At 72.2% G+C, this 226920-nt stretch carries 208 protein-coding genes, 4 tRNA genes, 3 pseudogenes, 1 CRISPR repeat array and 3 riboswitches (2 of these 219 only partly in view); of the genes and pseudogenes, 121 read left to right on the top strand and 94 right to left on the bottom strand.

Annotation, left to right across the window (positions count from 1 at the left end; all coding sequences use genetic code 11):
- The 3 genes from HNR68_RS10095 to HNR68_RS10105 all read left to right on the top strand — a co-directional run.
- Window positions 1–1442 carry the 3' portion of an L-aspartate oxidase gene (locus tag HNR68_RS10095; RefSeq protein ID WP_179719812.1) on the top strand. It extends 163 nt beyond the left edge of the window, so only the last 1442 of its 1605 coding nucleotides appear in the window; the start codon falls outside the window, past its left edge; it ends in the stop codon at window positions 1440–1442.
- The gene (gene nadC, locus HNR68_RS10100; RefSeq protein WP_179719814.1) at window positions 1439–2287 is read left to right on the top strand and encodes a carboxylating nicotinate-nucleotide diphosphorylase; all 849 of its coding nucleotides are present in this window, start codon (window positions 1439–1441) and stop codon (window positions 2285–2287) included. The genes HNR68_RS10095 and nadC overlap by 4 nt, the downstream gene beginning before the upstream one ends.
- Window positions 2288–2520: 233 nt before the next feature.
- Window positions 2521–3468, top strand: a complete 948-nt coding sequence (locus tag HNR68_RS10105; RefSeq protein WP_343050046.1) for a CPBP family intramembrane glutamic endopeptidase — start codon at window positions 2521–2523, stop codon at window positions 3466–3468.
- Window positions 3469–3475: 7 nt separating this feature from the next.
- Here HNR68_RS10105 and HNR68_RS10110 read toward each other — a convergent pair whose 3' ends face one another.
- Window positions 3476–4294, bottom strand: a complete 819-nt coding sequence (locus HNR68_RS10110; protein ID WP_179719816.1) for an SAM-dependent methyltransferase — start codon at window positions 4292–4294, stop codon at window positions 3476–3478.
- Between the two features lie 158 nt (window positions 4295–4452).
- Window positions 4453–5244 carry a carbon-nitrogen hydrolase family protein gene (locus tag HNR68_RS10115; RefSeq protein ID WP_179719818.1) on the bottom strand — a complete coding sequence of 264 codons (792 nt, stop codon included), beginning with the start codon at window positions 5242–5244 and terminating at the stop codon, window positions 4453–4455.
- Window positions 5245–5305: 61 nt separating this feature from the next.
- Between HNR68_RS10115 and HNR68_RS10120 the strand changes: the two genes are divergently transcribed.
- Window positions 5306–5932 carry a GntR family transcriptional regulator gene (locus HNR68_RS10120; RefSeq protein ID WP_179719820.1) on the top strand — a complete coding sequence of 209 codons (627 nt, stop codon included), beginning with the start codon at window positions 5306–5308 and terminating at the stop codon, window positions 5930–5932.
- Between the two features lie 8 nt (window positions 5933–5940).
- Here HNR68_RS10120 and HNR68_RS10125 read toward each other — a convergent pair whose 3' ends face one another.
- Window positions 5941–7230: an MFS transporter gene (locus HNR68_RS10125; RefSeq protein WP_179719822.1), complete on the bottom strand. Its 1290-nt coding sequence runs from the start codon at window positions 7228–7230 to the stop codon at window positions 5941–5943.
- Between the two features lie 91 nt (window positions 7231–7321).
- On the opposite strand from HNR68_RS10125, the gene HNR68_RS10130 reads away from it, so the two are divergent.
- The 7 genes from HNR68_RS10130 to HNR68_RS10160 all read left to right on the top strand — a co-directional run bounded on the left by HNR68_RS10130 (window position 7322) and on the right by HNR68_RS10160 (window position 13450).
- Window positions 7322–7999 carry a DUF2848 family protein gene (locus HNR68_RS10130; protein WP_179719824.1) on the top strand — a complete coding sequence of 226 codons (678 nt, stop codon included), beginning with the start codon at window positions 7322–7324 and terminating at the stop codon, window positions 7997–7999.
- Window positions 8000–8110: 111 nt separating this feature from the next.
- Window positions 8111–9700 carry an ABC transporter substrate-binding protein gene (locus tag HNR68_RS10135; RefSeq protein WP_179719826.1) on the top strand — a complete coding sequence of 530 codons (1590 nt, stop codon included), beginning with the start codon at window positions 8111–8113 and terminating at the stop codon, window positions 9698–9700.
- On the top strand, window positions 9697–10671 hold the full coding sequence (locus tag HNR68_RS10140; RefSeq protein ID WP_179719828.1) for an ABC transporter permease subunit: 975 nt from the start codon (window positions 9697–9699) through the stop codon (window positions 10669–10671). The genes HNR68_RS10135 and HNR68_RS10140 overlap by 4 nt, the downstream gene beginning before the upstream one ends.
- A complete protein-coding gene (locus HNR68_RS10145) occupies window positions 10664–11536 on the top strand; it encodes an ABC transporter permease (RefSeq protein WP_246330420.1) in 873 nt (290 codons plus the stop codon). Before HNR68_RS10140 ends, HNR68_RS10145 begins: the two co-directional genes overlap by 8 nt.
- A gap of 50 nt (window positions 11537–11586) precedes the next feature.
- Window positions 11587–12531 carry an ABC transporter ATP-binding protein gene (locus HNR68_RS10150; RefSeq protein ID WP_179719830.1) on the top strand — a complete coding sequence of 315 codons (945 nt, stop codon included), beginning with the start codon at window positions 11587–11589 and terminating at the stop codon, window positions 12529–12531.
- Window positions 12525–13160 carry an ATP-binding cassette domain-containing protein gene (locus tag HNR68_RS10155; RefSeq protein WP_179719832.1) on the top strand — a complete coding sequence of 212 codons (636 nt, stop codon included), beginning with the start codon at window positions 12525–12527 and terminating at the stop codon, window positions 13158–13160. The genes HNR68_RS10150 and HNR68_RS10155 overlap by 7 nt, the downstream gene beginning before the upstream one ends.
- Before the next feature lie 131 nt (window positions 13161–13291).
- The gene (locus HNR68_RS10160; protein WP_179719834.1) at window positions 13292–13450 is read left to right on the top strand and encodes a hypothetical protein; all 159 of its coding nucleotides are present in this window, start codon (window positions 13292–13294) and stop codon (window positions 13448–13450) included.
- A gap of 57 nt (window positions 13451–13507) precedes the next feature.
- Here HNR68_RS10160 and HNR68_RS10165 read toward each other — a convergent pair whose 3' ends face one another.
- From HNR68_RS10165 to HNR68_RS10175, 3 genes are all read right to left on the bottom strand, one after another.
- Window positions 13508–14767: a hemolysin family protein gene (locus tag HNR68_RS10165; RefSeq protein WP_343050047.1), complete on the bottom strand. Its 1260-nt coding sequence runs from the start codon at window positions 14765–14767 to the stop codon at window positions 13508–13510.
- Between the two features lie 117 nt (window positions 14768–14884).
- Window positions 14885–15562 (bottom strand): YqeB family protein, encoded by a 678-nt coding sequence (locus HNR68_RS10170; protein ID WP_179719838.1) that lies wholly within the window; start codon window positions 15560–15562, stop codon window positions 14885–14887.
- 108 nt (window positions 15563–15670) lie between these two features.
- On the bottom strand, window positions 15671–16930 hold the full coding sequence (locus HNR68_RS10175) for a M14 family metallopeptidase (RefSeq protein ID WP_179719840.1): 1260 nt from the start codon (window positions 16928–16930) through the stop codon (window positions 15671–15673).
- A 206-nt stretch (window positions 16931–17136) separates the two neighbouring features.
- Between HNR68_RS10175 and hisD (HNR68_RS10180) the strand changes: the two genes are divergently transcribed.
- The 5 genes from hisD (HNR68_RS10180) to HNR68_RS10200 all read left to right on the top strand — a co-directional run bounded on the left by hisD (HNR68_RS10180) (window position 17137) and on the right by HNR68_RS10200 (window position 21285).
- The gene (gene hisD, locus HNR68_RS10180; protein WP_179724877.1) at window positions 17137–18447 is read left to right on the top strand and encodes a histidinol dehydrogenase; all 1311 of its coding nucleotides are present in this window, start codon (window positions 17137–17139) and stop codon (window positions 18445–18447) included.
- Between the two features lie 18 nt (window positions 18448–18465).
- The gene (locus tag HNR68_RS10185; RefSeq protein WP_179719842.1) at window positions 18466–19584 is read left to right on the top strand and encodes a histidinol-phosphate transaminase; all 1119 of its coding nucleotides are present in this window, start codon (window positions 18466–18468) and stop codon (window positions 19582–19584) included.
- On the top strand, window positions 19581–20198 hold the full coding sequence (gene hisB, locus HNR68_RS10190) for an imidazoleglycerol-phosphate dehydratase HisB (protein ID WP_179719844.1): 618 nt from the start codon (window positions 19581–19583) through the stop codon (window positions 20196–20198). The genes HNR68_RS10185 and hisB overlap by 4 nt, the downstream gene beginning before the upstream one ends.
- A gap of 280 nt (window positions 20199–20478) precedes the next feature.
- A complete protein-coding gene (locus HNR68_RS10195; RefSeq protein ID WP_343050460.1) occupies window positions 20479–21090 on the top strand; it encodes a phospholipase domain-containing protein in 612 nt (203 codons plus the stop codon).
- A 36-nt stretch (window positions 21091–21126) separates the two neighbouring features.
- Complete coding sequence (locus tag HNR68_RS10200) at window positions 21127–21285, top strand: hypothetical protein (RefSeq protein ID WP_179719848.1); 159 nt, start codon at window positions 21127–21129, stop codon at window positions 21283–21285.
- Between the two features lie 66 nt (window positions 21286–21351).
- Here the strand turns inward: HNR68_RS10200 and HNR68_RS10205 are convergent, their stop codons facing one another.
- The gene (locus tag HNR68_RS10205; protein ID WP_179719850.1) at window positions 21352–22707 is read right to left on the bottom strand and encodes a cation:dicarboxylate symporter family transporter; all 1356 of its coding nucleotides are present in this window, start codon (window positions 22705–22707) and stop codon (window positions 21352–21354) included.
- Window positions 22708–22885: 178 nt separating this feature from the next.
- On the bottom strand, window positions 22886–23497 hold the full coding sequence (locus HNR68_RS10210; protein WP_179719852.1) for a TetR family transcriptional regulator: 612 nt from the start codon (window positions 23495–23497) through the stop codon (window positions 22886–22888).
- A 62-nt stretch (window positions 23498–23559) separates the two neighbouring features.
- On the opposite strand from HNR68_RS10210, the gene HNR68_RS10215 reads away from it, so the two are divergent.
- From HNR68_RS10215 to HNR68_RS10225, 3 genes are all read left to right on the top strand, one after another.
- A complete protein-coding gene (locus tag HNR68_RS10215) occupies window positions 23560–24819 on the top strand; it encodes an FAD-dependent oxidoreductase (RefSeq protein WP_179719854.1) in 1260 nt (419 codons plus the stop codon).
- An 84-nt stretch (window positions 24820–24903) separates the two neighbouring features.
- Window positions 24904–26520, top strand: a complete 1617-nt coding sequence (locus tag HNR68_RS10220; protein ID WP_179719856.1) for a sensor histidine kinase — start codon at window positions 24904–24906, stop codon at window positions 26518–26520.
- Window positions 26517–27197 (top strand): response regulator, encoded by a 681-nt coding sequence (locus HNR68_RS10225; RefSeq protein WP_179719857.1) that lies wholly within the window; start codon window positions 26517–26519, stop codon window positions 27195–27197. Before HNR68_RS10220 ends, HNR68_RS10225 begins: the two co-directional genes overlap by 4 nt.
- Before the next feature lie 67 nt (window positions 27198–27264).
- Here HNR68_RS10225 and soxR read toward each other — a convergent pair whose 3' ends face one another.
- Window positions 27265–27723 (bottom strand): redox-sensitive transcriptional activator SoxR, encoded by a 459-nt coding sequence (gene soxR, locus HNR68_RS10230; protein ID WP_179719859.1) that lies wholly within the window; start codon window positions 27721–27723, stop codon window positions 27265–27267.
- Window positions 27724–27822: 99 nt separating this feature from the next.
- On the opposite strand from soxR, the gene HNR68_RS10235 reads away from it, so the two are divergent.
- The 6 genes from HNR68_RS10235 to priA all read left to right on the top strand — a co-directional run bounded on the left by HNR68_RS10235 (window position 27823) and on the right by priA (window position 31466).
- Window positions 27823–28518, top strand: a complete 696-nt coding sequence (locus HNR68_RS10235) for a thiamine pyrophosphate-dependent enzyme (protein ID WP_179719861.1) — start codon at window positions 27823–27825, stop codon at window positions 28516–28518.
- Window positions 28518–29429, top strand: a complete 912-nt coding sequence (locus tag HNR68_RS10240; protein ID WP_246330421.1) for a transketolase family protein — start codon at window positions 28518–28520, stop codon at window positions 29427–29429. Before HNR68_RS10235 ends, HNR68_RS10240 begins: the two co-directional genes overlap by 1 nt.
- The gene (locus tag HNR68_RS10245) at window positions 29426–29818 is read left to right on the top strand and encodes a PPOX class F420-dependent oxidoreductase (protein WP_179719863.1); all 393 of its coding nucleotides are present in this window, start codon (window positions 29426–29428) and stop codon (window positions 29816–29818) included. Before HNR68_RS10240 ends, HNR68_RS10245 begins: the two co-directional genes overlap by 4 nt.
- A gap of 25 nt (window positions 29819–29843) precedes the next feature.
- Window positions 29844–30473: an imidazole glycerol phosphate synthase subunit HisH gene (hisH, locus tag HNR68_RS10250; RefSeq protein WP_179719865.1), complete on the top strand. Its 630-nt coding sequence runs from the start codon at window positions 29844–29846 to the stop codon at window positions 30471–30473.
- Window positions 30470–30673, top strand: coding sequence for a hypothetical protein (locus HNR68_RS10255; protein ID WP_179719867.1), 204 nt, complete (start codon window positions 30470–30472; stop codon window positions 30671–30673). The genes hisH and HNR68_RS10255 overlap by 4 nt, the downstream gene beginning before the upstream one ends.
- A gap of 61 nt (window positions 30674–30734) precedes the next feature.
- A complete protein-coding gene (priA, locus tag HNR68_RS10260) occupies window positions 30735–31466 on the top strand; it encodes a bifunctional 1-(5-phosphoribosyl)-5-((5-phosphoribosylamino)methylideneamino)imidazole-4-carboxamide isomerase/phosphoribosylanthranilate isomerase PriA (protein ID WP_179719869.1) in 732 nt (243 codons plus the stop codon).
- Here priA and HNR68_RS26465 read toward each other — a convergent pair.
- Window positions 31432–31977, bottom strand: coding sequence for a helix-turn-helix transcriptional regulator (locus tag HNR68_RS26465; protein ID WP_343050048.1), 546 nt, complete (start codon window positions 31975–31977; stop codon window positions 31432–31434). The two genes, priA and HNR68_RS26465, sit on opposite strands and share 35 nt — an antisense overlap.
- On the opposite strand from HNR68_RS26465, the pseudogene HNR68_RS26470 reads away from it, so the two are divergent.
- From HNR68_RS26470 to hisI, 4 genes and pseudogenes are all read left to right on the top strand, one after another.
- A pseudogene (locus HNR68_RS26470) lies at window positions 31978–32339 on the top strand (DUF2000 family protein); the annotation flags it as partial. It lies immediately after the preceding gene.
- A gap of 134 nt (window positions 32340–32473) precedes the next feature.
- Window positions 32474–33931, top strand: coding sequence for an alpha/beta hydrolase (locus tag HNR68_RS10270; RefSeq protein ID WP_179719874.1), 1458 nt, complete (start codon window positions 32474–32476; stop codon window positions 33929–33931).
- A 52-nt stretch (window positions 33932–33983) separates the two neighbouring features.
- Window positions 33984–34757 (top strand): imidazole glycerol phosphate synthase subunit HisF, encoded by a 774-nt coding sequence (hisF, locus tag HNR68_RS10275; protein WP_179719876.1) that lies wholly within the window; start codon window positions 33984–33986, stop codon window positions 34755–34757.
- Window positions 34754–35095 (top strand): phosphoribosyl-AMP cyclohydrolase, encoded by a 342-nt coding sequence (hisI, locus tag HNR68_RS10280; protein WP_179719878.1) that lies wholly within the window; start codon window positions 34754–34756, stop codon window positions 35093–35095. The genes hisF and hisI overlap by 4 nt, the downstream gene beginning before the upstream one ends.
- A gap of 60 nt (window positions 35096–35155) precedes the next feature.
- On the opposite strand, the gene HNR68_RS10285 is transcribed toward hisI, so the two are convergent.
- A complete protein-coding gene (locus HNR68_RS10285; protein ID WP_343050049.1) occupies window positions 35156–35800 on the bottom strand; it encodes a TetR/AcrR family transcriptional regulator in 645 nt (214 codons plus the stop codon).
- A gap of 88 nt (window positions 35801–35888) precedes the next feature.
- On the opposite strand from HNR68_RS10285, the gene HNR68_RS10290 reads away from it, so the two are divergent.
- The 6 genes from HNR68_RS10290 to lgt all read left to right on the top strand — a co-directional run bounded on the left by HNR68_RS10290 (window position 35889) and on the right by lgt (window position 42412).
- On the top strand, window positions 35889–37466 hold the full coding sequence (locus HNR68_RS10290) for an anthranilate synthase component I (RefSeq protein WP_179719882.1): 1578 nt from the start codon (window positions 35889–35891) through the stop codon (window positions 37464–37466).
- The gene (locus HNR68_RS10295; RefSeq protein ID WP_179719884.1) at window positions 37444–38049 is read left to right on the top strand and encodes a Trp biosynthesis-associated membrane protein; all 606 of its coding nucleotides are present in this window, start codon (window positions 37444–37446) and stop codon (window positions 38047–38049) included. Before HNR68_RS10290 ends, HNR68_RS10295 begins: the two co-directional genes overlap by 23 nt.
- A gap of 277 nt (window positions 38050–38326) precedes the next feature.
- Window positions 38327–39139 carry an indole-3-glycerol phosphate synthase TrpC gene (gene trpC, locus HNR68_RS10300; RefSeq protein ID WP_179719886.1) on the top strand — a complete coding sequence of 271 codons (813 nt, stop codon included), beginning with the start codon at window positions 38327–38329 and terminating at the stop codon, window positions 39137–39139.
- 35 nt (window positions 39140–39174) lie between these two features.
- Complete coding sequence (trpB, locus tag HNR68_RS10305) at window positions 39175–40437, top strand: tryptophan synthase subunit beta (RefSeq protein WP_179719888.1); 1263 nt, start codon at window positions 39175–39177, stop codon at window positions 40435–40437.
- A complete protein-coding gene (gene trpA / locus HNR68_RS10310) occupies window positions 40434–41228 on the top strand; it encodes a tryptophan synthase subunit alpha (RefSeq protein ID WP_179719890.1) in 795 nt (264 codons plus the stop codon). The genes trpB and trpA overlap by 4 nt, the downstream gene beginning before the upstream one ends.
- Before the next feature lie 170 nt (window positions 41229–41398).
- Window positions 41399–42412 carry a prolipoprotein diacylglyceryl transferase gene (gene lgt, locus HNR68_RS10315; protein ID WP_179719892.1) on the top strand — a complete coding sequence of 338 codons (1014 nt, stop codon included), beginning with the start codon at window positions 41399–41401 and terminating at the stop codon, window positions 42410–42412.
- Between the two features lie 2 nt (window positions 42413–42414).
- Here the strand turns inward: lgt and HNR68_RS10320 are convergent, their stop codons facing one another.
- A complete protein-coding gene (locus HNR68_RS10320) occupies window positions 42415–43170 on the bottom strand; it encodes an IclR family transcriptional regulator domain-containing protein (RefSeq protein ID WP_179719894.1) in 756 nt (251 codons plus the stop codon).
- Window positions 43171–43249: 79 nt separating this feature from the next.
- On the opposite strand from HNR68_RS10320, the gene asnB reads away from it, so the two are divergent.
- The gene (gene asnB / locus HNR68_RS10325) at window positions 43250–44743 is read left to right on the top strand and encodes an asparagine synthase (glutamine-hydrolyzing) (protein ID WP_179719896.1); all 1494 of its coding nucleotides are present in this window, start codon (window positions 43250–43252) and stop codon (window positions 44741–44743) included.
- Window positions 44744–44806: 63 nt separating this feature from the next.
- Here asnB and HNR68_RS10330 read toward each other — a convergent pair whose 3' ends face one another.
- From HNR68_RS10330 to HNR68_RS10340, 3 genes are read right to left on the bottom strand one after another with little or no spacing between them, the layout of a single operon-like run.
- Window positions 44807–45580 carry an ABC transporter ATP-binding protein gene (locus HNR68_RS10330; RefSeq protein WP_179719898.1) on the bottom strand — a complete coding sequence of 258 codons (774 nt, stop codon included), beginning with the start codon at window positions 45578–45580 and terminating at the stop codon, window positions 44807–44809.
- A 49-nt stretch (window positions 45581–45629) separates the two neighbouring features.
- The gene (locus HNR68_RS10335) at window positions 45630–46655 is read right to left on the bottom strand and encodes an iron chelate uptake ABC transporter family permease subunit (RefSeq protein WP_179719900.1); all 1026 of its coding nucleotides are present in this window, start codon (window positions 46653–46655) and stop codon (window positions 45630–45632) included.
- The gene (locus HNR68_RS10340; RefSeq protein ID WP_179719902.1) at window positions 46652–47593 is read right to left on the bottom strand and encodes an ABC transporter substrate-binding protein; all 942 of its coding nucleotides are present in this window, start codon (window positions 47591–47593) and stop codon (window positions 46652–46654) included. The genes HNR68_RS10335 and HNR68_RS10340 overlap by 4 nt, the downstream gene beginning before the upstream one ends.
- A gap of 700 nt (window positions 47594–48293) precedes the next feature.
- On the opposite strand from HNR68_RS10340, the gene gltB reads away from it, so the two are divergent.
- Entirely contained in the window at window positions 48294–52844 is a 4551-nt protein-coding gene (gene gltB, locus HNR68_RS10345; RefSeq protein WP_179719904.1) for a glutamate synthase large subunit, read from the top strand.
- On the top strand, window positions 52837–54339 hold the full coding sequence (locus tag HNR68_RS10350) for a glutamate synthase small subunit (protein ID WP_179719906.1): 1503 nt from the start codon (window positions 52837–52839) through the stop codon (window positions 54337–54339). Before gltB ends, HNR68_RS10350 begins: the two co-directional genes overlap by 8 nt.
- Before the next feature lie 231 nt (window positions 54340–54570).
- Here HNR68_RS10350 and HNR68_RS26730 read toward each other — a convergent pair whose 3' ends face one another.
- The gene (locus HNR68_RS26730; RefSeq protein WP_343050050.1) at window positions 54571–54936 is read right to left on the bottom strand and encodes a UTRA domain-containing protein; all 366 of its coding nucleotides are present in this window, start codon (window positions 54934–54936) and stop codon (window positions 54571–54573) included.
- Window positions 54897–55313, bottom strand: a complete 417-nt coding sequence (locus HNR68_RS26735) for a GntR family transcriptional regulator (RefSeq protein ID WP_246330424.1) — start codon at window positions 55311–55313, stop codon at window positions 54897–54899. The genes HNR68_RS26730 and HNR68_RS26735 overlap by 40 nt, the downstream gene beginning before the upstream one ends.
- Window positions 55314–55571: 258 nt before the next feature.
- Between HNR68_RS26735 and HNR68_RS10360 the strand changes: the two genes are divergently transcribed.
- Both HNR68_RS10360 and HNR68_RS10365 read left to right on the top strand, forming a co-directional pair.
- Window positions 55572–55829 (top strand): hypothetical protein, encoded by a 258-nt coding sequence (locus HNR68_RS10360; RefSeq protein WP_179719908.1) that lies wholly within the window; start codon window positions 55572–55574, stop codon window positions 55827–55829.
- A gap of 731 nt (window positions 55830–56560) precedes the next feature.
- The gene (locus HNR68_RS10365; protein ID WP_179719910.1) at window positions 56561–57055 is read left to right on the top strand and encodes a hypothetical protein; all 495 of its coding nucleotides are present in this window, start codon (window positions 56561–56563) and stop codon (window positions 57053–57055) included.
- A 30-nt stretch (window positions 57056–57085) separates the two neighbouring features.
- Here the strand turns inward: HNR68_RS10365 and HNR68_RS10370 are convergent, their stop codons facing one another.
- Together HNR68_RS10370 and HNR68_RS10375 are read right to left on the bottom strand one after the other, a co-directional pair.
- A complete protein-coding gene (locus HNR68_RS10370) occupies window positions 57086–59371 on the bottom strand; it encodes a HelD family protein (protein ID WP_179719912.1) in 2286 nt (761 codons plus the stop codon).
- A gap of 149 nt (window positions 59372–59520) precedes the next feature.
- Entirely contained in the window at window positions 59521–60930 is a 1410-nt protein-coding gene (locus HNR68_RS10375) for a GntT/GntP/DsdX family permease (RefSeq protein WP_179719914.1), read from the bottom strand.
- 153 nt (window positions 60931–61083) lie between these two features.
- Between HNR68_RS10375 and HNR68_RS10380 the strand changes: the two genes are divergently transcribed.
- Window positions 61084–61800: a FadR/GntR family transcriptional regulator gene (locus tag HNR68_RS10380; RefSeq protein WP_179719916.1), complete on the top strand. Its 717-nt coding sequence runs from the start codon at window positions 61084–61086 to the stop codon at window positions 61798–61800.
- Between the two features lie 46 nt (window positions 61801–61846).
- Here HNR68_RS10380 and HNR68_RS10385 read toward each other — a convergent pair whose 3' ends face one another.
- The 5 genes from HNR68_RS10385 to HNR68_RS10405 form a co-directional block, all read right to left on the bottom strand.
- On the bottom strand, window positions 61847–62527 hold the full coding sequence (locus HNR68_RS10385) for a transglycosylase SLT domain-containing protein (RefSeq protein WP_343050051.1): 681 nt from the start codon (window positions 62525–62527) through the stop codon (window positions 61847–61849).
- 337 nt (window positions 62528–62864) lie between these two features.
- Window positions 62865–65222 (bottom strand): LuxR C-terminal-related transcriptional regulator, encoded by a 2358-nt coding sequence (locus HNR68_RS10390; protein WP_179719918.1) that lies wholly within the window; start codon window positions 65220–65222, stop codon window positions 62865–62867.
- A gap of 154 nt (window positions 65223–65376) precedes the next feature.
- A complete protein-coding gene (locus HNR68_RS10395; protein WP_179719920.1) occupies window positions 65377–65628 on the bottom strand; it encodes a hypothetical protein in 252 nt (83 codons plus the stop codon).
- Between the two features lie 12 nt (window positions 65629–65640).
- Window positions 65641–65781, bottom strand: a complete 141-nt coding sequence (locus tag HNR68_RS10400; protein ID WP_179719922.1) for a hypothetical protein — start codon at window positions 65779–65781, stop codon at window positions 65641–65643.
- Entirely contained in the window at window positions 65782–66117 is a 336-nt protein-coding gene (locus tag HNR68_RS10405) for a hypothetical protein (RefSeq protein WP_179719924.1), read from the bottom strand.
- A gap of 104 nt (window positions 66118–66221) precedes the next feature.
- Here HNR68_RS10405 and HNR68_RS10410 point away from each other — a divergent pair, with 104 nt between their 5' ends.
- A complete protein-coding gene (locus HNR68_RS10410) occupies window positions 66222–66887 on the top strand; it encodes a TIGR02453 family protein (protein ID WP_179719926.1) in 666 nt (221 codons plus the stop codon).
- On the opposite strand, the gene HNR68_RS10415 is transcribed toward HNR68_RS10410, so the two are convergent.
- Window positions 66865–67185, bottom strand: a complete 321-nt coding sequence (locus HNR68_RS10415; RefSeq protein ID WP_343050052.1) for a VanZ family protein — start codon at window positions 67183–67185, stop codon at window positions 66865–66867. The genes HNR68_RS10410 and HNR68_RS10415 overlap by 23 nt on opposite strands.
- 116 nt (window positions 67186–67301) lie before the next feature.
- Between HNR68_RS10415 and pyk the strand changes: the two genes are divergently transcribed.
- Both pyk and tesB read left to right on the top strand, forming a co-directional pair.
- The gene (gene pyk, locus HNR68_RS10420; protein WP_179719930.1) at window positions 67302–68723 is read left to right on the top strand and encodes a pyruvate kinase; all 1422 of its coding nucleotides are present in this window, start codon (window positions 67302–67304) and stop codon (window positions 68721–68723) included.
- 72 nt (window positions 68724–68795) lie between these two features.
- On the top strand, window positions 68796–69734 hold the full coding sequence (tesB, locus tag HNR68_RS10425; RefSeq protein WP_179719932.1) for an acyl-CoA thioesterase II: 939 nt from the start codon (window positions 68796–68798) through the stop codon (window positions 69732–69734).
- Window positions 69735–69779: 45 nt separating this feature from the next.
- Here the strand turns inward: tesB and HNR68_RS10430 are convergent, their stop codons facing one another.
- Entirely contained in the window at window positions 69780–70853 is a 1074-nt protein-coding gene (locus tag HNR68_RS10430; protein ID WP_179719934.1) for a 5,10-methylene-tetrahydrofolate dehydrogenase, read from the bottom strand.
- A 65-nt stretch (window positions 70854–70918) separates the two neighbouring features.
- Entirely contained in the window at window positions 70919–71422 is a 504-nt protein-coding gene (locus HNR68_RS10435; RefSeq protein ID WP_179719936.1) for an Lrp/AsnC family transcriptional regulator, read from the bottom strand.
- A gap of 90 nt (window positions 71423–71512) precedes the next feature.
- Between HNR68_RS10435 and HNR68_RS10440 the strand changes: the two genes are divergently transcribed.
- The 3 genes from HNR68_RS10440 (at window position 71513) to HNR68_RS10450 (ending at window position 74608) form a co-directional block, all read left to right on the top strand.
- Window positions 71513–72121, top strand: coding sequence for a LysE family transporter (locus tag HNR68_RS10440; protein WP_179719938.1), 609 nt, complete (start codon window positions 71513–71515; stop codon window positions 72119–72121).
- 85 nt (window positions 72122–72206) lie between these two features.
- Complete coding sequence (dacB, locus tag HNR68_RS10445) at window positions 72207–73781, top strand: D-alanyl-D-alanine carboxypeptidase/D-alanyl-D-alanine endopeptidase (protein ID WP_179719940.1); 1575 nt, start codon at window positions 72207–72209, stop codon at window positions 73779–73781.
- Between the two features lie 161 nt (window positions 73782–73942).
- A complete protein-coding gene (locus HNR68_RS10450) occupies window positions 73943–74608 on the top strand; it encodes a VTT domain-containing protein (protein WP_179719942.1) in 666 nt (221 codons plus the stop codon).
- A gap of 57 nt (window positions 74609–74665) precedes the next feature.
- Here HNR68_RS10450 and HNR68_RS10455 read toward each other — a convergent pair whose 3' ends face one another.
- Both HNR68_RS10455 and HNR68_RS10460 read right to left on the bottom strand, forming a co-directional pair.
- The gene (locus tag HNR68_RS10455) at window positions 74666–75514 is read right to left on the bottom strand and encodes a hypothetical protein (protein ID WP_343050053.1); all 849 of its coding nucleotides are present in this window, start codon (window positions 75512–75514) and stop codon (window positions 74666–74668) included.
- 300 nt (window positions 75515–75814) lie between these two features.
- Entirely contained in the window at window positions 75815–76078 is a 264-nt protein-coding gene (locus HNR68_RS10460) for a DedA family protein (RefSeq protein ID WP_218888254.1), read from the bottom strand.
- Between the two features lie 99 nt (window positions 76079–76177).
- Here HNR68_RS10460 and HNR68_RS10465 point away from each other — a divergent pair.
- Together HNR68_RS10465 and HNR68_RS10470 are read left to right on the top strand one after the other, a co-directional pair.
- Window positions 76178–76861: pseudogene (locus HNR68_RS10465) on the top strand (sensor histidine kinase); the annotation flags it as partial.
- Window positions 76852–77514 carry a response regulator gene (locus HNR68_RS10470; RefSeq protein ID WP_179719944.1) on the top strand — a complete coding sequence of 221 codons (663 nt, stop codon included), beginning with the start codon at window positions 76852–76854 and terminating at the stop codon, window positions 77512–77514. The pseudogene HNR68_RS10465 and the gene HNR68_RS10470, both read left to right, overlap by 10 nt.
- An 81-nt stretch (window positions 77515–77595) precedes the next feature.
- Here the strand turns inward: HNR68_RS10470 and HNR68_RS10475 are convergent, their stop codons facing one another.
- The 4 genes from HNR68_RS10475 to HNR68_RS10490 form a co-directional block, all read right to left on the bottom strand.
- On the bottom strand, window positions 77596–78981 hold the full coding sequence (locus tag HNR68_RS10475) for an amino acid permease (protein WP_179719947.1): 1386 nt from the start codon (window positions 78979–78981) through the stop codon (window positions 77596–77598).
- Window positions 78982–79328: 347 nt separating this feature from the next.
- Window positions 79329–80609 carry a serine hydroxymethyltransferase gene (gene glyA, locus HNR68_RS10480; protein ID WP_179719949.1) on the bottom strand — a complete coding sequence of 427 codons (1281 nt, stop codon included), beginning with the start codon at window positions 80607–80609 and terminating at the stop codon, window positions 79329–79331.
- Window positions 80610–80632: 23 nt separating this feature from the next.
- Window positions 80633–81736, bottom strand: a complete 1104-nt coding sequence (gcvT, locus tag HNR68_RS10485) for a glycine cleavage system aminomethyltransferase GcvT (protein WP_179719951.1) — start codon at window positions 81734–81736, stop codon at window positions 80633–80635.
- Between the two features lie 119 nt (window positions 81737–81855).
- Window positions 81856–81957: riboswitch (glycine riboswitch) on the bottom strand.
- Window positions 81958–82056: riboswitch (glycine riboswitch) on the bottom strand.
- Window positions 82057–82186: 130 nt separating this feature from the next.
- Complete coding sequence (locus tag HNR68_RS10490; RefSeq protein WP_179719953.1) at window positions 82187–82840, bottom strand: TetR/AcrR family transcriptional regulator C-terminal domain-containing protein; 654 nt, start codon at window positions 82838–82840, stop codon at window positions 82187–82189.
- Between the two features lie 101 nt (window positions 82841–82941).
- Here HNR68_RS10490 and HNR68_RS10495 point away from each other — a divergent pair, with 101 nt between their 5' ends.
- From HNR68_RS10495 to HNR68_RS10505, 3 genes are all read left to right on the top strand, one after another.
- Window positions 82942–84120, top strand: coding sequence for an acyl-CoA dehydrogenase family protein (locus HNR68_RS10495; RefSeq protein ID WP_179719955.1), 1179 nt, complete (start codon window positions 82942–82944; stop codon window positions 84118–84120).
- 57 nt (window positions 84121–84177) lie between these two features.
- Window positions 84178–84336, top strand: a complete 159-nt coding sequence (locus HNR68_RS10500; protein ID WP_179719958.1) for a hypothetical protein — start codon at window positions 84178–84180, stop codon at window positions 84334–84336.
- A 167-nt stretch (window positions 84337–84503) separates the two neighbouring features.
- On the top strand, window positions 84504–85121 hold the full coding sequence (locus HNR68_RS10505; RefSeq protein ID WP_179719960.1) for a hypothetical protein: 618 nt from the start codon (window positions 84504–84506) through the stop codon (window positions 85119–85121).
- Between the two features lie 9 nt (window positions 85122–85130).
- Here HNR68_RS10505 and HNR68_RS10510 read toward each other — a convergent pair whose 3' ends face one another.
- Complete coding sequence (locus HNR68_RS10510; RefSeq protein ID WP_179719962.1) at window positions 85131–85577, bottom strand: GtrA family protein; 447 nt, start codon at window positions 85575–85577, stop codon at window positions 85131–85133.
- A gap of 380 nt (window positions 85578–85957) precedes the next feature.
- Window positions 85958–86854: a TSUP family transporter gene (locus HNR68_RS10515; RefSeq protein ID WP_179719964.1), complete on the bottom strand. Its 897-nt coding sequence runs from the start codon at window positions 86852–86854 to the stop codon at window positions 85958–85960.
- A 755-nt stretch (window positions 86855–87609) separates the two neighbouring features.
- On the opposite strand from HNR68_RS10515, the gene HNR68_RS10520 reads away from it, so the two are divergent.
- The gene (locus HNR68_RS10520; protein WP_179719965.1) at window positions 87610–88374 is read left to right on the top strand and encodes a M23 family metallopeptidase; all 765 of its coding nucleotides are present in this window, start codon (window positions 87610–87612) and stop codon (window positions 88372–88374) included.
- A gap of 73 nt (window positions 88375–88447) precedes the next feature.
- Here the strand turns inward: HNR68_RS10520 and HNR68_RS10525 are convergent, their stop codons facing one another.
- From HNR68_RS10525 to HNR68_RS10540, 4 genes are all read right to left on the bottom strand, one after another.
- A complete protein-coding gene (locus HNR68_RS10525) occupies window positions 88448–89263 on the bottom strand; it encodes a SigB/SigF/SigG family RNA polymerase sigma factor (protein ID WP_179719967.1) in 816 nt (271 codons plus the stop codon).
- Entirely contained in the window at window positions 89260–89667 is a 408-nt protein-coding gene (locus HNR68_RS10530; protein ID WP_246330426.1) for an ATP-binding protein, read from the bottom strand. The genes HNR68_RS10525 and HNR68_RS10530 overlap by 4 nt, the downstream gene beginning before the upstream one ends.
- A 129-nt stretch (window positions 89668–89796) precedes the next feature.
- A complete protein-coding gene (locus HNR68_RS10535) occupies window positions 89797–90426 on the bottom strand; it encodes a vitamin K epoxide reductase family protein (protein WP_179719971.1) in 630 nt (209 codons plus the stop codon).
- Window positions 90423–91175: a DsbA family protein gene (locus HNR68_RS10540; protein WP_179719973.1), complete on the bottom strand. Its 753-nt coding sequence runs from the start codon at window positions 91173–91175 to the stop codon at window positions 90423–90425. The genes HNR68_RS10535 and HNR68_RS10540 overlap by 4 nt, the downstream gene beginning before the upstream one ends.
- 157 nt (window positions 91176–91332) lie before the next feature.
- On the opposite strand from HNR68_RS10540, the gene ligD reads away from it, so the two are divergent.
- The gene (ligD, locus tag HNR68_RS10545) at window positions 91333–92328 is read left to right on the top strand and encodes a non-homologous end-joining DNA ligase (protein WP_179719975.1); all 996 of its coding nucleotides are present in this window, start codon (window positions 91333–91335) and stop codon (window positions 92326–92328) included.
- 69 nt (window positions 92329–92397) lie between these two features.
- On the opposite strand, the gene HNR68_RS10550 is transcribed toward ligD, so the two are convergent.
- Complete coding sequence (locus HNR68_RS10550; protein ID WP_179719977.1) at window positions 92398–92553, bottom strand: hypothetical protein; 156 nt, start codon at window positions 92551–92553, stop codon at window positions 92398–92400.
- Between the two features lie 616 nt (window positions 92554–93169).
- Window positions 93170–93865, bottom strand: coding sequence for a GntR family transcriptional regulator (locus HNR68_RS10555; protein WP_179719979.1), 696 nt, complete (start codon window positions 93863–93865; stop codon window positions 93170–93172).
- A gap of 119 nt (window positions 93866–93984) precedes the next feature.
- Here HNR68_RS10555 and HNR68_RS10560 point away from each other — a divergent pair, with 119 nt between their 5' ends.
- Entirely contained in the window at window positions 93985–94833 is an 849-nt protein-coding gene (locus HNR68_RS10560) for an acyl-CoA thioesterase domain-containing protein (RefSeq protein WP_179719981.1), read from the top strand.
- A gap of 157 nt (window positions 94834–94990) precedes the next feature.
- A complete protein-coding gene (locus tag HNR68_RS10565) occupies window positions 94991–96199 on the top strand; it encodes an RsbRD N-terminal domain-containing protein (protein ID WP_179719983.1) in 1209 nt (402 codons plus the stop codon).
- 48 nt (window positions 96200–96247) lie between these two features.
- On the opposite strand, the gene HNR68_RS27130 is transcribed toward HNR68_RS10565, so the two are convergent.
- Window positions 96248–97633, bottom strand: coding sequence for a hypothetical protein (locus tag HNR68_RS27130; protein WP_343050055.1), 1386 nt, complete (start codon window positions 97631–97633; stop codon window positions 96248–96250).
- Between the two features lie 484 nt (window positions 97634–98117).
- On the opposite strand from HNR68_RS27130, the gene lpdA reads away from it, so the two are divergent.
- The 4 genes from lpdA to HNR68_RS10590 all read left to right on the top strand — a co-directional run bounded on the left by lpdA (window position 98118) and on the right by HNR68_RS10590 (window position 103204).
- On the top strand, window positions 98118–99578 hold the full coding sequence (lpdA, locus tag HNR68_RS10575; protein WP_179719985.1) for a dihydrolipoyl dehydrogenase: 1461 nt from the start codon (window positions 98118–98120) through the stop codon (window positions 99576–99578).
- A gap of 113 nt (window positions 99579–99691) precedes the next feature.
- Window positions 99692–100792 carry a pyruvate dehydrogenase (acetyl-transferring) E1 component subunit alpha gene (pdhA, locus tag HNR68_RS10580; RefSeq protein WP_179719987.1) on the top strand — a complete coding sequence of 367 codons (1101 nt, stop codon included), beginning with the start codon at window positions 99692–99694 and terminating at the stop codon, window positions 100790–100792.
- A 140-nt stretch (window positions 100793–100932) separates the two neighbouring features.
- On the top strand, window positions 100933–101928 hold the full coding sequence (locus HNR68_RS10585) for an alpha-ketoacid dehydrogenase subunit beta (protein ID WP_179719989.1): 996 nt from the start codon (window positions 100933–100935) through the stop codon (window positions 101926–101928).
- A gap of 25 nt (window positions 101929–101953) precedes the next feature.
- Window positions 101954–103204 carry a pyruvate dehydrogenase complex dihydrolipoamide acetyltransferase gene (locus tag HNR68_RS10590; protein WP_179719991.1) on the top strand — a complete coding sequence of 417 codons (1251 nt, stop codon included), beginning with the start codon at window positions 101954–101956 and terminating at the stop codon, window positions 103202–103204.
- A gap of 54 nt (window positions 103205–103258) precedes the next feature.
- Here the strand turns inward: HNR68_RS10590 and HNR68_RS10595 are convergent, their stop codons facing one another.
- A complete protein-coding gene (locus tag HNR68_RS10595) occupies window positions 103259–104098 on the bottom strand; it encodes a hypothetical protein (protein ID WP_179719993.1) in 840 nt (279 codons plus the stop codon).
- A gap of 183 nt (window positions 104099–104281) precedes the next feature.
- The gene (locus HNR68_RS10600; RefSeq protein ID WP_179719995.1) at window positions 104282–105304 is read right to left on the bottom strand and encodes an iron-siderophore ABC transporter substrate-binding protein; all 1023 of its coding nucleotides are present in this window, start codon (window positions 105302–105304) and stop codon (window positions 104282–104284) included.
- 162 nt (window positions 105305–105466) lie between these two features.
- Between HNR68_RS10600 and HNR68_RS10605 the strand changes: the two genes are divergently transcribed.
- The 3 genes from HNR68_RS10605 (at window position 105467) to HNR68_RS10615 (ending at window position 107883) form a co-directional block, all read left to right on the top strand.
- Window positions 105467–105676 (top strand): hypothetical protein, encoded by a 210-nt coding sequence (locus HNR68_RS10605; protein ID WP_179719997.1) that lies wholly within the window; start codon window positions 105467–105469, stop codon window positions 105674–105676.
- Window positions 105677–105753: 77 nt separating this feature from the next.
- Window positions 105754–106515, top strand: coding sequence for an EI24 domain-containing protein (locus HNR68_RS10610; RefSeq protein WP_179719999.1), 762 nt, complete (start codon window positions 105754–105756; stop codon window positions 106513–106515).
- 54 nt (window positions 106516–106569) lie between these two features.
- A complete protein-coding gene (locus HNR68_RS10615; protein WP_343050056.1) occupies window positions 106570–107883 on the top strand; it encodes a M20 family metallopeptidase in 1314 nt (437 codons plus the stop codon).
- A gap of 46 nt (window positions 107884–107929) precedes the next feature.
- On the opposite strand, the gene HNR68_RS27390 is transcribed toward HNR68_RS10615, so the two are convergent.
- Both HNR68_RS27390 and HNR68_RS10625 read right to left on the bottom strand, forming a co-directional pair.
- On the bottom strand, window positions 107930–109870 hold the full coding sequence (locus tag HNR68_RS27390; protein ID WP_179720001.1) for a substrate-binding domain-containing protein: 1941 nt from the start codon (window positions 109868–109870) through the stop codon (window positions 107930–107932).
- Window positions 109863–111374 carry a sugar ABC transporter ATP-binding protein gene (locus HNR68_RS10625; RefSeq protein ID WP_179720003.1) on the bottom strand — a complete coding sequence of 504 codons (1512 nt, stop codon included), beginning with the start codon at window positions 111372–111374 and terminating at the stop codon, window positions 109863–109865. The genes HNR68_RS27390 and HNR68_RS10625 overlap by 8 nt, the downstream gene beginning before the upstream one ends.
- A 175-nt stretch (window positions 111375–111549) precedes the next feature.
- On the opposite strand from HNR68_RS10625, the gene HNR68_RS10630 reads away from it, so the two are divergent.
- The 5 genes from HNR68_RS10630 (at window position 111550) to HNR68_RS10650 (ending at window position 117558) form a co-directional block, all read left to right on the top strand.
- Window positions 111550–112527 (top strand): substrate-binding domain-containing protein, encoded by a 978-nt coding sequence (locus tag HNR68_RS10630; RefSeq protein WP_179720005.1) that lies wholly within the window; start codon window positions 111550–111552, stop codon window positions 112525–112527.
- A gap of 157 nt (window positions 112528–112684) precedes the next feature.
- On the top strand, window positions 112685–113392 hold the full coding sequence (locus HNR68_RS10635; RefSeq protein ID WP_179724891.1) for a M50 family metallopeptidase: 708 nt from the start codon (window positions 112685–112687) through the stop codon (window positions 113390–113392).
- 44 nt (window positions 113393–113436) lie between these two features.
- Window positions 113437–114339, top strand: coding sequence for an oxidoreductase (locus HNR68_RS10640; protein WP_179720007.1), 903 nt, complete (start codon window positions 113437–113439; stop codon window positions 114337–114339).
- Between the two features lie 165 nt (window positions 114340–114504).
- Complete coding sequence (locus HNR68_RS10645) at window positions 114505–115314, top strand: SAM-dependent methyltransferase (protein ID WP_179720009.1); 810 nt, start codon at window positions 114505–114507, stop codon at window positions 115312–115314.
- Between the two features lie 90 nt (window positions 115315–115404).
- Window positions 115405–117558, top strand: coding sequence for a putative bifunctional diguanylate cyclase/phosphodiesterase (locus HNR68_RS10650; protein WP_179720011.1), 2154 nt, complete (start codon window positions 115405–115407; stop codon window positions 117556–117558).
- 228 nt (window positions 117559–117786) lie between these two features.
- On the opposite strand, the gene HNR68_RS10655 is transcribed toward HNR68_RS10650, so the two are convergent.
- Both HNR68_RS10655 and HNR68_RS10660 read right to left on the bottom strand, forming a co-directional pair.
- Entirely contained in the window at window positions 117787–118143 is a 357-nt protein-coding gene (locus HNR68_RS10655) for a GntR family transcriptional regulator (protein WP_179720013.1), read from the bottom strand.
- A gap of 142 nt (window positions 118144–118285) precedes the next feature.
- Window positions 118286–118618, bottom strand: a complete 333-nt coding sequence (locus HNR68_RS10660) for an STAS domain-containing protein (protein WP_343050057.1) — start codon at window positions 118616–118618, stop codon at window positions 118286–118288.
- 135 nt (window positions 118619–118753) lie between these two features.
- Here HNR68_RS10660 and HNR68_RS10665 point away from each other — a divergent pair, with 135 nt between their 5' ends.
- Complete coding sequence (locus HNR68_RS10665) at window positions 118754–120040, top strand: pentapeptide repeat-containing protein (RefSeq protein ID WP_179720017.1); 1287 nt, start codon at window positions 118754–118756, stop codon at window positions 120038–120040.
- On the opposite strand, the gene meaB is transcribed toward HNR68_RS10665, so the two are convergent.
- The 3 genes from meaB to HNR68_RS10680 are packed head-to-tail and all read right to left on the bottom strand — an operon-like array spanning window position 120037 to window position 125079.
- Entirely contained in the window at window positions 120037–121026 is a 990-nt protein-coding gene (gene meaB / locus HNR68_RS10670; protein WP_179720020.1) for a methylmalonyl Co-A mutase-associated GTPase MeaB, read from the bottom strand. The genes HNR68_RS10665 and meaB overlap by 4 nt on opposite strands.
- Window position 121027: 1 nt before the next feature.
- A complete protein-coding gene (gene scpA / locus HNR68_RS10675; protein ID WP_179720022.1) occupies window positions 121028–123232 on the bottom strand; it encodes a methylmalonyl-CoA mutase in 2205 nt (734 codons plus the stop codon).
- Window positions 123229–125079: a methylmalonyl-CoA mutase family protein gene (locus HNR68_RS10680; RefSeq protein ID WP_179720024.1), complete on the bottom strand. Its 1851-nt coding sequence runs from the start codon at window positions 125077–125079 to the stop codon at window positions 123229–123231. The genes scpA and HNR68_RS10680 overlap by 4 nt, the downstream gene beginning before the upstream one ends.
- A 320-nt stretch (window positions 125080–125399) precedes the next feature.
- On the opposite strand from HNR68_RS10680, the gene HNR68_RS10685 reads away from it, so the two are divergent.
- Entirely contained in the window at window positions 125400–125840 is a 441-nt protein-coding gene (locus tag HNR68_RS10685; RefSeq protein ID WP_179720026.1) for a hypothetical protein, read from the top strand.
- 54 nt (window positions 125841–125894) lie between these two features.
- Here HNR68_RS10685 and HNR68_RS10690 read toward each other — a convergent pair whose 3' ends face one another.
- Both HNR68_RS10690 and HNR68_RS10695 read right to left on the bottom strand, forming a co-directional pair.
- Window positions 125895–126101 carry a hypothetical protein gene (locus HNR68_RS10690; RefSeq protein ID WP_179720028.1) on the bottom strand — a complete coding sequence of 69 codons (207 nt, stop codon included), beginning with the start codon at window positions 126099–126101 and terminating at the stop codon, window positions 125895–125897.
- 99 nt (window positions 126102–126200) lie between these two features.
- On the bottom strand, window positions 126201–127727 hold the full coding sequence (locus HNR68_RS10695; protein ID WP_343050059.1) for a PucR family transcriptional regulator ligand-binding domain-containing protein: 1527 nt from the start codon (window positions 127725–127727) through the stop codon (window positions 126201–126203).
- Between the two features lie 150 nt (window positions 127728–127877).
- Between HNR68_RS10695 and HNR68_RS10700 the strand changes: the two genes are divergently transcribed.
- Both HNR68_RS10700 and HNR68_RS10705 read left to right on the top strand, forming a co-directional pair.
- On the top strand, window positions 127878–129326 hold the full coding sequence (locus HNR68_RS10700) for a sodium:solute symporter family transporter (protein WP_179720032.1): 1449 nt from the start codon (window positions 127878–127880) through the stop codon (window positions 129324–129326).
- Window positions 129323–130972 carry a thiamine pyrophosphate-binding protein gene (locus HNR68_RS10705; RefSeq protein WP_179720034.1) on the top strand — a complete coding sequence of 550 codons (1650 nt, stop codon included), beginning with the start codon at window positions 129323–129325 and terminating at the stop codon, window positions 130970–130972. Before HNR68_RS10700 ends, HNR68_RS10705 begins: the two co-directional genes overlap by 4 nt.
- Window positions 130973–130981: 9 nt before the next feature.
- On the opposite strand, the gene HNR68_RS27395 is transcribed toward HNR68_RS10705, so the two are convergent.
- Together HNR68_RS27395 and HNR68_RS10715 are read right to left on the bottom strand one after the other, a co-directional pair.
- A complete protein-coding gene (locus tag HNR68_RS27395; RefSeq protein ID WP_179720036.1) occupies window positions 130982–132148 on the bottom strand; it encodes a 7-cyano-7-deazaguanine synthase in 1167 nt (388 codons plus the stop codon).
- A 50-nt stretch (window positions 132149–132198) separates the two neighbouring features.
- Window positions 132199–132891: a hypothetical protein gene (locus HNR68_RS10715; RefSeq protein ID WP_179720038.1), complete on the bottom strand. Its 693-nt coding sequence runs from the start codon at window positions 132889–132891 to the stop codon at window positions 132199–132201.
- 283 nt (window positions 132892–133174) lie between these two features.
- Here HNR68_RS10715 and HNR68_RS10720 point away from each other — a divergent pair, with 283 nt between their 5' ends.
- From HNR68_RS10720 to HNR68_RS26750, 4 genes are all read left to right on the top strand, one after another.
- Window positions 133175–135685 (top strand): DEAD/DEAH box helicase, encoded by a 2511-nt coding sequence (locus tag HNR68_RS10720; protein ID WP_179720040.1) that lies wholly within the window; start codon window positions 133175–133177, stop codon window positions 135683–135685.
- A 75-nt stretch (window positions 135686–135760) separates the two neighbouring features.
- Window positions 135761–136174, top strand: a complete 414-nt coding sequence (locus tag HNR68_RS10725; RefSeq protein ID WP_179720042.1) for a universal stress protein — start codon at window positions 135761–135763, stop codon at window positions 136172–136174.
- 1559 nt (window positions 136175–137733) lie between these two features.
- On the top strand, window positions 137734–138192 hold the full coding sequence (locus tag HNR68_RS10730) for a DUF5753 domain-containing protein (RefSeq protein WP_179720044.1): 459 nt from the start codon (window positions 137734–137736) through the stop codon (window positions 138190–138192).
- A 189-nt stretch (window positions 138193–138381) separates the two neighbouring features.
- Entirely contained in the window at window positions 138382–138603 is a 222-nt protein-coding gene (locus HNR68_RS26750; protein WP_343050060.1) for a DUF397 domain-containing protein, read from the top strand.
- A gap of 82 nt (window positions 138604–138685) precedes the next feature.
- Here HNR68_RS26750 and HNR68_RS10740 read toward each other — a convergent pair whose 3' ends face one another.
- The 5 genes from HNR68_RS10740 to HNR68_RS10760 form a co-directional block, all read right to left on the bottom strand.
- On the bottom strand, window positions 138686–140383 hold the full coding sequence (locus tag HNR68_RS10740) for a formate--tetrahydrofolate ligase (protein ID WP_179720048.1): 1698 nt from the start codon (window positions 140381–140383) through the stop codon (window positions 138686–138688).
- A complete protein-coding gene (locus HNR68_RS10745) occupies window positions 140380–141222 on the bottom strand; it encodes a methylenetetrahydrofolate reductase (RefSeq protein WP_179720050.1) in 843 nt (280 codons plus the stop codon). Before HNR68_RS10745 ends, HNR68_RS10740 begins: the two co-directional genes overlap by 4 nt.
- A 75-nt stretch (window positions 141223–141297) precedes the next feature.
- Entirely contained in the window at window positions 141298–142491 is a 1194-nt protein-coding gene (locus HNR68_RS10750) for a glycine cleavage T C-terminal barrel domain-containing protein (RefSeq protein WP_179720052.1), read from the bottom strand.
- A gap of 101 nt (window positions 142492–142592) precedes the next feature.
- Window positions 142593–145067 (bottom strand): GcvT family protein, encoded by a 2475-nt coding sequence (locus HNR68_RS10755; RefSeq protein WP_179720054.1) that lies wholly within the window; start codon window positions 145065–145067, stop codon window positions 142593–142595.
- Window positions 145068–145313: 246 nt separating this feature from the next.
- Complete coding sequence (locus HNR68_RS10760) at window positions 145314–145970, bottom strand: FCD domain-containing protein (RefSeq protein ID WP_179720056.1); 657 nt, start codon at window positions 145968–145970, stop codon at window positions 145314–145316.
- A 95-nt stretch (window positions 145971–146065) separates the two neighbouring features.
- On the opposite strand from HNR68_RS10760, the gene HNR68_RS10765 reads away from it, so the two are divergent.
- From HNR68_RS10765 to HNR68_RS10780, 4 genes are all read left to right on the top strand, one after another.
- A complete protein-coding gene (locus HNR68_RS10765) occupies window positions 146066–147286 on the top strand; it encodes a sarcosine oxidase subunit beta family protein (protein ID WP_179720058.1) in 1221 nt (406 codons plus the stop codon).
- A 67-nt stretch (window positions 147287–147353) separates the two neighbouring features.
- Entirely contained in the window at window positions 147354–147611 is a 258-nt protein-coding gene (locus HNR68_RS10770) for a sarcosine oxidase subunit delta (RefSeq protein WP_179720060.1), read from the top strand.
- The gene (locus HNR68_RS10775) at window positions 147608–150457 is read left to right on the top strand and encodes a 2Fe-2S iron-sulfur cluster-binding protein (protein WP_179720061.1); all 2850 of its coding nucleotides are present in this window, start codon (window positions 147608–147610) and stop codon (window positions 150455–150457) included. The genes HNR68_RS10770 and HNR68_RS10775 overlap by 4 nt, the downstream gene beginning before the upstream one ends.
- Window positions 150435–151055 (top strand): sarcosine oxidase subunit gamma family protein, encoded by a 621-nt coding sequence (locus tag HNR68_RS10780; protein WP_179720063.1) that lies wholly within the window; start codon window positions 150435–150437, stop codon window positions 151053–151055. Before HNR68_RS10775 ends, HNR68_RS10780 begins: the two co-directional genes overlap by 23 nt.
- 98 nt (window positions 151056–151153) lie before the next feature.
- Here HNR68_RS10780 and HNR68_RS10785 read toward each other — a convergent pair whose 3' ends face one another.
- Complete coding sequence (locus HNR68_RS10785; RefSeq protein WP_179720064.1) at window positions 151154–152347, bottom strand: NAD(P)/FAD-dependent oxidoreductase; 1194 nt, start codon at window positions 152345–152347, stop codon at window positions 151154–151156.
- A gap of 216 nt (window positions 152348–152563) precedes the next feature.
- Here HNR68_RS10785 and HNR68_RS10790 point away from each other — a divergent pair, with 216 nt between their 5' ends.
- Window positions 152564–153307: an IclR family transcriptional regulator domain-containing protein gene (locus HNR68_RS10790; protein WP_179720066.1), complete on the top strand. Its 744-nt coding sequence runs from the start codon at window positions 152564–152566 to the stop codon at window positions 153305–153307.
- A gap of 1 nt (window position 153308) precedes the next feature.
- On the opposite strand, the gene HNR68_RS10795 is transcribed toward HNR68_RS10790, so the two are convergent.
- Entirely contained in the window at window positions 153309–154871 is a 1563-nt protein-coding gene (locus HNR68_RS10795; RefSeq protein WP_179720068.1) for a Na+/H+ antiporter, read from the bottom strand.
- 85 nt (window positions 154872–154956) lie between these two features.
- On the opposite strand from HNR68_RS10795, the gene HNR68_RS10800 reads away from it, so the two are divergent.
- Complete coding sequence (locus tag HNR68_RS10800) at window positions 154957–155229, top strand: UBP-type zinc finger domain-containing protein (protein ID WP_179720070.1); 273 nt, start codon at window positions 154957–154959, stop codon at window positions 155227–155229.
- Window positions 155230–155232: 3 nt separating this feature from the next.
- Here the strand turns inward: HNR68_RS10800 and HNR68_RS10805 are convergent, their stop codons facing one another.
- The gene (locus tag HNR68_RS10805) at window positions 155233–156732 is read right to left on the bottom strand and encodes an amino acid permease (protein WP_179720072.1); all 1500 of its coding nucleotides are present in this window, start codon (window positions 156730–156732) and stop codon (window positions 155233–155235) included.
- A gap of 230 nt (window positions 156733–156962) precedes the next feature.
- Here HNR68_RS10805 and HNR68_RS10810 point away from each other — a divergent pair, with 230 nt between their 5' ends.
- Window positions 156963–157418: a nuclear transport factor 2 family protein gene (locus HNR68_RS10810; RefSeq protein WP_179720074.1), complete on the top strand. Its 456-nt coding sequence runs from the start codon at window positions 156963–156965 to the stop codon at window positions 157416–157418.
- Window positions 157419–157430: 12 nt separating this feature from the next.
- On the opposite strand, the gene HNR68_RS10815 is transcribed toward HNR68_RS10810, so the two are convergent.
- Entirely contained in the window at window positions 157431–157832 is a 402-nt protein-coding gene (locus HNR68_RS10815) for a hypothetical protein (protein WP_179720076.1), read from the bottom strand.
- A 390-nt stretch (window positions 157833–158222) separates the two neighbouring features.
- Between HNR68_RS10815 and HNR68_RS10820 the strand changes: the two genes are divergently transcribed.
- Complete coding sequence (locus tag HNR68_RS10820) at window positions 158223–158519, top strand: hypothetical protein (RefSeq protein ID WP_179720078.1); 297 nt, start codon at window positions 158223–158225, stop codon at window positions 158517–158519.
- Here HNR68_RS10820 and HNR68_RS10825 read toward each other — a convergent pair.
- Window positions 158482–159228: a cupin domain-containing protein gene (locus tag HNR68_RS10825; RefSeq protein WP_179720080.1), complete on the bottom strand. Its 747-nt coding sequence runs from the start codon at window positions 159226–159228 to the stop codon at window positions 158482–158484. The two genes, HNR68_RS10820 and HNR68_RS10825, sit on opposite strands and share 38 nt — an antisense overlap.
- A gap of 61 nt (window positions 159229–159289) precedes the next feature.
- On the opposite strand from HNR68_RS10825, the gene HNR68_RS10830 reads away from it, so the two are divergent.
- Window positions 159290–160252: a D-2-hydroxyacid dehydrogenase family protein gene (locus tag HNR68_RS10830; protein ID WP_343050461.1), complete on the top strand. Its 963-nt coding sequence runs from the start codon at window positions 159290–159292 to the stop codon at window positions 160250–160252.
- A 164-nt stretch (window positions 160253–160416) separates the two neighbouring features.
- Complete coding sequence (locus tag HNR68_RS10835; RefSeq protein WP_179720084.1) at window positions 160417–161760, top strand: MFS transporter; 1344 nt, start codon at window positions 160417–160419, stop codon at window positions 161758–161760.
- 3 nt (window positions 161761–161763) lie between these two features.
- Here HNR68_RS10835 and HNR68_RS10840 read toward each other — a convergent pair whose 3' ends face one another.
- Window positions 161764–162852: a Zn-dependent alcohol dehydrogenase gene (locus tag HNR68_RS10840; RefSeq protein WP_179720086.1), complete on the bottom strand. Its 1089-nt coding sequence runs from the start codon at window positions 162850–162852 to the stop codon at window positions 161764–161766.
- Between the two features lie 110 nt (window positions 162853–162962).
- Complete coding sequence (locus HNR68_RS10845) at window positions 162963–164009, bottom strand: LLM class F420-dependent oxidoreductase (RefSeq protein WP_179720088.1); 1047 nt, start codon at window positions 164007–164009, stop codon at window positions 162963–162965.
- 235 nt (window positions 164010–164244) lie between these two features.
- On the opposite strand from HNR68_RS10845, the gene HNR68_RS10850 reads away from it, so the two are divergent.
- A complete protein-coding gene (locus HNR68_RS10850; RefSeq protein ID WP_179720090.1) occupies window positions 164245–165210 on the top strand; it encodes a Ppx/GppA phosphatase family protein in 966 nt (321 codons plus the stop codon).
- 78 nt (window positions 165211–165288) lie between these two features.
- Entirely contained in the window at window positions 165289–165681 is a 393-nt protein-coding gene (locus HNR68_RS10855) for a phage holin family protein (protein ID WP_179720092.1), read from the top strand.
- A gap of 55 nt (window positions 165682–165736) precedes the next feature.
- Here the strand turns inward: HNR68_RS10855 and lhgO are convergent, their stop codons facing one another.
- Window positions 165737–166939 (bottom strand): L-2-hydroxyglutarate oxidase, encoded by a 1203-nt coding sequence (lhgO, locus tag HNR68_RS10860; protein WP_179720094.1) that lies wholly within the window; start codon window positions 166937–166939, stop codon window positions 165737–165739.
- Window positions 166940–167067: 128 nt separating this feature from the next.
- On the opposite strand from lhgO, the gene pepE reads away from it, so the two are divergent.
- Together pepE and HNR68_RS10870 are read left to right on the top strand one after the other, a co-directional pair.
- The gene (pepE, locus tag HNR68_RS10865; RefSeq protein ID WP_179720096.1) at window positions 167068–167787 is read left to right on the top strand and encodes a dipeptidase PepE; all 720 of its coding nucleotides are present in this window, start codon (window positions 167068–167070) and stop codon (window positions 167785–167787) included.
- A 207-nt stretch (window positions 167788–167994) separates the two neighbouring features.
- A complete protein-coding gene (locus HNR68_RS10870) occupies window positions 167995–170061 on the top strand; it encodes a nitrate- and nitrite sensing domain-containing protein (RefSeq protein WP_179720098.1) in 2067 nt (688 codons plus the stop codon).
- Between the two features lie 14 nt (window positions 170062–170075).
- Here the strand turns inward: HNR68_RS10870 and HNR68_RS10875 are convergent, their stop codons facing one another.
- Window positions 170076–170708 carry a hypothetical protein gene (locus HNR68_RS10875; RefSeq protein WP_179720100.1) on the bottom strand — a complete coding sequence of 211 codons (633 nt, stop codon included), beginning with the start codon at window positions 170706–170708 and terminating at the stop codon, window positions 170076–170078.
- 22 nt (window positions 170709–170730) lie between these two features.
- On the bottom strand, window positions 170731–171780 hold the full coding sequence (locus tag HNR68_RS10880) for a DNA polymerase III subunit beta family protein (RefSeq protein WP_179720102.1): 1050 nt from the start codon (window positions 171778–171780) through the stop codon (window positions 170731–170733).
- 75 nt (window positions 171781–171855) lie between these two features.
- On the opposite strand from HNR68_RS10880, the gene HNR68_RS10885 reads away from it, so the two are divergent.
- The 5 genes from HNR68_RS10885 to HNR68_RS10905 all read left to right on the top strand — a co-directional run bounded on the left by HNR68_RS10885 (window position 171856) and on the right by HNR68_RS10905 (window position 176755).
- Window positions 171856–172656, top strand: coding sequence for a GNAT family N-acetyltransferase (locus tag HNR68_RS10885; RefSeq protein WP_179720104.1), 801 nt, complete (start codon window positions 171856–171858; stop codon window positions 172654–172656).
- 80 nt (window positions 172657–172736) lie between these two features.
- Window positions 172737–172908: riboswitch (cobalamin riboswitch) on the top strand.
- Between the two features lie 189 nt (window positions 172909–173097).
- Complete coding sequence (locus HNR68_RS10890; protein ID WP_218888257.1) at window positions 173098–173940, top strand: Rossmann-like domain-containing protein; 843 nt, start codon at window positions 173098–173100, stop codon at window positions 173938–173940.
- Window positions 173937–175028, top strand: coding sequence for a pyridoxal-phosphate dependent enzyme (locus HNR68_RS10895; protein ID WP_179720106.1), 1092 nt, complete (start codon window positions 173937–173939; stop codon window positions 175026–175028). Before HNR68_RS10890 ends, HNR68_RS10895 begins: the two co-directional genes overlap by 4 nt.
- Window positions 175025–176284: an MFS transporter gene (locus tag HNR68_RS10900; protein ID WP_179720108.1), complete on the top strand. Its 1260-nt coding sequence runs from the start codon at window positions 175025–175027 to the stop codon at window positions 176282–176284. Before HNR68_RS10895 ends, HNR68_RS10900 begins: the two co-directional genes overlap by 4 nt.
- 315 nt (window positions 176285–176599) lie before the next feature.
- Complete coding sequence (locus HNR68_RS10905; RefSeq protein ID WP_179720110.1) at window positions 176600–176755, top strand: hypothetical protein; 156 nt, start codon at window positions 176600–176602, stop codon at window positions 176753–176755.
- A gap of 135 nt (window positions 176756–176890) precedes the next feature.
- Here the strand turns inward: HNR68_RS10905 and HNR68_RS10910 are convergent, their stop codons facing one another.
- A complete protein-coding gene (locus HNR68_RS10910) occupies window positions 176891–177778 on the bottom strand; it encodes an LLM class F420-dependent oxidoreductase (RefSeq protein ID WP_179720112.1) in 888 nt (295 codons plus the stop codon).
- Between the two features lie 106 nt (window positions 177779–177884).
- Here HNR68_RS10910 and HNR68_RS10915 point away from each other — a divergent pair, with 106 nt between their 5' ends.
- Complete coding sequence (locus HNR68_RS10915; protein WP_179720114.1) at window positions 177885–178190, top strand: hypothetical protein; 306 nt, start codon at window positions 177885–177887, stop codon at window positions 178188–178190.
- Between the two features lie 49 nt (window positions 178191–178239).
- Here HNR68_RS10915 and HNR68_RS10920 read toward each other — a convergent pair whose 3' ends face one another.
- Window positions 178240–178776: a DJ-1/PfpI family protein gene (locus HNR68_RS10920; RefSeq protein WP_179720116.1), complete on the bottom strand. Its 537-nt coding sequence runs from the start codon at window positions 178774–178776 to the stop codon at window positions 178240–178242.
- A gap of 76 nt (window positions 178777–178852) precedes the next feature.
- Here HNR68_RS10920 and HNR68_RS27400 point away from each other — a divergent pair, with 76 nt between their 5' ends.
- A complete protein-coding gene (locus HNR68_RS27400) occupies window positions 178853–179026 on the top strand; it encodes an MmyB family transcriptional regulator (protein ID WP_343050063.1) in 174 nt (57 codons plus the stop codon).
- A 56-nt stretch (window positions 179027–179082) separates the two neighbouring features.
- Here HNR68_RS27400 and HNR68_RS10930 read toward each other — a convergent pair.
- From HNR68_RS10930 to HNR68_RS10945, 4 genes are all read right to left on the bottom strand, one after another.
- Window positions 179083–179157: transfer RNA gene (locus tag HNR68_RS10930), tRNA-Val, on the bottom strand.
- Between the two features lies 1 nt (window position 179158).
- Window positions 179159–179230, bottom strand: a tRNA-Cys gene (locus HNR68_RS10935).
- A gap of 47 nt (window positions 179231–179277) precedes the next feature.
- A tRNA-Gly gene (locus tag HNR68_RS10940) sits at window positions 179278–179350 on the bottom strand.
- A gap of 140 nt (window positions 179351–179490) precedes the next feature.
- Window positions 179491–179916 (bottom strand): SsgA family sporulation/cell division regulator, encoded by a 426-nt coding sequence (locus tag HNR68_RS10945; RefSeq protein ID WP_179720118.1) that lies wholly within the window; start codon window positions 179914–179916, stop codon window positions 179491–179493.
- Window positions 179917–180871: 955 nt separating this feature from the next.
- Here HNR68_RS10945 and HNR68_RS10950 point away from each other — a divergent pair.
- The 4 genes from HNR68_RS10950 to HNR68_RS10965 all read left to right on the top strand — a co-directional run bounded on the left by HNR68_RS10950 (window position 180872) and on the right by HNR68_RS10965 (window position 184041).
- Window positions 180872–181282, top strand: a complete 411-nt coding sequence (locus HNR68_RS10950; protein WP_179720120.1) for a TIGR02611 family protein — start codon at window positions 180872–180874, stop codon at window positions 181280–181282.
- Between the two features lie 58 nt (window positions 181283–181340).
- Window positions 181341–181412: transfer RNA gene (locus HNR68_RS10955), tRNA-Val, on the top strand.
- Window positions 181413–181941: 529 nt separating this feature from the next.
- A CRISPR array of direct repeats spans window positions 181942–182458; the repeat unit is 29 nt; unit sequence CTGCTCTCCACGCACGTGGAGGTGATCCG.
- Between the two features lie 183 nt (window positions 182459–182641).
- Window positions 182642–182935: an HD domain-containing protein gene (locus tag HNR68_RS10960; protein ID WP_179724895.1), complete on the top strand. Its 294-nt coding sequence runs from the start codon at window positions 182642–182644 to the stop codon at window positions 182933–182935.
- 374 nt (window positions 182936–183309) lie between these two features.
- Entirely contained in the window at window positions 183310–184041 is a 732-nt protein-coding gene (locus HNR68_RS10965; protein ID WP_179720122.1) for a hypothetical protein, read from the top strand.
- A 42-nt stretch (window positions 184042–184083) separates the two neighbouring features.
- Here the strand turns inward: HNR68_RS10965 and cas6e are convergent, their stop codons facing one another.
- The 7 genes from cas6e to cas3 are packed head-to-tail and all read right to left on the bottom strand — an operon-like array spanning window position 184084 to window position 191642.
- A complete protein-coding gene (cas6e, locus tag HNR68_RS10970; RefSeq protein WP_179720124.1) occupies window positions 184084–184773 on the bottom strand; it encodes a type I-E CRISPR-associated protein Cas6/Cse3/CasE in 690 nt (229 codons plus the stop codon).
- A complete protein-coding gene (gene cas5e, locus HNR68_RS10975; protein ID WP_179720126.1) occupies window positions 184764–185510 on the bottom strand; it encodes a type I-E CRISPR-associated protein Cas5/CasD in 747 nt (248 codons plus the stop codon). Before cas5e ends, cas6e begins: the two co-directional genes overlap by 10 nt.
- Window positions 185507–186673 (bottom strand): type I-E CRISPR-associated protein Cas7/Cse4/CasC, encoded by a 1167-nt coding sequence (gene cas7e, locus HNR68_RS10980; protein WP_179720128.1) that lies wholly within the window; start codon window positions 186671–186673, stop codon window positions 185507–185509. Before cas7e ends, cas5e begins: the two co-directional genes overlap by 4 nt.
- Window positions 186670–187269, bottom strand: coding sequence for a type I-E CRISPR-associated protein Cse2/CasB (gene casB / locus HNR68_RS10985; RefSeq protein WP_179720130.1), 600 nt, complete (start codon window positions 187267–187269; stop codon window positions 186670–186672). Before casB ends, cas7e begins: the two co-directional genes overlap by 4 nt.
- Complete coding sequence (gene casA / locus HNR68_RS10990) at window positions 187253–188884, bottom strand: type I-E CRISPR-associated protein Cse1/CasA (protein ID WP_179720132.1); 1632 nt, start codon at window positions 188882–188884, stop codon at window positions 187253–187255. The genes casB and casA overlap by 17 nt, the downstream gene beginning before the upstream one ends.
- The gene (locus tag HNR68_RS10995; protein WP_179720134.1) at window positions 188881–189228 is read right to left on the bottom strand and encodes a hypothetical protein; all 348 of its coding nucleotides are present in this window, start codon (window positions 189226–189228) and stop codon (window positions 188881–188883) included. The genes casA and HNR68_RS10995 overlap by 4 nt, the downstream gene beginning before the upstream one ends.
- Window positions 189225–191642 (bottom strand): CRISPR-associated helicase Cas3', encoded by a 2418-nt coding sequence (cas3, locus tag HNR68_RS11000; RefSeq protein WP_179720136.1) that lies wholly within the window; start codon window positions 191640–191642, stop codon window positions 189225–189227. The genes HNR68_RS10995 and cas3 overlap by 4 nt, the downstream gene beginning before the upstream one ends.
- Before the next feature lie 145 nt (window positions 191643–191787).
- Between cas3 and HNR68_RS11005 the strand changes: the two genes are divergently transcribed.
- The 3 genes and pseudogenes from HNR68_RS11005 to cas2e all read left to right on the top strand — a co-directional run.
- Window positions 191788–191919, top strand: coding sequence for a type I-E CRISPR-associated protein Cas6/Cse3/CasE (locus HNR68_RS11005; protein WP_179724897.1), 132 nt, complete (start codon window positions 191788–191790; stop codon window positions 191917–191919).
- Complete coding sequence (cas1e, locus tag HNR68_RS11010; RefSeq protein WP_179720138.1) at window positions 191916–192896, top strand: type I-E CRISPR-associated endonuclease Cas1e; 981 nt, start codon at window positions 191916–191918, stop codon at window positions 192894–192896. Before HNR68_RS11005 ends, cas1e begins: the two co-directional genes overlap by 4 nt.
- Window positions 192897–192901: 5 nt before the next feature.
- Window positions 192902–193099, top strand: a pseudogene (gene cas2e / locus HNR68_RS11015) (type I-E CRISPR-associated endoribonuclease Cas2e); the annotation flags it as partial.
- Here cas2e and HNR68_RS11020 read toward each other — a convergent pair.
- Together HNR68_RS11020 and HNR68_RS11025 are read right to left on the bottom strand one after the other, a co-directional pair.
- Window positions 193088–194320, bottom strand: a complete 1233-nt coding sequence (locus tag HNR68_RS11020) for an oxygenase MpaB family protein (RefSeq protein ID WP_179720140.1) — start codon at window positions 194318–194320, stop codon at window positions 193088–193090. The pseudogene cas2e and the gene HNR68_RS11020 sit on opposite strands and share 12 nt — an antisense overlap.
- A 75-nt stretch (window positions 194321–194395) precedes the next feature.
- On the bottom strand, window positions 194396–195619 hold the full coding sequence (locus HNR68_RS11025) for an oxygenase MpaB family protein (protein ID WP_179720143.1): 1224 nt from the start codon (window positions 195617–195619) through the stop codon (window positions 194396–194398).
- Window positions 195620–195744: 125 nt separating this feature from the next.
- On the opposite strand from HNR68_RS11025, the gene HNR68_RS11030 reads away from it, so the two are divergent.
- Genes HNR68_RS11030 through HNR68_RS11040 form a run of 3 tightly spaced genes read left to right on the top strand, consistent with a single transcriptional unit; the run spans window position 195745 to window position 199446 of the window.
- Entirely contained in the window at window positions 195745–196431 is a 687-nt protein-coding gene (locus HNR68_RS11030) for a TetR/AcrR family transcriptional regulator (RefSeq protein ID WP_218888258.1), read from the top strand.
- A 34-nt stretch (window positions 196432–196465) separates the two neighbouring features.
- Window positions 196466–198289 (top strand): AMP-dependent synthetase/ligase, encoded by a 1824-nt coding sequence (locus HNR68_RS11035; protein WP_179720145.1) that lies wholly within the window; start codon window positions 196466–196468, stop codon window positions 198287–198289.
- Window positions 198290–198303: 14 nt separating this feature from the next.
- Window positions 198304–199446 carry an acyl-CoA dehydrogenase family protein gene (locus HNR68_RS11040; protein ID WP_179720147.1) on the top strand — a complete coding sequence of 381 codons (1143 nt, stop codon included), beginning with the start codon at window positions 198304–198306 and terminating at the stop codon, window positions 199444–199446.
- A 418-nt stretch (window positions 199447–199864) separates the two neighbouring features.
- Here the strand turns inward: HNR68_RS11040 and HNR68_RS11045 are convergent, their stop codons facing one another.
- Window positions 199865–200956, bottom strand: a complete 1092-nt coding sequence (locus HNR68_RS11045) for a substrate-binding domain-containing protein (RefSeq protein ID WP_179720149.1) — start codon at window positions 200954–200956, stop codon at window positions 199865–199867.
- A gap of 109 nt (window positions 200957–201065) precedes the next feature.
- Here HNR68_RS11045 and hisD (HNR68_RS11050) point away from each other — a divergent pair, with 109 nt between their 5' ends.
- The 7 genes from hisD (HNR68_RS11050) (at window position 201066) to HNR68_RS11080 (ending at window position 209657) form a co-directional block, all read left to right on the top strand.
- The gene (hisD, locus tag HNR68_RS11050; protein ID WP_179720151.1) at window positions 201066–202385 is read left to right on the top strand and encodes a histidinol dehydrogenase; all 1320 of its coding nucleotides are present in this window, start codon (window positions 201066–201068) and stop codon (window positions 202383–202385) included.
- A 26-nt stretch (window positions 202386–202411) separates the two neighbouring features.
- Window positions 202412–203746, top strand: a complete 1335-nt coding sequence (locus tag HNR68_RS11055; protein ID WP_179720153.1) for an MFS transporter — start codon at window positions 202412–202414, stop codon at window positions 203744–203746.
- Window positions 203747–203858: 112 nt separating this feature from the next.
- Window positions 203859–204512: a 16S rRNA (adenine(1408)-N(1))-methyltransferase KamC gene (gene kamC, locus HNR68_RS11060; protein WP_179720155.1), complete on the top strand. Its 654-nt coding sequence runs from the start codon at window positions 203859–203861 to the stop codon at window positions 204510–204512.
- 2 nt (window positions 204513–204514) lie between these two features.
- The gene (locus HNR68_RS11065; protein WP_179720157.1) at window positions 204515–205654 is read left to right on the top strand and encodes a DUF371 domain-containing protein; all 1140 of its coding nucleotides are present in this window, start codon (window positions 204515–204517) and stop codon (window positions 205652–205654) included.
- A gap of 270 nt (window positions 205655–205924) precedes the next feature.
- Complete coding sequence (locus HNR68_RS11070; protein ID WP_179720159.1) at window positions 205925–207256, top strand: MFS transporter; 1332 nt, start codon at window positions 205925–205927, stop codon at window positions 207254–207256.
- A 568-nt stretch (window positions 207257–207824) separates the two neighbouring features.
- Complete coding sequence (locus HNR68_RS11075; protein ID WP_179720161.1) at window positions 207825–207989, top strand: hypothetical protein; 165 nt, start codon at window positions 207825–207827, stop codon at window positions 207987–207989.
- 90 nt (window positions 207990–208079) lie between these two features.
- Window positions 208080–209657 carry a PTS sugar transporter gene (locus HNR68_RS11080; RefSeq protein ID WP_179720163.1) on the top strand — a complete coding sequence of 526 codons (1578 nt, stop codon included), beginning with the start codon at window positions 208080–208082 and terminating at the stop codon, window positions 209655–209657.
- Window positions 209658–209660: 3 nt separating this feature from the next.
- On the opposite strand, the gene HNR68_RS11085 is transcribed toward HNR68_RS11080, so the two are convergent.
- The 4 genes from HNR68_RS11085 to pruA form a co-directional block, all read right to left on the bottom strand.
- Entirely contained in the window at window positions 209661–210314 is a 654-nt protein-coding gene (locus HNR68_RS11085; protein WP_179720165.1) for a Pr6Pr family membrane protein, read from the bottom strand.
- Window positions 210315–210384: 70 nt separating this feature from the next.
- Complete coding sequence (locus tag HNR68_RS11090; protein WP_179720167.1) at window positions 210385–211161, bottom strand: thioesterase family protein; 777 nt, start codon at window positions 211159–211161, stop codon at window positions 210385–210387.
- Window positions 211162–211259: 98 nt separating this feature from the next.
- Window positions 211260–212189 carry a proline dehydrogenase family protein gene (locus HNR68_RS11095; RefSeq protein ID WP_179720169.1) on the bottom strand — a complete coding sequence of 310 codons (930 nt, stop codon included), beginning with the start codon at window positions 212187–212189 and terminating at the stop codon, window positions 211260–211262.
- A gap of 244 nt (window positions 212190–212433) precedes the next feature.
- Complete coding sequence (pruA, locus tag HNR68_RS11100; protein ID WP_179720172.1) at window positions 212434–214062, bottom strand: L-glutamate gamma-semialdehyde dehydrogenase; 1629 nt, start codon at window positions 214060–214062, stop codon at window positions 212434–212436.
- Window positions 214063–214212: 150 nt separating this feature from the next.
- Between pruA and HNR68_RS11105 the strand changes: the two genes are divergently transcribed.
- Window positions 214213–215868 carry a helix-turn-helix domain-containing protein gene (locus HNR68_RS11105; protein ID WP_179720174.1) on the top strand — a complete coding sequence of 552 codons (1656 nt, stop codon included), beginning with the start codon at window positions 214213–214215 and terminating at the stop codon, window positions 215866–215868.
- 36 nt (window positions 215869–215904) lie between these two features.
- Here HNR68_RS11105 and HNR68_RS11110 read toward each other — a convergent pair whose 3' ends face one another.
- From HNR68_RS11110 to HNR68_RS11120, 3 genes are all read right to left on the bottom strand, one after another.
- The gene (locus HNR68_RS11110) at window positions 215905–216726 is read right to left on the bottom strand and encodes an SDR family oxidoreductase (RefSeq protein WP_179720176.1); all 822 of its coding nucleotides are present in this window, start codon (window positions 216724–216726) and stop codon (window positions 215905–215907) included.
- A 451-nt stretch (window positions 216727–217177) separates the two neighbouring features.
- Window positions 217178–218110 (bottom strand): type I pantothenate kinase, encoded by a 933-nt coding sequence (gene coaA, locus HNR68_RS11115; protein ID WP_179720178.1) that lies wholly within the window; start codon window positions 218108–218110, stop codon window positions 217178–217180.
- 179 nt (window positions 218111–218289) lie between these two features.
- A complete protein-coding gene (locus HNR68_RS11120; RefSeq protein ID WP_179720180.1) occupies window positions 218290–219735 on the bottom strand; it encodes an amino acid permease in 1446 nt (481 codons plus the stop codon).
- 335 nt (window positions 219736–220070) lie between these two features.
- Here HNR68_RS11120 and HNR68_RS11125 point away from each other — a divergent pair, with 335 nt between their 5' ends.
- The 5 genes from HNR68_RS11125 (at window position 220071) to HNR68_RS11145 (ending at window position 224863) form a co-directional block, all read left to right on the top strand.
- On the top strand, window positions 220071–220523 hold the full coding sequence (locus HNR68_RS11125) for a universal stress protein (RefSeq protein WP_179720182.1): 453 nt from the start codon (window positions 220071–220073) through the stop codon (window positions 220521–220523).
- The gene (locus HNR68_RS11130) at window positions 220495–221487 is read left to right on the top strand and encodes an adenylate/guanylate cyclase domain-containing protein (RefSeq protein ID WP_179720184.1); all 993 of its coding nucleotides are present in this window, start codon (window positions 220495–220497) and stop codon (window positions 221485–221487) included. Before HNR68_RS11125 ends, HNR68_RS11130 begins: the two co-directional genes overlap by 29 nt.
- Before the next feature lie 214 nt (window positions 221488–221701).
- Window positions 221702–223081 (top strand): FAD-binding oxidoreductase, encoded by a 1380-nt coding sequence (locus tag HNR68_RS11135; RefSeq protein ID WP_179720186.1) that lies wholly within the window; start codon window positions 221702–221704, stop codon window positions 223079–223081.
- Between the two features lie 16 nt (window positions 223082–223097).
- Window positions 223098–224330 (top strand): SAM-dependent methyltransferase, encoded by a 1233-nt coding sequence (locus HNR68_RS11140; RefSeq protein WP_179720188.1) that lies wholly within the window; start codon window positions 223098–223100, stop codon window positions 224328–224330.
- Between the two features lie 47 nt (window positions 224331–224377).
- Window positions 224378–224863 carry a VOC family protein gene (locus tag HNR68_RS11145; protein WP_343050064.1) on the top strand — a complete coding sequence of 162 codons (486 nt, stop codon included), beginning with the start codon at window positions 224378–224380 and terminating at the stop codon, window positions 224861–224863.
- 4 nt (window positions 224864–224867) lie between these two features.
- Here HNR68_RS11145 and HNR68_RS11150 read toward each other — a convergent pair whose 3' ends face one another.
- The gene (locus tag HNR68_RS11150; protein ID WP_179724903.1) at window positions 224868–226262 is read right to left on the bottom strand and encodes a lipase maturation factor family protein; all 1395 of its coding nucleotides are present in this window, start codon (window positions 226260–226262) and stop codon (window positions 224868–224870) included.
- A gap of 120 nt (window positions 226263–226382) precedes the next feature.
- Between HNR68_RS11150 and HNR68_RS11155 the strand changes: the two genes are divergently transcribed.
- A protein-coding gene (locus HNR68_RS11155) for a putative RNA methyltransferase (RefSeq protein ID WP_179720190.1) crosses the window boundary here: on the top strand, window positions 226383–226920 show its 5' portion. It continues 287 nt past the right edge of the window; the window shows 538 of its 825 coding nt (coding positions 1–538); the start codon lies at window positions 226383–226385; its stop codon lies off the right edge, out of view.

The following is a 226920-nucleotide window of genomic DNA, read 5'->3' on the forward strand; positions in this document are numbered from 1 at the left end:
TCCGGCCCGACGAGCGCGACCCGGAGGACAGCCTGGAGCAGCACGTCCAGGACACCCTCGCCGCGGGGGCCGGGCTGTGCTCGCGCACGGCGGTGCGCGAGGTCCTGGCCGGCGGTGCGGCGGCGATCGAGCGGCTGCGCGCGGCCGGTGCCCGGTTCGACGTGGGGGCCGACGGGGCGCTGGCGCGGACCCGCGAGGGCGGGCACAGCGCGTTCCGCGTGATCCACGCGGGCGGGGACGCCACCGGTGCGGAGGTCCAGCGCGCGCTGGCCGAGGCGGTGCGGGACGGCGGGATCCCGGTGCTGGAGCGGCACTGCGTGGTCGAGCTGCTGCGCGGCGAGGACGGCGCGGTCGCCGGGGCGCTCGCGCTGGACCCGGCGGACCGGCCGGGCGTGCTGCACGCGCCCGCGGTGCTGCTGGCCGCGGGCGGGCTCGGGCAGCTCTACGCCGCCACCACGAACCCCGAGGTGTCCACTGCGGACGGTGTGGCGCTGGCGCTGCGGGCCGGGGCGACGGTGGCGGACCTGGAGTTCGTGCAGTTCCACCCGACGGTGCTCTACACGCCGGGCGGCCCGCGCGGCCGCCGCCCGCTCATCACCGAGGCGGTGCGCGGCGAGGGCGCGGTGCTGGTCGACGTGCACGGCCGGCGCGTCATGGCCGGCGAGCACCCGCTGGAGGACCTCGCGCCGCGGGACGTGGTGTCGGCGGCGATCACCCGCCGTGCCGCGGAAACCGGTGCGGAGCACGTCTTCCTGGACGCGACGGGCATCGGCGCGACGTTCGCCGACCGGTTCCCGACGGTGCACGCGGCCTGCCGGGCGGCCGGGATCGACCCGGTGCGCGACCCGATCCCGGTGGCCAGCGCCGCGCACTACTCCTGCGGCGGCGTGATGTCCGATGTGGACGGACGCACGGCGGTGACCGGTCTCTACGCGGCGGGCGAGGTGGCCTGCACCGGGCTGCACGGCGCGAACCGGTTGGCCTCCAACAGCTTGCTGGAGGGCCTCGTGGTCGGGGCGCGCGCGGCCGAGGCCGCGGCCAAGGACCTGGGCTGCGGACGGCTGACCCGCCGAGGGGTCGGCGAGGTGGTCCCGCCCGCGCTGGCCGTCGTCGACCGCGAGCTGCTGCAGACCACCATGAGCCGCCACGCGGGCATCGGACGCTGCGAGGAAGGGCTCGCCGAGGCCACCAGGGTCCTGGACGGTGCGGCGGTCGTCCGCCCGCTGCGGACCCGGCGGGCGGTGGAGGACGCCTCGCTGCTGCTGGTCGCGCGGGCACTGCTCGCCGCGGCCCGGCAGCGCGCCGAGTCGCGCGGCTGCCACCGGCGCACCGACTTCCCGGACACCGACGACCTGCGCTGGCGGCGCAGCACGGTGTTCCGGCTGGACGCGTCGGGCTGGCTCATCCACACCACCGCCGGGATCACGAGGAGCGCGGCATGACGATCGACATCGACCAGGCCCGCGAGGTGGTGCGCACCGCGCTGGCCGAGGACCTGCGGTACGGGCCGGACGCGACCACCGAGGCGACGGTCCCGGCCGACGCGGTCGCCGAAGCGGCGTTCGCCACCCGGCGGGCCGGGGTGCTCGCGGGCCTGCCGGTGGTGCGCCTGGTGCTCGACGAGGTCGTCGGCGCGGACGGCTACGCCGTGCTGGCCGAGCGCGCCGACGGTGACGCGCTGGCGGCCGGTGACACCGTGCTGCGGGTCAAGGCGCCGGTCCGCGGCCTGCTCACGGCCGAGCGCACCGCGCTGAACCTGCTGTGCCACCTGTCCGGCATCGCCACCACCACCGCGGCGTGGGTCGAGGCGGTGGCGGGCACCGGCTGCCGGGTGCGGGACAGCCGCAAGACCCTGCCGGGCCTGCGCAGCCTGCAGAAGTACGCGGTGCGCTGCGGTGGCGGCGTCAACCACCGGATGGGCCTGGGCGACGCGGTGCTGATCAAGGACAACCACGTGGTCGCGGCGGGCTCGGTGGTGGCCGCGGTGCGCGCCTGCCGGGCGCACGCCCCGGACCTGCCGATGGAGGTCGAGGTGTCCACGTTGGACGAACTCGACGCGGTGCTGGCCGAGGACGTGTCCCTGGTGCTGCTGGACAACTTCACCCCGGAGCAGTGCGCGGAGGCGGTCCGCCGCGTCCGCGCGGTCTCCCCGGGCACGGAGCTGGAGGCCTCGGGCGGCCTGACCCTCGACGTGGCCCGGGCCTACGCGGAGACCGGTGTCCAGTACCTGGCGGTCGGCGGTCTCACCCACTCCTCCCCGGCCCTGGACCTCGGCCTGGACATGTGACCACGCGCTGCGCGCCAGCAGGCAGGTCGACCTCGTGCGCGAGCGGGTCCGGCCCCGCCGGCAACCGCTCCTGCCGAGGAGCAGACCCGTGTCGTCGGCTCCGACGGGTGGCGGAACGCGGTCAGGCGTCCGTCATCGTCAGCGTCAGCTCGCACGACGGGGTGGGCACCTCGCGTGACCGAACGCTACCCGTGGTGACCGGAGACAACGGCATCGGGGATGATCCGGGTGTGGTGAGCGATCGGGAAGAGCGCCGTCCAGGACCTGACCGACCCGACCGGGGGCTGCCGTCACCGCTGCTGGGTGGGATCGACCGGGCTCGGCGGCCCACCGGGCCGGTGCTCGGGGTGGCCGTGGTCGTGGTGTGCCTGCTGGTCGGGCAGACCGCCGCCGCCCTGGTGCTGTTCCCGCTGTTCGGGGCTTCCCCGACGGCCGCGCGCGGCGGGTCGATGACACTGGTCGACCAGCTCGCGACGATGCTCAGCTTCCTCGGCATCGCCGGGATGCTCGCGCTGTGGGTGCGGCTGAAGGAGCGACGGCCGTTCGGCAGCCTCGGGTTCCTCCCCGCCTCGCGCGTCGGGGTGCACCTGGCGACCGGGGCGGTGGTCGCGGTGGTGCTGCTGGGCGTGCCGGTCGGCGTGAACCTGCTCAGCGGGCAGTTCGACGTCGCGGCCGTGCACACCGCGCAGGTGGGCTGGGCGTTCGTCGCGCTCGTCGGGTTCGCCGTGCAGGCCGGCACGGAGGAGGTCCTCACCCGCGGCTACCTCGTGCAGGTCACCTACCGGAAGTGGGGCCTGACCACCGCGGTCGTCCTGCAAGCCGTGGTCTTCTCGCTGCTGCACGGCACCAACCCGGACGTCGGCGCGGTGGCGCTGGTCAACATCCTGCTCATCGCGCTGCTGCTGGCGTTCTGGGCGCTCGCCGAGGGCGGGCTGTGGGGCGTGTGCGCCTTCCACGCGGTGTGGAACTGGTGCCAGGGCAACGTCTACGGCATCGAGGTGTCCGGCATGGACGTCCGGACGACGGTGCTGACCACCGTCGGTGCCCCGGGCAGCGCGGAGGTGCTCACCGGCGGCGGGTTCGGCATCGAAGCCAGCCTGCTCACCACCGCCGTCCTCGCCGTCGGCACGGTGCTGGCGTTCCTCGCCTTCCGCCGCCGCGTCCGGGCCGCGGCGCGGTGACGTCGCCTCAGGGCTTGCGGCCCAGCCCGGCCAGCGTGGTGGTGTCCTGCCGCGAGACCTCCGAGGGTTCCGCGCGCCACAGGCCGGACCGGACCACCCCCGGCTCCACCAGCTCCAGCCCGGTGAAGTAGCCCGCGATCTCCTCCGGCGAGCGGTGGTTGTACGGGACCGCGCCGGACTCCGCGTACTGCCGGGCCGCCTCCACCGCCACCGGGTCGGTGTCGTCGACGTCGAACAGCGCCAGGTAGGAGCCCGACGGCAGCGCCGCCAGCAGCGTGTCCACGATGGACCGCGCCTGGGCGTGCTCGGGGATCAGGCCGAGGATGCCGAACAGGATCAGCCCCACCGGCTGGTCGAGGTCCAGGGCCTCCCGGGCGGCCTCGACGATCGTCTCGGGCTCGCGGACGTCGGCGTGGACGTACCGGGTGCTCCCCTCCGGCGTGCTGGTCAGCAGCGCACGGGCGTGGGCGAGCACCAGCGGGTCGTTGTCGACGTAGACGATCCGGCTCTCCGGGGCGGCCCGCTGCGCGATCTCGTGGGTGTTCTCCGCGGTCGGCAGGCCGGTGCCGACGTCCAGGAACTGCCGCACCCCGCACTCGGTGACCAGGTGCCGGACCATCCGCCCCAGGCAACCCCGGCTGGCCTGTGCCGCCGCCTTCATGCCCGGGAAGACCTCGAGGAACTCCTCGCCGGCGGCCCGGTCCACCGCGTAGTGGTCCTTGCCGTCGAGCCAGAAGTTCCACACGCGGGCCGCGTGCGGCACGGTGGTGTCCATCTCGTCGGAGACGGTGGACCCCCGTACCTGGATGTCTTCGGATTCGGGCATTCCGGGTTCTCCCTGGAGCATCGGGTCGATCACTGGCAGCTACTGTCTACCTCATCACGGCCCCGTGCTGGGAGGCTTCGCGCGGATCGGGCCGCGACCACCCGGAACGCCCACCGCGGACCGCGGGCACCCCCGGCGGGAGGCGCCCGTGGTCGGCGTCAGAAGCGGCGGTTGGCCAGGACCGGGATGGCCTGGCGGGCCTGCTCCACCGCGGCCGGGTCCACGTCGACGACCAGCACGTCCGGGGCGTCGCCGAGCTGCGCGTGGACCTGGCCGAACGGGGTGGCGACCAGGCTGTGGCCGATGCCGGTGGGGGCCTTGCCGCTCGGTTCCCGGCCGACGCTGCGCGGGTCGGCCTGGCCGACGGCCACCACCCACGACGTCGAGTCCAGGGCGCGAGCGCGCACCAGCAGCTCCCACTGCTCCCGCTTGCCCTCGCCGGCTCCCCAGGACGCCGAGGTGACGATCACCGAGGCGCCCCGGTCGGCCAGCCTGGTGCACAGCCCGGGGAAGCGGACGTCGTAGCAGGTCGTGAAGCCGATCGTGGTGCCGTCGAGGTCCACCGTCACCGGCTCCGCGCCGGGAGCGACGGTGTCGGACTCGGCGAAGCCGAACGCGTCGAAGAGGTGGATCTTGTCGTAGCGGGTGTCCAGCCCGCGGCCGGTGATGAGCAGCGTGTTGGTGACCCGGCCGTCGTCAGCGGGGGTGAACATGCCCGCCACCACGGCGACGCCGGCCTCACCGGCCAGCCGCCGCACCTCGGTGGCCCACGGCCCGTCCAGCGGCTCGGCCAGCGGGGCGAGCGTCACCCCGAAGCACGCCATGGTCGCCTCCGGGAACACCGCGAGGTCGGCCCCGGCCTCGGCGGCCCGGCGGACGCCGTCGGCCACCAGCTCCAGGTTCGCCGCCGGATCCGGACTGCTCACGATCTGGCACAACGCGATCCGCATGCACACCCTCCACAACGTTACGATGTCTGTATACCAGCGATATGCAACAAAGGGGTACTCGTTGCCGTCCGGACGCGAACTCGCCTACGCCCACCTCAAGGACGCCGTCCTCAGCGACCCGGCGATGCAGGGGCAGTTCGTCAACGAGCAGGCCCTCGCCGACGAGATCGGGGTGTCCCGCACGCCGATCCGCGAAGCACTGCTGCTGCTCGCCGCCGAGGAGCTGGTGCAGCTGGTGCCCAAGCGCGGGGCCTACGTCGCGCCGGTCGGCGGTCGGGAGATCCGCGAGCTGTTCGAGGTCCGCGCCGTGGTCGAGCGCTACGCGGCCCGGCGCGCGATCGAGCTCGACGCGGTGCCGGTGGCCGAGATGCGGACCGAGCTCGACGGCCAGCGCGCCCTCACCGCCGACGACGAGGCCCGCGCGTTCATCGACCACGACCACCGGTTCCACGCCGCCCTGGTCCGCGCGGTCGGCAACGACCTGCTGACCAAGACCTACGACGGGCTGCGCGCCCGGCAGGTCCGCGCGGGCATCGTCGCGCTGTACTCCAGCGGCGACCGCCGCAAGGCGGTGCTGGCCGAGCACGAGGCCATCCTCGGGGCCCTGGTGGCCGGGGACGCGGCGGCCGCCGAGGAGGCGATCACCGCGCACCTGGCGGCCACCCAGCAGGTCCTCATCGAGGGCTGACGGCGGTCTCACCGCGCGTCGCGGCGGCCCAGCGCGAGGCCGACCAGCGTCACCGCGCACGTCGCCACCAGGTAGGCCGCCGGGGCCACCCAGGTGCCGAAGTGCGCGAACAGCGAGGTGAACAGCAGCGGGGCCAGCGCGCCGCCGACCACGCCCGCCAGCGTGTAGGCCAGCGACGCCCCGGTGGAGCGCAGCGCCGGGCTGAACTGCTCGGACACGAACGCCGCCTGCGGGCCGTACATCAGGGCGTGCCACACCAGGCCGACGACCACCCCGAGGACGAGCATCGTCGCCGAGCCGCCCTCGATCATCGGGAAGAAGACGAACGGCCACACGCCCGCGCCGACCGCGCCCACCGCGTAGACCCGGCGCCGCCCGAGCCGGTCGGACAGCGCACCGGCCAGCGGCATGAGCACCAGCTGCAGCGAGGAGCCGAGCATGACCCCGGTGACCGCCCAGCTCTTGGGCAGCTGCAGCTGCTGCGTGGCGTAGGTGAGCACGAAGACGGTGAACAGCGCGTAGAGCACGTCGGGGCCGACGCGGGAGAGGATCGCCGACACCAGCGCCCGCGGCTCGCGGGTGAGGACCTCGCGCACCGGCGCCCCGGCCTGCTCGCCCCTCTCCTGCAGCTGCTTGAAGACCGGGGTCTCCTCCAGCCGCACCCGGATCCACATGCCGAACAGCACCAGCACCGCGGAGACGAGGAACGCGACCCGCCAGCCCCAGGCCAGGAACTGCTCCTGGGTGAGCGTCGCGGCCAGCACCGCGAGCACGCCGTTGGCCATGAGGTTGCCCGCGGGCGGGCCGATCTGGGCGGCGGACGCCCAGAACCCGCGGTGCTTCTCGCTGCCGAACTCGCTGGACAGCAGCACCGCGCCGCCCCACTCGCCGCCGATGCCGACGCCCTGCGCGAACCGCAGGACCACCAGCAGCACCGCGCCGAGCGCGCCGACCTGGCCGTGCGTGGGCAGCAGTCCGATGAGGAAGGTGGAGATGCCGGTGACCAGCAGGGTGATGACGAGGACCTGCTTGCGGCCGAGGACGTCGCCGAGCCGGCCGAACACGAAACCGCCCAGCGGGCGGGAGACGTAGCCGACGGCGTAGGTGGAGAACGCCAGCAGCGTGCCGGACAGCGGGTCGTGGCTGGGGAAGAACAGCTGGCCGAACACCAGCGCCGAGGCCACCGAGTAGGCGGCGAAGTCGTACCACTCCAGGGAGGTGCCGGACAGCGAGGCGACGAACGCCTTGGCCAGGTCCTTGCGAGGTGGCCGCGCGGTGGCGGGGAGGGCTTGAGTCATCGAGGTCCTTGTCGTGCGACTTGCCGTGTCGAGGCCCGGGTCAGTTGTGATACTGAATGTATACAACCCGTATGCCGGTTTGGAGGGGATTGTGTTTCCACTGCGTTTCGATGTCAACGGCGAGACCGTCGAGGTCCCGGTGACGACCGTGCTCAACGGCGGCTACGCGGGCCGCAGCCAGGAGGACGTGGCCGCGCACGTCGCCGAGCTCGCCGAGCTCGGGGTGCCCGCGCCGACCCGGACGCCGTGCCTGTACCCGGTCGCGCCCTACCTGGCGATGCAGACCGAGCAGGTGCCGGTCCAGCACGACCGCACCTCCGGCGAAGCGGAGTGGGCGCTCGTCGTCGCCGGCCCGGAGGAGCGCGACGTGCTGCTCACGGTGGCCTGCGACCACACCGACCGGGCCCTGGAGGTGCACGGCGTGGCGTGGAGCAAGCAGGCCGGTCCCGACGTGCTGGGCGGCCGGGCGTGGCGGCTGGTCGACGTCGCCGACCGCGTCGACGAGCTCACCCTCACCGCGTGGGCCGGGGGCCGGCAGATCCAGCGGGGCACCCTCGCCGAACTGCTGCCGCCCCAGTACTGGCTCGACGAGCTGCGGCAGCGCGGTCTGCTGCGGCCCGGCACCGTGCTGCTGTCCGGCACCATCCCGATGGACGCCGAGGTCGACCAGTTCGCCGACTCCTGGCGGGTGGAGCTCGGCGACCCGCAGACCGGTGACACCCTCTCCTGCGAGTACCGCCTCGACCGGATGCCCGAGCCGGTGGCGTGAGCCCGGCCGGGACGCCGCGGCAGCCCGGGGCGTCCCGGCCCCGGTTGATCCTGATCACTCGGGGCGGACCGCTTGTTGAGAACATTTTGCAGTAGTGCTTAGAGTTCACGGGTGTTCGAACGTCGTGGCTCGCTGCCAGCCCTCCTCGTCGCCCTGGCCCTGCTCGGTGCCGGGTGCGCGGCGCCGTCCTCGCCCGGGTCGTCCGACCCCGGGTCCCTGCTGCTCGCCGACGGCTACGAGCCGGAGAGCCTGAACCCGCTGCTGGGCTACGGGGCGGAAGGGGCCGCCAAGTTCTACGACGGGCTGCTGGCGTTCGACGGGCGTGCCGAGCTGCGGCCCGCACTGGCCGCCGAACCGCCGCAGTCCTCCCCGGACGCCAAGACCTGGACGGTGAAGCTGCGCGACGGCGTGCGCTTCCACGACGGCACCCCGTTCGACGCCGAGGACGTGGTCGCCACCTACCACGCGGCCATCGACCCCGCCTACGCCTCCACCGTCAGCTCCGACTACGCCATGCTCGCCGACGTGCGGGCGCTCGACCCGCACACCGTGCAGTTCGACCTGAAGATCCCGTACTCGGCGTGGCCGTCCAAGTTGGTGCTGGGCATCGTGCCGAGCGAGAAGCTGGCCACCCCGGAGCCGCTGGAGAACTCCGAGCTCAACACCAAGCCCGTCGGCACCGGCCCGTACGAGCTGGTCGAGTGGCGGCAGGGCGACCAGATGACCTGGAAGGGCAACCCCGACTACTGGGGCGGCGCACCGGCCATCGGCGAGGTCACCGTGGTGTTCGCCAAGGACGACAACACCCGTGCCCAGCGCCTGCTCTCCGGCGAGTTCGACGGCACGGTGCTGCCGCCGGTGCTCGCCGAGAGCGTCGGCCGCGACGGCTACCGCACCGTGCACCACCGCACCGCCGACTTCCGCAGCATCGCCCTGCCCAACGACCACCCGGTCGCCGGTGACCGGGCGGTGCGCACCGCGCTGAACCTCGCGGTCGACCGGCAGGGCATGATCGACGCGTTGCTGGGCGGCCACGGCACCCCCGCCCACGCGCCGATCCCCGAGTCCATGGGCGCCGCCTTCGAACCGGCCGCCCGGTTCGACTTCGACCCCGAGCGGGCCAAGGCGCTGCTCGACCAGGCCGGCTGGCGGCCCGGCCCCGACGGGGTCCGCGAGCGCGACGGGGTGCGCGCCCAGTTCACGGTGATGTACTTCGCCGACGACAGCCTCCGCAAGGACCTGGCCACCGCCTTCGCCTCGGACGCCCGGGCGATCGGCATCCAGGTCGACCTCGCCGGGGTGGACCGCTCCGCGGTCCCGGCGCGCATCGGCCACGAGGGCATCGTGCTCGGCGGCGGCAACCCGATCGACCCCGACCCGCAGGTCTACACCAGCCTGCACTCGTCGGTGATCGGCACCGGCACCTACAACAACCCGGGCCGGTACCGCAACGCCGAGGTGGACGCCGCGCTCGACCGCGCCCGCCAGGAGCTCGACCCGGCCGAGCGCGCGGAGCTCTACCGGCAGGCCCAGCGCGCCTACGTCGCCGACCCCGGCCTGGTGTACCTGGCGTTCATCGACCACAGCTACGTGATGCGCGAGGGCCGCTGGACCGGGTACCAGCCGCCGGTCGAGCCGCACACCCACGGGACGACCTGGGGGCCGTGGTGGAACGTCGAGGACTGGGAACCGCAGGCGTGAGCCGTGCCATCGGCCGCCTGGTGCTGCGGCGGATCGGGTTCGCCGTGCCGGTGCTGGTGGTCGTGGCGCTCGGGGTGTTCCTGCTCGCCGCGGCCTCGCCGTTCGACCCGATCCACCAGTACTACGGCGTGGAGCTCTACACCGCCTCGGCCGCCGACATCGCGCGGGTGCGCGCCCAGCTGGGCGTCGACGACCCGGTGCTGGTGCAGTTCTGGCACTGGCTGACCGGGCTGGTCGGCGGCGACCTCGGGGTGTCCCGCTCGTTCCGGCAACCGGTGGCGCAGGTCGTCGCCGAGCGCCTGCCGTGGACGGTCCTGCTGGCCGCCACCGGGCTGCTGCTGGCGGTGCTGCTCGCGCTGGTGCTGGGCACGGTCGCGGCGTGGCGGCAGGGCGGCTGGGTGGACCGCGTCGTCACCGCCATCGGCCACGCGCTGGAGGGCGTGCCGCCGTTCGTGCTGGCGCTGCTGTCCATCGCGGTGTTCTCGCTGGGCCTGGGCTGGTTGCCGGTGGCGGGGCTGACCGACGCCGGCCAGACCGTCTCGGTCGGCCAGGTCGTGGAGCACCTGGCGCTGCCCGCGCTGGTGCTGGGCGTGTCGCAGTCGCCGTGGCTGGTGCTGCACGTCCGGCAGTCGATGCTGACCTCGCTGGCCGAGGACCACGTGACCGGGGCGCGGGCGCGCGGCCTCGCCGAGCGGGTGGTGGTGCTGCGGCACGCGCTGCCGACCGCGCTGCTGCCGTTCGTCACGCTCATCGGCGCGCGCATCCCGGAGCTGGTCACGGGGGCGGTGCTGGTGGAGGAGGTCTTCTCCTGGCCGGGGCTGGCCGCCGCCGTGGTCACCGCCGCGACCGCGGTGGACTACCCGCTGCTGGCGGTGCTGACCCTGGTGGCGACCGCGGCGGTGCTGCTCGGGTCGCTGCTCGCCGACGTCGCCGCCGTCCTGCTCGACCCGAGGGTGGCCGCCGATGGCTGAGATGACCGCGCAGTGGCGGCCCGCGGGCCGCACCCGGACCGCCCGCGCGCACCCGCGGACCCGGTACTGGGGCGCCCTGGTGACGCTGGTGGTGCTGGTGGTGGCCGCGTTCGCCGTGCCGGTGCTGTTCGGCAGCGAGTCCGTGCGCTACGACTCGGTCCGCCTCGCGCCGAGCCCGGCGCACCCGTTCGGCACCGACTCCGGTGGCCGCGACCTGTTCGTGCAGTCGCTGACCGGGCTGCGGGTCTCCTTGCTGGTGGCCGGGACCAGCGCTGCGGTGTCCACTGTGCTCGGTTCGCTGGTGGGCGCGGTCGCCGGGGCGCTCGGCGGGTGGCCGGACCGGTTGCTGATGCGTCTGGTGGACACCGTCAACTCCGTCCCGCACCTGCTGCTGGGCATCGTGATCGTCGCGCTGTACCGGGGGAGCCTCGGTGCGGTGGTGCTGTCGATCGCGCTGACGCACTGGACGACGGTGGCCCGCATCGTGCGCTCGGAGGTGCTGTCGCTGCGCAGCCGCCCGTACGTCGAGGCGGCCATCGCGGGCGGCTCGTCGCGGTGGCGGATCCTGGTGCGGCACCTGCTGCCGGCGATCGTGCCGCAGGCGGCCCTGTCCGCGGTGCTGCTGGTGCCGCACGCGGTGTGGCACGAGACCGCGCTGAGCTTCCTGGGGCTCGGCCTGCCGCCGCACCTGGCCAGCATCGGCACCATCCTCGGTGCCGGGCGCGAGGCCGTGCTGCTCGGCGCCTGGTGGATCGTGCTGTTCCCGTCGCTGCTGCTGGTGGCGACCACCCTGGCGGTGTCCGGGCTGGCCGCGACCTGGCGCGACCGCGTGGTCCCCCGACGCCGATCGGAGCTGGCCCTGTGACCGCGAGGAGGTACGGGAACGGACTCGGCGACGAGGTGGGAGGTCGGCGGATGAGTGAGGCCTTGCTCGAGCTGCAGCGGTTGTCCGTCCGGTTCCTGCTTGGGCGGGACGTGCGGGTGCGCGCCGTGACCGACGCGACGCTGCAGCTGCGGCCCGGCCGGGTGCTGGCCCTGGTCGGCGAGTCCGGGTGCGGCAAGTCCGTGCTCGCCTCGGCGCTGCTCGGGCTGCTGCCCGGCAACGCCGAGGTGCGCGGCCGGGCGCTGCTGCGCGACGGCCTCGACCTGCTGTCCGCGCCGGAACCGGTGCTGGCCGGGCAGGTGCGGGGACGGCGGATCGGGCTGGTGCCGCAGTCGGCGAGCACCCACCTGACCCCGGTGCGCACCGCGCGCAGCCAGCTCGTCGAGACCATCGAGGCCCTGGACGGCGCGCTCGACGCGGACACCCTCGCCGAGCGCGTCGGCCTGGACCCCGCCGACCTCGACCGGTACCCGCACGAGCTCTCCGGCGGCATGGCCCAGCGGGTCGCGCTCGCCCTGGCGCTGGCCGGCGACCCGCAGGTCATCCTCGCCGACGAGCCCACGACCGGGCTCGACCGGCCGCTGGTGCACCGCACCGTGGACCTGCTCGCCGAGACCGCCACCGAGGACCGCGCGGTGCTGCTCATCACCCACGACCTCGCCGCGGCCCGGCGGGTCGCCACCGACGTCGCGGTGATGTACGCCAGCCGCATCGTGGAGGCCGGGCCGGCCGCGGAGGTGCTCGCCGAGCCCTGGCACCCCTACACCGCGGGGTTGCTGGGCGCCCTGCCCGACGGCGGGTTCCGGCCGATCCCCGGCCACCCGCCGGTGTTGACCGAACTGGACCGCATCGAACGGGAGTGGGGTTGCGTGTTCTGCCAACGGTGCCCGGACGTGCCCGGCTTCGCGCCGTGCACGGGTGACCCGGAGCTCGTCGACCACGGTGGCCGCTGGGTCGCCGCGCACCCGCCGTGCTGAGCGCGACCGGTGTGGTCGCCGGGTACCGGCGCGGCGAACCGGTGCTCGACGGCGTCTCGCTCGACCTGCCCGCCGGCACGGTGGTCGGCCTGGCCGGGCCCAGCGGCTGCGGCAAGTCCACCCTGGCCCGGGTGCTGGGGCTGCTGCACGAGCCGTGGTCCGGTCAGGTGTCGCTCGACGGCGAGCCCGTCGGCGGCTTCCGGCACGCCACCCCGAAGGCGCAGCGCGCCGCCATCGGCATCGTCTTCCAGCACCCGCGGCCGGCCGTCGACCCGCGGTTCACCCTGCGCGAGGTCATCGCCGAGCCGTTGCGCGCCACCGGCGCGCCCGGGGACGTGGACGAGCTGGCCGAGGAGGTCGGGCTGACCCCCGAGCTGCTCTCCCGGCGCCCGCACGAGGTCAGCGACGGCCAGCTGCAGCGGGCGTGCCTGGCGCGGGCGCTCGCGCTGGAGCCCCGGTACGTGGTCTGTGACGAGATGACCGCCATGCTCGACGCCTCCACCACGGCGGCGCTGGTGCAGGTCGTGGACCGCCGGGTGCGCGAGCACGGGACCGGGGTGCTGGCGATCAGCCACGACGAGGACCTGCTCGGCCACTGGGCGGCCCACGTGGTGCGCCTGGACGGGTGAACGGTGCCGCCTCCGCGCCGCCCAGGACCGCCGGGTGCGGGAGCGGCGCGCGGGGCGGGTGTGACAAGGTGGGGCACTGCGCGGTCGCGGGGGACCGCTCGGCAAGTGACGACGGACCCGAGGAGTCGACGGTGAACGAGGGCGAAGGCACCACATTCATGCAGTGGCGGGAGCGGGCCCAGACCGAGGTGCGCGACGACCGCCCCAAGATGCGCGCGGTGATGATCACCGCGGCAGCCGTGGTCATCATCGGGATCGTGGTGGGAGCCCTGTTCCTGCTGCTGTCCTGACGCTCCGGCGAGCGCGCGGCCGCCCGGGCGCGGCCGCGCGCTCCCACCGCCGTTCTCTCAGCTCTGGTCGTCGAGCCGGGTGACCCGCAGCTGGGACACCCGGTGTCCTTCCATCGCCCGGACGGTGAAGCGGTACCCGAGCGCGTCCGCGGAGTCGCCCTCCTCCGGGACCCGGCCGAGGAGGCTGACCACGAACCCCGCCACGGTGTCGAACGGCCCGTCCGGCAGGCGGATGCCGGTCTGCTGCTCGAAGTCGCTGCGGTGCAGCAGCCCGTCGACCTCGTAGCTGCCGTCGGCCTTCGCGCCCGCGGGGGCCGCGCTCGGGTCGTACTCGTCCCAGATCTCGCCGACGACCTCCTCCACGAGGTCCTCGACGGTGACGATGCCCGCCGTCCCGCCGTACTCGTCGACCACCACCGCCAGGTGCCCGCCGCGCCGCCGCCGCATCTGCGACAGCGTGGCCAGCACGGGCTTGCTCGCCGGCAGCGCGATCACCGGGCGGGTCAGGTCGCCGACCGTGCGCGCGTCGCCGCGGTGCGCGCGGGTGAGCAGGTCGCGCACGTGGATGAAGCCCACGACGTCGTCGGCGGTCTCGCGGATGACCGGGTACCGGGAGTGCGGCTTGTCCGCCACCGCCTCGATCGCCTCGGAGACCGGCGTGGTGACGTCCAGGAAGTCCACCTCGGTGCGCGGCACCATCACCTCGCCGAGCACCCGGTCGGTGGCCCGGAACGCGTCGCTGAGCAACCGGCGCTCCTCCACGGTCAGCTGCTCGTTGGTGCGCACCATGTCGCGCAGCTCCTCCTCGCTGACCGGCTCCTCGTGCGCGCGGGGGTCCATGCCGAGCAGCCGCACCACCCCGTTGGTGGACTTCGACAGCAGCCAGATCACCGGGCGCGACAGGCTCGCCAGCCGGTCCAGCACCCCGGCCGTGGCCAGCGAGACGCCCTCGGGCTTCTGCAGCGCCAGCCGCTTGGGCACCAGCTCGCCGAGCACCAGCGACAGGTAGGACACGAACAGCGTCACCAGGATCAGCGCGATCGACGCGGCCAGCCCGATCGGCAGCCCCCACCCGGCCAGCACCGGCTCCAGCCGCACCGCGATGGTCGCGCCGCCGTAGCTGGAGGCGAAGAACCCGGCGAAGGTGACGCCGATCTGGACCGCGGAGAGGAAGCGGTTGGAGTCGGCCCGCAGCTTCGCCACGCGGGCACCGCGCCGGTCGCGCTCGGCGAACTTGCGCACCTGGCTCTCGCGCAGCGACACCAGCGCGATCTCCGCGGCCGCGAAGTACCCGCCGACCAGGACGAACAACAACACCAAAGCGAGGTTCCAGACAACACCGCCCACCACTCGATCCTCTCACCCGCAGCGCCCTCGCGAGAGCTGCTGCGGACGGCGCGGCGGTCGTGGCCGGCCCCCGGCGCGGCGCCTCGCTCAGCCGACCGAGCGCCAGTACTGGCGCCGCTGCGCGTCGCGCACCACGATGCCGTGCTCGGCCAGTTCGGCGCGCAGCAGGGCGGCTTCCTTGCGGTCGCGCTTGCGCAGCGCGCGTTCCCGGTCGGCCATCAGCACGTTGACCCGCAGCGGCAGCTCGGAGTCCTCCTCGTCCCACAGCCGGTACTCGTGCGGGTCACCGTCGTGCCACGGGTAGCCGTGCTCGGTGAAGGCCGTGCGCAGTGCCGCGCGGTCCAGATCGGACCGCCGGCGGGCGAGCTCGGCACCGGAGGCGTCCAGCACCACGAAGTCCCTGCCGTCGACGAAGACCGCGTCGACGTCACCGCGGTCGAGGTGCTGCTCGGACCGGCCCACCCGCAACGTGATCCGCTGCGGCGACACGGTGACGTTCAACCGCTCCTGCGCGAACAGCCCGGCGAACCCGAAGCCGATGAGCGCGCCGATCGCGACGGCGCCGACCGTGCCCTGCGGGTCCGGCACCGACGCGGCCAGCTCGAACACGCCCTGGAACGGGGCCCACGACAACCCGGCGACCCAGCCCGACGCCCACCGGAGCAGGAGCCCCACCAACGCGCCGGCGACCGGGCAGATGATCCACATGGCACGGCGCAGCAGCGCGTGCTCGGCCACTGTGGTCGGAGCGGGTTCGCTAGCCATGCCCCCATTGTCGCCGTGCCGCTGCTCGGGACCTGACGCGCCCGCGAACAGCAGCGGGCCCGGGACACCGCGGTGGCGTCCCGGGCCCGGTACCCCTCTCTCGTCAGGTCATGCGCCCGCCTCGCGGAGCAGGATGTCCACCGCCGCGTCGTTGCGCGCGGTCTCCTCCTCGATCACGTCCGCCGGCGGGTAGAAGCCGTCGAGGCCGCCGCCGTTGGCCGGGTACATCTCGAAGGTGTAGGCCAGGATCTTGTGCTGGCCCCACATCCAGTCGAGGCTGTCGCCGTCGGTGATGTAGAGGTCGCTGGACTGCTGCGGGGTGTAGCCGTTGGTCTGGGCCATCTCCTCGCCGACCCGCGCGAACCGGTCGTACTCCTCCTGCGTCATGCCCTCGGTGACGTCGTCCTGGGTGTGCCCGAACGGCCACAGCACCAGCTCGGAGTAGGTGTGGAAGTCGATCGCGGCCTTGATCTGCTGGGTGCCGCTCACCACGCGGGAGTCGATGAAGTCGCGCATCGCCGCGGTCTCCGGCGCCGACCACGCCGCGCTGCCCCGGTAGTCCTCGGCGTCGGGGTCGTCGCTGGAGCCGCCGCAGCAGCCCCACTTGAAACCCCAGTTGCGGTTGACGTCGGTGCCGGTGTCCTGCCGGTTCTTCCGCCAGCCCTGGAACTCACCGGACTCGACGTCGTAGGCCGAGCCGTCCGGGTTGACGATCGGGATCACCCAGATCTCCCGGTTGTCCACCGCCTCCGTCACCGCCTGGTCCGAGCCGTAGCCGTCGGTGAAGCGGTTGGCGATGCGCAGGCACATCTCGGTGGTGAGGTGCTCGCGGGCGTGCTGGTTGCAGTCGAAGAGCACCTCGGGCTCGTCCTCGTCCTGCCCGACGTTGTCGCTGATCTTCAGCACCGGGATGTCGCGGCCCTCGAAGGACTTCCCGATGCTGGACTTCTCGGCGATGTCGGGGTGGTCGCTGACGATCTGGTCGAGCTCGGCGACGGTCTCGTCGTAGGTGTGGTAGCCCTCGTAGCCGGGCGGGAAGTCACCGGGTCGGGCCTGGCCGCGGTTGATCCGCTGCAGCGCCTCGCTGACCGGGACGCCCTCGCCGAGGGCGAACCCGGCGGCCCGCAGCCGCTCGGCCTGCTCCGGGGTCGCCTCCACGGTGGCCACGCCGTCGCGGACACCGATGACCTGGGCGCCGGTGCGGTTGATCTCGGTGCGGCTGGTGCTGTCGGTGCCCGGGACGGTGTAGATCGCCGGGTCCTGCGCGGTGGGTGCCGGCTCCGCGGACACGCTGGCCGAGACGGGGGCCAGCAGGGCCAGGCACGCGGCGGCCGCCACAGCCGCTGCCTTGCGCCGTGAGCTGAACATCGGGTCTCCGATCGATCACTGGTGGTGACGTGGAGAGGTTGGAGGACGGCCCAGGTGTTGGCAAGCCACTGGCGAACAATGGTCGCCCGTTGACGTCTTCCCGTTCGGTGGACGTCGGGTGTGACCGCCGACCGGGTTCGGGGACAGCCCGTGACGTCGGCGATTACCCTGGTCGGTGCAACCTCGATGCCATGGGAAGGACGCTCATGCTCACCCGTACCGACCTGCGCGGTCGCGTTCCGTCCACCGTCGAGCTGCGCGCCACGCTGCCGCGCGCCGAGATGGACGTGGAGCACGTGCTGCATCGGGTCCGTCCGGTGGTCGAGGAGGTCCGCGACCGGGGTGTGCCGGCCGTCCTGGACTTCACCGAGAAGTTCGACGGAGTCCGACCGGGTCGGGTGAGGGTCGGCGCGGCCGAGTTGCGCCGCGCGCTCGGCGAGCTCGACCCGGCGGTGCGCAGCGCGCTGGAGGAGTCGATCCGCCGCGCCCGCGCGGTGCACGCCGACCAGCGGCGCACCGACGTCACCACGCAGGTCGTCCCGGGCGGCACCGTGACCGAGCGCTGGGTGCCGGTCGCCCGCGTCGGCCTGTACGCGCCCGGCGGCCTGGCGGTGTACCCGTCCAGCGTGGTGATGAACGTGGTCCCGGCGCAGGAGGCCGGGGTGGAGTCGCTGGTGGTGTGCAGCCCGCCGCAGGCGGAGTTCGGCGGCCTGCCGCACCCGACGATCCTGGCCGCCGCGCAGCTGCTCGGCGTCGAGGAGGTCTGGGCGGTCGGCGGCGCGCAGGCGGTGGCGCTGATGGCGCACGGCGGCGAGGACACCGACGGCACCGAGCTGGCGCCGGTGGACATGGTGACCGGGCCGGGCAACGTCTACGTGACCGCGGCCAAGCGGCACCTGCGGAGCCTGATCGGCATCGACTCGGAGGCCGGGCCGACCGAGATCGCGGTGCTGGCCGACGAGACCGCCGACCCGGTGCACGTGGCCGCGGACCTGATCAGCCAGGCCGAGCACGACCCGCTGGCGGCGAGCGTGCTGGTGACCTCCTCGCCGGAGCTGGCCGACGCGGTGGACGCGGAGCTGGAGCGCCGGGTGGCGAACACCAAGCACTCCGAGCGGATCCGGACCTCGTTGAGCGGCAAGCAGTCCGGCTGCATCCTGGTGTCCACTGTGGAGGACGGTGTCCGAGTGGTGGACGCCTACGCCGCCGAGCACCTGGAGATCCAGACCGCGGACGCCGAGCAGGTGGCGGCGCGGGTGCGCAACGCGGGCGCGATCTTCGTCGGTCCGTACGCGCCGGTGTCGCTGGGCGACTACTGCGCCGGGTCGAACCACGTGCTGCCCACCGGCGGCTGCGCGCGGCACTCGTCCGGGCTGAGCGTGCAGAGCTTCCTGCGCGGCATCCACGTGATCTCCTACAGCGAGCAGGCGCTGCGTGACGTCGCCGACCACGTGGTGGCGCTGGCCGACGCCGAGGACCTGCCCGCGCACGGCCAGGCCATCACCGCCCGCTTCTGACGAACGAAGGTTGTGCACATGAGTGACGTGCTCGGCGCCGACACGGTGCTGGCCGACCTGCCGTTGCGGGACGACCTGCGCGGTCGCAGCCCCTACGGCGCCCCGCAGCTGGACGTCCCGGTCCGGCTCAACACCAACGAGAACCCCTACCCGCCGCCGCAGGAGCTCGTCGACGACGTGACCGCGGCCGTGCGGGAGGCCGCCGCGGAGCTGCACCGCTACCCGGACCGCGACGCCAAGGCGCTGCGCGCCGACCTGGCCGCCTACCTGACCCGCGCGACCGGTGTGCCGCTGGCGGTGGAGAACGTGTGGGCCGCCAACGGCTCCAACGAGGTGCTCCAGCAGATCCTGCAGGCCTTCGGCGGGCCGGGCCGCAGCGCGCTCGGCTTCGAACCGTCGTACTCGATGCACCCGATCCTGTCCGCGGGCACCCGCACCGACTGGGTGCCCGCGCCGCGCCGCGCCGACTTCAGCCTGGACGGCGCGCAGGCGGCCGAGATCGTGGCCGAGAAGCAGCCCGACGTGGTGTTCGTGACCAGCCCGAACAACCCCACCGGGCAGTCGGTGTCGCAGGACGGCCTGCGCGCGGTCCTCGACGCCGCGCCCGGTGTCGTGGTGGTCGACGAGGCCTACGCGGAGTTCTCCGACCAGCCCAGCGCGATCGAGCTGATCGAGCGGTACCCGGCGAAGGTGATCGTCAGCCGCACCATGAGCAAGGCGTTCGCCTTCGCGGGTGGCCGGCTCGGCTACCTGGCCGCCGCCCCGGCGGTGATCGAGGCGCTGCTGCTGGTGCGGTTGCCCTACCACCTGTCGGCGGTCACCCAGGCCGCGGCCCGCGCCGCGCTGCGGCACGCCGAGGCGACGCTCGGGTCGGTGCACGCGCTGGCCGAGGAGCGCGAGCGCGTGGTCCGCGAGCTGACCGCGCAGGGCTTCACCCCGGTGCCCAGCGACGCCAACTTCGTGCTGTTCGGGCGGTTCGCCGACGCGCACCGCGCGTGGCAGCGCTACTTGGACGCCGACGTGCTGATCCGCGACGTCGGCATCCCCGGCCACCTGCGGGTCACCATCGGCACGCCGGAGGAGAACGACGCGTTCCTGGCGGCGAGCAAGGCAGTGAGCGAGGAGATCGAGCAGTGACTTCCCAACCGGGTACCCGCGTGGGACGGGTCGAGCGCACCACCAAGGAGTCGTCGGTGCTGGTCGAGCTCGACCTCGACGGCACCGGGCAGGTGGACGTCGACACCACCGTCCCGTTCTACGACCACATGCTCACCGCCCTGGGCACGCACGCCGCCTTCGACCTCGAGGTGAAGTCGACCGGCGACGTGCACATCGACGCGCACCACACGGTGGAGGACACCGCGATCGTCCTCGGCCAGGCGCTGCGCCAGGCCCTGGGCGACAAGAAGGGCATCCGCCGCTTCGGCGACGCGTGGATCCCGATGGACGAGACCCTCGCGCACGCGGCGGTCGACGTCTCGGGCCGCTCGTACTGCGTGATGACCGGCGAGCCGGAGCAGTACAACGCCTTCACCATCGGCGGGAACTACCCGTTCGTGCTCAACCGCCACGTGTTCGAGTCGCTGGCGTTCCACGCGCAGATCAACCTGCACGTCCGCGTCGTCCACGGCCGGGACCCGCACCACATCGCGGAGGCCCAGTACAAGGCGATCGCCCGCGCGCTGCGCGCCGCGGTGGAGCCGGACCCGCGCTTCGCCGGCGTGGTCCCGTCGACGAAGGGCGCGCTGTAGCCTGCCGCGACCGCTCGACCGCGGTCGCTCGACGTGGAGGGGAGGGCACGCCGCTCAGCGGGCGGCTGCCCTCCCCTCCGTCGTGTCGAGAGCGTTCCAGCCCCTGCGCGGGCCTGGTGTGACACGCACGGTAGTCCGGTTGGGGCAAGCGTTGGCAACCGTTCGGATGACTCGTGTGGTTCATGGATGCGTCATCCCGGCGTCTCCTCCTCGTGAGCTCTGTCGACGACGATGACGTGCCGTGACTGGACTCGCTCGACCGCGGGGGCTCACCGGCGACGTGCCCCCGGCGCACGACCACGCAGCCGCGCCGACCCCACCGGGCCGGACCGACCGCCGGCACCCGGGGTGCTCCGGCGCGGCGTGGCCGCGGGGCTGCGCGTCGCCCTACCGTCCGCAGGTCTCGGGAGCGTTGCACGGTGAGGCGGTCGCGCTGCGGCTCGGCAACGCCAGTGCGTCCTCCGCGCACTTCGCTGTCCACTCTGGAGCGGGAGCGCCACCGTCCTCAGTGGACGTCCTCGGCGAGGCCGTGGTGAGCGTGCCGGTCCGCGACTCCTACCGCCTCGCGGTGCAGGGCCCGGACCGGTTCCGCTTCGAGCTCAGCGGGTCGCGCACCGGTGAGGCCGCGGGCGTCGACGTCCAGGCCCGCCACACCGAGCACGGCCTGGCGCTGGAGCTGCGCAACGACGGCCCGCAGGACATCACGCTCCGGCTGCGCTCGGTGGGCCACCCCGGCCACGAGGAGCAGGTCCGCGTCGCCGCGGGCGGAGCCCAGCCGCTGGCGTGGCCCACCCACCGGGGCTGGTACGACGTCGAGATCACCACACCCCAGGACACCACCTACCGCTGCCGCGTCACCGGCCGCTCCGACGACGCCCGCGCCACGGGCTGACGCCGTCAGCCGGACCGGCTCGATAGGCTGCGCGGCATGGGTGACTTCCTGCCGGTCCTGCTCATCGCGCTCGCGGGGTTCCTCGTCGGCGGTGTGTACGCGACGTGGAAGACGGCGCGCGGTCTCGCGATCCTGCTCGCCGTCGCCGCGGTCATGGCCCTCGTCGGCGGCATCGGCTGGATGGTCTACGGCTGAACCGGGCGGACACAGCGAAAGGGGCGTCTCCCACCGTGCGGCGGGAGGCGCCCCTCGCTGTGCCGGTCAGCTCGTGGCGGCCGGCGCCGCCTCGTCCTCCTTCGCCGGGGCCTCGTGCTCGTCGACGAAGGTCTGCTCGTTGAACGGGGCATCGCCGCTGAAGACCTGCTTCATCTGGTCGCGGTCCAGCTCCTTGGTCCAGGCCCCGATGAGGACGGTGGCCACCGCGTTGCCCGCGAAGTTGGTCAGGGCGCGCGCCTCGGACATGAAGCGGTCGATGCCGACGATGAGGCCGACGCCGTCGAGCAGCTCCGGGCGGTGCGACTGCAGACCGCCGGCGAGGGTCGCCAGGCCCGCGCCGCTGACGCCGGCCGCGCCCTTGGAGGCGATCATCATGAACAGCAGCAGACCCACCTGCTCCGGGATCGACAGCGGGTCGCCCAGGGCGCTGGCGATGAACAGCGAGGCCATGGTCAGGTAGATCATGGTGCCGTCCAGGTTGAACGAGTAGCCGGTCGGCACGGTGATGCCCACCACCGGCTTGCTCACCCCGAGGTGCTCCATCTTCGCGATCAGCCGCGGCAGCGCCGCCTCCGACGACGAGGTGGACACGATCAGCAGGAACTCGCGCCCCAGGTACCGCAGCAGCGAGAAGATGTTGACCCGCGCGAACAACCACAGCACCGGGCCCAGGACGAGGAAGATGAACAGCACGCAGGTCGTGTAGAAGCCGACCATGATGATCGCCAGGCCCTTGAGCGCTTCCACACCGGTCGCGCCGACCACCGCCGCGATGGCGCCGAACGCGCCGACCGGGGCCGCCCACATCACCATCGCCAGCATCTTGAACACCAGGCGCTGGATGTGCTCGATGCCGCGCAGGATCGGGGCGCCCTTGTCACCCAGCGACTGCAGCGCGAAACCGGCGAGCAGCGCGACGAGCAGCGTCTGCAGCACCTGCTCCTGCGCCAGCGCGGACACCAGCGTGTCGGGGATGATCCCGAGCAGGAACTCGGTGGCGCTCTCCGCCTCCTCGCTGGCCTGCTCCGCGCCCTGGCCGCGGATCGCGTCGGTGATCTGCAGGCCCTCGCCGGGGTGCAGCACGTTGCCCACCAGCAGGCCGATGATCAGGGCGACCACCGACATGACCACGAAGTACCCGAGGGCGAGACCGCCCACCTTGCCGACCTTCGCGGCCTGCCGGACGCCGCCGACGCCGAGCACGATGGTGCAGAAGATGACCGGGGCGATCATCATCTTGATCAGGTCGACGAAACCGCTGCCCAGCGGCTTGAGGGCCGTGCCGACGTCGGGGGCGAGGAAGCCGACGGCGATACCGGCCAGCACGGCGACGATCACCGCGATGTAGAGGTAGTGCGTCTTGTCCCGGCGACGTGGTGTCGCAGCGTCGTTGCTTGCCACAGTTGCGCTCCAACCTGGGCGGGCCGGTCACACTCGGCTCCGCTCCGTGGCCCAGGTCACGGAGCGGTCGGGAAGAGACTATCGGTGTCCGGCAACGGCGCAGTCACGCTTTCGTTCATTCTGTTCACAATCGTGGCGCTTCGTCCGGATCTCGTCACAGCGGTGTTGACCTGGGGTTTCAGTGCCCCCGGGTGATCGGGCGACCACGCAGCGCGATCTCGGCGGCCCGCCGCACGGCGCCGGAGGTCGCGCCCGCGTCGCCGGGATCGACGTGCATGGCCGCGTCGACCGCGCCGAGCAGGGCACCGGTGAGCGCCGCCGCCTGCAGCTCGTCGAGCTCGTCGGGGAAGGCGTCGCGGAGAGCGCGCGCCAGCTCCTGCTGGAGGGCCGACGTGCGCAGCAGCGCTCCCGCGCGCAGGACCGGGACCTCGGCGAGCAGGCGGGCGCGGACGCGGGTGAGCTCGTGGTCCAGCGGGAAGCTCCACGCCGTCGCCGTGCTGAGCAGCTCGGTGGTACGCAGCAGCAGGTCTTCGGGCGACTCGTCCGCCGTGCGGTCGGCGAAGGCCTGCGCCAGCAGCTCGCCGTAGACCGCGTCGTCGGCGAAGACGACCTCGTCCTTGGTCGCGAAGTAGTTGAAGAACGTCGCGGGCGAGACCTCGGCGGCCGCCGCGATCTCCGCGACCGTGGTGCTGTCGTAGCCCTGGGCGTCGAACAGCCGGAGCGCGGCCTCGACCAACGCCCGCTTCGTGCGCCGCTTCTTGCGCTCCCGCAGTCCGAGCTGTTCCGCCACGCCGGTGATCCTACATCCGCTCCAAACTTGGAGTCGCTCCAAGTTCTGCTAGCGTCGGTCCCATGACCGAGCGAACCGGGTGTTGCGTGGTCGGGGGCGGACCGGCCGGGATGGTGCTGGGCCTGCTGCTGGCCCGCGCCGGCGTGGAGGTCACGGTGCTGGAGGAGCACCACGACTTCCTGCGGGACTTCCGCGGCGACACCGTCCACCCCTCGACGCTGCGGCTGCTCGACGAGCTCGGGCTGGGGGAGCGGTTCGCCGAGCTGCCCGCCGCGCACATGGCGCAGATGCGGATCCAGGTCGGCGGCACCACCGTGGTCATGGCCGACTTCCGGCGGCTGCGCCCACCGCACCGGCACGTCGCGATGGTGCCGCAGTGGGACTTCCTGGACCTGCTGGCCACGGCCGCCGCCGAGGAACCCACCTTCACGCTCCGGATGGGCAGCGAGGTGACCGGCCTGCGCACCGACGCCACCGGGCGCGTCACCGGGGTCCGCTACCGCGACGACGGCGGGGTGGAGCACGAGCTTGCGGCGCCGCTGACCGTCGGGTGCGACGGCCGCTGGTCGGTGGTGCGCCGCGCGGCCGGGTTGCGCCCGGTCGGCTTCGAGGTCCCGATGGACGTCTGGCAGGTGCGCGTGGCCAAGGGCGGCACCGCGGCGGACGGCGAGGTGTTCGGCCGGTTCGGCGGCGGGCAGGCGGCGGTCACCATGGACCGCGGCGACTACTACCAGGCCGCCTACCTGATCCCGAAGGGTTCCGACGGAGCGCGCCGCGCGGAGGGCCTCCCGGCGTTCCGGCGCCGCGTGGCCGAGCTGTTCGGCTGGTCGGACGACCAGCTGGAGCAGGTGCGGTCGTGGGACGACGTGAAGCTGCTGCGGGTCGAGATGAACCGGCTGCGGCGCTGGTACCGCGACGGGGTGCTGTGCATCGGCGACGCCGCGCACGCGATGTCCCCGGTCGGCGGGATGGGGGTCAACCTCGCCGTGCAGGACGCGGTCGCGGCGGCGCGGTACCTGGCCGAGCCGCTGCGGCGGGGACGGGTCCCCACCAGCGCGCTCGCGAAGGTCCAGCGGCGGCGGGCGCTGCCGGTGGCTGTGGCGCAGCGGTCGCAGCGCGGCGAGCACGAGCTGCTGCTGCGCCCCGCCCTGGACGGCACGCTCGACGAGGAGGCGCTGCCGCTCCTGCTGCGGCTCCTGCTGCGGCTCCTGCGGCGCTTCCCCGTCCTGAGCGGGCTGACCGGCTACCTCGGCGGCGTGGGCGTCCGGCCCGAGCACGCCCCCGCGTTCGCCCGGCGACCACGGGCGACGTCCCGCCGCTGACCCGCGCAGGTGGTCGGGTTTCCGCAGGTCGGGCGTGGTGTAGCCTCCGAGGGTCCCCCGCTCGACACCTCTACCGGATCTGCCATGCCTCCTGCCGACGCACGCAACGGGTTCGGTCGCGTCCGACCGCAGTGGAGCCTGGCCCGCCTGCTGTTCGTGCTCCAGGTCGTGGTGGTGGCCGTCGTGGTCCTCGCCGGCACCGCGCTGGTCTGGTACGGCGCGAAGCAGCGCAACGAGGACGCCGCGCGCGACGAGGTGGTGGCGGTGGCCCGCACCCTGGCGGCGCAGCCGGACGTGGCGGAGGCCCTGGCCGCGCCGGACCCGGCCGCTGTGCTGCAACCGCTGGCCGAACGGGTCCGCGCGGACACCGGGGTCGACTTCATCACGATCATGTCCCCGCAGGGCATCCGCTACACCCACCCCGACCCGGCGCGCATCGGGCAGCCGTTCCTCGGCCACATCGAGCAGGCGGTCGCCGGGCAGGTGTTCACCGAGACCTACCCCGGCACGCTCGGGTTCTCGGTGCGCGCCGTGGTGCCGGTCCACGACGGCGCGCACCGGCTGGTCGGGCTGGTCTCCGACGGCATCACCGTGGAGTCGATCTCGCAGGAGCTCGAGCAGCAGGTGGGCGTGCTGGTGCTCGTCGCCGCCGGTGCGCTGCTCGTCGGCGGGGCGTTGACCTACCTGGTCAGCGCCCGGCTGCGCCGGCACACGCACGGCCTGCGGCCCGACGAGCTCAGCCGCATGTACGAGTACCACGACGCGATCCTGCACGCGGTGCGCGAAGGGCTGCTCCTGGTCGCCCCGGACGGCCGGGTGACGCTGTGCAACGACGGCGCCGGCGTGCTGCTCGGCCGGGACCCGCAGGACGTCGAGGGGCGCCGGGTGACCGAGCTGGGCCTGCCGGAGTCCCTGGCGGACAGCCTCGGCGCGGGGACGGTCCGCGACGAGGTGCACCTGACCGACGAGCGGGTGCTGCTGGTCAACGTCTCGCCGATCCGCAGCGGGGGCCGCGACCTGGGTTCCGTGGTCACCTTCCGGGACCACACCGAGCTGCAGGCGCTCAGCGGTGAGCTGGACTCGATGCGCGGCTTCGCCGAGTCGCTGCGCTCCCAGGCCCACGAGTCGGCCAACCGGCTGCACACCGTGGTGTCGCTCGTCGAGCTCGGCCGCGCCGACGAGGCCGTCGCCTTCGCCACCGCCGAGCTGGAGCTCGCCCAGCAGCTCGCCGACCGCGTCGTCGGGGCGGTCGGCGAACCGGTGCTGGCCGCGGTGCTGCTGGGCAAGAGCGCCGAGGCGGGGGAGCGCGGGGTGGAGGTCGTGCTCACCGAGGACAGCGAGATCGACGAGGTCGACCTGGCGCGGGTCGACTCCCGGGACCTGGTGACCGTCCTGGGCAACCTGGTCGACAACGCGGTGGAGGCCGTGGTGGAGCGCCCGCACCCGCGGGTGGAGGTCACCGTCCGCTCCCCCCCGGAGGGCGTGCTGATCCGGGTCGCCGACAACGGGCCGGGCGTGGACCCCGAGTCCGCGCGGCGGCTGTTCGCGCGCGGCTGGTCGACCAAGGACTCCCAGCGCGGTCTCGGGCTCGCGCTGGTGGGTCAGAGCGTGCGCCGCTACGGCGGGGACGTCGAGGTCTCCCACGACGGCGGGGCGGTGTTCACCGTGCGGCTGCCGACCGGATCGGACGTGGTGCGGTGATCGCGGTCCTGGTGGTGGAGGACGACCCGCTCGTCGGCGAGGCGCACGAGGCCTACGTGAACCGCATCGACGGGTTCGCGGTGGCCGGGCGGGTCCGCACCGGGCAGGAGGCGCTGCGCTTCGTCGAGCGCACCCCGGTGGACCTGGTGCTGCTGGACCTGCGGCTGCCGGACATGGACGGCCTGCAGGTGGCGCGGGCGCTGCGCAACGCGGGCAGCAACACCGACGTCATCGCGGTGACCTCGGCCCGCGACCTCAAGGTGGTGCGCGCCGCGGTGTCCAGCGGGGTGGTGCAGTACCTGCTCAAGCCGTTCACCTTCGCGGCGATGCGGGAGAAGCTGGAGCACTACGCGCGGTTCCGCGCGAGCCTCGGTCACGACCGGGAGGTCAGTGGTCAAGCGGAGATCGACCGGGCCTTCTCGGCCCTGCGCGGCGTGGACCGCGCGGCGCTGCCGAAGGGCATGAGCGACGAGACGCTGGCCGCGGTGGTCTCGGAACTGCGCGCGGCCCCGGAGGGCGCCTCGGCGGGCGCCGTCGGCGAAGCCGCGGGGGTGTCCCGGGTGACCGCCCGCCGCTACCTCGAGTACCTGGTGGACAACGGCATGGCGGAACGCCGGCCGGTCTACGGCGGGGTGGGGCGCCCCGAGATGACCTACCGCTGGGTGGGCGAAGCCTGACCACACCATCCACAGTGGATCACCCGCGGTGGTTCACAGTGGACCGCCTGTGGTCGTCCACAGTGGATCAACGGCGGTCCGCTCTGGGCCGCAGCAGCGGCGCGCCGGGCCCGGACTCCGCGAACTTGTCATCGGCGTTGTGCAGCGCGCAGGTGCGCAGCGAGAGGCAGCCGCAGCCGATGCAGCCGGTCAGGCGGTCGCGGAGGCGCTGCAGGCCGTCGATCCGCGCGTCCAGCTCGTCGCGCCAGCGGCGGGACAGCCGGGCCCAGTCCGCCTTGGTCGGCGCGTGGTCCTCGGGGAGGGTGGAGAGCGCGGCGGAGATCTGCTCCAGGCTGAGCCCGACGCGCTGCGCGGAGCGGATGAACGCCAGGCGGCGCAGCACCGCCCGGTCGTAGCGGCGCTGGTTGCCGCTGGTCCGGGTGCTGGAGATCAGCCCGCGTTCCTCGTAGAAGCGCAGCGCGGTCTGCGCGACCCCGCTGCGGTGGGCGACCTCGCCGATGGTCAGCGTCTTCGGAAGCTTCGACACGTCCGCCAGGCTAGCGGAGACAACCTCGACATAGGTAGAAGTTCGTTCCTGCCGTCCAGAGCTTGACCTCGAGTGAACTCGAAGTTCGATCCTGGGAGCATGACGATCACGACAACGGGCGGCTACGCCGACCTCCGGCCGCTCATGAGCGCCATGACGGGCGACGAGAAGCACTCCGCCGCCGCGACCTCCACGCTCGACGTGCTGTGGGTGCTCTACGACCAGGTCCTCTCGGTCGACCCGCAGCGTCCCGACGACCCCGACCGCGACCGGTTCCTGCTGTCCAAGGGGCACGGGCCGATGGCCTTCTACGCGGTGCTGGCCGCCAAGGGCTTCCTGGACCCCGCCGAGCTCTCCGGCTTCGGCGAGTTCCGGTCCCGGCTCGGCTTCCACCCCGACCGGGTGCTGGCGCCCGGTGTGGAGATCAGCAGCGGCTCCCTCGGGCACGGCCTGCCGCTCGGGCTCGGCATGGTGCTGGGCCTGCGCGCCCAGGGCCGGCACCGGCCCCGGGTCGTGGTGCTGGTCGGCGACGCCGAGCTCGACGAGGGCAGCAACCACGAGGCCATCCAGGTCGCCGGGCGGTGGGGGCTGGGGCAGCTCACCACCGTGGTGGTGGACAACCAGTCCTCCAGCACCGGCTGGCCCGGTGGCATCGCCGAGCGCTTCACCCGCGAGGGCTGGGCCGCGCACACCGTGGACGGCCGCGACCACGACCAGCTCCGCCGCGCCCTCACCGACACCCGCCCGGACCGCCCGCTCGCGGTGGTCGCCGAAGTCGAGCCCAAGGAGCAGTGATGACCACCCCGACCATGCGCGAGCAGTTCGTGCAGACCACCACCGACGCCCTCGACACCGACCCGCGGGTGGCCCTCGTGCTGGCCGAGATCTCCGCCGACCGCTTCGTGGCGGCCGCCCAGCGGCACCCGCACCGGGTGCTCAACGTCGGCATCCGCGAGCAGGCCATGGTCGGCGTCGGCGGCGGGCTGGCGCTGACCGGGCTGCGACCGATCGTCCACTCGATCACGCCGTTCGTCGTGGAACGCCCCTTCGAGCAGCTCAAGCTCGACTTCGGCCACCAGGGCGTCGGCGCGATCGTGGTCAGCACCGGCGCCTCCTACGACTACTCGGAGTCGGGCCGCACCCACATGGCGCCCGGTGATGTCGCGCTCATCGACAGCCTGCCCGGCTGGACCGTGCACGTCCCCGGCCACCCGGCCGAGGTCGACGCGCTGCTGCGCGCGGCCCTGCCCGGCGACGACCCCGTCTACCTGCGGCTGTCCGACCGGACCAACGCCGAACCGCTGGTGACCGGACCGGGCTGGCACACCGTGCGCACCGGTCGGCGGGGCGTGGTGCTGGCCGTCGGCCCGATGCTCGACCCGGTGCTGACCGCCACCGCCGCGCTGGACGTCACCGTGCTCTACACCGCCACCGTCCGCCCGTTCGACGCGGAAGGCCTGCGCGCCGCGGTGCGCGACGCGACCGCCGACGTGGTGCTGGTGGAGCCGTACCTGCGCGGCACCTCGACGCACGAGGTCAACGACGCGCTGGCCGACGTCCCGCACCGGACCCTGGCGCTGGGCGTGCGCCGCGACCAGGAGCTGCGCGCGTACGGGACGGCCGAGGAGCACGAGGCCGCGCACGGTCTGCGACCGACCGCGATCGCCGCGGCGGTCCAGGACTTCCTGGAGAGGGCGGCGCGATGACCTTCTCCGAGCGTGAGGTCGAGTACCTGGGGAGCCAGCGCCTGGGGCGGCTGTGCACCCTCGGGCCGCGCGGGGAACCGCAGGCCCGGCCGGTGGGCGTGCACCTCGGTCCGGGCGGCACGATCGACGTCCACGGCTACGACAACGCGCGGTCGCAGAAGTGGCGCAACGTGCTCCGCGATCCGCGCGTGACGATCGTGGTGGACGACATCGCCTCGCGGGCCCCGTGGCGGGTCCGCGGCGTCGAGGTCCGCGGCGAGGCGGAGGCGCTGCTCGGGGCCGGGCCCACCGACGGCGGGCTGAGTGGCGACGTGATCCGCATCCGTCCGGAGCGGATCCTCTCCTGGGGCCTCGACACCGACCGGCTCACAGCCCGCGACGTGGCCTGACCCCGCGCGCCGGTAGCCTGGGACCGTGGCACGAGTCGTCATCTTGGACTACGGATCAGGCAACCTCCGCTCCGCCGAACGCGCGCTGCAGCGCGCCGGCGCCGACGTCGAGGTGACCGCCGACCATCGTGCCGCGATGGAGGCCGACGGCCTGGTGGTTCCCGGCGTCGGCGCCTTCGCCGCCTGCATGGAGGGCCTGCTGGAGGTCGGCGGCGACAAGATCATCGACCACCGGCTGGCCGGCGACCGCCCGGTGCTGGGCATCTGCGTGGGCATGCAGGTGCTGTTCGACGAGGGCGTCGAGCACGGCATGCAGGCCAACGGCTGCGGCCAGTGGCCGGGCACCGTCGAGCGGCTGCAGGCCGACGTCCTGCCGCACATGGGCTGGAACGAGGTGGAGGCGCCGGAGGGCAGCGTGCTCTTCGCCGGGATGGAACCGGGTACCCGCTTCTACTTCGTGCACTCCTTCGCCGTGCGCCGGTGGGAGCTGGAGCCCTCGGACTCGATCGAGCCGCCGCTGGTGACCTGGGCCGAGCACGGTGAGCGGTTCGTCGCCGCGGTGGAGAACGGCCCGCTCATGGCGACGCAGTTCCACCCGGAGAAGTCCGGGGAGGCGGGCGCCCGGCTGCTGCGCAACTGGTTGGACAGCCTGTGACCCGTCGCCACGGCATGCTGAGCCAGCGCACGATCCGGCTGGTCGCCGTGCTGCTGGCCGTCGGTCTGGTGTCCGGCATGGGCGCGCCGTACCTGCTGCAGGCCGGCTTCCCGCTGTGGACGGTGCTGCTCCTGGTGGTCGTGGTGCTCGCGGTGCCGGTCGCGGCGGTGCTGCACTCGGAGCGCTCGTCGCGGCGCTGAGGCGGTGTGCCCGCCGGTGGCGGTCGTGGCCGGTCGGGGCGCTGCCAGTAGGGTTGGGGCCGTGAGTTTCACGTTGCTTCCCGCAGTTGACGTTGCCGATGGGCAGGCGGTCCGCCTCGTGCAGGGCGCCGCCGGCTCCGAGACCTCCTACGGTGACCCCTTGGAGGCCGCGCTGACGTGGCAGCGCGCGGGAGCGGAGTGGATCCACCTGGTCGACCTGGACGCGGCGTTCGGCCGCGGCTCGAACCGCGAACTGCTGGCCGAGGTGACCCGCGAGCTCGACGTGCAGGTGGAGCTGTCCGGCGGCATCCGCGACGACGCCTCCCTGGAGGCGGCGCTGGCCACCGGCTGCGCGCGGGTCAACCTGGGCACCGCGGCGCTGGAGAACCCGGAGTGGGCGGACCGCGTGGTCGCCGAGCACGGCGAGCGGGTCGCGGTCGGCCTGGACGTGCGCATCACCGAGCAGGGCCACCGGCTGGCCGCCCGCGGCTGGACCAAGGACGGCGGCGACCTGTGGGAGGTGCTGGCGCGGCTGGATGCGGCCGGCTGCCGCCGCTACGTGGTCACCGACGTGAGCAAGGACGGCACCCTGCAGGGGCCGAACACCGAGCTGCTGCGCGAGGTCTGCGCCCGCACCGAGGCACCGGTGATCGCCTCCGGCGGTGTGTCCAGTGTGGACGACCTGGTGAAGCTGTCCGAACTGGCCCCGCTCGGCCTGGAGGGCTCGATCGTCGGCAAGGCCCTGTACGCGCGGAACTTCACCCTCGAAGAGGCTCTCGCCGCGGTCCGCTGACCCGCCGGCCGGTCCGCGCGTACCGGCCCGGAGCCACCCCGAGGACCCGCGTGAAGTGCCGGGTGAGGTGGGACTGGTCGGAGAAGCCCACGGCGACCGCCACCTCGCTCGGCGGCTGCCCGTCGAGGAGCAGCCGGCGCGCCAGGTCGACGCGGCGTGACGTGACGTACTGGTGCGGCGGGACGCCGAACGCGGTGCTGAAGGTCCGCACCAGGTGCGCGGGGTGCGCGTGCAGCACCCGCGCGGTCTCGGCCAGCGTGGTGCCGTCCCGGAGCCGGGCGTCGAGCAGGTCGCGCAGGTCGTGCGCCAGCCCGCACCCGTCCACCGCTTCGGTGGTGAGCCGGGGCCGCAGGTGCGTGCGCAGGCGCTCGCAGACCAGCGCCAGCCGGCTCTCCGCCTCGAGCTCCTCGCCGGGGCGGGCGAGCGCGGCGTGCACCTGCCCGATGCGCGTGCGCAGCAGCGGGTCGACGATCTCCGCGTCCACGGCCGGTCCGGTGGAGCTCTCGTCCACCTGGCGGCCTGGCAGCGGTTGAACGTGACCGCCTTCGCCGTCAGCGGCCTCGGCACGTCGGTGCCCGAGCTGATCGGCGAACCGTACGAGGACGCCGACGGCGTCGAGCACCTCCCGATGTTCCGCCAGCCCGTGCTGGTCTTCGAGGCGACGAAGGAGGTGCTCGCCGCCGCGCACCGCACGGCGCTGTCCCGGTCGCTGCCCATCGTGGTGTTCACCTCCGACCTGTTCCGCACAGGCCACGACCAGGACGACCGGGCGGCGGTGCGGGCGGTGGGCATCGAGCGGCTCGACCTGGTGGGGAGGCCGTGCACGGGCCGCGCAACCAGGTGGACGAGGTCGTCCGGGGCGCGCGCACGCACCCCGGACCGCCGGTCGGTCCACCGGGGGAATCGGGGGACGACTCCGGGAAGATCCGGATCCACTGCACCGGGGCGGCCGACACGATCGTGATCGAGGTCCGAGGGACGGGCCTCGATCACGATCGGAGGTCTTCATGCGACGACGGGCGTTACCCGCCCTGGGGGCGTTGCTGGCCGCCGGTGCGACGCTGGGTGCCGCCGTGCCGGCGGTGGCCGAGCCCGCCCTGGAGTGGCAGCCCTGCCCGGAGAACGCGGAGGTGCAGTGCGCCACCGTCCCGGTGCCGCTGGACTGGGAGCAGCCGGACGGCGAGCAGATCGAGGTGGCGGTGGCCCGCCGACCGGCGACCGGCGAGCGGCTCGGCACGCTGGTGTTCATGCCCGGCGGTCCGGGCGGCACCGGCGTGGACCAGCTGATCGCCGCGTCCCCGTTCTCGCCGGAGCTGAGCGAGCGGTTCGACGTGGTCAGCTACGACCCCCGCGGGTTCGGCCGCAGCGCCCCGCTGCAGTGCGACACCGAGCTGGTCAGCGTGATGCCGGACATCCGGCCCGGGCCCGAGCGCTTCGCGGAGCTGCAGCGCTACAACCAGGAAGTCGCCGCTGACTGCCGCGCCCGCAGCGGTCCGCTCATCGACCACGTGGACGCGGTCAGCGTCGCCCGCGACATCGACGCGCTCCGGCAGGCGCTCGGCGAGGAGCAGCTCAGCCTCTACGGCATCTCCTACGGCACGCTGGTCGGGCAGATGTACGCCGAGCAGTTCCCGGAGCGGGTGCGCGCGCTCGTGCTCGACAGCGTCATGGACCACAGCCTCAGCGCCGGCGACTTCTACACCACGCAAGCGGAGGCGGCCGAGGACTCCTTCGCCGAGTTCGCGAAGTGGTGCGCTGAGGACGCGCAGTGCGCGCTGCACGGCGAGGACGTCGGCGCGGTCTTCGACGAGCTCTACGAGCGGGCCGAGCGCGGCGAACTGCACGCGCCGGGCGACCCCAGCACGCCGATCGGGCCGGTCGAGCTGAGCCGCACCGCGATGAGCCACTTCTACCAGCCGGACTGGGAGCACTTGGCCGTCCAGCTCAAGGCGCTGCGCGACGACCAGTCGGCGCCCACCGCGCTGGCCGTGCCCGAGACGGTCCCGTACTCGGTGGCCGCGTTCTGCGGCGACTGGACCATCGACATCGACACCGCCGAGCAGTACGCGCAGGTGTGGCAGCGGCAGGCCGAGGCCGCGCCGCACATGCGGTTCGGCGTGGGCGGTGGGGTCGCGTGGGGCTGCGTCGACTGGCCCTCGCCGGTCCAGAACCCCCAGCACGTCCCGCAGATCCGCACCGAAGCGCCGGTCCTGGTCGCCAACGCGCTCCACGACCCGGCCACCGGGTACAACTGGGCGACCACAGTGGACCAGCAGATCGAGCAGGCCACGCTGCTGACCTACGACGGCTGGGGCCACGGCGTCTACTCCCGCAGCGAGTGCACCACCTCGGCGGTCGACCGGTACCTTGTGGACGGCGTGGTCCCGCCGCAAGGCACGCACTGCGCGGCGGTGCCGCCGACGGACAACCCGCCGACCAAGCCGTACGTCGGCTGGGACGGCTGAGCGCGCTCGCCCCGTGCACCGCACCGCACGGCCGTGTCTCTACCCTGGGGGCATGGCCGTTGCGGTGCGAGTGATCCCCTGCTTGGACGTCGATCAGGGGCGGGTCGTCAAAGGTGTGAACTTCACCAACCTCCGGGACGCGGGCGACCCCGTCGAGCTCGCCCGCGCCTACGACGCGGAGGGCGCCGACGAGCTGACCTTCCTGGACGTCACGGCCTCCTCCGGCAACCGGGAGACCACCTACGACGTGGTCCGCCGCACCGCCGAGCAGGTGTTCATCCCGTTGACCGTCGGTGGCGGGGTGCGCAGCACCGACGACATCGACCGGCTGCTGCGCGCCGGGGCGGACAAGGTGAGCCTGAACACCGCGGCGATCGCCCGGCCCGAACTGCTCAGCGAGGCCTCGCAGCGCTTCGGCGCCCAGTGCGTGGTGCTGTCGGTCGACGCCCGCCGGGTGCCCGAGGGCGGGCAGCCGACCGCGTCCGGCTACGAGGTCACCACCCACGGCGGCCGGCGCGGCACCGGGATCTGCGCGGTCGAGTGGGCGGCGCGCGGCCAGCAGCTCGGCGTCGGCGAGATCCTGCTCAACTCGATGGACGCCGACGGCACCAAGGCCGGGTTCGACCTGGAGATGATCCGCGCGGTGCGGGCGGCCGTCGACGTGCCGCTGATCGCCAGCGGTGGCGCCGGGGCGGTCGAGCACTTCGCGCCCGCGGTGCGCGCGGGGGCGGACGCGGTGCTCGCGGCCAGCGTCTTCCACTTCGGACAGCTGAAGATCAGCGAGGTCAAGGACGCCCTGCGCGCGGAAGGGATCACGGTGCGATGAGCGAGCTCGACCCGGCGATCGCGGCTCGCCTCAAGCGCGGCCCCGACGGGCTGGTCCCGGCGATCGCGCAGCAGCGCGGCACCGGCGAGGTGCTGATGATGGCGTGGATGGACGACGAGGCGTTGCACCGCACCCTCACCACCCGCCGCGCCACCTACTACTCCCGCAGCCGGCAGCAGTACTGGGTCAAGGGCGAGACCTCCGGGCACACCCAGCACGTGCACGAGGTCCGGCTGGACTGCGACGGCGACACGATCCTGCTCGTCGTCGACCAGGAGGGCGCGGCCTGCCACACCGGCGACCACACCTGCTTCGACGCCGACGTCCTCCTCTCCTGACCCACACGCCCGCACCACGAGCACCAGACGCCGGCCGGGCGCGCTGGGGTCCCGGCGCGGTCACGCCGGGTGGGGCGGGGACTCGGCGGGGTCCAGGTCGCCGGTGAGGTAGCGCTGCAGGTTCGGGGCGATCGCCGCCACGACCGTGTCGTGGTCGGCCGAGGCCAGGGGCTCCAGCCCGACCACGTAGCGGGCCATGCCCAGGCCGATGACCTGCGACCCGCACAGCGCGCCGCGCAGCTCGGGCCGGTCCACGTCGAGCGCCCGGACCAGCTTGTCGAACATCACGTTCTGGATGAACTCCCGCAGCATCGACACCGCGGCGTCGTTGGACGAGACGCTGCGCACCAGCGCCGCGAACTGGCCGCCCCCCGCGTCGTCCCACGCGGTGAGGAACCGCCGCAGCAACCGCTCGGCCAGCTGCTCCCGGTCGCCGGCCAGCAGTTCCGGCAGCACCACCTCCAGGTTCACCGGGATGTGCACCGCCGCGGAGAACAGCCCCGCCTTGCCGCCGAACCAGTGGTTGACCATCGCCGGGTCGACCCCGGCCCGGCTCGCGATCTCGCGGACCGTGGCGCCTTCGTAACCCTGCTCGGTGAAGACCTCGCGCGCGGCCGCGAGCAGCGCGGCCTTGGTGTCGGCACCGCTGCGCCGCCTCCCGCGCCGCTTCGGCTCGCCGGCGCTGCTGTCGATCCCACTGCTCACCCGCTCATCCTCGCCGTTGCGGCGCGCCGCGGGCAAAGCGGCTGGAGGGCGCGCGCGGGCCGGAACGGGTGGGCGGCACAATGACGACATGGTCGGCGACGGTGACATCGGCTCCATCAGTCCTGGGCGCGAGGAGTTCCGCGCCCTCGCCGCGGACCGCCGGGTGATCCCGGTGGTGCGGCGGTTGCTCGCGGACGACGAGACCCCGCTCGGGGTGTACCGCAAGCTCGCCGGGGACCGCCCCGGGACGTTCCTGTTCGAGTCCGCGGAGAACGGGCGTTCCTGGTCGCGGTGGTCCTTCGTGGGGGCGCGCAGCGCCGCCGCGCTGACCGTCCGCGACGGGGCCGCGCACTGGATGGGCACCCCGCCCGTCGGCCTGCCGTCCAGCGGCGACCCGCTGGAGGCGCTGCGCGAGACCGTCCGGCTGCTGCACACCGACCCGCTGCCCGGGCTGCCGCCGCTGACCGGCGGCATGGTCGGCTACCTCGGCTACGACGCCGTGCGGCGGCTGGAGCGGCTGCCCGAGCTCACCGAGGACGACCTGCAGATCCCCGAGCTGGTCATGCTGCTGGCCACCGACCTCGCCGCGCTGGACCACCACGAGGGCACCATCACCCTCATCGCCAACGCGGTGAACTGGGACGACAGCCCGGAGCGGGTGGACGCGGCCTACGACGACGCGGTGCGGCGGCTGGACGAGATGACCGAGCGGCTGTGCACCCCGTCGGAGCCGACGGTGGCCGCCTTCTCCCGGCCGAGCCCGCAGTTCGTGCGCCGTCGCCAGCCCGAGGAGCACCACGCGGCCGTGGAGAAGGCGAAGGAGGCCATCCGCGCCGGGGAGGCGTTCCAGGTCGTGGTCTCCCAGCGCTTCGAGATGGCCACCACGGCCGACGCGCTGGACGTCTACCGCGTCCTGCGCACCACCAACCCCAGCCCGTACATGTACCTGCTGCGGCTGGAGGCGCCGGACGGCGGCAGCCCGTTCGACATCGTCGGCTCGAGCCCGGAGTCACTGGTGACGGTGCGCGACGGGCAGGCCACCACCCACCCGATCGCCGGAACCCGGTGGCGCGGCGCGGACGAGGACGAGGACGCGCTGCTGGAGAAGGAGCTGCTCAACGACGACAAGGAGCGCGCCGAGCACCTCATGCTGGTCGACCTCGGCCGCAACGACCTGGGCCGGGTCTGCAAGCCGGGCTCGGTGCACGTCGTCGACTTCTTCCGCATCGAGCGCTACAGCCACGTCATGCACATCGTGTCGACGGTGACCGGGCAGCTCGCCGACGACAAGACGGCGTTCGACGCGGTCGCCGCCTGCTTCCCGGCGGGAACCCTGTCCGGGGCGCCGAAGCCGCGGGCGCTGGAGCTCATCGAGGAGCTGGAGCCGACGCGCCGCGCCCAGTACGGCGGCGTGGTGGGCTACCTGGACTTCGCCGGGGACGCCGACACCGCGATCGCGATCCGCACCGCGCTGGTCCGCGACGGCACGGCCTACGTGCAGGCCGGCGGCGGCATCGTGGCCGACTCGGACCCCGTCGCGGAGGACCAGGAGTGCCTGAACAAGGCGCGCGCGGTGCTCAACGCCGTCGCCACGGCGGAGACGCTGGCCCGCCCGACCGGCGCGCACGTCACGGAGGAGCGGGTTGACCACCGGGCCGGGATCTGAGCCCCGTCGCTCCCGCGGGCTGCTGTGGCTGGTGGTGCTGCTGGCCCTGGCCGCGGCGGGGACGCTGTGGGGCGCCAGCGCGCTGGTGTGGGCCGAGCAGGTGTTCCGCGGCCCGTTCGGCAACGAGGTCCCGGTCGAGCTGAGGGGTGCGGACCTGCGCGCCGAGCTGGTGCCGATGGCCTTGGCGTCGCTGGCCGCCGTCGCGGCGGTGCTGGCCACCGGGAGCTGGTTGCGGCGCGCGGTGGGGGCGCTCGTGGTCGTCGCGGGCGCGGTGCTGGCCTGGCGGTCGGTGCAGCTGCTCACCGGCGCGGCACCGGTCTCGTCCGCACCGGGCGCCCCGCCCGGCAGCACGCCGGTCGGGGAGGTCACCGCGCAGCTGCCCGGGCCGCTGCTGGTGCTGCTCGCCGCGCTGCTGCTGGTGGTGGCGGGTGTGTTGGTGCTGGTGCGGGGCGGGCGGATGCCCGCGATGGGGGCGAAGTACTCAGCCCCCGGTACGGCGAAGCGGGCGTCCCACGATCCGGACCGGCAGATGTGGCAGGACCTCGATGCCGGACGGGATCCGACCGACGACCGACCGCGGTGATTCGTCCGGGTTTCCCGGCCGCGTCCGAAACCGCTGTTCGGGCCGGTGCTGGACGGGGGCACGGGCTGCCCGCAAGGGCCGAAGGTCCTTGCTGCGCTGGGACGTTCCGGACACCCCTTGGTAGGCCGGGTCCCGGGTGAGGTTTAGCATCGGCCATGCGACGGCACGGCGGGAAGGGGAGTGTCGTGATCGAGCGCAATGAGTTCCTCTGCGCATCACAACCGTTGATCAGGGACTTGCGGGTGGCTGTTCGGGGCAGGGCCGGCGAGGTGTTCGCGTGACCGTTTTGGAATCCATCATCGAGGGCGTTCGCGAAGATCTGGCGGTCCGCGAGTCCGCGATCCCGTTCGACGAGATCAAGCAGCTGTCCGCGGCGGCGGCTCCGCCGCACGACGTGCTCGCCGCGCTGCGTGCGCCGGGCGTGGGCGTCATCGCGGAGGTCAAGCGGCGCAGCCCGTCCAAGGGCGAGCTGGCCGAGATCGGCGAACCGGCCGACCTGGCCGCCGACTACGCCGCCGCTGGGGCGCGCGTGATCAGCGTCCTCACCGAGGGCCGTCGCTTCGGCGGCTCGCTGGCCGACTTCGACGCGGTGCGCGCTCGGGTCACCGACACCCCGTTGCTGCGCAAGGACTTCATCATCAGCCCGTACCAGGTGCACGAGGCCCGTGCGCACGGTGCCGACATGGTGCTGCTCATCGTCGCCGCGCTCGAGCAGAACGCGCTGGAGGCGCTGCTCGACCGGGTGGAATCGCTGGGCATGACCGCGCTGGTGGAGGTGCACACCGCCGAGGAAGCGGACCGCGCGCTGGAAGCAGGGGCGAAGGTGATTGGCATCAACGCCCGCAACCTGCATACGCTCGAGGTGGACCGCGACGTGTTCGGGCGGATCGCACCGGGGTTGCCCCAGGACATCCTCAAGATCGCCGAGTCCGGCGTGCGCGGCCCGAGCGACCTGATGGCCTACGCGGGGTCGGGTGCTGACGCGGTGCTGGTCGGCGAAGGCCTCGTGACCAGCGACAATCCCAAGACGGCCGTCACCCAGCTGGTGACCGCCGGATCGCACCCCGCGTGTCCGCGGCCGAGCCGGTGATCGCACGGGGCGGCGAGGCACAGGAGGTGGAGGCGATGACCGTGGGGGCAGACACCGCGCGCGCACACCGCGCGGGCAAGGCGGTGCCGGACGGGCACGACCCGGACGAGCGCGGCCACTTCGGCGAGTACGGCGGCCGGTTCATGCCGGAGGCGCTGATCGCCGCCCAGGACGAGCTCGCCGCCGAGTACGCCAAGGCGCAGCGCGATCCCCAGTACCTCGCTGAGCTCGACGACCTGCTGCGCAACTACGCGGGGCGCCCGTCGCTGCTGACCGAGGCCAAGCGGTTCTCCGAGCACGCGGGCGGCGCGCGGATCCTGCTCAAGCGGGAGGACCTGAACCACACCGGTTCACACAAGATCAACAACGTGCTGGGCCAGGCGCTGCTGGTCAAGCGCATGGGCAAGCGCCGGGTCATCGCCGAGACCGGCGCCGGGCAGCACGGCGTGGCCACGGCCACCGCCTGCGCGCTGCTCGGCCTGGAGTGCGTCATCTACATGGGCAAGGTCGACACCGAGCGGCAGGCCCTCAACGTGGCGCGGATGCGGCTGCTGGGCGCCGAGGTGATCCCGGTCAGCACCGGCTCGGCGACCCTGAAGGACGCCATCAACGAGGCCCTGCGCGACTGGGTCGCCAACGTCGACCACACCCACTACCTGCTGGGCACCGCCGCGGGCGCGCACCCCTTCCCGATGATGGTCCGCAACTTCCACCGGGTCATCGGCGACGAGGCCCGCGAGCAGGTGCTGGAGCTGACCGGCCGGCTGCCCGACGCGGTCGCGGCCTGCGTCGGCGGCGGCTCCAACGCGATCGGCATCTTCCACGGCTTCATCGACGACCCCGGCGTGCGGCTGGTCGGCTTCGAACCGGCCGGGCACGGCCTCGACTCCGGCGAGCACGGCGCCACCCTCAGCCAGGGCACCCCGGGCACGCTGCACGGCGCCCGCTCGTACCTGCTGCAGGACGACGACGGGCAGGTCACCGAGGCGTACTCGATCTCGGCCGGGCTGGACTACCCCGGTGTCGGGCCGGAGCACGCGTACCTCAAGGACACCGGCCGCGCCGAGTACCGGTCGGTGACCGACGACGAGGCGATGCAGGCGTTCCAGCTGCTGTCGCGCACCGAGGGCATCATCCCCGCCATCGAGTCCGCGCACGCGCTGGCCGGGGCGCTGGACCTGGGCAAGGAGCTCGGCCCGGACGCGGTCATCGTGGTCAGCCTCTCCGGACGCGGGGACAAGGACATGGACACCGCGGCCACGTACTTCGGGCTCGTCGACGAGGAGGGTGCGCGGTGAAGCTCCGCGAGGTGTTCCAGGAGTGCCGGGAGGAGCAGCGCGCCGCGCTGATCGGGTACCTGCCCGCGGGCTTCCCCACGGTGGACGGGTCCAAGGAGCTGTTCCAGGCGATGCTGACCGGCACCGACGGTGCCACCGGCTGCGACGTCGTCGAGGTCGGCATCCCGTTCTCCGACCCGGTGATGGACGGGCCGACCATCCAGGCGGCCAGTGACAAGGCGCTGCGCGCGGGCTTCCGGTTGCGCGACGTCTTCGACGTGGTGTCCTCGATCGCCGAGGCCGGTGGGAACGCCGTGGTGATGACCTACTGGAACCCGGTGCACCGCTACGGTCCGAACGCCTTCGCCCGCGACCTCAAGGCGGCCGGCGGGCTCGGCGTCATCACCCCGGACCTGATCCCGGACGAGGGCGAGGACTGGATCGCCGCGACCGACGAGCACGGCGTGGACCGGATCTTCCTGGTCGCCCCGTCCTCCACGGAGGAGCGGCTGGCGCTGACCGCGAAGGCCACCACCGGGTTCGTCTACGCGACGTCGGTGATGGGCGTGACCGGTGCTCGCGAGAGCGTCGGCTCGGCGGCGGCGGGCCTGGTCCAGCGCACCCGGGCGCACACCGACCTGCCGATCGGGGTGGGTCTCGGCGTGCGCAACGGTGCGCACGCGGCCGAGGTGGCGTCCTTCGCGGACGGCGTCATCGTCGGCTCGGCCTTCGTGACCCGCGCGGAGCAGGAGGGCGCCGACGGCGTCCGCGAGCTCACCGCAGAACTCGCCCGAGGCGTCCGCAGCCGCTGAGGCCCGACGTCCGCTCCGGCTCGCGCCGCTCCCGGACACCAGCCGGGTGAGTCTGAACGGGTGACCGGGGTGGGCTGTTCGCGTGAGCGGGGTGTGCGGGACAGCGCTTCGGTCGGGAACCCAGCGGGGGTCGCGTACCGCGGGCTGTGGCGCCCGATACCGTTAGCGGTGTGAGTGCCCCGGTTGCCGCCACGGTGAGTCCGTTCCTGGCCAACATCCCGAGCCCACCGCAAGGGGTGTGGCACATCGGGCCGGTCCCGCTGCGCGCCTACGCGCTGTGCATCATCGCGGGCATCGTCGCCGCGGTCTGGATCGGCAGCCGCCGCTGGGTGGCGCGCGGGGGCACCGAGGGCACGGTCCTCGACGTCGCGGTGTTCGCGGTGCCGTTCGGCCTGGTCGGCGGTCGGCTCTACCACGTGGCCACGGACTGGTACAAGTACTTCGGCCCGGACCGCAACCCGCTGGACGCGCTCAAGGTCTGGGAGGGCGGCCTCGGCATCTGGGGCGCCGTCGCGCTCGGCGCGGTCGGCGCCTGGATCGGTTGCCGCCGCTACGGCGTCCCGCTGGCCGCGTTCGCCGACGCCGTCGCGCCCGGCATCGTGCTGGCCCAGGCCATCGGCCGCCTGGGCAACTGGTTCAACCAGGAGCTCTACGGGGCGCCGACGGACGTGCCGTGGGGCCTGGAGATCTACCGGCGCGTCGACCCGGAGACCGGCCTCAACGACCCGATCGGCGGGGTGGCGCTGGACCAGGCCCCGATCACCGTCGTGCACCCGACGTTCCTCTACGAACTGCTGTGGAACCTGCTGGTGTTCGCGGTGGTCCTCTGGGCGGACCGCAGGTTCCGGATGGGCCGCGGCCGGGTGTTCGCGCTCTACGTCGCCGGCTACACCCTCGGCCGGTTGTGGGTCGAGCTGATGCGCACCGACGAGGCCACCCTGGTCTTCGGCGTCCGCATCAACGTCTTCACCTCGCTCATCGTCTTCGCCGGCGCGGTGCTGTACCTGGTGCTGGTGCGCGGCACCCGCGAGGACCCCGAGCTGCTCAGGGGCACGTCGGGAACCAGCGAGGGCTCCGCGGACCCGGCGTCCCTCGAGGGGGAGGGGAGCGCGCAGCCGCGCAGCGACTCCGAGGAGCGCGGCTCCGAGGAGTCCGACGAGCGCAGCCCCGAGAAGCAGGAATGACGCTACGGCGCGCCGAGGGCGTGGGAGAGCCGCGCCGCGGCGTCGACGACCGCGGCCGTGGCGTGCTCGAGGTGGTCCGGCGGTAGCCGGACCACCGGGGCCGAGACGTTGAGCGCGGCGACCGTCGTGCCGCGGAAGTCGCGGACCGGCGCCGCGACGGCGACCAGGCCCGGTTCCAACTCCTCGACGGCGACGCTGCACCCCGCCCGCTCCTCGGCGCGCAGCCGCTCGCGCACCGCCTCCGGGCTCCGCGGAGCCCGCTCGGTGCCGGGCAGCCTCCCCGGCTGAGCCGCCAGCAGGGCCTCGACCTCGTCCTCCGGGCGGCCGATCAGCAGCGCGCGGCCGCTGGACGTGCAGGTGAGCGGGGAGAGCCGGCCGATCCACTCGTGCGGCTGGAGGGTGTGGCCCGGGCGTTCGGCCAGCACCGTCACGGCCGCGCCCCCGTTGAGCACGGTCAGGTACGCCGCTTCGCCGGTCGCGCGCATCAGGCCGCGCACCACGGGCGCCGCCTGCCGCAGCAGGCGGCTGTCGCTGGCCGCCCCGGCGAGGGCGAACAGCTGCCAGCCCAGCCGGTACTCCAGCGTGTCCGGGTCACGTTCCACGAAGCCGTTCTCAGCGAGCACCTTCAGCGTGCGCGAGACCTGCGTCTTCTCCTTGCCGAGCGCCTCGGCGACGGACTGCACGCGCAGCGGTCCGGACCCGAGCGCGCGCAGCACGTCCAGGGCTCGCTGGACGCTGCTCAACCCATCAGTGGCCACCACCTCATTCTCGCGGATCGCGTGCGCATGGAGCAACGGGCGTTGCTGCATGGCGCACCGGTTCGTACGGTCGAGCTCCATGTGTGGAATCGCCGCTGTGCACGACCCGACGTCCGTCCCGACCGGAGAACCGATGCTCGCCGCCCTCGCGCACCGCGGGCCCGACGGCAGCGACCACCGGCGAGTCGGGCGGCACGCGTGGCTCGGGCACACCCGGCTGTCGATCGTGGACCTCGACGGCGGGAGCCAGCCGATGGCGGGCCCGGACGGCTGGACCCTGGTCTGCAACGGGGAGGTCTACAACCACGCGGAGCTGCGCGAGGACCTCGGCGAGCAGCACTTCCGCACCGGCTCGGACAGCGAGGCGGCCCTGGTGCTGCTGGCCCGGTGCGGCCCGGCCGCGCTGCACCGGGTGCAGGGCATGTGGGCGCTGTGCGCCGCCGCGCCGGACGGCCGGTTCGTCGCCGCCCGGGACCGGCTCGGCATCAAGCCGCTGTACTGGGCCGAGGTCGGTGGGACCCGGTGGTTCGCCTCCGAGCTGCGCGCGTTCCCGGCCGCGGTGCAGGACGCCGTCGAGACCTTCCCGCCCGGCTGCTCGTGGACCCCGGAGACCGGCCTGGTCCGGTTCGCCGACCCGGTGCCGGACCCCGACGGGGCGCCGGACTGGGCCGCGCTGCCCACCGAGGTCGCCGAGAAGGCGACCCGCGAGGTGCTGGTCGACTCGGTCCGGCGGCACCTGATGGCCGACGTCGAGGTCGGGGTCTTCCTCTCCGGCGGGCTGGATTCCAGCATCGTGGCCGCGATCGCCGCGGCCGAGTGCGCCGAGGCCGGGCAGCGGCTGAAGACCTTCGCGGTCGGCACCGCCGGCTCACCGGACCTGCGGGCCGCCCGCGCCGCGGCGGAGCACCTCGGGACCGAGCACCACGAGGCGGTCTTCGACGCCGAGCGCGCGGTGGCCGTGCTGGACGACGTGGTGCGGTCCGTGGAGTCGTTCGACGCGAGCCTGGTCCGCAGCGCGGTGCCCAACTGGTTCCTGGCCGAGCTGGCCTCCCGGCACGTCAAGGCGGTGCTCACCGGGGAGGGCGCGGACGAGCTGTTCGCCGGGTACGGCTACTACCACCGCGCGCACGCCGACGACCTGCCGGCGGAGCTGGTGCGCACCATCGGCGCGCTGCACGGGCTCAACCTGCAGCGCTGCGACCGGGTCACCATGGCGCACGGCCTGGAGGCCCGCGTGCCGTTCCTGGACACCGACGTCATCGCGCACGCGATGTCGTTGCCGGCGGAGCTGAAGGCGCTCGAGGACGGTGTGGAGAAGGCGCACCTGCGCCGCGCGTTCAGCGGCTGGCTGCCCGACGAGCTGCTGTGGCGGCGCAAGGCCCAGTTCGGCACCGGCAGCGGCGCGCAGGACCTGCTGACGCCGTACTGGGAGTCCCGCGTGACCGACGCGGAGCTGGCCGCCAGTGCCGCCCCGGTGCGCACCAAGGAGGAGCTGGCCTACTACCGCACCTTCCGCCGCGCCCTCCCCGACGTCCGGGTGGACGCCGTCCTCACCCGCTTCGCCACGGCGTAGTGCCCCCACCTCGGGACCTCCGCCGCCGGGCACGCTGGGCGAGCTCCGTCGTGCGGCGTGGGGTCACTCCCGGACGGGGGCGATGACGGGGGCGCCGTCGGGGGTGTGCAGGACGGTGACGCGGGCGGTGTAGCGCTCCTCGAGGACCGCCGGGGTGAGGACTTCGGCGGGGCTGCCTTCGGCGGCGGCGCGGCCGGAGTCCAGCAGGAGCAGGCGTTCCGCGTACTGGGCCGCCAGCGTCAGGTCGTGCAGCGTCATGACCACCGTCGTGCCCAGCTCCCGACGCAGCTCGTCGACCAGGTCCAGCAGCGCCTGCGCGTGCCCGACGTCCAGGCCGGTGGTCGGCTCGTCGAGCAGCAGCACCCCGGCCCGCTGGGCCAGGGCGCGGGCCAGCACGGCGCGCTGCCGCTCGCCGCCGGAGAGCGTGGCCAGCGCGCGGTCGGCCAGCCGCGCCAGGTCGAGGCGGTCCAGCACGGTGCGCACCACCTCCCGGTCGGCCGGGCCCTCGCGGCCCAGCAGCCCGAGGTGCGGGGTGCGCCCGAGGAGCACGTAGTCGGTCACGCTCAGCCCGATGGGCAGCTGCGGGATCTGCGGCGCGTAGCCGATCGCGCGGGCCCGCTCGCGGCGGCGCAGCTCGGCCAGCGGGCGGCCGTCGACCAGCACCCCGCCCTCGTGGCGCACCAGCCCCGCGATGGCCTTGAGCAACGTCGACTTGCCCGAGCCGTTGGGGCCGATCACGCCCAGCCAGCCACCGGTGTCCACAGTGGTCGAGATGCCGGAGAGCACCGTGGCGCTCCGGTACCCGGCGGACAGCTCGCGCACCTCCAACCGGCTCATGCCGCTCCCGCCTCTCCACGGTCCACAGTGCACTGCGGCGCGGGTGTGCTCATGCGCGCCTCCGGTGCAGCAGCGCGGCGAAGAACGGCGCCCCGGTGAAGGCCGTGATCACGCCGATCGGGATCTCCGCCGGGGCGAGCAGCGTGCGGGCCAGCATGTCCGCGAACACCAGGAACGCGCCGCCGAACAGCAGCGACATCGGCACGATGATCCGGAAGCTGCCGCCCATCCCCAGCCGCACCAGGTGCGGCACCACCAGGCCGACGAACCCGATCAGCCCGGCCGTCGACACCGCCGCCGCGGTGGCCAGCGACGCGGCCACGAGCACCAGGAACCGCACCCGCCCCGGGTGCACGCCGAGCGCGGCGGCCTCCTCGTCCCCGGTGCCCAGCAGGTCCAGCAACCGCGCGCACGCGCACAGCACCACCGCGGAGACCACCAAGTACGGCAGCACGATCAGCACTTCCCGCCAGCCGGTGGTGGTCAGCCGCCCCAGGATCCACATGTACACCTGCTGCAACGACTCCACCCGCAGCTGCTGCACGAACGTCTGCGCGGCGGTGAGGAACGCCCCGACGGCGACCCCGGCCAGCACCAGCGTCGCGGTCTCCCGGCCCGCCGAACGCCCGACCACCCAGGTCAGGCCGACGCCGCCCAGCGCGCCGGCGAAGGCCGCCGCCTGCACCGGCACCGACGTCCCCGGCTGCGGGACGCTGGTGAGCACGACGGTGACCGCCAAGCCCGCGCCGGAGGCCGCGCCCAGCAGGTACGGGTCGGCCAGCGGGTTGCGGAACACGCCCTGGAACGCCGCCCCGGACACCGCCAGCGCCGCACCGACCAGCACCGCGAGCACCACCCGCGGCACCCGCAGGAACCAGAGGATGGCCGCTTCCCGCTCCGACAGCGGCGAGACACCGCCGGTGAGCTGCGCGACGATCTCGGCGAGCACCCGTCGCCAGCCCAGCTCGGCCGCGCCGAGCAGCACCGACAGCAGCACCCCGGCCACCAGCACGGCCACCCCGGCCACCACGTGCCGGGGGCGCAGCGTGGTCTGCGGCAGAGCCGTGCCCGTCACCCCTGCTGCGCCTTGGTGACCCCGTCGGCGATGGCCCGCACCAGGTCCACCACGCGCGGCCCCCACCGGCCGGCGACGTCGTCGTCGAGCTCGAACACGCGCCCCTCGCGCACCGCGTCGAGGGTGTCCCAGCCGGGCCGCTGGCCCACCGACGCGGCGGTGACCTGGCAGCACTCGACGTCCGAGACGAAGATCAGGTCCGGGTTGGCCTGCACGATGTGCTCCTCGGACAGCTGCGGGAAGTCACCGCCCGCCGGGTCGGCGATGTTCTGCAGCCCGAACAGGCTGTAGACGTTGCCGACGAAGCTCTGCGAGGTCGCGGTGTAGTGGTCCGGGCTCACCTCGTGGTAGTAGGTCAGCGGTTCGGGCGGCTTGGGGGTGTCGCGGACGATCTCGTCGATCTCGGCGCGCATCCGGGCCACCAGTTCGGCGGCCTCCCGGGTGTGCCCGGTGGCCTGGCCCAGCACCTCGATCTGCCGGTAGGCCTCGTCCAGGTCCTTCGCCGCCGGGGTGAGCAGCGTCGGCACCTGCGCCGCCGCGAGCCCCTCGGCCAGCGGGGCGGCGCTGTCCGGGGCGATCACCAGGTCCGGGTTGTGCCCGCCGATGGTCGCGGCGTCCGCGGTGAACGAGGTGAGGTCGGTGCGCGGCGCCTCCGGCGGGAAGTCGGAGTACTGGTCGACCGCGACGACCTGGTCCCCGGCGCCGATGGCGAACAGGGTCTCGGTGGCGGTCGGCGACAGCGAGACGATCCGCTTCGGCTGCTGCGGCAGGGTCACCGGGGGCTGGCCGGGCAGCTCCACCTTGACCGGGAACGCCGCGGCCGGGTCGTCGGCCGGCGCGGGCGTCTCGGAGCGGGGGCGGGTGGCGCAGCTCGTGACCCCGACGAGCAGGGCCAGCACGGCGAGCATCAGGGTGGCGAGTCGGCGGAACCCGGTCATGTCTTCCCTACGGTCTTCGGTCGGTGCAGCAGGGCGAGGCCGGGGGCGAACCGACACCGCACCCCTGCACCGGGGGTGGCGGACATCGACACCACGCGCAAGGCGACCTGGCTCGTGCCCGGCGTCCGTCGGGCCATCGCAGTTGCGGCACAGCACCGGGTTCACACCGGTTTCGCTTGGCGCTGGCGTCCCGCGAGCACCCCGTGGAACGGGGGCTCTGAGCTGGAAAGATATCAGGACCGATCACGCCGCTGATCCGCTGCGCCGGGTGGCGTGGAGCACGGGACTACCCCGCTGCGCACCCAGCGGTTAGATTGGGCAGCGGATCGTGTTCGCCGCAGGGCGACCCGAAGCGTTCTCACGGTGAGTGGCGTGGTCGCCGCTCACGGGGCGGAGTGTCCCACCACACGCGCGGTGCCCGGGCCCTAGTCGCCGCAGGAAGCCCCTGGGCAGCCGCTGTTCGTAGTTGACACGGGTGCGTTACGGCAAGATGGTCAGCATCACGTCAAGAGTGCTGCTTCCGGGTGTCGTGGCTGTTAAAGTTCCCTGAACGCTCCGGTCGCGGACGGGCGCCCCCTGCCCGTCTTCTGCCGCGACACCGAAGCCATCCGCGGGCCAGCGTCGTCCCGTGCCCAGAAGTCATGAAGTCGCCACCGGCCGTCGGCTTCCAGCACGAGTTTCGACGAGGGAGGTCTGCGCAGTGGCCTTTTCCGCCGTCCCCGCGGCCCAGGGCTTGTACGACCCGGCCGCGGAACAGGATTCCTGCGGCGTCGCCATGGTCGCTGACATCCGCGGACGCCGTTCGCACGGCATCGTCGCCGACGCGTTGACCGCGTTGGCGAACCTCGAGCACCGGGGCGCCGCCGGTGCCGAGCCCACCAGCGGTGACGGCGCGGGCATCCTGGTCCAGCTGCCGGACGAGCTGCTGCGCGCCGAGGTGGGGTTCGAGCTGCCGGAGCCCGACGCGGCCGGGCAGCACCGCTACGCCGCGGGCATGGCGTTCCTGCCCGCCGATGCCGAGCAGCGTCGCCGCGCGGTGGAGCTGGTCGAGCGGATCGCCGCTGAGGAGCAGCTGCGCGTGCTGGGCTGGCGCGACGTGCCGGTCACCCCGGACGAGGCGGGCGTGGGCACCACCGCGCGGGAGTGCATGCCGCACTTCGCGACCCTGGTCGTCGCCGGGCAGCACGACGAGGCCGGGCTGGAGCTGGACCGCCTGGCGTTCTGCCTGCGCAAGCGCGCCGAGCGGACCGCGGCGAAGGAGGGCCTGGAGCTCTACTTCCCGTCGCTGTCCTGTCGCACCATGGTCTACAAGGGCATGCTCACCACCGAGCAGCTGCCCGACTTCTTCCCGGACCTCACCGACGAGCGCCTGGTGAGCGCGATCGCCCTGGTGCACAGCCGGTTCTCCACCAACACCTTCCCGTCGTGGCCGCTGGCGCACCCGTTCCGCTACGTGGCGCACAACGGTGAGATCAACACCATCCGCGGCAACCGCAACCGGATGCGGGCCCGCGAGGCGCTGCTGGAGTCGGACCTGATCCCGGGCGACCTGTCCCGGCTGTACCCGATCTGCGCCGAGGACGGCTCGGACTCCGCCTCCTTCGACGAGGTGCTGGAGCTGCTGCACCTGGGCGGCCGGTCGCTGCCGCACGCGGTGCTGATGATGGTCCCGGAGGCGTGGGAGAACCACGCTGAGATGGACCCGAAGCGGCGGGCCTTCTACCAGTTCCACGCCAGCCTGATGGAGCCGTGGGACGGCCCGGCCTGCGTCACCTTCACCGACGGTTCGCTGGTCGGTGCGGTGCTGGACCGCAACGGCCTGCGCCCCGCCCGCTGGTGGCGCACCGCCGACGACCGCGTGGTGCTGGCCAGCGAGACCGGTGTGCTCACCGTCGAGCCGTCCGAGGTGGTCGCCAAGGGCCGGCTGCAGCCGGGCCGGATGTTCCTGGTCGACACCGCGCAGGGGCGCATCGTCGACGACGAGGAGATCAAGTCCGAGCTCGCCTCGGAGAACGCCTACGAGGAGTGGCTGCACGCCGGGCTGCTCAACCTCGACCAGCTGCCCGACCGCGAGCACGTGGTGCACACCCACGAGTCGGTGGTGCGCCGCCAGCTGGCCTTCGGCTACACCGAGGAGGAGCTGAGCCTGCTGCTGGCGCCGATGGCCACCACCGGCGGTGAGCCGCTGGGCTCGATGGGTGCCGACACCCCGCCCGCGGTGCTGTCGAAGCGCTCGCGGATGCTCTACGACTACTTCGTGCAGCAGTTCGCGCAGGTGACCAACCCGCCGCTGGACGCCATCCGCGAGGAGCTCGTCACCTCGGTGGCGCGCGTGATGGGGCCGGAGCAGAACCTGCTGGAGCCGTCGCCGGCGTCCTGCCGGCACGTCGTGCTGCCCACCCCGGTCATCGACAACGACGAGCTGGCCAAGCTCATCCACATCAACGACGACGGCGACCTGCCCGGGTTCTCCTGCGCGGTGCTGTCCGGCCTGTACGAGGTCGACGGTGGCGGCCAGGCGCTGGCCGAGGCCATCGAGCGGATCCGCGAGGAGGCCTCCGAGGCGATCGCGAACGGGGCGCGCGTGCTGGTGCTCTCCGACCGCGACTCCGACCACCTGAGGGCGCCGATCCCGTCGCTGCTGCTGGTCTCGGCGGTGCACCAGCACCTGGTGCGCACCAAGGAGCGGCTGCGCGTGGCGCTGGTGGTGGAGAGCGGTGACGCCCGCGAGGTGCACCACATCGCCACCCTGCTCGGCTACGGCGCCGCGGCGGTCAACCCGTACCTGGCGTTCGAGACCATCGAGGACATGATCGCCACCGGGCAGATCACCGGTGTCCGGCCCAAGGTGGCGATCCGCAACTACGTGCAGGCGCTGGTCAAGGGCGTGCTGAAGGTGATGTCCAAGATGGGCATCTCCACCGTCGGCGCCTACACCGCCGCGCAGGTCTTCGAGGCCGTGGGCCTGTCCGCCGACCTGGTCCGCGAGTACTTCGAGGGCACCACCTCCAAGCTCGGCGGCGTCGACCTGGACGTGCTGGCCGAGGAGGTCGCGCAGCGGCACCGCCGCGCCTACCCGGACAACCCGACCGAGCGGGTGCACCGGCGGCTGGAGACCGGCGGCGACTACTCCTACCGCCGCGAGGGCGAGCTGCACCTGTTCACGCCGGAGACGGTGTTCCTGCTCCAGCACTCCACCAAGACCGGCAAGTACGACGTGTTCCGCCGCTACACCGCGGAGTGCGACCGGCTGGCGGCCGAGGGCGGCACGCTGCGCGGGCTGTTCAAGCTCGAGAGCGGCCGGGAACCGATCGACATCGACGAGGTCGAGCCGGCCTCCGAGATCATGAAGCGGTTCTCCACCGGTGCGATGAGCTACGGCGCGATCTCCGCCGAGGCGCACGAGACGCTGGCGATCGCGATGAACCGCATCGGCGGCAAGTCCAACTCCGGTGAGGGCGGCGAGGACGTCGACCGGCTCTACGACCCGGAGCGGCGCTCCGCGGTCAAGCAGGTCGCCTCCGGCCGGTTCGGCGTCACCAGCGAGTACCTGGTCAACGCCACGGACATCCAGATCAAGATGGCGCAGGGCGCCAAGCCCGGTGAGGGCGGTCAGCTGCCCGGCCACAAGGTGTACCCGTGGGTGGCCAAGACCCGGCACTCCACGCCGGGCGTGGGGCTGATCTCGCCGCCGCCGCACCACGACATCTACTCGATCGAGGACCTGGCGCAGCTGATCCACGACCTCAAGAACGCCAACGAGCACGCCCGCGTGCACGTCAAGCTGGTGTCCGAAGTGGGCGTCGGCACGGTCGCGGCGGGTGTGTCCAAGGCGCACGCGGACGTGGTGCTGATCTCCGGCCACGACGGCGGGACCGGTGCGGCGCCGCTGACCTCGCTCAAGCACGCTGGCACGCCGTGGGAGGTCGGCCTGGCCGAGACGCAGCAGACGCTGCTGCTCAACGGCCTGCGGGACCGCATCACGGTGCAGGTCGACGGCGGGTTCAAGACCGGCCGCGACGTCGTGGTGGCGGCGCTGCTGGGCGCCGAGGAGTACGGCTTCGCCACCGCGCCGCTGGTGGTCGAGGGCTGCGTGATGATGCGCGTCTGCCACCTCGACACCTGTCCGGTGGGCGTGGCGACCCAGAACCCGGAGCTGCGCAAGCGCTACACCGGCAAGGCCGAGCACGTGGTGAACTTCTTCGAGTTCATCGCGCAGGAGGTCCGGGAGTACCTGGCGCAGCTGGGCTTCCGCACCCTCGACGAGGCGATCGGCCAGGTCTCCGCGCTCCGCGTGGACGAGGCGGTGGAGAACTGGAAGGCCCGCGGGCTGGACCTCTCCCCGGTGTTCGCCGAGCCGAAGACCCCGTACTCGCCGGTGCGGCGCCGGGTCCGCGAGCAGGACCACGGCCTGGACCGGGCGCTGGACCGCACGCTGATCCAGCTCGCCGAGGCGGCGCTGGAGGACGCCCGCCCGGTGAAGCTGCAGCTGCCGGTGCGCAACGTCAACCGCACCGTCGGCACGCTGCTGGGTGCGGAGGTCACCCGCCGCTACGGCGGTGACGGGCTGCCGGACGACACCATCCACGTCCAGCTGGAGGGCTCGGCCGGTCAGTCGCTGGGCGCCTTCCTGCCGCGGGGCATCACGCTGGACATGGTCGGCGACGCCAACGACTACGTCGGCAAGGGCCTGTCCGGCGGGCGGGTCATCGTGCGCCCGCACCCGGACGCGCCGTTCGCCGCCGAGGACCAGGTGATCGCGGGCAACGTGATCGGCTACGGCGCGACGAGCGGTGAGGTCTTCCTGCGCGGCAAGGTCGGCGAGCGCTTCGCGGTGCGCAACTCCGGCGCGCTGCTGGTCGCCGAGGGCGCGGGGGACCACGCCTTCGAGTACATGACCGGTGGCCGCGCGGTGGTGCTCGGCGGCACCGGCCGCAACGTGGGCGCCGGCATGTCGGGCGGCATCGCCTACGTGCTGGACCTGGACCCGGTGCGGGTGAACACCGCGATGGTGGACCTGCAGCGGCCCAGCGCCAAGGAGCTCAAGTGGCTGCAGGAGGTCGTGCAGCGCCACCACGAGTACACCGGGTCGACGGTGGCGGCCTCGCTGCTGGGTGACTGGCCGCGGCGCTCCGCAGCGTTCCGCAAGGTGATGCCGCGCGACTACCAGCGGGTCTTGGAGGCCATGCGGATGGCCAAGATCGAGGGCCGGGACATCGACGAGGCGATCATGGAGGCTTCCCGTGGCTGACCCGAAGGGATTCCTGAAGCACACCCGGGCCGAAGCCCCGAAGCGCCCCGTCGACGAGCGGCTGGGCGACTGGCACGAGGTCTACGCGGCACTGTCCGCTGAGGAACGCAACGAGCAGGTGTCGACGCAGGCGTCGCGCTGCATGGACTGCGGCATCCCGTTCTGCCACTCGGGTTCCGCCGGGTGCCCGCTGGGCAACCTGATCCCGGAGTGGAACGACATGGTGCGCCGCGGCCGGTGGCAGGCGGCCAGCGACCGGCTGCACGCCACCAACAACTTCCCGGAGTTCACCGGGAAGCTGTGCCCGGCGCCGTGCGAGGCCGCCTGCGTGCTGGCCATCTCGCCGGACGCCGGCGGTGCGGTGACCATCAAGCGGGTCGAGGAGACCATCGCCGAGGTCAGCTGGGAGAACGACTACGTCACCCCGCAGGTGGCCGAGGAGCAGACCGGCAAGCGGGTGGCCGTGGTCGGCTCCGGCCCGGCCGGCCTGGCGGCGGCCCAGCAGCTGACCCGCGCCGGGCACGAGGTGACGGTCTACGAGCGCGACGACCGCATCGGCGGCCTGCTGCGCTACGGCATCCCCGAGTTCAAGATGGAGAAGTCCGCCCTGGACCGGCGGTTGGCGCAGATGCGCGACGAGGGCACGAAGTTCGTCACCGGTTGCGAGGTCGGCGTCGACCTGGCGGTGGAGGAGCTGCGGGCCCGCTACGACGCGGTGGTGCTCGCGGTGGGCGCGCTGCGCGGTCGCGACGACACCTCGATCCCGGGGCGGGAGCTCGAGGGCGTGCACCTGGCCATGGAGCACCTGGTCCCGGCGAACAAGGAGTGCGAGGGCGACGGCCCGTCGCCGATCTCGGCGAAGGGCAAGCACGTCGTCATCCTCGGCGGCGGGGACACCGGCGCGGACTGCTACGGCACCGCCACCCGGCAGGGCGCGCTGTCGGTGACCCAGCTGGACAACTACCCGCAGCCGCCGACCAGCCGCGACGACGAGCGCTCGCCGTGGCCGACCTGGCCGTACGTCCTGCGCACCTACCCGGCGCACGAGGAGTTCGGGGAGCGCAAGTTCGCGGTGGCGATCGAGTCGTTCGTCGGCGACGACGAGGGCCACGTGCGCGCGGTCCGGCTGCGCCACGTCAAGGTGCAGCGCGACGAGAACGGCCGCCGCCAGGTGGTGCCGATCTCCGACGAGGTCGAGGAACTGCCCTGCGACCTGGCGCTGCTGGCGATCGGGTTCGAGGGCGTCGAGCACATGCCGCTGCTGGACGGGCTGGGCATCGAGCTGACCAAGCGCGGCACGATCGGCTGCGGCTCGAACTGGGAGACCACGGCCCCGGGCGTCTTCGTGTGCGGTGACGCCCACCGCGGGGCGTCCCTGGTGGTCTGGGCGATCGCGGAGGGCCGCTCGGTGGCCAACGCGGTCGACGCCCACCTCACCGGGGCCTCCGAGCTGCCGTCGCCGGTCCACCCGACGGCCCTGCCGCTCGCGGTCTGACCCGCTTCCCGCAGGGCGCTCCCCATCGCCGGCTGGCGGGGAGCGCCCTCCGCGTGTCCGCACGCGATTCCGGTGGGAACCAGACGTCTGGTTTCCCGTGAGATCACGGTGCCGCACGGGGCACGTCGCCGATCCCCCTGCGCCGAACTGACCCAGGGGCGTTCAGTCCCTGGAGAGCAGAAGGCGCCTTCCACCGCCGACCACCGGCGGAAGGCGCCCTTCGTGCGTGCGTCAGTCCGCGTCCCAGGCGTAGCGGAGTTCGTAGCCGATACCGGACATCACCATGTCGGTGGCCTCGACGACCCGGTCGCCGCTCCACGTGCGGCGCCGAACGGTGAGCACCGGGCCGCTGCCGAGGTCGAGCAGCTGGCGCTCGTTCGCGTCCGGCATGCGGGCGCTCACGATCTCCTCGTGCCGGGTGATCTCGAAACCCGCCTCCTCCAGGCGCGCGAGCGCGCCACCAGGGCCGGTGTCCGTTCCTTCCAGCGCGGTGCCCCTCGTGATGTCGCGGGGCAGCCGGGACACGGCGAGCATGACCGGTTCACCGTCGGCACGCATCACCCGGTCGCGGACGCACAGCTCGGAATCCTCGGCCACGCCGGGGAGTTCCGCGTAGTCCTGCGCGGGTTCGAACCACACCCGGACCGACGTCGTCGGGTGAAGCCCTGGTCGTCGGCCTCGGCCAGGAAAGCGGCCCGGTTCTGCTCCCTGCGCGCCTTGGCCAGTCGTTCGCGGGAGTCCAGTCGGCGAACCACTCTCGGTGGTGCGACGAACACGCCGACGCCGTGCCGCATCTGCACCAGACCGGCGTCCCGGAGTTCCTTGAGCGCCTGCCGGACGGTGGTTCGCGAAGCCTCGAACTGCTCTTGCAGTGCTTGCTCCGTCGGCAGCTGGTCACCTGCGCTCAGCGCGCCGCTGTCGATCTGACTTCGCAGCGTCGCCGCGATCTCCTGGTACTTCGCTGCGGCGGACATCCGAACACCTCGCACTAGACGTCTGGGACCTCACGAACGAGTGTCCCACCTTGCCTCACTCATGAGTTTCCCGCGACCTTCTGAGTCGTATGAGACGTATGAGACGACTGATGCGTATGAGGTGAGTTCGTGTGGCGCTCTTCGCTCAGGGGCAGTCGGGAAGTCGCTGGGAAGCGGCAGGAAGCCAGCCGGAGGCGCGTCGACTTGCGCGATCGGCCGACGCCGTGGAGGCCGCGGAAGCGGATGCCACTGCGATGAGTGCCGTCGAGCTCGTCCAGCTCGCGCGTCCGGGGCGTCATGAACGCCCGTCATGCGCGGATCGCCCGGTTGGTGCGAGCGGCGGTCCTGGTGCTCGACAACGCGGCCGATGACATCGCCCGTGGCACGTGGGCGGATTCCGAGCTGAAGAGCATGGCCGACGCGCTCGACGTGCTGACAGCGGCGTTGCGCGGTGAAGGCAGAACCGCGACCGGGCACGACGTGCTGGTCGTCGATGCGGAAAGGATCGACCGTTGATCCTCGTGAGCGCGTGCGCCGGCGTTGCGGCAGTGCTGACCTTGTGGTGGATCGTCCGTTTGTTCTTGCCAGCCGCAGCGCGCTGGAGGTCGCGAAGGCGCACCAACGGTGCGGTCCCTGGTGGAGCGAATCGAGGCTGAGGCTGGCAGAGGCGGCCGTCATCGCCTGCGTGAGCCGATCGCCGACCGCGGAGGTGCCGCCGGTGACGGCGCCTCCGACGAGGTGCTGACGCGTTCGCCGCAACCCGAGGAGCCCGATCCTCGCGGGTACGTGCGAAGTCCGCTGGTCCTGCGACGAGTTCTCGCTGGGCTGCGGCGCTCGTAGACCCGGCTCGGTGCTGGCCGCACTCCCTCCCCGAGACCCGGCACCGAGCTTCCCCGGCCGGACGGCGTCCCGCGCCCGCGTCGTCCGGCCCCTCTCAACTCGTCTCCACGATCGAGACGATCCGCGAGGATGACGAAGCCCGGTACGGGGAGTTCCTCGCGGTGTGCTCGCGCCGGGGGCTCGTCGCTTGAGGGGCCGGTGCGTGTCCGCACGCAACTCCAATGGAAACCAGACGTCTGATCCCCATCGGAATTGCGGTGCACGGGGCACGCGCCGGTCCCCCTGCGCAGTGCGGGTGTTCCGTTCCTGAGCGGGTCGCCCGGGCGGGGGACGGTCGAGTATCCTGCCGCGGGTGTCCGGAAACGCCCGGACTTGACTGTCCTCAGTAGACCGACCTCGGGGGAGCGGTGGAGTTCCACAAGAGCCAGCACCGGCTGGTCATGGCCGTCGTCTTCCTGGCGCTCGGCGTGGCGGGGTCCGCGCTGATGACCGTCTGGGCCGACCAGGTCGGGCGGATCCCGGTGCTGTCCGTGGTGTCTCCCGTGCTCCTGGTCATGGGCATCGCGACGCTCATCGGCAGCCTGCGGCCGTTCACGTTGCGGGTCGACGGGCGCGGCATCCTGCTGGAGCACCCGGCTCGGCGGGTGCGGGTCGAGCTGGCCTGGCAGCAGATCGAGCAGGTCTCGGTGGAGAAGCTGCCCAGGCCCCGGGGCGAGCGGGGCGCCGCCACCTACCTGACGGTCTGGCTGCGGGGCGGGGAGAACCCCGGGGTGCCGCAGAAGAGGGCGATCCGGCGCGACGGCCGGGTCGGCTACCGGCTGCTCGACGTCAACGACGTCCGCGAGAGCGCGGACGAGCTCCGCACCACGCTCTCCCACTACGGCGCCTCGGTCTTCCGCTGACCACCCGCGGGAACGCGAGCGCCCCGCGGATCACCCGATCTTGCGCAGGACCTCCGGCAAGTCCTCGGTGTGGAGGACGCCGAGGCGCTGGGTCGCCCGGGTCAGGGCCACGTAGAGGTCGTTGAGGCCGCGTTCGGACCCCGCCGCGATCGCGGCCGGCTCCACGAGCAGCACCGAGTCGAACTCCAGGCCCTTGGCCTGCTCCACGGTCAGCAGCACGGCGGGGGAGTCCAGGTCGTCGGGGCTGGTGCCCATCGCCGCCTCGGGCAGCGACTCCACCACCCGCGGCCCGACCTCGGCCAGCAGCTCCGGCGGCATGAGCACCGCCAGCCGCCCGTCCTCGACCTCCCGCAGCTCCTCGGCGACCGCGCCCGGCAGCGCCGCGGCCAGGTCGCCGACCCGGCGCGCCCACGGCCGGTGCCCGCTGGTGCGCACCGACTTCGGCGCCTCCAGGTCGGTGTCCATCGCGGCCAGCACGTCGGCCGCGACGTCCATGATCTCGGCCGGGGTGCGGTAGTTGACCGTGAGCTCGGCCAGCTTCCAGCGGTCCTGCACGTACGGGTGCAGCACCTCGTGCCAGGTGTCCGCCCCGGCCAGCGCACCGGTCTGCGCGACGTCGCCGACCAGCGTCATCGACCGGCTCGGGCAGCGGCGCATGAGCACCCGCCACGCCATCGGCGACAGCTCCTGCGCCTCGTCCACGATCACGTGCCCGAACGTCCAGGTGCGGTCCTCGGCGGCGCGCTCGGCCGCGGTCAGGTCGCTGCGGGCGCGGAACCGCTCGGCGAGCAGCTCGGCGTCCAGCACGTCCTTCACCCGCAGCCGCTCCTCGTCGGCGATCTCCTCGTCCTGCTCCATGATGTGCAGGACGCCCTGCGCGTAGGCGAGCTCTTCGCGCTCCTGGCGTTCGCGCTCGGCGCGGGCCTGCTCGTCGTCCTCGCCGAGCAGCTCGGCCAGCTCGTCCAGCAGCGGCACGTCGGCCGGGGTCCACGGCGAGCCCGCCGGGCGCAGCAGTTCCGCGCGCTCGGCGTCGTCGAGGTGCTTGCGGCTCGCCGAGGCCAACAGCTCCGGCGAGCTGAGCAGCTCGTCCAGCAGCTGCTGGGGGCTGGTCTCCGGCCACAGCTCGTCGAGCGCCCGGTCCACCGCCGGGTCGGCGCGCAGCTCGACGTTGATCTCGTCCAAGTCGCGGCGGTCGAGCAGGTCGCGGCCGAGCCGGTCGGCCACCTGCAGGGTCAGCGCGCGGAACATCTCGTCGCGGAACACCCGCCGCGCCAGGTTGTGCGGCCGGCGGGTGCGGCGAGCGCGGGTGCGGGCCTGCGTCGCGGTGGCCCGGTCGATGCGCAGCGGCTCGCGGTCGAAGGTGACCTCGACGTGGTCGGACGGCACCTGCTGGCGGTCGCGGACCGCGGCGGTCAGCACGTCGACCATGCTCGCGCGGCCCTTGATCTCCGCCGCCCGCGCGGACTCCACGCCGGTCGCGGTGATCCCGGGGTACAGACCGCCCACAGTGGACAGCAGCACGCCGGTCTCGCCGAGGGACGGCAGCACCTGGCCGATGTAGCGCAGGAACGTCTCGTTCGGACCGACGACCAGCACACCGCGCTTGGACAGCTGCTCGCGGAACGTGTAGAGCAGGTAGGCCGCGCGGTGCAGCGCCACGGCGGTCTTGCCGGTCCCCGGCCCGCCCTGCACGACGAGCACGCCGTTCATGCCGGCGCGGATGATCCGGTCCTGCTCGGCCTGGATGGTGGCGACGATGTCCTGCATCTGCCCGGTGCGGCGGGCGTCGAGCCGGGCCAGCAGCGTCGCCTCCCCGGCCAGCCCGAGGTCGCTGCCCTGCTCGGCGGCGTCGAGGTCGAGCACCTCGTCCTCGTAGTCCAGGACCTTGCGCCAGCTGGTGCGCAGGTGCCGCCGGCGGCGCACGCCGTCGCGGGCGGCGGCGGTGGCCAGGTAGAACGGCCGGGCGGCCGGGGCGCGCCAGTCCAGCAGCAGCGGTTCGTACTCGTTGTCCTCGTCGAACAGTCCGATCCGGCCGATGTGGAAGGTCTCACCGCTGTCCAGGTCCAGCCGGCCGAAGCACATCCCGTGCTCCACGGCGCTGAGCTGGCTGAGCTTGTCGGTGTACATCCGGGCGGAGATGTCGCGCTCGGTGCGGGCCTGCGGCGGTCCACCGCTGTCCCGGAGCGTGTCCTTCAACCGCTGCGCGGTCTCCTCCCGCAGGGCGTCGAGCTTCTCGTACAGCGTGTCGAGGTACTGCTGCTCGGCTGCCAGTTCCTGCGCGCGGACCGCATCCCGATCGGCTCGGGCGTTGGACAATTGCGCCACCTTGTACCTGGGGATCGGCTAGGGGAACGGGCGGACCCGACTCCGCCGGGGCCCGACCCACCAGTGTACCGCCCGCAGCGCAGGGGGTCGTGAGTGCGAAGACCGGCTCCAACCGGCTCCCGCACTCACGACCCCCGTGGTCACAGGACCGCGGACAGCCCCAGGATCACCGCGAAGGAGACGACCGAGAGCAGCGTCTCCATCGCCGACCAGGTCTTCAAGGTCTGCCCGACGGTCATCCCGAAGTACTCCTTGACCAGCCAGAACCCGGCGTCGTTGACGTGCGAGAGGAACAGCGAGCCGGAGCCGATGGCCAGCGCGACCAGGGCGCCCTGCGCGGGCGGCATGTCGACCACCATCGGCGCCACCATCCCGGCCGCCGAGATCGTGGCCACCGTGGCCGACCCGGTGGCGACCCGGATGCCGACCGCGATCAGCCAGCCCAGCACCAGCGGAGAGAGGTGCGCCCCGCTGGCCAGGTCGGTGATCATGGTGTTCACCCCGGAGTCGACCAGGGTCTGCTTGAAACCACCGCCGGCGCCGACGATGAGGATGATCCCGGCGATCGCGGGCAGCGAGCCGCCGACCACGTCGGCGAGCCGGTTGCGGCTGAACCGGGCGCCGGTGCCGAGCACCACGATGGCGATCAGCACGGTGAGCATCATGGCGACCACCGGGGTGCCGATGGTGTCGAGCACCCGGTAGCCGACGGTCCCCTCGGCCAGCGTCAGGTCGGCCACGGACTTGCCGAGCATGAGCACCACGGGCAGCAGCAGCATGGTGACGGCGGCGAGGAAGCTGGGCCGCTTCTCCGGTGCGGTCTCCGTCGCGGACCCGCCGAGCAGGTGGGCGGCCGGGGACAGCGGCACGCGCTGGGCGATGAAGGCGCCGAACACCGGACCGGCGACGATGGCGGTCGGGATCGACACGAGCACGCCGAGCGCGAGGGTGGTGCCCAGGTCGACGTGCAGCGCGTCGACCGCGGCGAGCGGGCCGGGGTGCGGCGGGACGAGCCCGTGCAGGATCGACAGCCCGGCCAGCGCGGGGATGCCGATGCGCAGCATCGGCTGCTCGGACCGGCTGGCCACCATGACCACGACCGGGACCAGCAGCACGACGCCGACCTCGAAGAACATCGGCAGACCCAGCAGCGCGGCGATGAACACCATCGCCCACGGCAGGGTGCGCTGCGTGGTGCGGCGCAGCACCGTCTCCACGACCTGCTCGGCGCCGCCGGTGTCGGTGAGCAGCTTGCCGAGCATCGCGCCGAGCGCCACGAGCAGGCCGACGTCGCCGACCGTCCCGCCGAGGCCTTCGGTGAAGGTGTCGACCAGGTCGCTGAACGGCATCCCGGCGACCACGCCGAGCGTGGTGGCGCCCAGGGCCAGGGACAGGAAGGGGTGCAGCTTCGCCCAGCTGATCAGCACCACGATGACGGCGATGCCGGCGATGGCCGCGGTGAGCAGGCGGGCGTCGTGCGCGCTCCACGCGCCGGGCTCCGGGGCCTGGGCGAGGGCGGCGGTGAGGCTGCCGCGAAGGCTGGTTGGCATGGAGGGGCTCCTCGTTGAGCAGCTGGTGCGCGGCACAGCCTAAGCAATAAGTATGACTTTATTGCCATGTTGACCGATCAAGTATGCCTGTTGTTCCCGTCACCCGTCCGTTCCGGCCTATGTTCGAGGCGGTCGACGACGGGAAGGGGCGACATGGCCGGCGGGCTGCACGACAGGGTCCTGGACGTGCTCGGGCACGAGATCGCCGCCGGCACGCACCCGCCCGGCAGCGTCCTGCGCACCGAGGACGTCGAGCAGCGGTTCGGCATCTCCCGCAGCGTCGCCCGCGAGGTCGTGCGCAGCCTCGCCTCGATCCGGCTGGTGGTCGGCCGCCAGCGGGTCGGGACCGTGGTGCGCCCGCGCGAGGACTGGAACGCCTTCGACCCGCAGCTCATCCGCTGGCAGCTGGCGGCCGACCGCACCGCGCAGCTGAAGACCCTCGCGGAGCTGCGCACCGCGGTGGAACCGGTGGCCGCGGCGGCGGCCGCCCAGCGCGCCTCGCACGAGGACGCGGCCCGGCTGGTGTCGCTGTCCGAGCGGATGGTCGCCACCGCGCGCGCCGGCGACCTGGACACCTTCATGGCCGCCGACGTCGAGTTCCACCGGCTGGTGCTGACGGCGTCGGGCAACGAGATGTTCGCCCAGCTGCACGAGGTCGTCGAGGAGCTGCTGCGCTGGCGGGCCGGGCACGGCCTGATGCCCGAACACCCGCGCCCGGTAGCAGTACGGTTGCACTGCGAGATCGCGGAGTGCATCCGCAGCGGTGATCGGGCGCGGGCGGAGGGGGCCATGCGCGAACTGGTCGCCGAAGCGCTGGAGGGAACCCTCGCCGGTCTGGCGGACCAGCAGGCTCCCGCCGTCCCCAGCTAGGTGTCCCGAGGCCGGGACGGCGGCTCGCCAGTCGCGTGCGGCCTGGTCAGTAACCCATGTAGCTACCGCCGCTGCGAACGCCGGAGACGCCGGGGACGTCGCTCACCGATCCGTACCGGGCGATCGCGTAGCGGGTGGCCGCGATGATGTTGTCCACCGGGTCGTAGATGTTCTCGTGCCCGGGGAGCGCGAAGGACTCGAAGGTCGGCTCGATGGTCTGCATCAGACCGATCGACGGGGTGCCGGCCGCGGCGTTGGAGTCCCAGTCGTTCGTGGCGGTCGGGTCGCCGTTGGACTCGTGCATGATGATCGTGCGGATGGCCTCGGGGTCGACCTGGTCGCGCGAGACGCCGTTCTGCTCCATGACGCGGACGGCCTCGTCGATCCACGCGCCGATGTGGTCCACCGGCTTCTGCTCGACCGGCTGCTCCGGCGCGGGGGCCGCCTCCGGCGCGGGTGCAGCCTCGGGGGCGGGCTGCGGCGCCGGGGCGGGGGCCGGTGCGGCGGGAAGCGGCGCGGAGTCGTTGACGGGGGAAACGACTGCGGCCGTCTTCACTCGGGGTTGCTCGGCACCGGTGCCGGCCATGCCGGTGAACGCGCCCAGGACGCCGAACGCGGCCACCGCGGTGCCGACCTGCAGCGCTCGCGTCTTCGGGGGGACGCGGTGCTGGCGCTTCGGGGCGTCGCCGAGGAACGTCGCGCGCAGCCGGCTCGCCGTGTTCGACACCGTCCTCTCCCCACGGTGCGAACGCGTCGGCCGGCTCCCTCGGCCGTCGGGGGTGTGCTCGTCGGGTACGTGGTCGTTGAGGTGATGGTCTTCGGGGTTCACGCATCCCAGGTTCCAGCACGGAGAGTGCACACGCACCGAGGTTTGCACCTAGGCAAGTACCTAGATTCGACTGGTCGGGGGACTACGGCGCGATCGACAACTACGGAAAGTGAGAACCTGGGGGCTCATCGCACCGTGCCGGCGCGCACCGCGGTCAGGACGTGCGGGCGCACCGGGCTCGGTGCCGCGGGGAGCGTGGGGACCGCCGTCGGGCGGTGGAGGTGCCGGGGGTGGGTCAGCGCGGGGCGGGGTCGGCGGGTGCGCCGGTCCCGCGCTGGGCGGCCACCCACCCGGCGATCTGCGCGCGCGAGGAGAAGTCGAGCTTGGTCAGGATGTTCTGCACGTGGCCCTCCACGGTGCGCTGCGCGATGACCAGGCTCTCCGCGATCTCCTTGTTCGTGTTGCCCTGCGCGACCAGCTCCGCGATCTGCCGCTCGCGGCGCGTGAGCGGCATCGGATGGACGTTCTCCTCGCTGCGCGCCCGGGCGTGCCGCTTGGTCTCCAGCGCGAAGTCGATGAGGTGCGGCACGGACAGCCGGCGGCCCCGGTCGAAGGCCTCCTGGAACGCCTCCTCGCCCAGCGCCGAGCGGGTCTGCGACAGGTGGGCCTCGTGGTCGGTGGCGAACGGCGCCCAGAACCCGGGCGCGGCGGACACCGCGTCCCAGACCGACGAGGCCGCGCCGAACAGCCGCGCGGCGCGGTCGTGCTTGCCCTGCCGCTGGGCGATCCAGGCGAGGCTGTCGATGCCGAGGGCGATGCCCAGCCGGTTGTCCAGCTTCCGCTGCAGCCGGACGGCCTTCTTCGCCGCCGTCTCGGCCCGCTCCAGCTCGCCGCGCACCGCCTCGGTCTGCGCCGACGCCCACAGCGCGTAGGACCGCCAGTACAGCTCACCGTGCTCGGTGGCCAGCCGGACGCAGTCCTCCAGCGCCTCGAGACCGCTCTCGGGGTCCTCGTGGAGCCCCTTGACCAGGCCCAGGCCGAACAGCGCGAACAGCTCCCCGGGCAGCGAGCCGTGCTTGCGGAACTGCGCGAGCGCGTCTTCCACCAGCGAGATCGCGCGCGCCGCGTTGTTGTCCGCGAACGCCGCCAGGCCCCGCACCAGCGCCAGGTACGGCTTCTCGGCCTCCTCGCCGCGCTGCGTGGCCAGCACCGTCGCCTGCTCCAGGGTCGAGCGCACGCTGTCCAGGTCACCGTGCAGCAGCGCGAACCACGCGCTGATCCGCAGCGCGCGCACCCGCTCGGGCACGTCGCGCGGGGTGCTGGCCAGCACCTGCTCCAGCCAGTGGCGCGCCTCGCCGTTGAGCCCGCGGATGACCCAGTACGGCCACAGGTCGGTGGCCAGCGCCAGCGCCGTGCCCGCGGTGTCGGGGTGCGCCGCGGCCGTCTGCAGCGCGGTGCGCAGGTTGCCCTGCTCGCTGCGCATCCGCTGCACCCACTCGACCTGGTCCGGGCCGATCCAGCTGTCGGCGAAGCGCTCGGCGAGGGCGCTGAAGAACGACAGGTGCCGCCGCTGCATGGCGTCCAGCTCGCCGAACTCCTCGAGCTTGTCCTGCCCGTACTCGCGCAGCGCGTGCGGCAGCCGGAAGCGGGCCTCGCCGCTCTCCTCCACGCGCAGCAGCACGGACTTGTCCACCAGCGAGTGGACCGAGCTCAGCACGTCGGAGCCGGACAGGACGTCGCGGACCACGTGCTCGGCGGCGGCCAGGTCGAAGGTGCCGGAGAACACCGACATCCGCGCCCACGCCAGCCGGTCCTGGTCGGAGGCCAGCTCGTAGCTCCAGTCGATCAGCGCGCGCAGCGACCGCTGCCGGGCCGGGGCGCTGCGGCGGCCCTCGGTGAGCAGGTCGTACCGCTCGGCGAGGCGCTCCTCCAGCTGCTGCACGGACAGTGAGCGCAGCCGCACCGCGGCCAGCTCGATGGCCAGCGGGTTGCCGTCGAGGTGGTGGCACAGCCGCATCAGCGCGGTGGCGTTCTCCGGCGTCACCTCGAACTCGGGCACCGCCGCCCGGGCCCGGTCGACGAACAGGCGCACCGAGGCGAACTGCTCGTGGGCCTCCGGCGGCGGCAGGTGCTCGATGTCGGGCACCTGCAGCGGCGGCACGACCATGGTGGCCTCGCCGGCGACGCCGAGGGACTGCCGGCTGGTGGCCAGCACCCGCACGCCGGGGCACCACCGCACCACCGCGTCCACCAGCAGCGCGACCTCGTCGACCACGTGCTCGCAGTTGTCCAGCACGAGCAGCATCTCGCGGTTCTTGAGCTGCTCGACGACGGTGTCGAGGTCCTCGCCGGCGCTGGGGCCGCCGATGCCGAGCTGCTCGACGACCGTGTCGATCACGCGGGACCGGTCCTGGAGGTCCTCGAGTCCGACGTACCAGGCCTTGTCCCGGAACGAGCGGCGCATGCCGGCGGCCACCCGGATGGCGAGCCGCGTCTTGCCGACCCCGCCGGGCCCGGTGAGGGTGACGACACGGGACTCCGCGAGCAGCCGCTTGGTCAGGGTGATCTCACGGCGCCGGCCGACGAAGCTCGTGACGTCGGCCGGGAGGTTGCCCGCTGCATCCCGCACGCGGGCGCGCGCAGTAGAGACCACGCCACGAGCTTAACCGTCGGGAAGGCCGCTGACCTGCGATCTTGTCCGCGCTCACTTGCCGTCACCCAGTCGGGTGGCGACCGGCGCGGTGGTCCTCTCGTACTACCCACGCCGGGTGAACGACTCACGAGTTCGCGAGCGAACCGCAGCCGCCTCAGACCTGACCGACGAAGTACACGGTGTCCTGGGTGAACGGGCTCGGCTGCACCGAGACCTGGAGCTCACCCGGCTCGCTGCCGATCTCGAACACCGACGTGTAGATCACGTCGTCGCCGGACGGGACCTCCACGTCCGGCACGACGTCCCCTGCGGCGAGGTCCTGCTGCGGGACGCGGCCGTTGTGCTGGGCGGTGATCTGCGACAGCACGACGTTGTACGCCCGCGCGCCCTCGTTGCGGACCCGCACATCGAACTGGACTTACCGCTTGCCCGCCGGAGGCCGCTCGAAGACGTTCGACTTCGTGCAGGGCTCGGGCTCGGAGATCGTGATGACCTCACCGGTCGACCACTTGTGGCTCCGGCCGAAGCCCAGCCGCACCGGTTCCCCGGACGTCGCCACCTAGCCGTCCGCCAGGACGCTAGTGCCGAGGGCCTCGTCGAGCGCCTGCGAGAAGACCACCTGTGCCACGACGGTCACCACGACCGCCAGGACGCGCAGGCCGGAGGCGATGCCCGCCATCGCCTTCTTGGTGCCGAACAGGGCGATCACGCCGAGGAGCAGACCGACGAATGCGGCCACCGCCGTCACGTTGTTCAGGATCGGGACGACCGACCCCACCACGCCCACGATCCCGAGCACCAGCGCGGCGATCGCGAGTCCCTTGAACTTCGTCCGCTGCGGAGGCGCGTACGGGCGCGGAGCCTGCTGGGGCATGGAGATCCCCTCGTTCGTCACTGCGGTCCTTGCCTGATCCCTCCCGAGATCGCCGGACATCTTGGGGACGGTTCGTGATCGGCTGTTCACTGAGGGTGATATCGCTGTGCGGCTAGGCTCGGCGCGTGCGGTTCGAGGGTTTCGGGGACGGTGCCGTCGAGTTCTTCGACGGGTTGGAGGCGGACAACTCGAAGGCCTTCTGGAGTGACAACCTGGCGCTGTACCGGGAGCACGTGCGCGGGCCGATGGAGGCGTTGATCGCCGAGCTGGAACCCGAGTTCGGGCCCGGCTTCGGCGTCGGCAAGGTGTTCCGGCCGCACCGCGACGTGCGGTTCAGCCGGGACAAGTCGCCGTACAAGACGCACTGCGGGGCGGTGGTCGAGCGGGGGCGCGGCGGCGGCGCCTTCTACGTCGACATCAGCGCCGCCGGCATGACCGTCGCCGGCGGCTGCTTCCACACCGAGTCCGACCAGCTCGCCCGGTTCCGCACCGCCGTGGACACCGACGTCCACGGCGACCACCTGCGGCGGCTGCTGGACGCGCTGGCGGCGTCCGGCTGGGAGATCACCGGCGACGTGCTCAGGAGCCGTCCGCGCGGGGTCGCCGCCGACCACCCGCGGCTGGACCTGCTGCGGCACCGCACGCTGTACGCGGTCCAGCTCTGGGAACCCGACGACGCGCTGCACGACCGCAGGTGCCTGGACCGGGTGCGTCGCGCGTGGGAGCAGCTGCGGGAGCTCAACCAGTGGTGCGCCGACCACGTCGGCGTCACGGAGAAGACCTGCCGCTGACCTTCCGCGTCAGCGCCACGACCGCCCAGCCGATCGCCGCACCCGCGACGTCCACCAGGCCGTCGACCACGTCACAGCTGCGCCCGATCGGCAGCAGGCCCTGCAGCACCTCCGACACCGCGGCGTAGCCGGCCAGTGCGGGCAGCAGCGTCACCGCCGGGATCCCCGCGGTCCGGCCGGTGAGGGCCAGGGCCGCGAACAGGGCGGCGTGCACCACCTTGTCCGTGCCGGGCGGCGCGGTCGGCACCCCTGACGCGGGCATGAACAGCACGAGCAGGCTCACCGCCACCGCGATCACGAACGGTAGCCGGGTGAGCTGCGTTCTGCACCGATCCAGCAACGATCTCCCAGGTGGGCCTGTCGGAGGCATGGCGCGTGCTGCGCACGCCGGTCAACAGACTACGCTGGCATGATGTGAGTCGACGAGCCAAGATCGTTTGTACCATGGGCCCTGCCACCTCCACACCGGAGAAGATGGCAGAGCTCGTCAACAGCGGAATGGACGTCGCCCGGCTGAACTTCAGCCACGGCAGCCACGCCGATCACCAGCGGGTCTACGAGATGGTCCGGGCCGCGGCCAAGGAATCCGGCCGCGCCGTGGGCATCCTGGGCGACCTGCAGGGTCCGAAGATCCGGCTCGGCAAGTTCGCCGCCGGGCCGGTCGAGTGGCGCACCGGCGACATCGTGCGCATCACTGTCGACGACGTCCAGGGCACCCACGACCGGGTGTCCACGACCTACAAGGGCCTCGCCAAGGACGCCAAGCCCGGCGACCGGCTGCTGGTCGACGACGGCAAGGTGGGGCTGACCGTGACCGACGTCGAGGACAACGACGTCGTGTGCGAGGTGACCGAGGGCGGTCCCGTTTCGGACCACAAGGGGATCTCGTTGCCGGGCATGGACGTTTCGGTGCCCGCACTGTCCGAGAAGGACGTCGAGGACCTGGAGTTCGCGCTGGAGCTCGGCGTGGACTTCATCGCGCTGTCCTTCGTCCGCAGCCCGGCCGACATCGACCTGGTGCACCAGGTGATGGACCGGGTCGGCCGCCGCGTCCCGGTGATCGCGAAGCTGGAGAAGCCGGAGGCGGTGGACAACCTGGAGGCCATCGTGCTGGCCTTCGACGGCGTCATGGTCGCCCGCGGCGACCTCGGCGTCGAGCTGCCGCTGGAGCACGTTCCGCTGGTGCAGAAGAAGGCGATCCGGATCGCGCGGGAGAACGCGAAGCCGGTGATCGTCGCCACGCAGATGCTCGACTCCATGATCAACAACTCGCGCCCGACGCGCGCGGAGACCTCCGACGTCGCCAACGCGGTGCTCGACGGCACCGACGCGGTGATGCTCTCCGGGGAGACCAGCGTCGGCCGCTACCCGGTGGAGACGGTGCAGACGATGGCGCGCATCGTCGAAGCGGTCGAGGCCGGCTCGACGGCTCCGCCGGCGCTCAGCCACGTGCCGCGCACCAAGCGCGGCGTGATCTCCTACGCGGCTCGCGACATCGGCGAGCGCCTCAACGCCAAGGCGTTGGTGGCGTTCACGCAGTCCGGCGACACCGTGCGCCGACTGGCCCGGTTGCACACCCGGCTGCCGCTGCTGGCGTTCACCCCCGAGGAGTCGGTGCGGAGTCAGCTCGCTCTCACTTGGGGGACGGAAACGTTCTTGGTTCCTAAAGTGGACACCACGGACCAGATGGTGCGCCAGGTCGACCAGGCGATGCTGTCCCTGGGTCGATCGCAGCGCGGTGACATGGTCGTCATCGTGGCGGGTTCCCCGCCCGGCACGGTCGGTTCCACCAACCTCATCCGCGTGCACCGTCTGGGCGAGGAAGACCACGTCTGATCCGCCACCACGGACGGGAGCCGCTCGGCGCTCCCGTCCGGCCGATCCGGCGCACGACCCGAGGAGCACGCAGTGACCGAAGCGGCCCGAGCTGCCGCGGCAGACCCGGCGGGCACCCGCTTGCCGGGCGACGTCCCGCTCGACGTCAACGGCATCCCGCACGGCCAGCCCGTGCTGGACAGCCTGGTTGCCCTGCTGGACCTGGAGCGCATCGAGGAGAACATCTTCCGCGGGGTGAGCCCCGCGACCTCGCCGGTGCGCGTGTTCGGCGGTCAGGTCGCTGGTCAAGCGCTGGTCGCGGCCGGTCGCACGGTGCCGCCGGAGCGGCGGGTGCACTCGCTGCACGCCTACTTCATCCGCCCCGGCGACCCGAGCATCCCGATCGTCTACGAGGTCGACCGCACCCGCGACGGCCGCTCGTTCACCACCCGGCGGGTCGTGGCGGTGCAGCGCGGCAAGGCGATCTTCTCGCTGTCGGCGTCGTTCCAGGTCGACGAGGAGGGCATCGACCACGCCGAGCCGATGCCGGAGGTGCCGGACCCGGAGACGCTGCCGACCTTCGGCGAGCAGGTCGGGTCGCTCATCGACGTCCTCGGGCGCGGGCAGCCGCGGCCGATCGACGTGCGCTACGTGACCGAACCGCCGTGGGTGAGCCGGGAGCACGGGCCGCGCGAGGCCCGCAGCCAGGTGTGGATGCGCGCCGACGGCGTGCTGCCCGACGACGACCTGCTGCACGTGTGCATCGCGGCGTTCGCCTCGGACATGACGCTGCTGGACGCGGTGCTCGCCCGGCACGGCGTGTACTGGGGCCTGGACGAGGTGAACGGGGCGAGCCTGGACCACGCGATGTGGTTCCACCGCCGCTTCCGCGCGGACGAGTGGCTGCTCTACGACTGCGCCTCGCCGAGCGCGTCCGGCGCCCGCGGCCTGGCCACCGGCCGGTTCTTCTCCCGCGACGGCCAGCTCGTCGCCACCGTCGTCCAAGAAGGACTGCTCCGCGTCGGCGGCTGATCCGCGGCGGAGCCGCGCCCGCACTTCCGCGCGCCCGCGCGGAGCTCAGTCCTCGGAGTCCTTCTCCTTGGCGTGCTGGGCGCGGCGCCGCTCCTCGCGGTAGCCGTAGGCGGCTTGCCGCACGGCGGCGTCGGTCTCCAGGCTGGACCCGAGGGCGCCGGCGATGAGCGCCATCGAGGACACCATCCACGCCAGCCGCGCGTAGGAGGCGAAGTCGGCGGTGTGGCCGAGCATCTCGCCGAGCACGCGCGCGTCGAGCAGCGTCAGCGCACCGGCGAGGCTGACCACGTAGACCAGGGCGTAGAGGCAGGCCACGCCCAACGACAGCGTGGTCACCGTCGAGGTGTTGTAGATCGCGGCCAGCCTCCGGTCCCGGACCGCGCCGCGGCCGACGCGCTCCCACAGCCCGTGCGCGGCGATCAGCCACACGGTCATCAGCGCCAGCGCGAACACCGTGGCGGTCAGCGCGCGCAGCGGGCTCATCACGTCGCCGAGCTGCCAGACCGTCGAGGTGAACAGGCCGAACCCGGCGGCGGCGAGCGCGGCCGCCAGCGCGCTGGACAGTCCCCAGACCAGCTGCCACGGCCGGTTCGCCCGCACCATCCCGGACACCAGCCGCACCCAGCCCCGCCTCTGCAGCGTGGTGTAGCGGATGTCGATCTGGCCCTCGTGCTGCGTGCGGTGCACCGGGCCGAGCGGGGACGACTGCTCGCTGTGGTCCTGCATCAGGTCTTCCAGCAGCTGCGTCATCAGCTGGTAGGTGCGGTGGTAGGTCCGGAGCGCGCCGAGGGCGGGCAGCGACACGAGCGCGACGCGGCGCTGCGTGCTGACGTCGGCCAGCAGCGGCCGGTCCTGCAGCAGCAGCGGCAGGTCGGTGATGCAGATGCCGTAGTCCCAGCCCCGTTCCTGGCGGTGGGCCTCGACGGCGGAGAGCAGGTCCTCGCTGGCGTTGTGGCCCGCGGTGAGCGGGTCGGTGCGCACGTCGATGGTCCACCGCTGTCCGGTGCGGTTCGCCAACCAGGTGGTCACGCGCTCAGCAGTGCGCTGCCCGACGTGCGTGGGCATGTCCGGGTCGGTGACCAGACCCAGCACGTGGTCGGCCTGCTCCTGCTCCGCCAACGGGCGTCCTCCTCAGACGGTGGTCCTGCCCACCCTGCTGTGCCGCGACGGGACGCGCAACCAGTTCAGCTCCGGCGGCGGCGCTTCGGGCGGAGGTGGCGGGGCGGCGTCAGGGCCTTGGTGCGCAGCTGTTCCAGCACGATCGAGCTGGTGAAGTGGCGGACTTCGGTGCGGGAAGCGAGCCTGTCCACCAGGAACTCCTGCAGGTGCGTGGTGTCGGCCACCGCCACGTGCAGCAGGAAGTCGGCCTGACCGCTGACGTGCAGCAGCGAGCGGGTCTCCGGCTGCGCCATCACGAACTCGCGGAACTGGTCGACGACCTGCCGGGTGTGCGGACGGACGTTGATCGCGACCACCGCTTCCAGCACCAGTCCGGTCGCCGCCGGGTTGACGTCGATGTGCGCCCCGGTGATCACGCCCTGTTCCCGCAACCGGCGCACCCGTTGCAGGCAGCTGGAGGGGGCCAGCCCGACCCGTTCTGCCAGCGTCCGGTTCGGCAGCGTCGCGTCGTTCTGCAACTCCTCCAAGATGCGCCAGTCGACCGAATCGAGTTCGACGGATTCCTGCATGACCGAACATCCTACGGAGGAGATGGATCGACGGCGAACGGAACTCGAGAATGTTCGCGTTCCCACCACCTTTCCTTCGGAGGAGGAGTCGTGCACATCGCCTGGGGGTCGTTCCTGCTGGCGCTGCTGGTGATCGTCGTGGTTCCCGGTCCTGACTTCGTGCTGGTCACGCGCAACGCGGCGACCGGGACGCGCTGGGGTTGGCTGGCCGCGGCCGGGACGACCTGCGGGCTGCTGGTGCACGCGACGGCGGCGACGCTGGGCCTCTCGGCGCTGGTGGTCGCCGTCCCGGCGGCGCTGCTCGTGGTGAAGGTGATCGGCGTGGCCTACCTGGCCTGGATGGGCCTGCAGATCGTGCGCAAGGCCGGGACCGGCGCCGACGAACCGGTGGTGGCCGCTCCCACGTCCGGGCGCGCGGTCTTCCTGCGCGGGCTGCTCACCGACGTGCTCAACCCGAAGGTCATGCTGACGTTCCTGACGCTGCTGCCGCAGGCGATGGACCCGGCCGCCGACCCGGTGGCGCAGGCCGCGCTGCTCAGCGGGGTCGCGGTGAGCGGGTTCGCGCTCTGGTGGCTGATCGTGGTCCCGTCGGTGCGGTGGCTGTCGGCGCTGCTGGCCGATCCCAAGCGGCGCACGGTCTTCGAGCGCTGCTGCGGCGGCGCGCTGCTGGCCATGGCGACCTCGATCGCCGTCGCCTGAGGCGACGCCGTCGGCGCGTGCGTTGACCGTCGCCCTGCTCGCGCTGCAAGATCGGTCGGTCGGGCGGGGCGGAGGGAGCTGGGTGATGCGTCGACGGTGGGTGCTCGGGTTGGTCGTCGCGGTGGGGGTCTCGGTCGCCGTCGTGGCGCCGTCCGGGGCCGCGCCGTCCGGACCGGACGCGTTGCGCGTCGACCTCGACGACATCCTCGCCGACCCGCGGTTGGACGGTGCGTACGCGGGCGTGGTGGTCCGCGACCCGGCCACCGACGAGGTGCTCTACAGCAGGCAGGCCACGGCGCGGGCGACCCCGGCCTCCAACGCGAAGCTGCTCACCGCGGCCGCCGCGCTGGAGGCGCTCGACCCGGACCACCGGTTCCGCACCGAGGTCGTCACCGACGCCCCGCAGGTCGGTCCGGTGCTGCTCGGCGACCTGCACCTGCGCGGCACCGCTGACCCGACGGTGCTCGCCGCCGACTACGACCGGCTCGCGGAGCAGGTCGCGGCGGCGGGGATCCGCGTGGTGCAGGGCGGGTTGCGCACCGACGACACCTGGTTCGACGACGTCCCGCTGGGCACCGGCTGGGCGTGGGACGACGAGCCGTACTACTACTCGGCGCCGGTCTCGGCGCTGACCGTGGCGCCCAACACCGACTTCGACGCCGGGACCGCGATCGTGCGGGTGCGCCCGACCGCGGAGGGGCTGCCCGCCGAGCTGGAGCTGGACCCGGCCACCGGCGTCGTGCAGCTCGACAACCGGACCACCACGTCCGCCGCGGGCGGTGAGCCGGACGTGGTGGTCGAGCGCGAGCACGGCGGGTCGCGCGTGGTGGTGCGCGGGACGGTGCCCGCGGACGCGGAACCGCTCGAGGAGTTCACCACCGTGCCGGACCCGTCCGCCTACGCCGCCGACGTGTTCGCCCGCGCCCTGGCCGCGCACGGGGTGCACGTCCGCGAGGTGGGGGAGGGGACGGCGCCGGAGGGCGCGCGGGTGGTGGCCGCGCGGGAGTCGATGCCGCTGCGCGAGCTGCTGGTGCCGTTCCTCAAGCTCAGCAACAACGGGCACGCCGAGGTGCTGGTCAAGGCGATGGGACGGGACGTGCGCGGGGAGGGCAGCTGGCCGGCCGGCGTGGCGGTGCTGACCGAGCAGCTGCGCGCGCTGGGCCTGTCGCCCGAGGCGCTGGAGCTGGTGGACGGCTCCGGTCTGTCCAGGATGGACGGTGTGACGCCGGAGCAGCTGACCGTGCTGCTGGACAACGCCCGGCAGCGTCCCTGGTTCCCGGCCTTCTCCGACGCGCTCCCGGTGGCCGGTGTCGCGGACCGCATGGTCGGCGGCACGCTCCGCAACCGGATGGCCGGCACGGCGGCGGAGGGCAACGTGCGGGCCAAGACCGGCTCGCTGACCGGGGTCACCTCGCTGTCCGGCTACGTCACGGCCGCGGACGGTCGCGAGCTGGTGTTCTCGGTGGTGCTCAACGACTTCACCTCCGACTCCCCGAGGGACCTGGAGGACGCGATCGCGATCCGCCTCGCCGAGTACCGCGGTGCCGACGACCAGCCGCGCGGCCGCCCGCAGGTGCCGCGAACGCTGGTCCAGCGGGACGACCCGCGCACCCGGGTCGACGAGGGCGCGCTGGAGTGCTCGTGGGTGCGGGCGTGCTGACCGCTGCGCGCGCCGATCGCCGCCACCGGGAGCGGGACCACCCTGGGGTCAGGTGTGATCTCGACCTCAGGGAACTTCTGAGGGGGATTCCGGGTACCGCGCTCTCGTTGCGCCGGTAGCGTGACGCCAGCAGTCGACGTCCCGCACGAGGAGCCCGATCCGTGACCTTCATCAGCGACGTCCTGGCAGCCGTCGGAAGCCTGCCGAAGCCGCTACTGGTACTGGTGACCGGAGCTCTCGTGCTCGGCGAGTGCACCATCGGCCTGGGTTTCCTGGTGCCGGGCGAGAGCGGGCTGCTGATCGCCGCGGCCGCGGTCACCGACCTCGGCTTCTTCCTGGTGCTGGCCGCTGTCGTCGCGGTGTGCGCGGCCGTCGGGGACAACATCGGCTTCTGGCTGGGGCGCCGCTACCGGTGGCGGATGCGCGAGACCAAGGTGGTCCGCAAGCTCGGCCAGCACCACTGGGACCGGGCCGGGGGTCTGCTGCGGAGGTGGGGGATCGGCGCGGTGCTGGTCGGCCGCTTCCTGCCGGTGGTGCGCACCCTGATGCCCGCCGCGGCCGGGACCAGCGGCATGTCCTACCTGAAGTTCGTGGTGTCCTCCCTGGTCGGCGCGATCGCGTGGTCCGCGACGCACGTGAGCATCGGCTGGCTGGCCGGAGCGTCGGCCAAGTACGTCGAGGAATCGCTCGGGCACGCGAGCTGGGTGCTGGCGGCCGTGGTCGTCGCCGCCGGGGTGGCGGTCTGGCTCCGGCGCCGCCGCCGCGCCGCGAAGCAGCTCGACGTCGCCCCGGAGGAGCCCGCGGAGGACGTCGAGACCGCCGCGTGAGGCTCGGGTGGGCGTGCGGCCCCGGACACCGGTGGCAGGCCACGTCGGTGGCTGGGCTCACTGCGTCGCGGGCACCCAGTGCCCCTCGAAGTCGTAGGTGAAGGAACCGCCGAGCCGCTCGCCGTCGACGACGCGTCCGAACTGCGCCGCTCCGGTGCCGACGGTCTCGACGGGAGCGCCGTCGGCGGTGCCGTCGCTGCGCACCACCACGTCTTCCGTCTTCCCGCGGTAGGACGTGGTGACGACGAGCTCCCAGCGACACCGGCAGTCCTCGGTCAGGGCGACGACCTCGAACCCCTGCTCTTCGTCCTCGTCGAGCGTGAGGTTGTGCGTGTGCAGGAAGGGCTGGTCGATCCCGGTCCTCTGGTCGTAGCTGCGCAGGTCCCCCTCGCCGCGGTCGAGGTACGCCACGACCCGCTCGAGCGGGTCCGCGCCCTGCGGACTGCCGGTCAGGAGCGTGCCGCTGGGGCCGGGGAGGCGCTCGACCACTCTGGCTCGGAGACGGACGACCGCCACGGGCTCGCGGCGCTGACCGGTCAGCACGACCTCGTGCCTCGTCGCGGTCCAGCACTCGTCCGTGCAGAAGCCGGACCAGCGGGTACCGCCGCGTGCCCGCACCTGCTCGTCGGCCGACGTGTCACCGTCGCTGACGTGCCGGTCGGCCAGGGCGCCGAGCTCGGCGATCTCCTCGGGGTGGAACGCCCGGTCGAAGACCCAGCTCCAGCCGTCGACCTCGTCCTCCCACAGCGGTTCCACCCTCGTCCCGACCGGTGGGCGGCCGGCGAGCCGGGCGTCCTCCGCGTCCTCGACGGCGCGCTGGCCCCGGACCTCTTGATCGGGCGCCTGCTCGGACGTGAGCCAAGCGCTGTGGTGGGCTCCGACCAAGTCGATCAGCAGCGGCGCCACGACGATCGTGGTGATCCCGGTCCAGACGGAGGTCCGGCGTCGACCCCGCCGAGGGGACATCCTTCCCGCCACCGTGCGCCTGCGGTTCCTCCGCACCACCCGCTCCTCCACGTGATCAGGAGAACACCGATGGTGGCGAACAGCTCGCGGTCCGGGCACTCGTCCAGGGCGAGAAGACCTGTGGGGGCGCGGTTTCCCGCCCGAGTGACCGTGGTGCGTCCTCGCGACGCGAACCCCGACGCGGGTGGTGCGGAAGCCGGAGAGGCCTCGACGGCGTCGGCGCAGGCCCCTCCGGCGTGATCAGGCGCGGGTGCGGCGGTTGCGTCGGACGCGGGCGGTGACGAACCAGGCGACCGCGGCCAGCACCACGACGACCACCACCTGCTGGAAGGACCCGACGTAGGCCTCCACCCGCCACCAGTTCTGGCCGAGGGAGTACCCGGCGAGCACCAGCGCGGAGTTCCACACCAGGCTGCCGAGCGCGGTGAGGACCAGGAACGGCAGCAGCGGCATCCGCTCCACCCCGGCGGGCAGGGAGACGAAGCTGCGGAAGACCGGCACCATCCGGCCCAGGAACACGGTCCCGCCCGAGCCAGGCGCCGAGCCAGTACAGCACCACGGCACCGACGACGGAACCGAGCGCGGTCCCCAGGACCGCGCCGGGTCGCGGCGCTCGAGCGGGCGCTGGCGCGGCGCTTCCTCGAACCGGACCGGGCCGAGCGGCTGCGCCGCCGGGTGGAGGAGCTGTCGGTCACCCGGGCAGCCGTGGTGGCGGCGGTCCGCGAGGAGCGCCGCCGCATCGAACGTGACCTGCCCGACGGCGTGCAGCAGCGGCTGGTGGCGCTGGGCGTCCTGATCGGCCGGGCCCGCCGTGCGGACGGCGACCGGGCGGCCGAGCTGCTCGCCCAGGCCCACCAGGAGACCCAGGAAGTGCTGCAGGACCTCCGCGACGTCGCGTGGCGGGTGTACCCGGCCGCGCTGGACGCGGGTGGTCTGCAGCCGGCGCTGGCGGCGTTGGCGGAGCGGGCCGGGGTGCGGGTCGAGCTGGACCTCGCGGTGGGGACCCGGCCGGAGGTGGACGTGGAGGCGGTGGCGTACTTCGTGGTGTCCGAGGCGGTGACGAACGCCGCCAAGCACGCCGCCGCGAGTGTCGTCGGCGGCCGGGTGCGACGGGGAGCGGGGTGGCTCGTGGTCCGGGTCGAGGACGACGACGCCGGTGGTGCCTCGGTGTCGGGCGCAGGGCTCTCCGGCCTGGCGCGGCGCGTGGCGGCGTTGGACGGGAGGTTCACAGTGGACAGTCCGGTGGGCGGGCCGACGGTGGTCACCGCGGAGCTGCCGTGCGCGTGATCCTGGCCGACGACGCGACGCTGCTGCGGGAAGGGCTGGTGCGGCTGCTCGCCGAGGAGGGGCACGAGGTCGCCGCCGCGGTCGGCGACGCGCCGAGCTTGCTGTCCGAAGTGGACCGACACCGGCCGGGCGTCGCGGTGGTCGACGTGCGGATGCCGCCCACCCACACCGACGACGGGCTGCGCGCGGCGCTGGAGATCCGCAGCCGGTTCCCCGAGGTCGGTGTGCTGGTGCTCTCGCAGCACGTCGAGAAGCGCTACGCCGTCGAGCGGATCACCGGCGACCGCGCCCGCGTCGGCTGCCTGCTCGAGGACCGCGTGGTGCAGGTCGACGAGTTCCTCGACGCCCTCGAGCGGGTCGCCCGCGGCGGGGTGGCGCTCGACCCGGAGGTGGTTCGCCGCCTGCCGTCCACCGCGGCCCGGGACCCGCTCGCCGACCTGGCGCCGCGCGAGCGGGACGTGCTCGACCAGATGGCGCAGGGCCGGACCAACGCGGGGATCGCGGCCCACCTGCACGTCTCGCAGAGCGCGGTGGACAAGCACGTCAACTCGATCTTCGGCAAGCTCGCCCTGCCCCGCGCCACCGGCTGCAGCCGCCGGGTCCTGGCGGTCCTGCGCTACCTGGAGTCCAGTTCGGACGGTGGTCGCGGCTAGCGCACGGCTCCCGGAACGGCGTCGGCCCGGCTCGCCGCAGCGAACCGGGCCGACGCCGGTGTCACACCGGGAGCGCGCGCCTCACCCCACCGGGGTGTGCTGGCGCTCCTGCTGCCGCTTGCGCGACGCCAGGTAGCCGACCACCACCGCGACCACCAGGACCGGCGTGATGTAGAGCGCGATGCGGGTCTCCTCGTCGAAGGCCAGCAGCACCACGACCAGCGCCAGGAACGCCAGCACCACGTAGTTCGACCACGGGGCGAACGGCATCCGGAACGTGCCGGCCGGGAGGTCACCGCGCGCCACCTTGCGCCGGTAGCCGAGGTGCGCGATGAGGATCATCGCCCAGGTGAAGATGGCCCCGACGGTGCTCGCGCTGGTGATGTAGGTGAACGCCTGTTCCGGCACGAAGTAGTTGAGCACCACGCCGATCAGCATCACGCAGAACGTCACGGCGATCGCCCGCGCCGGCACCGCCCGGCCGCTGAGCCGCGCCACCGCCCGCGGGGCCTGGCCGTCCAGGGCCAGCGTGCGGATCATCCGGCCGGTCGAGTAGATGCCGCTGTTGCACGACGACAGCGCCGCCGTGGTCACCACGAAGTTCACCACGCCCGCGGCGGCCGGGATGCCGATCAGGGTGAAGGCGTGCACGAACGGGCTGCCGTCGGCCGGGAACTCGAACCACGGCACCAGCGCGGTCAGGGCGACCAGCGCGCCGACGTAGAAGATCAGGATCCGCCACATGACCGCGTTGATGGCCCGGGGCAGCACCTTGGTCGGGTTGCTGCTCTCGCTGGCGGTCTGCCCGACCATCTCCACGCCGATGAAGGCGAACATGACGATCTGGAAGGCCAGCAGGGCGGAGATGCCGCCGTTGGGGAAGAACCCGCCGTGCGACCAGATGTTGCTCAGCGACGCGGTCGGCCCGACGTCGCTGAACCCGAAGACCAGGATCAGCGCGGCCAGCACGATGAGGCCGATGATGGCCACCACCTTGATCAGCGCGAACCAGAACTCGAACTCGCCGAACAGCTTCACCGCGATCAGGTTCACGCCGCTGAGCACGACCAGCGCGCACAGCGCCGGGATCCACTGCGGGACCTCCGGGAACCAGAACTGGAAGTACTGGCCGACCGCGGTGATCTCGGCCATGCCGGTGACGATCCAGACCAGCCAGTAGCCCCAGCCGACCGCGAACCGCGCCCACGGTCCGACGAACTCACCGGCGTACTCGGCGAAGGAACCGCTCACCGGGCGGTACATCAACAGCTCACCCAGGGCGCGCATCACGAAGAAGATCATCAGGCCGGCGATCGCGTAGTTCAGGATCAGACCGGGGCCGACCTGGTGCAGCGCCTTTCCGGAACCGAGGAACAACCCGACGCCGATCGCACCGCCGATGGCGATCATGTTGATGTGCCGAGTGCTCAGGTCCTTCCGGTACTCCTCGGTCGCTGGTTGGCTCATCGAAGTGAACTCCTCCAAGGACGGGTGCGGGTGCGGGGTGGATCCGCGTGGGCCGCCGCCCGCAACGCGTTGCTCGGCAGCGTGTTTCGCTGGAGCTGCGCAGATACTCCGGCATCCGGCCTTCACTGGCAAGAGTTCCAGCCCAGTTGACCTCGCGCACCCCCGGCTGCGATCGAATCGATATCTCAACTCGGTCGGGCGAACGTCGTTTTCCGGGCATGCAGGGCGAATCCGATGAGTCCTGGGTCACACCCGACGTGTCCGTCCTCAGTGGATCACGCGCATGAGAAAGACCGGTGCGCGCGGACAGAGGTCCGCGCGCACCGGTCGTCGAGCGCTGGGAACCGTCAGAGGTTCGGGTACAGCGGGTGCTTGGTCGCCAGCGCCTCCACGCGGGCGCGCAGCTTGGCGCTGGTGGTCTCGTCGAAGCCCGGCTTGAGGGCCTCGGCGACGATGTCGGCGACCTCGGTGAACTCGGTCCGGCCGAACCCGCGGGTGGCCAGCGCCGGGGTGCCGATGCGCAGCCCGGAGGTCACCATCGGCGGGCGCGGGTCGTTCGGCACCGCGTTGCGGTTGACCGTGATGCCGATCTCGTGCAGCCGGTCCTCGGCCTGCTTGCCGTCCAGCTCGGAGTTGCGCAGGTCGACCAGCACCAGGTGCACGTCGGTGCCGCCGGAGACCAGCTGCACCCCGGCCTCCCGGGCGTCGTCGGCCAGCAGCCGCTCCGCCAGGATCTGCGCGCCCTCGAGGGTGCGGCGCTGCCGGTCCTTGAACTCCTCACCCGCGGCGATCTTGAACGCCACCGCCTTGCCCGCGATGACGTGCTCCAGCGGGCCGCCCTGCTGGCCGGGGAACACCGCCGAGTTGAACTTCTTGGTGAACTCCTCGTCGGAGGACAGGATCACGCCACCGCGCGGACCGCCGAGGGTCTTGTGCGTGGTGGTGGTGACGACGTGGGCGTGCGGCACCGGGTTCGGGTGCAGGCCCGCGGCCACCAGGCCGGCGAAGTGCGCCATGTCGACCATCAGGTAGGCGCCGACCTCGTCGGCGATCTCCCGGAACCGCTTGAAGTCCAGCTGCCGCGGGTAGGCCGACCACCCGGCGATGATCAGCTGCGGCTCGTGCTCGCGGGCCAGCCGGGCGACCTCGTCCATGTCGACCCGGTGGTCGTCCTCGCTGACGTGGTACGGCACCACGTTGTAGAGCTTGCCGGAGAAGTTGATCCGCATGCCGTGGGTCAGGTGCCCACCGTGCGCCAGGTCCAGGCCCATGATGGTGTCGCCCGGCTTGAGCAGCGCGAACATCGCCGCCGCGTTGGCCTGCGCGCCGGAGTGCGGCTGCACGTTGGCGAAGGAGGCGCCGAAGAGCTCCTTGATCCGGTCGATGGCGAGCTGCTCGACGACGTCGACGTGCTCGCAGCCGCCGTAGTAGCGGCGGCCCGGGTAGCCCTCGGCGTACTTGTTGGTCAGCACGGAGCCCTGCGCTTCGAGCACGGCCTGGGGGGCGAAGTTCTCCGAGGCGATCATCTCCAGCGTGGTCTGCTGGCGGTCGAGTTCAGCGCGGACCGCCGCCGCCACCTCTGGGTCCACCGCGGCCAGCTGATCGTTGAACAGGTCCGGTGTCGACATGGTGTTGCCTCCTGTTGTGTCTCTCAGGCGTTGCGGCGGTAGAACGGCAGCTCGACGACCTGGACCGCGACGGCCTTGCCGCGGATGTCGACCTGCAGCTGCGTGCCGGGTTCGCTGTGGTCGCGATCGACGTAGGCCATCCCGATCGGGTGGCCCAAGGTCGGGGACGGCGCGCCGCTGGTCACCACGCCGACCTCGGCGCCGTCGGCGTCCAGCACGCGGTAGCCGTGCCGGGGCGCGCGGCGCTGGTCGGTGGTCAGACCCACCAGGGTGCGTTCGGTGGGCTTGTCCGCGAGGGCGGCCAGCGCCTCCTTGCCGACGAAGTCGCCGGGCTTGTCGAGCTTGACCACCCGGCCGAGGTTGGCGTGGAAGGGAGTGAGGTCGGCGGAGAGCTCGTTGCCGTACAGCGGCATCCCCGCCTCCAACCGCAGCGTGTCGCGGCAGGACAGCCCGGCCGGCTGCAGCCCGTGCTGCGCGCCGGACTCGGTCAGCGCCTGCCACACGGCCTCGGCGTCACCGGGCGCGGTGAACAGCTCGAAGCCGTCCTCGCCGGTGTAGCCGGTGCGTGCCAGCAGCACGTCCTTGCCCGCGACCCGGGACGGGTAGCCCGCGTAGTACTTGACGCCGGAGAGGTCGGTGTCGGTCAGGGGCTCCAGGATCGCCACGGCGTTCGGGCCCTGCACCGCGATCAGCGCGTGGTCGTCGGAGACGTCCTCGTGGCGGGCGTCGAACCCGGTGACCCGCTCGGCCAGCTCGGCGGAGACCACGGCGGCGTTCGCGGCGTTGGCCACCACCAGGAACTCCTGCTCGGCCAGCCGGTAGACGATCAGGTCGTCCAGCACACCGCCCTGCGGGTTGCAGATCATGGTGTAGCGGGCGCGGCCGGGCTTGATCGCGGAGGCGTTGGCCACCAGCGCGTAGTCCAGCGCGTCGGCGGCCTGCGGACCGCTGATCCGGATCTCGCCCATGTGGGTCAGGTCGAACAGGCCGGCGGCGGTGCGCACCGCGTTGTGCTCGGCGGTGTCGCCCGAGTAGCGCAGCGGCATCTGCCAACCGGCGAACTCGGTGAAGGTGGCTCCGAGCGCCTCGTGCACGTGGTGCAGGGGCGTCCGTCGTGGCGACGACATGGTTGTTGTGACTCCTCCTGGTGGGCGCCGGTCGGCAGTCGAGGGCCGGTCAGCTCACTGCGCCCAACCTTACGGGGGCACCTCGACCCCGACCTGCGCGGGCTTGGCGCTGGTCGGGCGGTCTCCCCGGAGTCATTGGCCTGAGAGTTTCGCCACCGTCGAGCGGTGACTTGCACCGTGGGCGAGGAGCGTCGTCGCTCCTGCTTTTCTCCGTGATCGCCTGGTGCCGTGCGGTGCCGGTGCCTGAGAGTTTGCTGGGGAGTATTGCTCCTTCGGCGCTCCGGTCCCGCCTGGGCCGGAGTCTCTCCCGCACGACGTCATCGGCGCTGTATTGGGTTGTGCGACTTGGACGCTACGAACCCCCGGTGACCCACGTCAACCGGACGGGCGAGTGATCTCGTGCTGACCCGCGGTCGCCGACCGGGGCGTTGCGGAGGCGTCCCCTCCCGGTCACCGGGTGTCGCCGGGGGTGCGGCTCTTCTCGCGCAGCTCGCGGTACTGCGTGCGCAGGCCGTCGATGAGGGCTTCGAGGGCGAGCTCAAAGCTGGCCTCGTCGATCTCCGCGGCGTGCTCGCGGAGCAGGTGGGCCTTGCCCAGGTGCGGGAAGCGCTCGTCGTAGAGCTCCGCGTCGTCCGGGAAGCCGCCGCTGAACGACCCCATCGCCGAGCCCACCACCAGGTACTTCGTCGAGGCGCCGATCATCGTGGCGTAGCGCTGCGGCCAGCCCGCGCTGGTCAGGCCGCCGTGCACCGCGTCGGCGCGGCGCAGGGCGTTCTCCCGGCGGGCCGGGCCGGAGGCCAGGAACGGCACCAGGTTGGGGTGGGCGACCAGCGCTGCCCGGTAGGAGCGGGCCCAGACGCGCAGGCCGGTCGTCCAGTCCTGCTCGAAGCCGGAGACGTCGACCGCGGCCATGACGTCGTCGGCGATCTCGTGCAGCAGGTCTTCCTTGGTCGAGACGTGGTTGTACAGCGAGGCCGCGCGCACCCCGAGCCGTTCGGCGAGCCGGCGCATGGACAGCGCTTCGAGCCCCTCGGCGTCGATGATCTCCAGACCGACGCGGCGGATGCGGTCCGGTGACAACCGGGGAGTGGTCGGTCTGGGCACGGCGTCTCCTCGTCGATCCCTTGCCACGCTCGTCAGCGTCGTCCTAGGCTGCCACAAAACTAACGATGTTAGTTAGATGGCCGCAGGGAAAGGATCCGGCGATGGTCGACTTCTCGCTCTCCGACACCGAGCGCGACATCAGGGACTGGGTGCGCAACTTCGTGCAGCGCGAGCTCGTCCCGCTGGAGCCCGAGGTGCTGCGTCGGGAGCGGGCCGGTGAGCGGGGCCTGACCAAGGACGAGCAGCGCGAGCTGCAGCTGAAGGCGAAGGAAGCCGGCTTCTGGGGCATCCAGACGCCCGAGGAGTACGGCGGGATGGGCCTGTCGGCGGTGATGTCGGCGCTCATCGAGGTCGAGCTCGGCCGCACCTACGTGCCGTTCCGGTTCGGCGGCTACGCCGACAACATCCTCTACCACGCCAACGAGGAGCAGAAGCAGCGCTACCTGCTGCCGACCATCGAGGGCACGCGCAAGTCCTGCTTCGCGATCACCGAGCCGGGCGCCGGGTCGGACGCCAAGCACCTGCGCACCACGGCGGTCAAGGACGGCTCCGAGTGGGTGATCAACGGCGAGAAGACGTTCATCACCGGCGGCATCGACGCCGACTTCGTCATGGTCTTCGCCGTCACCGACAAGGAGAAGGGTGCCGACGGTGGCGTCACCTGCTTCCTGGTCGACCGCGAGATGGGCTGGAAGTCCGAGCCGATCGACATCATGGGCCCGTGGGAGCGCCAGCCCGCGTCCCTGGTCTTCGACAACGTGCGGGTGCCGGAGGGCAACGTGCTCGGCGAGGTCGGGCACGGGTTCAAGCTCGCCATGCAGTGGATCGGCCGCGGCCGCTACATGCTGCCCGCCCGGGCGCTCGGCGCCTGCGAGCGGCTGGTCGAGATGGGCATGGAGTACGCCAAGCAGCGCGAGACCTTCGGCAAGCCGATCGCCGAGCGCCAGGCCATCCAGTGGATGATCGCCGACTCGGCCGTGGAGATCGAGGCGCTGCGCTGGCTGGTGCTGCAGGCGGCCTGGCAGATCGACCAGGGCCTGGACTCCCGCCACGCGCAGTCCATCGCCAAGCTCTACGGCGCCACCCGCGCCAACGAGATCGTCGACCGGGTGCTGCAGATCCACGGCGGCATGGGCTACACCAAGGAGCTGCCGATCGAGCGCTGGTACCGCGACCTGCGGCTGCTGCGGATCTTCGAGGGCACCGACGAGATCCAGCGGCGCACCCTGGCCCGCAACCTGCTCAAGGGCCACGCGTCGGTTCGCGGAGTGCTCGGCTGACCACGCTCCGCGGGTAGCCTGGGGGTGGTGCCGTGACGCCGATCCCCGGGAGAAGAGATGTCGCTGTTCAAGAAGGTCGCGGAGTTCGCCAGCAGCCCGCAGGGCAAGAAGGTGATCGACCAGGCCAAGAAGTACGCCTCTGACCCGAAGAACAAGGAGAAGATCGAGCAGGTCAAGAACAAGCTGCTCGGCGGCAAGGGCGGCAAGACGCCCTGACCCACTGATCACCGAACGGCTCCCGGCGGTTCCGGGGGCCGTTCGTCCTTCCGGGCCCCGCCCGCGGCGGCAGCGGGCGGCGCACCACGGCGCTCGATCCTGGTCCCCGGGGTGCCCAGGTCGGTTAGGCTTCGCGCGCATCGACGTCGATGGGCAGGAGCGGACCCATGTCGCAACCGCAGTGGCCGGGGAATCCGCCAGGGGCGGGCAGACGCGTGCCGCCCCACCAGCAGCCGCCGCAGCGCGGCCCGGTCCCGCCGCCGGGCTCGTCGCGGCGACCCGCCCCACCGCCTGCGCAGCAGTCCCTGCGCGGGCAGCTCCCCCCGCCGCCGCAGCCGCCCTCGTCCTCCGAGGAGGCTCCGCAGCGCCCGGGGGCGGTGCTCGCGGCCGCTGCGCTCGGCGGGGTCACGGCGCTGGTCGTGCTCGGCGTCGCCGTTCACACCCTCGTCGCCGGGCTCGCGGGGGCCAGCGGGGGAGGGGAGGTCGCCGTGGTGCTGCTGGCGCTCATCGTCGGCTCGGTCGGCGCCGCGCACGCGCTCGGGGTCTACCGGCTGCTGCACCCGCGCTCCCCGGACACCGGGACGATGGCGCTGGCCGGCTGGACCACGGTGGCCGTCACCGGCTTCGGGGTGGTCCGCTCGGTCCGCGGGCGCGGGGACGGCCCCGACCCGCTCACGTTGCTGGTGTGGGGCGGCCTGGCCGCCGTGGTGATCGCGTTGCTGGTGCTCATCACGCGCCCGTCCGTCACGCGGTGGGTGCAGGCGCGCGCCCGCGGGCGCGGCTGAGCGCCGGCGTCAGCGCCGCCGGCGGGCGAAGACCACGCGGTCGACCAGCACGAACTTGACCACGAACATGACCGCGTAGGTGCCCAGGAACGCGCCCCAGACGACCGCGACCTGCGCGCTGCGCGCGTCCGGGAACACGGTGCGCGCGAGGTCGTCGGCGTGGTGGGTGGCGAGCGCGGCCAGCAGCGCGGTGGTCACCGAGATGACCGCGTAGCGCAGCACCTCGCCGCGCAGGCCCGCCCGGCCGGTGCTGCCCCAGGTGCGCCGGTTGAGCGTGAAGTTCGGGATGGCGCCGGCCAGCCACGCGGTGACCGTCGCCGCCACCGGGACCGCGCCCAGGGCGTAGACGACGAGGAAGACGAGCTGGCTGATCGTGGTCGCCACCACCGACGCCGCGGCGAACCGGCTGAGCAGCCGCCAGTACCGCCTGGCGCCGGTCGCCGTCTGCGCTGCCATACCGCCTCCGTGTCCCCTCGGCCGGAGACGATACCCAGCGGCCTCCGCCCGGCCGTCGAACCCACCTGGTCGTCCGAGCGCGGGCGGCGAGGATTGGGCCGCGTGGCGGCTGGAATATACCAACGAGTCGATGCACACTTGATCGCGAACGTTGCGGTCGCGGTCAAGGGCCGTGGTACGGGGAGCGGTGCCCCGGGCGCGGAGTCGACGACTCCCCACCCGGGGCACCTACCGTGTGTCGGGGGGCTTCCACACGGTTCTACTGAACAGTAACTCGTTCAGTACACGTCAGCGATACGACACGTGGGTCAATCTTCGCGCAGCGTCAACACCGAGGGTTCCCGCCGGAACCCGACCGGATGACGGCTTCCCCGAAGGTCTCAGCTGCGCACCGGGTCCGCTTCCTCGGCCTCGACCGCGGCGCGGTCCGCGCGGATCACCCGGACGGTGTAGACGAGGGCGGCCACCCAGGCCACCGCGATGAGCGAGTAGAGGACCGTGGGCGTGGGCGCGGGCAGGCCGAAGTCCTTGACCAAGGTGCGCGCGTTGGTGAGCACGATCAGCCCGCCGGCGCCGACCCCGATCAGCCGCATCGGCACGACGCGCACCAGGTAGGCGGCCAGCGGCGCGGCGACCACACCGCCGAGCAGCAGCGCGCCCACGGTCAGCCAGGACAGCCCCTGCTGCGCGAGGGAGAACAGGAAGCCCAGGCTCGCCGCGGCCGCGATGAGGAACTCGCTGGTGTCCACCGAGCCGATGACCTTGCGCGGCTCGACCCGGCCGGTGCTCAGCAGGGTCGGGGTCGCCACCGGGCCCCAACCGCCACCGCCGGTGGCGTCCACGAACCCGGCGACCAGGCCGAGCGGGGCGAGCAGCTTCGGGCTGACGCCGGTGAGCTGCCGCCGGCGCAGCGGTCGGAAGGCGAACCGCACCAGCACGTAGACGCCGAGCACGAGCAGGACCGTCGACATCCACGGCTCGGCGGCCTCGGTGGAGAGGTTGCTCAGCACGGTGGCGCCGAGGAACGCCCCGATCGCCCCCGGCACGCCGAGCGAGAGCACGACGCGCCAGTCCACGTTGCCGAACTTCCAGTGGGAGACGCCGGAGGCCACCGACGTGCCCAGCTCGGCGAGGTGCACCGAGGCGGAGGCCACCGCCGGGCTCATCCCGGCCGCGAGCAGGATGGTCGTCGACGTCACGCCGTAGGCCATGCCCAGCGAGCCGTCGACCAGCTGCGCGATGAAACCACCGAGCGCGAAGATCAGGAACGCTTGCACGATGTCTCCGAGGGTGCGAAGGGGATGCCGGAACCGGCGTGCGGGACGACGCGCGCAGCGGGGCGCAGCCGGAACGGGTGGGGTTTGGAGCGGGGCAGTGCGTGCGGGGCTACCGCGCGTCCCGACACCCTGCGGAGGTGACGCGGCGGAGGTCCACGTGGAGTCGCTGCACGAGCAGCCGCCACTGATCGCCATGCGTCATGCGGGTCAGTGAAACAGATGCCGCCGTCGAGTGGCACCGCCTCCCAGACTGCGGGAGGCCGGGTTGCGGTGATCGCGACGATCTGTGCGCAAGGCCACCTGAGGCGGTGGACGATCTCGCGACAGCGGTCGGCCGCACTGCTCGCGGGCGTCGCGCGCGGGCGTCCGCTGTGGACCGACGCGGGTTCGGCGCGGTGCGCGGCGACCGCGGGCGGGCGTCGCGATCACGTCCATGACCTGCGGCAACGGCGTGGCGATCATCGTCCGTCCGGCGGCCGGGACCGGGGCTGGCCGTGGTGGAGCTGAGCGCTGTCCCCGTGCGCCGTCGTTATCGGGAGGTCATCTTCTCTCGATACCCAGAGTGATTGTCCGCGTGATGTCCGTGGCGTGATGTTCAGGTGAGCGGGGGATAGCTTGCGCCTGTTGATGACTCTCAGCTACGTTCGCCGCTCGTACGTCACGGTTCGGTCACGACGACGCCTCGCTCCCCCGAGAGGTGATCCCCGCGCCCCCGAGCGGGCAGTGGCCGGACCTCCCCGAGACGGAAGGTGGAGATGGGCAAGCACCGCAAGGAGGGTGGTCGTACCCCGAAGGCCGCCCTCCCCCTACGGAACAAGGTCTTCGCAGCGGTGGTGGCCGGTGGTGCCTTCGCCGCCGTGGGACAGCCACTGGCTGCGGCAGGCGGGTCCGAGGCCCCGCACCGCAGCACCGCGGTGCACCCGCTCGCCGGGACCAAGCCGCTGAACCGAGCGATCACCGGGACCCCGACCAGCCCGGCCTCGGTCCAGCTGCTGGCGCCGGCGCCCGCCACCGACTCGGCCCGGGAGTCGGCGCAGGTCGACAAGGCCGAGGCCATCGCGCGGGCCCGCGCGGAAGCCGAGCGCGCGGCCGAGGCCAAGCGGGCTGAGGAGGAAGCGGCCCGCAAGGCGGCGAACAGCTTCGTCAAGCCGGCGGAGGGCACCTTCACCTCCGGCTTCGGTGCCCGCTGGGGCTCCAGCCACCGGGGCATCGACATCGCCAACAAGATCGGCACCCCGATCCGCGCGGTGACCGCGGGCACCGTGATCGACGCCGGCCCGGCCAGCGGCTTCGGCCAGTGGATCCGGATCAAGCACGACGACGGCACGATCACCGTCTACGGCCACATCAACACCATCGACGTCGACGAGGGCGACCGGGTCGGCGCCGGCGACCAGATCGCCACGATGGGCAACCGCGGCCAGTCCACCGGTCCGCACCTGCACTTCGAGGTGCACGTGGACGGCACCAAGACCAACCCCCTGCCGTGGCTGCGCGACCGCGGCATCGAGGTGCGGTGAGCACCTCCCCCTGAGCAGCCGCCCGGGACCTGGAATCCCCCGACAGGTTCCGGGCGGCTTCCCATCCCGCGGGTCAGTCCGCGGCGGTCTCGGCGGGCGTGTCGTCCTCGAGGCGCTGCCGGAGCCAGCTGAGCGTGCGGGCCAGCAGCCGGGAGACGTGCATCTGGGAGATGCCGATCTGCTCGGCGATCTGGGTCTGCGTCATGCCGCGGAAGAACCGCATCACCAGGATCCGCCGCTCCCGGTCCGGCAGGGTCTCCAGCAGCGGCCGCACCATCTCCCGGTTCTCCACCTCGGCGAGCTCGGCGTCGTCGGAGCCGATCGCATCGCCCAGAGGGATCTCGTCGGTGTCGGTGAGCAGCTCGTCCAGCGACGCGCTGCGGTAGGCGTTGCCCGCCTCCAGGCCGTGGTAGACCTCGTCGACGCTGATGCCGAGGTGCTTGGCCAGTTCGCTCGGCGTCGGCGCCCGGCCCAGCTCCTGCGACAGGCGGGAGATCGCCGCCGACACCGACAGGTGCAGCTCCTGCAGGCGGCGTGGCATCCGCACCGCCCAGCCGGTGTCGCGGAAGTGGCGCCGCACCTCGCCCATGATCGTCGGGACCGCGTAGGACAGGAAGTCCACCCCGCGCTCCGGGTCGAACCGGTCCACCGCGTTGATCAGGCCCAGGGTGGCGACCTGCGTCAGGTCCTCCTGCGACTCACCGCGGTGGCTGAAGCGGCGGGCGATGTGCTCGGCCACCGGCAGGTGCTCGGTGACCAGTTTGTCCCGCAGCTCCGAGTAGCGGGGGTCTTGCTTGTCCAACTTCGCGAGCTCGCCGAAGAGCGGCGCCAGCCGATCGTAGCGCTCGTTGCGCGAATGTGCCGTCGGCTTGGAGTCCGCTCGTCTCACACGTGTGCCGTCCGTCCTTTGGTCAACTCGATCCGCACCAGGTTGCTGCCGTCACCGGCAGCGTGACCCGACTCGACCGAGGTTGACACATCGTCGGCAAGAGCGCTCAACACGCGCCAGCTGAACGTGTCCTTCCGCGGCCCGAAGGCGTCGTGGCTCGCCACCTCGGCGGTCATCGACAGCTCGTCGTCCGTGGTCCGGAACCGGCACACCAGGGTCGCGTCCGGTGCCGCCAACCGGATCAGCGAGGAGCAGGCCTCGTCCACCGCCAACCGCAGGTCGGCGATCGAGTCCACGTCGTAGTCGGCGCGCATCGCGAGGTCTCCGACGACAGCTCGCATCACCGCCAGCTGGGTGGGCTCGGCCGCGGTGCGCACCTCGACCACGCTCGTTGCGGATGTCATCGGCTCGCCCCTCGCGACCTCGCGTTCCACGCTCATCCCGGGCCACCTCGTCTCGGTCGGTGCGGCGCGACCATCACTCGCAGTCACCTGCGTACCCGAGCCCCGGACCGAACAAACGGACGCTCCGGGTCACACGAGGCTGCTCCAGTAGTCCCAGAACCGCACCAGGATCAGAACGACGATCACCAGATACCACAGGACTAGCACCACGCTGTGGACCTTGTGAAGCGCCACGCCGAGGGAACGGCCCCCGCCGAGGTGGCTCTCGGTGAGGTTGTGCAGCGTGGTGTACCAGAACAGCGCGATGGTGACGACCCACACGACCATGCAGTACGGGCACAGCGCGCCGATCTCGTAGAGGCTCTGCACCACCAGCCAGTGGATGAAGACCACCGCGAGGGTGGTGCCCGCCTGCATCCCCAGCCAGAACCAGCGGGGCGGGCGGAAGCCGGCCAGCACCGCGACCCCGGCGGTGACCACCACCGGGAACGCAGCCACCCCGATCAGCGGGTTCGGGAAGCCCAGCAGCGCGGCCTGCGGGCTGTCCATCACCGAACCGCAGGAGACGATCGGGTTGATGCTGCAGGTCGGCACGTAGTCCGGGTCGACCAGCTTCTCCAGCTTCTCGACGACGAGCGCGAAGGAGCTGGCCAGCCCGACGAGCCCGCCCACGACGTAGAGCCAGCCCAGGCCGCGGGGCTGCCGGGGCGCGCTCGGGTCCTCGGGCGCGGTCCGGTCGACGGCGTGGGCGGTGGTCACTTGGCCAGCTCCGCGTCCAGCTTGCTGCGGAAGGCCTGGGCGACCTGCTCCCAGGTCTTCACGTCGGCGCCCGGCTCGAACTTGCGGCCGTTGATGAAGAGGGTCGGGGTGCCCTTCACCCCGGCGCGGTCGCCGTCCGCGAGGTCGGCGTCGATCTTGGCGCTCACCTGCGGCGAGGCGGCGTCCGCGCGGAACTTCGCCACGTCCAGGCCGATGCGCTGGGCGTACTGCTCGAACAGCCCCTGCGCCTTGGCCACGTCCTCGGAGACCTTGCCGTCCGGGGTGACCGCCCACTCCATGTAGTTGTCGTAGAGGGCGTGGTACATCTCGCGGTACTTGCCCTGCAGCGCGGCGGCCTCGGCGGCCTGCGCGGCCGGCCGGGCCAGCGGGTGGGCCTTCTGCAGCGGGTAGTTGCGGGTGACGAAGTTGATCTTGCCCGCGTACTCCTGCTCGACCTTCTTGGTCAGGTTCGTGTAGTAGTCCCAGCAGGCGGGGCACTGGTAGTCGAGGAACTCGACCACCGTGACCTTGCTGTCCGGCGACTCGAGGAGCGCGTTGCTGTCCGGCTTGCGCAGCAGCTCGGCCGCCACCGGCGGGCCGGCGGGCTGCTCGGCACTGGTGCCGCCGTCGCGGTTGAACCACAGCACGCCGCCGATCACGCCCACCGCCACCACGACCACGATCGCGGTGAGGATGACGTTGATGGACGGCCCGCTTCCCTTGGTCAGCGGATTCGTGTTCTTCGACATCGGGGCTTTCACCTTCGGCCTGGTCCAGGGGGTGCGTCCAGTTTCCCGCATTCACCCTGTCGTGGATCGGAGCGGGGTGGGACTCACAGCTGTCTCACAGGTCGCTCTCAGCTTCGGCCGGTTTGCCGTTCCTCGCCGCTCGGGTACGCAAGGTCGCGTGAACGACCCGCTGCGCTTGGTCGACCGGTCCGAGCAGGCCAGGCTCCGCGCCTGGCGCGGTGGCACCTGGCACGAGCCGACGCTGGCGACCCTGACCCACCACCGGTTCTCCGACTCCGACTGGCTGTTCGAACGCAAGCTGGACGGGGTGCGGGTGATCGCCGGCTGCGACGGCGGCCGCCCGGTGCTGTGGTCGCGCAACCGCAAGCGGGTCGACGCCGCCTACCCCGAGGTCGTGGACGCGCTGGTGGAGCAGTGCGCCGACCGGTTCGTCATCGACGGCGAGGTGGTCGCCTTCGAGGGCGACCGGACCAGCTTCGCCCGGCTGCAGAAGCGCATCCACCTCACCGACCCGGAGGCTGCCCGGCGGACCGGGGTGGCGGTGCACTACTACGTGTTCGACCTGATCGCCTTCGGCGGCGTGGACCTGACCGGGCTGTCGCTGCGCACCAGGAAGCGGCTGCTGCGCGAGTGCTTCGAGTTCGCCGACCCGCTGCGGTTCAGCGCTCACCGGGTGGGCGACGGCGAGGCGTTCTTCCGCGAGGCCTGCCGCCGCGGGTGGGAGGGCCTGATCGCCAAGCGCGCGGACCGGCCCTACCGGGCCGGGCGCAGCCGCGACTGGCTGAAGTTCAAGTGCGTCTCGGACCAGGAGTTCGTCATCGGCGGGTTCACCGACCCCAAGGGCGGTCGGTCCGGCTTCGGCGCCCTGCTGATCGGCTACTACCAGGGCGGGCGCCTGCGCTACGCGGGCAAGGTCGGCACCGGCTACGACGAGCGGACGTTGCGGGAGCTGCGGGCCGAGCTGGACCGTCGGGCCCGGACGAGCTCGCCCTTCGCCGACGACGTCGCCGAGCCGGGGGCGCACTGGGTGGCCCCGGAGCTGGTGGCCCAGATCGGCTTCACCGAGTGGACGGAGGACGGCAAGCTCCGCCACCCCCGGTTCTCCGGACTGCGCAACGACAAGCGCCCCGAGGACGTGGTCCGCGAGGCCTGACCCTCACACCTGTCGTGAGTGCGGGAACCGGCTGGGACCGGCTTCCGCACTCACGACCCCCACGGAACCTCAGCGGCTGATCTCGATCGCGGCGTTGCTGGCCGCCGGCTGCACCGGGACTTGGGTCTGTGCAGGACTGGGGCTCCACGCCGCGAGCAGGACGGTCGTGACGACCATCAACACCGTTCCGACAACCGACACGATCGTGCGGCTGTTGCTCTGCATGGCGAGTGCCTCCGGCTTTCGTGCGCAGGGATGAGGGTGGATCGCGGCGACGCCTGACCGGCGTCCCACCAGGGGTGTCGCCGCCGAGTGGAACAACGTTAGCGACCTGCTCACATGTTCCTCCTGTGATGCGGAACTCCCTGGTCAGGGGCGGTTTTCGGCTCCCTGCAACGGCTTTCGTCGCCCGGCGTGGTGGGTCGATGACCCTGCGTCGTCCAGCCGCGTGCGCAGGGGCTTCACCGGGTCGGGCGCGTCGTTTTCCCCGTAGCGGCAGGTGAAGGATCAGTCGCCGGTTGCAGTGGATCACCGGCGCTCCCGCGCGTGCGCACTCGGTCGCCGTCGGTGTCGGCTCGTTGACCCGGCGTGTCGACCTCGGGCGGGAGGTGCGCGGCCGGGGCTGCCAGCAGCTGCAGGTGACGGATCGGTGGCGCGGCGGTCCCCGTCGGCCGCGAGGCAGGATCTCCACCGCTGCAAGGGGAGGATCATCGATCTCGTCGTTCGCACCGACGCGCTGCGCGGGTCTCCGTCGCCGTGGGCGATGGGTCGACGACCCTCTGTGGCGTGTCGGCTGCACGGAGGATTCCCCGTCGCTGCGCGCGAAGGATCACCCGGGCGCTCAGGAGCCCGAGACGCTCGTCGGGTCGTGCGACCAGAACCCCGCTCCCTGCAAGTGGTGGATCAGCAGCTCCCCGGAGCGGACCACGTGCTCGTGCATCGTCTCCCGCGCGGCGACCGGGTCGTGCTGGCGCAGCGCGATCAGCAGCGCGCGGTGGTCGTCGGCCGCCATCTGGCGCCAGCCGGGCAAGGTCGCGGCGACGTGCTGGGGCGCGTAGCGCACCGCGATGCCCAGGAACCACGCCAGCTTCGGCGACTCCGCGACCTGCCACAGCAGCGCGTGGAAGCGCGTCACCAGTCCGCCCATGTCGGCCAGCACGAACTGCGCGGCGAACTGCATCTCCTCCACCAGGGCGGCGAGTTCGGCGAGTTCGTCGGCACCGATCCGCTCCGCGGCGCGGGCGGTGAGCTCCCCGGCGATCCCGGCCAGCAGCTGGTGCGCGTCGGCGAAGTCGTGGCGGCTCAGCGGGGCCACCGTGAAGCCGCGGCGTGGTTCCAGGTCGACGAAGCCCTCGCCGCGGAGCGTCAGCAGTGCCTCGCGGACCGGGGTGACGCTGACCCCGAGGTGGTCGGCGAGCCGTTCCAGGTGCAGGTGGTCGCCCGACCGGAGGCGGCCGGTGATGATCCACTCACGCAGCCGGCCGGCCAGCTCGTCGGGCAGCCGCGGGGACTGCGCGCGCGTCGCCGCGTGGCTCACCGCTCGGACACCTCCTGCGGCGTGCCGGTCGTGGACCGCGTCGCGAGCGGGGCGGCCGCGAGTGTGTCGCGTGTCACGGGGAACTTGATACCACCCGTCGCAAGTAGTTGGTTCGGTCCGTGGACGTTCCTCGCCTGGCTGACCTGCTCGACCTCGCCGAGCGGGGGGCCGACCGGTTCCTCGGCGGCACGCAGCCGCTGCCCCGGCCCCGCACCTTCGGCGGGCTGTTGCTGGCCCAGTCGATCGCCGCGGCGGGCCGCACCGTGCCCGCGGACCGGCCGGTGCACTCGATGCACGCGCTGTTCGTGCGGGCGGCCGACGCGGCCTCGCCGGTGGAGTACGCGGTCGACCGGGTCCGGGACGGCGGAGCGACCTCGTCGCGCCGGGTGATCGCCAGCCAGGGCGGGGTCGAGGTGTTCACCGCGCTGGTGTCGTTCCAGCGCGACCGCGACGGGCTGCGGCACCAGGCCGAGCCGCCGTCGGCGACGGCGCCCGAGGAGCTGCCGCCGCTGCACGAGCGCTTCGCCGACTCCGACGTGCCGGTCCCGGACTGGTGGCGCCTGCCGCGGGCGATCGAGCTGCGCCACGTCGACCGCACCCCGTACCCGCCGCCGGTCGAGCCCGTCGACGACTCCCGGCACCTGGTGTGGATGCGCGCCCCGGAGAAGCTGCCGGACGAGCCCCTGCTGCACGCCTGCGCGCTGGCCTACGCGTCGGACATGACCCTGCTGGAGCCGGTGTTCCTGCTGCACGGCGTCGACCGGCACGCCACGGGGGTGCAGCTGGCCAGCCTGGATCACGCCATGTGGTTCCACGAAGACCTCCGAGCCGACGAGTGGCTGCTCTACGACCAGGACTGCCCGGTGGCGGCGGGCGGCCGCGTGCTTGGACGCGGCAACGTCTTCGACCGTTCCGGCCGGCACGTCGCCACGGTCGCCCAGGAGGGCCTCCTGCGCATCCCCCGCTGATCCCGCCTCACCCCGGCCCCCGCGGCGCGACCTCAACGCCCGCCCGCGCCCACCGCGACGAGGCGAAGGGCACCTCCCGTGGACGTCGCTGCGGGGGTCGGGAGGCGGGGCGGCGAGTGGGGGTGGGGGTGGGTTCCCGGCCGGTATCGTTCCTCTCGTGGTAGCTGATCCTGCCGAGAACCCAGCCGACGTCACGCACGCGTTGGCTCGCAAGCGACTCCAGGACGTGCCGGCCCTCACCGAGCGGCTGATGGCCGCCATCTTCACCGACAACCCCGAGTGGACCGACTACAGCCCGGTCCCGAAGGAAGACCTGTGGGAGGGCTGCCGGCAGTACCTCGAACGCATCCTGCAGATCGTCAGCGGCCAGGTGCCCGGGCCCGACGGCGACGACGTGGCCGCCGAGATCGGCCGCCGCCGCGCCGAGCAGGGCGTGCCGCTGGAGGTGATGCTGCGGACCTTCCGCCTCGGCGGCCGGGTCGTGTGGGAGGCGCTGGTCGACCAGGCGCACCAGGACGGCGCGGACCCCGACGCGCTGCTGGGCGTGGCGACCTCGATCTGGAGGGTGATCGACGGACTGTCCTCGACGCTGTCCACCTCGTACCGCAACACCGAGATGGAACGGGTGCGCCGCGACGACCAGCGGCGGCACGCCCTGGTGGAGGACCTGCTGGCCGGTCGGGCGCGCGACATCGCCTTCGCGCAGCGCACCGCCAAGGAGCTGGACCTGCCGACCGGCGGGAACTACGTGGTGGTCGTCGCGGCCATGACCGACGACGGCGGGTTCGCGCTGCGCGGGCACCACGACGCGCTGACCGCGCTGCACGTCCGGTCGGTGTGGCAGGTGCGCGCCGACTCCCTGGTCGGCTTGGTGGCGCTGGAGCAGCGGGACAAGGACCTGGTGCTGGAGGCGCTGCGGCCGCTGGCGCGCGGCCGGGTCGCGGTGTCGCCGACGGTGCGGGGGCTGGCCGAGGTGGGGCTGGCCCACCAGCTCGCGACGACCACGTTGGGCACCTCCTCCTACGGCGCCTCGGAAGTGGTGACCCTGGAGGAGCGGTTCCCGGAGGCGCTGCTGGTGCAGTCGCCGGACCTGGCGCAGCGCCTGCTGGAGTCGCAGCTCGGCCCGGTGCTGGAGCTGCCGGTCCGGGAGCGGGACATGCTGCTGGAGACGCTGACCGCGTGGCTGGAGGAGAACTGCTCCACCGCCAACGCCGCGGTCCGCCTGCACTGCCACCGCAACACGGTGCTCAACCGCCTGCACCGCATCACGTCGCTGATCGGCCAGCCGCTGCACGGCCGCACCGCCTACGTGTCGCTGTCGCTGGCCCTGTCGGCGCTGCGCCTCCGCGACGGCCTGCGCGACTGACGCGCGGACGCGCACCGGCGGCACCGGTGCGCGTCCGTCAGGTGGAGATCAGCGCTGTGCTGCGACGTGGAGGGAGTAGACCATCCGCCCGCCCGGGTACTCGCTGACGCTCCAGACGTCGTGGCCGCCGTCCGCGGTCGGCCACAGCGCGAGGTCCTCCGCGCCGACGGGCGCCGGCTCCTGCGCGGCAGGCGCGAGCACCTCGCCGGGATCGCGTTCCGTCAAGTACAGGACGCTGTTGTCGTTCTCGCCCGCCTCGTGCGGGCCGTTGGTCTTGCTGAGGTACCAGCGGCCGTCGACGCGCAGGGCCCCCTGCACGTTGGTCGGCTCGAGCCGGTGCACCTCGTCGGCCCGCCAGAGGTGGCTGGGATCGGTGATCTGCTCGCCCCGGTCGTCGAGGGAGTCGGCGAGCCGCCAGGCGGCCGCCCGTCCCGCCACTTCCTGGTTCTGGTCGCAGTACTCACCCGCGATGAGGTGGTGGTCCGGGGTGCTGCGGTCGAGCGAGACGTAGGAGAAGACCATCGCCTCGTCCTCGGCGCTGCACCTCGTCCCCTGCGCAGCGGTGACCTCCCAGGCCGCCACCTGCGGCATCACGTAGCGGTAGCCGTGGCCGTGGTAGGTCCCGTCGTGCCTGCCGATCTTGTCGGGGTCCTCCGTGGTGCCGTTCGACGCCGCCCCCAGGTCGTAGATGTGGCGCATGTCGAACACCCGGAACCCGGCCGCGGTGTCGGCCACGTAGAGGAAGTCGCCGTACCAGACGATCCCGCCCGCGTGCAGCGACTTGTCCTGGCCGGTCAGCACGCTCCGGTAGCTCGGGGCGCCGTTGTCGTCGATGACCGGGTAGGCGAGCAGCACGTGCCGGTAGGCGTTCGTCTGCTTGTCGAGGAAGGTGATGCGGACGCCCTTCTCGATCCCGTTCTCGTGCTCCTCCTCCTCGGTCGGGCCGTTCGTGACCTCGTGGTCGTACCAGCTGACGAGGATCGCCTGCTCGGGGCCCGCGAGCTGGCCGCCCTGCGCGTCGGCGGCGGTGGTGACGCCCTGCGGGTACCAGTAGCGCACGTCGTCGTCGCCGGACTGGAAGCAGAAGCTCTCGGCCACGTCGGGCAGCTCGTCCGCGTCGTCGTCATCGATGGCGCCGGCGTTGCAGGCCCCGTCGGCGTCGTGCTCCGCGGTCCGGTTGGCCTCGGCGAGGACGTCGCTCACCGTGACCCTCGGCAGCTCGGCGTCGAGCCGGGCGACCGCGTCCCGGACCGCGTCCCCCTGGTCGTCGGGCCGGAGTTCGAAGTTCGCCGGGTCCAGCGGGTCGGGTTCCGGCGCCGCCGTCGCCGCGGGCACCGCCGTGGCCAGCAGCCCCACCGCGGCCAGCGCGACCCCCGTCGCGGTGCGCAGCCGCCAGCGGCCCGCCCCCGCGGACCTGCGTCGGTCGATGTTCACGTCGCACCCCCAGATGCGTGCTGTGTGATCACGTGACCGGGGCAGGCTAATGGGTGGACGGGGTCGCGACGCGTGTGGATCGGCTGTCCGTCACACCATCGGAGCAGTGGGCCGCCGAGGCGTCCGTTCCCACGGTCGAGCGATCTCCGTCGCTCACCGCACCTGTGCAATGACGACACCCGGGCGCTCCCACACTCCGGACCCCGGCGCCGTCCTGACCGCCGGGTCCGGCACGACCTCCGCCTGTCCGTGCCTGCGGACCCCCTGAGTTGTGACCGGCGTCTCGGACACGGAGGGTGCCGCTGGTGTCACCTGGAGTGCGCGCCGGGCGGAGGACTGTGCGAGTTGCACAGTCGCGCTGGGAGAAGTCTGGGCGAGCGGGCATAGCGCCCGAGTGGTCGCGCTCACGACACTCTGGGTGAGGATTGCCCGCTCGATCCGGGCTCTCCGCAACCGGCGCGTGCGTACGAAGGAGCACAGCGAAGTGCAGGAGTTCGACCTTCTCGTGGTGGGTGGCGGCCCCGGTGGGTACGTCGCCGCGATCCGGGCCGCGCAGCGCGGCCTCTCGGTCGGAGTGGTGGAAAAGGAGCGGCCCGGTGGGGTCTGCCTGAACTGGGGCTGCATCCCGACCAAGGCGATGCTGCGGTCGGCCGAGGTCTACGAGACCGTGCAGCACGCGGCCGAGTTCGGGATCAACGTCGAGAACGTCAGCGTCGACTACGACGCGATCCGCCGCCGCAAGAGCAGCGTCGTCAAGGGGCTCACCGACGGCGTCGCCGGGCTGCTGAAGAGCAACGGCGTCACCGTCATCAACGGCCACGCCCGGTTCACCGGACCGACCACCGTGGACGTCTACGCCACCGGCGACTCGCCGCTGGGCGCCGACGGCCCGCGCTACGCCGCCGAACCGGCGGGCGGGGCGCCGATCGAGCAGGTCAAGGCCCGCGATGTCATCATCGCGACCGGTTCGGTCCCCGTGCAGCTGCCGCTGCCCGGCGCGGACCTGCCCGGCGTGATCACCTCGGACGGCGCCTTCGGTCTCGAGGAGGTGCCGCGGCGCATCGCCATCATCGGCGGCAGCGCGGTCGGCGCCGAGTGGGCGACGCTGTTCAGCACCCTCGGCAGCGAGGTCAGCATCATCGAGATGCAGAAGACCCTGGTGCCCGCCGAGGACGTCGAGGTCGGCAAGGCGCTGGGCCGCTCGTTCAGCAAGCGCGGCATCAAGGTCCTCACCGAGGCCACCGTGTCCCGCGTGGACGAGTCCGCCGACGGCCTGACGGTGACCGTCGACGGCGCCAAGCCGCAGAAGATCGACGTCGACGTGGTGCTGGTCGGCGTCGGCCGCAAGCCCAACACCGCCAACCTCGACCTGGACAAGACCGGGGTGGCCACCACCGAGCGCGGTTTCATCACCGTCGACGACACGCTGCGCACCAACGTCGAGCACGTCTACGCCATCGGTGACGTCACCGGCAAGGCGCTGCTCGCGCACGTCGCGTCCCACCAGGGCGTCGTCGCGGCCGAGACGATCGCCGGCCACCACGCCTCGATCGACTACGACGTCATCCCGGCCGCGACCTTCACCCACCCGGAGATCGCCAGCGTGGGCCTCACCGAGGCGCAGGCGAAGGAAGCCGGTCACGACGTGGTCGCCGCGAAGTTCCCGTTCGCCGCGCTGGGCCGCGCCCAGAGCTACGGCGACACCGAGGGCTTCCTGAAGATCGTCGCCGGCAAGAAGTACGGCGAGGTCCTGGGCGTGCACATCATCGGGCACTCCGCCAGCGACCTGATCACCGAGGGCGCGCTGGCCATGGCGCTGGAGGCCACCCTCGACGAGCTCGCCGAGACCATCCACGCGCACCCGACCCTGGGCGAGATCGGCATGGAGGCCGCGATGGCGGCCCTCGGCCTGCCGGTGCACGTCGCACCGCCCAAGAAGCGCTGAGGAAACAACAGGACACAGGAGCGGTGCGCGGCGCCCCAGAGCCCGGCCGGACCGGCTGAGCCCCGCACCACGCGGCTGCCACCGCTCCTGACCCGATCGAGAAGGGGACCGTGATGGCACAGACGGCCACGCGCAGCAAGCCGTCCACCCGCAGCACCGCCAAGCGGCGCAGCAGCGGGGTACGCGGCTCGAACCGCGGACGCTTCACCGGGGAGTCTCCGGAGCTGCTCCAGGACTACTTCCGGGAGATGACCCTGATCCGCCGCTTCGAGGAGCGCGCGGCGCAGGGCTACACCCAGGCCAAGATCGGCGGGTACTGCCACCTCAACCTCGGTGAGGAGGCCACCGTCGTCGGCCTGATGCGCGCGCTGCGCAAGACCGACCTGCTGTTCACCAACTACCGCGAGCACGGCTACGCCATCGCCAAGGGCATCGAGCCCGGCCGCGTGATGGCCGAGCTCTACGGCCGCACCACCGGCACCTCCAAGGGCTGGGGCGGCTCGATGCACATGTTCGACGTGGAGTCCGGGCTGCTCGGCGGCTACGGCATCGTCGGCGGCCAGATCCCGCTGGCCACCGGTGCCGCGCTGGCCATCGACTACCGCTCCGGCGACCAGGTCGTGATGTGCCAGATGGGCGACGGCACCACCAACATCGGTGCCTTCCACGAGGCGCTGAACATCGCGGCGCTGTGGAACCTGCCGGTGGTGTTCGTGGTGGTGAACAACCAGCTCGGCATGGGGACCACAGTGGACAAGTCCTCCGCGGAGCCGGAGCTGTTCAAGCGCGCCGCGGCCTACAAGATGCCCGGCGAGCGGGTGGACGGCAACGACGTGCTGGCGGTCCGCGACGCGGCGACCCGGCTGGTCGAGCAGGCCCGCAACGGCGGCGGCCCGGCCCTGCTGGAGTGCGTCAGCGAACGGCTCAAGGGCCACTCGGTGGTCGACCCGGCCAAGTACCGCAGCGAGGAGTCGGTGGCCAAGGCCAAGGCGGCCGACCCGGTCCTCGCCTTCCGGGCGCAGTTGATCGAGGCGGGTGTGCTGGACGAGGACAGCGCCGCGGAGATCGAGCGCCAGGCGCAGGCCGAGGCCGACGCGGCGGTCGCGTTCGCCGACGACAGCCCGCACCCGGACCCGTCCACGCTGTTCGACTACACCTACGCCACGCCGGTCGCCAACGACTCCCGACGCCTCCCCGCCGACCCGGTCTTCTGACGCCACTCCCGGGATCGACGCGAACGAGGAACCGTCGCGGTCTTCGCGACACCCCGCCACACGGTCCGTGGGTGCTCCGGGTCGCTCCGGCGACCGGGGACACCCACGGTCCCCCCATTGCTTCTGCAGGAGAAACACCCTTGGCCGTCATCACGTACCGCCAAGCGTTGCACGACACGCTTCGCGAGGAAATGCTGCGCGATGAGGACGTCTTCCTCATCGGCGAGGAGATCGGGGTCTTCGAGGGCTCCTACAAGATCACCGCAGGTCTGCTGAAGGAGTTCGGCGAGAAGCGGGTGCGCGACACCCCGATCGCCGAGGAGGGCTTCGTCGGTGCCGCGGTCGGTGCGGCCATGCTGGGGCTGCGCCCGGTGGTCGAGCTGATGACGATCAACTTCTCGCTGATCGCGCTGGACCAGATCGTCAACCACGCGGCCAAGATCTACGGCATGTTCGGCGGCCAGACCAGCGTCCCGATGGTGCTGCGCACGCCGGGTGGTGGTGGCCAGCAGCTGGGCGCCACCCACTCGCAGAACATCGAGCTGTACTACGCCTTCGTGCCCGGCCTGAAGGTCGTCGCGCCGAGCACGCCCGCCGACGCCAAGGCGCTGCTGCTGGCCTCGATCCGGGACGACGACCCGGTGCTGTTCCTGGAGAACCTCTCGCTGTACAACACCAAGGGCGAGGTCCCGGACGTCGTCGAGCCGGCCGAGATCGGCAAGGCGAAGGTGACCCGCGAGGGCACCGACATCACCGTCATCGGCTACTCCCGGATGGCGATGGTGGCCCAGCAGGTCGCCGAGGAGCTGCACGCCGAGGAGGGCATCAACGCCGAGGTCGTGGACCTGCGCAGCCTGCGTCCGCTGGACCGGCAGACCATCGTGGACTCCGTGCGCAAGACCGGGTGCGCCGTCGTCGCGGAGGACGACTGGCTGACCTACGGCATCGGCGCGGAGATCGCCGCGTCCATCTCGGACGGTGCGTTCGACTACCTGGACGCCCCGGTCCGCCGCGTGGCGGCCGCGGAGGTGCCGCTGCCGTACGCCAAGCCGTTGGAGCGCGCCGCGCTCCCGTCCGCCGAGTCCCTGACGACCGCGATCCACCAGACCCTGGACGCGGTCGGTCGCCGCCGCTGAGGCCTGTGCTCACCCGAGGAAGACGATGACTGAGATCCAAATGCCGAGGCTCTCCGACACCATGGAGGAGGGCGTTGTCTCGACCTGGCGCAAGAAGGTCGGCGACCAGGTCAGCCGTGGCGACGTGGTGGCCGAGATCGAGACCGACAAGGCCCTCATGGAGCTGGAGGCCTACGACGACGGGGTGCTGGAGAAGATCCTCGTCGAGGAGGGCGCCACGGTGCCGATCGGCACCCCGATCGCGGTCCTCGGCGACGGCTCCGGCGCGGCGGCGGAGTCCGCCCCCACCCCGGCGCCCGCCGCCCAGACCCCGGCCCCCGCCGAGGCTCCGGCCCCCGCCGAGCCCGCGGAGCCCGCGCCGGCGCCCGCCCCGGCCGCGCCCGCCGAGCGGGGCAGCAAGCCGAAGGCGTCGCCGCTGGCCAAGGCGGTCGCCAAGGAGAAGGGCGTGGACCTCTCCACCGTGCAGGGCACCGGCCCGGGCGGGCGGATCATCCGCGCCGACATCGAGGCCGCTGCTGCGGCGGCCGCGAGCGCTCCGGCCGCGCCCGAACCCGCGGCCACCCCGGCCGCTCCGGTGGCGAGCGAGGACGTCGAGGAGGTCCCGCTCAACAAGATCCAGAAGGTCAGCGCCAAGCGCCTGACGGAGAGCAAGCAGCAGGCGCCGCACTTCTACCTGACCAGCGCCATCGACGTCACCGACCTGCTGGCGTTCCGCGGCACGCTCAACGAGCGGCTGCAGGCCGCGGGCGGCCCGAAGGTCAGCGTCAACGACCTGATCGTCAAGGCGGTGGCCACCGCGCTGCGCGCGAACCCGTCGGTGAACGTCTCGTTCGCCGGGGACAAGCTGCTGCGGCACAAGCGGATCAACCTCGGCATCGCGGTGGCGATCGAGGACGGTCTGGTGGTGCCGGTGGTCAAGGACGCCGACCGCAAGAGCGTCTCGGAGATCGCCGCGGAGAGCCGGGAGCTGGCCGGGCGCGCCCGCGAGGGCAAGCTGAAGCTGGACGAGATGTCCGGCGGCACCTTCTCGATCTCCAACCTGGGCATGTTCGGCATCGAGCAGTTCAGCGCGGTGATCAACCCGCCGGAGGCGGCGATCCTGGCCGTCGGCGCGGCCCGCGACGAGGTGCAGGTTCGCGACGGCGAGTTCGTGGCCCGCAAGGTCCTGCGCGTGACGCTGTCGGCCGACCACCGCGCGGTGGACGGCGCGGTCGGCGCGGCGTTCCTGCAGCAGCTGACCTCGCTGCTCGAGGACCCGCTGCGCATCATCGCCTGACGCGCACGGACGAGGCCCCTCCCGCGACGGCCCCGACTCGCGGGAGGGGCCTTCTCACGTCTGCGGCTGCCGACCGGTCTCCTCCTGGTGGACGCGGACGAGCTCGGGGGCGTAGGCCAGGAACAGCTGGAGGGTGCTGACCGGGAGCCCGAGCGGGTCCGGCAGGACCAGGTCGTGCGCCACGTGCGCGCCCCGGTAGGCGGGGACGGGGTCGGTCACGTCGGTGAACCAGCGCAGGAAGTCGACGGGCACGACCGGGATCCCGGTGGTCTGGCCCAGGTCCTCGTCGAGCACCAGCAGCGCGGTCTGCGGGTTGCGCAGCACCCAGCGGTACAGCTCGCTGAACTGGAAGACCTGCCGGTCGACGCGGCTCGGGCGGGCGCCGTGGGCCTCGGCCAGGCGCACCCCGTGCTCGGTCGAGGCCTGTTCCGCCTCGCCCCACGCCGGGTCGTGCACCCAGCGGTCGCCCAGCTCGCCGCGCTGCAGGCGGCGCAGGTAGTCCGCCCACAGGCGGGACCCCGGGTTGCCGCCGTCGTCCTCGGAGACGCCGAGGGCGATCGCGGTGCCGCGCTCGATGCCCTCCAGGATCCCGGCGTCGACGTGCGAGACCCACGAACCGCGCTCGCCGAAGCCGTGCTCGACGAAGAAGCGGATGATCCCCTCGATGTTGCGCCAGTGCCGGAACCCCGGCACGTGCTCGGCGGCGACCCGGTCCTGCACCGCGCGGACGAACACCAGCCGCTGGGTCAGCGGCAGCGCCTCCAGCTCGGCCGCCGAGCAGTCCAACGTGGACGCGCACTGCCTGCCGGTGCGCTCCTGCGCCTGCGCCGGGACCGGGAGCAGGACCAGCACGAGGGCGAGCAGCACGCTCGCGGGGCGGGTGGCGGTGGCCACGGAGAACCTCCTCGATCCGGACGGTCGAGGGGGAGTGAACCACCGAGCCGGGCACCGCAGGTGCACGCCACCACGGCGGGCACCTGCTTTCACCGGAACGGATCAGGCGAGACCCCGTCGCAGCGCGCGGTTCCCGGTGTCGCGGTCCGGTGTGGACACCCGCCGGACCGCGGCACCGCCGCGTCAGCTGAGCGCTTCGACGAGCTTCGGCGTGAGGCGGTCCAGCGCGTACGGGATGCTGGAGACCGTGGCCGAGCCGAGCGCCATGGTGAGGTCGTAGTCGTCGAGCAGGACCAACGAACCCCGCTTGGCGGCCGGGAGGTTGTTCAGCAGCGGGTCGTTGCGCACCGCGTCCACGTCGGTGGGCTTGGCCGTGGTGACGATGACGACGTCGGCGTCCAGCAGCGAGACCTGCTCCTTGCTGACCTTGACGTTGAACTTGCCGCCGCTGTCCAGGCCCTCGATGGCCGGCGACAGCGTCAGGCCCAGCTGCTCCAGCAGTGCGGTCCGCGCGTCCTGCTTGGTGTAGGCGGCGTAGGTGCCCGCCGAGTCGGTGCGGACGGTGACGTGGGTCTTGCCCTGGAACAGCGGGTTCGCCTGGCGGGTCTGGTCGATGCGCGCCTGGGTCTCGGCGACGAGCCGGGCGACCTCGTCCTGCTTGCCCAGCGCCTGGCCGATCGTCTCGGCCTGCAGCCGCCAGTCCACGCCGTAGTCGATGGTGCCCGGCGGCTGCGCCACCACCGGGTTGAAGGCGGACAGCCGCTCGTACTGCTCCTCGGTCAGCGCGCTCTGCAGCGCGACCATGACGTCGGGGGCCAGCGCGATGACGCTCTCCGGGTCGACCTCGCTGCCCAGGACCTTCGGCTTCTCCCCGCGCAGCATCGGCTCCACCCACGGGCCGACGCCGCTCTCCCACGGCCCCCACGCGGTCAGCCCGACCGGGACGACGCCCAGCGGCAGCAGCACGTCGTGGTCGGTGATGCCGAGGGAGACGACGCGCTGCGGGGCGGACGGGATCTCCGCGGTGCCGTACCGGTTCGGGATGCTCGTCGGGAAGCCCGGCCCGGCCTGGGCGTCGCCCGCCTCGCCGGGTGCGTCGCTGGTGCCGCAGGCCGCCAGACCCGCGGCGGCGAGCATCCCGGTCGCGCCGACCAGGAAGCTCCGCCGGCCGAACCTGGTGCGAGCGGCTGCTGGGTGAGGAGTCATCTGGCACGTCCTTGGTGATCCGACCTACGGTTGGAAGCAAGGCTAACCTAACAACGACGCGGCGCGATGGCGTTGGTGAACCGGATCACCGGGCGTACGCTGAGCTCGGGGGCGGTCGCACGTGCTCGGCGTGCGAGCGGACGGACCGGCGTGGGAGTCGCGATGAGTGACGATGACGTCTTCAACCGCCGATGGGTGCTCGCCGAGGACGAGTTGCTCCGGATGCTCTGGCGCTGCTACGCCGGGGAGAACCCCGACGTCGTGCTGGTGGAGCTGCACGCCTGCCGCCGCGGCGAGCGCCGCAACCCCGGACCGTTCAACACGCGCACGGCCGGGGCCGCCCGGCGCAGGCGCCACCGCGTGGTGCACTGATCACTCGTCGCCGCCCCGGACCGCGCCCGGTGGCCGGTACGGTGTCCGGTGATCGACACCGCACTGGAGGCGACCTGATGAGCTCGTTCCTGACCGGGGCCCGCGCGCTGGGCACCGGTTTCGGCGTCCTCGTGCGCCGCCCGAAGCTGCTGCTCCTCGGCGCACTGCCCGCGCTGATCAGTGCCGTGCTGCTGCTGGGCTCCCTGGGCACGCTGATCTACTTCAGCAGCGACCTGGTCACCTGGATGACGCCGTTCGCCGACGGCTGGGGCGACCTCGGTCGCCGGGCGCTGCGCATCCTGCTCGGCGTGGCGCTGGTGGGGGCGGCCGCGCTGCTGGCCTCGGTGTCGTTCATCGCGGTCACGCTGCTCGTCGGCGGGCCGTTCTACGAGCACATCGCCGAGGAGGTCGAGGACGAGCTGGGGCTGGACACCTCCGACGACGGCGCGGGCGTGCTGACGCAGGTCGGACGCGGCGTGCGGGACTCGGTGAAGCTGGTGCTGATCGCGCTGGTCGGCGCGGTCGTGCTGTTCGCGGTCGGGTTCGTCCCGGTGGTGGGGCAGGTCGCCGGGGTGGTGCTCGGCGCGCTGTTCGGGGCCTGGCTGGTCACCCTCGAGATGGTCGGTCTGGTCTTCGCGCGGCGCGGTCTGGGGCTGGCCGACCGGCGCGCGGCGCTGCGCCGGCACCGGGCCGCGACCTACGGCTTCGGCCTGCCGACCTACCTGCTCTGCCTCGTCCCGGTGCTGCAGCTGGTGGTGATCCCGTCGGCCGTGGTGGGCGGAGCGCTGCTGGCGCACCAGGTGCTCGGGACGGCGCCGCGGACCGTTCCGCAGGGCTGAGTCGTCACACGCGCGTCATCGGAACGCCGCGTCCGGGGCCTTAGAGTCGGGTGCGTGACGAAGCCTGTGCAGCCGGACGACTCCTACCTCCGCGCCGTGTCCGCCGCCACCGAGCGGGCGGTCGCGGCGGCCGAACCCCTCCGCTCCGCCCACGCCGGGGCCGACGAGGCGCTGTGCGCCGAGGTCGAGGAGCGGGTGGACGGCCACGCGGACGACCTCGTCGCGCTCAGCCGCGACCTCCACGCGCACCCGGAGGAGGGGTTCGCCGAGCACCGCTCGGCCGGCCAGGTCGCCGACCTGCTTCGTCGCCACGGGCACGAGGTCGAGGTGGGCGTCGGCGGGCTGGACACCGCGCTGCGCGCGTCCGTCGGGTCCACCGGGCCGCACGTCGCCGTGCTGGCCGAGTACGACGCGCTGCCGGGCATCGGCCACGGCTGCGGGCACAACGTCATCTGCTCGGCGGCGGTGGGCGCGTTCCTGGCCGCCGCGACCGCGGTGAGCGCGACCGGGGGCCGGGTGAGCCTGCTCGGCACCCCCGCCGAGGAGGGCGGGGGCGGCAAGGAGCACCTGGCGCGGGCGGGCCTGTTCGACGACGTCGACGCGGTGGTGATGCTGCACCCGTTCTCGCACGACATCGCCGACCACCCGTTCCTCGGCCGCCGGCAGGTCGAGGTGGTGTTCCACGGCGTGGCCGCGCACGCCGCCGCGCAGCCGTTCATGGGGCGCAACGCCCTCGACGCGGTGGTGCTGACCTACCAGGGCGTCGCGGCGCTGCGCCAGCACGTGCCGTCCACGGACCGGGTGCACGGGATCATCACCGACGGCGGCAAGCGGCCCAACGTGGTCCCCGACCGCGCCGCCGCGCTGTTCTACGTGCGCTCCGCCGAACCCGGGTCGCTGCGCGACCTGGCCGCCCGGATCGAGTCCATCGCGCACGGCGCAGCGGCCATGACGGGCTGCGGCGTGGAGTTGAACTGGGACACCAACCCGGCCTACCTGCCGATCCGGCACAACCAGGTGCTGGCCGCGCGCTGGGCCGAGCACCAGTCGCGGCGCGGCCGGACGTCGTTGCCGCGCGGCGTGGTCCCGGAGTACCTGACCGGCTCGACGGACCTCGGCAACATCAGCTACCGGGTGCCGTCGATCCACCCGATGATCGGCCTCGGCGACCCGAACCTCTCGCTGCACACCGAGGAGTTCGCCGCCGCGGCGGGCAGCGAGGCGGGGGACCGGGCGGTGCTCGACGGCGCGGCCGGCCTGGCGCTGACCGCCGTGGACTACCTGGCCGACGCGACGCTGCGCGAGGCGGTCCACGCCGAGTTCGACGCCGCGGGCGGCCCGCTCGACGTCCCCGCCTTCTTCGACTGACGACGACCACCGCGCCGGGTCCGGCCCGGCGCGGTGGTCGTGGCGGTCACTGGTCGCGGAGGAAGGCCTCCACGGTCTCCTTCGTGACGACCTGGACCGGGATGTTCGTCGGTGCACCAGGCCCGAGGTCGTGGGCGCGGGCCGCGCGGACCGCCTGCTCCACCGCGGCCTTGCCGAGCAGCTTCGGCTGCTGGGCCACGTCGGCGCTCTCGGTGCCCGCCTGCACCGCGGCCAGGCCTTCCGGGGTGCCGTCGAACCCGACGACCTTGACGTCGGTGCCGGCGCGGGCGCCCAGGGCCTTGATCGCGCCCAGCGCCATCTCGTCGTTGGCCGCGAAGACGCCGCGGACCTCCGGGTGCGCCTGCACGATGTTCTGCATGACGTCCAGGGCCTTGGTGCGGTCGAAGTCGGCCGGCTGCGAGGCCACCACCTGGATGCCCGGGTGGTTGCGGATCTCCTCGGTGAAGCCCTGACCGCGCTCCCGCGCCGCCGAGGTGCCCGGCTGGCCCTCCAGCACCGCGACCGGCCCGGACCCCACCAGCTGCGCCAGCTGCTGCGCCGCCAGCCGACCGCCGGCGACGTTGTCGGAGGCCACTGTGGTGACCACGGTGCCGCCGCTGGGCGCGCGGTCCACGCCGATCACCGGGATCTCCGCCGCGTTCGCCGCCTTCACCGAGGGCACCACCGCGTCGGAGTCCACCGGGTTGAGCACGATCGCGTCCACGTCCTGCGCGATGGCGTTCTGCACCGCGTTCGCCTGCTGCGAGGCGTCTTCGCCGGCGTCGGTGACCCGCAGTTCCACGCCGAGCCGGTCGGCCTCCTGCTGCGCCCCTTCGCGCAGGTCGACGAAGAACGGGTTGTTCAGTGTGGACACCGACAGCGCGATCCGCAGCCTGCCGTCGTCGGCGGCCTGCTGCCGCTGGTAGACCGCCCAACCGGCGGCCACCACGAGCAGCGCGGTCACCGCCGCCGTGGCCCGCCGCACCGCGGGGGTGCGCAGCAGCCCCGGCCCGCGCCGCCCGCTGCGCCGGCGCTGGCGCACGGTGTCGAACAGCACCGCCGCGGCGATCACCGCACCGATGACCACCTGCTGCCAGAACGCCGACACGTCCAGCAGGTTCAGCCCGTTGCGCAGCACCGCGAGGACGAGCGCGCCGACGAAGGTGCCCAGCGCCGACCCGACGCCCCCGGCGAGGCTGGCCCCGCCGATCACCACGGCGGCGATGGCGTCCAGCTCGTAGCCGGTGCCCGCCTCCGGCTGCGCCGATGCCAGCCGCGCCGCGAGCAGGATGCCCGCCACGGCCGCGAAGAGCCCGGACAGCGCGTAGATGACCAGTTGCTGGCGGGTGACCTTGATGCCGGACAGCCGCGCGGCCTCGGCGTTGCCGCCGATCGCGTACATCGCGCGCCCGACGTAGGTCCGCCGCAGCACGAACGCCGTGACCAGCCCGATCGCCAGCATCACCAGCACCGGGTAGGGGAGCACCCCGAACAGCTCGCCGCTGCCGACCTCGGTGAGCCAGCCCTCCACGCCGACCGGCCGGCCGTCGGAGACGACCAGCGCCAGACCGCGCGCCACGCTGAGCATCGCGAGCGTGGCGATGAACGGCGGGACCCGCCCGGCGGTGATGAGCACACCGCTGACCAGCCCGGCGAGCGCACCGGAGGCCAGGCCGGCCGGGACCGCCAGCCACAGCGGCAGGCCCACCGAGGTCATCGCCCAGCCGGTCACGATGCCGGCGAGCCCGGCGACGCTGCCCACCGACAGGTCGATGCCGCCGCTGACGATCACGAACGTCATGCCGAACGCCAGCACCGCCACCACGGACGCCTGCACACCCACGTTGAGCAGGTTGTTCGCGGTCAGGAAGTCCGGTGACAACAGCGCCAGCAGGACCACCAGCACGACCAGTCCGCCGAGCGGACCGCCCGCGCGGCCGAGCGCGACCCGCCAGCGCGGGGTGGTGCCGACCTCGTCGTCAGGCATCGGTTTCTCCTCCGGTGTGCTCCGCCGAGACGGCGAGCGCCAGCACGCGCTCCTGGGTCGCCTCGGCACCGTCCAGTTCGCCGCGCAGCCGCCCGTCGGCCAGCACCAGCACCCGGTCGCTGAGGCCGAGCAGTTCGGGCAGGTCGCTGGAGACGACGAGCACCGTGGTGCCCGCGCGAGCGAGTTCGTTGATGAGTTCGTAGATCTCGGCGCGGGCGCCGACGTCGATGCCGCGGGTCGGCTCGTCGAGGATGAGCACCCGCGGGCCGGCCAGCAGCCACTTGCCGATGACGATCTTCTGCTGGTTGCCGCCGGAGAGCGTCAGCGCGGGCTGGTCCAGCCCGGCGGTGCGGATCCGCAGCCGCTCCACCGACTCCGCCGCGGCGCGCCGCTGCTCGGCCAGGTCGACCAACCCGGCCCGGGTGCGGTCGGACAGCGTGGCCAGGCCCAGGTTCTCGGCCACCGAGGCGCCCAGCACCAGGCCCTGCCCGGCGCGGTCCTCGGGAACCAGCGCGAGCCCGGCGGCGCGGGCCGCGGCGATGTCGCCGGGCGGGATCCGCTGCCCGCCGACCAGCACTTCGCCCCGGTCGTAGCGGTCGGCGCCGAACAGCGCGCGCACCAGCTCGGTCCGGCCGGCGCCGACCAGGCCGCCGATGCCGACCACCTCGCCGGCCCGCGCGGTGAAGCTGATGTCGGACAGCACGCCGTGGCTGGTCAGCCCGCGCACCTCCAGCTGCACCTCGCCGATCTCGGCGTCGCGGGGCGGGTACTGCTGGTCGACGGTGCGGCCGACCATCAGCCGCACCAGCTCGTCCTGGTCGGTGTCCGCGGGCACCTCGGCCACCTTGGCGCCGTCGCGCAGCACGCTGACCCGGTCGCCGATCTCGGCGACCTCGTCGAGCAGGTGGGAGATGAACACCACGCCGACGCCCCGCGCGGTGAGGTCGCGGACGATGCCGAACAGCCGGTCCACCTCGGCGCGGCTGAGCACCGCGGTCGGTTCGTCCATGACCAGGAACCGGGTGTCCAGGCTGAGCGCCTTGGCGATCTCCACCAGCTGCCGGTGCGCGACGCCGAGGTCGCCGACCACGGCGTCGGGGTCCAGGTCCAGGCCCGTCCGCTCGATGAGCTCGGCGGCCTGGCGGCGCATCGCGCGGCGGTCGACGATCCCGAAGCGGCGCGGCGGCCTGCCCAGGAAGACGTTCTCGGCCACGGTCAGCTGCGGGACCAGCGCCATCTCCTGGTGGATGGTGGCGATGCCCAGGCGCTCGGCGTCCTCGGGGCCGTGGAAGCGCACCGGGCGCCCGTCCACCCGGACCTCGCCGGTGTCCGGGCGGTGCGCACCGGCGATCATCTTGATCAGCGTGCTCTTGCCCGCGCCGTTCTCGCCGAGCAGGACGTGCACCTCGCCGGGGCGCACGTCGAAGTCCACCGCGTCCAGGGCGCGCACACCGGGGTAGGTCTTGGAGACCCCGATCAGCTCCAGGTGCCCGTCGTCGGCCATCACCGTCAGCTCCACTCGTCGTTGAGCGCGGAAACTGTAATCGGTTTCCGTAGCGGGATCACGATGAAGCACGAGGGATCGGCTGTCAACCCTGGTGATGGGTGCGAAACCGATTACACTCCGATCTCAGTCGTGGCGCGACGGTGCGCCCACGACCCCGAGCTGAGGAGGTGGCGTGGGCGTCACGATCCACGATGTGGCGGCGCGGGCGGGGGTTTCGGTGGCGACCGCGTCCCGCGCGCTGTCCGGGCAGCGCGGCGTGCGGGCGGAGAACCGCGCCAAGGTGCTGGCGGCGGCGCGCGAGCTCGACTACGAGCCCAACGTCGTGGCCGCGTCGCTGCGCAGCCGCACCACGCACACCATCGGCATGGTCGTGCCCCGCATCGCCAACCCGTTCTTCGCCACGCTCGTGGAGTCGATCGAGACCCAGCTGCACGACGGCCAGCGCAGCCTGCTGCTGGCCACCTCGCACTACGACCCGGAGGTCGAGCAGCGCCAGGTCCGCGCCCTGCTGGACCGCCGGGTGGACGCGCTGATCATGATCCCGTGCCACCGCGAGCGCAGCGGTGCGGCGCTGACCACGGCGGCGGCGCGGATCCCGGTGCTCCAGCTCGACCTGCGGGTGGACGGCTTCGCGGGCAGCTGGGTCGGCGTGGACAACGAGGCCGGGCTCTGGCAGGTGGTGCGGCACCTGACCGAGCGCGGCGCGCGGAGCCTGGTGTTCGTGGGCGCCGAGCCCACCGACTCGGCCGCGCAGGCGCGGCTCGACGGCTACCGACGGGCGGTCGGCGACGGCGAGGACGTGCTGCTCGGCGACTTCAGCAAGGAGTGGGGCCAGCGTGCGGCGGAGCTGCTGCTGCAGCGGGGCGCGCTGCCCGACGGCATCGTCTGCGGCAACGACACGATCGCGCTCGGCGTGCTCGGTGAGCTCACGTCCCGGCGGGTCCGGGTCCCGGAGGACGTGCTGGTCACGGGGTTCGACGACATCCCCTACGCCGCACTGGCCCAGCCCGCGCTGACCACCGTCCGCCAGCCGCAGCAGCAGATCGCGGCCGAGGCGGTCCGCGTCCTCGACGCCCGGTTGGCGGGCGAGGAGACGGCCCTGCGCAGCACCGCGATCACCCCGGACCTCGTCGTCCGCGCCTCCGCCTGACCAGACGACCCCGTGGCCCGGCGCGGGAAGGAGTCGAGGTGGAGGGCACCTCTCGCCGATCCAGTTGGGGAAGGTGCCCGTCGTTCCGCGGGTGGGTGGTCTTCGGTCCTTCGTTAGGGTGGGCGGCGACCTGTCCCCGGAACGCCTGGTGTCTGCTGTGGACGAGATCGTGCGGGAGTGGACCGCGCAGCTGCTCGACTCGGGCAGCGTCGCCGCGCTGGTCGCGGGCCTGGTCGCGCTGGCCCTGGTGCTCCACCGCGCCACGTGGCTGCCGCTGCGCGGGGTGGTGACCATCGCGCACGAGGGCGGGCACGCCCTGGTCGCGCTGCTCAGCGGGCGCACGCTCAACGGGATCCGGCTGCACTCCGACACCTCCGGGCTCACCGTGTCCACCGGCAAGCCGACCGGACCGGGCATGGTCTTGACGCTGTTCGCCGGGTACCCGGCGGTGTCGCTGCTCGGCCTCGGCGGGGCGTGGCTGGTCACCGTCGACCTGGCGCACGTGATGCTGTGGGGCTGCGTCGCGCTGCTGGCGGCCGTGCTGCTGGCGGTCCGCAACGTCTACGGCGTGCTGTCGGTCCTGGTGACCGGTGGTGCGGTGTTCGCGGTGTCCTGGTTCGCCACCCCGGCCTGGCAGGCCCTGTGCGGCGCGCTGCTGTGCTGGTTCCTGCTCTTCGGCGGCGTGCGGCCGATCGCCGAGCTGCGCCGCAAGCGGTCCCACGGCCGGGCGGCCAGCTCCGACGCCGACCAGCTCGCCCGCCTCACCGGCGTGCCCGCCGGGTTGTGGCTGGCCTGCTGGTTCCTCATCGCCCTGGTGTGCCTGGTCTTCGGCGCCCGCTGGCTGCTGCTCATGCCCCAGTTGTGACCCCGCTCCTTGCCAGCGGGCCGCGTTTCCCGCAGCATCACGGCGTGACGAGTGCTTCCGATGCCCTGGGTGGCGTGTTCCCGCTGACCTCCGACCTCCGGGTCAGCCGAGTCGGTTTCGGTGCGATGCAGCTGGCCGGTCCGGGCGTGTTCGGCCCGCCCGCCGATCGCGAGCAGGCGGTCCGGGTGCTGCGCCGAGCCGTGGAACTCGGCATCGACCACATCGACACCAGCGACTTCTACGGCCCGTGGGTGGTCAACGAGCTGATCGCGGAGGCGCTGCGCCCCTACGGCGAGGGCCTCGTGCTGGCCACCAAGATCGGCGCCTACCGCGACCACGAGGGCGCGTGGCTGCCGCTGAACCACCCGGACGCGCTGCGCGCCCAGGTGCACGACAACCTGCGCCGGCTGCACCTGGAGGCGCTGGACCTGGTCTACCTGCGGCACACGGTGGACCGCGGGATCCCGCTGGCCGACCAGCTCGGCGCGCTGACCGAGCTGCGCGAGCAGGGGCTGGTGCGCGCCATCGGACTGTCCAACGTGTCCGTCGAGCAGTACGCCGAGGCGCGGCAGCACGCCGAGATCGCCGCGGTGCAGAACCTCTACAACGTGGTCAACCGCACGTCCGCGGACCTGCTGGCCCGGACCGCCGCGGACGGTGTCGCGTTCGTCCCGTTCTTCCCGCTGGGGTCCGGTTTCGCGGACAGCCGGGCGCGGCAGGACGAGGTGCTGCGGGGCGTCGCCGAGCGCCACGGCGCGACCCCGGCCCAGGTCTCGCTGGCCTGGCTGCTGCGGCGGTCGGACAACGTCCTGCTCATCCCCGGCACGTCCTCGGTGGCGCACCTGGAGGAGAACACCGCGGCGGGCTCGATCGGGCTCTCCGAGGCCGACCTCAGCGCCCTGGACGCGCTCGTCGCCGACGGCGAGACCCTCGAAGAGGCGCACTGAGCCGCCACAACGCCTGACCGACGGCGGTTCCACGAACGAGGGCCCGGTCAGCTGGTCGGGCCTCTCGATCGATACGGAAGCAGCAGCACCGTTACGCCCTGCGGGAGAGGGTGGTGTCACCCAGTAGTCTGGTCGACACGCAACGGCGCGAGAGGCGAGGCGGACGTGAACGAACCAGCGAACTGGGTCCCCGACGACGTCGACGAAGAAGTCCCCAGCGCAGCACGGCTCTACGACTACCTGCTCGGCGGTGCGCACAACTTCGCCGCGGACCGCGCACTGGCCGAGAAGTTCCTGGCCGCGCTGCCCAGCGCGCGCGACGTCGCCCGGCTGAACCGGGCGTTCCTGCGCCGCGCGGTGGTCTTCATGGGACAGCAGGGGGTCCGGCAGTTCCTCGACGTCGGCTCGGGGATCCCGACGGTGGGCAACGTGCACGAGATCGCCCAGAGCGCCGACCCGGAAGCGCGCGTGGTCTACGTGGACTACGAGTCGGTCGCGGTGGCGCACAGCCAGCTGATGCTGGAGGACAACGACCGCGCCACCATCGTGCAAGCCGACATGACCGACCCGGACTCCATCCTCAAGCACCCGGAGACCCTTCGGCTGCTGGACTTCGACGAACCGGTCGGGCTGATCATGGCCGGGGTGTTCCACTTCGTGCCGCACGAGGCCGACGCGCCGGCGATCATCGCCCGCTACCGCGACGCGCTCGCCCCCGGCAGCTACCTGGCGCTGTCGCACTTCACCGCCGACATCAGCCCGGAGGAGATGGCCGGCGTGGTCGAGGTGATGCGGCGCAGCGCCGACCCGATCTACACCCGCACGCACGCCGAGATCACCGAGCTGTTCGCCGGCTTCGAGCTGGTGGAACCGGGCGTGGTCGGCACCGCGCTGTGGCGGCCGGACCGGCCGGAGCAGGCCGCCGACGAGCCGGGCGGCTCGCAGATCTACGCGGGGGTGGGGCGCAAGCCATGAGTCGGTCGCGGGGGGCGCGGTCCGGTTCGACGATGGTGGTGGGAAGGTGTGACCGGGGCGGACGCCCGCAGACGGTGCTGGACGGTTGAGATGGACGAGGGAACGGCAGCCGAACCGCCGGGCGCACTGGTTCCGCAGCGGCGCGACGCCGAGTGGCGGGCCAACGTGGCCCGCCGGTGGGCCGCGCAGCTGAGCACCGCCTCCTACATCCCGCTCGCCCGTGCGACCGTCGAGCAGGTGCTCACCGAGCTGGTCGACCGGGTCGTCGCCGCGCTGGACGAACCGTCCGCTGTGGACGAGATCGGTCGCGAGGTCGGTGCCCGGCTGGTGGAGATGCACGCCACCGGCGAGAGCAGCCTGCCGCTGAGCTTGAACCTGCTGCGCGACGAGCTGGTGGGCCGGTTCGGCGACGACGAGGTGCACCGGATGCTGCGGCTGGTCGCCGCGATCGCGGCCGGCTACGCCGCGGCGGACCGGGAGAGCACGTTCGTGCAGCAGGAGACGCTGAAGAAGGCGCTGCTGCGGTCGAAGCTCAAGGCCGACCGGGAGCTGGCGGCCAGCGAGGCGCGGTTCAGCGAGGTCTTCACCACGACCCCGATCGGCATCGCGATCACCGACCTGGAGGGCAAGTTCGTCCAGGTCAACCCGGCGTGGGAGTACGTCCTGGGCTACCAGGAGAGCGCTCTGACGTCGATGACCATCCACGACCTGTTCCACCCCGAGGACGCCGAGTACCTCTCGGCGGCGTACCGCGAGCTCGCCGAGGGCGGCGGCGCCAAGCGCCTCAGCGACCGCAAGCGCCTGCTGCGCGCCAACGGCGAGGAAGCCTGGGCCTACCTGGCGGTGTCGGTGCTGCGCGGCTCGGACGGGGCGCCGGGGAACTTCGTGACGATGGTGGAGGACATCACCGAGCTGCACATGCTGCAGGCCCGGTTCCGGTACCAGGCGCTGCACGACGTGCTGACCGGGCTGCCGAACCGGCAGTACTTCTTCACCCGCCTGGAAGCCGCGTTGGTCAACTTCCCGCGCGAGTCCTGGATGACGCTCTACCACCTGGGGCTGGACGGGTTCGAGGTGATCAACGACGGTCTCGGCTACGAGGTCGGCGACATCCTGATCAAGACGGTGGCGCGACGGCTGGAGCAGCTGGTCGAGGGCGAGGAGGCGCTGGTCGCGCGCTTCGGCGGCACCGAGTTCGCCATCCTGGTGTGGCAGCAGGAGAAGACGCCGGCGGTGCCCGAGGTCGTGCAGGGGATCAACGACCTGCTCGCCGAGCCCGTCTACATCGGCGGGCAGGGCATCGCGGCCTCGGCGAGCGTCGGCGTGGTGCAGCGGCGGGTGGCCGACGCGGAGGCCTCGCACATGCTGTGGGCCGCGGACGTCGCGCTGCGGCGCGCGGAAGCCGCGGGCAAGCGGCAGTGGGCGCTGTTCGACCCGGACCGCGCCCCGGAGGAGCAGATCGAGTCGAGGCTGGCCGCCGTGATGCCGGGCGGGCTGGAGCAGGGCGAGTTCGACGTGGTCTACCGCCCGCTCATGCGCCTCGACGGCAGTGGGCTGGTCGCGCTGGAGGCCGGGCTGCGCTGGGACACCGCCGAGGGCACGACGCTGGACCACGACGAGTGCCTGCGGCTGGCGGAGCGCTCCGGGGTGACGCTGTCGCTGCGCGACTGGATGCTCAAGACGGCGTGGAAGCAGCTGCTGGAGTGGCACGCCGACGGACTCGAGGTGCAGTTGTCCCTGCCGTTGAGCCCGAACCAGGGGCAGGACCCCGACCTGGCGGCGATGGTGCACCGGATCCTGGACGCCGGTGACCTCGACCCGGGCCGGCTGCGGTTGTGCCTGCCCTTCGCCGCGATCAGCGGGGACAACGAGGAGAGCCGCGACAACGTGCGGTTCCTCAGCAACCGCGGCGTCAGGACGTCGCTGCACGGTTTCCAGGGGTCGCCGGAGGAGCTGCGGTTGCTGCGGGAACTCCCGGTGGACGCGGTGCGGTTGGCCGACGAGCTGGTCGCGATCGTCCGCGACGCGGAGGACCCGGACGTGCCGGAGGTGCAGGCGGTCCGGAACCTGGTCCCGCTGGTGCGGGCCTGCGGGGCCGAGCTGTGGGTCGGCGGCGTCCGTGACGAGCGGGAGGCCGAGACCTGGCGGGAGATGGGCTGCGGCGTCGCCGCAGGCCCCCACTTCGGCGACCCCGTCCTCTCCTTCGACGTCCCGGACACCCTCCCCACCCCACGCGGCTCCTGACCGAGGAGCGCCCCGCGGTACCGCCCGTTCCGCCTGGACCTGGCGTCGCTCCTCGGTGGCCGCCGTGACCGTGGCGCCGGACGGGTTCTGGCTGCTCGTCAGCCGTGGCATCACGGTGGACGAGACCCGGCGGAGAGCGGACACCGCGGGCGACCGGGACCTGACCGGCGCGGTGACCACCCTGCTCGCGGTGGTCGCTGGACGGCGTGCGGCCCCCGGAGCCGGAGGTCAGACGCCCAGGGCGGCGCGGACGATGGCCAGGGCCTCGTCGGCGGGGATGCCGAGGGCGTGCGTGGTCCGGGCGTAGGTGGCGGCTGCCTCGGCAGCGCGCGCCGCCGCCTGGTCGCCCGCGTCGGAGACGAACGTGCCCGCGCGGCCGCGGGTTTCGATGAGCCCGGCCTGCTCCAGCTCGCGGTAGGCCTTGGCGGCCGTGTTCACCGCGATGCCCAGGTCCGCGGCCAGCGCCCGGACGGTCGGGAGCTTGGTGCCCACCGGGAGCTCCCCGCTGCGGATCTGCTCGGCGATGCTCGACCGCACCTGCTCGAACGGCGGCACACCGGAACCGGTGTCAACGCTGATCCGCATGGTCCATCGCTCCCGGGGTCGACGTCGGTACCGTTCCAGTATCCGACCCGACCCCGGATGGACGGGACCAGGCCCGCGGGACGCACGCCCTTCCCAGCGTGGGGTGCTCGCCGGCGCGGGATCCCCGACCGGACCACGCTGCTCACGGCCGCCAGGAGCGAGCGGAGGGGACGTCGGGAACGAGGGGGAGCACCTCGTCGAGGCGGGTGATCCGGAAGAGCCTGAGCAGTCGCTCCGCCGCGCACACCACGACCAGGTCGCCGTCGGCGGCGCGCATCCGCTTCCAGCCGCCGACCAGCACGCCGAGCGCCGTGCTGTCCAGGAAGTCGACCGGCGAGAGGTCCACGACGACCCGCACCGCACCGTCGTCGACCGCGTCGGCCAGCCGCGCCTCCAGCGCGGGCGAGGTGAAGACGTCGACCTCACCGCGGACGGTGATCAGCGTGACGCCGCCGGGCAGCTGTGCGCTGGTCACGCTGAACTCCACGCCGCCACCCTAGCGGTGGAGCCGGCGATCCGGCGCCGTTCCCGCGCGCTCGGTGGCATGCTCGTCGGCGTGATCGGATCGTGGTGGAGGCGGGACGCGCAGGGGGGCCGGTCCGTCTCCGTGATGCCGGCCTGGTCGATCTGGGTCGGTGCGGTGGTGCTGCTGGGCGTGGCGGCGGTGTCGATGTGGACGCTGCTCGCCCTGTTCGGCGGCGGCAGCCCGCAGGACCAGATCCGCCTGGAGATCGTGAAGCTGGCGGGCGGCATCGTGGTCGGCACCGGTGGCGCGGCGGCGCTGCTGCTCGCCGCGCGGCGGCAACGCGCCCTCGAACTGCAGCTGGCCCAGAACGAGCGGGACCTGGCCCACAAGGAGCTCGTCGCCGCCGACGCCCGCCACGACGCCGCGGAACGCCGGATCACCGAGCTCTACGCCTCCGCCGCGGAGCAGCTGGGGTCGGACACGGCGCCGGTGCGGCTGGCGGCGCTGCACGCCCTCGAGCGGCTCGCGCAGGACAACCCCGGTCACCGGCAGACGGTCGTGGACCTGCTGTGCGCCTACCTGCGCATGCCCTTCGCCGGTCCCGGCGAGGTCGACCCGGAGCAGCAGGACGGGCACCGCCAGGAGACCCAGGTGCGGCTCACCGCACAACGGCTGCTCACCACGCACCTCCGCCCCGGCGCGGAGGCGACGTTCTGGGCGGACGTCGACCTCGACCTCACCCGGGCCACGCTGCTCGACTGGGACATGGCGGACTGCTGCGTCCGCGGCGCCTCGTTCGACGGCGCGGTGTTCCACGGCGACGCGTCCTTCCACCGCGCGGAGTTCCGCGGTGCGGTGTCGCTCCGCGGAGCCGTGCTCGTCGATGCGGCGTCCTTCGACGCAGCGCGGTTCCACGACGTCGCCCGGTTCGGCGGGACGAGGTGCCGCGGCGAGATCTCCTTCCGCCACGCGGGTTTCGACGGTGCGGTCTCCTTCGACGGGGCCCGGTTCCACGGCCCGGCCTCGTTCGCCGAAGGCGAGCTCCGCGGTGAGACCTCCTTCCGCCACACGGCGTTCGACGCCACGGCGTCGTTCCGGGAGGCGACGTTCCACGACGTCGCCTTCGGGGCGGCGGAGTTCCTCGACACGGCTTCCTTCGACGGGACGCGCTTCCACGGCTCCACCTCGTTCGGCGGGACGCGGTTGCCGGGGAGGGCCTCGTTCCGCGAAGCCGAGTTCCACGACGCGGTGTGGTTCGGCCGCACCGAGCGGGGAGTGCCGGACCTCTCCGGCGCCCGGGTCCTCGTTCCCGACCAGCTGCCCGACCACGACCTGCTGCGGGGCCTGCCGGGGTGGCGACTGACCGTCGACGGCGCAACGCCCGACGAGGACCAGCGTCGTTGGCGGCGGTTCGAACCCGCCACCGACTAGGAGCCGTCCCGGAACGCCTCGAGCAACCGCTCGGCGGCCCGGCTCGCGGGCAGTTCGCCCGCGCGCACCTGGGCCTCCACCTCGCCGAGGATCGCGCGGACCCCGGGGTGGTGGGTGAGCTCGGACATCAGCTGGTCGCGCACCAGCGCCCAGGTCCACTCGACCTGCTGGCGGCTGCGCTTCTCCGCGAACTCGCCGGTCTCGGTCAGCACCTCGCGGTGCTTCTGGACCTGCTCCCACACCTCGTCCAGGCCGATGCCCTGCAGGCCGCTGCACGTCAGCACCGGCGGTGTCCAGCTGGCGCTGACCGGGGTGAGCAGGCGCAGGGCGCTGCGGAGCTCGCGGGCCGCCTTGCGGGCTTCGCCCGCGTGGTCGCCGTCGGCCTTGTTGACCGCGATGATGTCGGCCAGCTCCAGGACGCCCTTCTTGATGCCCTGCAGCTGGTCGCCGGTGCGGGCCAGGGACAGCAGCAGGAAGCAGTCGACCATGCCCGCCACGGTCACCTCGGACTGCCCGACCCCGACGGTCTCCACCAGCACCACGTCGAAGCCGGCGGCCTCCATGAGCACGATGGTCTCCCGCGTCGCGCGCGCGACACCGCCGAGCGTGCCCGCCGACGGCGACGGCCGCACGAACGCCGCCGGGTCGCTGGCCAGCTTGCCCATCCGCGTCTTGTCGCCGAGGATGCTGCCGCCGCTGCGGGTGGACGACGGGTCCACGGCCAGCACCGCCACCCGGTGCCCGGCACCGGTCAGCATCGACCCGAACGCCTCGATGAACGTCGACTTGCCCACGCCGGGAACACCGGTGATGCCGATCCGGTGCGCGCCACCGCTGTGCGGCAGCAGCTCGGTGAGCAGCTGCTGGGCCAGCTCGCGGTGGTCGGCGCGGGTGGATTCCACCAGCGTGATCGCCTGCGCCAGCTTGGTGCGGGAACCGGCGAGCACGCCCTTGGCGTAGTCCTGGACGTCGATCGTGCGCGGCATGTCAGTGGCCGAGCCGGTCGCGGAGTTCGTCGAGCAGGCCCAGCGCCGCCTGGGCGATGACCGTGCCGGGCGGGAAGATCGCCGAGGCCCCGGCCTGCCGCAGCGCGTCGAAGTCGGCGGGCGGGATGACGCCACCGACGACGATCATGATGTCGTCGCGGCCGATCGCGGCGAGCTCGTCGCGCAGCGCGGGCACCAGGGTCAGGTGCCCGGCGGCGAGGCTGGAGACGCCGACGACGTGCACGTCGGACTCGGCGGCCTGGCGGGCCACCTCGGCCGGGGTCTGGAACAGCGGCCCCACGTCCACGTCGAAGCCCAGGTCGGCGAAGGCGGTGGCGATCACCTTCTGGCCGCGGTCGTGGCCGTCCTGGCCCATCTTGGCGACCAGGATGCGCGGACGGCGGCCCTCGGCCTCGGCGAACTCCTCCACGCGCCGGCGCGCGGTCTCCAGCTGCTCCGACGGGCCCGACTCGTCCCGGTACACGCCGGTGATCGTACGGATCTGCCCGGAGTGGCGCCCGAACACCTTCTCCAGCGCGTCCGAGATCTCCCCGACGGTCGCCTTCGCCCGCGCCGCGTCCACGGCCAGCGTGAGCAGGTTGTGCGCCAGGTCGTGGGGGCGCTCGTCGGACATCGCGGCCTCGGCCGCCGCGGTCAGGCGGCGCAGCGCGTCCTCGCAGGCCTGGCTGTCGCGCTCCTCCCGCAGCCGCCGCAGCTTCTCCAGCTGCTGGGCGCGGACCCCGGCGTTGTCGACCTTGAGCACGTCGACCTGCTCGTCACCGTCGTAGCGGTACTTGTTGACGCCGATCAGCGGCTGGCGACCGGAGTCGATGCGCGCCTGGGTGCGGGCGGCGGCCTCCTCGATGCGCAGCTTCGGGATGCCCGCGTCGATGGCCTGCGCCATGCCGCCGGCGTCCTCGACCTCGGTGAGGTGCGCCCACGCGCGCTCGGCGAGGTCCTGGGTGAGCCGCTCCAGGTAGTAGCTGCCGCCCCACGGGTCGATCACCCGCGTGGTGCCGGACTCCTGCTGCAGCACCAGCTGCGTGTTGCGGGCGATGCGCGCGGAGAAGTCGGTGGGCAGCGCCAGCGCCTCGTCGAGCGCGTTGGTGTGCAGCGACTGGGTGTGGCCCTGGGTGGCGGCCATCGCCTCCACGCAGGTGCGCACCACGTTGTTGTAGACGTCCTGGGCGGTCAGCGACCAGCCGGAGGTCTGCGAGTGGGTCCGCAGCGACAGCGACTTCGGGTTCTGCGGCTCGAACCGCTTGACCAGCTTCGCCCACAGCAGGCGCGCCGCGCGCAGCTTCGCGACCTCCATCGCGAAGTTCATCCCGATGCCCCAGAAGAACGACAACCGGGGCGCGAAGGCGTCGATGTCCAGCCCGGCCTGCCGCCCGGCCCGCAGGTACTCCACCCCGTCCGCGAGCGTGTAGGCCAGCTCCAGGTCCGCGGTCGCCCCGGCCTCCTGGATGTGGTAGCCGGAGATCGAGATGGAGTTGAACTTCGGCATCCGCTGCGAGGTGTAGGCGAAGATGTCGGAGATGATCCGCATCGACGGCTGCGGCGGGTAGATGTAGGTGTTGCGGACCATGAACTCCTTGAGGATGTCGTTCTGGATGGTCCCGGCCAGCTTCTCCGGCGCCACACCCTGTTCCTCGGCGGCGACGATGTAGAGCGCCATCACCGGCAGCACCGCGCCGTTCATGGTCATCGACACGCTCATGCGGTCCAGCGGGATGCCGTCGAAGAGCTGCCGCATGTCCAGGATCGAGTCGATGGCCACCCCGGCCATGCCCACGTCGCCCGCCACGCGCGGGTGGTCGGAGTCGTAGCCGCGGTGGGTCGCCAGGTCGAAGGCCACCGACAGGCCCTTCTGCCCGGCGGCGAGGTTGCGGCGGTAGAAGGCGTTGGACTCCTCGGCGGTGGAGAACCCGGCGTACTGCCGGATGGTCCACGGCTGGTTGACGTACATCGTCGGGTAGGGCCCGCGCAGGAACGGGGCCAGCCCGGGGTAGGTGTGCAGGAAGTCCAGGCCCGCGGTGTCGTCGGCGGTGTAGAGCGGTTTGACGCCGATGCCCTCGGGCGCCTCCCACACCAGCGCGTCGGCCTCCTTGCCGGTGGCGGCGAGCAGTTCCTCCTGCCACCGCTGGGGATCGGCGGCCGGAGGGCTGTCCAGCGGGACGTCGGCGAAGTTCGGGATCTGCGTCATCGTCGGACTCCCAACTGCTCGTGGACGTCGGTGAGGACGGCCAGCGCGTCGCACCCGGCGTGGACGTACCCGTCCACGCCCCCGGTCCCGCTCGGCTTCCCGGCCAGCAGCACCTGCCGCGCTCCAGCCCGCTTCAGCGCCTCCGCGGTCTCCGCCGCGCGGTCGGCGTAGACCTCGTCGCTGGAGCACAAGCACACCACCGGCGCGCCGTCGTAGGCGGCGAGCACGTCCGCTGTGGACTCGGTGGCCCCCGCGTCGGTGCACGCGACGCCGCCCGCGGCGAAGAGGTTCCGCGCGAACGACGCGCGCGCGTTGTGGGCGGCCAGCGAGCCGAGCGTCGCGAGGAACACCGTGGGCCGTGTCGGCTGCGCGTCGGCCGCGTCCCGCAGCCGCTCGAAGTCCTCGGCGTAGCGGTGCACGGGCAGGCCGCCGCCGGGCTGTTCCGGGGCGGGCTCGCGCTCCAGCACCGGTTCGTCCAGGTCCGGGAACTCGCTGACCCCGGTGATGGCGTCCCGGCGGTGCGCGATCGCGGTGCGGCGCTGCTCCCAGGTCGCGGCGAGCGCGTCGGCGACCAGCCCGGACCCCAGCGCGGCGGGGAGGCCGCCGGCAGCCTCGATCCGCTGGAACCAGGCCCAGGCGGCCTTCGCCAGCTCGTCGGTCAGCGACTCGACGTAGTAGGAGCCGCCCGCCGGGTCGATCACCTGCGCCAGGTGCGACTCCTCCAGCAGCAGCGACTGGGTGTTGCGGGCGATGCGCCGGGCGAAGGAGTCCGGCAGCCCGATCGCGGCGTCGAACGGCAGCGTGGTCACCGCCTGCGCGCCCCCGATGCCCGCGGCGAAGGACGCGATCGTGGTGCGCAGCATGTTCACCCACGGGTCGCGCTTGGTGAGCATCGCCGGGGAGGTCACGGCGTGCTGCCGCTGGCCGCGGGCGCGTTCCGCGACGCCGCAGGTGCGGGTCACCTGCTCCCACAGGCGGCGCGCGGCGCGCAGCTTGGCGATGGTGAGGAACTGGTCGGCGGTGGCGGCGTAGCGGAACTCGACCAGCCGTGCGGCGGTCTCGACGTCGATGCCGGCCTCGGTGAGCCACCGCAGGTAGGTGGTGGCGGCGGCGAGCGAGCAGCCGAGCTCCTGGGCGTCCGAGCCGCCCGCCTCGTGGTACGGCAACCCGTCCACGACCAGCGCCCCGAGCTCCGGCAGCCCTGCGCAGCGCTCGGCGAGGGCGACCGCCTCCTCCTCGTCCCCGGCCTGCCCGGTGCGGGCCTGCCAGCCCAGCGGGTCGGCGCCGAGGGTGCCGCGCAGCGCGTGGGGGCGCACGCCCTGCTCCTCGGCGAGTGCGAAGAGGGCGTCCGCGGCGGCGGTGGTCTCGGCCCCGGCGTCCAGCGCCACGCCGATCATGTCCAGGTGGACGCCGTCCAGCGCGTCCGCGAGGTCGTCGACGGCCAGCCCGCCGCGGCCCAGCCGCAGCCACAGCGACGACACGCCGTTGTGGAGGTCGGCCAAGACCTCCCGGTTGGTCTCGGCGGCGTCGGGGTTGTCGTGGCGTTGCCGCACGTCCCAGCCCTCGGCGACGCTGCCCTGCGGGCGGCTGCCGCGCACGAACGGCGCCAGCCCGGGCACGCCCGTCTCGCCCGCGGGCTCGGTGTAGAGGGGGCGCACGGTGATGCCGTCGTAGGTGGTGGTGGCCAGCACGTCCTCGACCGGTCCGGCCGGGTCGTCGCCGACCAGGCCCGAGCGTTGCAGGACCTTCGCGACCTGGGCTTGCCACTGCTCGTGGGTCGGTTCCGGGAAATCGGCGGCCAAGGCCAGCTCCGGTCCGACGCCGCTCGACTTCGAGTGCGCCACCATGGCCACTGATGGTAGGCCGGTACCCGGGTGTCCAACCCGATCAGCTCTGTGACACCTGTCGCAACCCCCGCCTCGACCGCACCCCTTGTCGGGTCCAGCGCCACAGCGCCCCCGATTTTGGCGGGACCCGACAATTGCGCGATCACCGCCCGTGCCCCAGGCGCAGGTGCCCGAGCGCGACGACGAGACCGCCTTCCTCGAACCGGTGCGGCGGCGACCGGTGGCACCTGCCGGACCCCTCGGACGGTGGCCGGGACGGTCGCGACGACCCGGGACGGGGTCGTGACTGAGGGTGCCGGCGGGAATGGTGTGATGGGCCGATGCGCGCTGTCCTGGTGGTGGTGTTCCTCGTCTGTGCGCTCGTGACCAGCGGTTGCGGCGGTGGTCGCGACTCCCGTGACGCTCCGCCGCCGGTGGAGGAGGCCTTGGCGTTCAGCGGCGTCGTCGTGCCGCCGGGGGCGGAGGTGCTCGGCGTCGACGCCGAGCACGGGCAGGACTCGATCTACCGGCTCGCGGTCGCGGTCGACGACGGGGCGGTGGAGCAGCTGCTGGGCGGCTCGCAGTTCCGCACGCCGTTGCAGCCGGGGCGCGTGGTCGGCTACGAGCCCGTGCCGCAGGCACCGGTCGGGGCCGAGTTCGCGTCCGCCTCGGACGAGCTCCCGCCCGGCCCGGGTCGCCCGGAGACGGTGTTCCGCGAGGTGCTGGTGGACACCTCACCTCCCGACCGGGCCGTCGTCCACGTCTGGGCCTTCACGACCTGAGCGCCGCCCCCCGGGGTCGTGAGTGCGCGGACCGGCTGGAGCCGGTCTTCGCGCTCACGACCCCGGGGGGCCCTGGCCGCAGAGGTGGTAGACCCAGCCCGCCTCGGGCGTGTAGTGCAGCTCGTAGTGGGTCTCGATCTTGGGCCCGTCGTGCAGGTGGATGTGCCGCAGCAGCCGGCCCGCGACGGCTTCCGAGTCACGGAGGTCCTGCATCCGCCCGTCCAGCGGCCCGCCGACGAACCGCACGTTCCGGCTCGACATGGCACCCTCCTCCCGCGTTCTCACCAACGGCCCCCATCGTCCCCGATCCCCACCCCGCTGCACCAGCGCGCGAACCGGTGGGAAGCCGTGCACCCGGAGTCAGCGCAGCTCACCGCCGACAGCGGAGCCCCGGCTCCCGCCTGGCGCCCCGCCGTCCTCGTCCCAGCGGAGGGCGAACCACAGCTCCATCCGGGTCTCCGGATCGGCGAGGTCCACGCCGAGCGCGCGTTCCACCTGCCCGATGCGGTGCCGGACGCTGTTGCGGTGCACGCCGAGCGCGGTCGCCGTGCGTTCCCAGCTGCCGTGGTGCGCCAGCCAGGTGCGCAGCGTGTCGACGAGCCCCCGCCGGTCCGGCCCCAGCGCGCGCAGCGGGGCCAGCAGCTCGGCCGCGAACGCGCTCGCCGCCTCCGGGCGCACCACTGTGGACAGTCCAGCGCGCTCCGCCACCACCGGGCGGCCCAGGGACCGGGCGCGGTCCAGCAGGGCCTCGACCTCGGGCCCCGCGCGGGGCACCGCGTCGGCGCGCAACCGCCGGCTCACCACCGGCAACCACCCCCGCTCCCGCACCGCGGACAGGACCTCCGGGGCGGGGCAGCAGTCGGTGATCGCGGTGAAGCCGCCGCCGGCGAGCTGGACCAGCGGCGTGCGCAGCCGGGTGCACAACCAGTCGTGGTCGGCGAGGTCGTCGGCCGCGCGCCGGCGCGTCGGCGTGCCCGCGACCACCCGGTACTCCTCGCCGGTCAGCAGCCGGGGGAGCACCTCCTCCGGCGGCGCGCTGCCCAGCAGCAGCGCGGTGGTGGCCGCGCTCAGCGGGGCGTCCCGCGCCCGGCCGGCCAGCCCCAGCAGTCCGGCGCCGACCGCGACGATGGACCGCTCGGTGGCGTCGAAGCGCTCGCGGCGGCCGAGGACGAGCAGCTGTGAGGCCGTCGCCTGCGGCGACACGGGTTGCGCGAGCAGCGCGGTCCCGTCGGCGAGTTCGGTGGTGGCGCTGCGGATCCCCCGCCCCGCGCGCAGCCTCGCCAGCAGTTCCGGCAGCTCGGCGGGCCACCGGGCGGGCGCACCGTGCTCGGCCACCGCCTCGTCGTGCCGCCCGGCGAGCACCACCCACGCGCCCAGCTGCCGCCCGAGCGCGCGCACCAGCGGGCGCAACCCGTCGGCCGCGGCCTTGATGAGCGCTTCGCGCGCCACCGCCACCCGTCGCTGCTCGCGTTGGGCGGCGTCGGCCAGTGCGAGCGCGACCGCCCGGCTGATCGCCAGGAACGGCGTCCGGGGCGGCACCACCAGCAGCGGCAGCCCGTGCCGCACGCACGCCTCGCGCAGGGCCTCGGGCAGCGCGTCGTGCATGGGTGGCGTGACGCCGAACCCGAGCGCGGTGATCCCGGCGTCCAGCAGTCCCCGGACGTAGTCGTCGACGTCCGCTCGCGCGTCGGCGAGGTTGACGCCCGCGGTGAGCAGCAGCTCGCCGCCCAGCAGGTACGGGCCGGGGTTGCGCAGCTCGCTGACGTGCGCCCAGCGCACCGGCCGGTCCAGCGCGCCGGCGCGGAGGCTGTCGGCGACGACGTCGAGGTGCAGCGCGTCGTCGTCGACGACCGCGCGCAGCGGGATGGCGGTGGAGGCCGTGGTCACAACGTCCACAGACTACGCCGAACTGGGACGGATCGTCCCATGTCGTCCCCTGGTGACCCGCGCCTACGGTGTCCGGCACGGCGGTGGCCCAGATCACCGCCGCCGGGGCGCAGCCCCGACGTCCACCAGCACCTGCACGAGGAGGCCGTCGTGGTCGGGGACTACGCGGTGATCGCGCTCTACGTCGCTGCGATGATCGGCATCGGCTGGGTCGGCATGCGCCTGGCCCGCACCAAGAGCGACTTCCTGGTCGCCGGGCGGCGGCTCGGCTGGTTCATGTACTCCGGGACGATGTCGGCGATCGTGCTCGGCGGCGCGTCCACCATCGGCGGTGTCGGGCTCGGGTACACGCACGGCGTCTCGGGTGCCTGGCTGGTGCTGACCATCGGCCTGGGCATCCTCGCGCTGCACGCGTTCTTCGCCCGGCGGCTGGTGAAGCTGCGGGTCTACACCGTCTCGGAGATGCTCGACCTGCGCTACGGCGGCTCGTCGACGGTGATCGCGGGCGTGGTGATGTGGGGCTACACGCTCATGCTCACGGTCACCTCCACGTTGTCCTTCGCCACCGTCTTCCACGTGCTCCTCGGCGTCCCGAGCGCGGTCGGGATCGCCATCGGCGGTTCGATCGTGGTGCTGTACTCGGTGCTCGGCGGCATGTGGTCGATCACGCTCACCGACATCGCGCAGTTCGTCATCAAGACCATCGGCGTCCTGCTGGTGTTGCTGCCGATGTCGCTGGTCGCGGCGGGCGGCCCCGACGGCCTCGCGGAGCGGGTGCCGCCGGACTTCCTCGACCCCACCAGCATCGGCGGCGCCACGATCGTCACCTACGTGCTGACCTACGGCTTCGGGCTGCTCATCGGCCAGGACATCTGGCAGCGGGTGTTCACCGCGCGCAGCCCGCGGGTGGCGACCGGCGGCGGGTTGCTCTCCGGCGCGTACTGCCTGGTCTACGGCGTCGCGGGAGCGCTGATCGGCACCGCCGCCAAGGTGCTGTACCCGGACCTGGGCAACGCCGACGACGCGTTCGCCACCATCGTGGCGGAGCTGCTGCCGACCGGCGTGCGCGGCCTGGTGCTGGCCGCCGCGCTGTCGGCGCTGATGTCGACCTCCAGCGGTGCGCTCATCGCCTGCTCGACCGTGACCACCACGGACGTGCTGACCCGGCTGCGCGGGGCGTCCACGGACGTCCGCACCAACCGGATCACCACGCTCGTGCTCGGCGTGGTGGCGATCGGCGTCGCGATGGCCGTCGACGACGTCGTCGCCGCGCTCACCGTCGCCTACAACATCCTGGTCGGCGGGCTGCTCGTGGCGATCCTCGGCGGGCTGGTGTGGAAGCGCGGCACCCGCGCCGGGGCACTGGCCTCGATGGTGGTGGGCTCGGTGGTGGTGCTCGTGTCGATGGCGGTGCACGGCCTGCTGGCGAACGAGCCGATCTACTACGGTCTCGGCGCGAGCCTGGTCTGCTACGTCGTGGTCAGCCTGCTCACCCCGCGCACCGACCCGGAGGTGCTGGCGGCCTGGGACCAGCGCACCAGCGGTGCCGGGCCGGTCCCGGAGACCGCACTGGAGGACACCGTGGGAGGTGGGCGATGACCGACGGCAGGACCGGTGGCGACCTGGTGGTCGAGACGCTGCGCGCGCTCGGCGCCGAGACCGTGTTCGGCCTGCCCGGCCAGCACGCGCTCGGGCTGTTCGACGCGCTGCGCCGCGCCCCCGACCTGCGGCTGGTCAGCTCCCGGGTGGAGAACAACCTGGCCTTCGCGGCCGACGGCCACGCCCGCGCGCGGCTGGCCGCCGACCCGGCGGGCCCGGTGCCGGTGACGCCGGTGGTCGTCTCGACCGGTCCGGGCGCGCTGCTCACCCTCGCGTCGCTGCAGGAGTCGCGGGCCGCGTCGGTGCCGGTGCTGGGCATCTCCAGCCAGGTGCCGGTGGCCGGACTGGGCGGTGGGCGGCACGGCTACCTGCACGAACTGCCCGACCAGCAGGCCAGCTTCCGGGACGTGGTGAAGTCGGTGCACGTGGTGCGCACGGCCAGCCAGGTCCCCGGCGCGCTGCGCGCGGCGTGGGAGTCCGCGGCGACCGTCCCCTACGGTCCGGTGTGGGTGGAGATCCCGCAGGACGTGCTGCTCGCCCCGGCCGAGCTCCCGCCGATCACCTCGGCCACCGCCCGGCCGGCGCCGCTGGAGCCGCTGCCGGAGCTGGTCGACGAGGCGGCGCGGCTGCTGGCCGGCGCGGAGAACCCGGTGGTCCTGGCCGGGGGAGGCGCGGCGCGCGCCGGGGCCGAACCGGAGCTGCTGGAGCTGGCCGAGGCGCTGCGGGCACCGGTGCTGAGCACCTTCGGCGGGAAGGGCGTCTTCCCGTGGGAGCACCCGCTGTCCGGCCAGTCGTGGCTGGAGGACTGGCACAGCACGGAGTTCCTGGCCGCCGCGGACGTGCTGCTCGTGCTCGGGTCCGGCCTCGGCGAGCTGACCAGCAACTACCACCGGTTCGCCCCGCGCGGTCGCGTGGTCCAGGTGGAGGCGGACGCGGGCAAGCTGGAGTCGAACCACCCGGCCCTGGGCCTGCACGCGGACGTCAAGCTCCTGCTGTCGGCGCTGCTGGAGCGGCTCCCGCGCCGCGAACCGGACGGTCGCGCCGAACGCGCGGTCGCGGACCTGCTGGCCCGGGTGCGCGCCCGGCTGGCGGCGCAGGACCTGGAGCTGGAGCAGCGCGTCCTGACGGAGGTGCGCGCCGCGGTGCCCGAGGGCACGCCGAGCTTCTGGGACATGACGATGCTCGGCTACTGGGCCTGGTCGGCGTGGAACACCGACGGCGCCCCGATGCACTCCGCGCAGGGCGCCGGTGGCCTCGGCTTCGGCCTGCCCGCGGCGCTCGGCGCGGCGGCGACCGGCCGCCCCGCCCTGGCGGTGTCGGGCGACGGGGGAGCGATGTACGGCATCGCCGAGCTGGCCACCGCGGTCCAGCACGACCTCGACGTGACGTGGCTGGTGGTCGACGACGGCGGCTACGGCATCCTCCGCGAGTACCTCACCGACGCCTTCGGCGAGACCACGGCCACCGAGCTGGCCCGGCCCGACTTCGTGGCCCTGGCCTCGGCGTTCGGCGTCCCGGCGGTGCGCACGGACCCGGACCGCCTCCGCGCCGACCTCGCCGGGGCCCTCCGCACCCCGGGCCCGAGCGTCGTCGTCCTCCCGCAACGCCTCCGCCTCTTCGCCCCCACCCACCTCGACCAGGGCTGACCAGGGCGGTCACAGCGACGCCAGCATGGTGCGGTACTCGATGCGCCCCCGTTCCAGGACGGGCAGCAGCGAACGTGCGCTGAGCCCAGGCGGCAGCGGCATGTCGGCGACGATGTCGCGCTCGCCGAATTCGTGGTTCAACCACCACTCCAAGGCGCGCACGTTCTCGTGCTGTCGAACCCGTTCCGGTGGTTCCTTGTAGCGCGTGCGGTCACCACCGGAGCTCGCGTGCAGGCCGGACCTCCGGAGCAGGCAGGGAACGCAGGCACCGCAATGCTCGTCCCTGCCGCCGGTGTTGGCGGGGTGGCTCCCGCAGCTGTAGGTCTCCTCTGCCAGCTCCTCGGCAGAGAGGCCGGACTGGAGGGCGAGCTCGCACACCTCGCCCTTCGTCATGGACCACAGCGGGTTCTCCACGGTCAGGTCCTGCTCGCCGAGGCAGGCGATCAGCTCGTTCAGCAGGTGCAGCGTGTAGGGGTGCACCGAGCGCGTGGAGCAGCTGCCGAGGCGACTCGGAGTCAGCGGGGGATTCACCGCGAGTTGACCGTTCTCGGGAATGCAGACCCGGGACGCGCCGCGTGCGGTCGCGGCCCAGATCGCCGTCGCCACGTAGAGGAACCCGCGGGAACGACTGGACCACTCCTGCACTTCCTGCACTCTCTGGCTCGTCGTGACGTACCGGGTCCCGTCGCCACCGGACATCTTCTCGAGGCGGCGCCGTTGCAACTCGTACAGGTGGAAGTCCTGGTACGTGACGAACAACAACGGCTCTCGCTCGCGTGATCGCTTCGACCCGTACGCCGTGGAGTCGAGTCCGCCGGAGAAGAGCACCACCTCCGAGACGGGCTCGTCGAAGAGCCCCATCTGCACCTCGAAGGACTCGTTCGTCTGCCTGAAGTCGAGCCGCCAGCGGTCGCCGGTCAACACGGTCAACAGTTCGAGCACGATGCGCCCGGCCCGGTCGCGCCACGGAGCGGGGTCGATCAGCTCGACCTCGAGGTCGATCGTGCGCGTCCACCTGTCCGGCGCCTTGCGGCGATCACACCGCTTGTCCGCGACGAACACCATCCGTGCGATGTGCAGCAGGTCCGTCGACCACGGTGGCGGCAGCACGCCGAATTGAACGGCCCGCTGCAGCGTCTCCTCCGTTTCTTGCACGTCGTCGCTGGTGACCGGCACGGTGCCGCAGTCGGCGTCGACGAACCGGTACGAACCTCGGAGCTTCGGTGTCATGCGGCCTCTCCCGACGCTGGTCGCTCTTCGAGCAGGCTTGTGACGGTGTCCGGCAGCAAGTCGCGCGCGACGTCGAAGATGGATCGACCACGCCGGCCCGGCTCCTCTCGCTCCGCGCACGGGCTGGGGAGGAGTTCGACGATCTCTTCAGACAGCGCTTCACGGAGCTGGCCGAACGGGTCGAGCAGCGTCACGCCGGGTACGACCGCGTTCAAAGCTGGTTCGACGACGACCGCCTCGATGAACGCGATCACGAGCTCTTCGAAGAAGAGCCGGTGGAGCAGGCAGAACAGGTCGTCGCTGAGGGTGACCCGTCCCGACTGCGAGAACGTCACGTCGTCGTGCCCATCGAGCAGCTCGTGCGCTACCCGCTCGGCCGCTCTCCGGACGGCAGAGCCCGTCGCGGTGCCCGGCGGCCCGGCGATGAGGTCGACGAGCTGTTGGTGAGCGAGGGCACCTCGATCGTCGTCCGCCGTTCCGTCCGGCTCCACCAGTTCGACGCCCCGCTCTGCAACTCGCTCGAGCGCCTCCACCAGTGCGGTTCCGGCCTCACGCACCGTGGCTCGCAGAGCCGGGGCGCCGGTTCCCTCGGTCCGCAGCGCACGGAGACAGCTGCGTGCGACTTCCCGAAGCTCGGGAGAACCACCGTCTGGTTCTCCGGGGAGAACGTCCTTGATCTCCTTGTGCACCCTCTGCCAATGTCCGCCGCTCGGCCCCGGCCATCGGGTCGAAGTCCCCATCCCCACCCCAGCGCAGTCATGACCCCCGTACATCGACGTTACGAATCCCCTTCGTGCCTGATCAATCGCGCTGCGTGATCATCGCTCGCACGGCTCAGTGGCTGCAGCGGGAGCGGGGTCGTCTGGAGCAGTGCGGTCCGCGCGGGCGGGGGCTGGTCGCGGTGCGGGTGGAGGTGGTATCGGCCACCCCGGGTCGATCCGGTCGGAGCTGTCCAGGGACGATGGGAGGACGATGAAGCTCACCGACCACCTCCCCGCAGCCGACACGCCCGACCCCGACGCGCTGCTCGACGCGTTCGTGACCTGGACCACCGACCAGGGCATCGAGCTGTACCCAGCGCAGGAAGAGGCGCTGATGGAGGTGGTGACCGGGTCGAACGTCATCCTGAGCACCCCGACCGGCTCGGGGAAGAGCCTGGTGGCGACCGGGGCGCACTTCACCGCGCTGGCCGAGGGCAAGCGCAGCTTCTACACCGCGCCGATCAAGGCCCTGGTGTCGGAGAAGTTCTTCTCCCTGGTCGACGTCTTCGGCGCGGAGAACGTCGGCATGATGACCGGCGACAGCAGCGTCAGCGCGGACGCGCCGATCATCTGCTGCACCGCCGAGATCCTGGCCAACATCGCGCTGCGCGACGGCGACCGCGCCGACGTCGACCAGGTGGTGATGGACGAGTTCCACTTCTACTCCGAGCCGGACCGCGGCTGGGCCTGGCAGGTGCCGCTGCTGGAGCTGCCGCGCACCCAGTTCGTGCTCATGTCCGCCACCCTCGGCGACGTCACCTTCTTCCAGGAGGACCTCACCCGGCGCACCGGCCGGGAGACCGCGGTGGTCACCTCCGCCGAGCGCCCGATCCCGCTGACCTTCCGCTACGCCAAGACGCCGCTGCACGAGACCATCGAGGAACTGCTCGCCGGTCAGCAGGCGCCGATCTACGTCGTGTACTTCAACCAGGCGTCCGCGCTGGAGCAGGCGCAGGCGCTGATGAGCGTCAAGGTCGCCTCCCGCGAGCAGCGCGACCAGATCGCCGAGGCGATCGGCGACTTCCGGTTCACCGCCGGGTTCGGCAAGACGCTGTCCCGGCTGGTGCGGCACGGCATCGGCGTGCACCACGCCGGGATGCTGCCGAAGTACCGGCGGCTGGTCGAGCAGCTGGCGCAGGCCGGGCTGCTCAAGGTGATCTGCGGGACCGACACGCTCGGCGTGGGCATCAACGTGCCCATCCGCACCGTGCTGCTCACCGGCCTGACCAAGTTCGACGGGGTGCGCACCCGGCACCTCAAGGCGCGCGAGTTCCACCAGATCGCCGGTCGTGCGGGGCGCGCGGGCTACGACACCGCCGGCTACGTGGTGGTGCAGGCCCCGGAGCACGAGATCGAGAACGAGCGGGCGCTGGCCAAGGCCGGTGACGACCCGAAGAAGAAGCGCAAGGTGGTGCGCAAGAAGGCGCCCGAGGGCTTCGTGTCGTGGAGCGAGAAGACCTTCGAGAAGCTGGTGGCCGCAGAGCCGGAGCCGCTGCGCTCCAGCTTCACGGTCAACCACGCGATGCTGCTCAACGTCATCAACCGCCCTGGCGACGCGTTCGCGGCGATGCGCCACCTGCTGGAGGACAACCACGAGGACCGGGCGACGCAGCGCCGCCACATCCTGCGGGCCATCGCGATCTACCGGGCGCTGCGGGCCGCCGACGTGGTGGAGCAGCTGGACGAGCCCGACGAGCTGGGCCGCCGGGTGCGGTTGACCGTGGACCTGCAGTTCGACTTCGCGCTCAACCAACCGCTCGCGCCGTTCGCGCTGGCCGCCATCGAACTGCTCGACCCCGAATCGCCCAGCTACGCGCTGGACGTGCTGTCGGTCATCGAGTCCATCTTGGACGATCCGCGGCAGGTGCTGTCGCAGCAGCAGTTCAAGGCGCGCGGGGAGGCCGTCGCGCAGATGAAGGCCGACGGCATCGAGTACGACGAGCGGATGGAGCTGCTGGAGGAGATCACCCACCCCAAGCCGCTCGCCGAGATGCTGGAAGCCGCCTACGAGACCTACCGCAAGGGGCACCCGTGGGTCGGTGAGCACGAGCTGTCGCCGAAGTCGGTGGCCCGCGACATGTACGAGCGGGCGATGAACTTCGTCGAGTACATCGGCTACTACGGGCTGGCCCGCTCCGAAGGCCTGGTGCTGCGCTACCTCGCCGACGTCTACAAGGCGCTGCGGCACACCGTGCCCGACGACGCCAAGACCGAGGAGCTCACCGACATCATCGAGTGGCTGGGCGAGCTGGTGCGCCAGGTCGACTCCAGCCTGCTCGACGAGTGGGAGAAGCTGCGCCACCCGGGTGCCGAGCCGGCGGCCGCCGAACCGGTCGACGAGGGGCCCGAGCGGATCACCGCGAACAAGCGGGCCTTCCGCGTGCAGGTGCGCAACGCGCTGTTCCGCCGCGTGGAGCTGGCCTCGCGCCGCCGCTACGACGAGCTCGGCGAGCTGGACGCGGACAGCGGGTGGGACGCCGACGCGTGGGCGGACGCGCTGGAGGAGTACTTCGAGGAGCACGACGAGATCGGCACCGGACCGGACGCGCGCGGCCCGGCGCTGCTGATGATCACCGAGGAGGCCGACCGCTGGCTGGTGCGGCAGGTCTTCGACGACCCGGCCGGCGACCACGACTGGGGCATCAGCGCGGAGGTCGACCTCGCCGCCTCCGACGAGGCCGGGACGGCGGTCCTGCGGATCACCGACGTCAACCAGCTCTGATCCCGCGGGCGGTGGCGTGATCCGGGCCACTGGCCTACCATCCAGGCGACCCGCCCTCGACGGGAGGAGCCCGCGATGCCGCAGACCGTCCTTGTCGGAGTGGACGGATCAGAGGAGTCGGTCCGGGCGTTGCGCTGGGCCGCCAAGCACGTCAGCGATGTCGGCGGCATCGTGCACGCGGCCATGATCTGGCACCAGCCCGTGCAGTTCGGGTACCGGCTGCCGACCCCGGACAAGGAGCTGGAGCAGCGGGCGCGCACGCTGCTGGACGGCGCGGTGGAGAGGATCAAGTCCGAGTTCCCGAAGGTGGACCTGCGCGCGCGACTCATCCGCGGTCACGTGGTCAACGAGATGGTCGCCCTGTCCAAGCAGGCGGACCTGCTGGTGGTGGGAAACAAGGGCCACGGCGCGTTCGCCGGCATGATGGTCGGCTCGGTGGCGCTCAAGCTCGTGCACCACGCAGCCTGCCCGGTCGTCGTCGTCCGCTGACGACCGCACGGCCTCGTGAGCGCCGAAGCCGCCTGCAGCCGGTCCTCGCACTCACGACCTGGCGCCGGTCCGCGGGGACGCTGTCCTTCTGCCCGCCTCGGTGGGTCGTGAGTGCTGAAGCCGCCTGCAGCCGGTCCCCGCACTCACGACCTGACGCTGCACCACCCGATCGACTGAGAGGTGAAAGGGTCCTGCCCACCCGGTTGGCGGGGATGCCCGTCATCTCGAACGACCTCATCCGATCGGACCGGTGGGCGCGGTCTCGTGCACGCGCCCCCGGTTCCGCCTGCCCGGGGTCGTGAGTGCTGAAGCCGCCTGGAGCCGGTCCTCGCACTCACGAGCCGACGGCGGTCCGCGGGGACGGTGTCCTTCTGCCCGCCTCGGTGGGTCGTGAGTGCTGAAGCCGCCTGCAGCCGGTCCCCGCACTCACGAGCTGGTGGTGCGCGTGGTGCTGCGTCCGCTGGCTCCCGAGCTGGGTCGTGAGTGCTCACGCCGCTCCTAGCCGGTTTCGCCGCTCACGAGCCGATCCGCGCGGTGACCTCGGGCTCGGGGCCTCGCGCCTGGGTGTGTGCGAGGTGGCTCACTCGACTGGCCGAGCGGTGAACTGGGCCGTGCCTCTCACGAGTGTTGGGGGTGGCGCGGCTGCCCCCAGCCGCTCCGAGGCACGGCAGGGAGGACGCATGGGTGCAGCGATCCGGACCTTGGTCATGACCGCAGTGGTGCTCGCCGCTTTCCCGGCTGTGACGCCCGCTCCGGTGGCGCCGACGGACCCCGAGGCGTGCGCGGACGGGTGCGACGCGCCGAGCCCGGCGCGCGCGGCCGACGACCGTCCCGAACCGCACGGGCCGGCCACCGGGTTCGGTGGCGGCCTTCCCACGGCCGTCCCCGCTGCCGGCTGGCGCGCCGCCGTGCTCCCGGGAGCACGGCACGACGCTGGCCCCGGCCAGCAGGCTCCGTGCCAACCCGGCCTCGGGGAGCTGGTCCGGTGGCAGCAGCCGGGTGCACCTGGAGACGACCCGGGTCGGCGGTGCGCTCCCCGCCCGGAGAACGGCTGCCGACCCGCTGCAGGTCCGCACCGCCCGCCCGGGTCGGAACTGGTCGACCAGGACACCGGAGCGGGGAGGGGAGCGGTGGACCGACCGGAGTGCGTCCCACACCGGCCGGGTGGCCGAACCGCGCAGCTCCCCGTCCGCGCTCGCGAGGAGGTGCGGCCGCAGCCCGAGCAGCCGCGCGGAGACCGTGACGAGCCAGTTCCTCGACGACACCGGTTGCCGGGCAGCGGCCTGGGCATCGGCCTGTGAACGACCGCTGGAGTGAGGCTCGCACGCGCGACCGGTCGCTGACGTGGGAGTGGCCGGGCGGGGCGAGGGGGCATCGCCCGCCCGGCCGGGAAGACCCGGTGCTGGGTGTCGGGGAGGGAGTCGGCCAGCGCCGGGCCGGGGCCACCAACGCTGCACGGGTCAGGAATCCGTTGCGGCACTCCGGGGTTCGCCGGCTCCGGTGGGTGCGGTGTGAACACCCGGTGCGCGCGTGCCCGGTCCACGTCGGACGGTTCCGCGATGACCGAGGCGTGTGCACGGGCCGTGCACGAGGTCGGCCGCCTGACGTTGACCGAGGATGGGCTGCAGAACTGGGTCGATGTGCGGCTGGAGCGGCAGGACCGGCTGAACGCAGGCGGCGGGTTGGTGCTCCACACCGTGATCGCTGAGGAAGCGCGGCACCGTGTTGTCGGTTCGAGGGCCGTGATGGCTGAGCAGCTGCGCCAGCTCGTCGAGATCGCCCAGCGCCCGTCGGTGCACATCCGGGTGCTGCCGTTCGACTCCGGTGCGCACGAGGGGATCCACGGCCCGATCTTGGTGTTGCGGTTCCCGGACCCCACCCAGAGCGACGTGCTCACAGCGACACGGCGCTCGGCGGGCACGTCATCGACGATCTCCGCGAGGTGGCCGAACTGGCGCGGCTCTTCGCCTCGGTGCAGGCACGGGCGCTCTCCGAGGATCGTTCTTCAGAGCTGCTGAGCAGCCTCGCGCGCGAACACGAGCGACGCGCGGAGGAGTGGTGCGATGCGCCCCGAACCCGTGTGGAAGAAGGCGAGCCGGTCCGGTCAGGCGAACGCTCGTGTCGAAGCAGAGAGGGACGTGCCTGACTCGGCTCTCGTCCGTGATGCGAAGTCGGGCGGGTCGCGCCGGTCCTCAGCGTCTCCTCCGGTGCTTTCGAGGGCTTCGTCCGTTCCGTCGAGCACGACGATCCAGTGGCGCACGAGCAGCCGCAGCGCGCAAGGCTCGGAGTGCGTCGAGGTCGGCAGGACCACGGGGTTCACCGCGGTCCGTGACTCGACGGCGCCGACGGGGCCGGCGCTGGTGCTCGCGCCGAGCGCCTTCGCGAGCTTCCTCGGCTCCGTCAAGGCCGGGCGCTTCGACCGGAGCTGAGCCCGTTGGATCAGGCGGTGAGTGACGGGCACTTCCCGCCAACCCGGTTGGAGGGACGTGCCCGTCACCTCGTGAGGACCGCTCAGCTGAGGCCGGTGATCTGGCCCCGGTCGTCGATGTCGATGGATTCCGCCGCTGGGTGGGAGCCCAGGCCCGGCATCGTGCGCATATCGCCGCAGATCGGGTAGATGAAGCCCGCGCCGACCGAGGCGCGGACCTCCCGGACCGGGAGGGTCCAGCCCGTGGGGGCGCCCAGGAGGGTGGGGTCGGAGCTCAGCGACAGGTGGGTCTTGGCGATGCAGACCGGCAAGGTGCCGTAGCCGTTGGCCTCGTAGTCGGCCAGTGCGCGGGCCGCCGCCGGCTGGTAGGAGACGCCCGCCGCGCCGTAGACCTTGGTGGCGATCGTCTCGATCTTCGAGCGCAGGTCCGCCGAATCCGGGTACAGCAGCTGGAAGTCGTTCGGTTCCTCGGCCGCCGCCACCACCGCTTCGGCGAGCTCCACCGCGCCCTTGCCGCCTTCCAGGAAGTGGTTGCTGACCGTCACCCGCGCGCCCTCGGCCTCGGCCACCTCGCGGATCGCGTCGTGCTCGCTGGGGTGGTCGGTGGGGAAGGCGTTGATCGCCACCACCGGCGGCACCCCGTGCAGGCGGATGTTGTCGATCTGCTTGCGCAAGTTGTCCGCACCGGCGAGCACGTCGTCCGGGTTCTCCTCCAGCATCGCGGCCGGCAGCGGCTTGCCCGCCACCACCTCGTACCGCCCGGAGTGCGCCTTCAGCGCGCGCACCGTCGCCACCAGCACCGCCGCGTCGGGGCGCAGCCCGGAGGTGCGGCACTTGATGTTGAAGAACCGCTCGGCGCCCATGTCCGCGCCGAAACCCGCTTCCGTCACCAGGTAGTCCGCGCCGCGGCTGGCGATCCGGTCGGCCACCACCGAGGAGTTGCCGTGCGCGATGTTGCCGAACGGCCCCGCGTGCACCAGGACCGGTGTGTTCTCGGTGGTCTGCATGAGGTTTGGCTTGATCGCCTCGCGCATGATCACCGCCATCGCCCCCGCCGCGCGCAGCTGCTCGGCGGTGACGGGCTCGCCGTCGTGGGTGTAGCCGACCACGATCCGCCCCAGCCGGCGCCGCAGGTCCTGCAACGACGTGGACAGCGCCAGCACCGCCATCACCTCGCTGGCCGCGGTGATGTCGAAGCCGGTCTGCCGCGGGGTGCCGTCCGCCCGGCCGCCCAAGCCGGTGACGATGGTGCGCAGGTCCCGGTCGTTGACGTCCAGCACCCGCCGCCAGGTGATCCGGTGCGGGTCGATGCCCAGCGCGTTGCCCTTGTGCAGGTGGTTGTCCAGCATCGCGGCCAGCAGGTTGTGCGCCGAGGTGACCGCGTGCATGTCGCCGGTGAGGTGCAGGTTCAGCGCCTCCATCGGCACCACCTGGCTGTACCCGCCGCCGGCCGCACCGCCCTTGATGCCGAACGTCGGGCCCATCGACGGCTGCCGGATCGCGATGGCGGACCGCTTGCCGAGGTGCCGCATCGCCTGGCCCAGCCCGACGGTCGTGGTCGTCTTGCCCTCGCCCAGCGGGGTCGGGGTGATCGCCGAGACCACGACGTAGCGCGCGGTCGGCCGCTCGGGCAGCTCCTCCAGCGCGTCCAGGGAGATCTTCGCGACGGTGCGCCCGTACGGTTCGAGCAGGTGCGCCCCGAGGCCCAGCTGCGCCGCGACGTCCTCGAGCGGCTTGAGCGCGGTGGCGCGGGAGATGTCGAGGTCGGAGGGGATCGTCATGCGGGTACCTCCCGGAGTCGGGCGATGAGGTCGTGGCGCCACTGCACCGTCTTCGCGATCTCGTTGAAGGTGAAGAAGTGCCAGCCCGCGATGCCGTAGGAGGGGTCGGCGAGGTGGGGGGAGAGCTCGTCGAACAACTCCTCGGGCGTGTAGCGGGTGAGCAGCTTCGGCACCACGCCGTGCTGCTTGCGCAGGAAGCGCATCGACTCGCCGAGGCCGATCTTCAGCGAGATCCGGAGCAGCCGGTGCGCGTCCACGACCCCCGGCACCCCGATGTGGATCGGCAGGTCCACCCCGCGGGCGCGGACCGCCCGCACCCAGCCGGCCACGGTCTGCGGGTCGTAGCAGATCTGCGAGACGACGTAGTCGGAGTAGCGGGACTTCTCGGCCATGGCCCGCACGGTCGAGGCGTCGCTGATGAACGCGTGCCGCTCGGGGTAGCCGGTGATGCCCACCCGCGCCGGGCGGCGACCGAGCTCGTCCATCGCGCGCAGCAGCGCCAGCGCGTCCGGGAACTCCCCGAGCGGTTCGGTCCGGTCGCCGGCCACCACGAACACCTCGGTGATGCCGAGACCTTCGACGCGGTCCAGCAGCTCGGTCAGGTGCCCGCGCCCGCCGACCATCCGGGCCGCCAGGTGCGGCACCACGTGCAGGCCGCGCTCCTGCAACTGGGCGGCGAGGTCCAGTGTGGACTCCAGGCCCTTGGTCGAGGAGGCCGTGACGGTGACGGTCGTCCCCGCGGGAAGCAGTTCCGCCTGCGCGAGGGCGCCCCGGAGCGGCAGCACCTCGAACCGGGCGTGGTTCAGGGACTGCTCCAGCAGCCCGGCGTTGGTCGTCATGGCACCTCACCGCCCCGCCGTCGGTGGGCGGTCGTGCTCCGGACCGCTGCTGCGCACGCCATGTCGATCAGCTCCCTACGCCGTGCGGACCAGGGCCTTGGGGATGTCCTTGGTCGGGTCGAGGAACGGCTTCTCCACCACGACGGCCTCCTGCGGGCCGTGCTGGGTGTGCACCACCAGCTCGGTGCCCAGCTCCTGGTAGGCGATCGGCACCATCGCGTAGCCGATGTTGCGCTCCAGGCGCGGCGAGTAGCAGGCCGAGGTGACCTCGCCGATGCGCAGGCCGTGCGGGTCGTGCACGTCGAAGACGTCGACCATCTGGCCGTCGTTGAACGACCCCACGCTCGGCCCGCCGATCTCCACGCCGACCAGCTTGCGGCTGACGCCCTCGGCCTTGATGCGCTGCAGCGCGGCTTTGCCGATGAAGTCCGCCTCCTGCTCCAGGTCGACCATCCAGGTCTTCTCGAACCCGTAGCCCACCTCGAACGGGTTGGTGTCGTAGGTGATGTCGCAGCCCCACGACAGGATCCCGGCCTCGATGCGGCGGATGTGGCACGGTCCGATCACCCGCATGCCGTGCGGTTCACCCGCCTGCCAGACCGCGTCCCACAGCGTGACGCCGTCGCGGCTGGCGTTGTGCAGGTAGATCTCGTAGCCGAGCTCGGCGGTGTAGCCGGTGCGCGAGACCACCACCCGCATGCCGTCCAGCTCGCGCTCCACCGCGTAGTAGTAGGGCACGTCGAGGATCGACTCGCCGAACAGGTCCACCATGACGTCCCGCGACTTCGGTCCCTGGACCTGCACCGGCCCCACGTCGGCCTCGCGGATCCGCACGTCCATCCCGGAGTTCCGCGCCAGGCCCTGGGCCCACAGCAGCACGTCGCTGTCGGCCAGCGACAACCAGAAGTGGTTCTCGCCGAGCCGCAGCAGCACCGGGTCGTTGATGATGCCGCCGTCCTCGTTGGTGATGAACACGTACTTGCACTGCCCGACCTTGCACTTGGTGAGGTCGCGCGGCACGAGCATGTTGGTGAACTCGAACGCGTCGGGTCCGGTGATCTCCACCTGCCGCTCGACGCCGACGTCCCACAGCGTCACGCCTTCCAGCAGCGCCCAGTACTCGGCGACGGGGTCACCGTAGTGCCGCGGGTGGTAGGTGTGGTTGTACACGCTGTACAGGCCGACGCCGTGCCGCCGCGAGGCGTAGAAGAACGGCGACTTGCGGATCCTGGGGTAGAGCAGGACGCCGGGGTTCGGGTTGATGCTCATGTCTGGCTCCTTCGAGGGGTCCGGGCGGTGGGTAGGCGGAGCCCGCACCGCGGGTCGACCTCCGCGGGCGGGCGTGTGCAGTTCGCTGGGACGCGCGGCGATCAGCAGCGCATCCGGGTCATCTCGGGGTCGAACACGGGGTCGGCGGCGACCGTCGCCGGGTGCCGCCGGTCGAAGTAGGACACCTGCACGGAGGTGCCCGGGTGGGCCAGTTCGGCGGGCAGCCAGGCGTGGGCCAGGCTCGCGCCGACGCTGTGGCCGTAGCCGGCGCTCGTGGTGAACCCGACGGGCACGCCGTCAGCGAACACCGGCTCGGAGCCCATCACCACGGTGCCGTCGTCGATCGTCAGGCAGCACAACCGCCGCAGCGGGTCGCGCTCGCGGCGCCGCAGCAGCGCGTCCCGGCCGATGAAGTCGCCCTTGCCGGTCTTGACGGCGAAGCCGAGTCCCGCCTCGTCGGGATCGTGCTCGCTCCACATGTCCACCCCCCAGGCCCGGTAGCCCTTCTCCAGGCGCAGCCCGTTGAACGCGCCGCGCCCGCCGGGGAAGACGCCGTGCTCGGCACCCGCCTCGGCCAGCAGGTCCCACAGCCGCCGGCCGAAGTCGGCGGAGGTGTACAGCTCCCACCCCAGTTCGCCCACATAGGACAGTCGCAGCGCGACCACCGGCACCTCGCGGACGAACAACCGCTGGGCGCGGAAGAACCGGAACGCCTCGTTGGAGACGTCGCGGTCGGCCAGCGCGGCGAGCACGTCACGGGCGCGCGGGCCCCACAGGCCGATGCAGCAGGTGCCGCCGGTGATGTCGCGGACCTGCACGGTCTCGTCGGCGTGCGCGCGCAGCCACGCGATGTCGCGCGGGCCGTTGCAGCCGACCTGGAAGGTGTCCCGGTCCAGCCGGGCCACCGTGATGTCGGAGCGGATCCCCGCGTTGGGTTCGAGCACCAGCGTGTAGGTCACGTAGCCCGGCGGCCGGTCGAGCTGGTTGGTGGTCAGCCGCTGCAGCACCTCGAGCGCGCCACGTCCGGTGACTTCCGCCCTCGCCAGCGAGGTCATGTCGTACATCGCGACCCGCTCCCGGGTGGCCTGGTGCTCGGCGCCCACGATCGGTGACCAGTAGCGCCCTGCCCACGGGCCAGGCTGCACGATCTCCCGGCCCTCGACCAGGGACTTGTTGCTCTCGTACCAGTGCGGCCGCTCCCAGCCGTTCGCCTCCAGGAACACCGCGCCGAGTTCGCGCTGCCGGTCGTGGAACGGGCTGGTGCGCAGCGGGCGCGGGTGCTCCGGCGGCTGCTGCGGGTGGATGACGTCGTAGACCTCGCGGAAGCTCTGCGCCCCGCGCTCGGCCACGTAGGACGGACTGTGCGCGAAGGCCTCGAAGCGGTGCAGGTCGGCCTGCCGCACGTCGATCTCGGGCACCTGCCCGGTCAGCCACTGCGCCATCACCTTGCCGACGCCGCCGGCGTGGGTGATCCACACCGCCTCGGCGACCCAGAAGTTCTCGACCTCCCGGGACGGGCCGAGCACCGGCATGCCGTCCGAGGTGAACAGGAACAGCCCGTTCATCCCCTCGGCGACCTCGGTGCGGCGCAGCGCGGGCAGCAGCGCGCGGGCGTCCTCCCACGGCCCGGCGAAGTCCTCCGGGGTGAAGGTCAGCACCGACGCCATGCCCTTCCAGCCGCCGCCCTCGGACGGTGCCTCGGCGCCGTCGCCGGGGGCCGCGGTGGGCAGGATCTCGTCGCTGGCCACCGGCATCGGGCGGTGCTGGTAGGAGCCGATGCCGTAGCGGTCGTGGACCTGCCGGAAGTACATGGACCGGTCCTGGTGCCGCAGGATGGGTTGGGCGACCTCCTCGCGACCGGGCACCAGGCCCGGCACCGACCCGGTCACCGCGTACTGGTGGGCCAGCGGTTGCACCGGGATGGACACCCCGGCCATCCGCCCGACCTTCGGGCCCCAGATCCCGGCGCAGCACAGCACGGTCCCCACCGCGACGTCCCCGCGGGTGGTGCGCACGGCGCAGACCTTGCCGCCCCGGACGTCGAAGCCGATCACCTCGGTGCCGCCGACGAACCGCACGCCGAGCCGCGTCGCCGCGCGCGCCATGGCCTCGGCGGCGCGCACCGGTTTGGCGATGCCGTCGGTGGGCACGTGCAGCCCGCCGTGGATGCGCGTCGCGTCGATCTGCGGGATCCGCTCCCGGACCTGCTGCGGGTCGAGGAGTTCGGCGCCGCGGATGCCCCAGGCGGTGGCCAGGCCGAGCTTGCGCTTGAGGTCGTCCCAGCGCTCCGGCGTCGTGGCCACCTCGATCCCGCCGACCTGGTGGAAGCAGGGGCGCCCGTCGAGCTCCAGCCCGGCGTAGGTCTCGACGGTGCTGGCGGCGAGCCGGCTCAGCGTCTCGGAGGCGTTGGTCTGGAAGACCAGTCCGGGCGCGTGGGAACTGGAGCCGCCGGTGGCGAACAGCGGACCTTGCTCGACCACGAGCACGTCGGTGACCCCGAGGCGCGCGAGGTGGTAGGCGGTGCTGCATCCCACGATGCCGGCGCCGATGAGGAGTACTTGGGCGGTGGAATCCATAGCTGCCGCCTTGTTGCGTCTACGACAACCCCCTGCGTCTACCGCAACCGTGCGCTTCGGAGGGCTGGCGCGTCAAGGACACTTCCGAGTCAATTTGGCTCTGGATCTTCCGAGGTCGCGGGCGCTCCGGGAGCGGTCGCCCGGCGCGGTGATCGACGTGCGCGGAGGGCCCGATCCCGTTACCCCGGAAGGGAAAGCGACGCGGCGCGGTGGCGGTCAGCGCCGTGGTCCGCGGGCGGTGCGGGCTCAGATGGCGCGCCTGATGGACTTCTCGAAGTGGTCGACGTGGGCCACCGCGATGCGGTCGGCCCGGTCGGCGTCCGCGGCGATGATCGCCTTGAGCAGTGCCGCGTGCTCGCCGACGTGCTCGGAGACGTCCGGCAGGCGGTCGAAGAACAGGTGCCAGATCCGCAGCGCCAGGTTGTAGTACTGGCCGAGTGTGCCCTCCAGGTACCGGTTGTGGGTGCAGCGGTAGATCGCGCGGTGCACCCGGGCGTCGACGTCCATGATCTCCGCCCGGTCGTCGCCGAGCTCCTCGGTCAGCACCCGCAGCTCGTCCAGTTCGGACCGCTCGGCGTCGGTGGCCCGCTCGGCGGCGCGGCGCGCGGCGTGGCCCTCCAGCCGGTGGCGCACGTCGGCGATCAGCGCGTGGTCGGTGATGTCGATCTCGGTGACGAAGGTGCCGCGGCGCGGGTAGATCACCACCAGCGACTCGGCCTCGAGCCGCTTGACGGCTTCGCGGAACGCGGTGCGGCCGATGCCGAGCTCGGTGGTCAACGGCTCCTCGGGCACGGGGGAGCCGGGCCGCATCTGCAGGGTCAGGATCCGGTCGCGCAAGGCCAGGTAGGCGCGCTCGGCGTGCGACGGCTGTCCGCCGGATCGGGAATTGACGGCTGCGGGCACGTCTCGTAGCCTACTCGACACACTGATATATCAGTGGTCCGACCACCTCGACTCCGCTGTTCCTCCTGGTCAATCCCGTCGCGTTGGAGGCCACCGTGGTTGCCACCCGCTTGCCCGACCCGCCGCCGAGGCTGTGGCGCAACCCCGAACCGAAGCGGCACTACGACGTGGTGATCGTCGGGTCCGGTGGTCACGGCCTGGCGACGGCCTACTACCTCGCCCGCAACCACGGGATCCGGGACGTCGCGGTGCTCGAGCGCGGCTGGCTCGCCGGCGGCAACATGGCCCGAAACACCACGATCATCCGCTCCAACTACCTCTTCGACGAGAGCGCCGCGCTCTACGACCACGCGCTGGAGCTGTGGGAGCAGCTGCCCGCCGAACTGGACCACGACTTCCTGCTCAGCCAGCGCGGGGTGCTCAACCTGGCGCACACCGAGCAGGAGGTGCGCGACTCGCGGCGGCGGGTGTTCGCCAACCGGCTCAACGGGGTCGACGCCGAGTGGGTCGAGCCCGCCGAGATCGCCGAGCTGTGCCCGATCATCGACCTCTCCCCGGACGTGCGGTACCCGGTGCTGGGCGCGACGTACCAGCGCCGCGGTGGGATCGCCAAGCACGACCACGTGGCCTGGGCGCTGGCCCGCAAGGCCGACGAGATGGGCGTGGACCTCGTCCAGGGCTGCGAGGTGACCGGGTTCCAGCTCGACGGCGACCGGGTCACCGGGGTGCACACCTCGCGCGGCCCGATCGGCGCGGGGCGCGTCGCGCTCGCCGCGGCCGGCCGCACCACGCTGCTCACCGACCAGCTCGGGCTGCGCCTGCCGCTGCAGAGCCACCCGCTGCAAGCGCTGGTGTCCGAGCTGCTGGAGCCGGTCCACCCGTGCGTGGTCATGTCCAACCACGTGCACGTCTACTGCAGCCAGGCGCACAAGGGCGAGCTGGTGCTGGGCGCGGGCATCGACAGCTACAACGGTTACGGCCAACGGGGTTCGGTGCACGTCATCGAGCGGCAGATGGCCGCGGCCCTGGAGCTGTTCCCGATCTTCGCGCGGGCGCACGTGATCCGGACCTGGGCGGGCACCGTGGACGTCACCCCGGACGCCTCGCCGATCATCGGCCCGACGCCGTACCAGGACCTCTACGTCAACTGCGGGTGGGGGACCGGCGGGTTCAAGGCCACCCCGGCCGTCGGCTGGGTCTACGCGCACACCATCGCCACCGGACGACCGCACCCGCTCGCCGAGCCCTACGGGCTCGAGCGGTTCACCACCGGAGCGCTCATCGACGAGCACGGCGCCGCTGCCGTCGCCCACTAGCCGCGATCCCGGTGGAACCAGGTCTGCGATCTCCGACGGGATCGCGCGGGAGAGGAGGGAGTCAACGGTGTTGCTGATCCGCTGCCCCTGGTGCGGGGACCGGGACGAGACCGAGTTCCGCTACGGCGGTCAGGCCGACGTCGCCTTCCCCGACGACCCCGCCGCGCTCGACGACGCGGCGTGGGCGGAGTACCTGTTCGTCCGCGACAACCCGTGCGGGCCGTTCCGCGAGCGCTGGGTGCACACCGCCGGCTGCCGCCGCTGGTTCACCGTCGTCCGCGACACCCGGACCAACGAGATGCGTCCCGAGAAGGTGGTGCCATGACACGCCCCGCTGGTCCTTCCCGGCTGCCCGCGGGAGGGCGCGTCGACCGCACCCGCGCGCTGCGGTTCACCGTGGACGGCATCCCGCTCACCGGCCACCCCGGCGACACGCTGGCCTCAGCGCTGCTGGCCAGCGGCCGGACCGAGGTCGGGCCGTCGATCTACCGGGACCGGCCGCGGGGCGTCCTGACCGCCGACGGCACCGAGCCCAACGCGCTGGTCCAGGTGCTCAGCGGTGGCCCGGAGCCGATGGTGCCCGCCACCACGCTGGAACTGCACGACGGCCTGCAGGTGGCGACCCTGTCCGGGGTCGGCTGGCTCAGCGCGGCACCGGACCCCACCGTCCACGACAAGAAGCACGTGCACGCCGACGTGGTCGTGGTCGGTGCGGGACCGGCCGGGATCGCCGCCGCGCTCGCGGCCGGGCGCAGCGGCGCGCGGGTGCTGCTGGTCGAGCAGGGGCGCGAGCTCGGCGGGTCGCTGCTGGACGGCGACGAGCGGATCGACGGCCGCAGCGCGGGGGAGTGGATCGCCCGCGCCGCGCGCGACCTCGTGGACGCGCCGGAGGTGCGGGTGCTCACCCGTGCCGCCGCGGTCGGCCTCTACGACCACGGCTACCTGCTCGTCGCGGAACGGCGCGAGCGCGGCCAACGGCTGTGGCACGTGCGGGCGAAGCAGGTCGTGCTGGCCACCGGGGCGCACGAGCGGCCGATGGTCTTCGCCGACAACGACCGGCCGGGCACCATGCTCGCCTCGGCGGTGCGCACCTACCTCAAGCGGTACGCGGTGCTGCCCGGACGGGACGCGGTCGTGGTCACCACGTCCGACAGCGCGTACGCGACCGCGGCCGACCTCGCCGCCGCCGGGGCGCGGGTCCGTGCGGTGGTCGACACCCGCCCGGAACCCCCGCAGCGGCTCCTCGACCTGGCGGACTCCCTCGGCGCGCAGGTCTTCACCGGCTCGGCCGTCGCCGGGACGACCGGTGACCCGCGGGTGACGTCCGCGCGCATCACCGGGCTCGACGGCGCGGGCACCGCGACCGAGGTCGAGTGCGACCTGCTGGCGGTGTGCGGCGGGTGGGACCCGGCGGTGCAGCTGTTCGCCCAGGCGGGCGGCAGCGTGCGCTGGGACCGGCTGGCGGCCGGGTTCGTGCCGGAGCAGGGGCCCGGGCTGCCCACGGTGGTCGGGGCGGCGCGCGGCACCTACGACCTCGCGGGCTGCCTCGCCCAGGGGCTGGCCGCCGGGGCTGCCGCGGCCACCGCCAGCGGGTTCCGGGTCGCGGCCCCACCGGTGCCGCCGGTGGCCGGGGACCGGCCGGTCGCCGCACCCCGCCCGGTGTGGCTGGTGCCGGACGGCTCCGGCGATCCCTCGGACTGGGACCGGCACTTCGTCGACCTGCAGCGCGACGCCACGGTCGCGGACGTCTGGCGGGCGGTCGGTGCCGGGATGCGCTCGGTCGAGCACGTCAAGCGCTACACCACCATCGGCACCGGCAGCGACCAGGGCGCGACCTCCTCGGTCAACTCCGTCGGCGTCCTCGCCGAGGCGCTCGGCGCGGAATCGCCCGGCGAGGTGGGCACCACGACCGCCCGGCCGCCGCACGCCCCGGTGTCGTTCGCGCTGCTGGCCGGCCGGGAGCGCGGCGTGCTGCACGACCCGGTGCGCACCACGCCGATGCACTCCTGGCACGTCGCGCACGGCGCGGTGTTCGAGGACGTGGGGCAGTGGAAGCGGCCGCGGTACTACCCGCGCGACGGCGAGGACATGGCCGCCGCGGTGCACCGCGAGTGCCTGGCGGCGCGCACCGGGGTGGCGGTGCAGGACGTCTCCACGCTCGGCCGGATCGAGATCGTCGGGCCGGACGCGCCGGAGTTCCTCAACCGCGTCTACACCAACGCCTTCGCCAAGCTCCCGGTCGGCAAGGCCCGCTACGGCGTCATGTGCACCGCCGACGGGATGGTCTTCGACGACGGGGTGTCGATGCGGCTGGCCGAGGACCGCTACCTGATGAGCACCACGACCGGCGGCGCGGCGACGGTGCTGGAGTGGCTGGAGGAGTGGCTGCAGACCGAGTGGCCGCACCTGGCGGTGCACTGCACGTCGGTGACCGAGCAGTGGGCGGCGGTGGCCCTGGTCGGGCCTGACTCGCGCGCGGTGCTGGCCCGGCTGGCCCCGGACCTGGACGTCTCGAACGAGGCGTTCGGCTTCCTGGAGTTCCGGGAGACCACGTTGGCCAACGGGATCTCGGCTCGGATCAGCCGGATCTCGTTCTCCGGCGAGCTGGCCTACGAGATCAACGTCGAGTCCTGGTACGGCCTGGCGCTGTGGGAAGCGGTGTTCGAGGCGGGGCAGGACTTCGGCATCACGCCCTACGGCACCGAGACCATGCACGTGCTGCGCGCGGAGAAGGGCTTCGTGATCGTCGGGCAGGACACCGACGGCACGGTGACGCCGCTGGACCTGGGCATGGACTGGGTGGTGTCGCGGCGCAAGGACTTCATCGGCAAGCGGTCCTTCACCCGCCCCGACACCGCCCGCGCGGACCGCAAGCAGCTGGTCGGGCTGCTCCCGGTGGACCCGGGGGAGCTGCTGCCGGAGGGTGCGCAGCTGGTCGAGCCGGACACCCCGCTGGAGCCGCCGGTGCCGATGCTCGGGCACGTCACCTCCAGCTACCGCAGCGCGGTCCTGGACCGCACCTTCGCGCTGGCGCTGGTCCGCGGTGGACGGGACCGCATCGGCGAGGTGCTGCACGCGCCGGTCGACGGCCGGACCATCCCGGTCGAGGTGACCGAGCCGGTGTTCTACGACGTGGAAGGAGCTCGCCGTGACGGTCGTCAGCCCGGCTGACCGGAAGGCCGACACCCGGTCGCTGCGCCGCAGTCCGCTCGCCGACCGGGCCGCGGAGCTGCGGGACCGCAGCGCGCGGGACGTCCAGCTGGCCGAGGAGCCGTTCCTGACCCAGGTGAACCTCCGGGTGCACCCGGGCAGCCCGGCGGTGGCCCGCATCGAGCACGCCCTGGACCTGGCGCTGCCGCACCACGAACCGAACACGGTCTCCGGCGACGAGACCGAGGCGGCGCTCTGGCTGGGACCCGACGAGTGGTTGCTGGTCGGCCCCGACGGCCGGGCGGCGTCCTTGGTCGCGGCCGTCACCGAGGCGCTCGCCGACTCGCTCGGGTCCTGTGTGGACGTCTCGGCGAACCGGACCACGGTGCGGCTGTCCGGGCCGCGGTCGCGGGACGTCCTGGAGAAGGTCTGCTCCCTGGACCTGCACCCGCGGTCGTTCGGCCCCGGCCGCTGCGCGCAGACGCTGGTGGGCAGGGCGCAGGTGGTCCTCTGGCAGGTGACCCGGGAACCGGCCTACCGCCTGCTGGTCCGCGGCTCCTACGCCGCTTACCTCGCCGACCTCCTCCTCGACGCCGCCGACGAGTTCACCACCGAGTGATCTCCGCGAGGTGCAGGGCACCTCCCACCACCTGGGTCGGCGGGAGGCGCCCTGCACGCTTCACCCGATCCGGTGGTTTGGTCCGGGACGGGCCGGTCTCACCGAGCTGCTGCGGGGGCGGGGGTGGGTCGGGAGAGGGCGGCGGTGAGGCGGCGCCGGTGGGTGGCGAACTGCTTCGGGCTGTTCATCGCCAGCACCGCGACCTGGCGGCCGCCGCGGTGGTAGGTCGCCACGAAGCGACGGGACGCCAGCGACCCGTCCACGACGGTGATCCGGTCCTTCGGCCCCGCGTAGCCCGCGAACTGCAGCGTCGACCCGTACTGCCGGGACCAGAAGTGCGGGACCCCGGTGCAGGTCGCCACGGTGCGGCCGGCCAGCAGGTTGCGCACCGCCACCGGTGGCTGGTCCACCGCCGTGGTCCAGTGCGGGCTGCGCACCGTGCGCGAGCGGTGCACCGGTTGGTAGCGGGCGAGGTCGCCGACCGCCACCACGGTCGGCAGCGCCGTGACGCACCCGGCGTCGGTGACCACGCCGTCGCGGAGCTTCAGCCCGGAACCGCGCAGCCAGCGCGTGGCGGGTTCGGTGCCGGTCTCGACGACGACCACGTCCGCCGGGACCACCCGCCCGTCGGCCAGTTCGACACCGGTCACCCGGTCTTCGGCCAGCACGCGCGTCACGGGCGTGCCGCACCGCACCCGCACCCCGTTGTCCTCGTGCTGCGCGAAGAACAGCGGCGCCAGCTCGATGCCCAGGGTCCGCGCCAGCGGCAGGTGCTGCGCGTCGACCAGCGTCACCTCGGCGCCCCGCTCCCGGCAGGTGGAGGCGACCTCGGTGCCGATCAGCCCGGCGCCGACCACCACCACGCGCGCTCCCGCGCGGACCGCCTCGCGCAGGGCGAGCGCGCCGTCGAGGGTGCGCACCTGGTGGCAGCCGGGGGCGTCCGCACCGGGCAGTCCCAGCGGTTCCGAGCCGGTGGCGAGCACGACGCCGTCCGCGCGGACCTCGCTGCCGTCGGCGAGCACCACCGTGCCGCGCCGCGGGTCGAGCCGGACCGCCGGGGTGCCCAACCGCCAGTCCGCGTCGAGGTCGGCCTCCTCCTGCTCGCTGCCCAGCGCCAGCTCGTCCGGTTGCACCGTCCCCGCCAGCAGTTCCTTGGACAGCGGCGGCCGGTCGTACGGTCGGTGCGCTTCCGCGCCGATGACCAGCAGTCGTCCGTCGAAGCCCTGTTCGCGCAGTTCCTGCGCGGCGCGCCAGCCCGCCACCGAGGCCCCGACGACGGCGACCGTCCTCAACTCGCGATCACGGCCGGTGTGGCCACGAGGCATGACAACAGCCCGACCTCCGTTGCACAATGAGGAACCAGACGTGGTATGTGCAACAAATCTGACTCTTTGGTTGCGACAACGTCAAGAGGGACAACGGATGGTTCTGGTATGTGCACCGCGAGCGGATACGGTTGACCGGTGGGTAGCGCAGCGGAATCACGCGGAAGGAGTTCTGGCGCTCTGGTGCAGTCCGTCGACCGGGCTGTGACCGTCTTGGAACTGCTGGCGCGCAACGGCGAAGCCGGCATCACCGAGATCGCCGGGGAGCTGGGAGTGCACAAGTCGACGGCCTCTCGGCTGGTCAGCGTGCTCGAAGCGCGCGGCCTGGTGGAACAGCTGGGCGAGCGCGGCAAGTACGCCATCGGCTTCGGCGTCGTGCGCCTGGCCGGGGCGGCGACCGAGCGGATGGACCTGCCGAGGCTGGGCAGGCCGTTCTGCGAGTCGCTGGCCGCCGACCTGGGCGAGACGGTCAACATCGCGATCCGGGACCACGACGTCGCCATCAACATCAGCCAGGCGCGCGGCACCGCGGCGGTGACCGCGCACAACTGGGTCGGTCAGCGCACCCCGCTGCACGCCACCTCCAGCGGCAAGGTGCTGCTCGCGCACGCGCCGCGCGAGGACCAGGACGAGCTGCTGCTCCGGCCGCTGGAGCGGTACACCACCCGGACCGTCACCAGCGCTGCCCAGTTGCGCAAGGACTTCGAGCTGATCGTCCGCGACGGCTACGCGACGAGCTACGAGGAACTGGAGCTGGGGCTCAACGCCGCGGCGGTCGCCGTCTACAACCAGGAGGGCGAGGTCATCGCGGCGCTGAGCGCCTCGGGCCCGTCCTACCGCTTCTCCCGCAAGCGCATGCGCGAGGTCGTCGGCGCGATGCGGATCGCCGCCAAGGAGCTCTCCTCCCAGCTCGGCTTCCTGGCCTGAGTCACTCCCGGGACAGCCACAGCTCCTCCAGGTCGAGCTGGTGCATGACGCGGCGCAGGACCTCGTCGTCGATGCGGCGGTCGTCGCGGAACTGGATGAAGACCGCCCGTTCCGCGGCCAGCATCTCGCCCCGCAGCCGCCGGTACGCCGCGGTGGGGCTCTCCCCGATCTCGTCGGAGGAGCGCCCCAGCCGCTCCCACGCCTGGTTGCTGCGCCGCGTCGCGGCGTCGCGCAGCAGCTCCACGACCTCGGGCGGCGGCGACGACTCCGCGGCGAGCTCGTCCAACCGCTGCCGCGCCGCGCGGGCGGCGTGGTGCTGGGCCTGCGCTTCGGCGAGGGCGTCGGTGTAGTCCTCGGTGCCGCGGACGCCGAGCTTGGTGATGAGCCAGGGCAGCGTGCTGCCGTGCAGCAGCAGCGTCGCCAGCGTCACGAAGAACGTCAGGAACAGCACCTCGGCGCGGTTCGGGAACGGCGCGCCGCTCAACGTCGTCGTCGGGATGGCGGACGCCGCCGCCAGCGACACCACGCCGCGCATGCCCGCCCACGACACCACCAGCTCGTGCCGCCAGTCCGGCCCGCGACCGCGCAGCAGCTCCGGCAGGTGCATGGTGAGGAACACCCACACCACCCGCGCGAGCACCACCCCACCGGTGAGCGCCAGGCCGGCGAGCAGCAGCGGTCCCCAGGGGACCGTCACGCTCGCCACGACGGTGCGCAGCTGCAGGCCGATCAGGGCGAACACCACCGCTTCCAGCAGCGTGTCCGCGGCGTTCCACACCGCCCGGTCCTGCAGCCGGGTGGCGGCGCCGCCCGAGGTCGCGTGGTGCCCCAGGTAGAGCCCGGCGACCACGACGGCCAGCACCCCGGAGGCGTGCACCTGCTCGGCGACCAGGTAGGCGAAGAACGGCACGAGCAGCCCGGTGGCGCTCTCCAGCAGTTCGTCGTGCAGCACCTGCCGGATCCGCCGCACCACCCAGCCGGTGGCGTAGCCGATCACCGCCCCGCCCACCGCGGCGAGGAGGAACATGCCGATCCCGGACAGCAGCGAGGCGCCGACGCCGACCGCGGCCGCCACCGCCACGCGGAAGGCGGTCAGCGCGGTCGCGTCGTTGACCAGGCTCTCGCCGCTGAGCACCGTCATGACCTGGCGCGGCAGCCCGATCCGGCGGCCGATCGCGATGGCCGCGACCGCGTCCGGCGGCGCCACCACCGCGCCGAGCACCAGCGCCGCGCTCAGCGGCAGGCCCGGCACCAGCCACCACGCGAGGGTGCCGGCGACCGCCGTGGTGAACAGGACCAGGCCGAACGCCAGCAGCCCGATCGGGCGCAGGTTGGCCTTGATGCCGGTGGTGGAGCTGTTCAGCGCCGCGGAGTACAGCAGCGGCGGCAGGATGAGCAGCAGCACCACGTGCGGCTCGATCGTGTAGTCCGGCACGCCGGGGATCGACGACGCCAGCCCGACCACGACGAGCGCCAGCGGGGCGGGCACGCCCACGCGCCGGGCGACCGCGGTCACCGCCAGCGCCCCGGCGAGCAGGGCCATCAACGCGGGGAGTTCGTCCATGCTCCCTCCGGTGTTGCTGCGAGGGCCGGGCGGTTACCGTCGACACGGATTCTCGCGCGCCCGCGCCGGAAAGGGGGACCGGACGATGCCCGGAGCCTGTGCACACCTGCGTGAAGCGAGCGGCCAGGCGCCGACGCCGAGCTCCGAGAACGGGTGCGAGGACTGCCTGGCCCTGGGCTTGCACGTCTGGTCGCACCTGCGGATCTGCACCGCGTGCGGCCACGTCGGCTGCTGCGACTCCAGCCCGCACCAGCACGCCACCGCGCACTTCCACGCCACGTCGCACCCGGTGGTCCGCTCGTTCGAACCGGGCGAGTCCTGGACCTGGTGCTACGTGGACGAGAAGCTGCAGCCCTGAGCGCTACAGCTCGTCGGCGACGTCGTCGGCGTTCTTGCCGCGCGCGAGGCGGCTGTTGTGCTGGCTGTAGACGAAGTAGAGGCCCAGGCCGATGACCATCCAGACGCCGAAGCGGATCCAGGTCCAGCCCTCCAGGTTGAGCATCAGGTACAGGCAGGCCGCCGCGGCCAGCGCCGGGATCACCGGGGACCACGGCACCCGGAACGCCCGCGGCAGGTCCGGGCGGGTCCGGCGCAGCACCAGCACGCCGACCGACACCAGCACGAACGCGAACAGCGTGCCGATGTTGGTCATCTCGGCGAGCACGTCGATCGGGGTCAGCGAGGCGATGGCCGCCACGATGACGCCGGTGATCAAGGTGACCCGGTAGGGCGTGCGGTACGTGCGGTGGACCTTGGCGAACCACACCGGCAGCAGCCCGTCACGGCTCATCGCGAAGCCGACGCGCGCCTGGCCGAGCATGAGGATGAGGATCACCGTGGTCAACCCGGCGATGGCGCCCAGCGAGACCAGGCCGACCGCCCACGGGGCGCCGATAGCCTGGAACGCGGTCGCCATCGGCGCCGCGGTGTCCAGCTGGTCGTACTTGACGATGCCGGTCATCACCAGCGACACCAGCACGTACAGGACGGAGCAGATGACCAGCGACCCGATGATGCCGATCGGCATGTCCCGCTGCGGGCGCCGGGTCTCCTCCGCGCCGCTGGCGACGATGTCGAAGCCGATGTAGGCGAAGAACACCAGCGCGGCGCCGGCCACCAGGCCGCTGAGCCCGAACGAGCCGGTCTGCCCGAAGATCGCGCTGATCAGCGGCTGCTCCAGCGGGGCGCTGACGGCGCCGGGCTCCGGCGGCTGGTACGGCGGGATGAACGGGTCCCAGTTGGCGGCCTTGACGAAGAACGCGCCGAAGATGATGAAGAACAGCACCACGGCGAGCTTGATGGCCACGACCACGTTGGTCACCGCGGCGCTGAGCCGGATGCCGACCACCAGCACGACGGTGAGGATGAGCGCGATGATCGCGGCGGGCAGGTTCACCACGCCGCCGGCGCCGGGCGCGGCGGTGAGCGCCTCGGGCAGCGCCAGGCCGACCGAGCCGAGCGCTTCGACGAAGTACTGCGACCAGCCCACCGACACCGTGGACGCGCCGATGATGAACTCCAGCATCAGGTCCCAGCCGATGAGCCAGGCGAAGAACTCGCCCAGCGACGCGTAGGAGAACGTGTAGGCGGACCCGGCGACGGGCACCACCGAGGCGAACTCGGCGTAGCACAGCGCGGCCAGGCCGCAGGCGATGCCGGAGATGACGAACGAGATGGAGATCCCCGGCCCGGCGTCGGTGGCCGCGGCGACGCCGGTGAGCACGAAGATGCCGGTCCCGATGATCGCGCCGATGCCGATGCCCAACAGGTCCACTGCCCGCAGCACGCGCCGGAGCCGGAACTCCGGGGCCTCCGCGTCCCTGATGGACTGTTCGACGGACTTCACGCGCATGATCGACATGGCTGGCCTCCCGCCCCGGACGTCTCGGTTCGCTCGCGCAGCGCGACCGCACCTGGAGACAGGATTGTGCGTCGGGTCACAGATGACAAGGCGACTCCGCTCATCGTGCACGAGCCGTGATCAGCAGCAGCGTGGCGGCGGTCGCCGACGCTGAACCGTTCGACCGGCCAGCGGCGGCGCGGACGGTCCGGCACCGTGGTGGGACGTCGCCGTCCCACGAGGAGGCCGCCATGTCCCGCCCGCCCTTCCCGCCGTTCGACGAGCGCACCGCCGCGCAGAAGGTCCAGGCCGCCGAGGACGCCTGGAACACCCGCGACCCCGAGCGCGTCGCGGCTGCCTACACCGAGGACTCGGTGTGGCGCAACCGCGACCGGTTCCTGTCCGGGCGTGAGGAGGTCGTGGCGTTCCTGCGGCAGAAGTGGGCCCGCGAACTGGACTACGCGCTGCGCAAGGAGCTCTGGGCGTTCCGGCAGGACCGCATCGCGGTGCGCTTCCAGTACGAGTGCCACGACGAGTCGGGCCAGTGGTGGCGCAGCTACGGCAACGAGCTGTGGGAGTTCACCGCCGACGGGCTGATGAGCCGCCGCGAGGCGAGCATCGACGACGTCCCCATCACCCCCGCCGAGCGCCGGATCTTCGGTCCGCGCCCGGAGTCGGAGCGGGGCGTGCCGCTCCCGGTGCGCTGACCGAGCCCCGGCTCAGCTCTCGCGGCTCGACCGGTCGGCGGTGCCCAGCGAGTTCAGCGCGTCGGCCGCCGAGGTCTTCGTCTCCTGGTCCACCGCGCTGCGGTCGGGTGCCGGTTGCAGCAGGGTCTGCGACGGCACGGCGACCGGTTCGAGGTCCGGGCGGGTGCGCTCGCGCGGGCGCGGGAGCCGCGGCCGGGACTGCGGTGGGACGGCAGGGGGCGGCGGGGGCTGGCTCGCGCTGATGTACAGGCCTTCCAGCACCAGCACGATGATCCCGATCATCAGGGCGCCGAGCGCCAACCACAGGCCGGTCGGTTCGCCGCCGAACCACCAGAGCCCGCCCGCCGCGCCGCAGCCGGCGCCCGCCGCGATGGCCAACAGGTGGAACAACAGGTGGACGGCATAACCCCTCACGACCCGAAACCTCCCCGTGCTCGATCGCGGTCCGTCCCCGGTGCGAACTGCGCTCGTCGGAATTGGGCGGCTGGTGCCGGACACGCACCTCGCTGCTGCTCGGTTGCCCGGTCGCGGGACAGGTCACACCGCAGATGCTGGGCGGACTCGCCGCGGAACCGATGGTAGCGCCGGATCTGCCCGTTCCGCCCGATCAAGTGATCCGCCCCGAATTCCACCTGTTCGGGCGATGGGGTCGGGGCGCGCCCGGCGGCCCTGACCAGCTCGACCTACGGTTGGGTGCACAGGGCCCCTGTCACCCGCACCGGTTGGGTTCTTGTCGGCGCGGTGGCGCCAGTCGCCGAAGCGAGGAGGGGTGGCCCGGTACTACGCAGTGGGGGGTGGGTGCCGGTGATCAACTCGCTGGCCGGATTCGCGTGGGCCGCGACGATCGGGATCGGGGCGATCCTCGGCTCGCCGATGCTGATGTCCTGGTTCGAGCACCGGATGCTCGGTTCGCGCACGGCCGCCCGGGGCGAGCGCCGCCGACAGGCCGGTGCGTCGCTGCGGGACCTGCGGTGGCGCCAGGTCATCTCGGTGCCGCGCCGGACGCCCGTCGGCGGTCCTGGCGCGATGCGCAGACCGGGTCTGCGGCGGTCCTTCGACCGGCCTACACCGGCTCGACGCCCGGCGAAGCCACGCAGCTGACCAGCGTCTCCACCGTCGCGGCGGCCCGCGCGAGGTACCAGGTCCCGGCCGGCACCACCAGCTGCGGCGACTGCCCGGCGCCGACGCCCAGCACCCGCTGCTCCGGTTCGGCCGCCGGTTCCGGTCCGTCACCGGCGCACACCAGGGTCAGCGGTCCACCCCGGTGCCACAGCCAGAGCACGTCGGAGTCCACCGTCCGCCACACCGACTGCTGCGCGGGCGGGAGCAGGTAGTAGGACGCGGTCGCCGCGGGCCGTCCGTTGCCGTTCGAGCTGGTCCAGGTGCGCCGGAACCAGCCGCCCGACGGGTGCGGCAGCAGGTCGAACTCCTCGGCGGTGCGGTTGCGGGTCTCCAGCGACACGAACGCGCCCGACGCGTCCCGCCGCGCGTAGCGGACACCGATCACCGCGCCGCGCTCCAGCGGACCGTAGACGTGCGGGAACAGCTGGTCGGCGGAGACGCCTCCGGGCGGTGTGGGGTGGGGTGCTTCCCAGCGCACCGGCGCGGACAGCTTCGCCGGGTCGAGCTCCAGCGCGACCACCGGCTCGGTCGCGGGGCGGAACAGCGTGTTGGCGACGGCGAGCGCGGTGCGCACGTCCGGCGAGCAGTGCACGAAGCCGTCCGTCCGGAGGCTCTCGGCGTGGATGGGCGAGCCGCGGTCGGCGTGGAAGGTGCTCAGCGGCAGTAGGTGCAGCAGCGTCGAACTCACCCCGACAGTCTCTCGCGGGAACGGGGTGGAACGCGATCAGGCGCCTAGGATCAGGTGCGTGGTGCGGATCGCGGTGCTGGACGACTACCAGGGCGTCGCTGCCGAGTACGCGGACTGGGACTCGCTGCCCGCGCAGGTCGAGTTCTTCCACGAGCACATCGCCGACCCCGACGAGCTGGTGCGCAGGCTGGCGCCGTTCGAGGTGGTCGCGGCGATGCGCGAGCGCACCGCCTTCCCGCGCGAGGTGCTCGCCGCGCTGCCGCGCCTGCGGCTGCTGGTCACCACCGGGATGCGCAACGCCGCGATCGACATGGTGGCGGCGCGGGAGCTGGGCGTGGTCGTCTCCGGCACCGGCGGCGGTGGGTCGGACCGCGCGTGGGCGCCGACCGCCGAGCTGACCTGGGGGCTGATCTTCGCGCTGCTGCGCGGGATCCCGGAGCACGACCGGCGCATCCGGGAGGGCGGCTGGCAGCAGGGCGTCGGCCTCGAGGTGGCCGGGCGGACGCTGGGCGTGCTCGGGCTGGGCCGGTTGGGCACGCAGGTCGCCACCGTCGGGCGGGCGTTCGGCATGGACGTGATCGCCTGGAGCCACCACCTCACCGACGAGGCCGCGGCGGCGGTCGGCGCGCGGCGGGTGGAGAAGGAGGAGCTGTTCGCCACCTCCGACGTGCTCACCGTCCACACCGTGCTCAGCGAGCGGACCCGCGGTCTGGTCGGGGCGGCCGAGCTGGCGCTGATGAAGCCGACGGCGTACCTGGTCAACACCTCGCGCGGGCCGGTGGTCGACGAGGCGGCGCTGCAGGCCGCGCTGCGCGCGGGCCGGCTGGCCGGGGCGGGCGTCGACGTGTTCTCCCGCGAGCCGCTGCCGCCGGACGACCCGTGGCGCACCACGCCGCGCACGGTGCTCACCCCGCACGTCGGCTACGTGACCGACGGCGTCTACCGGGCCTTCTACACCGACACCGTGGAGAGCGTCGCCGCCTGGCTGCGGGGTGCGCCGGTCCGGGTGCTCAACGCGGGGTGATCGGACGCGGACGGCACCGCCGTTCGGAGCATTCGGGGACTGAGACGGCTTCCGTCTGGATGGGAACTCGGTCTTGACGACCGGGGAGACGCAGATCACAGTCATACCAACCAGTCGGTCTGACCAAGATCAACAATCCGCCGTCCAGCCGAGGGAGAAGCCCCATGACTGCCGGTGCACCTGACGGACGAGCCCCAGGAACGCCGAAGAAGCTGCTGGTCGCAGCGCTGATCGCCAGTTCCATCGAGTGGTACGACTTCTTCATCTACGCCACCGCTGCGGCGCTGGTCTTCGGCCGCCAGTTCTTCCCCGAGGCCACCCCGCTGATCGGCGTGCTGCTGTCCTTCGCCACCTTCTGGGCCGGCTTCATCGCCCGGCCCATCGGCGGCCTGGTCTTCGGCCACCTCGGCGACAAGATCGGCCGCAAGCCCGCCGTGGTGACCTGCCTGGTCATGATGGGCACGGCGACCTTCCTCATCGGCGTGCTGCCCGGCGCGGCGACGATCGGCGTGGCCGCCCCGGTCCTGCTGGTGGCGCTGCGGTTCCTGCAGGGCATCGCGGTCGGCGGGCAGTGGGGCGGGATCGTGCTGCTGCTGACCGAGAACTCCGGGGGACGCAAGCGCGGCATGGCCGGCACCTTCGGCCAGATGGGCGTCCCACTGGGCGTGATCATGGGCAACGTCGTGTTCCTCGCGGTCGGTGCCGTGCTGAGCCCGGAGGCGTTCCAGGCCTGGGGCTGGCGGGTGCCGTTCCTGGCCAGCGCGGCGCTGGCGCCGGTGGTGCTGTTCATCCAGCTCAAGATCGAGGACACCCCGGTGTTCCGCGAACTCCAGGCCCGCAAGGAGCAGCAGGAGCAGCAGGTGGTGCGGGCCCCGCTGATGGAGGTGCTGCGCACCCACAAGCGCACGGTGCTGCTCGGCGCCGGACTGCTGTTCGCCACCAACTCGATCTTCTACATCAGCATCTCCGGGCTGCTCGACTACGGCACCCGTGAGCTCGGCATGCAGCGCCAGACGTTGCTGACGATCTCGCTGGTGTCCTCAGTGGTCGGTGTCGTCGTGATCTTCCTCAGCGGTGCGCTGTCGGACCGCTGGGGCCGCCGCCCGCTGATCCTCGTCGGCGCCGGTCTGCTCGCGCTGTGGGCGTTCCCGTTCTTCTGGCTGGTGGACACCGCGACGGTGCTCGGCGTGGCGGTCGCGGCCGCGGTCGGCAGCGTCGGGTCCAGCCTCACCTACGGCCCGCTGGCGGCCTACCTCAGCGAGCTGTTCGAACCGCGGGTGCGCTACTCCGGTGCGTCGCTGGCCTACCAGCTGGCGGCGATCCTGGTCAGCGGCGGCACGCCGTTCATCATGACGGCCCTGCTGGCCGCGACCGGGACCTCGGCCTCGGTCTCCGGGTACCTGCTGCTGATGGGCCTGTGCACGCTGGTCTCGGCGTGGCTGCTCCGCGAGACCCGGCCTCGGTCCACAGTGGAGGTCCGGGCCCGCGAAGCCGCCGAGGCGCCGTAGGGGTCAGTCGAAGACGATGAGGCTGCGGGCGCCTCGGCCGGCGCGCATCTCGTCGAAGGCGGCGCTGACGTCGGACAGCGCGATCCGCTGGGAGACGAGGGCGTCCAGGTCGAGGCGTCCCGCGCGGTAGTGCTCCAGCAGGACCGGGACGTCCACCGCCGGGTCGGTGTCGCCGTACATGCAGCCGCGCAGCGTCCGGGCGGAGTGGGCGACCTCCAGGGCGCTGAGGCTCAGCTGGTCGTCGGCGGCGCCGAGGCCGACCACGGTGGCCTGGCCGCCGCGGCGGGTCGCCGACCAGGCGGCCCGGATGGTCTCGGCGCGACCGACGCACTCGAAGGCGTGGTCGGCGCCGCGCCCCTCGGTGAGCTTGCGGATCCGCTTGCTCAGGTCCGGCGAGGGCTCCAGCACCTCGGTCGCCCCGAGCCGCTGGGCCAGCTCGGCCTTCTCCGGCGCGGGGTCCACCGCCACGATCGTGCTCGCCCCCGCGATCCGGGCGGCTTGCACCGCGCACAGCCCGATCCCGCCGAGACCGAAGACCACGACGCTCTCCCCGGGCCGCACCCGGGCGGCGTTGAGCACCGCACCGACCCCGGTGAGCACCGCGCAGCCCAGCAGCGCGGCCTGCTCCAGCGGGACGTCACCGGCGAGCCGCACGCACGCGTTCGCGCTGACCACCGTCTCGGTGGCGAAGGCCGCGGTGCCCAGGCCCGGGTGCACGTCGGTGCCGTCGGACAGCGTCGCGTACGGGGCGGCCATCGCCTCGCCCGCGCGCGGGCACAGGTACGGCTGCCCGTGCGCGCAGAACCAGCACTCGCGGCACGGCGGCGTCCAGTTGAGCACCACCGGGTCGCCCGGAGCCAAGCCGGTCACCCCGGGGCCCACCGACACCACGCGCCCGGCTCCCTCGTGGCCGAGCACCGCGGGCATCGGGTGCGCGAGCACGCCGGTGGCCAGCGACAGGTCGGAGTGGCAGACACCGGTCGCCGCCAACCGCACGCGCACCTGGCCGGGGCCGGGCTCGGGCAGGTCGATCTCCTCGACCCGCAGCGCGCCCCCGGTCTCCCGCACGACCGCCGCCAACACCGCCGACATCCGCCACCTCTTTCCCGCAGGGCCTCCGTGACGGCCCAACGCGGCCCCCGCGCCCGGGTTGTGGCTGCGGTCGCAAGTGTGACCACCACCGCAGGCGCGGGGGCCGGCGGTCAGACGTCGTTGGCGAGCTGCTTGACCCGCTCGATGAGCCTGGCCCGCTCCGCCGCGTCCCCGGCGATCGGCGTGACGTTCAGCGTGGTCACACCCGACTCCTTCAGCGCGGCCAGCCGTTCCTTGACGTGGCTCTCCGGGCCGATCAGCGAGGTCTTCTCCAGCAGGTCGCGCGGCACCGCCGCGGCCGCCTCGTCCTTCTTGCCGCTGAGGTAGAGGTCCTGGATCTGCTCGGCCTCGGCCTCGTAGCCGTAGCGGCGGGCCAGGTTGTTGTAGAAGTTCTTGCCCTTGGCGCCCATGCCGCCGACGTAGAGCGCGACGTGCGGCCGGACGAAGTCCACCAGGTCCTCCAGGCCCTCGCCGATGGCCAGCGGCGCCTGGGCCACCACGTCCAGCGGCGGCAGCGACGCGTCGCGCTTGGCCTTGCCCGCGGCCAGCGGCTCGCCCCAGACCTCGCCCGCCTTCTCCGGCAGGTAGAAGATCGGCTCCCACGCCTCGGCGATCTCGGCGACCATCTCGACGTTCTTCGGGCCGATCGCGGCGATCATGATCGGGATCCGGTCGCGCACCGGGTGGTTGATCAGCTTCAGCGGCTTGCCCAGGCCGGTGCCCTGCTCGGCGGGCAGCGGGATGCTGTAGTGCTTGCCGCTGTGCTGCACCTTCTCCCGGCGCCAGACCTGGCGGCAGATCTCCACGATCTCGCGGGTGCGGCCCAGCGGGGCGTGGTAGGGCACGCCGTGGAAGCCCTCGATGACCTGCGGACCGGACGCCCCGATGCCCAGCGTGAAGCGGCCGTCGGAGACGTAGTCCAGCCCCGCCGCGGTCATCGCCGTCAAGGTGGGCGTGCGGGTGTAGATCTGCAGGATGCCGGAGGCGATCTCCACGCGTTCGGTGCGGGCCGCGATGTAGCCCATCTGGCTGACCGCGTCGAACGAGTACGCCTCCGGGACGTAGACGATGTCCAGCCCGGCCTTCTCGTAGGTGGCCAGGTCGTCGACGGTTTCCTTGAAGCCCCCGCTGTAGTTCAGCGGCATCCCGATGCGCATCGGCCGTCCCTTCCGGTTCGCGGCAGCGGCGCTGTCCAGTCGGCCACGCCGCCGAGGTCGCCCAGAGGTTACCGCCGGGTACGGGCGAGCGGGAACGAGCTCGCGCGGGCGCGCGTGTGACCGGGGTCTCAGCCGTGGGTGGCCCTGGCGGGCGGGGTGCGCGTGCGGACCCCGACAATGGGGACATGTCCGCCACCGCACCCGCTCGCAGTCCGCGCGCACTGGTGGGCAGAGCATGAAGCTCGCTCTGCTGGACATCGGGTCCACCGCTGCGCGCCTGGAGATCGTCGACCTCGACCGGTCGCGGATGCCGCGGGCCGACTGGAGCGTCAAGGCCCGCACCCGGCTCGCCGAGCACACCGGCGCCGACGGGGTGGTCGACGACCGCGGTGTGGAGCGCGCGGTGCGGGCGGTGCGGCACTGCGTGCGCGCGGCCGCGGACCAGCGGCCGGACGCGCTGGTCGCCTTCGGCACCTCGGCGGTGCGCGACGCGGCGAACGGGGAGCGGCTGCGCGCGGAGCTCAGCGACGCGGCCGGGGTGCGGATCGGCGTGCTCAGCCCGCGCGACGAAGCCGCCGTCACCTACCACGCGGCGCGGCGCTGGCACGGGCGCCGCGGTGCGCCGATGACCACGGTGGACATCGGCGGCGGCACCATCGACGTGGCCACCGGGCGCGACCTGGAGCCCTCCGAGGTGGTGTCGCTGCCCCTCGGCGCCGCCCGGCTGACCAGGCAGTACCTGCCGGACGACCCGCCGCGCCCGGACCAGGTCGAGGAGCTGGTCGCGGCCGTGCGCCGCACCCTCCGGCGCTCGCTGAGCCACTTCGCCGAGGCCGACCTGGGGCACCCGGTGGCGCTGTCGAAGGTGCTGCGGCAGCTGGCGGTGCTCACCGAGAGCGCGCCCGGCAGCCTCGCCCGCCACCCCGACCGCCTCTCGCGCGCCAAGCTGCGTCCGTGGATCCCGCGACTGGCCGAACTGGACCAGGCGCAGCGGGCGGCGCTGCCCGGCGTGTCCCGCAGCCGGGCCCGCCGCATCCTCGCCGGGGCGATCGCGGCGGAGCACATCCTCGGCACCATCGGCGTGGACGAGCTGGAGATCTGCCCGTGGGGCCTGCGGGAAGGCCTGGTCTTCCGGTTCGCCGAGGCCCGGGAGTGCACCGGCGGTGACGTCCGCGAGCTCATGACGACGCTGTTCCGTTGATCGACGGCGAGCGCGGAACCCCGCGGTACCGGTAGCGTCGGCCACGGTCATGACCGACTCGTTCGAGGGGGACCTGACGTGGCAGTTCTGCTGCAGCTGTTGACCACCATGGTCGCGGTGTGGATCACCACCGCGCTGCCGGGGATCGAACTGGGCGGGGAGGACACCGCGGCGAAGGTGCTCACCCTGCTCGCGGTGTCGGTCCTGTTCGGCATGGTCAACCTGGTGCTCAAGCCCATCGCGAAGACCCTGGGCTGCCTGCTGTACGTGCTGACGCTCGGGCTGTTCGGCCTGGTCGTCAACGCGCTGCTGTTCTGGCTGACCAGCTACCTGGCGGGGGAGCTGGGCCTGCCCTTCCACGTCGACGGCTTCTGGCCGGCGTTCTGGGGCGCGCTGGTCGTCACCATCGTCAGCAGCGCGCTGGCCGGCATCGTCCGCCGCGCCCAGCACCGGGAGGACGAGGTCCGCTGAGCCCTCGTGAGCGCGGGAGCCGGCTGCAACCGGCTCCCGCGCTCACGACCGGGCGTCAGCGGTCCCGGGCCCCGATGCGGGCGGCGATGTCCTCGCCGATGAGCAGCGACGCCGTGGCCGCGGGGGAGGGGGCGTTGAGGACGTGCACCCAGTGCTCGTCCTCGACCACCAGGAAGTCGTCCACCAGCGTGCCGTCCGGGGTGATCGCCTGCGCCCGGACCCCGGCTTCGGCGCGCAGCAGGTCGCGGCTGCGCAGGTCCGGCACCAACTGGCGGGCCGCCCGCACGAACAGCGGCTTCAGCACCGAGCGCGCGATCTCCGCCGCCCCGGTGCGCCAGTACTCCTTCGCCAGCACCCGCAGCCCGGGGTCGCGCACCAGGCGCCGCAGGTGCTCGCCCGACCAGGTCGCCCAGTCGTAGCCCTCGCGGGCCAGCGCGGGCACCGCGTTCGGGCCGACGTGCAGGCTGCCGTCGACCATCCGCGTCAGGTGCACCCCGAGGAACGGGAACGCCGGGTCCGGCACCGGGTACACCAGCGCGTTGACCAGGTCCCGCCGGAAGGACGTGGTCTCGTAGTACTCGCCGCGGAACGGCAGGATCCGGGCGGGCGGGGTGGCGCCGGCGAGTTCGGCGACCACGTCGCTGTGCAGGCCGGCGCAGTTCACCGCGCGCCGGGTGCGGACCTCGCCGCGGTCGGTGGCCAGCACCAGCTCCGCGCCGTCGCGGTGCACGCCGACGAGCTCGGTGCTGGGACGCAGGTCGGCGCCGCGCTCGGCGAGCAGCTCGGCGAGCGTGCGGCACACCGCGGGGAAGTCGGTGATCCCGGCGTCGGGCACCAGCAGCGCCCGCAAGCCCCGCACGTTCGGCTCCCGCTCGCGCAGCCGCGCGCTGTCCAGCTCCTCGACCCGCACGCCGTTGGCGGTACCGCGGCGGGCGAGCTCGGCGAGCCGGGGCAGCTGGTCCTCGGCGGTGGCGACCACGACCTTCCCAGTGCGCTGCACGGGGATCCCGTGCTCGGCGCAGAACCGGTACATCGCCTCACCGCCGGCGCGCGCGAACCGCGCCTTGGCGCTGCCCGGCGCGTAGTACAGTCCACTGTGGATGACGCCGGAGTTGTGGCCGGTCTGGTGGGCGCCCCAGTGGCGCTCCTTGTCGAGCACGGCGATCCGGCACCGCGGGTCGGCCTGGCTGAGCGCGTGCGCGGTGGCCAGCCCGACGATGCCGCCGCCGATGATCGTCACGTCGTGGGTCGCGGTCATGTCCGCCATCCTCATCACCCGGCCAGCCGATTCCAACCCCCGCCGGACGGGCGAACGCGTCACAGCGCCCTCCCGTCGCTCGGTAGGTTCGAGGGCGTCCCCCGGCGCCGAGGAGGAAGAGGACCACCGTGGAACTGCTGCTGCTGTCCAGCTCGACGAAGCACGGCACCGGCTTCCTGGAGCACGCGCTGCCCGCGGTGGCCGAGCTGCTGGCCGGCCGGGAGCGCCTGCTGTTCGTGCCGTTCGCCAAGCAGGACCACGACGCCTACGCCGCGACCGTGCAGGCCGCGGTCGAACCGCTGGGCATCACCGTCGAGGGCCTCCACCGCGCCGCCGACCCGGTGGCCGCGGTCCGCGAGGCCCAGGCGGTGTTCGTCGGAGGCGGCAACACCTTCCGGCTGCTCGCCGCGCTGCACCGGCTCGGGATCGTCGCGCCGCTGCGCGAGGCGGTGCGCGGCGGCACGCCCTACCTGGGCGCCAGCGCGGGCACCAACATGGCCTGTCCGACCCTGCGCACCAGCAACGACATGCCGATCGTGCAGCCGCCGTCGTTCGAGGCGATCGGCCTGGTGCCGTTCCAGGTCAACCCGCACTACCTCGACCCCGACCCGGGCAGCACGCACATGGGCGAGACCCGCGAGCAGCGGATCGTCGAGTTCCTGGAGGACAACGACGTGCCGGTGCTGGGCATCCGGGAGGGCGGGTGGCTGCGCGTCCGCGGCGAGCACGCCGAGCTCGGCGGCAGCGCCGGGGCGCGCCTGTTCGCCCGCGGCAGCGAACCCCGCGAGCTGCCGCCGGGGGCCGACGTCACGTTCCTGCTGCGCACCGAGCCGCGCTTCGACGTCTGACGCCACGGATCCCTGGTCCCGCAGCAGGATTCGCGTAGCCGTTCGATCACCCTGTGCTATGGTGCAGGCATCCTGCCGAGGGTTGCGGGAGCGGGACGCCGCCAATCGGCGCTTCGCCCTGGGCCGGGTGGTGGAACCCTGCTGGGTTGCAGCGCGGACACACCCCTGCGGGTGCGCACTGGGTCGGTTCGACGGTTGCGGAGCACTGTGGCGCGGACGAGCAGTTCCGGGAGCGAGTACAAGACGATCCGGGCCCGCCTGACGCGCGTCGGCCTGGTGCCGAGCATCATCCTGCTGGTGTTGTGGCTCGGGTTCTCGTCGTTGACGATCTACGACGGCTACTACGCCATGGCGGTCGCCAACGGGGTCCAGGAGGTGTCGCTCCCCGCCAGTGAGAGCTTGGTGGAGCTGCAGCAGGAACGCCGGCTCGAGCTGGAGCGGCTCAGCAGCCCCGGTGCCGACCCGGGCGCCGTGGCCGCGCAGCGGGCCCGCACCGACCGGGCGCTCGCGCGGACCCGGCCGAACTTCGACCGTCTGTCCGACTCGCCGGGCCCCATCGCCGACCAGGTCCGCAAGCTGGACTCGCTGCTGGACGAGCTGCCGGAGCGGCGAGCCGGGATGGACTCCGGCGCGGTGTCGCGGGACGAGGCCTTCGACTACTACAACGAGCTGCTGGACTCCTGGGCCGACCTGTTCGACACGCAGGCGCGGATCGTCCCGGACGTGACGGTCAGCCACGCCGGGTTGGCCGGCAGCGAGGTGGTCCGCGCGGCGGACGAGATGTCGCAGGCCGCGTCGCTGGGCAGCGCGGCGCTGGCCAGCGGCCAGTTCGGCGACACCGACCACGTGGCGTTCGCGCACCTCGTCGGCTCGTACCACGCGCGGCTCGACACGAACCTGGCCGCCATGGAGCCGAAGGGCGCGGCCAAGCTCCGCAAGCTCACCGCGAGCGAGGAGTGGCGCCGGCTGGCGGAGTACGAGGACCAGCTCATCGAGCACCCGGGCGCGCCCGGGGTGGACCCGGCCGCGTGGCAGGAGGTCACCGCGGAGGTGTCCGAGTCCCTGGTCCAGGTCGCCGTGCAGCAGGCCCGCGAAGGCGTGGCGCTCGGCCTGGACACCGGTCACCAGCGGTTCCTCGAGGTGCTGGCGCTGAGCCTGGGCGGGCTGGTGGCCGTGGGCATCGGCATCGTGCTGGCGGCCCGCGCTGCCCGCAGCCTGGTGGACCGCACCCTGGTGTCCCGGCTGGCGAGCCTGCGCGACGACACGCTGCGGCTGGCCCACGAGCGGCTGCCGGACATCATGTCCCGGCTGGAGCGCGGTGAGCAGGTCGACGTGGAGGCCGAGCTCGCGCCGCTGGACTACGGCATCGACGAGATCGGCCAGGTCGCCGACGCGTTCAACACCGCGCACCACACCGCGGTCGCGGCCGCGGTGCAGGAGAACCACGCCAAGGCGGGGTTCAACAAGGTCTTCCTCGGCATCGCGCACCGCAACCAGGGCCTGGTCCACCGGCAGCTGAAGGTGCTCGACCGGATGGAGCGCAGCGAGGAGCACCCGGAGCGGCTGGCGAGCCTGTTCGAGCTCGACCACCTGGCCACCCGCGCTCGCCGCAACGCCGAGAACCTGGTGGTGCTGGCCGGGGTGCAGCCGGGCCGGAAGTGGCGCAAGCCGGTGCGGCTGGCCGACGTGGTGCGCTCGGCGGTCGCCGAGACCGAGCACTTCGACCGCATCCGGGTGCACCGGACGCCGGACCTGTCGGTGGTCGGTGCCGCGGTGGGCGACGTGGTCCACCTGCTGGCCGAGCTGATGGACAACGCCACCTCGTTCTCCGCGCCGGACTCGCAGGTGCACGTCTACTGCGGCGACACCCCGCGCGGCGTGCTGCTGCGGATCGAGGACCAGGGCATGGGCATGCGCCCGGCCGAGCGCGACGAGGCCAACGTGCTGCTGGCCAGCAAGCCGAAGTTCGAGGACATCACGCTGCGCGGCGACTCCCGCCTCGGCCTGTTCGTGGTGGCCGTGCTGGCGTCCCGCCGCGGCATCAAGGTCGAGCTGCGGGAGGGGGCGTCGGGGGAGGGCACCGTGGCGCTGGTCCGGCTGCCCACCAACCTCGTGGCGCACGAGCGGTTGTTCGCGGACCGCTCCGAGGACCCGGACCTGCTGCGGCTGCCGTCGACGAGCTCCGCGTCCAGCACGTCCGGGTCCGGTGCCGACCAGACCAGCTCGATCCAGCGGAGGTGGCGGCGAGCGCGGGGCGTCGACCGCGCCGACTGAGCCTCCACGGTGGACTACGGAGTCAGCGCTGCGATCGCCCGTCTCAGGACGTCCTGCTCGTCGTCAGGCAGCCGGCGCGCGGCGTGCAGCATGTGCAGGGCGGTCCGCAACCGCGTGCGGTCGTCCTCGGTGCCGAGGTCACCGAGGCGCGCGGGCAGGACCACGGCGAGCGCCGTGAGGTCGCGGCGGTCGCAGAACCGCGCGATGAGTTCGTCGAGCAGGTCGTCGGCCGGGGTGTCGTGCTGAAGCCCTTCGGCGATGGCGTACCGGGTCCAGTCCGCGTACGGGCCCGGTGGGACGTCGGCAGCGGCAGCGGCGGCCCGGATGACGTGCTCGTGTGCTCGCTCGAGCTGGCCCAGGTCCCGGTAGCACCTGGCCAGGTTCAGGTGCAGCGAGGCGAAGAAGCCGCTCACCCGCTCGTCGGCGACCCGCTCCGCGCGGGCCAGGCTCTCCCGGTTCCAGTGCAGCGCGTCCTCCGGTGATGGCTGGTGCCGGGCGAGGTGGTGGGCGGCGATGGCGGCCTCGTAGTCGTCGGTGGCACGCTCCCAGGCGCGCTGGAAGTGCTCGCGCGCGTCGTCGTCCCGGCCTTCGGCCTCGGCCTGCACGCCCAGCGCGCACAGTCGCACGACGGGGTTCTCGGTATCCACTGTGGAAACTCCTTTCGTGCGGTCAGGCGCCGGGGCGCACCGGCATGACGAGCGTGGTGAAGCTGCCCTGGTCGGCGGAGCGCACCACGACGGGCAGGTCCGGTGCGGCGACCTCCAGCAGCACGTCGGGACCGACGCCGGCCTCCAGCGCCGGGACGAGCACCGTCGGCCTGACGGAGACGGTCAACTCAGCTCCACTGTGGACTGCGGGCAGCCGGGACTCGGCGCCGCCGCGGTCGGTGACCACCAGCTGGTCCCCGGCGGTGCGCAGCGCGACCGGGCCTTCGGTGTCGAGCAGCGCGGTGCGCAACGCGCTGCGGTCGGTGACGACCCGGTTCTGCGGGCTCGGCAGGTCGTCCAGGATCAGCCGGTAGTCGGGGAAGGTCTCCTCCGAGGTCGTCAGGGGCCGCGTCTGGTCGTCGCTGCGCAGCCGTGCCCCGCTGTCGTCGACCTCGATCTCGACCTCGGCGAGCGGCAGCGCCCACGAGGCGGCGTCGGTGAGCTCGGCGGCGTCGACCGCCAGGCGGGTCGCGCCGCCCTCGGCGGACACCGGTCGCAGCGTCCGGACCGCCAGCCGGTAGCGGTCGGTGGCCACCAGCCGCACCTCGTGGTCGTCGAGCTCGACGAGGACGCACCCCAGCACGGGGTACTTCCGCTGGACGGTGGGCGCCGCGATCGACGGCGCGACCTGCCGCACGGCGCTGGCCAGTTCCGCCCCGCCGACACGGACGCGCTGGCCGCCGGGCAGGGACCGCAGCACCTCCGCGATCGCGGACCGGGTGGCCGCTGCCGCGTCCTGCGCCCGCCGGGCGTGGGCGGTGAGCACGGCACGCGCCTGTTCGGCGGGCCCGTCGAGCACCACGCCGACCTCGGCCAGCGGCACCCCGGCCGTTCGCAGCCGCCGCAGCAGGACCGCGCGCGACACCTGGGTGGGGGAGTAGTAGCGGTACCCGGTCGCCTCGTCGACGTGCGCGGGCGGCAGCACGCCGCAGTCGTCGTAGAACCGCAGCGCGCTCGGCGTCAACCCGGTCTGCCGCGCGAAGGAACCGATGCTCAGCGAGGTGTCGTCCATGGGCAGGATCCTGGACCTTCGAGCAGCTCGAAGGTCAAACGCCGCCGGCCGGGGTGCCTGGTGCACACTGGGCGGGTGCGCGCCGACCCGATCCCGCTCCCCGAGGACGTGGCGGTGGACTGCGCCGAGCGGTACGCCTGCCTGGCCGACCCGGTGCGGGTGCGGCTGCTGCACGCGGTGGCCGCCGGACCGGCCACCGTCGACGAGCTGGCCGAGCTTGTGGGCGTCAGCCAGGACACCTGCGCCCACCACGTCCGCACGCTGGCCGACAACGGGTTCGTCGAGGTGGATGCGGCCGTCGTGACCGGTACCGCTCGCCGCGCCGGGCTGCCGCACCCGGCGGAGACCGTCCTGGGGCTGCTGGCCGTTCCGGACCGTTCGGACGACGTGCCCGGTGACGTCGTGGTGCGCGCCCTGCGGGAGGAGGACTGGCCCGCGGTGCGCCGCACCTACGGTGAGGGCATCGCCACCGGCAACGCCACGTTCGAGACCGAGGTGCCGCCCCGCGAGGTCCTGGAGGCCACGTGGCTCGCGGACCACCGCTGGGTCGCCGAGGTCGACGGCGCGGTCGCCGGGTGGGCGGCCGCGACCCCGGTCTCGGCGCGCGAGTGCTACGCCGGTGTCGTCGAGACCTCGCTCTACGTCGGCGCGGACGTCCGCGGCCGGGGTGTGGGGAAGGCCCTGCTGCGCCGGCAGGTCGCGGCCGCCGACGCCGGTGGCCTGTGGACGCTGCAGACCTCGATCTTCCCGGAGAACCGGGCCAGCCTGCTGCTGCACCGCGCCGCGGGGTTCCGCGTGGTCGGCGTCCGCGAGCGCATCGGCCGGCACCACGGGGCGTGGCGGGACACCGTCCTGCTGGAGCGCCGCCGCCCCTGATCTGTCCGAAGTGGACCCCAGCGCGGGAGTGATCTGCGCCGGGATCACCTTGACACCCCGCCCGCGCGCTGGAACCGTCGATCAGGAGTCCACGCGACGGTGCGCAGGAAGCCGGTGAGAGTCCGGCACGGTCCCGCCACTGTGAACGGGGAGTCGCTCGTCACCCGCGCCACTGCCGCTCTGCGGTGGGAAGGCAGGCGAGCGGCGTCGATCCGTGAGTCAGGAGACTGACGCCGTCGTGCCGAACCGCACGGGGTCGCGGAGCCCCGGAGGAGGTCATCGACGTGCCGCAGCGCGTTCCACTGCAGCCCGGCGGCCCGACGCCGCCCAGCACTGCGCAGCGCTCCACACCCTGACGCCAGGGAACCAGGTCTGAGCCAACCAGCCCCTCGGTCGGTGCGGGTCCGCCGCGCCGACCGCTGACCCGTGTGGAGACCTCGCGTGCTTCCAGCCCCACTCCCCACGGCCCGGACCTCGCACTCGGCCCTGCGCGCAGTGGTCGAGCGGGTCCGCGCCACCGACCCGTCCCTGCCCGACGTGCGGGCCTCGGTCGTCTTCCTCACCGTCCAGGGTGCGCACCACGTCGGCCGGGGCTCCGGCTACGCCAACACCGTGCTCAGCGTGCGCATCGGCGGCGCGGTCGGCTCCTGCGCGGTGGAACCCGGCCAGGTCGATCCCGGTGCCGTGCACGACCTGGTCGGCCGCAGCGTCGCCGACCTGCTGGAGCACGAGGACCCGGCGGTCCGGGTCGCCGCGCTCGACGCCCACCTGGCCGACCGCGTCCCGCACGCCCAGCACCCGGCCGCCCGGACGGTGCGGATCCCGGCCGGGACCTCGCTGGAGAAGTCGATGGCCCGCGCCCGCGCCGTCGCCGAGCTCGTCCCGGTCGCCGACGGCGGCACCGTCGCGGTGATCGGCGTGGTGAACTCGCTGCTCGCCGCCCTGCGCGAGCGCGGCGCCCACCCCGTCCCGTGCGACCTCAAGGGCGGGCGCACCGAGTGGGGCGAGGAGGTGCTGCGCGACCACCGGGCCGCGATCGCCGGTGCCCAGGCGGTGCTGGCGTCCGGCATGGTGCTCGGCAACGGCACGTTCGACGAGATCGCCGCGCTGTGCGCCGAGCGCGGGCTGCCGCTGGTGCTGTTCGCGCAGACCGGTGCCGCCGTGCTCCGGGAGATGCTCGGCGCGCAGGTCCACGCGCTGTCCGCCGAGCCCTACCCGTTCTTCTGGCTGAGCGGGGAGAGCACGGACATCCACCACTACAGCGCGGCGGGTGAGCTGCCGTGACCGCCACCGACCTCAGCGGCGGCCCGAAGTGCCGCTCGGTGCTGGACCTCATCGGCGGCACCCCGGTGCTGCGCATCGACACCCCGCTCCCCGGCGAGCACCCCGGTTTCTGGGCGAAGCTCGAGGGTTTCACCCCCGGCGGCATGAAGGCGCGGGCCGCGCTGTCGATGGTCCAGGGCGCCCGCAGCCGCGGTGAGCTGCAGCCCGGCGGCACGATCGTGGAGTCGACCAGCGGGACGCTCGGCATCGGCCTGGCCTGCGTCGGCGCGGCGCTGGGCCACCCGGTGGTCGTCGTGGCCGACCGCGAGCTGGACGACATGACGCGGGCGATGCTGCGCGCCCACGGCGCGCGGGTCGAGCTCGTCACGGAGCCGCACCCGGTCGGCGGCTGGCAGCGGGCCCGCAAGGAGCGGGTGACCGAGCTGCTCGCGCAGATCCCCGGTGCGTACTGGCCGGACCAGTACGGCAACCCGGACAACCCGGCCGGCTACTCGTCCCTGGGCCGCGAGCTGACCCGCCAGTTCGACCACCTCGACGCGGTGGTGTGCAGCGTCGGCACCGGCGGGCACAGCGCCGGCATCGCCCCGGTGGTGCGGGAGCGCTGGCCGGACGTCAAGGTCGTGGGCGTCGACTCGGTCGGCTCCACGGTGTTCGGCCAGCCCGCCGGGCACCGGCTGATGCGCGGCCTGGGCAGCAGCATCCACCCGGGCAACGTCGCCTACAACGTCTTCGACGAGGTGCACTGGATCGGCCCGGCCGAAGCGGCGGACGCGTGCCGCCGGCTGGCCGCCGGGGCGTTCGTGACCGGCGGCTGGAGCACCGGGGCGGTCGCGCTCGTCGCCGCGTGGACCGCGGCGGAACTGGGCTCCGACGCGGTGTGCGGGGTGTTCCCGGACGGGCCGCAGCGGTACTGGCAGACGATCTTCGACGACGACTACCTCGCCGAGCACGGGCTGGTGCCGCAGGCCCGACGACCGTCCGCTGTGGACTCGCCGGGCTGGACCAGGACCAGCGCGGTGGTGGACCCCTGCCCGGCCCGCACCGGGACCGGGCAGGACTGCGAGGTGTGCGAGGAGGACGACCGATGAGCACGTTCCGGCGGATGTCGCGGGCCGCGCAGCTGCTGATGGTCAACCAGTTCGGCATCAACGTGGGCTTCTACATGCTGCTGCCGTTCCTGGCGACCCACATGAGCGAGGACCTCGGCTACGGCGCGGCGGTGATCGGCCTGCTGCTGGGCGTCCGGAACCTCAGCCAGCAAGGCATGTTCCTGGTCGGCGGGACAGCCGCGGACCGGCTCGGGTGCCGACCGATGATCATCACCGGGTGCGCGCTGCGGGTGGTCTCCTTCGGACTGTTCGGCGTGTTCACCTCGCTGCCCGGGCTGTTCACCGCCGCGGTGCTCACCGGCCTGGCGGGCGCGCTGTTCAACCCGGCGGTGCGCACCTACCTCATGCACGAGGCGGGGGAGGAGCGGGCCGAGGCGTTCGCGGTGTTCAACGTCTTCGCGCACGCCGGCACCCTCGTCGGGCCGCTGCTCGGGGCCGCGCTGCTCGCCGTCGACTTCCGGTTGATCGCGCTGGTGGCGTGCCTGGCGTTCGCGGTGCTGACCGTGGCCCAGATCGTCGTGCTGCCCCGGCGGGAGATCGAACCGCAGCGGGGCAGCGTGCTGGGGAGTTGGCGCGAGGTGGCCACCAACGGCCGCTTCCTGGTGTTCACGCTCGCGCTGTCGGCCTACTTCGGCCTGTACAACCAGCTGTACCTGATGATCCCGCTGGAGGCGCAACGGGTGTCCGGGTTGTCCGGGTCGGTGGCGGCGGTGTTCGTGGTGTCCACCACCATCGGCATCGCCGGCCAGGTGCGGATCACGCGCTGGTGCCGCGACCGGTGGACCCCGGGGCGGTCGGTGGCGCACGGCCTGGTGTGCATGGGCGCGTCCTTCGTCCCGGTGCTGCTGACCAGCCCGCTGCTGGCGGCGCCGCCGCCGGGCGCACCGGACTGGGCGCGGATCGCGCTGGTGTGCCTGCCGGTGCTGCTGACCACGGTGCTGTTCACGGTCGGCATGGCGATCACCAACCCGTTCGCGATGGAGCTGCTCCCGGTCGTGGGCAGCGAGCGGCTGGCGGGCACCTACTACGGGTTCTACTACCTGGTCTCCAGCCTGGTGGCGGCCGGGGTGAGCTGGGTGGTGGGCGCGTTGCTCGACGCCACGGGGGAGTCCCCGCTGCGCTGGGCCCCGTGGCTGGCCCTGCTCGCGGTGGGCGTCCTCGGCGGCCTCGGCGCGGCGGTCCTGGAACGACGGGGTCTGCTGCGGCGGCGGGAGGCGGCCGGAGCGCTCGGGTGAGGCGGGCTCGACCGTCCGCTGTGGACGCTGTGGCCGGAGGCCCCGCGGGCGGGCCCCGGCCGGTCGCCCACGACCCGGAGCCCAGCGCGGGTTGAGGCACAAAGTCCCCTGTCCGTGCTCGCCGCAGTGCCTACGGTGGGAAGCGCATCACCGTCCGGAGCAGCTGGGAAGCCCTTTCCAGTGTCGTCCGGTCTGGGACGGGAGCCACCGCGCGGTTCCGCGGAACCACCGCTCCCGGGGATGCAGGCGCCGCGTTCGCGCGGCGTGATCGACCGAATGCCCGTGATGGACGACTACCGGAACGAGGGTTTCACCATGAAGATCAGCTCTGTGTTCAGCAACCGCTTCGGTCACGGCGGCGGCCGCTGGGGTGGCCACTGGGGCGGCCACTGGGGCGGCTGGAGCGGCGGCTGGGGCCGCTGGGGCGGTAACTGGGGCGGCTGGGGTGGTTGGGGCGGCTGGGGCTGCTGATCACCCGGCTCGACCTTCCTCAGACCTGACCGCGACCGCCCGCACGGCTGTCGCACGACGTCGAGCTCCCGCCTGCACGCAGGCGGGAGCGTCGTCGTGCCGCCCGGTCGTCCACAGCGGACGTCCCGTGCCGCTTCAGAACTCCAGCGCCGAGGCGAGCTCGCGCAGCGCGGGCACCGGGTCGTCGGACAGGCGGTCACCGAGCACCTGGACCACCACGTGGTCGGTGCCGGCGTCGAGGTGTCGCCGCACGCGGTCGGCGATGACCTCGGTGTCGCCCATCGCGACCATGCCCTCGGCGAGCGCGTCCGACGCGCCGTCGACGAAGTCGGACTCGGCGAAGCCCTGCCGTCGCCAGGAGGCCTGGTAGTTCGGCAGGCCCGAGTAGATCTTCAGGTGCTCGTGCGCGCGCCGCAGCCCGGTCTCGCGGTCGGTGGTCAGCGCCACCGCCTGCTCGCTGACGATCCACTTGTCCGGCCCGAGGATCTCGCGGGTGCGCGCGGTCTGCTCGGGGGTGACCAGGTACGGGTGCGCACCGTCGGCAGCGGAGCCGGACAGCTCGATCATCTTCGGCCCGAGCGCGGCCAGCAGCCGCACCGGCCGGCGCGCCCCGGGCTCGACCTTCTCCGAGACCGCGTCCATCCGCTGCAGGTAGTCCCGCATGGTGGCCAGCGGCTTGGCGTAGGTGCCTGCGCGGTGCTGCACCAGCGGGGCGTGGCTGACGCCGAGCCCGAGCACGAAGCGGCCGGGGTGCAGGGCGCTGAGCGTCCGGCCCCCGGACTCGGCGGCGAGCGCGTCCCGCGCGTGGATGTTGGCGATGCCGGTGCCGACGACCAGCCGGTCGGTGGCCGCCAACAGCGCCGCCGCTTGGGTCAGCGACTCCTTGCCCGCGGCCTCGCCGTAGAACAGCGAACCGTAGCCGAGCTGCTCGATCTCGCGGGCGCGGGACTGCACCTCGCGGATCGGCCACGTGTCACTGGTCCACCACACGCCGACGCGGGACGGGAACTTGATCTCAGCCATGTCCCGATGCTAGCCCCGCAGCCACCCCCGAGCAGGCCGTCGCGGGCCGGCGGTGCGGAGGCACCGACCGGCAGGGCACCCTGGGGAGTCAGGGGGTGCGTCCGCGATGAGCTCACCACACCACGAGCCCGACGGCGGCTTCGGCGAACGGGGTCCGATGTTCTGGCTGCCGCCCGGCGGCTTCAGCAACGGCCTGGAGGCCACGAACTGGGCGGAGCTCGCCGACCTCGGCGAGGGCCAGCTCGCCGACGTGCTGTTCACGCTCGCCGACGCCGGCATCGCCGGGTACGTCGCACACCCCACCGGCGGGCGCACCACGAAGTACCGGCTCTGGGTGGACACCCTGCAGTACCGCCGCGCGGAGGACGTGCTCATGGACGTCTTCCGCGCCCACGACCACCGCAACGGCTGACGCGGTGGAGGGTGGCCCGGGCCGGGACCGCCCTCCGCAACCCGCGCTCCTACCGCAGCGCCGCAATCATGGCCTCGGCCACGGGGGCGCTGGAGGCCGGGTTCTGCCCGGTGATCAGGTTCCCGTCCTGCACGGTGTGGGCCTGGTACGCCGGACCTCCGGAGTGCTGCGCCCCCTTCTCGCGCAGCGTGCTGGCCAGCAGCCACGGGGCGCCGTCCGCGGTGCCGAACAACCGCTCCTCCTCGTCGGTGAAGGCCGTCATCCGCCTGCCCGCGAACAACCACTCGCCGTGCTCGTCCACCGCGGGCAGCAGACCCGCCGGGCCGTGGCAGACCGCTCCGATCACCTCCCCGGCCCGGTCCGCCTCGGCGAGCAGGCGGCCGAGGTCACGGTCGTGGTAGAGGTCGACCACGGGGCCGTGGCCGCCGGGCAGGAACACCGCGACGTGGTCGTCGACGTCGACCTCGCCGAGGTCGAGCGGCGGACCGAACACCCGCAGCGCCCGCTCGGCGTGCTCCACGTGGTGGCCGCAGTCCGGCCCGGCGATCGCCGGATCGGCGCTGTGGGCGTCCAGCGGTTGCTGCACGCCGCCCGGGGAGGCGAAGTCGACCTACCGCGTGCACCAGCGCACGCACGGGTCGAAGCGCCTCCGCCACCCGCTCGTGGGCGACCTCACGGTCGAGTACGAGGCGCTGACGCTCCCCGGGGACCCCGACACGACCTTGTTCATCTTCACCACCGAGCCGGACTCGCCGTCGCGGCGAGCCCTGGACCTCCTGGCCAGCTGGACCGCCACCGGGCCCGGCCTGGTCCCTGAGCAGGCCGCCGAGCAGTGAAGTGTCCAGACAGCACTGAGGCCCCTGCCGACGAACCGTCAGCAGGGGCCTCGATGTGGTGCGCGATACTGGGATTGAACCAGTGACCTCTACCGTGTCAAGGTAGCGCTCTCCCACTGAGCTAATCGCGCGAGGCGGAGGCGGGAATCGAACCCGCGTACAGGGCTTTGCAGGCCCTTGCCTAAGCCACTCGGCCACTCCGCCGAACTCGGCATCCTCACCGGAGTCGGCGGGAACGCCAGAGGATCCAGAGCGGATGACGGGACTCGAACCCGCGACCCTCACCTTGGCAAGGTGATGCGCTACCAACTGCGCTACATCCGCGTGCCTGCGACTTCGAACCTCGGTGTCGTCCGGGGCTGTCCGCCGCGTTGCACTGAGAACTCTAGACCACGCCCGAGATCGCGATCAACGGGGGGTCCCCTTCCGCTCGACGCGGCCGGCGCCGAGCCTGTCTTCCCTGGTCAGCCGAGGTCGTGCGGCAGCAGCCTGGTCAACGCCTCGTCCACGTCGACCCACAGGTTCTCGTTGCCCGGGACCACCACGTCGTAGGTCCGGTCGAGGAAGTCGGCCAGCTCCTGCGCGGAGGCCTCGAACACCGCGTGACCCGACGGCGAGCTCAGCTCGATCGCCACGACCTCCGGGTCGTCGACGGCCGGCCGGATGACCACGTCGCCCTCACCGGCGTGCGCGATGAGCCCGTCGGCGAGCAAGTCGCGCGCGAAGACCCATTCGACCCACCCGGCGCGGCCGGTGCGGAACGCGGCCACCACCGCGTACGGGTCGCGGGTGTCGTAGCGCAGCTCGACCTGGACCGGCACGGCAGGCGCCTGTGGGGCCAGAAGGTCGAACACCGCGGTGGAACGCAGTGTCACGTGATCGTTGCGCATCGTCCTCCCCTTTCTGCTCCCTCTCGGTCTTATCGACCGAGCAACACAGTTGTGACGCCTTGACGGGCTCGCACGCTCGCGACTTTCGCTCAGATCACCCGTACGGGGCAGGGTGTACTTCGCTGGGCAATCGGTTGGATGCGTTCCGTGTCCGCCGCGACTTCCGAGATCCGGTGATCGGAGACCGCGCGCCCCTCCAGTGGGGGCGCGGTGGGTCCACGGTCACGCCAGTGGAAGGTCCACCGCGAACTGATCCGGTAGGGCTTCTCGAACCGGTGTGCTAGAACTCGTCGGGTGACCAGCGCGGCTACTGTCCGTAGCTGGGCTCCTCGGCTGCGCTCAGGGCACTCGATCCGTCGCCCCCGCCTTGCGGAACTCGGCTTCGCGCCCGGCGTGACCACCGGGTTCACCGCTCCGTCGAGTTCGCGTGGCGCCGAGTTCGAGAATAGGCGATCGGGCCTGCGGCCTGGGCAGGCGCGCGGGCTGCCGGTGTAACGCTCGCCACGGCGATTCCCCGATTCGGACTAAGATCTCGTGACTTCTCCGTTACGCTCCAGGCGTGCGGCCGAACGCTCGAGCGAGAGCGCCGTCACAGTGTGACCAGGATCGAGGACAGGGCACCAGGGTCCTATGGCCCGGTTCGGCGCCCCGGAGGCGATGAAACAGGTCACACCCGCAGCGGCAGCGGTGGCGGGCTGACGTCCGACTGTCGGCTTGACACCGCTGGGCGATCCCACTGCGAACAGTACACGTCCCGTCGCGGAGGGAGACAGCGCCTGGAGCGCGGGCCGGCCGTATCCTGGCCGCGGGACACCCCGTCGGGCGCGCCCGGCGAGGTGGCCCCGGCCGCAAGACCAAGCACGACCGATTAGGTGGAGCCCTGAGCGACGACGCCCGACCGGGATCCCGCCCCGCAGCCGCGGAGCCCGCGACCGACGACCACCACGCGCCGCGCTTGCACGCTCTGCGCGAGCGCCTGGCTGCGTTCCGCGAGCGCGTCCGCGCCAGGCCCGGCTACAACCTCGCGTACCGCATCGGCATCGGCGTCATCGGCGGCCTGGTGCTGATCGCCGGCATCCTCATGATCCCGTACCCCGGCCCCGGCTGGCTCGTGGTCTTCGCCGGGCTCGGGATCCTCGCCACCGAGTTCCACTGGGCGGGGCGCGTCAACGCCTTCGCCAAGCGCCACTACCGCCGCTGGCTCCGGTGGCTCGCCCGTCAGCACCCGGCCACCAAGCTCGCCGTCATGGGCGGCACCTGCCTGATCGTGCTGGTCACGCTGTGGATGCTCGGCCTGTTCGGCACCGTCGGGAGCTGGTTCGGCCTCCGCTGGGAGTGGTTGGCCTCCCCCCTGTTCGGGCGCTGAAACGGGTGGTGTATTGTTCTTCGTGTCGCCAGGGAGACCGGCGAGGACAACAGAACAAGGGCGATTAGCTCAGCGGGAGAGCGCTTCGTTCACACCGAAGAGGTCACTGGTTCGATCCCAGTATCGCCCACAGCGAGATGCCCCGCCCGTGGACTACGGCGGGGCATCTGTCGTTTCGAGCGGTACCGGGAGCACAGGCTGCCAGCGTTGCGGCGTCCCGCGTTCGAGGACCGCTTGTCGGCTTCCGTCCCGCCGATCACCCGGAGCGTGCCGACCTGGCGAGCGCGATGCGCGATGGCCGACGCTCTTCGCGGCCGGCTGCCACGACGTCGGTCGGGGGGATGGCGAGAGGATCGTCCTCACCGATCGCGGATGCTCGAGACCATGGGAGTGCTTGGGCTATCGCAAAAGGGTTGTCCATCGATCTCGACGCCATGTCCATGGTGGCATTCCTGACACAGCCCAGCCAGGATCGGACCGTGCGCCAGGCGACCGGAGTCGTCCGGAGCGGTACTGCACACGGGCTAGGGGAGCGAGGAACGGTGCGAGCACCTCTTCATCACATGATGGAGTCGGGAGAGACGTCACAACCACGTGCCACCCGTCGAGAACCGCGCCAAAACGAGCAACGCCGTCGATGAAACCCCAGGTCACGAAGTCTGCTCTCCACGCACGTGGAGGTGATCCGGCGCACCGGGAAAAGGCAAGCTGATCAGGGGTCTGCTCTCCACGCACGTGGAGGTGATCCCGGGCCAGCATCTCGCCGACGGCCTCTCTGTTCCTGCTCTCCACGCACGTGGAGGTGATCCCCTGCGGGCGGTGCGAGATCTGGCTCGTGAGCACTGCTCTCCACGCACGTGGAGGTGATCCCGGATGCACGTCGCTGAACGTCGTCTGCACCGCCTGCTCTCCACGCACGTGGAGGTGATCCGTACTCGCCGAGCTGGTCCCAGACTTCGTAGAACTGCTCTCCACGCACGTGGAGGTGATCCGACGGATCCGAGGCCGGTCAGGGCCGCGGTGGTCTGCTCTCCACGCACGTGGAGGTGATCCGCTCGCCCACCTCCGTGAGGGCGGGCACCACCGCTGCTCTCCACGCACGTGGAAGTGATCCGGTGCTGGCAGCGATCCTGCCGGCAGCCGCGGTCTGCTCTCCACGCACGTGGAGGTGCGCACATCTAGGTGCTCGGCGCGGCCTGGACGATGACACGTGGCCCGGAGACGCTCTTCATCGAGCACAGGGATGCACCAGGATGACTCATGTTGATCTGTTCGGGTGATCGTGTTCACGGGACTGGCGGTTCTGTCAGGGGGGACCGCTAGCGTGCGCTCGCGTTCGAAATGATCTACGTGCTCGTGATGGGGCCCGGCGTCGTGGTCGTGGACTTGCGTTTGTGGGGGAAGCAGCGCGGTCTTGGTGGCGGAATCCTGTACCGGTTGGTGTGCCACGGATTGTCTGCTGCGGCCGCGGTTCGGGTGTTGTGGCGAGATGTGCTTTCACTCCGTTTGCGAGAAAGGCTGGCCGCGGGGTTGGGCTTGTCAGAGGCCGAGGCGTGTGCGGTGCTGGAGTTGTGGGCCTCGTTGCACGATGTCGGAAAACTGACGCCGTCGTTCCGAAGGCAAGGACAGGTGCCGCCAGGGTGCGGACGATGATTCGTCAGACACGAACGTCGCGCACGGGCCGGCGAGGGTCCGCTAACAGTCGGCGTGCTTGGTCTCCGCTGCAGGGTGAGTCGGCCTAGCTGGCGTTGAGGGATGCTACGAATCCGTAGATCGGAAGTGTCGGTGGTTCCTGGCAACCTGCAGACGTGCCGATCGTTGACCAGGCTCGACGTTCTACGAGTGTGTTGTCCTGCTTGCTTGATGACAGGTTGCCCCACCGTGGTGCCATAGAGGATGGCTGGAGGGAAGCGCTTCGAGCTGCTCCGGGTCCGGATTGCGGTTTGCGCGAGAGATGGGACGACGTCGGGAGGGCCCTGGAGCTCCGCATCGGCCTTGATCTCTGCCGACACCCAGAACCTGCCGGGTTGCTGTCGTACCTTCCTCCGACGCGGTACGCAGACCTGCTGAAAGCCGTCGGTATGCGGCGGGAGGAGGCTCGTTGCTCGCCAGCTGCACGCACCGGTGATCCGCTCGCGATGGACTGGGTACGGGTCGATTCGCAGGTCGTCGACGAGGAGCAGGAACGGCGTGCACTCGAGACTTGTCTGGATCTCATGGAGGTCAGGGACCTGGCTCACACGCATCCGGACTGGGCGGTCGAACGACGTCGATCCGTCTTCACCAAGATCATGAAGAGTGGTCCTCTCGGGGCCGATGCCGAAGCGAGGGACGCTCTTGGCAAAGCGTGGGCGCAATACCTGGAGCACGGGCGCGAGAATTTCCATCGATTGGGATCTCGCGTCCTCGTGTCTCCCGAGATCGCGAGTGGTTTCGGGATAGCTGATCTCGTCGTCGGTGATGCGCTGGTCGATGTCAAGATCGCCAGAGGTTCCGCTCCTCCGGTGGGTGAGTGGTTGCGGCAGCTCCTCGGTTACCTGCTTCTGGACTGGGACGACGTGTTGGGCATCGGCACGCTGAGTGTGTACGCGGGCTGGCAGGGAGTCATGCTGACTTGCCCGGTGGATGAGCTGCTCGCAACTGCGAGTCCCGGGCCCACTCCTACTCTGGCTGGGCTGCGTGATGAGTTCCGCGCTGCCTTGCGTCCTGAGTTCCTCTCGTTCCTCACCAGCGGACGCCGCCACTCATCACAACGCTGACAGGACTCGATCGGTGGGATGCTTCGTCGTTTTGGCGATGGATCAGTTGCGATGCGGTGGAGCGAGGGAGAGCAGCCCGCAGCCGTAGGATTTCGCGGGGCCGACGCCGTTGGCGACGGCCTCGATGAAGGCATCGCGGTCGGTGATGATGAGGTGCCCGTCGTAGCGAACTGGGGAGACAGTCAGTTTGTTCAGGCGTTGACCGCTTTGGAGTCCGGTGAGTCTAGGAAAGGACGTGACGGCTACGTCGGGACGGTCGCCGGTGTCGGCTGGGATGGCGAAACCGTGCTTGGCACCTTGCTTGATCAGCCAGGTGATCTGAGCTTCCGGTTTGAGGATCGGGTAGCGGTTGTCGCGCCGGCTCACCCGGTCGGGATCGCCTTGGTCTTCGAGGCGCAGGCGCTTGGTCGGATTTCCCATCAGCCGGAAAGCGAATGACTGGCCCGGTTGAAGCGCATCGAGCAGGGGAGAGAGATCGCGGACCTCGGCCGGGCGGGAGAGGTAGCCGTCGAGGTGGTCCCAGCTCGGGCGTGTGCGGCTCTGGACGTACAGGGTGAAGCCGGTGCGCGCGGGATCCAGTCGCCACAGCACGGCGTGGTGTGTTCGTGCGGGTGTACCTGCGGTGGTGTCGGGGAACCCGGACATGATGGTGCGGTGCATCTGGTGCAGGTCGCAGTGGTCGCGGCGGAACGCGTGCGCGGTGGTGTCAGGGGTGAGTCGGCTCAGGTACACGGGTGTGCTCCGGAGTGGATCAAAGCGGTGGTGAGCGGGACGTGTCCGGTGCGGACTGAGCGGCTCGTGAACAGGCGGTTCCGTGGATGGAAGGACTGAGGAACGTCCTGCCGTGGCTCAGCGAGTTCGTCGGTCGGGTCAGTGTCGATGAGGGTGCGCAAGAGGTGCTCCTGCCCTTCGGCTAGAGCCCTTCGCGCGCGCTCTCGAAGATCAGACCGGTTCTCCAGCCAGCAATGTCCTTCTAGCGTGGCCTCCAGCGATCGGTCTGCGATACCCAGGCACTCGTCGTCCGGGTGGGGAGCGACGAGAGGTCGTGCGGGTACGAAAGCTCGGCGGCCGAAGTAGAGCGGCCATCGTGGACGATGGAGTGCGGTGTGCCAGCGGACCAGTTCTTCGCGGTCGGGATGTTCGAGCACGACGAGGAACAACGCGTCGGCGAGGTAGTAGCGCTGGCTGAGGATCGTGCGGTGTTTCTTGCCCTCGGTGTTCGGCACGTTGTTCACGGTGTGGAAGTCGCGCTCGACGATCCCTTCGCGGTCGGCGCGTACCCCCATGCGGACCGTCGCCAGACGTCTGATCGAGTCTGTGTCGTGGCGTGGTATACCAAGGGCAGCTGCCAGCAGTCCGACGATTCCAGACTTGGTGGGTTCTTGAGCGGTGTCGCGGCTCTGGAAGCGGGAGCGCAATCCCCAGGATTGCATCGGAGCGTCCAGGCACAGCGCCAAAGTGTGGGTCATGCGTGATCCAGTGCCGTAGCCAGGAGCCGAGAGGTGAACTCACCGACGCTGGTGACAACGTCCGCGGTGGGCAGCGTGTCGTTACTGCAGCTGAGTGCGGCGCCGACCACCGTGCGCAAGTCCTCGGTGCCGTAGAAGTCGCGAAGTGCCTTGAAGTGTGTGAACAGTCGTTCGGTGGAGGTGCCCAGGAGGTCGGTGCCGGTCACCGGACGGAGGAAGGCGTTGGCCAGGTTCCAGGCACCGCGAGTACGTACTGTGCCGAGGAAGGTCTCGGGCATGGTGCGCGCCGCGGTCGTGCTCTGCTTCCCACCCGGAGTGGCGTGGATGAATGCTCCGAGCCACGCGCGGGCGGCCGCTGCGACGAGTTCGTCGTCGCCGTCCAAGTTCTTGGCCAGCTGGGCGAGATCGAGGTTGGCGTACCGGTAGTAGCAGGCGCTGTTGAAGTCGATCGTGCCGATCATGTCCGCCCCGGGCTCGGCATCGCGCTTGAGGTCGTCGACCGCGGTGTAGTAGTCGAATTCAGTCGTGACGGCATGTGTCGACAGAGCGTGCGCCACCTGTGATGCGGCAGTGACGTTGAAGTCGGTGTTGTCGGCGATCATGCGACCGAACAGGGCGATGTCCGCAGCGCGGGTGGCGTCGAAGATGCGTTTGGCAGCAGCGGCGAACTCCTTGCTTGGTTTGACCTTGGCGCGCTTGGTTGGCTTGTTCGACGACTTCGTTTTCTTCTTCTTCGCCGCTTCCTCCTTCGCCTCGGTGAGCGACTTGTCGATCGCGCTCCAGTTCTGCTCGCAGAAGTTGGCGAGCAGATCGATCGCGTCCTTGCCGACGAAGAGGAGGTACTGCGTCAGCTGCGTCTGCTCTACCCCGAAGCCGAGCAAGTGCAGTGCCTCGGCAGCGATCTCTGCGGCCTTTCCGGCGTCGTGTCCGCGCTCACCGAGGACCTCTGCGGTTTTCGTGACCAGACGCTTCGTCCGGGACCCGAGGTGCGTCGGGTCCAAGCCGTGCTCAGCGAACAAGTCTCGTGCCGCTCGCTTGAGCGACTGGCTGGAGATTCGAGCGCGCGGTACGCCGCCGAACGTCGCGCTCTTGGGTTGGCCGAGGTCGTCTCGGTTGAGGTTGCTGACGGGGAAGGACTGGAGCAGGTGCAGTTCGAGGATCATTGGTCGCTCTCCTGGGGTTCCTTGCCGTTGTCGTCCTTGGGAGTGCTGTTGCGCTCTCGGTGGAAGTCGCGTGCCCATTTCCACCGGACATCACGTGCGCGTTCTTCATCACGGGGGCGGCGCATCAGTGTGACCGCGTCATCGAGCAGGGCGTGGAAGTCCACGGCGATGTCGTGACTGGCCAGCAGCTGCAGTGACTGACGCAGGTGGTGCGGGAGCGCATGGGCGTCGGCGGCCAACAGTTGCCGGAGCCGCTTCTGCGCAGTGGAGCTGACTCGCTGACGGTCGAGCTCTCGCAGTGCGGTCCCAAGAGGAAGACCCGAAGACCCGTTCTGCGGATTGAGTGCGAACAAACCGGCGATGAACAGCCAGATGTGTTCCTCGTCCTGTGGGGGGCCGCACTCGAACACGGTGGCGAGGGCTTCGTTCTCGTACCGGTTCCCGGTGACCGAGCGGCGTAGCTGTGCCAGCTTTCGGCGCGCTGCCTGCGCGTCGCCTTTTTTCCCCGACGTCAAGTCGTTCGCGAGACTGCCGAGATGATCGACGAACGCCTTTCGCCGCCGTTCACGAAACGAGAGCTCATTCTCGCTCGTCATCGTCGACTCCATGCTGTGGGAGGAATGCTGTGACCCGGTCGTCGAAGATCCGGCGTTGCTTGGAGACATTCCGTTCGAACTCCTCATGAGCACCGGCGAACTCGTAGAGGTGCCTGCCCTGTCGTTCCTGCAGTTGCGTCACCAAACGCCCAGCAGCTCTCCTGGCGATGTCGCAGGTGATGTGCTTCCACTCCAGCACAGATGCCTTCGGTGAAGTGCCGACGTTGACAGCGCGGCCCAGATCAAGCAGCAGTTCTGCGAACGGTGCAGGGAGGTGTGGCCAGTAGTCCTGGGTCAAGCCGAAGTTGTGCTTGGCGTTGCGTTTCTCCTTGGCTTCGTGTTCGGCGCGGAACGCGGCTCGGCAGTTCTCAGCCAGCCTGAGCAAAGCGTCACCAAGCTCGTCGGCGAGCGCTACGCAACTCCCCAGCACGCCACCGATCTCGGGGTTGCGAGCGTTGAGCAGTGCGGCGGGTGCCGGAACTTGCTCTTCGAGCCAGGTGTAGACCGAGCCGCCACCACTGTCATCCAGTTGCTGGCCGAACACGCGGATGGTGAACACCGCATCCCGCGGCAGCGTGCCTTCTTCGACCTGCTCGGCGACGTGGTCGAGCACGCGTGGCCGCTGATGCCGCTGCTCGTCGTCGACCAACAGCATCTCGCGCGCGTGGCGCCACACTCCGCGCAGTTCGTGCAGCCGTACGGGATTCCACGAGCCGGCATCGTCCTTCTTCTTCGAGGCGCGGTGCTCGAAGGCGGCCATGAGTTCAGCGCGGTAGAGCTCGTCACCTTTCAACGCTGTTCCTGGGGTGATCGCCACACCATCGACCGCGGTGCCATCACCGGTGGGGCGTAGCAAGACCCGGCGGGTTGGCCAGGTCAGTAGGTCGAGCCAGCCGTAGGGGAGCCGTTCGGACGGTTCCGGACCAGGGGGCGCCGCTTCCCATGCGGGCCGGTCTTCGTGCGCGGAGCTCCACGGCAAGTCATTGGCAGGGTCGTAGAGGCACGTGTTCAGCAGCAGCGTCTCCTTGAGCGTGCTGCCTTCGACGAGGACGACTCCGAACCGATTGCACAAGCCGGCCTGAGAAGTCTTCGTCTTCGTGAAAGCCGTTTTCGTGCCACCAGGGTCGTAGGACTGGACCGTCACCAGCCACCGTGCGGCCTCACCAGGAGAGAGGATCAGAGTGTCCGCAGCCGTGGTTTGGTCGAACAACGTCCCGTTGCTGCCCGCGGACCGGAAGTGCACCAGTTGCGCCGCTGATCGCGCCTCCAGTTTCCCCAACTCTGGGCACTGCAGGAAGGGGCGTTGCGCGTCGAACAGGTCGAACTCGTCTGCGTGCGCGTCGAGATAGTGATGCACCTGATCGGCTGGCAACGCAGGTGCGGTCCACAGCTCTCGCCACCGCTCTGACGTCGTCGGGCCGCCCACGGCGCGGTGCAACACCGCCAGCAAAAGCCTGTGCAACGCTGCGGTCATCGAGGCCGCCTCCGCTGCGAGCCAGCGCAGCTCGTGTGCCTGGAGGAACACGTCGCGCAGGCTCACTGTGTCCGGGCGGCCATCACAGCGGATCACTGGGATCCAGCGTTCTGTGGTGAGGTCGAAGGACGGTGTGGTCATTCTTCGTCCTCCTCGATGCGCAGTCCGGTGACCTCGTCCACTGTGAAGCGCACTGGCCCGCTGCGGGCGGCCCCGTCGAGCACGAGCAGATGGTGGTTGTGCAACCAACCGCTGCGCATGAAGTTGGTCGGGATCGGGAGGCCGCACACGACCTCGTAGGCACGAGGCGTGAGGTCGCTTGCGTAGACCTGCACGCTCGAATTGAGCAGTGCCTGTTGCTCGTGTTCGGTGAGGTCGTGTTCCGGGTCGAGGTCGATGGGGATGCCGTCGAGCGTTGTCGGATGCGGTGCCCCGGGTCGCAGCAGCACGACGTCGAAGGGCTCCAGGTCGAGCGCGTCGATCATGCTCGGTCTTTCCACGCAGTGTCTTTGCGAGTTCGTGCTGCGACAGTGGGTTGATCTGTCAGACGCCGCACCGAGTCGATCGGGCGCAACGGCGGTAGGTAGAAGCGGCGTACTCGTGATTCGTCATCGCTCTCCTGCCGGAACAGGGTTGCTTCAGCTTTCTCGAACCGTGGCCGCAGATTCCCCTGCGGCGGCATGTGATCGGTGTACACGGCGTGGACGAGCTCCGGTGCTTCTTCGGGCAACTTGAGTTCCGTGCGCCCCCACAGCACCGACCACGTGCGCAAGAGCAGCGCGGTCGGATACACGTTGTGCAGGCCCTGTGCGAACTTCGGCCCATCCCTTCCTGTGTGTGGCTGGATCAGACCGAGTTCCGGCATCGGACACGAGCGCTGCAGGGGATCGCGATCATGGCGGTGCACTCGCCCGAGGCGTTGGATCAGTTCGTTGACCGGCGCGAGATCGCTGACCAACAGGTCGAAGTCCACGTCCAAGCTGTGCTGGAGCACTTGCGTCCCGATCACGATGGCATGAGGTCGGCTCGTCGCGTCTGGGCCGAACTCACGGCGCAGCTTCTGCTCGATCGCCGTCCGTTTTCCTGCGAGAACTTGGCTTGTGAGGAAGACCAGCTCGGGTTGCTCCTCCCACGCTCGCACCTCTTCGGTCAACCGAGCCATGGTTTGCTCGGCATCGCGGACGAGGTTGCGCACGACCAGCGCACAGCCTCGTGTGCTGACACGGGCGCGAAGCCAGTCCACGAGATCCTCGTCGGCGAGGTGGTGCACGGCCACGGCAGGCCGTCTGGCGTTGGTGGCGGACAAGCCGATCGACTTGCTCCGTGCTTCTCCGGTAGCACCGACCCAGGTGACCACTTGCCCGCCTCGGACTGCCTGCAACGGTTCGACAGCTCCGGGCGCGAGTCGGTTCCGCCCAGCACGCCAGTGCGCGATGAGTTGCTCGCGATCGCCCGCGGGCAACGTGGCCGACATCAATACGCAGGGCATGCCGAACCGGCCGCACCACCACATCAGGCGGCGGAGCAACGTGGTCATGTGCGCGTCGACGTCGTGCACCTCATCGAGGACGAGGACTTTGCCCGACAGTCCAGTCAACCGAACGAAGACATGCCGAGAGCGGATCACCGCTTGCAGCGCTTGGTCGATCGTGCCCACGCCGACGGGGAACAGCAGTCCGCGTTTGCGAGTGAACCACTCGTGTCCGTCGTGAGCGCCATCGCCGTCCTCGTCGATGCAGGAAGGGGCGACAGTAGGACCGGCCTTGACCAAGTTCGGTGGTTGCTCGAGCCCGAGACCGGAAGCCACCTCGCTGAGCTCGTGATGGACTTGGGCAGCGGTCGCTCGCGTCGGCAGAGCGAAGTACATCCCTGTCAAGCCGAGCCGGCCGACGAGGGTTGCCGCCGCCTGGAAACCTGCGCGAGTCTTGCCCTCGCCGGTAGGCGCCTCGATGACCAGCACACCAGGCTCGACCACGTCGGCGAGGACCTCCTCGACGGCTTGCTGCAGTGGCCGTTGAGGGCCGCCGAACAACGCCGAGTAGGACGTGTCGTGCGGCGGTATCCACCGCTTCCACTTGAGCTTCTCGACCACCGCCTCGGCCGCCCGCTTCCGAGCTGTGGCGAGGTAGGCGTCGAGACTGGCCAGCTCCGCACCAGCAAAGGGGAAGTTGTCGGTGTCGGAGGCGACCCAATCCGCAACCGAAGCAAGACCAGCGAGACCGACCATGCCCGGTACATCCAGAGAAGCCGCACTCCACCTGGCATCTGCTGGATCTCCGAGGCCCCACAGTCGTGAGACCTCTCGCACCAGTGAGCGGCGCAGCTCATACCACGGTTCGCTCCCGTGGTGCTTCACCTTCGTGCTCGCTTCCTGCACAGCTCGGGCCGACAACAGGGAACCGTGGTGGCCACCGAGGCCGTAGGCGAGCGTGTCGCGCAGGCGGGTTCCAGCTCCCCACTCGTCCAGACACCTGCGCAGGTGCACGGCCGTCAGCGTGCCGTGTGGTGTCCGCACAGAGTGGTCGCGGGAGCCGCGATGGAGTGCGTTCACCAGCTCCTTGACTTCATCACCGAGGTACTCGACCGCCAAGTCATGACGCATCGCCTGGAAGATCGGGCTGCACTTGCCGATGTCGTGCAGCCCGCACAACACCGCCACCCACGACCGCACGTCCCCGAGCGGGGCCAGGCCAGATTCCAGATCGCGTCGAACTCCAGGACCCAGCAGCACGTCGTAGAGCAGCTCGGCGACAGCCGCGGTATCGATCGCATGGCACACCAGGGGGTGTGGCACTTCCTCCTTGCCGGCTTTCCCCCACGCTCCCCACACCGGAGCGTTGACACCGACCCCGAACACCCGCTCACCCCAGATTTCACGCCACGGGGACTTGAAGATCATCTGCGGCGGACATCATGCAGGCTGCGTCTGACAGTTCGAGCGGGAATCTTGTGAATCTCGCAGAAACTCCCCCATATGGAGCAACTTCCGTGTCCGCTCTGGCGCGCGGTACCGTTCCGTTGTTCTTTGACAACTCCACAACGACCTGACCAGCGAAGGCGCCGCCATCGTCACAGACCCCGATCGGTTGCGGGCCGCGATCATCGACGGGATCGGGAGGGCCCGCGCCTACGGGTGCGGGCTGCTCAGCATCGGCCCCGTGCCATCCGTGTCATGAGCGTTCCGGATCCGCGGCGGCTGCTCACAGCGCCCACGGTGGCGATGTTGCCACGCGCCGGCGATTCCTTGTCGTTCCTCTATCTCGAAGCGGTGCGCGTGGTCCAGGACGACACCGGCGTCTGCGCTCAAGTCGAGCAGGCAGACGGCACCACCAGCCGCACCTACCTCCCGGTTGCAGCCATCTCCTGCCTGCTGCTCGGCCCAGGTACCTCGGCGACCCAGCCGGCGATGGCGACCTGTGCCCGTCACGGCACCACCGTGCTGTGGACCGGGGCTGGCGGAGTGCGCTTGTACTCCGGTAGTCACCCACCGAACCTGACCACCGCCTGGCTCGAACGCCAAGCCCGGGCGTGGTGCGACGAGAACGTCCGCCTGCAGGTCGCCACCCGGATGTACGCAAAGCGCTTCGGCACCGACCTGCCCGAGGGGACGAGTCTGCAGCAGATGCGCGGACTGGAAGGTCAGCGGATGAAGACCCTCTACCGCTCGTTGGCGGACAAGCACAAGCTGCGCGGGTTCCGGCGGAACTACGATCCCCACAACTGGGACGAGGGCAATCCGGTGAACCAAGCGCTGTCGGCAGCCAACACCGCACTGTACGGGGCGGTCCACAGCGCGATCCTCGCGCTGGGCTGCTCACCGGCACTGGGGTTCATCCACAGCGGCAAACAGCACTCCTTCGTCTACGACGTCGCCGACCTCTACAAGGCCACGCACACCGTCCCGCTCGCGTTCGCCCTCCACAAGCACCCGAACCCCGATCGCGAAGCTCGTCGACGTCTACGACGTGACTTCTACCTCTACAAGTTGATGCCCACCATCGTCCGGGACATCCAAGAACTCCTCGACCCCGAGAGCAGCACCAGCACAGACGAGCTCGATGACCCCGAGGAGATCGAACTCGTCCACCTCTGGGACCCCGAGCTCGGTCCTGTCGACGCAGGTGTCAACTACGCCCAACAGGGAGACGGCTAGCCACCATGCCCAACCTCGTCGTCATCTCCACGACCGCTGTGCCCGACTACGTCCGCGGGTCGCTGAGCCGGTGGCTCACCGAACCTGCGCCCGGCCTCTACGTCGGCTCGATGTCCGCCCGAGTCCGCGACCAGCTCTGGCCAGCACGTACCCGAGGAACCGCCGGCGGCTCGTCCTGCTCGGCACGGTGGTCACTCCGGACGGTTGTGGGTCGGGATCTCGATCTTCGTCTCCTCACCCTTGGTGAGGTAGAAGAGGATGTACTGGCGCAGCGCCTCGTCGATCGTCCAGGCCACCTCGGGCACCATCGGCAACGGGACGAGGCCTTCGCGGAACTTCACCAGCAGCGGCCACGCCTCGCGGACCACCGGGTCCCACACCGGTTCGTGCTGGATGCCGTCCCAGTCGGCGGCCTGGTCGCCGACCAGGTAGCGCGCGAGCGCGTTGCACAGCGGCCGGCTGATGCTCGCGGGGCTGGTCTGTTCGGCGAGCTGGCCGAGCAGGATGTCGGTGAGCTTGACGCCTTCCCAGGTCGGACCCATGTTGCGGGCCAGGATGAGGTCCGACTGCGCGTAGGCCGCGTCCCAGGTGGCCGGGATGTACTCGTCGGCGATGCCGAGCATGTGCCCGGTGACCTGCCACAGGTGCAGGTAGGCCTCGGCGTCGTCGTCGCTGATCGGGACCTCCCACTCGCGCATCTTGCGCATCGCGAAGGTCGGCAGGGTGTGCCAGGTGACCAGCATGTCCTCCTGGCTGATCGGGATCTCCTCGTCGGTTCCCGCTTTCCAGTGCGGGGACTGCGGCAGCAGGTGGCGGACCGCCGCGTGCACCAGCCTGGTCTTGACGCACTCGACGATGCACTTGCCGTCGGGCCGGTAGGCGTTGAGCGAGCCGACGGCGAACCCGAAGAGGCTGGTCTTGGCGACCCGGTCCTCCATGTCCGCGCCGCCCGCCGAGTGGTACACCGCCCGTGCTTCCTTGGGGATGGCGGTGGCGAGGATGCCGCCGCCCGGGCCGTTGCACAGGTTGAGGTAGAGCCCGCGGCTCTTGTTGAACTCGGCCGCCCGCTCGAGCTTCTCGTGGTCGGCCCACGGCGGCAGCTGCCGGGCGTGCTCCATGAAGTCCCGCAGGTCGGCGGGGAGTCCGTCCGGCAGCGGCTGGTCGTTGCGCTCCCAGTTCCACAGCAGTTCGTTGACCTTCGGGATCACGCCCCGGTCGAACAGCGAGGACAGCAACGGGTCGCCCTCGGGGTCCCAGACGTAGGCCGGGTCGGTACCGGCTCCCCGGCCCGCGACCGAGTTCCGGGGCGACCAGTCCCAGCCGACCAGTGCCCGCGCCTGCGCCGGCGCGGTCGCGACCAAGGCGCCCAGCGCCGCGAGGCCGCCTGCTGAGATCAGCGCCTTGCGTCTGCTGAACTCCACCATGTTCGTGCTCCTCCTCCGGGTAGTCGACGTCGTCGGTGTGCGGCCTCGCGGATCGCTGGGCCTCGGTGTGTCGCGTTAGGACGGACGGTTGTGGGTGGGGATCTCGATGCTGATCGGGAAGTTGGCCTCGGACAGGTAGACCAGGACCACCTGGCGGATGAACTCCTCGAAGAGGAAGTACGTCTCCTTCGAGCCGGGGAAGTTGAGGCCGAACTCGCGGGCGGCGATGAACGGCCGCCAGAACGTGTTGATCAGCGGGTCGAAGACAGGTTCCTTCGGGATCTCCAGCCAGTCGGCGATCTGGTCGCCGAGCGTGTACCGCGTGAAGGAGCCGAGCAGCGGCCGGGTGAGCACGGTGCCGTCGAGGTCCTTGCCCATGTCGAGCAGGATGTTGGCCAGGTCCTTGCCCTCCGGAGTCGGTTCCAGGATGGGCGTCAACACCTGGTCGGCCTGGGAGTTGGCCTCGTCCCAGGACTTCGGGATGTACTCGTCGCGCACGCCGAGCATGTGCGCGGTCACCTGCCACACGTGCAGGTAGGCCTCGGCGTCGTCGTCGCTGATCGGGATCTCCCACTCGCGCATCTTGCGCATCACGGTGGTGGCGAGGCTGTGCCAGGTCACCATGGTGTCGGCCTGGCTGATCGGGATCTCCTCGGGCGCGGCGTCGTTCCAGTGCGGCGACTGGGGCAGCAGGTGGCGCACCGCCGCGTGCACGATGCGGGTCTTGACGCTGGTGATGATCATCGACCCGTCGGGGACGTAGGCGTTCTGCGTGCCGATGTCGTAGCCCAGCTTGGCCGTCTTGGAGATGCGGTCCTTCATGTTGGCGCCGCCGTAGGAGTAGTAGACGGCCCGCGCCTCCTTGGGGATGACCGTGCTCACCATCCCGCTCGCCATGGCGTACAGCACGCCCAGGTAGAGGCCGCGCCGCTTGTAGAAGTCGAAGGCCTGCGCCAGCTTGTCGTGGTCGACCCACGAGGGCAGCTGGCGGAGTTCTTCGAGCAGGTCCCGCACGTCCGTCGGCAACCCGTCCGGCAGCGGCTGGTCGTTGCGGATCCAGGTCCGCAGCAGTTCGTTGACCTTGGGGACGTCACCGCGTTCCAGCAGTGAGGCGATCACCGGGTCCGCCACGGTGTCCCAGATCTCCGCGGGGGTGGGGCCGCCGGCGGCCGGGACCGCCCCTCGCTGCGACCAAGTCCACAGTGCACGCGCGTTGGCCGGGACTGCCGCTCCCAGCACGCCCAGCGCTCCCAGAGCGCCGCCCGCCATCAGTGCCTTGCGTCTGCTGAGCTCTTCCATCGGCGGAACTCCTCCTCGAGTCGCGCCCCCCGGGCTGAAACCTTGATACGCGAAGTGCTTCGCCGTATCATGAGAGCACGATGTGAGGTGGAACACCAGACCCTCTCGAACGAAAGGCGGCTCAGTTGGAGCCCGTACTCTCCGGCCTGATCGCCCCGCGCTCGGACCAGTCGGCCTCGCTGTTGGAGCGCGCTTTCGCCGAGGCCGTGGAACGAGCCGAAGACACCGACGAAACGACCACGCGCGTGCTCGACGCGGCGTACGAGCAGTTCTGCCGCACGGGGATCCGCCGGTCGACGATGGAGGACGTCGCCCGTCGCGCCGGCGTCTCGCGCATCACCGTGTACCGCCGGTTCGCCACCAAGGACGCGTTGGTCGAGCAGGTGATCCGGCGCGAGTTCCGCCGCTACTTCGACCAGTTCCTGCTCGACATCAAGGACGCCGGGACCGTCGCCGACCGCGTGGAGCTGGGTTTCGTCAGCTCCCTGCGCGCGTTCCGGCGCAACCCGCTCATCGGTGGCCTGATGGCCGTGGAACCCGAGACCGTCGTGCCGTCCCTGGTCGGCGACGGCGGCGGCACCATGGCCACCGTCAGCCGGTTCGTCGCCGGACGGCTGCGCAGCGAGCAGCGCGCCGGCAACATCTCCGACGACCTCGACGTGGACGTGATCGCCGAGATGATGGTCCGCGTCTCGACCTCGTTCCTCGTCACACCCAGCCAGCTCATCGATCTCGACGACGACGAGCAGGTGCGCGCCATCGCCCACCGCTTCCTCGTCCCCATGCTCGACCCTCCCACCACGAAGGAATAGACAGCGCCGCTGTTCGCGACGAAGGGAACCGGCCATGTCCACGACGAGCCAGGTCGACCACGCCGCCAGAGGACAGACGATCCCCGGACTGCTGCGCCGCAACGCGCGGTCCTACCCCGACCACCCCGCGCTGACCGACGGCATCGGTGACGACGCGACGACGTGGACGTGGTCGCAGTTGCGCTCCGAGGTCGCCGCGCTCACCCGGAGCCTGTCCGCGCTCGGGCTGCGCAAGGGCGATCGGATGCTCATCGCCATGTCGAGGCGGCCCGAGCACTGGGTCGTCGACCTGGCCGCCATCCACCTGGGCGCGTTGCCCTGCACCACCTACGACACGCTGAGCACCGAGCAGATCCGCTACGTCGCCCAGCACAGCGCGGCCACCGTGGTGGTGCTGGAGGGCGCCGAGCAGTGGCAGCGCTGGCAACCCGTGCTGGAGGAGCTGCCGCACCTGCGCGCCGTCGTCGCCCTCGACCCCGCGATCACCCCCGCCGCGGCGCACCGATTCGTCAGCTACGACGAACTGCGCGGCGTCCCGTCACCGGAGTACCTCAGCACGACCTTCGAAGAGCTCACCGACGCGGCGACCCCCGACGCGCCGCTGACCGTCGTCTACACCTCGGGCACCACCGGCGAGCCCAAGGGCGTGGTCCTCTCGCACCGCAACGTCATCCACGAATCGCTGATGCAGGAGCACCTGATCCCCGTTCCGGAGCACCCGCGGACGGTGGCCTACCTGCCCCTGGCGCACATCGCCGAACGGGTGCTCGGCATCTACATGCCCATCTGCAACGCCGGGCACGTGACGATCTGTCCCGACCAAGCGCAGCTGCTGCCGACCTTGGTCGCCGTGCGCCCGCACGGCTTCTTCGGCGTGCCGCGGGTGTGGGAGAAGCTCGCCGCCGGTCTCGAGGCGCAGCTCGGCCGGCTCGGCGGCGAGCAGGCGGCCGCCGTGGCCGAGGCCCGCGACGTCGCGCTGGAGGTCTTCCGCCTGCGCTCCGCCGGCAAGGAGGTCCCGGCCGAGCTGCAGGAGCAGCACGACCGGCTGGACGGCGCCGTGCTGCGCCCGATCCGAGCCGCGGTCGGCCTCGACGACTGCCGCCGCGCGGCCAGCGGGGCCGCGCCGATCCCCACGGCGGTGCTGGAGTTCCTGGCCAGTCTCGGGCTGACGGTCTACGAGGTGTGGGGCCTGAGCGAGACCACCGGCGCGGCCACCGTCAGCAGTCCCGACGCGTTCGCGCTCGGCACCGTAGGCCGGCCGGGGCCGGGCATCGAGGTGCGAACGGCCGAGGACGGCGAGCTCTTCGTCCGCGGACCCGTGGTGTTCTCCGGCTACCTCAACGCCAGCGGGGAGGTCGAGGACGCCACCGACGCCGAGGGGTGGCTGGCCACCGGTGACGTCGGGACCATCGACGAGCGCGGCATGGTCACCATCACCGACCGCAAGAAGGACATCATCATCACCAGCGGCGGCAAGAACATCGCCCCGACCAAGATCGAGTCTCTGCTGCGGTCACACCCGCTCGTCGCCCAGGCGGTCGCGATCGGGGACCGGCGCCACTACGTCACCGCCCTGCTCGTCCTCGACGAGGAAGGCGCGCCGGCCTGGGCCAGCGCCCGCGGGATCACCACGAGCGACCTGGTGGAACTGGCCGCCCACCCCGAGGTCCACGCCGCGCTCGACGAGGTCGTCGCGCAGGCCAACACCCACCTCGCCCGCGTGGAGCAGGTCAAGAAGTACCGGATCGTCCCCGGCCCGTGGACCGCGGACTCCGGCGAGCTGACGCCCAAGCTCAGCCTCCGGCGCAAGGTGATCCACGAACGCTACGCCGCCACCATCGATTCCCTGTACCAGTGAGGGGGCGCCCGAACATGCCACGGAACCTGACCGACGAACGCCGCGACCTCGTCACCGCCATCGGCGAGTTCTGCCGCAAGGAGTGCGGGACCAAGGAGCAGCGCGACAAGCTCACCGACGGCGGCGTGCAGCAGCACAGCCCCCAGCTCTACGCCAAGATGGCCGAACTCGGCTGGCTGGGCATCGCCATCCCCGAGGAGTACGGCGGGGCTGGGCAGGGCATGGCCGACCTCTGCCTGTTCCTGGAGGAGACCTCCTACTGGCGCGCGCCGATCAGCGGGTTCGCGACGACGATCATCGCCGCGGCCAGCTACGAGAAGTTCGCCACCGAGGAGCAGAAGCGCGTCGTGCTGGGCGGTGTCGTCAACGGCCGGGTGGAGGCCATCTCGATGTCCGAGCCCGGCGCCGGTTCCGACGTCGCCGCCCTGACCTGCCGCGCCGAGCGCACCACCGGCGGGTACGTGATCAACGGGCAGAAGACCTGGTGCTCCAACGCCCACCTCGCCGACCACGTCCTGCTCGTCGCCCGGACCTCGCAGGAAGCAGACCGGCACCAGGGGCTCACCCAGTTCATGGTCCCGACCGATGTGGACGGTCTGCAGATCCGGGGCATCGACACGATGGGTGGCAAGGAGGTCAACGACCTCTACTTCACCGACTGCTTCGTGCCGGACTCGGCCGTGGTCGGGACACCGGGCAACGCCTGGGCGCAGCTGATGGCCGGGCTCAACCTGGAGCGGATGATCCTCGCCGCGAACATGTACGGCCTCGCCCGGCGCGCCTTCGACGACATCCTCGCCTACGTCAAGGAGCGCGAGCAGTTCGGCCGCCCGATCGGCTCGTTCCAGGCGCTCAAGCACCGCATCGCCGACCTGGCCACCGAGCTCGAGTGCGCGCGGCTGCTGCTCGACGACGTCGCCGCCACCATCGACGCCCACCCCGGCGAGGTCTTCGCCCGGGAAGCCTCCATGGCCAAGCTCAAGTGCACCGAGCTGGCCAAGCACATGACGCTGGAGGGGATGCAGATGATGGGCGGCTACGGCTACGCCACCGAGTACGGCATGGAGTCGCTGCACCGCGCGAGCATCGTCTCCACCGTCTACGGCGGCACCAGCGAGATCCAGCGCGACATCATCGGCAAGACCTACGGTCTCTGAAGCTCCCGGGGGTGAGACCTGAAGCTCCTGGGGGTGAGACCTGAAGCTCCTGGGGGTGCGACGGAGGTGTCCACTGCGGACGTCTCCGTCGCAGCGCTCAGGCGGTGGGCGGCGGCCCCGGGCGCCCCTCGCGGCTCATCCGCCGCCCACCGCCCAGCCGGCCACCCCCAACCACGCAACCAACACCCCGACGTGAGTTGGAGTTGCCAGTTCTAGGCAAGACTGACGCCCTCCCAGCGTGGGCCTGGGCTGTCAGTTTCAGGCGAAATTGACGCCTCCCCAGCGTGGGCCTGGGCTGTCAGTTTTAGGCGAAACTGGCGGGTCGCTAGCGCCGGATACGGGTGCCAGTTTTGCCTAAAACTGTCGCGTCACCGGGAGGAGGGTCGCTCGTCGGGGGGCGGGGCGCAGGACACGCGGCTCAAAGCCCCCGATCTTGCGGCTGGCTGCTGAGCGTGCGCACGCAGGGAATTCCACTGTGGACTGGCGCTTCGGTGGGTCGCCGGTTCTCGGGTTGTGCCGGGGTGTTGGCGGTGGAGCTGCGGATGACGAGTTCGCTGGGGAAGAGTTCCTTCCGGGGCGGTAGGGAGCGGTCGTCGATGCGTTCCAGGAGCAGGCGCACGGCGGCGCGGGCCATGTCCGCGATGGGTTGCCGGACCGTGGTGATGTCGTAGGAGTCCCACGCGGCGAGGGCGATGTCGTCGTAGCCGATGACCCACACGTCCTCGGGAACGCGCCGGCCCAGGGACACCGCCGCGTCGACCGCGCCGAGCGCGGTGAGGTCGTTGGCGCAGAAGACCGCGGTGGGCGGGTCGTCCTGGGTGAGCAGCTCGCGCATGGCCGAGCGCGCGCGGTCGTGCGCGAACCCGGCCTGGCGGGTGAGCTCGTCGGCCAGCGGCCGACCGAGTTCGGCCAGGCGGTCGCGGAACCCGCGCTCCCGGTGCCGGGCGGTGCTGGTCTGCTCGGGGCCCTGCAGGTAGCCGATCCGGGTGTGCCCGGTGGTCACCAGGTAGTCGGCCACTGCCCGGCCGCCGTTGAGGTTGTCGGTGGTGACCTGGTCGCACTCCAGCGAGTCCAGCCCGCGGTGCAGCAGCAGGATCGGGTCGCCGCGCCGGACCGCCTCGGCGAGCTGCTCAGAGCCCTCGGTGACGGTGGTGAAGACCAACCCGTCCACGATGCCCTCGTCGAGCGCCTGCAGGGCGCTGGATCCGCCGGGGTCGGGGGCGTTCCAGAGCACCATGCGCTGACCGGCCGCGTCGAGCGCCGCGCCGACCGCCTCCAGCAGCTGCGGGTAGAAGGGGTTGGTGATGTCGGCGACCACGACGCCGACGGTGGAGGTGCGCCGGGTCCGCATGGTCCGCGCCGCGGCGTGCGGGCGGTAGCCGACCTCCTTCATCGCCGCCAGGACGCGCTCCCGGGTGGCCGGGGCGACCTTGTCGCTGCCCTGCAGGACCCGGGACACCGTCATCTGCGACACGCCGGCCAGCTGCGCCACGTCGCGGCTGGTGACCACCGCGCACCTCCACGTTCTGGATCGAGGGAGACCCGATTCTGGGTTTACGTAAACACCCTAGCCGCCTACAGTGCGATGTGTACGTAAACATCGAAGGGATCACGCACCCATGGCTCACGCGCTCAAGGCCCCGGCCACCACCTCGGCTGCGACCACGACCTCGCTGCCGGACGTGCAGCAGAAGGTCGCCGCGATCATCGAGGACATCCGGACCCGCGGGGACGAGGCGGTCCGCGAGTACTCGCAGAAGTTCGACGGGTGGCAGCCTGAGTCGTTCCGGCTGTCGGCGGAGCAGGTCGAGGAGATCGTCGCGCGCGTCCCGCAGCAGGTCCTCGACGACATCGAGTTCGTCCAGCGGCAGGTCCGCGGCTTCGCCGAGCGGCAGCTGGCGTCGCTGCAGGAGTTCGAGGTGGAGACGCTGCCCGGCGTGCACCTGGGGCAGAAGCACATCCCGGTCTCCGCGGCCGGTGCGTACGTGCCGGGCGGGCGGTACCCGCTGCTGGCCTCCGCACACATGACGATCCTGACGGCCAAGACCGCCGGCGTGCCGCGCGTGGTGGCCTGCACACCGCCGATCCGCGGCGAGGTCCCGGACGCCACCGTGGCGGCCATGCACCTGGCCGGCGCCGACGAGATCTACCTGCTCGGCGGCGTGCAGGCGGTGGTGAGCATGGCGCTGGGCACCGAGACCATCGCGCCGGTGGACATGCTGGCCGGTCCGGGCAACGCGTTCGTCGCGGAGGCCAAGCGGCAGCTGTTCGGCGAGATCGGCATCGACCTGTTCGCCGGTCCCACCGAGGTCCTCGTCGTCGCCGACGAGCACGCCGACCCGTTCGTGGTGGCGGTGGACCTGCTGAGCCAGGCCGAGCACGGTCCGGACTCGCCGGCGGTGCTCATCACCACCTCCGAGAAGCTGGGGCGCGCGGTGCTGCGGCACGTCGACGAGCTGCTGCCGGGGATGCCGACCCGCGACAACGCCGAGGCCGCGTGGCGTGACCACGGTGAGGTGCACGTCGTCGACGACCTCGACGAGGCCTACGCGCTCGCCGACACCTACGCCAGCGAGCACGTGCAGGTCCTCACCGAGCAGCCGCGCGAAGCGCTGGCGAAGATGCGCAACTACGGGGCGCTGTTCCTCGGCGAGGGCACCTGCGTCTCCTACGGCGACAAGGTCATCGGCACCAACCACGTGCTGCCCACCCGCGGCGCGGCCCGCTACACCGGCGGGCTCTGGGTCGGCAAGTACCTCAAGACCGTGACCTACCAGGAAGTCACCGACCCGGCGTCCAGTGCGCACCTGGGCGAGGTGTGCGGGCGCGCCGCCCGGGTCGAGCTGTTCGAGGGGCACGCCCGCTCCGGCGACGTCCGGGCCGCCAAGCACGGTGGCGCGGACCTGCCGTGGGCGCCCCACGCCACCGCCTGGTCCTGACCCGTCCCACGGAAGGCGCACCGCCCATGTCCTCCAACGCGACGACGCGTGCCGGAGCCCCGTCGGCGTCGAGAACCCTGACGTCGAGCACCATCGGCAGCGTCATCGAGTGGTACGACTTCACCATCTACGGCACCGCCGCGGCACTGATCTTCAACCAGCTGTTCTTCAGCAGCATCAGTCCCGCGGCGGGCACGCTGGCCGCGTTCGGCACCTTCGCGGCCGGGTTCATCGCCCGCCCGCTCGGCGGTTTCGTGGCCGGCCACTACGGCGACCGGCTCGGCCGCAAGGCGACGCTCGTCGTGACCCTGACGCTGATGGGTGCGGCCACCACGCTCATCGGCCTGCTGCCCACCTACGAGCAGGTCGGCATCGCCTCGCCCGCGTTGCTGGTGCTGCTGCGGCTGGTGCAGGGCTTCGCGGTCGGCGGTGAGTGGGGCGGCGCGGTGCTCATGGCCGTCGAGCACGCCCCCGACGGGCAGCGCGGCCGGTACGGCGCGTGGCCGCAGACCGGTGTGTCCGCGGGCCTGCTGCTGGGCACCGGGGTGTTCAGCGTCGTGTCGCTGCTGCCGGAGCCCCAGCTGCTCAGCTGGGGGTGGCGGGTGCCGTTCCTGGTGAGCATCGTGCTGGCGCTGGTCGGGCTGTACATCCGGTTCCGGATCACCGAGCCCGAGTCCTTCGCGCGATCGCTGGAGTCCAGCGGGCCGTCGCGCCGACCGCTGGTGGAGGTGCTGCGCACCCACCCGAAGCAGATCCTCATCGCGATCGGGGTCCGCTTCGCCGAAGGCGGGAACTACTACGTGTTCACCGTCTTCATCCTCACCTACATCACCCAGCAGCTGGGTCTGCCGCGCCAGGCCGGGCTGACCGGGGTGCTGCTCGCGGCGGCGCTGAACATCGCCGCGCTGCCGCTGTGGGGCGCGCTGTCGGACCGCGTCGGGCGCCGGCCGGTGTTCATCGGTGGGGCGCTGTTCATGGCCGCCTACGCGTGGCCGTTCTTCTGGCTGGTCGACACCCGGTCCCCGGTGCTCATCGCGCTGGCCCTGGCCATCGCGCTCGCGGTGCCGCACGGGGCGGTGTTCGCGCCCATCGCGGCGTTCTACGCCGAGCTGTTCGAGCCGCGGGTGCGCTACAGCGGGGTGTCCATCGGCTACCAGATCGGCAGCGTGCTGCTGGGCGGTTTCACCCCGCTGCTGGCGACCTCGCTGATCCTGTGGTCCGACGGGGCGTCGTGGAGCGTGGCGGCGCTCGTCGCCGCCGGGGCGCTCATCGCGGCGGTCTCGATGGGCGTCGCCCCGGAGACCCGCCACCGCAGCCTGCACGGGCTGCGCGAGCCCTCGCGGCAGCCGGTGGACGCCTGACCCCCGGGAAGCGCAGCCGTGGCACCGCGGCTGCGCTTCCCGGGTCCACTGTGCACGGCGCCGCTGCGACGGGCTCGGGCTGGCCGAGGTGCGCCCTCATAGACTGAGCCCCATGCGCAGGGTGGTGGGCAAGAACGTCGTGGAGTTCGCCGCGGAGGAGTTCGCCGCGATGGTCGAGCGGCACCCCGGCGGCGTCGTCCTCGACGTGGGCGCGGGCAACGCCAAGCACGCCTACCGGATCGCGCGTGACGCGCAGGACACGCTGGTGATCGCGCTGGACGCGGCCAAGGACAACATGCAGAAGGTCGCCGGCAAGGCCGCCGCGTCGCCGAAGAAGGGCGGTGCGCCGAACCTGCTCTGCGTGTGGGCCGCCGCCGAGGACCTGCCGCCCGAGCTGCACAGCGTCACCGAGCTGCACTGCCTGATGCCGTGGGGGAGCCTGCTGCGCGGGATGCTCGGGTCCGACGCTGAGATGCTGCGGGGGCTGGCGCGGCGGTGCGTGCCCGGCGCGACGTTCCTGGTCACGCTCAACCTGCACGCGTGGCGGCCGCCCGTTCCCGAGGTGGGGGAGCACCCCGAGCCCACCCCTGACTCGGCGATGGAGCAGCTGGCGCCCTACTACGCGGACGCCGGGTGGACCTTGGAGGGCGCGCGGTACTTCGGCGCCGAGGAGCTGGAGGCGCTGGCCACGTCGTGGACCCGGCGGCTGGGGTCGACCCGGGACGAGCTCGACGTCCTCGGTCTCACGGGCGTCATCGGGAAGTGATCGTGGACAGCTCGGACGTCCTCCTGCGCATGGTGTGCCGGGGGCACGCCAACATCCGCGCCACGCACGGCAAGACCCTGGAGTTCGCCGTCGACCCGGACATCACCCCGCGGGCGACCTGCGTGGTCGGCGTGTCCGCCGAGGTGCGGCAGCTCGACGCCCCGGGCATCGCCGGGCCGGTGCGCATCACCCTCACCGCCGGTGGGCGCAGCGCGACCGTGCGGGCGGTGGCGAACTCCGCGTGGCGCCCGGGGGCCACGGCCGTGGTGCGGCGCAGTTCCGAGCGGTTGCCGGGCACGCTGGCCACCGACGCCGACCTCGCGGCGAGCGAGCTGCCCCGCGACCTCCTCGACCGGCTCCAGGACCCGGGGACCGAGGTGGAGGTCACCGTGGAGCGCGACCGCGAGGCCCCCGGCGGGCTCGTGCTCTTCCACGCGCGCGAGGGCGACGCCCCGCGGCTGGCGGCCGAGGTGGCCGCCGCCGACCACGTGGTCGTCGAGGACCAGCCCGCCCGCGCCCTGCTCGGCGCGGCGCGGGCGCTGGACGCCCGCAAGGCGGACCGGGCACGGCTGCGCGCGGCCCTGGAGCAGGGCGAGCGCGTCCTGGTGGTGACGGCGGTCGCCGCGCGCAGCGACGTGGTCCCCGACCTGCTCGCCGCGGACGTGCCCCTCGACGTGCTCGGCCTGCCCGCGCAGCTGGCGGTGACCGCGATGACGTCGACCCGGACGCCGGTGGTGCTGGTCGACGACACGAGCCGACGGGGCATCACCGCGGCCCTGCGCCGCCACGCGAACGCGGCGGTGGTCTTCCGGTGCGGCGCCGACCAGCTGGGCAAGCTCCTCGGCGAGGTCGAGGGCGAGCGGGCGGTGGCGACCGTGGCCGTGGGGACGTCCGCGGCGGAGCGGCCCCGGCTGGGCACCGCGGCGCGGCTGCCGGCCTCCGGCGAGGTCTTCTGCTGCGTCGCCCCGGTCGGCGGGGCCGGGGCGGACACCGAGGTCGACGCCGCCGGGCTGGTCCGGGCGCTGCTCGACGAAGGGGTCCCGCAGAAGACCATCTCCCGCGCGCTGATGGCCTCGGCCGGCTGGTCGCGGCGCCAGGCGTACGAGATCGTCTTGGGCCTCGCAGGCGACAACGGCGAGTGACCGGCCGCCTGGTCGCGGTGGCCTGTTAGCCCATCTGGGTTACCCGTGGGCTGGGTCGCGACTACCGAGTGTTTCGGTTCACGCCGATTCGGCTGGACGCGAGGGGGGTCCGGCTCGGAGACTGGGAACCAGGCGGCCGATGGGGGGCTCCACTCCGACGGAACGAGAGTTCTCTTCGGGCTCGCTCTCTGTATCGATCCAGATCGTCGCATCCCCGACACGCAGCGAACTGGTCCGCCGAACTTCCCTTCCTTCCCCGAGAGGAGAACCGTGCCCTTCGCGCTGGTCGCACTCGCTGTAGGCGCCTTCGCCATCGGCACCGCCGAGTTCGTCATGATGGGCGTCCTGCCGCAGGCCGCCGCCGAGCTCGGTGTGTCCATCCCGACCGCAGGCAACCTGATCTCCGGCTACGCCCTCGGCGTCGTCGTCGGGGCTCCCGCGTTGACGTTGCTGGGCGCTCGCCTGTCCCGCAAGACCATGCTCGTGCTGACGATGGGCATGTTCACCGCCGGCAACGCGCTCTTCGCTCTCGCGCCCAACGCCGGGCTGGGCATGCTCTTCCGCTTCCTGAGCGGCCTGCCGCACGGTGCCTTCTTCGGCGCCGGGGCCGTGGCGGCCGCCACGATGGTCGCTCCCGGTCGCAAGGCCAAGGCCGTCTCGATGATGTTCATGGGCCTGACCCTGGCCAACGTCGTCGGTGTGCCGCTGGGCACGCTGCTGGGCCAGCAGTTCGGCTGGCGGGCCACCTTCGCCGTGGTCGCCGCGATCGGGCTGGCCGGCGTCGCCGCCATCGTCCGGCTGGTGCCGGAGCAGGGCCGCCCCGCCCCCGGGCAGTCCACGGTGCGCGACCAGGTCGCCGTCTTCCGCTCCCCGCAGGTGTGGCTGGCCCTGGCCATCGTCACCTTCGGCCTCGGCGGCACCTTCTCCGTGCTGAGCTACCTGACCCCGATCCTCACCGACGTGTCCGGCTACTCCTCGACCTCCGTGACGCTGCTGCTGGCGCTGGCCGGGCTCGGCATGACCGTGGGCAACTACCTGGGCGGCCGGATCGCCGACAAGGCGGTCATGCCCGGCGTGTACACCGCGCTGGTCGGCGTCGCCGCGGTGCTCGGCCTGTTCACCTTCACCTCGGGCAACAAGGTGACCGCTGCGGTGACCGTCTTCGCCATCGGTGTCGTCGGGTTCATGGTCGCGCCGATCATGCAGGCCCTGGTCATGGAGAAGGCCGAGGGCGCCCCCTCGCTGGTGTCGGCGGCGCTGCAGTCCGCCTTCAACATCGCCAACTCCATCGGTGCCTACGCGGGCGGTCTGGTCATCGCGCACGGGCTCGGTCTGCTGGCGCCGAACCTGGTCGGCGTGGCGCTGGCGGGCGTCGGGATGGTGCTGGCCGTGACCATGACCGGGCTGGACCGCAAGCGCGCGGCGGTCGCCACGGCCGACCAGCCGGTCGAGGAGCCGGCGGACGAGCCGGTCGACGAGCTGGCGGACGAGCCGGTCGACGAGCTGGTGGACGAGCCGGTCGAGGGCCTGGTGCCGGAGCTGGTCGAGGAGCTGCGCCCGGCGGAGCGACCCGCCGCCATGCCCCAACCCGTGGCAGCCTGACCGGCGTCCTCCCCGTGGTCGTGAGCGCGAGAACCGGCCAGAACCGGCCTCCGCACTCACGACCTCTTTCATGCCAAGACGAGCGGTCCTTGCCGTCGCGAAGGGGTCGTGAGTGCGAGAACCGGCTGGGACCGGTCTCCGCGCTCACGACCTTTGTCGTGTTTGGGCCAGTGGTCGCTTGCCGTGGTCGGGAACGGGTCGTGAGTGTTGGGGCCGGTTGGGACCGGTTCTTGCGCTCACGACCTTTGTCGTGGGCGGGACAGGACTTCGGCTCGCCGTGGTTCGGCGGGTGGTGTGGTCATGACTCTTCGGCGAGGTGGTGGGCCTTGGTGACGTGCCGGGCTCGGTGACCAGCTGGGGCCCCGTCCGGTTCGTCGGGGGCGGGGCCGGGACGGGCAGGCGCGGGGCGCAAGTGCTGTCCCGTGCCGACGCTGGTTTCGGCGCACCCCGGGCCACGCGGCGCGTCCGAAGGGTTTTCGCGTGACGCACGATGGTGGTCGTGGGCGGGCGCAGGGGGTGGTCCCCGGCGAGCGTGGTGATCACACGTCGTTCCCCGGAGGAGACACCGATGCGTCGGACCGTCGTCCGCATCGCGGCCGCGGCGGTGTTCGCGGCCGCCGCTCTCGTCGCAGCGCACGGCCTCACCAGCGTCCAGCACGTCGTCGCCCCCGCGTGCGAGTTCGCGCAGGACGTGACCGTGCTCGACAGCGGGCTGACGCCCGAGCCCTGCTGAGCTGCGGTCGCGACTCACCCGAATGGGTTAACCGGGCTGTTAGGCTGCCTGCCGTCTGGGCGCCGCCCAGCGGTTCTCCAGGAGGTCCGATTGACCCGGTCCGGCGGCAGCGCGACCAAGCGCGTGGCCATCCTCGGCAGCAGCGGCGGCAACCTGCACAGCCACGGCGGGCACGACCCGGCCGGTCTGCTCGCCGACATCGCCCGCCAGCTGGAGGCGGCCGGGATCACCCTGGCCGCGGTGCAGTTCGTCGCGGCCGAGTCCTCGATGGACCACGCCTCCGACGACACGGCCGCGGCACTGTGGACGCTCGGGTCCGGGACACCGGAACGCGCCATCACCGGCACGCTCGCCGAGGTCAACGAGGCCGCCCGGGCGCACGACGAGCGGGTGGCCGAGCTGGTGCGCTCCGGCGAGGTCGACGGCCTGGTCCTGGTCAGCGCCGACCCGGACGACACCAACAGCCGGGCCGTCGCCGCAGCGGCGGAACGCGGTGCGCCCGCCGCGGGCACCGGCGGCACCTCGCTGGCCGCGGCGCAGGCGCTCGGCGTCGACCTGGTCGCCGCGTCCGGCACCACCGGCACGACCAGCGCCACCCGCGCCGTGTCCTACGTCGCCGGGCTCGCCCGCCACTGGGGGCTGAAGTACCGGCCGGTCATCGGCAGCGCGACGACTCAGGCGGCCGGCGGGAGCCCGTGGCGGCGGATCAGCGTCCGCGGGACCATGGTCGGCAGCATCCCCGCGTTCATCGCGCTGGCGCTGGTGCTGGCCCTCAGCCGGGTCCCCGGCCTGGACGGTCTGGAACCGGTCTTCGAGACCCTGCTGGACGGGCTGCCGGTCGTGGTGGCCGCCGTCGCCGCGCGCCGCGTGTCCGGGCTCGACGAGGTGGGCCTGGTCGCCGGTGCGGTGGCCGGGATCCTCTCCGCGCAGGGCGGCGTCCTCGGCGGCCTGGTCGGCGGTGTGCTGGCCGGGGTCCTGGCGTCCACCCTGCTGAGCTGGACGCTGGCCCGGCGGTTCCCCGCGACGACGGCGAACATCGTGTCCGGCGGTCTCGCCGGGCTGCTCGGCGGGCTCGTCGTGCACCTCGCGCTGGCCCCGCTGACCAGCGCGATCGGGGAGGGCGTCAAGACCGGGGTCGAGGCGCTGGTGGCGTGGAACCCGCTGCTGGCCGGGGCGGTCGCCGGGCTGGTGATGTGGCCCGCGATCATCGGCGGCGTCTACCACGCGGTGATCCTGCCGCTCGTGCTGGTGGAGATGGGGGAGAAGGGGCACAGCTTCTTCGGCGCCATCGACATGGTCGGCCTGGTCATGGTCAGCCTCGGCATCGCGCTGGCCAACGCGGTGCTCCCGCGCAGCAGCGGAGAACGCGCGCTCGCGGCGTCGGGGGCGGCGGTCAACGTCGGCTTCGGCACCTTCGTGGAGGCGGCCTACCCGTTCCTGTTCGCCGACAAGCGGGTGTTCGCGGGCGCGCTGCTCAGCGCGGCCGCCGGGGGCGCCCTGGTGGGGTGGACGGGGTCGGAGGCGACCGCCTACCTCCCGGCGTTCCTGCCGCCGTTCCTGGCGACCAACAAGCTCGGCATGGCGCTGGCGATGGTCACGGCCTGCGCCTGCGCCTTCGCCGTCACCGCCCTGGTCAACCTGCACCACCGCCGCGCGCAGCGCGCCTGAGCGTCAGGCGGCGACGCGCTCCGGCTCCGGGGCCTGGGCGGGGGCGGTGTTGCGGGGGAGGGCGCGGTCCACGGCCACGAGCGCCAGGCCGAGGAGCCAGAAGGCGCCGCCGTAGACCAGCACGTTGAGCGCGAGCCCGTCGTGGCCGAGGGCGTCGAGGTCGAGGAACGGGTACGGGTAGCGGTGCGGGCCGTCCAGCAGCGCGCCCCGCACCAGCGCGAACACCAGGTACCCGATCGGGTGGGCCAGCCAGGTGATCGCCCACGCCCAGCGGAACCGGCGGTGCTCGTCGAACAGCAGCCAGTCCGCGACCACGGCGATCGGGGTGACGACGTGCACCAGCTGGTTGGACAGGTCCGCGGTGCCGGAGGTGCCGGGGGTCATCTGGAACGGCGCGTCGGCCAGCACCAGGTTGTAGACCAGGCCGGTGATGGCGATGGCGACCGTGGTGGCGCCCTTGAGCCAGGCCGGCGGCTGCCCGCGGCCGCGCAGCGTCGCCCAGCAGGTCCAGGCGAAGACGACCGCGACGAGCACGTTGCTCTGGACGGTGAAGTACACCAACGAGCTGAGGACGCCGTCCTTCGTGGTCAGGTAGACCCCGAGGACGGCGACGACCAGCACGGCGGTCCGGTACAGCGCCGCCCACGGCCTGGCCATGCCCACCCCACACGATCAGGAAGAGCTTTCACGATCAGGTTAGCGGGGGTGCCGGCCGGGCCGAGCGGCGCTACCGGGCCAGCGGGCGGACGGTGAGCATCTGCTCCGCACGGCCGACCGGGCCGCGCGTGTCGTGCAGCACGGTGCTGGTGATGCCCCGCCCGTCGCCGCCGAAGACCACGCTGGTGTCCAGCCCGGTCCAGCGGCCCTCCGGCTGGCGGTGCAGGTGGATCGTCAGGTCCACGTTCGGGAACATCCACTCGGTCGGGTCCTGCCGCACGGCGATGCCGTTGGCGGTGTCGACGAGCGCGATGAACGAGGCCAGCGGACTGGCCTCCTCGCCCGCCACCAGGTCGTGGGAGGTGGAGACCCACGCCGTGGTGCGCCCGGGCTGCGGGTCACCGACCGTGCGGGCGTCCAGCGAGGCGATGAACCCGCCCGACCACAGCGAGCTCATCGCCCAGGGCTCCAGGGTGTCCGGGTGCGGCAGCGGTTCGGCGCCCCCACCGGCGACGGCGCTGGTGTCCTGCGCCGAGAGGTACCAGGCGCGGGCGCGGACCACGGGGCGGTCGGCGATGATCGCGGTCGCCTCCACCAGCTCGATGGTGCGGCCCGGGCGGACCGTCTCCACCCGCACCTCGAACTCGTCGAGGTCGATCTTGCCGAGGATGTCGAAGCCGATCCGGCTCATCAGCAGGCCGGGACGCGCGCCGGAGCGCTCGATCGCGTGCACCAGGAGACCACCCAGCGGGCTGAAGTGCTGCTCGTCGCTGCGCCACGCGCCGCTGGCGTGGGCGGTCGGCTTGAACCGGTTCGCGTCGAGCCGTTCGAAGTAGCTGGGGGTCAACGGGTCTTCCCTTCCGCGTCCGTGGCCTTCGTCCTCAGGTTATGGGCCGGGGGAGCCGGACCGAACGGGCTGTGTCGATCCCCACGCGACGCGGCGCCTCAGTCCTGGGTGACCAGGGACCGCAGGAAGAACACCAGGTTGGCCGGGCGCTCGGCGAGGCGCCGCATGAAGTAGCCGTACCACTCGTCGCCGTAGGCCACGTAGACCCGCAGCTTGCCGCCCTCGGCCGCGATCCGCCGCTGCTCCTCGGGGCGGATGCCGTACAGCATCTGGTACTCGAAACTGTCCGCGTCCCGCCCGGCCCGCCGGGCCAGCTCGGCGGCGATCGCGACCATCCGCGGGTCGTGGCTGGCCACCATCGGGTAGCCCGCGCCGTCCATGAGGATCTTCAGGCAGCGCACGTAGGAGCGGTCCACCTCGGCCTTGTCCTGGTAGGCCACCGAGGCCGGCTCGGCGTAGGCGCCCTTGCACAGGCGCACCCGCGAGCCCTCGGTCGCCAGGTCGCGGCAGTCCTGCTCGGTGCGGCGCAGGTAGGCCTGCAGCACCGCGCCGACCCACGGGAAGTCCACCCGCAGGTCGCGGAGGATGCCCAGCGTGGAGTCGGTGGTGGTGTGGTCCTCCATGTCGAGGGTGACCGTGGTGCCCGCCTCGGCGGCGGCCTCGCAGACCAGCCGCGCGTTGTCCAGCGCGATCTTCTCGCCGTCACCGGGCAGGAACTGGCCGACCGCGGAGAGCTTCACCGACACCTCGGCCCGGTCGGCCAGGCCCTCGTCCGCGAGCACCCGGAGCATCCGCCGGTAGGCGCGGACGATCTCGGCGGCCTGCTGCGCGTCGAGGGTGTCCTCGCCGAGGTGGTCGAGCGTGACGTGCATGCCCTGGTCGCGCAGCGCGCGGGTGACGCGCACCGCGTCGTCCGGGGTGGTCCCGGCGACGAACCGCTGGACGACCGGCTTGGTCAGCGGGTTGGCCTCGACGAGGCGGCGCACGCCCTGCGAACGGGCGGCGGCCAGCAGGGTGCTGCGCAGCATCGCGGCTCCTCCTTCTGAGAGGTCGGGTGGGGGCTCCTGCTTTCCGCGCCGCCGTCTCGGTGCGTGCCGCGGTCCGCCGGTGGCCTGCGAGCAGCACCGGCGAGGGTCGGAGCGAGTGGAGTTGCGCGGTGCCGGGCACCGCGGGCCGGTCACCGGCCGGGGCCGCGAGTCCCACCGGGACCGGGTGCCCGATCCCCGTCGGGATCGTGTCCCCGACTTCGGTGGGACCCGCGGCGTCCGGGCGTCAGCCCATGTGCGGGTAGTCGATGGAGGTGGGGGCGTTCCACGTCTCCTTGATGGCCCGCGGGCTGGTCCAGCGCTGGATGTTCAGCAGCGACCCGGCCTTGTCGTTGGTGCCGGAGGCGCGGCTGCCGCCGAACGGCTGGCGGGAGACGATCGACCCGGTGGGCTTGTCGTTGACGTAGAAGTTGCCCGCCGCACCGCGCAGCTTGCGGTGCGCTTCGTCGATGGCGCTGCGGTCGGTGGCGAACACCGCGCCGGTCAGCGCGTACGGGCTGGTCGAGTCGACGACGTCGAGGACCTCGGAGTACTTGGCGTCGTCGTAGACGTGCACTGCGATGATCGGTCCGAAGTACTCGGTGGTGAACACCTCGTCGCCGGGGTCGCTGCCGACCAGCACAGTGGGCTCGACGAAGTAGCCGACCGAGTCGTCGTAGCCGCCGCCGACCAGGACCTCGATGCTGTCGGTCGCCTTGGCGCGGTCCAGCGCCGCCTTGTGCTTGGCGAACGCGCGGGCGTCGATGACGGCGCCGCCGAAGTGGGAGAAGTCGGTGACGTCGCCGAAGCGGATGCTGCGGGTGGTCTCCACCAGCTCGTCGCGCAGGCCGTTCTCCCACAGCGAGCGCGGCACGTAGGCGCGGGAGGCCGCCGAGCACTTCTGGCCCTGGTACTCGAAGGCGCCGCGGGCCATCGCGGTGGCCAGCGGGGCCGGGTCGGCGGACGGGTGCACGACGATGAAGTCCTTGCCGCCGGTCTCCCCGACGATGCGCGGGTAGCTGCGGTAGGTGTCGAGGTTGTCGGCGATCAGCCGCCACAGCTTCTTGAAGGTGGCGGTGGAGCCGGTGAAGTGCAGGCCCGCGAAACCCGGGTCGGTGAGCGCGACCTCGGAGACGGCCTGGCCGTCGCCGGTGACCAGGTTGATCACGCCCGGGGGCAGGCCGGCGGCCTCGAACAGCCGCATGGTGAAGTGCGCGGCGAACTGCTGGGTGGGCGTGGGCTTCCAGACCACGGTGTTGCCCATCAGCGCCGGAGCGGTGGGCAGGTTGCCCGCGATGGCGGTGAAGTTGAACGGCGTGATCGCGGTGACGAACCCGTCCAGCGGGCGGTAGTCCATCCGGTTCCACTCGCCGGGCACCGACCGCGGCTGCTCGGCGATGATCTGCCGCGCGTAGTGCACGTTGAACCGCAGGAAGTCGATGAACTCGCAGGCGGCGTCGATCTCGGCCTGCTGCACCGACTTGGACTGGCCCAGGATGGTCGCGGCGTTGATGGTGTCCCGCCACGGCCCGGCCAGCAGGTCCGCCGCGCGCAGCAGCACCGCGGCCCGCTCGTCGAACGGGGTCGCGGCCCACTCCGGGGCGGCGTCCTTGGCGGCCTGCACGGCGGCGGCGACGTCCTCGTGGGTGGCCTGCGCGGCGGTGCCCAGCACGTGCGAGTGGTCGTGCGGCTGGACCACGTCGAACTTCTCCCCGCCGGCCATGCGCTGCACGCCGCCGATGGTCTGGGTCAGCTCGATGCGCTCGGACTCCAGCTCGGCGACGCGCTTCTGCAGCGACTCGCGCTCTGGCGATCCGGGCGCGTAGCCCTTCACCGGCTCGTTGTACGGAACCGGGACCGAGGTGATGGCGTCCATGGCCGAAGTCGCCTCCTTGTGAGAAGTCGCTGGTCTGCGACCGCGAGAGCCGCGTCACTTGGGAGGTTAAGGTCTGGGCGCCCGGTGGAGCTTGTTCGATCGGCTACCGTTGACCGCATCGGGTTGTCCGCTCGAACAAGCGGGGTCGTGGTGCGTGAAGTCGAGGTCGACGCGGCCGGTGTCGCCGTGGTCGGGGTCCCGCTGCGCCAGCTCCTCATCGCGGTCGGCGAACCCCTGGTCGACGTGCTCGCCGCTCCCCGCGGCTTCGACGTCGAGGTGCGGGACGTCGTCATCGTCGACCCGGAGGAGGAGTCCGGCAGCGGGCGCAGCGGCGACTTCGTGCTGGTCATCGGCGCGCGCGGGCGGGCCGCGGTGCGGCTGGTGCGGGCGGCGGCGCGCGAGGGCGCGGTGGCCGTCGCGGTGAAGGTGGGTGCGGAGACCGACGTGCGGGTGCTGCGCGACACCGCGATCGACAGCGGGATCGCGCTGCTCGGCGTCCGCCCGGAGGTGCGCTGGGAACGCCTGGAGTCCTTCGCGCGCTCGGCCATCGACAACGCCCGGCTCACCACCGACGCCGACGTCGGGGAGGCGCTGGGCGACCTGTTCTCGCTGGCCCAGACGGTGGCGGCGATGACCGACGGCATCGTGTCGATCGAGGACACCGCGAGCCGGGTGCTGGCCTACTCGCGCTCCGACGACGAGGTCGACGAGCTGCGCCGGCTGTCCATCCTGGGCCGCCAGGGCCCCGAGCCGTACTTGGCGATGCTGCGCGAGTGGGGCGTCTACCAGCGGTTGCGCGCCGGCGAGGACGTGGTGCGCATCGACGAGCGGCCGGACCTGGGCATCCGCCGCCGGATGGCGGTGGGCATCCACGCCGGGACCCAGCCGCTCGGCTCGATCTGGGTGCAGGAGGGCAGCCGCCCGCTGTCGGAGCGCTCCGAGCGGGCCCTGCTCGGCGCGGCGCGGGTGGCGGCGCTGCAGCTCGTCCGGCAGCGCACCGAGGCCACGGCGGGGCCGCGCTTCCGGGAGAACCTGCTGACCGGGCTGCTCGACGGCCGCATCGACGCCCAGTCGGTGGCCGACAACATCGGTGCGGACGCGGCGAAACCGGCGGTGGTCGTGGTGTTCACGCTGCGCCCGTCGGAGCCCAACGCGGACCGCTCCGAGCTGGAGCTGCAGCGGGCGGAGATGACCAGCCTGATCTCGGTGCACGCCTCGGCGTACCGGCGCAGCGCGCTGGTCACCACGATCGGCTCGCGGGTCTACGTGCTGCTGCCGGACCTGCCGGAGCGCTCAGCGGTCGCCTCGACGCTGAGCCTGACGCGGGAGATCGTCGCGGCGGCCAAGCAGCACCTGCGGGCGCGCGTCCAGGTGGGGGTCGGCTCGGAGGTGCGAACGCTGGACGAGGCGGCCGAGTCCCGCAACGAGGCGGACCGGGTCCTCGACGCGATGACCCACGACCTGCACGCGGAGATCGCGACCATCTCGGACGTCCGCGCGCAGGTGGTGGTCAGCGAGCTCCTGACGGTCCTGCAGGGCAACGAGCGCTTCCGCGACGCCCGCCTGACGCTCCTGCAGGAGCACGACGCGGAGCACGGCACGGGTCTGGCGCGCTCCCTGCTGGCCTACCTGGAGGCCTTCGGCGACGTCCGAGCGGCCAGCGACCGCCTGCACGTCCACCCCAACACCCTCCGCTACCGGGTCCGCCGGGCGGGCGAGATCACCGGCATCGACCTGTCGAACCCGGCGGAACGCCTCAACGCCCACCTCCAGCTCCTCCTCACCCGCCGAACCCGCCGCTCGTGAGCGGGCGAGAAGCCCGACGAGCGCGCGGAAATCGCCTCAGGCGCGGGGGCGCCAGCGGGCGAAGCCCCCTTCGGTGTTGAGGACCTGGCCGGTGATCCAGCGGGCTTCGTCGGTGGTGAGCCAGGCGATCAGGCGCGCCGGGTCGTCCGGTTCGCCGTAGCGGCCGCGGGGGAACATCGGGCGGATCGTCTGCCAGGTCGGTTCGTCCAGGTAGCCGGTGTCGACCGGGCCGGGGTTGACGGTGTTCGTCGTGATGCCGGTGTCCGCCAGCTGGTCGGAGATCGTCAGGGTGATCTCGGCGAGCGCTCCCTTGGCCGCGGCGTAGGCGACCTCGCCGGGCATCGGGCCCTGCTGCTGGCCGGAGGTCATGAACACGATCCGCCCGCCCGGGCGGCCGTCGTGCTGCGCGGCGAAGGCCTGCGCGAGCAGGATCGACGACCTGGTGTTCACCGCCCAGTGCCCGTCGAGCATCGCCGCGTCGAGCTCGCCCAGCGCTCCGTCGCCGCCGCTGCGCGCGTGGTTGCAGACCAGGACGTCGAGGTGCCCGAACTCGGCCACCGCGGCGTCGACGAGCTGCTGCGGCGCATCGGGACCGGCCAGGTCGGCTCCGGCGTCGGCGATCCGCGCACCGGGGGCCAGCTGCTCGGCCACCCCGGCGAGCACCGCTTCGAGATCGTCGCCGCCCCACGGCTGCTCTTCGTCGTGCGGCCGGTGGTGGTGCACGAACACCGACGCGCCGTAAGCCGCCAACCGGCGCGCGATCGCGTACCCGATGCCCTGCCTGCGGCTGACCCCGGTCACCAGCGCGGTCCGGCCGCGCAGCGGAAGGGGGTCGCGGGAAAGATCGGCTGTGGTCATGCGCGGCAGGTTAGGGCGCTGTGGTGCCCGCTGCCACCGAATTGTCCGGATCGCGCTCCGTGAATACGTACCCGTGTGGGTATTTGCACCGGTCCGCCGAGAACTCCGATGCGGCACCCTCGAACGAGCTCCCCCGAGGGAGTGAAAGACCGGTCGACCGCTCTCTCCCCCGAAGCCGGTCCCCGGAAACGCCGCGCCCTGCCGCCCCCAGCGGCAGGGCGTGCGGTTCGTCCGACCCCCTCCCCGACGGGCCGGACGAACCGCCCCGGTGTCACTTCATGCCGGTGCTTCGACGGGGAGTGCCGCTTCAGCCAGCCGCTCGTCGTGAGTGACGAAGGCCGTCAGCGCGATTCGGGCATCCAACGCTGTGGCCAGGGGGATTGAGTCCAGGTTTCGAAGGTGGGTGCCGCCCGGACTGCAGCGGGTCCCGGGCGGTTGTGCTCACCTCTCGTCAGAGCTTGCGGAGGCGGACCCGGTTGATCGAGTGGTCGACGTCCTTGCGCAGGACCAGGGTCGCGCGCGGGCGGGTGGGCAGGATGTTCTCCACCAGGTTCGGCTCGTTGATGGTGCGCCACAGGTGGTCGGCCTCGGCGCGGGCCTCCTCGTCGGACAGCTGCGCGAAGTGGTGGAAGTGCGAGTCCGGGTTGGCGAACGCCGTGCTGCGCAGCGCCAGGAAGCGGTCGGCGTACCAGCGGGCGATGTGCTCGGTGTGCGCGTCGACGTAGATGGAGAAGTCGAACAGGTCCGACACCGCCAGGCTCGGCGCGGGCTGCAGGACGTTGAGCCCCTCGATGATCAGGATGTCCGGCTGGCGCACCACGATCTGCTCGCCGGGCACGATGTCGTACAGCACGTGCGAGTACACCGGCGCGGCCACCTCCGGCGCACCGGACTTGACCTCGGTGACGAAGCGCAGCAGCGCGCGCCGGTCGTAGCTCTCCGGGAAGCCCTTGCGGTGCATCAGCCCGCGGCGCACCAGTTCGGCCTTGGGGTAGAGGAAGCCGTCGGTAGTCACCAGGTCCACCCGCGGGTGGTCCGGCCAGCGGGCCAGCAGGGTGCGCAGCAGCCGCGCGGTGGTCGACTTGCCGACCGCGACGCTGCCCGCGATGCCGATCACGAACGGCACCTTGGTGCCGCGGGTCTCCTCGCCGAGGAACGTCGTGGTCGTCTCGTGCAGCCGCTGGCGGGCCGCCACCTGCAGGTTGATCAACCGTGACAGCGGGAGGTAGACGTCGGCGACCTCGGCCAGGTCGACCTGCTCGCCGAGGCCGCGCAGGTCGTCGAGCTCGTCCTCGGTCAGCGGCAGCGGGAGGGAATCCCGCAGTTCCCGCCACTGGTCCCGGTGCAGTTCGACGTATGGGCTCAGTTCGCGAACGCGTGTCACAGGCACCCCTCGGCGTTGAGGCCCGGCAGGAACTTCGGGGGAACAGTAAGTGGCGGATCGTCCGCAGCGCTGTGATCCACTGCACGCTGAGACGCAGGGAACACCGCTGGATCGATCGTGGGCCCCGCAGGCGGCAGGACGCCGGACCGGCGTGCGGTCCGGCGTCCTGCGTGGTCAGCTCACTGCTCGGAGCCGCTGGTCGTGTTCAGCTTCGACTTGCGGTAGCCGTAGGAGAAGTAGATCACCAGGCCGATGACGAACCAGGCGGCGAAGCGCAGCCAGGTCAGCGGCTCCAGGAAGGTGACCAGCCAGAGCGAGAACGCGATGCCGATCATCGGCACCACCGGCATGCCGGGGCACTTGAAGCCGCGCGGGATCTCCGGGCGCCGGTAGCGGAGCACGATCACCGCGGCGCACACGACCACGAACGCCAGCAGGATGCCGATGTTGGTCAGCTCCGCGGCCTCGCCGATCGGCAGCAGGCCGGCGATGAGCGCGGAGGCGACGCCGATCAGCCAGGTGAACCGCGTCGGCACCTTGCGCACCGGGTGGGTTTTGGCGAACCACTGCGGCAGCAGCCCGTCGCGGCTCATCGCGTAGCCGACGCGGGTCACGCCGAGCATGAAGGTGAACAGCACGGTCAGGATGCCCAGGATCGCGCCGACCGCGATGATCGCGCCGAGCACCGGCAGGCCCACGTCGGCGAACGCGCTGGCGAACGCGCTCTCGGTGCTGATCTGCTGGTACGGGACCATGCCGGTGAGCACCAGGCAGGCCAGCACGTAGAGCACCATCGCGATGACCAGCGAGTACATGATGGCCTTCGGCATGTGCTTCTGGGCTTCCTTGGACTCCTCGGCCGCGGTGCTCATCGCGTCGTAGCCGAAGACCGCGAAGAACACCGTCGCCGCCCCGGCGAAGGCGCCACCGATGCCGTAGGGGAAGAACGGGTTGTAGTTGCCCGCGTTGACGTGGAAGGCGCCGACGACGATCACCACCAGGACCACGCCGACCTTCAGGTAGACCAGCAGGGTCTCGAACCGGGCGGCGCTCTTCATGCCCTGGTTGAGGACGAAGGCGATGAGCAGGCACAGCAGCGCGGCGAACAGGTTGATCTTGTAGCTGCCGGGCGGCGCGGCGCCGTCCTCGGTGCCCGGGGCGCCCAGCATCCACGCCGGCAGGTCGATGCCGAGGAACCCGAGCAGCTCGTTGAAGTAGCCGGAGATGCCGATGGCCACCACGGCCACGATCGCGGTGTACTCCAGCAGCAGGTCCCAGCCGATCAGCCAGCCGACGACCTCACCGAGCACGGCGTAGCCGTAGGTGTAGGCCGACCCGGCCTTGGGGATCATCCCGGCGAACTCGGCGTAGGAGAACGCGGCGGCCGCGCTGGCGATGCCGGCGATGAGGAACGAGATCAACACCGCGGGCCCGGCCTTCTCGTTGGCCACCGCGCCCGCCAGCGAGAAGATCCCGGCCCCGATGATGCCGCCGACGCCGATGGCAGTGAGCTGCCACAGGCCCAGCGACCGCTGCAGACCACCACCACCGGTGTCCTCGGTGATGGCGTCGATCGGCTTGCGGCGGAAGATCCCCCGCCCGGGTTGGAGACTTGGTGAGGTCACGGTTCTACTCCTGGTGCTTCGTCATGCGCGAAAGGGTACGTACCTGGCGTGGTTCGGCCCGGCGAACGTTCCGCGCGACGTCGTGCGTGTCCTGCGTCACCAGTGGCTTCGCACGTTGTTGGCGAAACCTACGCGGACGCGTCACGTGATCATGTTGTGGGGTCGGACGACACTTCCCCGCATCCTTTGTCCGGTGTGACAGAACGGCTGCTGGGACGTGTCGGTCCGCTCACAACTCGCCGCGGAGGGTCGCGACCCGTGACTGCGCGGGGTCGCGATCGTTAAGGTTCACGCCGGTGTCATGCGCCAGGACCAGCCAGGGAAGAGGGAGCGCGATGTCCAGTTACCGCACTGTCGTCGTCGGGACGGACGGCTCGGAGCCCTCGCTGCGCGCGGTGGCCCGTGCGGGGACCGTCGCCAGTGACTCCGACGCCCGGCTGGTGATCGTCTGCGCCTACTACCCGACGCCGGCCCGCGAGGTCGAGCAGGCGCGTGACGAGCTGGGGGACGAGGCCTTCCAGGTGGTCGGGTCGGCACCGGCCGAGGCGACCCTGCGCGACGCCGCCGACGTCGCCCGCAAGGCCGGGGCGAGCCAGGTGAGCACCTTCGCCGCGGTCGGCGCGCCGATAGGGGTGCTGCTGGCCGCCGCCGAGAAGGAGGGCGCCGACCTGCTGGTGGTCGGGAGCCGTGGTCTGAACACGCTGAAGGGGCGGATCCTCGGCTCGGTGCCGTCGGAGATCTCGCGCCGAGCGGAATGCGATGTGCTCGTTGTCCGAACCGCACGGTGAGCCGCCGGCGCGCGGCGACGAGGTCCAGGAGACGATCCTCGGCGGCGCCCCGCGCTACACGAAGAAGCAGGTCGCCGAGGCCGCCGGGGTGCCGGTGCAGCGGGCCGAGCAGCTGTGGCAGGCGATGGGCTTCGCGCACGTCACCGACGAGGACGTGGTGTTCACCGACTCCGACGTGGCGGCGCTGCGCGCGCTGGTGGAGCTGGTCTCGGCCGACGTGATCCCGCCGGAGCTGGAGACGGCGGTGGCCCGGTCGCTGGCGCAGACGATGTCCCGGCTGGCCGAGTGGCAGGTCGAGATCTTCAAGCAGCTGCTCGGCGAGGAGTTCGCCGTCGACGTCGAGACCACCGCCCAGATGGCCTCGGTGATCCTGCCGGTGATGGCGCGGCTGCAGGACTACGTGTGGCGGCGGCACCTGGCCGCCAGCGCCTCCCGGGAGATGGCCGAGCGGGACGCCGGTACCGACGAGCGGGTGCAGGTGATCGGCTTCGCCGACCTGGTCGGCTACACCCGGCTGATCCGCGACTTCTCCGCGCAGGCGGGCGAGCTGGAGGAGCTCATCGACGGCTTCGAGGCGCTGGCCTGGGGCGTGGTCGCGGAGAACCACGGCCGGGTGATCAAGACGATCGGCGACGAGGTGCTGTTCGTGACCGACACGGCCGCCGACGCCGCCGAGATCGCGCTGACGCTCAACGAGAAGGTCGCCGAGAACGACCTGTTGCCGCCGCTGCGGATCGGGATGGCCGAGGGACCGGTGCTGGCCCGCTTCGGTGACGTCTACGGCTCGACGGTGAACGCCGCCAGCCGCCTGACCTCGGCGGCCCGCCCGGCGTCGGCGCTGGTCGACCGCGACCTGGCGATGTCGCTGCGGGGCAACCCGAAGTACCGGTTGATCTCGCTCGGTCCGCAGAAGGTGCAGGGCTTCCGCGGTCTGCGCGCCTGGGCCCTCCGCCGCGCGAAGTGAGCCGGCCTGACCCGGACGAGGACTGCTCCATGTGATCGAATTCGCAGGGAACTTGCTTGTCGCATGCAAGTTCTTCTGATATGCGATCTCGCCGTCGTCACCTGCGATATCGCGATTCCCGCGGTCCCATGACCGGCGCGAGCCGGGTTCCCGAGGGGCTGCACGCGCGGGAAAGCGGGATGCCCGGTGCCGGTCCCGGCAATAGAGTCGGGTCATGGCGGATCGGGGAGCAGTGGCGACAGGTGGGCATTCCGACGACGTAGCCGCCCTGGTCGGGGAGTACCGGCGGCTGCCTCCCGGCGCGCCGGTGCGGCTGGCGAAACCCACCTCGAACCTGTTCCGGTTCCGTGACCCGGCGGCCGGGCCGGGGCTGGACGTCGGCCGCTTCAACCGGGTGCTGGAGGTCGACACCACCCACCGCACCGCCCAGGTGCAGGGCATGGCGACCTACGAGCGCATCGTGGACGCGCTGCTGCCGTCCGGGCACGTCCCGCTGGTGGTGCCGCAGCTGAAGACCATCACGCTCGGTGGCGCGGTGGCCGGGCTCGGCATCGAGTCCACCTCGTTCCGCAACGGCCTGCCGCACGAGTCGGTGCGCGAGCTGGAGGTCCTCACCGGCTCCGGGGAGGTCGTGCGGGCCCGCCCGGACAACGAGCACGCCGAGCTGTTCCGCGGGTTCCCCAACTCCTACGGCACCCTGGGCTACGCGCTGCGGCTGGAGATCGAGATCGAACCGGTGCGCCCCTACGTCCGGCTGCAGCACGTCCGGTTCGGCACGGCGCGGGAGTGCGCGGACGCGCTCGCGCGCATCTGCCGGGACCGCAGCTTCGACGGCCACCCGGTGGACTTCCTCGACGGGACGGTCTTCAGCGCCCGCGACCAGTACCTGACCCTGGGGTCCTACGTGGACGAAGCGCCGCGCACCAGCGACTACACCGGGCAGCAGGTCTACTACCGCTCCATCCCGCAGCGGGGCACCGACTACCTGAGCGTTCACGACTACCTGTGGCGCTGGGACACCGACTGGTTCTGGTGCTCCCGCGCGTTCGGCGTGCAGCACCCGCTGGTGCGGCGGTTCTGGCCGCGGCGCTACCGCCGCTCCGACGTCTACCGCCGCATCGTCGCCTGGGACCGGCGGCACGCGTTCACCGACCGGCTCGCCGTGCTGCGCGGCCGCGGCGTCAACGAACCGGTGATCCAGGACGTGGAGATCCCGGTCGACCGGCTGCCGGAGTTCCTGGAGTTCTTCCACCGCGACATCGGGATCTCCCCGGTGTGGCTGTGCCCGGTCACGCTGCGCGACCCCAAGGGCTGGCCGCTGTACCCGATGGACCCCGACGAGCTCTACGTCAACGTCGGGTTCTGGTCCACCGTGCCGCTGCGTCGCGGCGAGGCGCCGGGACGGCACAACAGGGCGATCGAGCGCGTGGTGACCGAGCTGGACGGCCACAAGTCGCTGTACTCCAACTCCTACTACACCGAGGAGGAGTTCTGGCGGCTCTACAACCAACCCGTCTACCAGCGGCTCAAGGAGCGCTACGACCCGGACGGCCGGTTGCCGGGCCTGTACGAGAAGTGCGTGCGGGAGAAGTGACGGAAGGGGATCGCTCATGGGCTGGGCAGAGTTGTTCGCGCGCGTCCTCGGGGGCGAGTCCCCGGTGGAGATCCGGGCCTTCGACGGCAGCCGGACCGGCCCGCCCGGCGCCGAGGTCTGCGTCGAGATCCGGTCGCCGCTGGCCCTGTCGCACCTGGCGGCGGCGCCCGGCGAGCTCGGCCTGGCCCGCGCCTACGTGACCGGGGCGATCGAGGTGCACGGCGACATGTACACCGCGCTCGCCGCGTTCCCCTCGATCGCGCTGGAGGACGTCCCGCCGAGCCTGCGCCGCGAGCTGCTGGTGAAGCTCGCCGGGTACCGCCTGTGGTGGCCGGTGCGGCCGCCGGCGGTCGAGCACCGCCCGCGCGGCTTGCGGCGGCACTCCAAGCGCCGCGACAGCGAGGTGATCTCCTACCACTACGACGTGTCCAACCGCTTCTACGAGTGGGTGCTGGGCCCGTCGATGACCTACACCTGCGCGGTGTACCCGACCGCCACGTCCACCTTGGAGGAAGCGCAGTTCACCAAGCACGACCTGGTGGCGCGCAAGCTCGGGCTGCGGGAGGGCATGCGGCTGCTGGACGTCGGCTGTGGCTGGGGCGGCATGGTCATGCACGCCGCGGAGCACTACGGGGTCCGCGCGCTGGGCGTCACGCTGTCGCGGCAGCAGGCGCAGTGGGCGCAGAAGGCCATCGCCGAGCGCGGGCTGGCCGACCTCGCCGAGGTCCGGCACCTGGACTACCGCGACGTCACCGAGACCGGCTTCGACGCGATCAGCTCGATCGGCCTCACCGAGCACGTGGGACTCAAGCAGCTGCCGTCGTACTTCTCGTTCCTGCACGACAAGCTGGTGCCCGGCGGGCGGCTGCTCAACCACTGCATCACCCGCCCGGACGGCAGCTACGGCGCCCGGCCGGGCAAGTTCATCGGCCGCTACGTGTTCCCGGACGGCGAGCTGGAGCCGGTGGGCACCCTGGTGTCGGCGATGAACGACAACGGCTTCGAGGTGCGCCACGAGGAGAACCTGCGCGAGCACTACGCCCTGACCCTGGCGGGGTGGTGCGCGAACCTCGAGGCGCACTGGGACGAGGCGGTCGCCGAGGCCGGGCTCGACCGGGCACGGGTGTGGCGGCTGTACATGGCGGCCTGCCGGCTGGGGTTCGAGCGCAACGTCGTCCAGCTCCACCAGGTCCTCGGCGTCCGACTCGACGGCACCACCGCGCACTACCCGCTTCGCCCGTCCTGGTGACCGACCGGTGAGTTCCGCCGTCCCGGCTGGTCCACCCCTGCGCGGAGGTGAGCAGCCGGGAGGCGGAGATCGCCGAGATCGCGCAGAAGACCACCCCGAACCTGTGGTGCGACACCGAGGCCGACGAGGCCGCGCACCACTGCGCGAGCCTCTTCGAGGACTCGCGGGTCGTGCGGGTCCTCCGGTGCACCGAGGCCGGGCCGGGCGAGTCGGGCACGGTCGTGGCGGTGCAGTTCGAGCTGGCCGGGCAGCGGTTCGTCGGCATCAACGGCGGCCCGCTGTTCCGGTTCACCGAGGCGGTCTCGCTGGAGGTGCGGTGCGCCGCGCAGGAGGAGGTGGACCGGCTTCGGGAGCAGCTCGGCGAAGGCGGCGAGCACGGCCCGTGCGGCTGGGTGGCGGACAGGTGCGGCCTGTCCTGGCAGGTGGTGCCGAACCGGCTGCACGAGCTGATCACCGACCCGGACGAGGCGAAGGTCGCGCGGGTCACCAAGGCGGTGCTCGGCACGGGCAAGCTGGAGGCCGCGGCGGGCTGAGGCGTCACTCCAGGTCGTCGAGGCTCACCGGCGGGACGAAGTCGCCGACGCGGGTGCGCACCCAGAACGCGCCGGTCTCCTCGCGCTCGGCGCGGGTGGTGAAGCGGTAGCGGTAGAAGTCCGCGCGCACCAGCTTCGGCGGGCGGTCCGGGAAGGGGTTGTGCCGCAGCAGGCGCAGCACCTGCTCGTCGTTGCGCAGCAGCGCGCGCACCAGGCCGGGCAGCCAGCTGCGGCCGTAGCTGGGGGAGAGCGCGAGGAACCACATCAGCCAGTCCAGCCGCAGGTGGTAGGGCGCCACCTGCGGCGGGCGGCGGTACGGGTCGCCGGGCTTGCCCCGGAACCCGTACTCGCGCCACTCGCCGCCGACGTCGTCGGCCCCGGAGAGCACCACCTCGTAGCGGGTGCGGGTGATGCTGCCGAACGCGCCGTAGGTGTTGCCCAGGTGCAGCTTGTTGAAGCTGCGGTTCATCACCTGGCGCTTGCCGAGCATGTTGCGCACCGGCCAGTAGCTCAGCACCACGAACACCACGGTCACCAGCAGCACGAGCACGGCGAACCACGGCGGCAGCCCCGACACCGGTGGCGTCGGGACGGGGATCACCATGGCGGAGAACGCCAGCGTGATGGTCAGCAGGTTCAGCCAGGCGAAGTTGCCGCTGAGCACCAGCCAGCCCTGCGTCACCACCACGACCACCGCGGCGGCGGTCGCGACCGGCTGCGGGGCGAACAGCAGGAACGGCACGACGAGCTGCGTGACGTGGTTGGCCAGCACCTCGACCTCGTGCAGCGGGCGCGGCAGCCAGTGGAACCACCGGCTCAGCGGGCCGGGCATCGGCTGGGTCTCGTGGTGGTAGTACAGCGCGGTGAGGTCGCGCCAGCAGGAGTCGCCCCGCATCTTGATCAGCCCGGCGCCGAACTCGACGCGGAACAGCAGCCACGTCAGCAACCACAGCACCAGGGTGGGCGGCGCGACGTGGGCCGGCCCGAGGAAGATCGCCAGGAAGCCCGCCTCGAGCAGCAGCGACTCCCAGCCGAACGAGTACCAGACCTGGCCGACGTTGACGATCGACAGGTACAGCAGCCACAGCACCGTCCACAGCACCAGCCACGCCCACAGCGGTGCCAGGTCGGCGACCAGGGCGAGCACGCTGCCGACGATCCCGGCCCAGCAGACGCCGGCGAAGAACCGGTCGGAGTAGTGCAGGTGGAACAGGCTGGGCGAGTCGCGGAACCCGACGCGCGCCAGGTAGCGGGGGATGGGCGTGAGCCCGCGCTCGCCCAGCAGACCCCGGAACTGCCGCAGCGCGCAGACGAACGCGATGAGGTAGGTGAGGGCCAGCAGGTGCGCGACCACGAACCGCGCGCCCCAGTACTCCGGTGCTGCCGCCCACTCCCACATCGCGTCCACCGTCCCACCTGTCCGACGGGTCTTCGAGCTCGCCCGGCGAACCGCCGCGCGGACCGCCCGGCTCGTGGACTCCTACAATCGCCTACCGACGATGCGGTGTGGAGGGCTGGCGTGCTGGACGACGTGGTGGCGGCGCTGGCCTGCCCGCACTGCGGTGCCGACCTGGACCGGTCCGGCGGCAGCCTGCGGTGCACTGCGAACCACGTGTTCGACATCGCCCGCCAGGGCTACGTGAGCCTGCTGCCCGGCGGCACGAAGGTCGTCGGCGACACCGCGGCGATGGTCGCGGCCCGCGCGGACTTCCTCGCCGCGGGCCACTACGCGCCGATCGCCGACGCGGTGGCCGAGGCGGTGGCCGACGTCGAGGGCTGCCTGGTGGACATCGGTGCCGGCACCGGCTACTACCTCGCTCGCGCGCTGGCGGACTCCGGCCGCGTCGGTCTGGCGCTCGACGTGTCGAAGTACGCCGCCCGTCGCGCGGCCAAGGCGCACCCGCGCGTGGGCGCGGCGGTCGCCGACGCGTGGCAGCGGCTGCCGGTCCGCACGGGCGCGGCCGCGGCGGTGCTCAACGTCTTCGCGCCCCGCAACGCCCCGGAGATGCACCGGGTGCTCACGGCCGACGGACGCCTCGTGGTGGTGGTGCCGAACG

It is taken from the genome of Saccharopolyspora hordei (assembly GCF_013410345.1).
Classification (GTDB): Bacteria; Actinomycetota; Actinomycetes; order Mycobacteriales; family Pseudonocardiaceae; genus Saccharopolyspora; species Saccharopolyspora hordei.

What these genes read in the sequence shown, in the direction of transcription:
- HNR68_RS10460 (WP_218888254.1), bottom strand. Translation starts at nt 76,078, where the DNA reads ATGGTGCCGGTCTTCCGCAGCTTCGTCTCCCTGCCCGCCGGGGTGGAG.
- HNR68_RS10175 (WP_179719840.1), bottom strand. Translation starts at nt 16,930, where the DNA reads ATGTTCAGCTCACGGCGCAAGGCAGCGGCTGTGGCGGCCGCCGCGTGC.
- pruA (WP_179720172.1), bottom strand. Translation starts at nt 214,062, where the DNA reads ATGGACGCCATCACCTCGGTCCCGGTTCCGTACAACGAGCCGGTGAAG.
- HNR68_RS10150 (WP_179719830.1), top strand. Translation starts at nt 11,587, where the DNA reads ATGAGTGAGGCCTTGCTCGAGCTGCAGCGGTTGTCCGTCCGGTTCCTG.
- HNR68_RS10705 (WP_179720034.1), top strand. Translation starts at nt 129,323, where the DNA reads ATGACCGACGGCAGGACCGGTGGCGACCTGGTGGTCGAGACGCTGCGC.
- HNR68_RS11130 (WP_179720184.1), top strand. Translation starts at nt 220,495, where the DNA reads ATGTGCTCGTTGTCCGAACCGCACGGTGAGCCGCCGGCGCGCGGCGAC.
- HNR68_RS10745 (WP_179720050.1), bottom strand. Translation starts at nt 141,222, where the DNA reads ATGACGACCAACGCCGGGCTGCTGGAGCAGTCCCTGAACCACGCCCGG.
- HNR68_RS10380 (WP_179719916.1), top strand. Translation starts at nt 61,084, where the DNA reads ATGGCCGGCGGGCTGCACGACAGGGTCCTGGACGTGCTCGGGCACGAG.
- HNR68_RS11040 (WP_179720147.1), top strand. Translation starts at nt 198,304, where the DNA reads ATGCCACGGAACCTGACCGACGAACGCCGCGACCTCGTCACCGCCATC.
- HNR68_RS10220 (WP_179719856.1), top strand. Translation starts at nt 24,904, where the DNA reads ATGCCTCCTGCCGACGCACGCAACGGGTTCGGTCGCGTCCGACCGCAG.
- HNR68_RS11025 (WP_179720143.1), bottom strand. Translation starts at nt 195,619, where the DNA reads ATGGAAGAGCTCAGCAGACGCAAGGCACTGATGGCGGGCGGCGCTCTG.
- HNR68_RS10915 (WP_179720114.1), top strand. Translation starts at nt 177,885, where the DNA reads ATGAGCTCACCACACCACGAGCCCGACGGCGGCTTCGGCGAACGGGGT.
- HNR68_RS11075 (WP_179720161.1), top strand. Translation starts at nt 207,825, where the DNA reads ATGCGTCGGACCGTCGTCCGCATCGCGGCCGCGGCGGTGTTCGCGGCC.
- HNR68_RS10245 (WP_179719863.1), top strand. Translation starts at nt 29,426, where the DNA reads ATGACCTTCTCCGAGCGTGAGGTCGAGTACCTGGGGAGCCAGCGCCTG.
- HNR68_RS10520 (WP_179719965.1), top strand. Translation starts at nt 87,610, where the DNA reads ATGGGCAAGCACCGCAAGGAGGGTGGTCGTACCCCGAAGGCCGCCCTC.
- glyA (WP_179719949.1), bottom strand. Translation starts at nt 80,609, where the DNA reads ATGTCGACACCGGACCTGTTCAACGATCAGCTGGCCGCGGTGGACCCA.
- HNR68_RS10110 (WP_179719816.1), bottom strand. Translation starts at nt 4,294, where the DNA reads ATGCCCGAATCCGAAGACATCCAGGTACGGGGGTCCACCGTCTCCGAC.
- HNR68_RS10845 (WP_179720088.1), bottom strand. Translation starts at nt 164,009, where the DNA reads ATGCGCATCGGGATGCCGCTGAACTACAGCGGGGGCTTCAAGGAAACC.
- HNR68_RS10550 (WP_179719977.1), bottom strand. Translation starts at nt 92,553, where the DNA reads ATGCAGAGCAACAGCCGCACGATCGTGTCGGTTGTCGGAACGGTGTTG.
- HNR68_RS10605 (WP_179719997.1), top strand. Translation starts at nt 105,467, where the DNA reads ATGAGTGACGATGACGTCTTCAACCGCCGATGGGTGCTCGCCGAGGAC.
- HNR68_RS10680 (WP_179720024.1), bottom strand. Translation starts at nt 125,079, where the DNA reads ATGGTGGCGCACTCGAAGTCGAGCGGCGTCGGACCGGAGCTGGCCTTG.
- HNR68_RS11095 (WP_179720169.1), bottom strand. Translation starts at nt 212,189, where the DNA reads ATGCTGCGCAGCACCCTGCTGGCCGCCGCCCGTTCGCAGGGCGTGCGC.
- HNR68_RS10235 (WP_179719861.1), top strand. Translation starts at nt 27,823, where the DNA reads ATGACGATCACGACAACGGGCGGCTACGCCGACCTCCGGCCGCTCATG.
- HNR68_RS10590 (WP_179719991.1), top strand. Translation starts at nt 101,954, where the DNA reads ATGACTGAGATCCAAATGCCGAGGCTCTCCGACACCATGGAGGAGGGC.
- HNR68_RS10685 (WP_179720026.1), top strand. Translation starts at nt 125,400, where the DNA reads ATGCGCGCTGTCCTGGTGGTGGTGTTCCTCGTCTGTGCGCTCGTGACC.
- HNR68_RS10170 (WP_179719838.1), bottom strand. Translation starts at nt 15,562, where the DNA reads ATGGCTAGCGAACCCGCTCCGACCACAGTGGCCGAGCACGCGCTGCTG.
- hisD (WP_179720151.1), top strand. Translation starts at nt 201,066, where the DNA reads ATGGCTCACGCGCTCAAGGCCCCGGCCACCACCTCGGCTGCGACCACG.
- HNR68_RS10330 (WP_179719898.1), bottom strand. Translation starts at nt 45,580, where the DNA reads ATGAGCCGGTTGGAGGTGCGCGAGCTGTCCGCCGGGTACCGGAGCGCC.
- HNR68_RS10435 (WP_179719936.1), bottom strand. Translation starts at nt 71,422, where the DNA reads ATGCAGGAATCCGTCGAACTCGATTCGGTCGACTGGCGCATCTTGGAG.
- HNR68_RS10835 (WP_179720084.1), top strand. Translation starts at nt 160,417, where the DNA reads ATGACTGCCGGTGCACCTGACGGACGAGCCCCAGGAACGCCGAAGAAG.
- HNR68_RS10500 (WP_179719958.1), top strand. Translation starts at nt 84,178, where the DNA reads ATGTCGCTGTTCAAGAAGGTCGCGGAGTTCGCCAGCAGCCCGCAGGGC.
- cas3 (WP_179720136.1), bottom strand. Translation starts at nt 191,642, where the DNA reads ATGATCTTCAAGTCCCCGTGGCGTGAAATCTGGGGTGAGCGGGTGTTC.
- HNR68_RS10755 (WP_179720054.1), bottom strand. Translation starts at nt 145,067, where the DNA reads ATGGATTCCACCGCCCAAGTACTCCTCATCGGCGCCGGCATCGTGGGA.
- HNR68_RS10505 (WP_179719960.1), top strand. Translation starts at nt 84,504, where the DNA reads ATGTCGCAACCGCAGTGGCCGGGGAATCCGCCAGGGGCGGGCAGACGC.
- HNR68_RS11085 (WP_179720165.1), bottom strand. Translation starts at nt 210,314, where the DNA reads ATGGCCAGGCCGTGGGCGGCGCTGTACCGGACCGCCGTGCTGGTCGTC.
- HNR68_RS10945 (WP_179720118.1), bottom strand. Translation starts at nt 179,916, where the DNA reads ATGCGCAACGATCACGTGACACTGCGTTCCACCGCGGTGTTCGACCTT.
- HNR68_RS10725 (WP_179720042.1), top strand. Translation starts at nt 135,761, where the DNA reads ATGCCGCAGACCGTCCTTGTCGGAGTGGACGGATCAGAGGAGTCGGTC.
- HNR68_RS10905 (WP_179720110.1), top strand. Translation starts at nt 176,600, where the DNA reads ATGAAGATCAGCTCTGTGTTCAGCAACCGCTTCGGTCACGGCGGCGGC.
- HNR68_RS10115 (WP_179719818.1), bottom strand. Translation starts at nt 5,244, where the DNA reads ATGCGGATCGCGTTGTGCCAGATCGTGAGCAGTCCGGATCCGGCGGCG.
- hisF (WP_179719876.1), top strand. Translation starts at nt 33,984, where the DNA reads ATGGCCGTTGCGGTGCGAGTGATCCCCTGCTTGGACGTCGATCAGGGG.
- kamC (WP_179720155.1), top strand. Translation starts at nt 203,859, where the DNA reads ATGCGCAGGGTGGTGGGCAAGAACGTCGTGGAGTTCGCCGCGGAGGAG.
- scpA (WP_179720022.1), bottom strand. Translation starts at nt 123,232, where the DNA reads ATGACGCAGATCCCGAACTTCGCCGACGTCCCGCTGGACAGCCCTCCG.
- cas1e (WP_179720138.1), top strand. Translation starts at nt 191,916, where the DNA reads ATGAGCGTTCCGGATCCGCGGCGGCTGCTCACAGCGCCCACGGTGGCG.
- lhgO (WP_179720094.1), bottom strand. Translation starts at nt 166,939, where the DNA reads ATGACCGCGACCCACGACGTGACGATCATCGGCGGCGGCATCGTCGGG.
- hisI (WP_179719878.1), top strand. Translation starts at nt 34,754, where the DNA reads ATGAGCGAGCTCGACCCGGCGATCGCGGCTCGCCTCAAGCGCGGCCCC.
- HNR68_RS11020 (WP_179720140.1), bottom strand. Translation starts at nt 194,320, where the DNA reads ATGGTGGAGTTCAGCAGACGCAAGGCGCTGATCTCAGCAGGCGGCCTC.
- HNR68_RS10215 (WP_179719854.1), top strand. Translation starts at nt 23,560, where the DNA reads ATGACCGAGCGAACCGGGTGTTGCGTGGTCGGGGGCGGACCGGCCGGG.
- HNR68_RS10375 (WP_179719914.1), bottom strand. Translation starts at nt 60,930, where the DNA reads ATGCCAACCAGCCTTCGCGGCAGCCTCACCGCCGCCCTCGCCCAGGCC.
- HNR68_RS10665 (WP_179720017.1), top strand. Translation starts at nt 118,754, where the DNA reads ATGCCGGCCTGGTCGATCTGGGTCGGTGCGGTGGTGCTGCTGGGCGTG.
- HNR68_RS10495 (WP_179719955.1), top strand. Translation starts at nt 82,942, where the DNA reads ATGGTCGACTTCTCGCTCTCCGACACCGAGCGCGACATCAGGGACTGG.
- HNR68_RS10600 (WP_179719995.1), bottom strand. Translation starts at nt 105,304, where the DNA reads ATGACTCCTCACCCAGCAGCCGCTCGCACCAGGTTCGGCCGGCGGAGC.
- asnB (WP_179719896.1), top strand. Translation starts at nt 43,250, where the DNA reads ATGTGTGGAATCGCCGCTGTGCACGACCCGACGTCCGTCCCGACCGGA.
- HNR68_RS11055 (WP_179720153.1), top strand. Translation starts at nt 202,412, where the DNA reads ATGTCCTCCAACGCGACGACGCGTGCCGGAGCCCCGTCGGCGTCGAGA.
- HNR68_RS10610 (WP_179719999.1), top strand. Translation starts at nt 105,754, where the DNA reads ATGAGCTCGTTCCTGACCGGGGCCCGCGCGCTGGGCACCGGTTTCGGC.
- HNR68_RS26735 (WP_246330424.1), bottom strand. Translation starts at nt 55,313, where the DNA reads ATGTCCGCCGCAGCGAAGTACCAGGAGATCGCGGCGACGCTGCGAAGT.
- HNR68_RS10185 (WP_179719842.1), top strand. Translation starts at nt 18,466, where the DNA reads ATGAGTGACGTGCTCGGCGCCGACACGGTGCTGGCCGACCTGCCGTTG.
- HNR68_RS10740 (WP_179720048.1), bottom strand. Translation starts at nt 140,383, where the DNA reads ATGACGATCCCCTCCGACCTCGACATCTCCCGCGCCACCGCGCTCAAG.
- HNR68_RS10200 (WP_179719848.1), top strand. Translation starts at nt 21,127, where the DNA reads ATGGGTGACTTCCTGCCGGTCCTGCTCATCGCGCTCGCGGGGTTCCTC.
- HNR68_RS10850 (WP_179720090.1), top strand. Translation starts at nt 164,245, where the DNA reads ATGAAGCTCGCTCTGCTGGACATCGGGTCCACCGCTGCGCGCCTGGAG.
- HNR68_RS11035 (WP_179720145.1), top strand. Translation starts at nt 196,466, where the DNA reads ATGTCCACGACGAGCCAGGTCGACCACGCCGCCAGAGGACAGACGATC.
- HNR68_RS10655 (WP_179720013.1), bottom strand. Translation starts at nt 118,143, where the DNA reads ATGCGGATCAGCGTTGACACCGGTTCCGGTGTGCCGCCGTTCGAGCAG.
- HNR68_RS10840 (WP_179720086.1), bottom strand. Translation starts at nt 162,852, where the DNA reads ATGTCGGCGGTGTTGGCGGCGGTCGTGCGGGAGACCGGGGGCGCGCTG.
- HNR68_RS10775 (WP_179720061.1), top strand. Translation starts at nt 147,608, where the DNA reads ATGACACGCCCCGCTGGTCCTTCCCGGCTGCCCGCGGGAGGGCGCGTC.
- HNR68_RS10530 (WP_246330426.1), bottom strand. Translation starts at nt 89,667, where the DNA reads ATGACATCCGCAACGAGCGTGGTCGAGGTGCGCACCGCGGCCGAGCCC.
- HNR68_RS10910 (WP_179720112.1), bottom strand. Translation starts at nt 177,778, where the DNA reads ATGGCTGAGATCAAGTTCCCGTCCCGCGTCGGCGTGTGGTGGACCAGT.
- HNR68_RS10800 (WP_179720070.1), top strand. Translation starts at nt 154,957, where the DNA reads ATGCCCGGAGCCTGTGCACACCTGCGTGAAGCGAGCGGCCAGGCGCCG.
- HNR68_RS10510 (WP_179719962.1), bottom strand. Translation starts at nt 85,577, where the DNA reads ATGGCAGCGCAGACGGCGACCGGCGCCAGGCGGTACTGGCGGCTGCTC.
- HNR68_RS10475 (WP_179719947.1), bottom strand. Translation starts at nt 78,981, where the DNA reads ATGAGCCAACCAGCGACCGAGGAGTACCGGAAGGACCTGAGCACTCGG.
- dacB (WP_179719940.1), top strand. Translation starts at nt 72,207, where the DNA reads ATGCGTCGACGGTGGGTGCTCGGGTTGGTCGTCGCGGTGGGGGTCTCG.
- HNR68_RS11150 (WP_179724903.1), bottom strand. Translation starts at nt 226,262, where the DNA reads ATGTGGGAGTGGGCGGCAGCACCGGAGTACTGGGGCGCGCGGTTCGTG.
- nadC (WP_179719814.1), top strand. Translation starts at nt 1,439, where the DNA reads ATGACGATCGACATCGACCAGGCCCGCGAGGTGGTGCGCACCGCGCTG.
- HNR68_RS10795 (WP_179720068.1), bottom strand. Translation starts at nt 154,871, where the DNA reads ATGGACGAACTCCCCGCGTTGATGGCCCTGCTCGCCGGGGCGCTGGCG.
- pdhA (WP_179719987.1), top strand. Translation starts at nt 99,692, where the DNA reads ATGGCACAGACGGCCACGCGCAGCAAGCCGTCCACCCGCAGCACCGCC.
- HNR68_RS10625 (WP_179720003.1), bottom strand. Translation starts at nt 111,374, where the DNA reads ATGGCCGACGACGGGCACCTGGAGCTGATCGGGGTCTCCAAGACCTAC.
- HNR68_RS11140 (WP_179720188.1), top strand. Translation starts at nt 223,098, where the DNA reads ATGGGCTGGGCAGAGTTGTTCGCGCGCGTCCTCGGGGGCGAGTCCCCG.
- HNR68_RS11125 (WP_179720182.1), top strand. Translation starts at nt 220,071, where the DNA reads ATGTCCAGTTACCGCACTGTCGTCGTCGGGACGGACGGCTCGGAGCCC.
- HNR68_RS10650 (WP_179720011.1), top strand. Translation starts at nt 115,405, where the DNA reads ATGGACGAGGGAACGGCAGCCGAACCGCCGGGCGCACTGGTTCCGCAG.
- HNR68_RS10880 (WP_179720102.1), bottom strand. Translation starts at nt 171,780, where the DNA reads ATGGACGACACCTCGCTGAGCATCGGTTCCTTCGCGCGGCAGACCGGG.
- HNR68_RS10270 (WP_179719874.1), top strand. Translation starts at nt 32,474, where the DNA reads ATGCGACGACGGGCGTTACCCGCCCTGGGGGCGTTGCTGGCCGCCGGT.
- trpB (WP_179719888.1), top strand. Translation starts at nt 39,175, where the DNA reads ATGACCGTGGGGGCAGACACCGCGCGCGCACACCGCGCGGGCAAGGCG.
- cas5e (WP_179720126.1), bottom strand. Translation starts at nt 185,510, where the DNA reads ATGACCCACACTTTGGCGCTGTGCCTGGACGCTCCGATGCAATCCTGG.
- HNR68_RS10340 (WP_179719902.1), bottom strand. Translation starts at nt 47,593, where the DNA reads ATGACCGGGTTCCGCCGACTCGCCACCCTGATGCTCGCCGTGCTGGCC.
- HNR68_RS10540 (WP_179719973.1), bottom strand. Translation starts at nt 91,175, where the DNA reads ATGTCGAAGAACACGAATCCGCTGACCAAGGGAAGCGGGCCGTCCATC.
- HNR68_RS11110 (WP_179720176.1), bottom strand. Translation starts at nt 216,726, where the DNA reads ATGACCACAGCCGATCTTTCCCGCGACCCCCTTCCGCTGCGCGGCCGG.
- cas7e (WP_179720128.1), bottom strand. Translation starts at nt 186,673, where the DNA reads ATGATCCTCGAACTGCACCTGCTCCAGTCCTTCCCCGTCAGCAACCTC.
- HNR68_RS10720 (WP_179720040.1), top strand. Translation starts at nt 133,175, where the DNA reads ATGAAGCTCACCGACCACCTCCCCGCAGCCGACACGCCCGACCCCGAC.
- HNR68_RS27390 (WP_179720001.1), bottom strand. Translation starts at nt 109,870, where the DNA reads ATGCCTGACGACGAGGTCGGCACCACCCCGCGCTGGCGGGTCGCGCTC.
- HNR68_RS10240 (WP_246330421.1), top strand. Translation starts at nt 28,518, where the DNA reads ATGACCACCCCGACCATGCGCGAGCAGTTCGTGCAGACCACCACCGAC.
- gcvT (WP_179719951.1), bottom strand. Translation starts at nt 81,736, where the DNA reads ATGTCGTCGCCACGACGGACGCCCCTGCACCACGTGCACGAGGCGCTC.
- hisD (WP_179724877.1), top strand. Translation starts at nt 17,137, where the DNA reads ATGCTCACCCGTACCGACCTGCGCGGTCGCGTTCCGTCCACCGTCGAG.
- HNR68_RS10290 (WP_179719882.1), top strand. Translation starts at nt 35,889, where the DNA reads ATGGTCGGCGACGGTGACATCGGCTCCATCAGTCCTGGGCGCGAGGAG.
- HNR68_RS10690 (WP_179720028.1), bottom strand. Translation starts at nt 126,101, where the DNA reads ATGTCGAGCCGGAACGTGCGGTTCGTCGGCGGGCCGCTGGACGGGCGG.
- casA (WP_179720132.1), bottom strand. Translation starts at nt 188,884, where the DNA reads ATGACCACACCGTCCTTCGACCTCACCACAGAACGCTGGATCCCAGTG.
- HNR68_RS10750 (WP_179720052.1), bottom strand. Translation starts at nt 142,491, where the DNA reads ATGAGCATCAACCCGAACCCCGGCGTCCTGCTCTACCCCAGGATCCGC.
- HNR68_RS10805 (WP_179720072.1), bottom strand. Translation starts at nt 156,732, where the DNA reads ATGTCGATCATGCGCGTGAAGTCCGTCGAACAGTCCATCAGGGACGCG.
- HNR68_RS10960 (WP_179724895.1), top strand. Translation starts at nt 182,642, where the DNA reads ATGGGGCCCGGCGTCGTGGTCGTGGACTTGCGTTTGTGGGGGAAGCAG.
- HNR68_RS11135 (WP_179720186.1), top strand. Translation starts at nt 221,702, where the DNA reads ATGGCGGATCGGGGAGCAGTGGCGACAGGTGGGCATTCCGACGACGTA.
- meaB (WP_179720020.1), bottom strand. Translation starts at nt 121,026, where the DNA reads ATGCCGCGCACGATCGACGTCCAGGACTACGCCAAGGGCGTGCTCGCC.
- HNR68_RS10900 (WP_179720108.1), top strand. Translation starts at nt 175,025, where the DNA reads ATGAGCACGTTCCGGCGGATGTCGCGGGCCGCGCAGCTGCTGATGGTC.
- HNR68_RS10730 (WP_179720044.1), top strand. Translation starts at nt 137,734, where the DNA reads ATGACCGAGGCGTGTGCACGGGCCGTGCACGAGGTCGGCCGCCTGACG.
- HNR68_RS10125 (WP_179719822.1), bottom strand. Translation starts at nt 7,230, where the DNA reads ATGACTCAAGCCCTCCCCGCCACCGCGCGGCCACCTCGCAAGGACCTG.
- HNR68_RS10145 (WP_246330420.1), top strand. Translation starts at nt 10,664, where the DNA reads ATGGCTGAGATGACCGCGCAGTGGCGGCCCGCGGGCCGCACCCGGACC.
- HNR68_RS10995 (WP_179720134.1), bottom strand. Translation starts at nt 189,228, where the DNA reads ATGATCGACGCGCTCGACCTGGAGCCCTTCGACGTCGTGCTGCTGCGA.
- casB (WP_179720130.1), bottom strand. Translation starts at nt 187,269, where the DNA reads ATGACGAGCGAGAATGAGCTCTCGTTTCGTGAACGGCGGCGAAAGGCG.
- HNR68_RS10810 (WP_179720074.1), top strand. Translation starts at nt 156,963, where the DNA reads ATGTCCCGCCCGCCCTTCCCGCCGTTCGACGAGCGCACCGCCGCGCAG.